Below are 185,048 nucleotides of genomic sequence, written 5' to 3' on the forward strand. Positions count from 1 at the left end.
TGCACGCCGGGCAGCTTCTCCATCTCACGCAGCTCCTGCACGCTGAACTTGGCCTGGGCCACGCCGCGGCGGATGAACAGATGCAGCTCCTTGGCCTGGTTCTTGCCGATGCCCTCGTAGACGTTGTCGGGAATATCGGTTTTGGCCTTGAGGTCGTCGGCGTTGCGCACGAGTTCGCGGGCCACGTCCATAGCCACGTTGCCGCCGCCGATCACGGCGACCTGCTCGGCGGTCAGCGGCCATTCGCGCGCGCCCATGGGGTAGCCGTCGTACCATTCGACGAACTTGGCCGCGCCGTACACGCCGTCGAGGTCGGCGCCCGGCAGGTTCAGCGGCTTGTCCTTAATCGCGCCGGTGGCGAACAGCACGGCGTCGTAGCGGGCGAGCAGTTCGTCCAGCGTCACGTCCTTGCCGAACTCCACGTCGCAGTACAGGTGGATGTCGGGGTTGTCGAGCGTCTTCTCGAGCGCGTCGGCGATGAATTTGATGGACGGATGGTCGGGGGCCACACCGTAGCGGACCAGGCCGAACGGCACGGGCAGCTTCTCGAACAGGTCGATGCGCGCCTTGGTGCCCAGACCCAGTTCCTCGCCAAGCTTGCCCAGCTGGCGCAGGAAGATATCGGAGGAGTAGACGCCGGCGGGACCGGCGCCGATAACGGCAATGCGAAGTTCAGTATTCTCAGTCACGTTGTACAGACTAACGCAAGCCGGCCCCGCTGAACAGAGCCTAACGCCACTTCCCACAAGAAATCGCCACGCCTTGCGACGGTCGTGGCCGATGCCGGTCAGTCGCGGTCGATAAGCACGGTCAGCGCCCACAGGATGCTCACCACATCAATGGCCTCCTGCAGGAACGCGCCCAACACCACCGGAATCAGGTTGAACGCGGCGGCGATCATGCCGACCAGTGCCAGCCCGAGTCCGAGCAGCACGGCCTGCAGCATCACACGACGGGTGCGGCGGGCGATGGCGATGGCCCGCGGCACGGCGGCGATGTCGTCGTTCATAATCACCACTTGGGCGGATTCGGAGGCCGCGGTCGATGTGCCGTCGGTGATGGCCATGCCGATGTCGGCGGCGGCGAGCACGGGAGCGTCGTTGACGCCGTCACCCACCATCATCGTCACCGCATGCCGCCGCGATTTGCCATCGCCTCCGCGATCGGATCCGGGGGCCGCACCGGTCACGTCGTCAGCCGCACCAGCCACGGACACAACTGACGAAGTGGCCGCGCGCACCGCGTTGACCTTGTCTTCGGGGAAGAGTTCGGCCTGCACATCGTCGATTCCCACCTCGCTGGCAATGATGCGGGCCGAAGCGGCTTTGTCGCCGGTGAGCATGGTGAGCGACTCCACGCCCAGCGCCCGCAACTGCTCCAGCGCCCGCTTCGCATTGGCGCGCGGCACGTCGCGCAGCACGATGCGCGCGATCAGCTGCCCGTCAACGGACACGTACGCAGCCATCTCGTCGGAGGCGAGCGCGCCGAACCGCCCGCGTATGGCCGCAGACGACGTCTCGCGAAGCTCGGTTCGCGCCACACGGTCTGTAGTCACGCGGTCCGCCGCCACAGGCTGGAATCCGTCCTGCGATTCGTTGGCGAAAGCCAAGCGCCCCACACGCACCCGATGTCCGTTGACTTCGCCGCTCACGCCCTTGCCGGAGTCCTCCACGATATTGGTGACCACCGGATAGTCGCGGCCGTGCCCGGGCAGCCCTCCGTCCGGGCATCGGCGCTGCCCGTCGGCGAAGCGCTGGTTGAGCCGCGCCATCGCATCCAATCCGGCCTTGGCGATGCCTTTGGCGAGGATGTGCACGGAATAGTTCTCCACCACGCCGGCCATCATTAGCACATGGTCCTGGTTGAGGCGCGTGCTCACGCCCGGCAGCATCTCCACGCGCACCACCTGCGGCTGTTTGACGGTGAGCGTGCCGGTTTTGTCGAAGAACACGTGCCCCACGCGGCCGAGCGTCTCCAGCACGTCCTGCGTTTTGATCAGCACGCCGGCTTTGGCGAGGCGTCCCGTGCCGGCCACGTAGGCCACCGGTGCGGCGATCAGCAGCGGGCATGGGGTGGCGAGCACCAGCACCTGGGCGAATCGCGTGGGCGTGCCGGCCATCGCCCAGGCCACGCCGGCGATAATCAGCGCGAGGATGGTGAACGGCACGGCGAGCCGGTCGGCGGTTTTCACCACGGCCGGGCGCGATTCCTGCGCGGCGGCGACCAGCGACATAATCCGTTGGTATTGCGATTCCTTGGCGACCTGCGTGGCGCGCATGGTGAGTGTGGTGGAGCCGTTGACCGCGCCCGACATGACGCGCGCGCCCGCGAAGATCTCGCGCGGTACGGGCTCGCCGTTGATGTTGCTCAGGTCGAGCGTGGCGGAGCCGGACAGCAGCTCGCCGTCCACGGGCACGGTTTCGCCCGGCAGCACGATGATCACGTCGCCGAGCGCCACATCGTCGACTGGTACGGTGCGGAAATGCGCGTCGCGGGCGCGCGTGGCGGAGGCGCGGCCTGATGCGGCCGCGCCATGTGCGTCGCGCACGGAATTTGGCTCTGTGATTCCCGCTCCACGCCGGCGCATATCCGCGATATGAGCGTCGGCGACCGCGGTTTCGCAGGCCTGCGTGCTGCGGGCGGTGATCGCGCAGGTTTCGTCTCCGGGGGCGACGGGGCGGAATTCGCCGTGCCTCGCGCCGATGTTACGGGCCGGTTTGGCGCCAGTCTTCGCACCCGCACCTACGCCAGGCAGCGCGGCGATATGCGCGGTGACCGGCGCGGCCGCCATCAGCGCGGTCAGGTTGCTTTCGGCTTTGGATTGGGCGTATTCCTCGATGGCCTCGCCGGACGAGATCATCAGCACCACGGCCCAGCTGGCCCAATATTCCTGCACGGCGACGGTGGAGAGGATCGCGATGACGGCGAGCACGTCGACGCCGACGATGCCGTGGCGTAGGTCATCCACCATGCCGATCACCGTGTCCACCACCGTATAGGCGACGAGCGCGATCACCACCCACTGCCCCAGCGAGGGGTTGACAGGCAGGAGCCCAAGGAATGGCACGGACTCGCCCCACGGACGGTAGTCCCACAGCAGGAAAAGAGGAATCGCCGCCAGAATCGTGATGGGCAGCAACGGAACGCTTTTGGCTATCTCAATGGCCTTGCGCATCTGGTCTCCTTACGTCGTTTTGGGGTCGTTCGCGTGCCATGCGTCGACCCCGCATGTGCACGCCTTGTTAAACCCATCGCAAGCCCGCTTCAGACGGACGCTCGCGATACACGGCGTAAGAATGTTCGTTTATGCTGCACCAACGGTACCAGCACCCGTCCCACGGCGCAAGCCCCGGCAATGCTGGCGGTACGAGATCCTTCGACTCCGCCTGACGGCTCCGCTCAGGATGACAAGTAAGTGAGAACACCGTACTCAGGATGACGTCGATGATAGTTATTCGTCATGCTGAGCGGAACGCAGTGAAGTCGAAGCATCTCCACAGGGTGTCACCACTTCAGGATGATGCGGAAACCACCCCGCCAAAAACGCAGAAAGGCGGCCGGCGACGTGGGGTCGCTGGCCGCCTTTCGGGCGGATTGGGGCGGTTCATGCCGTCAGTGCCGGTTGGCTGGTGACAGGCCGCCTTTGGAGCGGGAACCGAGGCTTGGGTTTACCACAGACCGAAGGGGTTGCTCTGGTTGCCGTAGCCGTTGCTGCCGCTACCGTCGCTGCCATCGCTGCTGTCGCCGTCGCTCTGGCCGTTCTGGCCGCTTTCGCCGCTCTGGCTGCTCGATTCGGACCTGTTGGAGCCGGTTACGGCGTCCTCCTCCTGGTCGAGCGTCACGTTCACGTCCATGGTGTTGCCGTTGCGCACGATGGTGAGCGTCACCTCGTCGCCCATGGCGGCGGCGCGAACGTATCCGAGCAGCGAGTACAGGTTGTTCACCGCATTGCCGTTGTAGGCCACGATGGCGTCACCCTCCTGCAGGCCGGCCTGGTCGGCAGGACCACCGGAGACGACCGCCGAACGGGAGGCCGAGCTGGTGATCAGCGCGCAACCGCGGGTCACGCCATCGGCTTCGACCGTGGAGGACGAGACGGTCACGCCCAACGCCACGTGGGTGACCGAACCGGTTTCGAGGATCTCGTTGGTCACACGCTCGACCAGGTTGGACGGAATCGCGAAGCCGATGCCGATCGAGCCGGAGGACGAGCTGGACGAGCTGGCCGTGGCGATCGACGAGTTGATGCCGATCACCTGGCCGGCCGCGTTGAAGGTCGGGCCGCCGGAGTTGCCGGGGTTGATGGCCGCGTCGATCTGCACCGCGTTGGTCACGATCTGGGCGTTGCTTTCGTCGTCCATCACGCTCACCGGGCGGTTCAGGGCGGAGACGATGCCCGTGGTGGCGGTGTCGTCATAGCCCAGCGGGTTGCCGATGGCCATCACGTCCTCGCCCACCGCGAGCTGGTCGGAGTCGGCGAATTCCACGCCCTTCAGACCGCTCGGCGGGTTGTCGAGCTTGATCACCGCAAGATCGGTGGTCACGTCGGTGCCGACCAGCTTGGCGGAGTAGATCGTGCCGTTCGCCAGCGTCACCTGAATCTGCTGCGCGCCGGAGACCACGTGATTGTTGGTCACGATATTGCCCTCGCTGTCGAGGATCGCGCCCGAGCCTTGGGCGCTGCCGCTTTCCGTGGCGACCTGAATGGCGACCACGGAGTCGGAGACCTCGCTGGCCACGGTCTTCCAGTCGGGCGCCTCGCCGGTTTTCGCCGTGGCGGTTCCGGAGCCGGACTTATTCGACGTGACGCTTGTCAGGGAGCTGGAGGCCGGAACCGTCACCCAACCGCCGGTGATGGCCGCGTATCCCAAGCCCAGGCACAGCGCGGCGGAGACCAGTGCGGCAACCACTGCGATCGTCACGCTTTTCACCGTGCCGCTGGCCGCGTGAGGACGGGAGCCGCCCGGCTGGGCCGCGTTCTGCGGCATGCCGCCCTGCGGGGGAACCGCACCACCGGTCGGGGTGCCGGTCTGCTGGGGACGCTGGTTCTGCGGATTGAAGAAGGGGTTGCCGTTACCGGCGTTGACGTACGGGTTGCGGTTGCCCTGCGCGCCAGACTGCTGCTGGGGCTGACCAAACCCGAAAATCGAGGTCGGGGCGCCGGTCTGCTGAGGCTGACCGTTGGTCGACGCTCCCTGCTGGCCCGCCTGGGTGGTTTGCGTGGGGGCGGGGCCATACGCGCCGTATTCGGGCGCGGGGCGATACTGCTGGGTGGGCGTATCGATGGTCGGCGCGGAGGACACGACGGTCTGTTCACCCGCCGCCGCGGCATAATCCGGGGTGTCGGACGCGGCCGGCGTGCCCTGCGCCTGATCCGTGGCGACCGGCGTGCCCATGGGAACGGTGTTCTCCACGGGGTCGATCGACACGGTGTGTTCGTTGGATGCGTTCTGTTCGTTCTGCGAAGCGGCGCTCTCGTTCGGCGTCTGCTGGCCATCCGACGCGCCTGCGCCGGCGTTCCAGCGCTCGTTCTCCTCAGCCATGTGTGCTCCTTCATTCGTCGGCGGCAAAGTTTCCTTACATTCAGCAATCGGAGCCGCCGGCTTTCGATTTGCTACCTAAGAGTTAAGATAGCCGCTCTGGAAGTTTCCTGAATGTTCATTGGGAGAAGAAAGCGAAACATCCTCAAGCAAGATGAGCATGTCGGAAAAAGCCGCTTGACACCGCACGTAAGCCCTCCACAATCCTTGGAATCATGCGGATTCTCGCTTCACACCAACCTTACTGTGAGCTGCCCCACACCAGCCCGTACCATCACACTTCAGCCACAAATCACACGCATATCGCAGCGAAAACCAGACTTTCGTACAAGACGTTCGCTTAAAGTGAAGCCTATGACCGACTTCCTGAACCAGCCCATCGGCGCAGCCCCCGGCCAGCCGGGCGACCGCTCCGCATTCTCATTCGAAACCATCACCCGCCTGCCTGACGCCCCCGAGGGCAAAGGGCGAGGCGGCGCGCGCTACGGGCGCACCGGCATCATCCACACGCCTCATGGAGACATCCGCACCCCCGCCTTCGTGCCGGTGGCGACACAGGCCGCGATGAAAGCGGTGCTGCCGGAGACCATGAGCCAGCTCGGCGCGCAATGCCTGCTCTCCAACGCCTTCCACCTGTTCGAGCGACCCGGCGAGGACTTGCTCGACGCGGCCGGCGGCCTGGGGCGGTTCATGAACTGGAGCGGCCCCACCTTCACCGATTCGGGGGGATTCCAGGTGCTTTCGCTCGGGTCGGGCTTCAAAAAAACGCTGGCGATGGATGTGACCGGCATGAAGTCGGATGATGTGATCGCCGCGGGCAAGGAGCGACTCGCCTTCGTGGACGAGGATGGCGTCACCTTCAAATCCCCGTTGAACGGCGACAAGCACCGCTTCTCCGCGGAGATCTCGATGGGGATCCAGCACAAAATCGGCGCGGACATCATGTTCGCCTTCGACGAGCTGACCACGCTGATGAACACACGCGGATACCAGGAGGAGTCCGTGGAGCGCACCTACCGTTGGGCGCAGCGCTGCGTGGCCGAGCATGAGCGGCTCACCGCCGCGCGCCTGGGCAAGCCGTATCAAGCGCTGTACGGCGTGGTGCAGGGCGCGAACTACGAAGATCTGCGCCGGCGGGCCGCTGGGCAGATCGCCTCGCTTGACTTCGACGGCGTGGGCATCGGCGGCGCGTTGGAAAAACGCATCATCGGCGACATCTGCGCGTGGATCTGCGACGCGATGCCGGAAAACCGGCCGCGTCACGTGCTCGGCATCGCCTCGGTGGACGATATCTTCGCCTGCGTGGAGAACGGCGGCGACACCTTCGACTGCGTGGCGCCGGCACGATGCGGGCGCAACGGCGCGATCTTCACGCGACACGGGCGGTATAACGTCAAGCGCGCCGAGTTCAAAACGGATTTCGGACCGCTGGAGGACGGCTGCGAGTGCTATACGTGCCAGCATTATTCGAAGGCGTATGTGGACCACTTGCTGCGCGCCCGCGAATTCAACGGATTCACATTGGCGACGATCCACAACGAGTATTTCTTCATCAAACTGCTCGACGATATTCGCGCCTCGATCGATGGCGGGTATTTCGAGGAGTTCCGCGACGAATCGCTGGCGCACTTTTATGGAGCGTAGCGGGAGGCCGGCTCGCGTCGCGCGCTTATGATTTTCCTTTGGAAAATCGGCGGACTATGGATGGCTCCGCCGGCACGAAAGCCCACAGGGCTTTCTCTACGGCCGGCTCGCGTCGCGCGCTTATGATTTTCCTTTGGAAAATCGGCGGACTATGGATGGCTCCGCCGGCACGAAAGCCCACAGGGCTTTCTCTACGGCCGGCTCGCGTCGCGCGCTTATGATTTTCCTTTGGAAAATCGGCGCGCGACACGCCAATTTGCACATGTTCTTTAATGATGGTAAATTGTCCCCTTGTCTGCGAGTGTGGCGGAATGGTAGACGCGCTGTCTTCAGGTGGCAGTGAGTGTATGCTCGTGGGGGTTCAAGTCCCCCCACTCGCACCAGATAAAAACCCGAGTTGTTTCGACAGCTCGGGTTTTTTCTTTTCCCGACGGACCGCCCATCCCGACAGACCCGCGCAATCCGCCGCCAACAAGCGCGACGCAGAGTCTTTACATAGCCACGCTATCGTGTCCACAGCACGCCATGCGTGATACGCCATACGCCAAGCGCGGCAAGCCCGCCCTAGCCGATACCCGGCGATTGACTTGACCTCCCCATGCGTGCACGCCATACGCCATGCGTAGCGGCCCGTTCACCCGCGCGGGGAAGGAGACATCATGAACACGACCACCCGCGACGCGCTGTTTTTGCTTGTGCTGTTCGCCGCCAACACGATTCAGGCGGTCACCGGATTCGCCGGTACCGTGCTGGCCATGCCGGCCTCGATGATGCTCATCGGCGCGGATGAGGCGCGGGTGGTGCTCAACGCCATGGCCCTCATCTCCTGCCTGTGGCTGGGTGTGCAACATCGCCGCCATATTCGCTGGCGCGAACTCGCCAGCATGGTTGGATTCATGATGGTGGGCATGGCCGTCGGCCTGCTGCTGTATCACGCTCTGCCGCTCGCCCCGCTGCAGCGGCTGTACGGCCTGTTCATCATTGCCGTCGCGCTCAAGAATCTGCTGATCCCATCCACGCGCGAACCCCGCTCGTGGATGATGACTGTGATTCTGCTGGGTTCGGGGGTGATTCATGGCCTGTTCGTCTCGGGCGGCGCGTTGCTGGTGGTGTACGCGGCTGCGCGTCTGAAAGACAAGGATGAGTTCCGCGCCACCGTCGCCTGCGTCTGGGTGGTGCTCAATACAGTGATGGGCGCGCAGCAGGTCGCCGCCGGCGAATGGACGACGCATGCTCTGGTGATCACCGCCGCGAGTCTGCCGGCGCTGGCGCTGGCCGTGTTTCTTGGCAACCGCCTGCAGCGGCGCATCAGCCAGCGCGCGTTTCTGACGCTGACCTACGTGCTGCTCGCCATCTCCGGAGTCTCGATTCTGTTCTGAACAGCCCCAAGGAAAGGAGCCCGTATGTCCGTCCGATTGAAGGATTTGGTCAACCAAGCCAGAAGCCAAGGCCACGACATCGCACTGGTCGCAGGCGCGGACGGGCTCGACCATGCCGTGCGCTGGGTGCATATGGTGGAGAACGAGGAGATCGCGGGGTTTCTGGAGGGTCAGGAAATCGCCTTCACCACAGGCATCGGCCTCGAATCGCAGGAGGATCTCGTAGGGCTGACCCGCAGCGCGTACGATTCCGGCGCCAGCGGCATCGTGGTGAACGTCGGTCCTTTCATCCACCAAATCAGCCCTGAAGCGGTACGCTTCTGCAACGAGCGCGCCTTCCCGATGTTCCGCGTGCCGTGGAGCGAGCATATGGCGCAGATCATGCACCTGTTCAGCCTGTCCATCACCATGAGCGAAAAGCACAATATGGAGTTGGCCGCCGCTTTGGAGAACGCGATGTTCATGCCGGCGCGCGAGGACCTGTATCTCGAGACCATGGAACGCAGCGGATTCGGCAAGGACTGGAACTATTGCGTCGCCGTGTTCGAAGTGTGCGACGAACGTGGCGAGCAGGTGCCCCGCGCGCGGATGGAGGCCTGCGCCGCCCGCATCGAAACGCTGCTGACCAGCCGCCAATGGCATGCGGTGCCGCTGACCGTCGGCGGCCGCATCGCGTTGGTGTTCGCCCGATGCGATATCGGCACGGTGAGCGACATGGCCCAGGCGGCGATGGACGTGTGCGCTGGGCTTGTGGGGGATGACGCCCGCATATTCGTCGGCGTGGGCAAGGTGACGAGATCCGCCCGTTGCATCGGCAAAAGCTACCGTCAGGCGCTTGCGTTGGAACGGCTGCAGTGGCTGCATGGCGCGGACGGCGAGCCGTTTTTATACGATGACGCCGGCACCGACAAGTTGCTGCTTTCCGTCAACGATCCGGAGATCCTCTCCGACTATTACGACACCACGATAGGCCCGCTGGCCAAACACGACCAGCTCAACGGCGGGGACCTTGTGGAGACGCTGCGCAATTACCTCGCGTTCTCGGGAAGCATCAAGGAAACCGGCGAGCGCATGTTCGTGCACCGCAACACAGTGAGCTACAAATTGGGCAAGATCCAGGATCTGTTGGGCGTGAATCTGTCGGATTTCCGCACGCGCGAGGAGCTGTCAATCGGATTTCGGGTCAAAGAGCTGCTTGATTGCGTGCCCACGGAGGGCATAGGCGGCGCCTCCCACGGAACGGCCGTCTAGCATCCAATGGCGTTTGTGCCACAGCACAAACAACCTTAGGCGCTGAATCGTTGTTGGCGCTTCCGATCCTTCCTAGACTGCAAATCAGATCAAGGAAATCACACATTTTCTTGAACCTGCAGAACCACATTGGGGACATCACAGCATACCGAATTTATGCATAACGCATATTCCGACATATCTGTGGCCACCCCATCACGGAAGGAACGATTATGGAAAAGCTCACAGGTGAGGAAGTCGCCGCCCTGCATCGCGACCACGTCATGCAGTCCTGGCACAAGCAGGGCGAAACCGCCCTGCCGATCAAGCGGGCCGAAGGCATCTATTTCTGGGATTACGACGGCAACCGCTACGCCGACATGAGCTCCCTGCTCGTATGCTCCAACCTCGGCCACGAGCTGCCCGAAATCGTGGACGCGATCAAACAGCAGGCCGACACGATGTGCTTCATGTCGCCCGCCTACGCCTCCGAACCGAAATCACGACTGGCCAAAATGCTGGTTGATCTCGCCGGAGCCGACTTCTACCAGCGCGTGTTCTTCACCAACGGCGGCACGGACGCCAACGAGAACGCCATCAAAATGGCCCGCATGGTCACCGGCAGGCCGAAGATCTTCTCCTGCTACCGCTCCTACCACGGTTCGACCCTCGGCTCGGCGAACGCCTCAGGGGATTGGCGCCGCTTCGCCGCCGAAATGGGCGGCACCGCGCCGGGCTTTGTGCATTTCATGAATCCGAACATGTATGAGGATGGATACACGCGCGGCGTGGACGACGAGGCCGCCACCGCCGCCTATCTGCGCCGGCTCGACGAACAGCTGCAATACGAAGGCCCCGACACCGTGGCCGCGATCCTCATGGAGTCCATCGTCGGCGCGAACGGCGTGATTCTGCCGCCCAAGGGATATATGGAAGGCGTGCGAGCCCTGTGCGACAAGTACGGCATCCTTATGATCTGCGACGAGGTGATGGCGGGCTTCTACCGCACCGGCACGGCGTTCGCATGGCAGAATTTCGATCTGAAACCCGACATCTTCACCTTCGCCAAAGGCGTGACCTGTGGCTATGTGCCGCTGGGCGGAGTCGTCGTCTCCAAGGCGGTCTCCGACTATTTCACCGACCATGTGCTGCAGTGCGGACTGACCTACTCTGGCCACACGCTCGCCTGCGCCGCCGGCGTGGCAGCCGTCAATTATTACCTCGACCACGATATCGCCGCGCACGTCAAGGAGATGGAAGGCATCCTCAAACCCTTCCTCGAAAGCATGGCGGCCAAACACCGCTGCGTGGGCGAGGCCCGCTGCATCGGACTGTTCGCCGCGCTGACCATCGTGCGCGACAAGGAGACGCGCGAGCTGATGGCGCCGTACCACGCGCCCAGCAGCGTCATGCCGCAGATCATGGGCCGTCTGATGAAGCAGGGTTTCGCCACCTTCGGCCGCGAAACCAACGTGAACATCTGCCCACCGCTGACGATCACCGCCGAGCAGCTGAGGCAGGAGCTCCCCAAGCTCGACGAGACGCTCACGTGGGTCGACGAGAACCTGTGCGACTGACGGGAGCCGAACATGCTATGGGATTATGAGCAGCCGGTGGTCATTCGATTCGGCCGCGGGAGGGTCTCCGAAATCGCGGATGTGGCCCAATCCCACGGGTGGGAGAACGGACTGATCGTCACCTCCGAGCATTTCGCGCACGACGGCACGGCGGCGCGCCTCATTGAGTCGTCCGATGGACGGCTGACGGCCACGTTCAGCGATTTCTCCCCCAATCCGGACGTGACGCAGGTGGATGCCTGCGCGGCGCTCATCCGCGAGCGCGGCCACGGATTCGTGGTGGCGATGGGCGGCGGCAGCGCGATGGATTTGGCGAAGGCCGCGGCGAGCATCGCCCTGACCGACGATTCCATCGCCGACTATCACGGCACCGGCAAGGCGCTGCTGTCCGAACATCTTCCTCTGATCGCGGTGCCGACCACCGCCGGCACCGGCAGCGAGGTCACCTGCGTGGCCGTGCTCACCAACCGCGCGCTCGGCAGGAAGGCACCGATCGTCTCGCCCGGCTTCTTTCCAGCGGTTGCGATCGTCGACCCGGAATTAACCGTTTCCATGCCGGCGAAAGTCACCGCCTCCTGCGGCATGGACGTGCTCAGCCAGGCGATCGAGGGGTACTGGAGCAAGGGGCATCAGCCGATTTGCGACGCCTGTGCCACACACGCCGCCAGACTGGTGTTCGAATATCTGCCGCGCGCCGTCGCCGACGGCCATGACATGCAGGCGCGCGAGAAGATGTGCGAGGCGTCGCTGATCGCCGGTTTGGCGTTCACATTGCCGAAGACCACATCCTCGCACGCCTGTTCCTTCCCGCTGACCAACATCCACGGCATTCCCCACGGCGAGGCCTGCGGACTGACGCTCGACTGGTTCGTGCGCGTGAATAAGGACGCGCAGCACGGTCGCGTGCAGGATTTCGCCCGCGCCTTGGACTTCGCCGACGCCGACGCGATGGCCGACGCGATCCACGATCTCAAAACGCGCATCGGCATGCGCACGGGATTGGCCGACCTGCGTTTGAACGACGGCCAGATCGCCGATCTGGTGCGCATCAGCCGCCATCCGAACCTGTACAACAATCCGGTGGATATCACCGACGACATGCTCGAGGACATGTATCGACATCTGGCGGCCATCGCCTGACCGAGGCCGCACGCGTCTCACCCATCCCACAGAGAGGAACCGACCATGGGCACGTTACGACTCAAACTCAAGAACACTCCACATGCGCTGCAGGCGCTGGTCTCGCTGGCGCTGCTCCTGCTCGTCTGGTGGGCGGCCACGGCCGCGGGATTGGTCAATCCGCTGTATCTGCCCGGCCCGGGCGATGTGTGGAGCGCGTTCGTCGAGGCGAATTCCTGCCGGCCGATGTCGGCTGGGTCGGATCGCATCGTATGCGGCGAACAGCAGTACTTCCTGTGGCAGCATCTGCTGGTGAGCCTGCAGCGTATCGGTATCGGCATGGCCTTGGCGATTGTGGTGGGCATGCTGATCGGATTCGTGCTCGCCGAGGTCTCGTGGATCAGCCGCATTGTGCTGCCGTACATCAATTTCGTGCGCGCGCTGCCGCCTCTGGGCTACATCGGCCTGCTCATCGTGTGGTTCGGCATCGGCGACACCACCAAAATCTGGCTGCTGTTTCTGGCCGCGTTCCCGCCGATCGTGCTCGCCACGCTTGACGGCATCAACGGCGTGAGCAGAGACCGGGTCAACTCGGCGCGGGCATTGGGCGCGGGCACATTCCAATCCTTCATGTTCGTGGTCTTCCCCAGCGCGCTGCCCTCGATTATGAACGGCATCCGACTGGCGGTCGGTTTCGCGTGGACCACCGTGGTCGCGGCGGAGCTCAACAACGGCATCCCCGGCATCGGCGCGCTGGCGTACCTCTCCGGCACCGAACTCAACACGCCGCTGACCATCGCCTGCATTTTCATCATCGGCATCGCCGCGCTGCTGCTGGACGGCCTGATTCAACTCATCACCAGACTCGTCACCCCTTGGGTGGGTCGGGACTGACGGAACGACACGACGGACGGAACGGACGACACAACACATAGCGCAGAACAGAGAGGGATATCATGCGACTTCCAGCCCACACCACCACTTCAATCCGACGTATCCGCCGCGCCTCGGCGGCCCTGGCCTCCGGCGCGATACTCACCGCACTGGCCGCATGCGGATCCATGCCCACCGCCTACGAGCTCGCCGGAGTCGACCCCAACGGAGCCGCGGGCGTCGAATGCCCAGTCGACTCGAACAGCGAGTTCACCGGCACGATCCGCATCGCATGGCAGGCGATTCCGAACGCTGACCTCATCGTCAAAGACATGGGGCTGCTGGAAGCGTGCCTGCCCCAGGCCACCATCGAATGGAGCCAGTTCAATTCGGGAGGCGACGTCGTGCAGGCGTTCGGCTCGCGCTCGATCGACATCGGTCTGATGGGTTCAAGCCCGGCCGTGCGTTCGGTGAGCGCTCCGCTGGATCTGCCGGTCGATATCGTGTGGATACATGATGTCATCGGCGACGCCGAATCGTTGGTCGCCAACGACGACTCGATCACGCAGGTCGCCGATCTCGCGGGCGCGAATATCGCGGTGCCGTTCGGCTCGACCTCGCATTTCAGTCTGTTGTCCGCGCTGGCGGACGCGGGCTTGTCGGAAACGGATGTGCATCTGATCAATCTGGACCCCGACAAAATGGCCGCGGCCTGGACGCGCGGCGAGATAGACGCGGCGTGGGTGTGGGATCCCGTGCTCTCCACGCTGCGCGACGACGGCGGGCATATCGTCACATCCTCGGCCCAAACCGCCCAGACCGGCGCCGCGACCTACGATATGGAGGTCGCGTCCGAAGAGTTCATCACCACCAACCCCGACGTGATGGAGATTTGGACGGCTGTGGAGGATTACGCGGCGGGACTGATCGCCGACGATCCCGACGGCGCGGCCGAGATGATCTCGTCGCAACTGGGTAACGATCCCGCTGATGTCGTGACGCAGCTCGAAGGCTACACATACCCGCGCGCCGGCGAGCAAAGCGACCTGTTCCACGGTGAGCTGGCGGACACGCTCAAAGACACCGCGGAATTCCTCAAAACGCAGAACAGCCTCGATGCCGTGAACGACGACTACGCCGACGCCCTGTACACCGACGCGATCGATGCGGTTGCCGCGGGCGACACGGCCGACGGGGAATAAGCAGCCCCACTTCCGCATCCGCACACGTTTATTTACGAAGGAGCTACGATGGCCAAGCACGACATGACCTGGGACGAGCAGGTCGAAAAGCAGTCCATGGACGCCAAAGGCGTGGCGGTCGACATCCGCGGCGTCAACAAACGGTTCACCACCGTGGAGGGCAACGAGGTCACCGCCCTGCGCGACATCAATCTGACGATCAACAAGCAGGATTTCATCTGCGTGGTCGGACGTTCCGGCTGCGGCAAAACGACGCTGCTCAACATGCTGGCGGGTTTCGAGAAGCCCTCCGACGGCGAGGTGGTGGCCGACGGCCGCGTCATCGACGGGCCGAGCCCGCGACGCGGAGTGGTGTTTCAGAAGCCGCCGCTGTATCCATGGCTCACCGTGCGCGGCAATGTCGAATTCGGCATGCGCATGCAAGGCGTCAACTCCCGGGAGCGCACGCAAACCGCCGAACATTATTTGGAGATGGTCGGACTTAAGGATGCGGGCGACCGCCGCCCATACGAGCTGTCGGGCGGCATGCAGCAGCGCGCGCAGATCGCCCGCGTGCTGGCGTGCGACCCGGATTTGATTCTTATGGACGAGCCGTACGGCGCCCTTGACGCGCTGACTCGAGAACGGTTGCAGAACGAGCTGCTGCGCATCTGGTTCGAAAAGCAGAAAACCGTGTTCTTCATCACGCACAGCGTCGACGAGGCGATTTTCCTCGCGACCCGCGTCATCGTGATGAGCGCGCACCCCGGCACGGTGAAAATGGACATCCCGATCACCATCCCACGAGACCCGTCCGACCCCAACAATATGGATAAGGTTCGCGCCGACCCCCGATTCGCCGAATTGCGCGACATGATCACCGCGGCCATCTACGAGCAGGACGACCAGAACGACTGAGAGCCGTCGGCGCTTGGGACTTGCCCCCATGCGCCGACGGCTAGTCATCCTCCAGCCCGGTGAGATAGCCCGAACCGCGCACCGGCGTGCGGCGCGAGGATTCCGTGGATTCGCGGATGATCATCGGGCATTCCACTGCGGTGACGCCATGATGCGGACGCCCGTGGATCGCGTCGATCAGCAGCCGTGCAGCGGTTTTGCCGATCAAGGCGATGTTGTTGTCGAACGTGGTCAACGTGGGGTGCGCATTGGTGCAGAACACATCCCAATTGTCATGTCCGACCACGGCGACGTCCTGCGGCACCCGGCGGCCAGCGGCAGCGAGGCCGCGCACCATGCCACGGGCGATTTCGTCGCTCAGACAGTACACGGCATCAAGCTGCGGGCAATCCCTCATCAGCAGCGTGACGGCCCGCTCGCCCCATTCCTCGCTCCACCGGTCCGCCAGCTGCGCCACCGGCTGCAGCCCGTACAGCAGAAAGGTCTCCAATGCGCCATGCGCGCGATCGCGTGACGCTTGGAACGATTCGGATCCGCCCACGATGGCGATGGCGTGCCGACCTTGGCCGATCAAATATTCGATGGCCTGCCGCCCGGCTCCGATGTTGTCGCACACCACGCTGCAGTCGCGTTCGTCAAAAGAGGGATCGTAGGTGTAGACCACCGGCAATCCCATGGTCACGTTCGGCGCGAGCGGCGGCCGCGGATTGGTGGTGTCGCCCACCACGATCAGCCCATCCACGCCATGCGCCGCCAATTGGTTGATATGGCTGCGTTCCAACGCCGGCTTGCCATGCGCGCTCATAAGCAGCGCGGCATGGTTGGAGGCGCCCAATGTGGATTCCGCTCCGACCAGCAGCGGCAGGGAGAACCGCCCGTTATGGTCGGAGGTGATCAGCCCCACCAGCCCGGAATGCGCGCGGCGTTCTTTGGAACCAGCTGATTTGCGATAGCCCAGATCGTCGGCGGTTTTGCGTACCAGCCGCCGCGTCTGCGCGCTGATTCGACCAGTGTCGGCGAGCGCCTTGGAGACGGTCGCCACGGAGACGTGCGCGGCTTTCGCCACATCCGCAAGAGTGACCTTCGTTTTCGATTCGATGGATGACGTTGCGCCATGTCCGGAGGCGGACATGCTAGTACGCGCGTCTGCCTTCCCATTGGCATGGGCCGCACGCGCTGCGCCCATGGGCATCTCATCGGCTGGCATAGCCCCATCCTACCGCGAGTTGGGAAAATTTTCGCAACCATGCGACCCACGCATACGAACATCGCGACTTTCATACGATGCAATCATCAACAACTTCACGCCGTCCGCATCCACGATATTGAGCCGGATGCGGACGCAACAGAGCAGTGCCGGCAACCGCTCACGCGCAGCAGCATGACAATCCCAAGAAAGGCGGCAACAGCATGGCCAAAGTCACCGTGACCTCACCATTCTGGAAGCAGTATCGCAACAACGTTGCCAACGAGGTGATCCCCTACCAGTGGGCGGTCATCAACGACGAGCAGCGCATCGACATCCCCGAGGACCCCTCCGGCGTTGAGGTCGAGGCTCTGAGCCACGAGTGGAGCCACGCCGTGCGCAACCTCAAGGTCGCGGCGGGCGACGTCAAGGCCGATTTCAACGGCATGGTGTTCCAGGATTCCGACGTGTACAAGTGGCTCGAAGAGGCCGCCTACGCGCTCGCCTACAACAACGATCCCAAGCTCAAAGCCCTGTGCGACCAGGTCGTGGACCTCATCGCCCGCGCCCAGGATGAGGACGGCTATCTGGACACCCCGTTCCAGATCAAGTCCGGCTCCTACGCGCGCCGTCCGCGTTTCAGCCAGATCCAGCAGAGCCATGAGATGTACGTCATGGGCCACTACATCGAGGCCGGCGTCGCCTACTGGGAGGTCACCGGCAACGAGCAGGCCCTCGACATCGCCCGCAAGATGGCCGACTGCCTCGACGCCAATTTCGGCGACGAGGACGGCAAGATCCCAGGCGCCGACGGTCACCCGGAAATCGAGCTGGCGCTCGCCCGCCTGTTCGAGGCCACCGGCGAGGAGCGCTACCTGAAGCTCGCCAAGTTCTTCATCGATGTGCGCGGCCGCGACCCCGAATTCTACGACAAGCAGAACAAGGCCGCCCGCGAATCCGGCGCCACCCCGATCTTCCCGCAGATGATCGCGTGGAGCCACGAGTACACGCAGACCGCCCGCACCATCCGCAAGCAGCAGACCGCCGAAGGCCATGCCGTGCGTGTGGCCTACATGCTCACCGGCGTGGCCCATGTGGCCCGTCTGACCCACGACAAGGAACTGCTCGACACCGCCCAGCGCCTGTGGGAGGATATCGTGCGTCGCCGCATGTACGTGACCGGCGGCATCGGCTCCACCCACGTGGGCGAGGCCTTCACCTACGACTACGACCTGCCGAACGACACCATGTACGGCGAATCCTGCGCCTCCGTGGGCATGAGCTTCTTCGCCCGCGAGATGCTGGACATCGCCATCAAGGGCGAATACGCCGATGTGCTGGAGAAGGAGATCTTCAACGGCGCCATCTCCGGCATCGCGCTCGACGGCAAGCACTTCTACTACGTGAACGCGCTTGAGGCCGATCCCGAAGCCAGCAAGCACAGCCCGGACCGCGCGCATGTGCTTATGCACCGCGCCGAATGGTTCGGATGCGCCTGCTGCCCGGCCAATATCGCCCGCTTCATCGCCTCCGTGGACCGCTACCTGTACACCGTGCGCGAGGACGAGCGTGTGATCGCCGCCCACCAGTTCATCGCCAACAGCGCCCAGTTCTTCGACGGCGTGACCGTCGACCAGCAGTCGAACTTCCCATGGGAGGGCGATGTGCGCTTCACCGTGCAGGTGCCGGAAGGCGCCAAGCCGGTCAAGTTCATGGTGCGCATCCCCGGCTGGTCCGCGAACCGCTACGAGTTGAAGGTCAACGGCACGGACGCGACCTGCGCCGAAGTGCGCGACGGATTCGTCACCATCGAGGCCGCCTCCGGCGAGACGACCGTGGAGCTGACGCTCGACATGTCCGTGAAGTTCGTGCGCGCCAAGTCGGCCGTGCGCCATGATGCCGGCAGCATCGCCGTCATGCGAGGCCCGGTCGTGTTCTGCGCCGAGGAATCCGACAATCCCCGCCCGCTGTGGAACTACCGCATCCGCCATGATGACGCGGCCAAGGTCGAGTCCGCCTACCATGCGGACGAGCTGAACGGCGTCGAGGTGCTCACCGTCCCCGCCTACAAGCGCGCCGAGGACAATGCCGACGCTCCGCTGTACGCGGATGCCGCCGAGATTCTGCCCGACCTGCCGGTCACCATGAAGATGATCCCCTACTACGCCTGGGCCAACCGCGAGATCGGCCAGATGCAGGTGTGGTTCGACTCGGACTTCTGATGCCAAACGGGCCGAATCTCCGCCATCCAGGCCCATTCGACCCATCCGCACTTACCTCATCACTGAACACCACAACTACCCAGAAAAGGAACATCAATGAGCAATGCAGCCGTTTCCGCTGAATCCGGCGCCGTCAAGCTGCCGCTGAAGGAGAAGATCAGCTACTCCTTCACCGACATGGCCGGCAACCTGCTGTACGTCACCATCTCGTCGTACATCATGTACTTCTACACCGATGTGTTCGGCATCCCCGCCTCCGGCGCTCTGGGCGCGGCCACCATCCTGCTGGTCGCCCGCTTCGCCGACGCCATCTCCGCCGTGATATGGGGCTCCATCGTGGACCACACCAACACCAAGTGGGGCCAGAGCCGCCCGTGGTTCCTGTGGCTGTGCGTGCCGTTCGCGATCACCGTGTTCATCGCGTTCACCGCTCCGAACATCGCCGATCCGACCATGAAGTTCTGGTACGCGCTGATCACCTACGTGCTGGCCGCCGGCGCCGTGTACACCGGTATCCAGACCCCGATCACCGCCATCCTGCCGAACCTGACCTCCGACCCGGTGGAACGCAACAACGCCAACTCCTTCCGTATGCTCGGCGGCAACATCGGCTCCTTCATCACCTCCTCCTTCACCATCCCGCTGGTCGGCTTCTTCGGCACCATGCTCGGCGGCGGCGATAAGACCGGCTTCATGGCCGTCACCGCGCTGTACGGCGTGATCGCCATCGTGCTGCTCGTGCTGGCCTTCAAGAACCTGCGCGAACGCAACTACAACCCCGAACTGAACAAGCCGATCCCGTTCAAGGACTCCCTCAAGGCCGCCAAGGGCAACTGGCCGTGGATCATTCTGGTCGTCGCCTTCGTGATCTACTGGATCGCCCAGTCCACCCGTAACGGCGTGGCCGTCTACTACGCCAAGTACAACCTCGGCAACGAAAACCTCACCTCGCTGTTCAACGGCGTGCAGGTGATCGGCATCATCGGCACCCTCGCCATGCCGATCCTGGCCAACAAGCTCAAGAACAAGACCCTGACCATGATCATCGGCCTTGCCATCGGCGCGATCGGCCAGATCCTCATGCCGCTGGCCGGCTCCAATGTGGCCCTTGCCGTAATCTTCTGGACCATCGGCGTGATCGGCGCGGCCATCGCCTGCGGTATGCCGTTCGGCATGCTCGCCGACACCGTCGACTACGGCGAGTGGAAGACCGGCATCCACGCGGCCGGCTTCCTCACCGCCGTCGGCTCCGCGTTCTGCATCCAGGTCGGCTCCGGCTTCGGCGCATTCCTGCCGCTGGAGATCATGAACGCCAACGGCTACGTGGCCAACGCCGAGCAGACCCCGCAGGCTCTGAGCGCCATCAGCTTCTGCTTCATCTGGCTGCCGGTGATCGTGTACGCCGTCGTCGCCGCGATCATGTGCTTCTACCGCAAGTTCGAGAAGATGGAGCCTCAGATCAAGGCCGAACTGGCCCAGCGCCACGCCGAAGTGCTGAACAACGCCTGAGCGCGATCTCTGACCGCTTCTCCTTCCGCACGCTGGACCATCGGTTTTCAGTAAATCGGCAGCGGAAGCGATCACACCGTCGACATGGGGGCTGGAACCGCATATGGTTCCAGCCCCCATTCGCATACCCGCTGCATACCCGACTCACCCCTTTGCGAACATATGCGGCCAGGGCGGCACCCGCGACGAGTCGTCTTCTCGAGTCCCCACGCGTCGTCAGCGCACGAGGAACACCATGGCGATGATCATGGCGAAACCGAGCAAATCGGTGGGCGTGAACACGGCGGCGGTGAGCAGCACGGCGGAAACCGTCGCGGTCACCGGCTCGATGGTGCCGAGCATGGTGGCGCGCATCGAACCAATGCGCATCACACCGGTCAGAAACAGCCAGTACGCGCCGAAGGTGCCGCCCACCACGGTGAACACCATCAGCCCCACGCCCATCGCGTCCATTCCGGCGGGGGCGGTGGCCCACGGGCGCACGATCGGGCACAGCAGGATACCCGAAATCAGAAACATCATGCCGCTGACCGTGAAATTCCCCCATCGGGAGATCAGCGGGGCGGGCAGAATCGACAGCGATGCCGTGGCGAGCGCGTTCAGCAGTCCCCATACCAGGCCGATCAGCGGCAGACTCAGCGTGGTCAGGTCGCCGCCGGTGGCGATAAGCACCGTGCCGACGAAGGCGAGCGCGACGCCCACGGTTTCGCGGCGACCCGGCAGACGGCGGCCGCGCAGGCACACCCAGGCCAGCACGAACAGCAGGTTCAGCGTCTGCAGCACGGTGGCGGTGCCGGCGTTGGTCCAGTCGATCGCGTTGAGGTAGGCAACTTGGGAGAGCAGCACGCAAATGATGGCCGTGCCCACGAATCTCGGATACGACTTGTAGTCACGCAGGGCGCCGGAGAGCAGCCGCGGGGTCGAGAAGCCCGCGCAGGCGAGGAACAGCGCGCCCGCGAACAGTTCGCGCATGCACGCGATCCACAGCGGGTCGGCCTGATAATGGTCCATGAGGATTTTGGAGACGGTGGCGTTGACGCCCCACAATGTGCCGCCGGCCAACGTCAGCACCGCCCCGATTACCAGGTCTCGCGGCGCATGCTCGAAAGTCACGCGCCTGCCCACACCACTTTTCTCGCTCACGCGATTCTTCTCACTCACGTGCCCCAGTATGGCACCGGGGCACGTCACCGGGCGGGGCGGGCGCGCGGGCAGGTGCGAGGCATGGCGTGCGACGGCGGCGCATGGCGCACGGCGGCCGAATCGCACCGAACAAAAAACGGGAGCGGCTCCACCAAACAGCATGGAGTCGCTCCCGCGTAAGCCGAAGCAGCAGATAGGAATGTCGAGGTTAGAGAAAGGTTCCTACGATGATGCTCCGACGTCTGTGGCCAAGCGGCCGGCCTTGGCGACGGCGTCACTTATTTGTTCATTCAGCTGCCGCCGCCCGATGGCCGTCGCTTGGAGTCCGTCACTCGGCGGCCGCGTATTCGGTCGCCCAGCCGTCCACGAACGCGGCTTCCACCGCATCCCAGGTGCCGTGCCCTGCGCGTACTCGAGCAGCGCGGAGCCGAGGTCGTTCTTCCACTGCTCGGACGGGATCATCGTGTAGGTCCACGACATGGATTCCTTACCGGCCTCGAGTCCGGCCTTGTATTCGTCGATGAGCGGGTTTTCGGTGGTCACGTCGGAGAAGGTCTTGAACGGGGTGGAGAAGCCCATCTGGACCGCGAGCGCGTCCTTGCCTTCGTCCGAGGTGATCATCCACTCGAGGAAGTCCTCGGTGGCCTGCTTGTCGAGGTCGGAGGCCTGGGAGTTGATGCACCAGTAGTTCTCGGAGCCGGTGGTCAGACCGGCGTTCTCCTCGCCGTCCGCGCCGATGTAGATCGGCAGCATGCCCACGCTGTCGGCTTCGACACCGGCGTTGCTCAGGTCGGTCCACGCCCAGGTGCCGTTCTGGTAGAACACCGCGTCGCCGAGCGCGAATTCGGAGTTCGCGTCATCGCCGGTCTTGGAGCTCAGCTGGGTGGGCTCAGTGGTGGAGTCGGTGATGTACAGGTCGAAGATGTCCTTGAAGTTCTCAAGGTAGGTGCCCTTGATGGTGGCCGGCTGCTCGGTCACGCCGTCATCCTTGAACTCCCAGTACAGCGGCACGCCGGCGAGCTGGCTCTTGAAGCGCCAGTCGGAGGACGAATCGAAGCCGGAGGATGCGAACGCGCCCTGCACGCCCAGCTCGTCCTTGTGCTCCTGGATGCCGTCGGCGACGGTTTTCAGCGCGTCGAAGGAGTCAATCTCATCGACCGAGGTGATGGAGGAGACGCCCAGGTCGAAGTACTGCTGCAGCAGATCCTTGTTGTAGATGATGCCGTAGGATTCCAGCACGTAGGGCACGCCGACCACCTTGTCGCCGTCCATCAGCGCGGAGTTCTGGTCCTCCATCTGCTCGTAGACGGCGGTGCCGGACATATCCTCCGTGTAGTCCTTCCAGCGGGCGTATCCGACCGGGCCGTTGACCTGGAACAGGGTCGGCGCCTCGTCCTTGGCCATCTCCGACTTGAGCGTCTGCTCATATGTGCCGGAGGCGGCGGTTTCGACGGTGACCTGCACGCCGGTCTGCTCGGTGTAGGTTTCGGCGATGGCCGTCCACTGGTCGGCGGCTTCCGGCTTGAAGTTCAGGTAGTAGACCTTGCCCTTCGACTCGTCGACGGCGGTGTTTGATCCGCAGGCGGCGAGCGTGGGCACGCCCATCGCCAACACAGCTGCGACGGCGATGGCGCGCTTCATTGACTTCTTCATGGTGTTTCCTTTCTTTGCGCCTCCGCCGGGGTGGCGGAGACTGGTGTGTTGCACACGTTGGATTGGATTGGTTGGTTGATGGATTGTTGGATGGATTGATGGTTGGGTTTGGCTGAGTTGGCCGGACAGGTCGGGCGGATGCTCGGTCGTCTGAAGGACCGCCGCGCCTCGCGCCTAGCCCTTGACGGCACCGGCGGTGACGCCGGCGATGATGTGCTTCTGGCAGAACAGGTAGAAGACGACGATGGGGATGATGGCCAGCACCAGGCAGCCCATCATGGCGCCCATATCCACCGAGCCGTAGCCGCCCTTCAAGTACTGGATGGCGATGCTCATGGTCTTGTACTTGCGCAGGTCCAGCGTGAGGTAGGGCAGGAGGAAGTCGTTCCAGATCCACATGGTCTGCAGAATCGCCACCGACACGACGCTCGGCTTCATCATGGGAAGCACGATGGTGAAGAAGGTGCGCGGCACGCTCGCGCCGTCGATCATGGCGGCCTCCTCGATTTCGGCCGGAATGCCCTTGATCACGCCGGTGAACATGAACACGGCCAGACCCGCGCCGAAGCCCAGGTACAGCACCCACATGCCCCACGGGGTGTTCAGGCTCATCATGTCGGCGATTTTGCTCAGCGGGAACATGATCATCTGGAACGGGATGATCATGTTGAGCAGGAACAGGGTGTAGAGCAGTTTGGCCGTACGGTTGTTCACGCGCACGATCCACCACGCGCACATCGAGGTGCACACGAGGATGAGCAGCACCGCACCGACCGTGATCACCACGGTCCAGCCAAAGCTTTCGATGAGGTTGGTGCGTTCGATGCCGCGCGTGTAGTTCTCCAGTCCGACGAAGGCCTTGCCGGTCGGAATCGAGAACGCGTCGCGTGAGATGTACGCCTTCTGCTTGAAGGAGTTGATCACCACCAGCACGATGGGGAACACCCATGCGAGCGAGACGATGGTGAAGAACACCGTCCAGAAGGGCCCGTGCTTGATCTTGCCGCCGCTCATGCGGTCACCTCCTTGCTTGTGGTGAGCTTGTTCTGGATCAGCGCGACCACGGCCACGATGATGAAGAAGATCACGGCCTTGGCCTGGCCCACGCCTTCGTAGCCCACGCGGCCGTAGAAGGTGGTGTAGATGTTCATGGCAAGCATCTCGGACATGCGCGAGGGCGCGCCGTTGGTCAGGGCGAGGTTCTGGTCGAAGAGCTTGAAGCCGTTGGTCACGGTCAGGAAGGAGCACACGGTGATGCTGGGCATCATCAGCGGGATGGTCACCTTGAACAGCGTCTGCCTGGGCGATGCGCCGTCCACGGCGGCCGCCTCCATCACGTCGGTGGGCAGGGACTGCAGGCCGGCGATGTAGATGATCATCATGTAGCCGATCTGCTGCCAGCACAGCAGGATGACCAGACCCCAGAAGCCGTACATGCCCGAGTAGGTGATCGAGCGCGACCAGTGGGCGAGCACGCTGTTGAGCAGCAGCTGCCAGATGTAGCCCAGGATGATGCCGCCGATGAGGTTGGGCATGAAGAACACCGAACGGAAGATGTTCGCGCCCTTCATCGCCTTGGTGAGCATGTAGGCCACGGCGAAGGCGGCCACGTTGATCACGATGGTGGTCACGATGGTGAACGCCACCGTGAACCACAAGGAGTGCAGGAACGTGCCGTCCGTGAACACCTTGGTGTAGTTCTCCAGCCCGACGAAGTGGGCGTCGGTCACGGTGGTGAACTCGCAGAAGCTCAGGTAGACGCCGATGAAGAACGGGGCGAGGAACCCGATGATGAAGGCCGCCAGCGTGGGCAGCGCGAATAGCGCCCACCATTTGCGAATGGTTTTGCCGACCATGGAAACCATAAGGATGCTCCTTTCCGAGAAGCAGGGATATTGCTGCGGTGAACCGCTTCACCAGCGAAACGGACACCGATATCGGTCAGGCGAGACGGCCGCGGCCCACGAGGACACCCGCGTGAGCCGCGGACACTCGCCATGGAGGAGGAAGAGAAAGGGAACGTTTAGATTCGGGAGAGCAGGCCGTGGTCGTTGCCGTTGCGCGCGAACACGGGGATCACATCCAATGGGCAGTCGACGTCGACCCGTTCGCCGCCGCCGAACTCGCGTCCGGAGTGCAGCTCGGTCCAACGCACGGAAGCATCGCCCGGCAGGTATACCGACCGTCCGCGGGCACCCATCTCGACGACCGGCGCCACCAGCAGATCCGGGCCGAACATGTACTCGTCGGACACATCCGCCGCCAGCTCGTCGTCGGGGAACTCGTAGAACAGGCCGCGGATCAGCGGCTGGCCGTCGCTGCTGGCCTCGGCGAACAGCTCGCGCACGTACGGACGCAGCATCTCACGCAGGTTGATGTATTTCACGAACACGCGCTCGACGTCCTCGCCGAAGGTCCACGGCTCATTGTTCACGCCGGAGGGGTCGCGCTGGCTGCCGTCGGCCGCGACGATCGCCTCGTCCATCCGGCCGTCGGGCTGGGCGCCCAAACGGTAGCCATGGTTGCGCATCACCGGCGAGAAGCAGGAGAACTGGCACCAGCGAGCCAGCAGCTCACGGAAGGTCGGGTCGTTGACGTCGCCCAGCGCAAATCCGCCCATATCGGTGGTGAACCAGGGGATGCCGGCCATGCCCATGTGGATGGCGCAGGTGATCTGCGACTTGAAATCGTCGAAGGTGGAATGCACGTCGCCGCTCCACACCAGCGCGCCGTACCGCTGGGCGCCGACCCACGCGCAGCGCGTGAGGTTGACGATATCGCCCTCGCGGCCCTCGGCCAGCTGCCCCTCGTAGAAGGCGCGGTTGTACTCGCGCGGGTAGATGTTGCCGGTGGAGACGTTCGGGCCGGAATAGTAGCGGTAGTTGGCGAAGTCGTAGGTGCCGTATTCGGGTTCGGCCTCGTCGAGCCAGAAGGCGTCCGCGCCGAGGTCCACATAGTTGGCCTTGCACTTGCTCCACACGAATTCTCGCGCCTCGGGGTTGGTGGCGTCGAAGAACTGGTTGGGCTCCTGATACATATTCGCCACGTCGATGCCGCGCTCGGCGCTGACCAGCAGGCCATTCTCGAGCATGTACTCGTAGTTCTCGGACTTGAGCGAGATCTGCGGCCACACGGAGATCATCACCTTGATGCCCATCTCGTGCAGTTCGTCGAACATCGCCTTGGGGTCGGGCCAGAACTCCTCCTCGAAGCGGAAGTCGCCCATATGCGGCCAGTGGAAGAAGTCGATGATGAGCACGTCGATCGGAATCTCGCGGCGCTTGAACTCGCGCGCCACCTCAAGCACCTGGTTCTGGTTCCAGTAGCGCAGCTTGCACTGCCAGAAGCCCAGGCCCCATTCGGGCATGGCGGGCGCGTGGCCGGTCGCGTCGGCGTAGTGGCGTTCGATGTCGGCGGGGGTGTCGCCGGCGGTGACCCAATAGTCAAGCTGACGGGTGGACTGCGCCACCCAGCGGGTGCGGTTCTTGGCGAATTCCGCCGAACCGATGGCGGGATTGTTCCACAGGAAGCCATAGCCCGCGGAGGAGACCACGAAGGGGATGGACGCCTGGGAGTTGCGGTGGGCCAACTCGAACGAGCAGCCCTTGAGATCCATGTAGTTCTGCTGGTATTCGCCCATGCCGTAGAGGCGTTCGCACTCGGGGGCCACGAAGGTGGCTTCGATCATCTGGCTGCCGCCGTCCGCCGGGCAGTAGTGGCGGGCGTGGAGCTTGAGCGCACCGCTTTGCGGCATCTCCGAGAACAGCGCGGTGCCGTCGGCCTTGGCGAAGCTCAGCTCGCACAGGCTTTCGGTGTGTCCCGCGCCGGGATTGCCCTCCCTGAAGGCCTTGGCGGTGACGACGATATTGCCGTTGGATACGGTGGCGACGCCGCACTCGTCGTCGATTTCGACGGCGACGGCGCCTTCCGGCTCGTGGTGCTCGTCAAGCAGACCCCAGTTGATTTCGGCGATCGGCATCTTCTTCGAAGCTCGCACGCGCACGCTGTCCGCGCCCCACGGCTCCACACGCAGCGTCTCGCTCTCGCCTCGCCATTCGAGGGATCGCCCATCGGTTCTGAATGCCATCGCGACTCCTTCTTGTCTCGACTTCTCCGCTTCGGTTTCTCTATATTGACTTCTTCGTCGTTGCGTTGTTCACCGGCGACACCTTCGGCCGCGGCGGTGCCTTCTGCGTCGACCGTCATCGGTCCGACGCTTCCGGCCGCCTCGCCATCGGCCTTCGGCCATGGCGTTTCCGGTTGCTGTTCCGTTCACCTTGATGGTGAACCGGTTCCACTAAGGAATATACGCCACATCATGCCATTCGTCAAATCATGCGACACACCAAATATATAACCGGTTCACCACACCTTCGCACCATGCCTCCATACGAAGCGACAAAGAAAAGAGAACGCCGAATCGCTTAGAACGACGACAACGAAATAGGCGCCGGAGGAGAGATCAGAGCGCGCGCACCGACCCTTGATCGGTCAGCGGTTGGCTGACTAGTCTGGTCACCGACGGACTATTCGGTTTGGCGATGCGCCGGCACAGGGTTTCGATGGTCTCCTCCGCCACCGCAGGCAGATTGATGTCGATCGCGGTGTAGGGAATGCACATGCCGGCGCGCAGCACTTCGGGCACCACCACCGCAACCGAAAGATCACGCGGCACATCGATGCCCAGCTCCATCAGCACCTGCGGGGTGGAGATCACCGTATTGTCATCGTCGATGATCACGCCGCTCACCTGCGGGAAGCGCGCGAGTACCGCCCGTAGTTTTTTCGTGGGGTCCAGATCCCAGTCCTCAACCGGCGGCACATGCAGCGTAATCCCCCTCGAGGCGGCCTCGGCCTCCACCGACGTGCGGAATCGCACCGCATAATTCGATCCCGCATCAAGGGGACGCTCGGGCGTATGCACCAGCGCCACCTCGCGATGCCCCTGCCGGGCGAACAGGTCGACCACCTCGCGCGCGGCACGCTCGAAATCGGTGTCCACCTGATCGAGTCCCATCGAATCGGACGGTATGCCCAGCAACACGGTCGGGACCTTCGATTCGACGGCCGCCTTCACGCGCGGGTCCTCGCGGTCGATGTCCATAATGATCAGACCGTCGATTTTGCGGGCGCTTGCCAGCTCGCGAATCGCCTGCACGCCGTTGGGGTTGCTCATCAGCAGCAGGTCGTACCCCTGTTGGCGGGCGAAATTCGACAGCTCGCACAGATACGCGCCGCGGGTCAGCGACAGCGACATGTTCTCGTCCGCGTTCACCAGCAGACCGAACGTCATCGTTTTAGCCGTGGACAACGCACGGGCCGTGTGATTCACCGTATACCCCAGCTTGCGCATCGCCTTATGCACCCGCTCGGCCGTATCCGCGGGGATGCGCGGATTGCGCGAAATCACATAGGAAACGGTTGTTTTGGATACCCCCGCCTCACGCGCCACATCATTGATTGTTGCCACGGCATTCACTATAGCGCCACCATCCGCCGCCGCGACGCGACCCGAGCCAGACCTGCGGTTCCGCCTAGGCCGACTCGGCAATCGGTTCCGCGAAAAAGTCCAGTATCTGGTCGAGATACGGGCCGACCACGGCGTTGGGCATCGCGAAGATCTCATGCTCGGATTCGTTGAGGCGCACCAGCCGTGCCGATCCACCACCGGCGAGCACCCGTTCGATGAAGCGGTCCTGTGGCTTGTTGAGCACCCACACGTCTTGCCCAGCCTGGAACAGCATCAGCGGCGTTTCGATGGCGGCGCAGGACTCGCGGTCCAACACCGCCCGACTCAGCCGCAGCGACTGGCGCACCCACTCGAACGCGGCGCTGAAGGTCTGATATTCCGCGTTATCGCAACGCATCTGGTGATACCAGCGTTCGCGGGCGTGGCTGGAATACGGGTGCTGTTCCAAATCGAGCGTTCCATCGAAATCCGTCTGGCCGAACACGCGCGTGCGGCCCATGCCGAGCCCGCACATCACCTCGGACAGCGCGCGGGCCAGCCAGTTCGGCATGCCGGTGGCGGGCGCGATCATCGGGCACGACAGCACCGCCTTGTCGAACAGGTCGGGATATCGTTCCAACACGGCCGCGCCGATGCCGCCGCCCATCGAATGGCAGTACAGATTCAGCGGTCGCCCATCGGCGTACGAGCGGCCGATGGTTTGGGCGAAACCGGCCAGATCGGCGACGTAGCGACGCCAGTCGTCGATCCACACCAGACACGGGTTATCCATGTCGCGCGCCGACTTGCCGTGGCCGCGATGGTCCAGGGCGCACACCGAATATCCGGACATCAGGAAGTACCAGATCATCTCGCTGTATTTTTCCGCGAATTCGGTGAATCCGTGGCTGATCACGACGGCGCCGCGGAAGGCCGCGGTGGCGCCGGATTCGCGCAGACTCGCGAATTTCGCCACGTCGTAACACAGATAATGCAGCTTGCCTCCATCGGTTGACGAGGCGTCGGCGGCGTCCGGGCCCGCGAACGGATCCGCGCCTGCGGGCAGCGGCGTCAAGCCGGCTTCGCGTTCGGCCTGCGCGGGGTCGAACCATCCTTCGTCGCAACAGGCGGCGAGCGCCGGCAGCACCGTCTGGCGCATCTCGTCCGAGTAACGGCTTTCATCAATCAGAGCGAATTGCATGGCCCCATTCTAGGCCGCCCGCACCCCAAAATTGACACCGTGACAACTTTCGCGCGGCGCATGTCCCGCGCCTCTCCTTTCACGCAGCACAGGCATCAACCGACCCGGCTCGCAATGGAGCTTTTGCAATTATCCGGACGGTTTTTGCGCTCTGTTCCACACGCCGCGTAGGATATGCAGAGAATAGAAAGGGATGACTATGAGCGTTCTCGACCGTTTTGAGAAAAGCGTGGAAGGTGCGGTCAACGGAGTATTCGCGAAATTTGGCTCCAAAGACCTGCAGCCCGTCGACCTCTCCAGCGCGCTGGAGCGCGAGATCGACGCCGAAGCCATGCCGGTGGGCCGCGACCGCACGGTGGCCCCGAACGAATACCGTTTCAAGCTGAGCACCCCGGATTTCGACCGCATCGAATCGTGGGGCAGCGAGACCCTCGCCAACGAGCTGGCGGACAACCTCACCGAATACGCCAAAAGCCAGCACTACGCCTTCGTGGGCCCGGTGGTGGTGATCTTCGAAGAGGACCTCGACCTGGCCAAAGGCAATTTCAATCTTTCCTCCGAGTCCGTGCAGGGCAACGCCGTGCCGGTGACCACCGAAAGCCAGAACGAGGACAACCCCGTGCTCGAGGTGAACGGCAACCAGTACCTCATCACCAAGGAGCAGACCGTGATCGGCCGCGGCTCCGGCTGCGACATCGTGATCGACGACCCGGGCATCTCCCGCAAGCATCTCGAAATCGACGTGACCGAGAACGGCGTGATCGCCCGCGACCTGGGCTCCACCAACGGCACGTATGTGGAAGGCCATCAGGTGCCCGCCGCCACGCTGCTCGACGGCAACACCATCACGATTGGCCGCACCCGCATCCTGTACTGGGCTTCCGCACAGGAGCAGGCATAGTCAGCCAGCCGTTATGACCGAACTGACTTTCGCCTTACTGAAATACGGGTTTTTGATCCTGCTGTGGATCTTCCTGTGGCTGGCGGTGCGCTCGTTGCACAAGGATATCGAGTCCTTCAGCCCACGCCCGTCGCGCGCCCGCCGTCGCCGCGAACGCCGCGCACGCAAGGCCGCCGTGGAGGTGCCGACCGCGCAACCGGTTGTGCCGCAGCCCGCGCCTCGCGTAAGCACGCCGCCCACGCACGACATGCCCGCATCCAACGCCGAACCGACCCTGCTTGTGGTGATCGACGGCCCGCTGGCCGGCACGTCCGTGCCGCTGACCGGCGAAGTGATCACGTTGGGCCGTTCCGCCACCAACACCGTGGTGCTGGACGATGAGTTCGTCTCCTCGCATCACGCCCGCGTGTACGCGGATCCCGCCTCCGGCCAGTGGGCCATCGAGGATCTGCAGTCCACCAATGGCACGGTCGTCAACCATCAGCGTCTGACCACGCCGACGATCCTGCCTGCGCGCGTGGCGGTGCGCATCGGCGCCACGACCTTTGAACTGAGGTAGCCGCATGCCCACTTCCGCAGCCTCCCAACCCTTGTTCCTGTATTCCACCACGGTGTCCGATGTGGGCACGGTGCGTTCGAATAATCAGGATTCGTCGTTCGCGGGCGAGCATCTTATCGCCGTATGCGACGGCATGGGCGGCCACGCGGGCGGCGACACCGCTTCGACGATCGCGATCCGTTCACTTGCCCATATCGAGCAGGACGACACCGGCGGCGACGTCGAAACCGTCGCCCGCATGATGGAGGCCTCCGTGCTGGCCGCGCATGACGCCATCGTCGGCAAGGCGAAGCGCGAACGCAAGCTCGCCGGCATGGGCACCACGGTCACGGCCGTGGCGCTGGTCGCCGGCTATTGGGTGGTGGCCCATATCGGCGATTCGCGCGCCTATCTGCTGCGCGATGGCAAGCTGCAGCGCCTGACCTGCGACCACAGCTACGTGCAGCATCTCATCGACACGGGCCGCATCACGCCCGGCGAGGCGAAGAACCATCCTCAGCGCAATGTGGTGATGCGTGTGCTGGGCGATTTCGACATCGACCCACGCCCCGACATCGCCATCCGCAAGGCCCACCCGGCCGACCGTTGGCTGCTGTGCTCCGATGGCCTGTGCGGCGTGCTGGAGGATTCCACCATCGAAGAGACGATGGCGACGACCTCCGACCAGGGCGAGTGCGCGCAACAGCTGGTATCCATGTCGCTGAAGGCCGGCAGCACCGACAATGTGACCGCGGTGATCGCGGACGCGACGCTGGCTCTGGACGCCGACGCCTTCGATCTGCCGCATCAGACGCCGCTGGTCGGCGGCGCCGCCAGCCGCAGTCTGGAACCCATCGCCGACATCGTCAACGAACCGGTCGCCTCGGCGCCCGCCCTGCGCGATGACAATTCCCCCGCCCAACGCGCCGCCGCGCTGGCGCAGACCCGCTCCGGAGAGGACGAGGCCGCCGCCGTGGCGACGACCCGCGTGGTCCAGCCCTCCACCGTGCGCGAGGAGACCGGCGAACGCGACAATCCCGACACGGGCGAGATTCCCGTGGTGCAGACGCCCGACGGGCGCATCACGGCCGACCCCAACGATCCGGAGGTGGCCAAGGCCATCCGCCGCGAGCAGGATCTGCAGGAGCGGGCCTCGCACGCGAAGAAGATCCGCAAGCGTCTGATCGCGGTGGGGGTCGCCCTGCTTGCGGTAATCGCCCTGGCCGCGGCCGGCGCGGGCGCCTACTGGTGGAGCCAGACGCGCTATTACGTGGGCAATGCGAGCGGCAAGGTCGCGATCTATCAGGGCGTGCCCACGAATGTGTTCGGTTTTGAGCTTTCGCATGAGGTGGAGCGCACCTCCATCGATACGGAGGATCTGCCGCAGACGTGGATCAGCCAGCTTGAGCAGGGCATTGTGGTGGGAAGCCTGACCGAGGCTCAGAACCATGTGGAGATCATCCGCGACGAGATGACCAAGCTGCAACAGCAGCAGGATGGAGACGCGGGCTCGACCGGAGAGATGGGTGCCGCGCCCGACGCCACCTCCCGACAGGATGGCGACGCGGACGCTGCCACTGACGACGATGCCGACTCGTCCGACGGGTCCAGCTCGTCCGACTCATCCAACTCCAGCCGTTCCAGCTCGAACTCCAGCTCATCCAGCCGGTCAAACTCGACCAACAGCTCGTCCAGTTCGCCCAACGGCTCGAACTCCGGCAGCTCCGCCTCCTCTAAGGGGGACGATGCCTGATGATCGCCCTACGCCTACGTCAGTTCTCCCTGCTGCTGTTCGCCATGCTGATCAGCGCCCTCGCCTTCTTCCAGATGTTCCAGCGCACCACCGGCGGATTCCCCACGCGCTTCGTTGCCATGCTCTCGTTGGCCGCGCTGCTCTTCCTGCTGGTGTGGGGTCTGTGCATCCGCTTCCAGCCGTACGCCAGCCAGTCGATTCTGCCGTGCGTGCTGGTGCTCACATCCATCGGCACGGTGATGATCGCGCGCATCGACCAGCAGAATGAGACCGACGTGGCCTTCCGCCAGCTGATGTGGCTGTGCCTGGCGCTGGTGATGGTCGCGCTGATCGTCGTGTTCCTTCAGGATTACCGCGTACTGCGCCGCTTCTCCTACGTAAGTATGGTGGTGGGTCTGGCGCTGCTGCTGTCGCCGATGCTGCCGGTGCTCGGCGTGGAGACGAACGGCGCGCGCATCTGGCTCAACGTGTTCGGCTTGGGCACGGTGCAGCCGGGCGAATTCGCCAAATTGTTCCTCGCGTTCTTCTTCGCCGCGTACCTGTTCGACCACCGCGACCAGCTGGCCGTCGGCGGCAAAAAGGTGCTGGGTCTGCAGCTGCCGCGCATCAAGGACATGGGCCCGATCATCGTGGTGTGGGTCGCCTCGATGGGCGTGCTGGTGCTGCAGCATGATCTCGGCACCTCGCTGATGTTCTTCGCCATGTTCGTTTCGATGCTGTATGTGGCCACCGGCCGCAAAAGCTGGATTGTGATCGGCTTCATCGCCTTCGCCGCGGGCGCGGTGCTCGCCGCGAGCATCTTCAGCCATGTGGGTTCGCGCGTCGACGCCTGGCTGCATCCGTTCAGCAACGAGCAGTACACCAAGGCGTACGGCGGCTCCTACCAGATCGTCACCGGCATTTTCGGCCTGGCGTCCGGCGGTATGCTCGGCACGGGCTTGGGCGAGGGGCATCCCGCGCTCACTCCCTTCGCCAATTCCGACTACATCTACGCCTCCGTGGGTGAGGAGCTGGGGCTGGCCGGCCTGATGGTCGTGCTCATGCTGTATCTGATCATCATCTCATCGGGACTGATCACCGCCATGAAGATCAAGGACGGATTCGGCAAGCTGCTCGCCTCCGGACTGGTGTTCACCATGGCGTTCCAAGTGTTCACCGTGGTCGGCGGCATCACGCTGGTCATTCCGCTCACCGGTCTGACCCTGCCGTATATGGCGGCCGGCGGCTCCAGTCTGGTGGCGAACTCCATTCTCGCCGCCCTGCTGTTGGTGATTTCGAATCAGGCCAATAAGCCCGAACCTGAGCTGAGCAGCGACACCTTCCAATACGAGGCCCTGGCCGCTCTGCGCGAACGCGAGCTCAAGGAGCGCACGCGCGCCACCGAGGCGATCGCCCGCCCCCGCACGGTGACGGGAGGCACGCAATGAACAAGTATCTGCGTCAACTGTTCACCGCGGTGGTGATCCTCTTCGTCATCCTGGGACTGTCGACTACCGTCATCATGGCGGTCAAAGCCAACGCGCTGAACGCGGATCCGCGCAACAGCCGCAACCTCTACCACGAGTTCGGCGTCTCGCGCGGCGCGATCCTCGCTTCGGACGGCACGGTCATCGCCTCGTCGGAAGCGGTGAACGACGCGTTCAAATACCAGCGCACCTACAGCAACGGCGACGTGTACGCGCCCGTGACCGGCTATTTCTCCATCAGCCAGGGCGCTGACCGCGGCATCGAAGCCTCGCGCGGGCAGCTGCTCAACGGCGAATCCGACAGCCTGTTCTGGCAGCGGCTCAAGGCGGCGCTGACCGGCACCGAAAACCAGGGCGCATCCATCGAAACCTCCATCAACCCAGCCCTGCAGCAGCTCGCCTACGACCAGCTCGGCACCAACGACGGCGCCGTGGTGGCCATCGAGCCGAAAACCGGGCGCATCCTCGCCATGGTGAGCACCCCCAGCTACGATCCGAACACGCTGGCCAGCCACGACACGACGGCCGCCAACAGCGCATACCAGGAGCTGATCGGCGAAGACAGCAACCCCATGCTCAACCGGACCATCTCCGAGCTGTATCCGCCGGGATCCACCTTCAAAACAATCGTGGCGGCGGCCGCGCTGGAGACGGGCGATTATCAGGCGGACACGCAGATTCCCGCGGGCTCGACCTACACGCTGCCCGGCACCTCCACCGAACTGCCGAATTCCAGCGCCGCGGGCGCGGGCTCGAACGGCACGATCTCGCTGGAGGACGCCCTCGCCTATTCGTCGAACACCGCCTTCGCGCAGCTGGGCGTGGCCCTCGGCGCGGATACGGTGAACGAAATGGCCGAAAAACTCGGCTTCAACAGTTCGATTGTGGTGGACGGCACCGAATCGACCGGCACGCCGATGACGGCCACTGCCTCGCAATTCCCGCAAAGCCTGGCCGACGACCGGCTCGCGCTGGCCTCCATCGGGCAGGGAGACACCACCGCCACGCCATTGCAGATGGCGATGGTGGCCTCGGCCATCGCCAACGACGGCACGCTGATGCGCCCCACCCTGGTGGACCGCGTGCGATCCAGCGACCTGACCGTGCTCTCGCAAACCAGCGCGCAGGTGATGAGCGAGGCGTTCAGCGCCAGCACCGCCGACACCCTCACGCAGATGATGGAGTCGGTGGTCACCAAGACGAACCAGAACCTTTCGATCGACGGCGTGGCGGTGGCCGCGAAAACCGGCACCGCGCAGATCGGCACAAGCAACGATTCCATCGACGGTTGGGTGATCGGATTCGCCCCCGCCGACGATCCGCAAATCGCCATCGCCGTGGTTGTGCATAATGTGGATGTGACCGGTTCGCTCGCAGCCGGCCCGATTATGCGCGCACTGATGCAGGAGGCGTTACAGCAATGAAACTCATCGAAGGACAGCTGATCCACCGCCGCTACCGCCTCGACTCGCGTCTCGCGCAGGGCGGCATGGGCGAAGTGTGGAAAGGCTACGACATTCAGCTCGGGCGCGAGGTGGCTATCAAGGCGCTGCGGTCGGACGTGACCAACGCCGAGGCCAAACTGCATCGTCTGCGGGCAGAAGCGCACAATTCCGCCAATCTGGCGCATCCGAACATCGCCGCGCTGTTCGAATACTACGAGCATGACGGCATCGGTTTCCTCATCATGGAATACGTGCCTTCCCGCTCATTGGCGGACCGTTTCCGCGCGTTGGAAGGGCCGATGGAGCCCACCGAACTGCTGCCGATCCTCATCCAGACGGCCCGCGGCCTGTTCATCGCGCACAGCCACGGCGTGATCCACCGCGATATCAAGCCGGCCAACATCATGGTCTCCGACACCGGCGAAGTGAAAATCACCGACTTCGGCGTGAGCTACTCCACCAACCAAGCGCAGATCACGCAGGACGGCATGGTGGTGGGCACCGCGCAATACATCTCTCCCGAACAGGCGCAAGGCTTGCAGGCCTCCCCCCAGTCCGACATCTACTCGCTGGGAGTCGTGGCCTATGAGGGGATCACAGGCCACCGGCCGTTCACCGGGGCCACCCCGGTCGATATCGCCGCGGCGCATGTGAACAACCCCGTGCCGCCGCTGCCTGACTCCACGGATCTGCAGCTGTCGCAATTTGTGATGTCGATGCTGTCCAAGGATCCGCTTGACCGGCCGAAGGACGCGCTTGTCGTCTCGCGCACGCTCGCGCGCATCGAACGTCGCCTGCTCGACCAGCAGACCGAAATGAACGACAACACCACCATGGTCACCACAGGCGCGCGTGTTCCGCGCAGGGTGTCCAGCGCGCCGAAACCGGCGGCGACTCTTCTGAGCACGAACCAGATGATTTGGAGGGAACAGCAATGAGCAGCATGCCGAGCGCACTGGCCAACGGCCGTTACCAGCTGGGACAGCTCATCGGCCGCGGAGGTATGGCGGAGGTTCGCGTCGCCCTTGACACACGCTTGGGACGCACCGTGGCCGTGAAGATCATGCGCGCGGATCTCGCCAACGACGAGATCTTCCTGAGCCGCTTCCGCCGCGAGGCGCACGCGGTGGCGCAGATGAACAACCCGAACATCGTGAACATCTACGACTCCGGCGAGGAGGCGGTGGTCGACGCCAACGGGCACACCGAGCATCTGCCGTACATCGTGATGGAATACGTCAAGGGACAGACCCTGCGCGACGTGATCAAGGTGAACGGGCCGCTGAGCCAGCGCGACGCCGAGCAGGTGATGATGGGCGTGCTCAGCGCGCTCGAATACTCGCACCGCATGGGCATCATCCACCGCGACATCAAGCCGGGCAACATCATGATCTCCGAGCAGGGCATGGTCAAGGTGATGGATTTCGGCATCGCGCGTGCGCTTGACGACTCCGCCGCCACTATGACCCAATCGCAGGGCGTGGTCGGCACCGCGCAGTACCTCTCCCCCGAGCAGGCGCGCGGCGAAACCGTGGACATGCGCTCCGACCTGTATTCCGCCGGCTGCGTGCTCTATGAGATGCTCACCGGGCGCCCGCCCTTCACCGGCGACTCCGCCGTGGCGATCGCCTACCAACACGTCTCCGAAGTGGCCACCCCGCCGAGCGCGGTGGTGCCGGGCCTGCCGAAGATGTGGGATTCGATCTGCGCGAAGGCCATGGCCAAGGACCGCCAGAACCGGTACGCGACGGCCGCCGAATTCAAGAACGACGTGCTCACCTACATGAACGGCGGCGTGCCCGTGGCGGCCGCATTCAATCCGCTGACCGACCTGGCGAATATGAAGGCGCGCAAACAGGCCGAACAGGATGCTGCCACGCAGGCCACGCAAATCGCGGCCACGCAGGCGACCCAGGCTATGGCCGCGATGCACGGGCCGGAAACGGCCGCCACGCAGGCCTTCAACCCGGTCACCGGGCAATTCGAACCCGTGCGCTCCCCGCTCGCGCCGAACGCGGCCGACACCGCGGTCAGGACCCGTGCCGAACAGCGCGCGGCGGCGGCCAAAGCGAAACGCAAGAAGCAGGCCATCATCGGAACGATCGTCGGCGTGCTGGCGCTGCTCGCCATCATCATCGGCGCGGTGCTTTTCATGAACGGCGGCACCGAGGAGCAGGTGGAAACGGTCACCGTGCCCACCTTCAACTCCACCACCACCAAAACCCGCGCGCAATCCGAACTCGAGGCGCTGGGGCTTAAGGCGGACATCAAGGATGTGGAATCCACCGAACCGGAGGGCACATTCGTCGACCAGTCGCCCGCAGGTGGCGAACAGGTGGAGGTGGGCTCGACGGTGACGGTCGAGTTCTCCGCCGGACCGTCGTCGGTCTCCGTGCCCGACGTGACGGATTACAGCCAGGACGACGCGCGCGACGCCTTGGAGGAGGCCGGATTCACCGTGAATTCCTCGGTGCGGCAGGAAGACAGCGACACCATCGAACAGGGCAACGTGACCCGCACCGACCCGGTGGCGGGCACCACGCAGCCGCAGGGCACGTCGATCACGCTGTACGTCTCCACCGGCATGACCACGGTGCCCGACGTGACGGGGCAGACGCAAGAGCAGGCACTGCAGCTGCTGCAGACCGAACGACACTTCAGCGTCGTGGTGCAGAACGAAACCTCCGATACGGTGGCCGCGGGGTCGGTCACGCGCATGGAGCCTGGGGCTGGCAGCGCCATCGAGCAGCGCGGCAACATCACCATTTGGGTCTCCACCGGCAAAGAGCAGGCGACCGTGCCCAGCATCACGCTGAACACCGACACCTACTCGTCGGCCGCGCAGAAGCTGCAAGCCGCGGGATTCACCGTGCAGGTGGCCGAGGGCAGCTCCACCAATCCGCTCGCCGTGGTGACCGCGATGGATCCGGCCTCCGGCAGCCAGGTCGACGCGGGATCGACGATCACGCTCACCACCCGCATGCCCGCCACCACCGACCCGGACGACACCTCTGGCAACAACACCATGAACCAGTAGGTTGAGGTGGGTGAATTCCCACCCACCAACACTGTGGCGGCACCGACCAATACCAAACAAGAGAAGCCCGACGGCAACAGCCGCCGGGCTTCTCTCATTCTCCGTCATCCTGAGCGGAGGCAAATGGCTTTCTGTTTTGCCATTCCGCGGAGATGCTTCGGCTCCATTGCACTCCGCTCAGCATGACAAATAACCGTTATCAACGTCATCCTGAGCGGAGGGCGTAGCCCGCAGTCGAAGGATCCCCAACAACCACGTCCGTCCACCCATTCTGGCGGCCTCTCCAACAGACGAAGTGAAGTTTGGCGTGTCGGATTCGGCCGACTGGGCCGATTTCGCACACCAAACTTGAGAATCAATCGATTTACACGAGCACGGCTCGAAAGCCTCACACACCAAACTCGAAATGCGGCTGAAATGTCGGTTATAGGTCGGTCTCCGACCGACTGTCAGCGGGCGATTTTGGGCTGCAGACCGGCGGAACGGGCCACGGCGTCAGACTGGCCGCAGACCGCCAGCCAATTGGCCAGCAGGCGGTAGCCGTCCTGCGTCATCACGGATTCAGGATGGAACTGCACCGCGTACATCGGCAGATCACGATGCTTGATGCCCTGGATGATGTGGTCGCCCTGCGTCCACGCGGTCACCACCAGCTCGTCGGGCACACTGCTCGGCTCCACTGCCAGCGAATGGTAGCGGGTCGCGGTCATCGGATTGGCCACGCCCTCGAAAATCTCATCGTCGATATGTTCCACCGGGCTCGTTTTACCGTGCATGATGGTGGGCGCGTGCCCCACCGTGCAGCCGTACACCTCGGCCAGCGCCTGCAATCCCAGGCACACGCCGAACATGGGCTTGCGGGTGGCCGCACACAGGCGGATCATGTCTTCGCTGGCGCCGGATTCGGCGGGCGCGCCCGGACCGGGGGAGATCAGCACGCCGTCATAGGCGTCGAGCAGGCCCGGCTGCGCGGGGTCGATGGCGTCGTTGCGCACCACATCCACCGTGGCGCCCAAGGTTTTGAGATAGCCGACGATGGTGTAGACGAAGGAATCGTAGTTGTCCACCACGAGGATGCGGGCCGAATCAGTCATAATCGCTCCTTGAAAACCGTACTGCCCACTATCCTAAGCCCACTCGTCGCCGCCCGCCCGAATGCGCCGCATGCCGGATGGCCGCGCGCAGCCGACTAGTCGACGGCGGTGAAGTTCGACATCTCCTGCAACACGGGAATGTTGGCGGCGGCCCACGGGAATCCCCATTGGAACAGAGCCGCGGCGGCCGCGAAGATCAGCAGCGCCAGCATGATGAGGCGGATCAGCAGCACGCCCGGCTGCACGCGCAGCAGCCAGCCGTAGATACTGGCGTCGGGGCGGCGGCGTTCGCCGGAGCGGATCTGCCGCAGCACCGGCCAGCGCCAGGCGACGGCGGCGGCGATGAACAGCACGGCCCAGGCCACCAGTGCGCCGATAATAAGCGGCTGGAGCGAGTCGATTTGCGACGCCACCGACTCCGTGCGCGTGCTGGTGAACTTCACCGCACCCTGCTCGTCCGTGGCGGCGAGTTCGGCAGGCACGCCGTCGGAGACGTTGGCCCAGTAGTCCAGCTCGCCGTACACGATCCACCGGTGGGTGGGCGTGGTGTATTTCGGCTCGCAGGTCGTCAGCGTAATCATGCGTTTGGTGGGCTCCGCGCTGGGATTCTCCGGGTTCGGCGAGATCACGTACACATCCGTGGGCAGCACGATTTCGTAAGACGTATAGGTGTAGACGTACCAGTAATCCTCGGTGCGGATGATGATTTTGTCGCCCACTTCGAGCTTGTCCACGTCGCCCAGCGGCTGCCCATAGCCGTTGCGATGGCCCGCGATGGCGAAGTTGCCCACCTGCCCGGGCATCTGCGAAGTGGTGTAGTGGCCAAGCCCGTGCATATTGAGCTGTTCGAGACTGGTCCCCTCCACCAGATTGCGCTGCCAGCTGCTGCCGAAGCGCGGAATGTACACCTGGGCGATGAGCTCGCCTTCCTCGGCGCTGGTCGGCTGCAGGGGCGGGTCGCCCTCCTGCGCCTGCGCGATGGTCACGTCCTCTCCGTCCTCGCCCGGGTCGCTCCACGAGACCGATTCCAGCGTCTGGTTCTGTTCGCGTTCGGATTGAACGCCCGTCCACCACATCTGCCAGGCGAGATACAGCGCGCAGACCACCGCCATGGTGATGAGCAGTTCCGCGGCGATGCCGAGAATCTGCCAGCCGATTCCCCTTCTCTGCGCTCCCCGCACGGGGACTTTCCTATGGGAGGAGTGTTTCATTCGTTTATTCCTCGTCTTCGTCTGTTTTCACTGTGGCATACTTTAGCGGCTGCAGCAGGGCCGCGGATTCGGGGAATTGCAGATTGTCCTCATCCTTCACGTCGTAGCCGATGCCGAACGCGCTCACGTATTCCTGCAGAATGCTGATGGCTTTGGATTCCTCCAAGGCCTCGCGCAGCTGTTCGGGATCGCCGATCGCGGAGATGGTGAACGGCGGGGAGTACTTTTTGCCGTGCAGCGAGAGCACGTTGCCCGAACAGAGCACGGCGGAGTTGAACAGCACGCGTTGGTCCATGATCATCATCGCGGTGGCGCCACCCGCCCACAGCGCGTTCACCACGGATTCCACATCCTGCTGGTGGATCACGTAGTCGTTGATGTTGTCGGCCGAACCGGAGTTGTTGACCACGTTCTCCCACAGCGGGGAATCGTTGAGGGTGACGGTCACGCCTTCGCCCTCGACGGCGGGGAGCACCAGGCTGGAGTCCTCGCCGCTTGTCTCGTCGCCATCGGAGGTTTCGTCGCCGTCGTCTGCGTTCGAGCCGATCACTTCGGTGAGTGTGTTGATTTGGGTGCTCAGGTCGGTGATGTCTTCCTGCAGTTGGTTGACTTCATCGACGCCCTGCTCCACCAGGTCGGCCGTATTGGAGGTGACGACCGAGGTGCGGTTGACGCGCACATTCGTCATCAGCAGGTATCCGCTCAACGCCACGACGACGAAAACCGCAACGCCCGCCACCCAGGAGCGCTTCGCGCTGTGCCTGCCGGTATGCTTTGCCATGAATTCCCCGCTTATTGTGAGCATTGTTCGCTAGTTTCGAGTGTAGCCACTATTATGACTTTTAGCCTATTGAATGGAGACTATGCTGATGGCTGACCAAGAGCTGCACGAAACCGACTCGAACGCCCAGAAGGATTGGCAGAGCGAGGCCGTTGAGACGGCTGAGACCGACGCCCAGGCCGACGCCCAAACTGAGGTGACCGCCGACGAGACCGAGACCGCCGAAACCGAGACCGAGACCGCCGACGCGGTCGAGGCTGAGGCCGCCGACGACAAGGCCGATGACAAGGCGGAGGATTCCTCCGAGATCGATCTGGAGGAGCTCGGCATCGATATGGAGCAGGTGCAGGCGGTGCTCAACGCCACCGCCGACAAGGCGACGCTGACCCCGCAGATGCGTCGCATGATGACCCGTCAGGCGGAGAACACCAAGCGCGTGGAGGAGTCCATCAAGGGTACCAAGTCGAATCCGCGCTGGTTCGTGCCGCTGTTCTGCGCGCTGATGATCATCGGTCTGATCTGGGCCGTGGTCTACTACCTGTCGCCGTCCGGCTCCTGGCCGATTCCGAATATCGGCGCTTGGAACCTGGCCATCGCGTTCGCGATCATCATGGTCGGATTCCTGATGACCATGTGGTGGCGCTGACCGCGAACCCAACGAGACTTTTACGGCGAAGGGGCCGGTCCGCACAGGGCCGGTCCCTTCGCCGTTATCCGATGTCCGCGCCGTCTCGTTGGGGTTGAGCTCACAGAGGGTCAAAACCTCCGCGACGCTCCCCATTCACTTCAGTTAGGAATATTTACATAAATCACTAATTAACGGGGTGATGTTTTCAGACATCTGATGTCATGGCAATCGGTCGACCTCCATTTGCTCAGAAAATAAAGCTTCAGCGACACCATCCCTTACAGACAGATGTCCAAAATCCACCCTCATATATTTGTTAAGTTCCTTACTTTTGTGATACACTGAAACGACCGCTCGCAACGATGCCATACCCCCGCACGCCCGTCATTAAGGAGGTTTCCATGAACGCACCCCGCGCTGCTTCCAAGGCCGACCCCTCTGACATCCGCGTCATCAACCGCCTGCTCATGTTCGACCTGCTGTTCCCGCAGAACCGCATGTCCCGTGCCGAACTCGGCCGCCAGACCGGCCTGTCGCGCGTGGCGGCGTCCGAAGCCGCATCCGACATGCTCGACAAAGCCATTCTGCGCGAAAGCGGCACCGACGAACGCGAAGGGCGAGGCAAACGCGGACGCCTGCTCACCATCGATCCAGACGTATGGCGTATCGTCTCCATCGACCTTTCCCAGCCTTACGTCATGCGCGGCGCGCTGGTCAATCTGCAGGGCCGAGTCGTGCACCGCATGGAACTCCCGCTGGAAGCCGCCAACACCGTCAGCCTTGACGACGTCATCGACACCATCCGCGAACTCATCGACCGAGCCGACGACCACGTGCTCGGCATCGGCATCTCCATCCCCGGCGTCGTGACCACCGAAGGCCGCGTCATGCTGTCCGCCAACCTCGGTTGGGAAAACCTCGAACTCCGCGACCTCGTCGAGGGCGAATTCGGCGTGCACACGCGCGTGTGCAACGACGCCAACACCGCGCTGCTCGCCGAACGATTCCTTGGCGACGGCGGCCCCGACACACTCTTCATCCAAATCACCAGCGGCATCGGCGCCGCCGTGCTGGTCGACGACAAACTCGTGTACGGCATCGGCCACGCGGCCGGCGAAATCGGCCACGTCGTCGTCGATCCGGACGGACCCGAATGCCCCTGCGGCAAGCGCGGCTGCCTGGAGACACTGATCTCAGCGCCCGTGCTCCACGCCCAACTCCTCAACCATCCAGACCAGCGTCAGGAAATCCTCACCCTCGCGGGCGAGCGGCTCGGCACCGCGCTCTCCATGCCGACGAGCCTGCTCGACCTATCCGACGTGGCCATCTACGGCCCCGCGGACATCGTCGGCGAAACCTTCCTCACCGCGGCCGAACAAACCGTCAACCGTCTCACCTCATCCCAATTCCACACCCCCACACGCGTCCGCCGATGCGAGCAGGGCGACGATATCGTGCTGTTGGGGCAGGCGGTCGCAGTGATGCAAGCGCGCGTGGGCCGATTGTGACCCGCCGCGTGACCACCGAAACACACGTGCCACACCCTGCGACGACGCGGTGACACGGCTCGTCAGAAAGGATCAATGATGACTTCACCTCTGCTGCTCGGCATCGATATAGGAGGCACCAAAATTATGGTGTGCCTATACGATTCCGACTTGGCGCTGCTCGCCTCCACCAGCGCGCCGACCCCCGCCAGCGAGGGTGGCGACGCGATGATCGCCGCGGCTTGCTCGATGGCCGACGTTCTGCTCGCCGATTTGGGTAGTGAACACGGCGACACCCTCACCGAGGCCGGCAAGGCGTGGGCCGCGGCCTGCGGCGGAAACGCGCCGACCATCGCCGCAATCGGCGTGGGCGCCGCGGGATTGATCGATTCGGAGCATGGCGTCGTGACCGCGGCATCCGACTCCTTCCAAGGCTGGGCGGGATACAACGCCCGCGCCGCGCTGCAGCGTTGGCGCGACGTACCGGTGGCGATGGAGAACGACGTGAACGCCTTCCTCATCGCGCAAATGGCCAACCGCCCGCAAGACGAACAGCGGCGCAGCGTGCTGGGGCTGATGCTCGGCACCGGCGTCGGCGGCGCGCTGTGGCTCAACGGCGGCATCTTCCGCGGAACAGGCTACTCCGCCGGTGAAATCGGCCATATTCCGGGCTTTGCCGACGTGCCCTGCACCTGCGGAGCACGCGGACACCTGGAGGCGCTGGCCGGCGGACGCGGCATCGCACGCCTGTGGCATGAAGCCACCGGCGGTAATGAGGACACCCGCACGGTCGGCGATCTGGCCCGCGCCGGCGACGAACGCGCGCAGGCGTTGTGGGACCAGGCCGGCGACAGCGTGGCCAAGGCCGTGGCCATCTGCCAGTCCCTGCTCGACATCGACGAAGTGGTGATCGGCGGCAGCGTGGCCAAGTCGTGGGATCTGCTGGAACCCGCGATCCGCCGCGGCATCGCCGCCTACCCCGTGCCCATCGCGCGCGAAGTGGCGATCACCCACGCCGACGACGGTGACGACACCGTTGCCCGAGGCGCCGCCGCCTCCGCAAGACTTCTGCTGTAGGACGTTTCGACGCTGCAATTTGGCCCTCCGCGCTGTGGTTCCTTACAGTGCGGAGGGCCAAATTGATTCAACGACGTTGTGTTTACGAGTTTGGCCCCGACGGCGTCACAGACCCATAGACCCCATCACGAGTTGGCACTTGGACCTCCAGTTGGCTCCCCGATGATGAGCGTTTGAGCGAGACAGGCGCAAAACGACGAATGACGGTAGCGCTCAGAACACCCTTATAGGGAGTTATCCACCGAATATGTGGGTGAGTTATCCACTTACACACATGGTGTGGAAAGTGTTATCCACAGTTATGCACTGTTGAAAAAGTTATCCACATAGAGTTATCCACAGTCAGTTTTTGGCGTTATTCCAACGATTTATTATCCACATTGGCACGGTGGATAAGTTGTGTACAACTCACCTGTGGGGATAACTGTGGATAACTTACGTGGTTTATCCACATTGTTTTCCACATGATGTGGAAAACTACACGCGTGTAATTCACCATGTGCACATCTCCCGTACGGGTCACGCCACAAGCCGCAAAAAGAAAACCCGTCGACGGAAAATCCTTTTTGGATTCCTCCGTCGACGGGCAACCTTAAGTACACAGACACCCGAAGCGAACAGCCGCCCCGGCAAGGCACGGCAACATCGCCCGACTCAGGCGGCAGCGGCACCGCCACCTCCCAGCGCGGCAGCAGTATCGCCTATAGGACTACAGATACGGCGTGCAGACCACGACCACAATCAGCAACAGCACCACCATCGCCGTGCCATATATCCACATGCGCTGGGTGAACGAACGGCGGCGCAGCGCGGGCAGACCGCCCACCAGCAGCCAGGTGAGCGCGCCGCCCACCACGAATCCGCCCACATGAGCCTGCCAAGCGATATTGCCGACCACCAGCGGCATCAGGAAGTTGATGCCCATCCAAATCAGCATCGACCGAATATCCACACCGATGCGGCGATACACCACCAACAGCGCAGCGAACAGGCCGAATAGCGCGCCGGACGCACCGTAGGCCGCGGTGAACCAGTCGCCGGTCAGCCGCGCCCACACAAGCAGGCCGACGCTGCCGCCGAAACCGGAGATCAGGTACAGCGCGAGGTAGCGCCAGTGGCCCATCATGCGTTCCAGAATCGGCCCTACGGACCACAGGGCCAGCATGTTGAACAGAATATGCAGCATGCTGGGCGCATGCAGGAACATCGAGGTGAGCCAGGTCCACGGGCGAATCACCATCGTGGCGGGCATCACCATGCCGGCGGAGACCAGCGCGGAGAAGACCTGCGGCATGAGCAGCCGCGTCAGCACCTCCACCAGCCACACCACCACGCAGATGGCGATGATCGCCCACGTGATCACGGGCCCGCCGTTCTTCCATTCGTAGGCGATGGCCTTCTTGTTCAGGCTGGGCGCGGGGGACTGGGGGAACATGCTGAAACGTGTCATGAGCTCCATAGTATCGGCAGCGCTGCCGCTTTCGCCGCGGGCGTTGAGGTAGCGGCGGTGGGCGAATTGGGACAATCGACCCGAATTCGCAAAGCCGACACGACGGGCGGATTCCTTACGACAATCTCACCCAATCAACACAACAGCGGGATTAAGATGGAGAGCAGGGTCGGCCTGAATGGGCAGACTGGCCAACATCCTCAGGGAAAGGAGCCGTCATGGAGAATAAGTCTTCTAACGGTTGGAAGTTCTTCGCGCTGCTGTTCGGCGCGCTGCTCGCCGCTGCCGTGGGTCTGTACATCTACAAGCAGCAGAATCCGGATTACGATCCGTGGGAGGAGCCGTGGGAGAACAGCTCCTCGCCGGTCGATCTGGGCCTGAGCAAGGCCGAAGACGAGGTTGACGAGGCCGACGAAATCGCCGAGCCGGAAGTCGCCTGACCTTCTTAATTCCGTTAGGCAGGGTCCTCTCCGCACGATGTGCGGAGAGGACCCTGTTTGTTTAGGTGTCCGAAACATCTGAATATGGGCCAATGGCGAGTTTGGTGTGTCGGAATTGCCCGACGAGGCCGATTTCGCACACCAAACTTAAGAATCAATCGTTTTACATGGGCAAGGCTCAACAACCCGACACACCAAACTCTCCATGACCTCTTTGGAGAGGGTTTTGCACCGCCTTGGGCGGAGGTGTCTTTCCTTCCATACGGGATAACGAAAAGGGCTCCGTCAGAAGACGGAGCCCTTGGAAATCGTCAGGCGCGTCGACAGTCGCGAGGCAGCAATACTGCCCGCGAACCGTCAGGCGAGCGGACCGGTTTCCCAGATGCGCTCGAGGTAATCCTCAATCGAGCGATCCGAGCTGAAGTAGCCGGAGTTGGCGACGTTGAGGATGGCCTGGCGGTGCCATTCGAGCGGCTGTGCGTACAGGGCTTCGATATCGGCCTGGATCTCGGTGTAGGCGTGGAAGTCCGCCAGGGTCATGAACCAGTCCTTGGTCAGCCAGTCGGCAACCAGCGGCGCGAAGGTGTTGCGGTCGCCGTTGGAGAAGGCACCGCCGGAGATCATGTCGATGGCCTGCTTGAGGCGCGGATCGGCCTCGTAGAAGGCGGCGGGGCTGTAGCCGGAGGCGTAGAGGGCGTCCACCTCGTCGACCGTCATGCCGAAGAGGAAGAAGTTCTCAGCGCCGACGCGTTCGCGGATCTCCACGTTCGCGCCGTCGAGCGTGCCGACGGTGAGCGCGCCGTTGAGGGCGAACTTCATGTTGCCGGTGCCCGAGGCCTCCTTGCCGGCCTGCGAGATCTGCTCATCGAGGTCGGTGGCGGGGATCAGGTGCTGGGCGAGGCGCACGTTGTAGTTCCACGGGAAGTACACGTTCAGCTTGCCCTTGACGTCCGGATCGTTGTTGACCACGCGCGCCACGTTGTTGATGAGCTGGATGGTCATCTTGGCCAGATAGTAGCCCGGGGCGGCCTTCGCGCCGAAGACCACGGTGCGCGGCATCACCTCGTCGGCGGACATGTTGCCGTTCTTGATGTCCGCATAGCGCGCGATCAGGGCGAGGATCTTCAGAGCCTGGCGCTTGTACTCGTGCAGACGCTTGACCATGGTGTTGATCATGGTGTTCGGGTCGATGTCGAAACCGTACTCGCGCTTGGCGTAGTTGGAGAAGTCGACCTTGTTGGCCTGCTTGACGGCGGCGAACTTCTTGACGAACTCTTCGTCGTCGGCCAGCGGAGCCAGTCCCTTGAGCAGCTCAAGGTCGCTCAGCCACTTGTCGGTGCCGAGGCCCTCGGTGATCAGGTCGGACAGGCGCGGGTTGGCGAGCTTGATGAAGCGACGCGGGGTCACGCCGTTGGTCACGTTGGTGAACTTGTCCGGGTAGACGTCGGAGAAGTTCTTCAGCGTGACGTCCTTGAGCAGCTGCGAGTGCAGCTCGGCCACGCCGTTGACGTGCGAGCCGCCGTACGTGGCGAGGTAGGCCATGCGCACGGAGTCGCCGGTGTAGATCTCCATCTCCTTGATGGTGTCGGCGTCCACATGCTTGGAGGTGAGTTCGGCCGTGAACTGCTCGCTGATCTTCTTGATGATCTCGAGATGACGCGGCAGCAGCTCGCCGATCAGGCTGGCGGGCCAGACTTCCAGCGCCTCGGGCAGCAGCGTGTGGCAGGTGTAGTTGAACGTGCGGGTGGTGATGTCCCAGGCGGTATCCCAGTCGTAGCCGTACTCGTCGATCAGCACGCGCATCAGCTCGGGGATGCCGATCACCGGATGGGTGTCGTTGAGCTGGAAGCAGATCTTGCTCGGGAAGGTGGTCAGGTCGGGGTTCTCCTGGCCGGGGTAGAACACGCGGATCGCGTCGTGGATGGACGCGGCCACGAAGAAGTACTGCTGCTCGAGACGCAGCGCCTTGCCCTGCGGGGTGGAATCCTCCGGGTAGAGGATCTTGGAGATGTTCTCGGCGGCGACCTGCGGGCGGACGGCGTCGAGGTACTCGCTGCGGTTGAAGGTGAGCAGATCGAACTCATCGTAGGACTTCGCGCTCCACAGACGCAGCGTGTTCACGCGGCCCGAAGCATAGCCCGGCACCATGTAATCGACCGGCACGGCGCGCACGGACCAGGCCGGCTTCCACACCTTCTTGCCGCCCTCTTCGACGACCTCGCCACCGAAGGAGACCTTCTGCGAGCGGTTGTAGTCGATGTGGCCCCACGGCTCCTCGTTGGTCAGCCAGTAGTCGGGCTTTTCGATCTGCTTGCCGTCCTTATCGAAGGCCTGCTCGAAGATGCCGTACTTGTACTGGATGCCGTAGCCGAACGCGGGCACGCCCAGCGAGGCGAGCGAGTCGATGAAGCAGGCGGCGAGACGGCCGAGGCCGCCGTTGCCCAGACCCGGCTCATGCTCGGCGTCAATCACGTCTTGATAGTTGAATCCCAGCGCTTCGACGGCGGTGTCGAACTGCTCAGTGAGACCCGCGTTGAGCAGGGCGTTGCGCAGCTGCTTGCCCATCAGGAACTCGGCGGACAGGTAGCCGACGGCCTTGGTGTTGCCGTTGACCATATCGGCCTGGGTCTGCATCCACGAATCCATCAGATGACGGCGCACAGCCTGCGAGGCCGCGACGTACACATCGGCCGGGGTGGCCTGCTCGACGGTGACGCCCTGACCATACTTGAGCTGTTCGCGAATCTCATCGGCGAACTGCTCCGCCGACACGGGAGATTTCGGTGCGGTGATTTCGGTCATATTCTGACTTTCCTTCCGGTTCGTCCGGTGTGTTTCCCCGTCAATAGTATGACGAGGGATGGTTTCATGCATCCACGCCGGCGTGAACTTTCGTGTTTTGGCTGTATACATTCGTTTTGCTGTATGCATACGTTGTCAACAGTGGTCTATTGTAGTCGGTAATCGGCGGGTGTAAATCCCGCGTTTTCAGGCGATACGGGCGTGCACTCGTTACCATCCGGTTTTGTGCAGCGATGTTGGCGCTCACAATGGCGATAACACGCGACTTCAGACACCTCTTAATGGGGCCTAAGCGCTCCGACCGCAGTCTCACAACGCAACACGCAGACAGTCCACAACTTGGACACACCTCAGCAACGCTCCACATCATTCCGCACAAACCCGCCCGTCATCCTGAGCGAACCCACCCGTCATCCTGAGCGGAGTCGAAGGATCCCACGGCCTTTGGCATCAAGTGGCGAGATCCTTCGACTGCGCGCTGCGCGCTCCGCTCAGGATGACGGCAGAAAACAGCCCCACACGGGTGACCTCAGAAGGGTGGTCGGGCCTCAAGCGACAATGGGAGCATGGCAGTGATACGCGAACAGGACCTCGGCAAAGGACGCGACGCATGGCGCGCATGGCGCGAGGCGGCCGAATCGGAGATTGGCGAGATATCCAGCGAAGAGAATCAGACCGCACGGCTGGATGTGGCACCGATATTGCCGCGGCCGGTCATGGCGATGGCGGTGCGCTACACCTTGCATCTGCTGGAGCGCAGAGCGCCCGGCCCCGGCGTGGAAGTGCGCGTGGCCCCGTGGGGCGCGATCAAAATCCTGGACGGCCCGGCCTCCGACCCACACAACCTCACCCCGCCGGACGTCATCGAACTGGATCCCGACGTATGGCTGCGCCTGGCCGCTGGCATCACCGGTTGGGATGAGGAAAAGCAGGCCGGCCGCATCAGCGCCGTCGGCGAGCGCGACGACCTCAGCGACCTGCTCCCCCTATAGACGCCTATAGATGCGAGTAGGGCGCGGAAACGGGATGCGCGGGACTACTTCTTGGGCTTGAGAGCGCTGGGAACGGGCATCGGAATCGGGCGCGGCTTCGGCGCGACCTTCGCCACCGCGGGCATCTCACCGCTGTTCGCCTTGGCGGCGGCCTCAGCGGCCTCGGCGGCCCACTTGGCGTATTCGTCCAAATCGTCCCCGACGGAAACCGGCGCCTCAGGAGCGGATTCGACCGGATCGGCAACGGCGACGTCAGCGGGCGCATCGGCCACAACGTCGGCGTACGGATCAGCGACGTCGGCGACGTCGGCATATTGGTCTTCGATATCGGCGAACGGATCGGTGGAACCGGTGCCCGGCTCCTGTTCGCTCAGCTCCTTGGCAAGCTCGTCGTAATCAGTGTCGGTAGTCAGATACTTGAGCTTACGAGCAATTTTCTGTTGCTTGGCTTTCTGACGTCCGCGGCCCATCTGACCCCCTGCGAGTAATGCTTGCTATCAATTCATCACATAGAAGCGTACCACTTGTTATGTTCCGATCGCTTGTCGGCTCACATATTTACTCTTAAAAGCGTATTTTGCACGGTTTTGACACATTTTCGGCGACGAAGGAAGAACTATGACGGACGAGACGGACGAGACCCAGGGCACCCAGCTGACCGCCGCGGGCAACGAGATGAGCGCCAGCTTCCTGGCGGCGAAGAAGCGGTCCGACGCCACGCTGGTCAAGCTGGAGGCCGAACCCGGCAAATTCACCATGCTCACCGGCGACCGCCCGACCGGACGCCTGCACCTCGGCCACTATTTCGGCTCCATCCAGCAGCGCGTGGCCATGCAGAACAAAGGTGTGCACTCCAACATCATCATCGCGGACTATCAGGTGATCACCGACCGCGACACCACCGAACACATCCAAGACAACGTGCTCAACCTTGTGCTCGACTACATGGCCGCCGGGATCGACCCCAAGCAGACCATGATCTACGCGCATTCCGCCGTGCCGGCCGAGAATCAGCTCATGCTGCCGTTCCTCTCGCTGGTCACCGAGGCCGAACTGCACCGCAACCCCACCGTGAAGGCCGAAATGGAGGCCTCCGGACACGCGCTGACCGGCCTGCTGCTCACCTACCCGGTGCATCAGGCGTGCGACATCCTCTTCTGCAAGGCGAACGTCGTGCCGATCGGCAAAGACAACCTGCCGCATATCGAGATCACGCGCACCATCGCCCGCCGCTTCAACGAGCGGTACGCGAAGAAGAACCCCGTGTTCCCCGAGCCGGCGGCGATTCTGTCCGAAGCGCCGGAAATCCCCGGACTGGACGGACGCAAGATGAGCAAGTCGTACGGCAACTCGATCATGCTGGGCGCGACCGCGGAGGAAACCGCCAAGCTCATCAAGAAGAGCCCCACCGACTCCGAGCGCACCATCACCTTCGACCCCACCAACCGCCCGCAGGTCTCCGCCCTGCTCACCACGGCGGGACTGGTCACCGGCCGCGACCCCAAGGAGATCGCCGACGAAATCGGCGCGTCCGGCGCCGGCGCGCTTAAGGCGTACGTGACCGAGTCGGTGAACGAGTTCCTCGCGCCGCATCGCGAGCGCCGCGCCGAACTCGCCAAGGACATGGATTATGTGCGCGACGTGCTCGCGGACGGCAACAAGCGCGCCAACGAGGTGGCCGAAGCCACGCTCGACGAGGTGCGCGAGGCCATGGGCATGAAGTACTGAGCCCGGCCGTCACATCATCGGCATTACCGCGAAGGCCGCTTCGGACATCCCGGAGCGGCCTTCGCATATCATCACGCCGTGCCTATCATGGCAGTATGAGTGCGATGATTCTGCGGGAATGTCGGATTCCCGGCTGCGACGATGTGGTGGACGTGACGGTTAAAGGCGGCGTGGTCACGGCGATCACACCGTATGCCACAGGTGAGTCGTTTACACCGCGCACCGGAACCTCCGGCGGAGCGTACGCGACCGATACCGCCGAACGCACTAGCGCCACCGGCCCAATCGACCCAACCACCAAAACTGCCTCAGCCGGCGGAGACTCCGCGCAAATCGTCGACGCCGACGGACGTTGGATCATCCCCGGCCTATGGGATTGTCACACGCATTTCACCCAGTGGGCGAAAACCCTGGGGCGACTGGGCTTGATCGCGGCCCGTAATGCGGCCGAGGCGATGACGCTGCTGCGCGCGCATCTGGACGAGCGGCGCGCGGCCGGTACGTTGGATCCGTCGCGATTCGTGGTGGGTATGCGTTTCCGCCACTCCCTGTGGGCCGATGACGAACAGCCGACCTTAGCCGCGATCGACGAAACCGCCGGCGAACAGCCCGTGGCATTGTCCAGCGCCGACATGCACTGTGGGTGGGTGAATTCCGCCGCCGCGCGTCTGCTCGGCGTGCATCCCGACCCGACAACCGGACTGGTGGGCGAGCTGGAATGGTTCGACGCCTACTGCAAGTTCGATTCCGCGCCGGGCGCGGCGGAGGAGACCGACCGCTTGCTGCGCGAGGCGCAGGCCGATGCCGCGCGCAAAGGCGTGGTGGGCATCCGCGATTATGAGATGGCGGAGAACATCGACAGCTGGATCGCGCGGTTCGCCGCCGGCATCGATGGTTTGCGCGTGGACGCCGGCGTGTATCCGGAGCGCTTGCAGGCCGCTATCGACGCGGGTTGGCATACCGGCGACGAGCTTCCCGGCAGCCACGGGCTGGGCCATGTGGGCGCGATGAAGATGATCTCCGACGGTTCGCTCAACACGCGATCCGCCTACTGCTCCACGCCGTATTCCGGCATCACGCCACCCACGTATGGCGTGCTGAGCTACACGCCGGAGCAGATCGAGGATTACATGCGTTTGGCCACCGAGCATGGCTTCGCCATCGCATGCCATGCCATCGGCGACGCGGCGAACACCATCGTGTTGGACGCAGCGGAGCGTACGCACGCCTTCGGCTCCATCGAACACGCGCAAATGCTCAAACCCACGGATATTCCACGCTTTGCGGCATTGGGATTGGCGGCCAGCATCCAACCTCAGCATGCGGTGGACGACCGCGACGTCATCGGCCGATTCTGGGCGGCTCCGGCCGGAATCCCTTACGCGTTCCGCTCGCTTCAGGATGCCGGCGCCACGCTGCGCATGGGTTCCGACGCCCCGGTGGCGCCGCTTGACCCTTGGCTGGCGATCTGTGCCGCAGTATTCGGCACGGAAACCTCCGCGCGAGACGCTTTCCAACCCGAGCAATGCTTGGACGCGCGCACAGCGCTGGCGGCCAGCACCGCGGTCGGCCGCGACCGGCTACGCCCGGGCGATCCTGCCGATCTGGTGCTGCTGGACTGCGATCCGTACACGATGGACTCCCCCGAGGCCATGCGGGCCATGCCCTCGCGCATCACCGCCACCATGCTCGCCGGCCGCTGGACCTATCAGTCCCGCTAACGCTGATGCTGACGCTGACGCCTAGCGCCTAGCGTTCGAGCACCGCGGAGCCGTCCATGGTTTCGGAGGAGATCACGTCGCCGGCGACCATCTCGTTGGGCAGACGGTCCATGTAGTGGTCGAATTCGTCGAGCACTTCGGCGTCGGGCGCGCGCGTCAGCAGCGAAGCCACCACGATGGCCAGCAGTGACATGAGGAATGCGGGCAGCAGCTCGTAGATCGCGAACACGCCACCCAACGGTTTCACCAGCGTATGCCAAATGAACACGGTGGCCGCGCCGACCAGCATGCCGGCGATCGCACCGGCTTTGTTGGCACGCCGCCAGTACAGCGAGCACAGCATCAGAGGCCCGAACGAGGCGCCCAGTCCAGCCCACGCGTAGGAGACGACTTGGAAAATCGAGGAGTTCTGGTCCGCCGCGGCGACGATGCCGAACAGCAGCATGACAAGCAGCGTGCACCGCGCCGCGATCATCACCTGCCGGTCGGAAGCCTTCTTGAACAGCACGCCGCGGAAGATGTTCTCCGCGAACGCGGACGCGCCGATGATCATGTACGACGAGGACGAGCTCATCGAGGCGGCGAAAATGCCGGAAACCACCACGCCGCACATGAAGCTCGGCAGCAGGGTCTGCGCGATGACGATGAACACGCTTTCCGCGGCGGCCTGCGTGGCGAATTCCGTGGGCATCATCGCTCGACCGACTAGGCCGATGCAGATGCCACAGGTCAGCGAGAGCACGCACCAGGTGGTGGCGATCACACGCGATTGCTTCACTTCGTCGGCGCTGCGGATGGAGAGGAAGCGCACGAGTACCTGCGGCATGCCGAAGTAGCCCAGTCCCCACGCCAGCATGGAGATGATGGTGATGACGCCGTAGTCAGCCGGCTCGCCGAACAGCGCGCGTCCGGCTTCGATCAGCTGTTCGCCGGTGACCGGGTCGAGTTGCGGGGAGGCCACTTGGGTGCCGGAGAGGAAGCCGGGGATGGATTGCAGGAAGGCGACGGTTTCGCCCACACCGCCGACGGAGACGACCGAGCCGACGAATACGACGGCGAGTGCGAAGAACATCAGCACGCCCTGCACGAAGTCGGTGACGACGACGGAGAGATAGCCGCCGATGATGGTGTAGGCGAACACCACCAGCGCGCCGGCGATCATCATCAGCCGGTAGTCGAGGCCGAAGAGGGTGGCGAAGAGTTTGCCGACGGTCACGAAGCAGCTGCCCACGTAGACGCAGAAGAACACGAGGATGATCAGCGCGGCGATGGTGGAGATGATGTTGCGCCGGTCGTGGAATCGTTTGGAGAAGAAGTCGGGGATGGTGATGGCGTCGCCAGCGACGACCGAATAGCGGCGCAGTCGTTTGGCGACGATTTTCCAGTTGAGGTAGGTGCCGATGGCGAGTCCGATGGCTGTCCACATCGCGTCGGCCGCGCCGGTGAAGTAGGCGACGCCGGGCAGGCCCATAAGCAGCCAGCCAGACATGTCGGAAGCTTCGGCGGAGAGCGCGGTAAGCCACGGGCCGACGCCGCGGCCGCCGGCGAAGTACTGTTTGACGGAGGAGTTGGAGCGTTTCGAGTAGACGAAACCGATGACGAGCATGGCCGCGAAGTAGATGATCATGGCCAGTGCGACCCAGAAATCGCTGGAAATCATGGACGTTCCCCCGCTCTTGCGATGTTCAGGCGTCTTGGGCGCGACGCGATACGCCGCCCCACCGATGCGCCGATAGTGTTGTAAATGATGTTGTGCCGCAAGCGAATGCTCGCGCCACAACAATGTACCGATTCGGAATTACCGTCCACCAACGCGTCTCATAACGTGGGAGCGCCAGCCCGATCGAATGTCTACAGAAACGAAAGTCGCCCCTCCCCACCCGCACATTCACCCCGCCTCCGGCAGGGGAAACGAGTTTGGTGTGTCGGATTTCCCAGACAAGGCCGATTTTGCACACCAAACTCGAGAATCAATCGTTTTACACGAGCAAGGCTCAGCAACCCCACACACCAAACTCGAAAACCCGTCACAGGAACGCCGTCGAATTGGCACGCGTGCGACTCCATTGCACACAGGGAGAGCTTTCAACGTCATCCTGAGCGGAGGCCGTAGGCCGGAGTCGAAGGATCCCCACCTTGCGAACAGCAGAGATCCTTCGACTCCGCTGCGCTCCGCTCAGGATGACGGTAATAAATCACGCTATATGTCGTAGCGCCAGGATTTGTCGGTAATCACGCGCGCCATCGCCAGTCCGATGGGCAGGCAGACAATCACCATGAAGGCGCGGAAGGCCCAGTCGAGGGCGAGCTGGGTGTCGAACTGGCCGAGGTGGAACATGGCCTGATACATGTACATGCCGGGAACCATGATCACGATGGAGGGCACGGTCAGGCAGATGCGCGGGTAGCCGAGGTGCGGGGGGAGCCAGCCGCGGCGCACGGAGCTGCGCCATGTGGAGGCGAGCAGGCCGGCCAGCAGCGCGCCGAGGAAGGCGCCACCTTCGGCCGGCACGCCCATGTCGACGATTTCCAAGCGGAAAGTGTCGGTGATCGCGCCGATGAACGCGGCGACCAGGCACATGCGTTGCGGGGAGTTGAACAGCACGGAGAATCCCCATACGCCGATGAACGCGGCGACGAACCGCAGCAGGCAGTTCACCGTGGGGTCGAGGCCGAGCGGCTCGAATCCTTCCGGGTTGAGGTGCACGATCAACGCGACACCCCAGCCTGCGAGCGTGGCCATCAGAATGATGCACAGCACGTAGCAGATGCGTTGTATGCCGGAGGGGAAGTCGATTTTGGCCATGTCGAGGCCGCCGGTGATCAGCGGAAATCCGGGGATGACGAACAGCATGGCGCCGATGTAGGCGGTGTCGTGTTCGAGGGCTACCGGGTCGACGAACCAGCCTATGGCGCGCAATACGCCGGTGCAGGCGAGCGCCGCCACGGCCACGCACACGAAGGTGACGAAGAATTGGTTGAGATGGTGGGCGAAGAGTCGGCGGCGCAGCCATTGGCCGAGTCCCGCGCCGATGAACGCGCCGACCATGTCGTAGATGCCGCCGCCGAGCAGGAACACGAAGGCCGCGCAGGCGAGCGCGGAGGCCAGTCCGGAGAACCATGGCGCGTAGAGCGGCTTGCGTCGTTCGATCAGGTCGAGTCGTTCGTGCGCCTGACGCACGGTGATGCCGCCGCCGGTCACGGCGTTGGGTGTGCCGTCTGCGCCGGCGGCTGCGTCCGTACCGGCTGCGTCGGCGGCCGGGGACGCGCTGGCCGCGTCGCCGTCGACCTGCCCGCCGTGACGTATGGTGACGTAGTCGAAATGCTCGGCGTATTCGCCTTTGGGCGGCTTGTGGCCGTGTCTGGTGGACTCGTGCGCGGCTTCGGCGGCCTCTTTGGCGAGGCGTTCCACTTGGGCGCGTTTGATGGCGCGGTCTTTTTCCACGGCGCGCATAATCGAGGCTTTGGCATCGGGGGAATCGAGGTGTTCGACGAGTTCTTCGGAGATTTCGGATTTCGCGTGGTACATGGAGCCGGTGCCGAGGTTCACGTTGAACCAATCGGCGAAATGCTCGAGCAGCCAGATGCGTTCGGTGTTGACGCCGGTGGTGGGCAGGTCCACGACTTCGGTGATGCGGTCGCGCCCGTCGGTGCAGGCGGCTTCGATGTCGGTGAGGTTCACGTCGGCGCGCACGTGCACGCCCAGCGGGTAGGCGATGCGGTGCATCATTTCGCGCACGCGGAAGCTGCCGGTGCCGGCGCTCAGGTCGAGCATGCCGACGCGCACGATCACGCTGGCTTTGGCTGCGATGCCTGCTTCGGTGACGGGTTTGTCCCAGTCGCGTTCGATATCCTCCATATCCAGGGGGATGGAGTGCGTGTGGAATTTGCGCACGGCGGAGGCGCCGGTCGCGCCCGGGTCCGCCTGATGCGCATGCTGATGATCATGCCCGTTCGTCACACTTCTAGGTGTACCGCACGCCCTGCCCGAAAGCGCGGGATTCAGGGAGTTTTCAGCGTGGGGACGCATAGTGGGTGGTGCACATTGTGGACTTCGTAACCTAAATGGCGATTGCGCGGCCTTACAATGTTCCGCACATAACAACCACGCTGAATCGAAGGCTGTGGGCTCGCAACGGGCGGCCTCAACAACCGTGGAGGAGCCACGGACGACCGCTAGACCGAGCAACCGGAGGTTTGGTAAAGGAGAGATATGTCACAATCACGAGAACAATTCGCGCTCACGGAGGCATCGCCTGAGATGGTCCGCAATGAGCAGCAACTTCCCGAAACCCTCGGCAACGATATGGAGCTGTGCCTGCGCATCCTACGCGAGGTGCTCGGCGAATACGATCCGCAACTACTCGCCACCTTCGATCAGGTGCGCGACTACGCCGTCGAGGCCAGCGCCGAACATTTCGGCGGCATGACCGACCCCCATCCGGACGAGGACGGCCTGGCCAAGGCGGTCGAAGTCATCGACAATATGAACCTGCATGACGCCCAGCTGTTGGCGCGCGCGTTCGCAACCTACTTCCATCTGGCCAACCTGAGCGAGGAGAACTACCGCGTCTCCGTGCTGCACCAGCGCGAAGCCGAGGTCAACGAGACCCAGGCGGTCGACCCGGTCAATGAGATGACCCTCGCCTACCATCAGCTGATCGGCGAGCTCGGCCCGGCGAAGGCCAAGGAACTGCTGGACAATCTGGAGTTCCATCCGGTGTTCACCGCCCATCCGACCGAAGCGCGTCGCAAGGCCGTGGAAGGCAAGATCCGCCGCGTCGCCCAGCTGCTGGAGGTGCACAAGCTGCTCGGCGGCTCCGATAAGAAGGAGAACTGCCGCCGTCTGTTCAACGAGATCGACGCGCTGTTCCGCACCTCGCCGATCGCGCTGAAGAAGCCGACCCCGGTCGAAGAGGCCGACACCATCCTCGACATCTTCGACAACACGCTGTTCAACACCATTCCGCAGGTCTACCGCCGCTTTGACGATTGGATGCTGGGCGACAAGGCCGGCCTCGTGCCGCCCACCTGTCCCGCGTTCTTCCGCCCGGGTAGCTGGATCGGCTCCGACCGCGACGGCAACCCGAACGTCACCGCCAAGGTGAGCCGCCAGGTGGCCCGCAAGTTCTCCGACCACGCGATCGCCGCGCTGGAGGAGGCCACGCGCACCGTGGGCAAGAACCTCACCATGGAGTCCGAGACCACGCCGCCCAGCCAGGAACTGAAGAACCTGTGGAGCCGCCAGCGCGAGATGAGCGAGCGTCTGACCTCGCGCGCGTCGGTGATCTCCACCAGGGAGACGCATCGCGCGGTGATGCTGGTGATGGCCGACCGCCTTCACTACACCATCGAACGCGACGCGGACCTCATGTACCACTCCTGCGACGAGTTCCTCTCCGACCTGCGCGTCGTGCAGCGTTCGCTGGCCGAGGCCAACGCGAAGCGCTCCGCCTACGGCCCGCTGCAGGACCTCATCTGGCAGGCCGAGACGTTCGGCTTCCACATGGTGGAGATGGAGTTCCGCCAGCATTCCGTGGTGCATGCGCGCGCGCTGGACGACATCCGCGAGCACGGCCTGCACGGCGAGCGCGGCGAACTGCAGCCGATGACGCATGAGGTGCTCGACACCTTCCGCGCGCTGGGCGCGATCCAGAAGCGCAACGGCATGAAGGCCGCGCGCCGCTACATCATCTCGTTCACCAAAAGCGCGCAGAACGTGCGCGACGTGTACGAGCTCAACCGTCTCGCCTTCGCGAACCCGCAGGACGTGCCGACCCTCGACGTGATTCCGCTGTTCGAGCAGCTGGAGGATCTTGAGAATTCGGTGAACGTGCTCGAGGAAATGATCAAGATCCCCGAGGTGCAGAACCGACTGAAGGTCACCGGCGGCAAGATGGAGGTCATGCTCGGCTACTCCGATTCCTCGAAGGACGCCGGCCCCACCTCCGCCACGCTGGCCCTGCATTCCGCGCAGGAGCGCATCGCCCGTTGGGCCGAATCGCACGATATCGACCTGACGCTGTTCCACGGACGCGGCGGTGCCGTGGGCCGCGGCGGCGGTCCGGCCAACCGCGCGGTGCTCGCGCAGCCGGTCGGCTCGGTCAAGTGCCGTTTCAAGCTCACCGAACAGGGCGAGGTCATTTTCGCACGCTACGGCAACCCGGTGCTGGCCGTGCGCCACGTCGAGTCGGTCGCGGCGGCCACGCTGCTGCAGTCCGCGCCGAGCGTGGAGAAGACGAACACCGAGATGACCGAGAAGTACGCGGATATGGCCGCGGCGCTCGACGAGGTTTCGCACGAGCGCTATCTCGACCTGCTGAACACCGAGGATTTCGCGCCGTGGTTCTCCACGGTCACGCCGCTGACCGAGATCGGCCTGCTGCCGATCGGCTCACGTCCGGCGAAGCGCGGCCTGGGTGCCAAGTCGCTGGATGATCTGCGTACGATTCCGTGGATTTTCGCGTGGGCTCAAGCCCGCGTGAACCTGGCCGCCTGGTACGGCCTGGGTTCGGCGTGCGAGCAGTTCGGCGACCTGGAGACGCTGCGTCAGGCGTACAAGGAGTGGCCGCTGTTCTCGACGTTCATCGACAATATCGAGATGTCGATCGCCAAGACGGACGAGCGCATCGCCAAGATGTACCTCGCGCTGGGCGACCGCGACGATCTGCGCGACAAGGTGCTGCGTGAGATGAAGCTCACCCGCCAGTGGGTGCTCAAGATCGTGGGCGACGAATGGCCGCTGCAGCACCGCCACGTGCTGGGCCAGGCGATTCGCATCCGCTCGCCGTACGTCGACGCGCTGTCCGTCACGCAGGTGCTGGCCCTGAAGTCGCTGCGCAAGAAGGTGGACAAGGAAGAGCTGAGCCAAAGCCAGCAAGCTGGCTTCATCTACCTGATCCTCTGCACCGTAAGCGGCGTCGCCGCCGGCCTGCAGAATACGGGGTGACGTTTGCGTAGGTGAATCGCGCCTGCGCGCGATTCACCTGCTGGGAAGCCCAGTGGGCTTCCCAGCCGCAAACGTAGCGGTGGGGATGCGCTCAAAGGGAGCAAAGCTCCCGCGCATCCCCACCGCAGCACAGCATGGCCGCGCCCATCGCGCGGCCATTCCTTTCTCTACCGCGCGCAGCGCGCTACCCATTAAGATCCCATCCGCTCCCAAAACGCCCCGCTCGCCAAATCCGCACAGTCTCCGCCACACACACTGCAGTTCCAGCGCCAAAGACCCGTTCAACGCATATCACTCGATTACGCTTGATACGGCACCTCAACAAGTCACATCAGTACCGCCGATCACGCCAGTAAAACTCATAATCCCGCTCGCCGATCGGTCGAATCACCTCGCAAGGACTCCCATACGCGACCACATTCGCAGGTATATCCTTAGTCACCAAACTGTGCGCACCAATCACACTATTGTCACCGATGGTTACGCCGGGCAGCACGGTCACCCCAGCGCCGATCCACACATTGCGCCCGATGGTGACGGGCTCGGAATACTGGCCGATCCTCTCCCTCAAATCAGGGCGAATCGGATGGCCGGTAGTCACCAGTGTGACGTTGGGCCCGATCATGGTGTAGTCGCCGATGGTGATATCGCCATCATCAACCAACGTGAGGTTGAAGTTCGCATAGCAGTGGCTGCCCCAGTGGGTGCCGCAACCCCAGTTCGCATGGACGGGCGGCTCAAGGTAGGTGTCGTCGCCGACTTCGGAGAACAGCTCCTTCATAATCGCATTGCGACGTTCCGGATCGTCGGGACGCGAGTTGTTGAAATCATACAGCAGCTGCAACTGCTCGCGCTGCGCCTCGGCCATGCCGGGATAATCGCAGAAATACACGCCCGGCGTGCGCATGACGTCGAGAATCTCTTGCGGAACGGTCATCGTCGAACTCCTTTGTGAGGCGGGTAGACAGGCGGCTAGGCGAGGTCGCACGAACGCCTGTAGATCACCCGTCCGTGCGACCTTTTCGAACATCTCATGTTCACTATACCCACCCCCAAAGCCTTGGAATTTCAACGAAACGCCCCAAAAATCAAACACACCCCATGTTCGGAAAAGTCGCACGCCCCACGTTCAGCCACTACCCCGTGCGCCATCTTTAGCGGCCAAGCTTTACAGGCATCCGTTCTCGTCGGCTTCAGTCCCGAACACACACCAGTCCGCATCCTCGTCAAACATCACCTGAACTCTGTCCGACAAGGCCTGCAGGCCGCCAGTGTTATAGAGCCAGCACCAGTCATCCTCACGCCCTGGAAGATTCGCGTCCAACATGTATACAGTTTCAGCCCAAACGGGCTCACTGGAAAAAGCCTTGTCCCAATCAGTCTCGGACACATACCCATAAGTCGTGCCAGTCTCAATGCGGTAGACCCATTCGATCGGCTCAAAACCTTCCCACCGCACAAAAGGCGCCAGGCGCTCATCCATGCGTCGAACCATCTCGTGCACGGAATCAACCGATATACCATCAAAGACGTCACACACAGCCGCGTCCTCCCTCCGCAATAAACCCGGCATAATCTCCGCTACCAAGGAGGTCTTGTTTTACAAAACCACAGCTTCCCGCACCTCTCCACAAGCTGTCTGGGAACAAATACCAGGCATGCTACATAATACGATCAGACGCATGCCGAACCGGCGATAATAGCAGGGTCCGGCTGACAGGAAACGGAGCGACATGGGCGTTTATTTGGACACTTGGCTGGATGAGTATGTGGTGCTGGATCTGGAGACGACCGGGTTTTCCGCGGCACGCGACGCGATCATCGACATCGGCGCGGCCCGCATCGTCGGGGGCGAGGTGGTTGAGGAATTCTCGCAGCTGATCAACCCCGACCGTCCTGTCTCGCGCCGCATCACACAGCTGACCGGCATCACCAACGAGATGCTCGACGGCCAACCGTCCATAGAAACCGTGCTGCCCGAATTCCTCGACCGACTCGGCTCCAACGTGCTGCTCGGCCATAACATCAGCTTCGACCTCGGTTTTCTGAACCACAACGCGCAACTCGTGGTCGGCCATCCGCTACCCAACGACTACATGGACACCATGCGCCTGAGCCGCAAACTGTTCCCGCAGGAGCGCACGCATAAGCTCGAATCGCTGGTCCGCCGCTTCGAAATCGCCGACGTGGAGGAACACCGTGGTCTTTCCGACGCGATTCAGACCGCGCAGTGCTATGAATATATGAAGCGGTTCGCACGCGGCTGCTGACGCGGCGGCGACGTGCGAACTTTTCGAACATGCCAGTGTTCGATTCGCTGAACCATAAACGTTGAAAACTCAAGAAAAGTCGGGAGAAATCGAACATCTTGTATGTTCGGAAAAGTCGCACGGGCATCGCTCTCGAACCCGCCCGTGCGCGAGCGCACCACAGGAGGACGCCATGGAAGACAAGGAATCGACCGCCAGCGCGACCTGGAGCCGCATGCTGCAAGGCAACCGTCGTTTCGCGGAGGGCAATCCGGAGCATCCGTGGCAGGATCGCGAGACGCGCGATGGCCTCATCCACGGGCAGCATCCCGACGCGGCCGTCATCGCCTGCGCCGACTCGCGCGTGCCTCCCGAGATCATCTTCGACCAGGGACTCGGCGACCTGTTCACCGTGCGCACCGCGGGCGAAGTGTTGGATGGCGCGGTGATCGCCTCGCTTGAGTACGCCATCGAACAGCTACATGTGAGCGTGCTGGTGGTGCTCGGACACGAGGGTTGCGGCGCGGTGAAGGCCGCCATCGACGGGGTTGACGCGCTGGCCAACGAATTCGACGATTGCGACTGCTTCCACACCACGGGCGTGGGTGCGGATGCGGGTGACGGCAACGCTTCCACCGACGCGGACGCGGGCTTCGCCGACCCCGAGACCCATGTCGCCCACTTGGCGGCCATGCTCGCCGCTCAAGATTCGCCCATCATCCGCGAGGTGGGCCAGTCGGTGTTCGAAGCGCAGCAGGCCGACTTAGAGACGGCGGAGGATTTCGAACGCGCCCACGTGGCCCGCACCATCGAACTGCTGGTCGAGCGATCCGAGGTGATTCAGCGCGCGCTGGGCGAAGGCCAGCTGATGATCGCCGGCGCGCGATACCTGCTCACCACCGGCAAGGTCGAAGTGTTGAGCTTCTGACCCAATCCGATAACCACATAAACCATCGAGTTGGCACTTGGCCCCTCGAGTTGGTACCCGGCTTCGTCAGTCTGTTGCGCGGATTGGCGGAATGGCGTAGAGCAATGACCATTCCTGTCGAAACCGGATGCCAACTCGAGGGGCCAAGTGCCAACTCGTCATCACCAAATCGCCCAGCGCATCCCACCCACCGCTCCGCTGCGTCCAAATAACTGGAAAAACTCGCAGAAATTGCAAATCCGTCCAATGAACTGGACGAATTTATATTTTTAGCGATTTCATCCAATGAACTGGACGAAATGATATACTGGAATGCACCGCGCTCCGCGGTCGTCATCCATTAGCGAAGGAGCCTCTCATGCGCACGCACCCTTTAATCGAGCGCCCTTACTATTTGGACTGGCTGAAACGTTGGAAAGACAAAGACGTCATCAAAGTCATCACCGGCATGCGCCGTTGCGGCAAGTCCTCGCTGCTCGCAATGTTCCGCGACCAGCTACGCGATGAGGGAATCGATGACAACCGCATCATCACCATCAATTTCGAAAGCCTCGACGAGCCGCATCCCACCGATTATCGTGAACTGTACGACCATATCGCCAGTCGCCTGCAACCCGACGCAATAACGTACGTTTTCCTCGACGAAGTCCAACATGTCGAACGCTTCGAAAAAGCAGTCGATGGACTCTTCGTCCGCGATGACGTCGACCTGTACATCACCGGTTCAAACGCCAACCTGCTGTCCAGCGAATTGGCGACCTTGCTCACCGGGCGCTATGTCGAAATCTCCATGCAGCCGCTTTCGTTCGCGGAATACCGCGACGCGGCGCAGACCTATCGCCCGGACGAGCAGATCACCGACGAGCAACTGTTCGACCTGTATCTCACCTACGGTGGGCTACCATACGCCACACAAATCGACAATGAGAACGACATGGCCGATTATCTCGGCGGCGTGTTCAACACCATTCTCATACAAGACATCGCCCAGCGAAATCCCCGTATGGATACGCGCGCTTTTATGGACGTGGCGTCGTTCCTGTCAGACAACGTGGGCAACACGGTTTCGCTCAAATCCATAGCGGGGTCAATGAAAGCCAGTGGCAGGAACATCTCGCCCACCACCGTAGGCACGTATATCGAGGCGATGACGCGAAACTACCTGCTGTATCGCGCCAATCGTTACGATATCCAGGGCAAGGCCTACCTCTCGACCGAGGAGAAATGCTATCTGGGTGATCTCGGTTTCAGGTTCTGGCTGCTTGGCAAACGGCAGGGGGATCTCGGCCATCGTTTGGAGAATGTGGTCTATCTGGAGCTTCTGCGTCGGTACAGCAATGTCAGCATCGGCAAGCTACGCAATCTGGAAATCGACTTCGTGGCTTCCGATGCCGGGCGAACGCACTACTTCCAAGTGTCGCAAACCGTGCTTGACCCGGCGACGATGGAACGCGAGCTCACCCCGTTGCGGAAGGTGAACGACAATCATCCCAAGACGCTGCTGACCCTTGATCGCATTGGCTTGGGAGATTACGACGGCATTCAGCATCGCAACGTCATCGACTGGCTGCTCGAGACGCGGTGACGCAATGACGTGCCCACATCCTAGTGTGGAGGCATGTCACTTGGATTGAACATCGTACTGATATTCGTTTTCCTCCTGATTGGCGCCGTGTTCGCCGGCACTGAGCTGGCGCTGGTCTCCTTGAGAGGCTCGCAGATCGAGCAGATGGAGCAAGAGGATGCCCGCGGCGCGCGCGTGGCGAAAATCGCCCGCGACCCCAATACCTTCCTGTCCACCGTGCAGATCGGCGTGACGCTTTCCGGCTTCCTCTCCGCCTCGTTCGGCGCCTCGTCAATCGCGCCGTTCATCGTGCCGGTCGTCACCGGCTGGGGCGTGCCGAGCGCGGTCGCGAATCCCCTGGTCACCGTGGTGCTCACGCTGGTGATCTCGTACTGCTCCATCGTCATCTCCGAGATGGTGCCCAAGCGCATCGCCATGCAGAAGGCGGAGGCCATCGCCCGCGCCGTGGTGCCGGCGATCGACGCGTTCGCCACCATCTGCCGTCCCATCATCTGGTTGATCGGCAAGAACACCAACGGCATCGTGCGTCTGCTGGGCTTCGACCCGAACGAAACCGAATCCGAAGTCTCCGACGAGGAGTTGCGCGTGCTCGTCAACTCGAACAGCTCGCTGAGCAAAGACGAACGCACCATCCTCGACGACGTGTTCGACGCCTCCGAAACCATCGTGGCCGAAGTGATGCGCCCGCGCGCCGACGTGGTGTTCATCGACGCCGACCAGCCGATCGAACAGGCCGCCGCGTTCGTGCGCGACCAGCCCTACTCGCGCTACCCGGTCACCGGCAAGGATTTCGACGACGTGGTCGGCTTCGTGCACGTGCGCGACCTGCTCGACGTGCGCGACCCGAACGCCACGCTGGTGCGCGACGTGACCCGCGAAGGCATCTCCCTGCCCGGCACCTCCCGCCTGCTGCCCAGCCTGGAACTGCTGCGCAAACGCGGCATCCACCTGGCCGTCGTCATCGACGAATACGGCGGCACCGACGGCATCGTCACGCTGGAGGATATGACCGAGGAGCTGGTGGGCGACATCCGCGACGAATACGACCTGCCCGACGAGAAGGGCGGCGAGCGGCAGAACCGCAAGGCTTTCGTCGATGGCGTGGCCACCATCGAGGGCGGCACCACGCTGGAGGATTTCGAAGACCTCACCGGCATCGAACTGGAGGACGGCCCGTATGAGACGGTGGCTGGCTACGTGCTCGCGCACACCGGAAAAATGGGCGAGGAGGGCGACGTGCTGCACTCCGACGACGGCTACGACATGGTGGTGACCAAGGTGGACGGCCGCCGCATCGAAACCATCGAGGTGCGCAAGCGCGACGAACACGGCGAGTGAGTTTTCTCTCATTTCGCCTTCGGCGCGCACATCGGCGGGCGGATAGCCGTAGAATCGGTACTACCCATTTCCCACGAGGAAAGAAAGGAAGTCATCATGACACTTGCATTCGTGGTTCCCGGGCTCGATGAGGCCGCTTCGGAAAAGGCCATTGCCATCCTGCAGAACAGGCTCAGCCAGGAGCAGGAGGCAGCGCTCGTCCTGAAGCACGCCCACTGGAACGTGACCGGACCGAACTTCATCGCCGTGCATGAGATGCTCGACCCCGAAGTGGAAGCCGTGCTGGCTCAGGCCGACGAGACCGCCGAACGTATCGCCACGCTGGGCGGCACGCCGGACGGCCGCGCCGACGCCATCACCCGCAACCGCACGTGGAAGGCCTTCGACCTCGACGGCCGCAATTCCACCGAAGACTACCTCAAGGCGCTTATCGACTACTACGACGCCTTCATCGCCGACGACCGCAAGGCCATCGCCGAACTCGACGAGCTGGATCTCGTCTCGTCCAACATCATTCAGGACCACGTGCAGGAGCTTGAGAAGTTCCAGTGGTTCATGCGTTCGCACCTCGCGTAAGCAGGCGATCGCAAACTCAAAGGCCTCCCTTCCTTCTTTCAGGATGGGAGGCCTTTCATCTTGCGGGGCCTGAGGAGTGCAGTTCAATTGAGATCCTTCGACTCCGCTTCGCTCCGCTCAGGATGACGGCAATGATGGTTACCCGTCATGCTGAGCGGAGCCCGAAGGGCGGAGTCGAAGCATCTCTATGGGATGCCGCGAAACTCCTGCACACCGGCTTCAGATAATTCCCTGACGGTTGAGTTCGCGCCGCGTCTGCCGCCAGTTGGGCAGGTATTCGCTCATACACCGCTGGAATTCCGCGCCATGCCCGCGCGCCCACAGATGCGTCATCTCATGCACCAGCACATATTCCAAAAACCTCGGCTCCATCAACCCCAACTGCAGATTGAGGCGGATACGGCCGGTGCTCGGCGTGCACGAACCCCAGCGCGAGGTCATCAACCGCAAGGTGATGCGGGTGGGCGCGCGCCCGATGATCGGAGTCCATCGGGCGAGCATCGCAGGCAGGGCCGTTTCAATGGCGGCCGCCGCATCGCGCCGACGCTGTTCGGTCCATATCGGGGTGGTGTCGGTGGGTTGCTCGTCGTCCGCGAAGGACGAGGGACGTGATGGCGCGCCGGAGCCTCCGCGACCGGCCGTTTCGCCTGATTCTGCAATAGGAGGCACATCCGGCAACGCGCCGATTCGGGCCAGGCCCTCCCTATGCGCGTCGATGACTTTGCGCCGTTGACGATCGACCCATACGCGATGCTGACGGATAAAGTCCACAATCTGCCGCTGCGGCATGCGGTACGGCGCGGACACTGTAAGCCGCCCGTCCGGCGGCCTGACCCGCACATACATGTTTTTGATGGATTTTCTGGTCACTTCGACTTGCAGCCCATCCACATTCAATCTCATACTTCTATTGTCCGCCAGCCCGAGTGTGGGCGCGACACGACGCGACACGTCGTGTTTGACATATCCGCTCTGGCTGGTATCCTAGCTTCTTGTGCGCTTTTGAAGTGTGCGAAACGGGCCCGTAGCTCAGGTGGTTAGAGCGCATCCCTGATAAGGATGAGGTCGGAGGTTCAAGTCCTCCCGGGCCCACAGAAAAACTGCAGCGGCTTTTCGGCCGCTCTTTTTTTCTCTACGTGTTGCGGCTTCGGCCAAATACGGGGCTATAGCGCAGCTGGTAGCGCATCTGCTTTGCAAGCAGAGGGTCGCCGGTTCGAACCCGGCTAGCTCCACTCGCAACACAAAAAATCCCTTGGAATCGCAATGGTTCCAAGGGATTTTCTGTTACAAGCACTACGCCTGCGGCTTTTGGGCAGCGGCGAGCTGATCGCGGATCTGCTCGAGCAGGATTACGGTCTGCTCTTCGGGGCTGAGGGCCTTCTGCTGCTCCTCGGCAGCCTCATCGTCACCGGAGGCCTTCTTGGAGGCGAGCAGCGCCGCGGACATGTCGCGGATCTTGTTGATCGGCACCAGAACGAAGAAGTACACGGCCACCGCGATGATCAGGAAGTTGAGCAGCGCACCCAGCACGGCACCGAACGAAACGGTGGCGTTGTTGAAGGTGAACGCCAGCAGGCCGTCCATATTGGGCTTGCCGAAAATCATGGCGATCAGCGGGTTGATGAAGCTCTCGACGATGGAGTTGACCACAGTGGTCACCGCGCCACCCATAACCACACCGACGGCCATGTCGATCATATTGCCGCGGGCGATGAATTTCTTAAAGCCTTCAATCATGACTTCTCCTTTTCAGATAGCGGCCGCTCTCCAGCGGGTCACCGGCGAGCCCGAGCCGTACAAGCCACACTATCGGCATGACCGAATAAATGCCGCGGCGGGGCCCCGCACCAGGCGAGACCCCGCCAAAGACAACCCGCTACAACCCACTACATGCTGTCGCCGAGGTCGACCCGCGGAGCCATATGCTCCCGGAAGAACGCCAGCATGGAATCCATGCAGGGTGCCGCGCCGTCATCCCATGTCATCAGCGGATAGTCGTGCGGCAGCCGCTGCCCGTTGCGCGAGCGCAGATCGACCAGCTGGTGGTCCACGCCCAACCGCCGCAGCATAATGGCCATGCGCAGGCTATCCTCTTCGAGGAAATCGTCCGTGCTGGTGCACAGCCACATGGGAGGCACCGTGCCAAGCGCCTCCAGCAGTCCGCCGGTCCGCTCGAATGCGGTACCGCCGAGCCTCTCCCGCAGGCGGTCGAACATAGGCGACAGGTTGTCGAACAGTCCTTTGCTGTCCGGCACGGCTGTGTCGAACAGGTGGTCGTAATTGAGCATACCGGAGCAGAATCCCGCGGAACGGAAGGTCGTGGGCAAGCTCCGCCGATCCATCCCCAACAGCCGTGCGAGATCCTCGTCGCCCTGAACGGCCAGCAGGAACAGCCCGAGCAGCGCACCGGCGGAATCGCACGACAGGAACAGTTGGGAACAGTTCAGCTGGTATTCGCCTTCATGCTCCCCCACCCACTTCAGCGCCGCCGACGCGTCGGCCAGCATGTCGAGAAAATCACCGCCGGGCGCAAGCGTGTAGTTCGGGCAAACCACCGCGAATCCGCGGCTGGCGAGCTGCGCCACATACACACTCATAATCTCTTTGAAGCTGTAGAAGAACGCTCCGCCGTGGATGTCGAATATCGTGGGGATGTCCGCGTCGCCGCGCAGGTACGCCTCCTTGGGAAGGTACACGTCCAGCAGGTGCGCCCGCGCGCCGTCGTCGACATAAGGGATGTCGGTGAAGGCCACGACGTCATTTGGCAGCTGCTGGCGCAGGTCGTACCGGCGCACGTCGCCGCCCGCATAGCTCAGCCGATGTTCGCGGATGTAGTCGATGTAGTTCGGATGCCGCTCGTACATCGGCGAGGAGACGTCCGGCAGATCCTCGTCCAGAAACGTCCACGTTCGCGCCAGGCGCTCCTGCGTGTCCGTCAGGCCTCCGCCGGGGGCTTTCTCGTACAGGTCGGCCGGGCCGCGCCCGATAGCGTCGTTCGTCATGCTCTCCATTATTCCGCCTTCATGTCTTCGAGTTCGACGCCGCCGGTTTCGGGGAGGAACTTGATGACGAACACCACGCCCAGCAGCGCCATCAGCGCGTAGAAGCCATAAGTGGCGCCCAGTCCGATGCCGTCGCGCATCGGCGGATACATGGTGGTGATGGCGAAGTTGAACATCCAGTTCGCGGCGGTGGCCACGGCCTCGCCCTTCGCGCGGATGCGGTTGGGGAAGATCTCGCTGATGATGACCCACACCGCCACGTTGGTGGTGGCGCAGCATACCAGGAAGAACGCGTACGTGCAGATGATGGAGATCCACGCCCACGAGACGGGCAGCGTCAGGGTGCCGTCGGGCATGAGCTGGCCTTGCGAGAAGCCGACCGCCACGATGGCAAGGAACACTGTCATGCCGATGGTGCCGTATTTCATCAGCGCGCGACGGCCCACGCGGTCGATGAGCAGCATGCCCACGGCCGTGGCGACGGCCGCCAGCACGGCGCGGATGACCGCGATGCTCAGCGACGCCTGTTCGGAGAAGCCGAGCATGCGCCACAGGCTGGAATCGTACAGCATGATGATGTTCTGTCCGTTGGCTTGGGCCAGCAGCACGAAAATGATGGCGATCCACATGACCTTTTTCAGACCGAAGGTCTTGCCGCGCAGCTCACTGAAGCCGGCGTTGTCCGTACCTTGGAAGGAGGAGTCGATTTTGGTGATGGTGGTGTCCGCGTCCGGGTCGCCGCACACGTCGGTCAGGATTTTCCGGGCTTCGTCGATGCGGCCCTTCATCACCAGATAACGCGGCGTCTCCGGCAGGGTGAGGCACAGGAAGAACATGATGACGCCCGGCACCGCTGTGGTGATCAGCATCCAACGCCACGCGTCCAAACCGAACCAGAAGGGTTGGGCGGCACCGCCCGAGGAGATGGCGTAGGCGTCGTTGACGATCAGCGAGGCGATGATGCCCAGCGCGATCGCCATCTGCTGGAAGCTGGTGAAGAAGCCGCGTTTGGCGGCCGGTGAGATTTCGGCGATGTACGCGGGCCCTATGGCGGAGGTGAATCCCACGCCGAGACCGCCGACGATGCGGAACAGCACGAATACGGGGAAACTCGAGGTCAATCCCACCACCAAGGACGAGACGATGAAAAGCAGGGCGGCGAGTTCCAGCACGCGGATGCGGCCGAGGCGATCCGCGACCGCGCCGGCGAACCATGCGCCGAACACGCAGCCGAGCAGCGCGGTGGAAACCGACAGGCCACTCATCACGCTGGTCAGCGCGAATCCGGAATCCGGGCTCGCGATGGCGTCGACCGCGCCATTGATCACCGAAGTGTCGTAGCCGAAGAGGAATCCTCCGACCGCACCGATGGCGCACACCGCCACCAATTTGCCCGGCACCCGGTTCTGCGGCGAACGCGAGGCCGGTTCGACCAATCCGGACGATTCGTTTGGACGTGCGATGTTCGCACGAGATTCACCCATGGTGTCCTCCTAACATGCGCGGTCCGCACCACCGGCGTCCTTACCGGCTCGGCCGCGACGCTCATCATCGTAAAAGAGCGGCGATGAATCGGACAGCGGAGAACGGGCGACTTTGTGAGAAGAAAAGTCGCTTTTGTGACCGGCTGCCCTTTGCGGGCCGAACCTTCACCGCGCAGCGTCTACCCTTGGTTACAAGGACGGGCGGTGCGACGGCCCGACCGCCGGCGCTTGGCGAACGGACTTGCGGAACGGCATACGGGCGCACGTCGAAGGAGACGGCCATGAAGTACATCGACGACGAGACCCGCCATGAACTAATGCTCGCTTCGCCGCAGTTTCCGGCGCGGGTGCTCGCGCATCAGGGATTCGACAAGGCCCGTTTGCATTGGCACGACGGTTTCGAGATCATTTACGCACGCCGCGGGCGGGCCAGTCTCACCCTCAACCACCGACGGCATCTGGTGGGGCAAGGGGAGGTCAAGCTGATTCCGCCGCGCTGCCTGCATGAGGTGGAGCTGCTCGGCGACCCGACGCGGCCGGACATGACGCCGCAGGCGCTGTCCATCACGCTCGCCCCGGAGGAGCTGATCGCGATCATGCCGTTTGTGAACCGGATGCAGGATGCGCTTGATTACGCGGCGATCGAGCGGGAGAGCGGCGGAGTCATCGCCGACTATTGCGACCGAATCTATCTCGCCATCACCAGCGGAGGGCCGGAGCGCTATCTCACCGCCAACGCGCTGTTCTTTTCGCTGCTGGCGCGCATTTTCGACTCCTCGACTGGGGCAGGCCGGGCTTTGGGCGGAGCTCCGGGCGCGCCCGCCGGCGATGCCGAGGCCGTGCGCGAACTGTCGGACGCACGTGTGATCCATAAAATCTGGAAATACGCGCGAACCCACTATCAGGAGCACCTCACCGTGGTCATGGTGGCGGAGCAGTTCGGCTATTCGCGCGAGCATTTCTCCCGCATGTTCAAACGGTATTCCAACACGACGTTCAAGGACTACCTGACCCAGGTGCGCCTGCATGTGGCGTGCGATCTGCTGGTCAACACTGAGACCAGCGTCTCGAATATCCGCAAGCGCTCCGGGTTCGCGAACGCGCAGAGCTTCCGCAACGCGTTTATGGAGGAGTTCCACTGCGGGCCCGCCGAATATCGGCGTCATGCCTGGCAGGGAGAGGCATAACAGAAGCGCATCGCCTTGCCGCAACGCACGCGGCCGCACCACACGTCACCGCACCGCGCACATCGGCTCCGCACACCGCACGCCATCACGCCTCACATCTCGCCGCAGCGCACCTCATCAACACCTTACCTCAACGTTTTTGACACTTCGTCAACACGGGGATATACTGCTATGCGTTAGGAATTGACAGTCTGTCAACAGAACGCTGTTGACAGCTCCTGCCAGCACCCGCCCGATGATGGGTGGGCACCCAAGAAGATTGAAGAAAGGTCAACGACATGTTGTTCCAGGTCTACGGCGACAACGCCGTGTTCCAATGGATTGGCTGGATTCTCGTATTCTGCTGCCTGATCGGCGCCAACGAACTGGCCCGCCGCACCAAAACCGGCGGCATCATCGCCTTCGTGGTCGTCCCGGCGATCCTCACCGTCTACTTCATCACCATCTACGCGGCCGCCGCGACCGGCGCCGAGTGGGCGCTGACCAACCCGACCTACGTGCATATGACCAGCTGGTTCCACTACGCCAAACTGTACGCGGCCACCGCCGGCTGCATCGGCTTCATGGCCCTCAAATACAAGTGGGCCAGCATCGGCAAGTCCGAATGGTTCAAGTGCTTCCCCTTCGTGATCGTGGCCATCAACATCCTCATCGCCGTCGTCTCCGATTTCGAATCCGCCATCCGCGCATGGGGCACCACCTGGGTCTCCACCGAAGGCGTGACCCTGATGGGCGGCTGGCACAACGTGTTCAACGGCGTGGCCGGCCTGATCAACATCGCCTGCATGACCGGCTGGTTCGGCATCTACGTGAGCAAGAAGAAGCAGGACATGCTCTGGCCCGACATGACCTGGGTGTTCATCATCGCCTATGATCTGTGGAACTTCTGCTACACCTACAACTGCCTGCCCACCCACGCCTGGTACTGCGGCCTGGCGCTGCTGCTTGCCCCCACCGTGGCGAACGCGCTGTGGAACAAGGGCGGCTGGATCCAGAACCGCGCCAACACGCTCGCCCTGTGGTGCATGTTCGCGCAGGTGTTCCCGATGTTCCAGGATTATTCCGTGTTCTCCACCCAGTCCGTGAACAACGCGAACGTGAATCTCACGGTTTCGATCGTCGCGCTGCTCGCCAACATCGCCGCCCTCACCTACATCCTGGTGCGCGCCAAGAAGCAGGGCGTCAACCCCTGGCTCAAGGAGGTCTTCAAGGGCACGCGCGACTACGAGCAGGCCATCGCCCGCGCCGAGTAGTTGCGTTTGATTGCGGCTGATCGCCGCGCCACATGATTCGCGAGTGGGGGCTTCCGTCGGGAAAGACGGAAGCCCCCCACTCGCATCTCAACACGCATGTTTACCGCCACTTTTACCGCCATTGGCGGTAAAGCTGAAACTTCAACATACTGAAGTTTTGACCGCGTTGTATCGATATAACTTCAGTATGCTGAAGTTCTTGAAACCGCAGTGGTAGCCAACGAAAGAGCGGAGGGCACCGGAAGGTCCCTCCGCTCCGTTATGCAATGCGAGAGATAAGAGATATGTTTGCGATTAGATGGCGGCCGCCTCCTTATTCGGCCGACTGGTTCGGAGTGCCTGCCCCGCCCACCGCAGCGTCATCCGCGCCGGATGAGATCACAACCAGATTCGCCTTGCGAGCTTTACGAATCTTATGGTCACGTACCAGACCCCAAATCGGCAATGCGAACAGCAGCAACGCCACAAGATCCACCACGGCCAGAAGCTTGCGCCAGCCGAATTCACTCCGGGTCTGGAACGCCGGACGCTCCATCGACGTGTCGCCGGTCGCCTCGACATAGTCCCTGTTCATAGCGCGCACATGCAACGTCATGTACAGCGTCTCCTTGGCAGCGCGCCGCAAATCCGACACGGTTTGCGACGAGGACGTATTGCTCTGCAACGAACCTCCGAACAAGCCGCTCATCCACAGGCTTCCGCCCGCAGCCAGCGCCTGATCGCCGTTCATGAATTCATGATGGTCCGAATAGTCGGTGATCACCGCACCGTCGAAGCCCCACTCGTCGCGCAGCACACCCGTCAGCAATGCCTCGCTGCCGCCGGTCCACACCGCACCGATACGGCCGTAGGCGCTCATCAGGCCCACCGCGTTATAGTCCTCGACGATAGTGCGGAAAGGATTCAGGTACACCTCGCGCAGCGCCTGCTCAGTCATCCAGGTATACACCGAGTCGCGGTAGATACCGGCTTCGCCGTCGTTGCACACGAAATGCTTGACGTAGGTGTAGACCCCGGCCTCGCCGGCACCCTGAACCACGCGTCCGCACAGCTGTCCGGAGAGCATCGCGTCCTCGGAGTAGTACTCGTAGTTACGTCCGTTCAACGGGCTGCGGTGCATGTTCACCGCGGGCGCATACCAGCCGCTGTAGCCGTTCACCAACGCCTGACGGCCCATGGTGCGCCCCACCTCCTGCGCGAGTTCGGTGTTCCAGGTCTGCGCCATCGTGCTCGAGCTCGGGAAGCCAGTGCCGGCACCCATACCGGTCATGCTGCCGATCTGCGCAGGACCGTCGGCATCCTTACCCTGGGTCTTGCCCACACTCTTCAATGGAGCTGTGTTGCCATAGGCCCGCACGAACATGTTCTTCATCTCCGAGACGGTCAGCTGGTCAAGCACGGCATCCCACTGCTCATCGTCGGCATCCTCACCAAGCTGATAACCCAGCTCAGTGGTCTCGCCGTTCTCTTCGACGAGCAGACCGTTGTTCGCCCCGGTGGTCACATCCTGAGCGTCTCCATCGCCGCCGCGCTGAGAAGCATCGTAAAGATTCGTCTCACGCAGCGAATCGTCCATCACGCGGGTGGCGACATTATCGGCGGGGAAGGTGCCGGCGAAATCGGCACGCGTCATATAGACAATGTTTTGTCCGGAATCATCGCCGTCGACGGAAACACCGTCAATCGCGTCGTTGCCGGTGAACTTGTTGCCCACTGCGTTGCCGGTCGAGGAATCCGTGGCATATCGCACGTTCTCCTCCAAGGTCATCGTCACCGTCGCTCCGGCCACGGAAGACACGGTGTGCGCGTCGCGACGCAAGGTCAGCGCGTAATCGCCTTCGTCGAGTTCGTATCCGGAGAATCCGTTCCGATTGGCGTCGGAGAAATCATAGCTGGCCATATCCTCCGCTTCGAAGGTCAACGTGACCTCCTGACTCTCGCCCGGGGCAAGCTGCTCGGTTTTGGCGAACGCCGCCAGATTCAGCGCGCTTTTCTCGATGCCGCCTTTGGTATACGGCGCCGAATAATACAGTTCGACGATATCCTTGCCCGCCACGTCACCGGTATTCGTCACACGGACCGTCACGCGCAGCTCATCATCGCCGTCAAACGTTCCCGACAGAGGCTGCGTGACCTCCCAATCGAACGTCGTGTAGCTCAAGCCGTAGCCGAAGGGATACTGCACCACAGCGTCATAGCCGGAGCCATACTCATTCGCCACACCGTTCCAGTATCCTTCCGCATCGGCGGTTTCGTACCATTTGTAGCCCACGTAGATACCTTCCGCGTAATCCACGTAGGACACACGGTCGAATGTCGCGGGTTCACCCAGATTGCCGTTGGCAGTGCCGATGGGGTACATGCCGTCCGCATTCTCATATGAGCCCGTTCCCTCAAGACCGGCGTTCGCCCAGCTTGCGGCGGTCGCCATGTCATACGCCCATGTATCGGCGGTGCGTCCGCTCGGCGAGACCTCGCCCCACAGCAGCTCCGGAATGGCGGAGGCGGCGTTCTGTCCGGACAGTCCCGCATGCAGACAGGCGTCCACGCCCTCAATGGTTTCAATCTGACCAACGGCCATCACATTGCCGGTGTTCAGCACCACGATGACGTTCTCGTACTGTTCACCCACATAGGCGAGCAGTTCCTCTTCCTCGACGGACAGTTGCAGGCTGGTGCGCGTCTCATCCACGACGATGTCACCGCCCTGCTCGGTGCGCTTGTACTGCTGGCGCGGCATATCGTTGCTTTCGCCGGCGTAACGTCCAATCACCACGAACGCGGTGTCAGAGAAGGATTTCGCGTCATCAAGCAGCTGCTGGGAGTAGTAGCGCGTGTCGCTGACGCTGGGTTCGTACAGTCGGGAGGATTGTTCCGGACGACTGCCTAAGGTGGCGGTGTATTCGCGTCCGTTCTGGAACTGCTTGTACATGTCGGTGAGTTCGGTGTTGGTGGCGATGCCGTAGTCGTTCAGCGCTTGGATGAGATCCGTGTCGACACCAGTGATGGTGCCGGATCCCGAACCGCCGCCGATCCATGCGGTGGATGCCCAGCCAAACACGTTCACCTGCGTGACCTCAGCGGACAGCGGCAAAGTTCCGTTCTCGTTGCGCAGCAGCGTGGCACCCTCCGACTCCACCTGCTTGGCCAACAGTTCGGCCTTATCGGTGATTTCCTGCCGTTGTTCCGCCGTCACCTGAGGTGAGGCGGCACCAACGAACCCGTCGATGATGGTGCCCATGGAGAACGCCAGCGCGTTCACTCCGGCCACCGCGATAACCAATAGTGTGGCGAAGAACAATTCGATGCTGTGCCGAATCGAATGCGGCTTGCGCACCTTCTTCTTTCTCTCAGTGCCCATAATGCTCCTTTACATGAAACCACTGGATTGACATACCCGCTCGTTGAGAGCCTGCATGCCACCTTGCATAAGGTTTGTGGTTCCATTGTGCGAATCTTCTCGCAGCGAGGAGGGGAATGCGGATAACCTGTAGATTTCGCGTTATGGACGACACTTCCACGCGCCCATACGCCCGACGGAGCGGACCGAAACGGCCTCTTGATCAGCTCGCTCAAGCGAGGGGAAGCAACACATCCACGGCGAAGACGCCATCGTCGGCGACCACCGTCAGCACACCCCCATACTGCTTGGCGATCATACGCATCGACCTCATACCAAACCCGTGATAATGACGGTCGTCTTTGGTGGTGCGCGGCAGACCGTCATCGAAAGTCAGATCGGCATCATAGGGATTCTCGATATGGATACGGACCATGCCCATATGTTCGCGCACAAACAGCTCGATATGTCTACGTTCCGGTTCCGTGATGGCCTGCACTGCTTCCACTGCATTGTCGATGGCGTTGCCGAACAGCGCGTATATATCGGCGGGCTTCATCATATTCAGCCGCGAACCGTCGATCATACGCTCGAATCGGATGCCCTTCTGCTCGCATAGCAGCGATTTATTCGCCAGCACCACATCCAACGCCTCGTTGCCCGTGCGGATCGACGCGTCATAAATACCTACAAGACCGCTGAGCTCGGCGATTTCATCTTGGGAGATTCGCCCACCCAGCATGGAGAGCTGCTTCTTCAGATCGTGGGTTTTGATGTTAATCAGATCGATGGTCGCCTTATCACTGGCCAACTGCGTCTGCTGCTGACTCAGCAAACCGCGCAACACCGCGCCGTCACGTTCAGCGGATTCACGGCCAGCGATCACCGCCAGCAGCGCCAGCACGAACGCGCAGGTCACCAATCTGGTAGACATCATCAGCATGGAGACGGCACGCGGCAACGTCGGAAACGTGCTGAACAAACATGCGAACACATTGACGCATAACAGCAATCCGACGAACAACAACAGCACCCCACGCCCCGTCATCCCCTCGGGCACCACCGCCAATGGCCTCACGAACATCCAATATCCCAACATCTCGCAGGCCATCGCCGCCACCAACAGCGCCGTCGCTCCCTCCCACTGATTGGTGTCGCACCAGCTTCCGGGAAGCAGACCGACGATGATCTGCGAAGCGCAGTGCACAAAATGCTGCATCGCCACGGCCGCCGCCGTATAGAACAGCGCCAAACGCCCATTGATGACGAAGCAGAAACGGATGGCCAGATAACACAGCACGTACAGGGCCATGAACCGCAGGATGGTCGGCACCGCATACGCGTACCGTTGCACCACAGACATATGCTGCATCAAACTGGCGAGCAAGTCAGGCGACTGATAATACAGCTGAACATATATGGGAAAGAATGCCGCCGCATAGGTCAGCGCAGCCGCCGCAATACAGAAAACCACCGATGTCGACACGCGCCAACCGAATCCTGGGCGTCGCTCCAGCCGCCACACGAACAATCCCGCGCACACCAGCAATTCGACGACGAAGCTGGTCAGCAGCGGCATCACCACAGTCAACCCCAGCTGGGACAGTCCCTCCAACAATTCACCGCACATCATCTCACCTCGCACGCTTCGCCAACGCTTCCAGAAAATCCTTGCGATACGCGCGACCGATGGGCAATTCGACACCGTTGGCCAATGTGACGGCATCGCCGGCGACCGTGGCAATATGCCGCTGGTTAACCAGATATGAGTTGGCGCAGCGCACGAAGCCATGATCGCTAAGAGCGGATTGTAGGGATTTCATACTGCCGGCTGTGGCGAGCACACCGGCGGCCGTGTGATAGTTGAGATTCCGGCCGCGGACTTCAATATAGACGATATCCCGCAAGAGCAACCGTTGCGCGACGCCGCGCTGCGTCACGAGAATGGACTCCGCGTCGCGGTTGCGCAGCTGGACCGCGCGTTCGATTTTACGTTCCACGTCGGCTTCGGAAAAGGGCTTGAGAATGTAGCTCAACGCATCCACCTCATAGCCTTGGGCCGCGAACTGGGCCATATTCGTCACGAAGATCAGCACCGCGTCACGGTCGATCTCACGGAAGCGATGCGCACCCTCCATGCCATCCATATTGGGCATCTCAATATCCATGAACACGATGTCCCACTCACCGGGAGTCAACGTTTTCAGGAACTCAACCGGATCCTCGAACGCCACGATATCGAAGGCGACGCCCTCATGCGCGTCGGCATATCGTCGCAGGCAAGCGATCAGCTTATCGGCGGCCTCATCCTCGTCCTCGATCACAGCGACTCTGAACATCCCGGCCTCCGCTCCCTCATACGCCTCATTGCCGTCACACTCCACGATACCGTGTTCGCGTCAGTGCGAGAGATTGGCCAGCGTCAACTCGCATAAAGCTGCGACTTTTGATTCCAGCGCCTGCCGCAATTCATCCATGCCAGGAACGTCCCGATGCGTACGGAACACATCGCTCATCGCATCAGGGATTCTCTCGCCCAGATCCCGCATAAGCAGCAAACATGCATCGGAATCGACATCGGCATGCTGAGCGAATTTGAGCAGCTCTCGCCTGCCCACCCATCCAAAACGGTTTTCGCCACCAATGCTCATGGCGAAACGATAATCCTCGCCATACATCAGTCCCGATGCGATGTCGTACGCGGGAGCCAAAAGCACCTCACCATCATGCAACAGCACTGAATAGTTTTTCGCATGCGCGTCAGGCGCGCCCATCAGATAGTTGAAGAACAGCAGAAGAAGAAATTGCGTGATGTTATACCCAACATCAGCCCCACCGATTCGCCTGAACAACGAGATGACGTCCACAGCCGTGGGGCCGCCTTCGCTTTGATATTTCTTATAGGGCGGGACACCCAAGGCTTGACACAAATCCTCCTGATGGACTCGCAGCACCCGACCATGCGCATCAACCAGCCGATCATACCGCTCAACCACAATGGCTGGCTCACTCTCGAACTCCTCATACTCCACATATGCAGCATCCAACTGCAAAGCACGCGCCGTGCAAAGACATAAGAACTCATTCAACGCCTGCAGTCGCAGGTCAGGGATTCCTGGTTTCAGCAGATGAGTGGTTGCCGCAGCCCCCTCGCAGATAAACCACTGTCCGTCTTGTTTACGTAATGCGAATTTGGATTGCTGTCCGCCAAGGCTCCAATGCTCCCTGCCACTGCCCCAGTCCCTTGAGATTCGTGTGCGCAGCGCCTTGAGTTTGGCCGCAATATCCGCACGGCTCACCGGCACCAAATGCTCCGGCATAGCCATTGCATCACCTTCTGGAGCGGCGAACTGCACCGCTCCAGGACAGTCGAGCCCCATATGTTCCAAAAGCGCGAACGGATTGGCACCACTCACTCCCCACCGCTGGCCCATGTCATTGCGCACCTCTTCACTGTCGGGAAGCAAGCCCCACAGAAAGGAATCGACGATTCTCTGGCGGTAGGCATCGTTGCGCAAGGGCATCGACAGCGATACAGGAGAACCGGAATAACTCGCATCGTATGCGAATGTTCTCCGCCCTGACGCATCTTGAGTCAGACGCCCCGCGTATTCGTTCTCCACATATACGTTCAAATACGATGTGGTCATCGCGCACCACCCAGCACTGATTCGTAGCGGGATTCACGATTTCTTAGGCGATTGAAGTAATCCGCGATGGCGGCGTCTCGATCATCATCGCCTGCAGCGGACCGCCTCTGGCCATCCGTCGACTCGCTTGCGCCACCGATTGTCATAGAGCCGCCCAGAACTTGGATGGCTTTGAGATACATGTCGAAATGGAAAGACGTATTCGCACCGGACTCGACGTCGATAACCCATTTACGGGAGACATGAATGCGCTCGGCAAGTTCGGCCTGCGTCATCGCGGCCGCCAAACGAGCTTGTTTCAGCGCCTCACCGGCATTACGTGCTGTCCCGATATCCATAATGTAAGTTTAACATTACATTTTAGAATGTATATTTAAAGTGACATCGCCGTTGTGAGACGAAGCACCCCATAAACTACGGTTTCACGTCGCCTCAAAGAAGGCGAAATCGAGTTTGGTGTGTCGGATTCGCCAGACAAGGCCAATTTCGCACACCAAACTCAAAAATCAATCGTTCTACCCAAGCCCGGCCCAACACCCCGACACACCAAACTCGAAATCCGCTCCCAAAACGCCCCCATCAGCACGAACGAAGCCGAACAACCCAGTCCGCAACGGCGGAATCACGATCGCGAGGCAACAAGAGAAATCTGCACAGTGAACACCGGCGGTTCGGCGGCAACCAGGATGTCACCGCCGTAACGCCGGGCGATATGGCGGATGCTTTTGAGACCGAGGCCATGCGAAGCGGCATCGGCCTTGGTGGTTACGGGCAGACCGTCCCGCATCTCGACAGTTCCCTCGAAGTGGTTGTCGACGGATATGACGATAAGATCGCCACGCTGCCGCGCGCTGGCGGACACCACACGCTTGTCGGCATCGTCGAACCGCATCACATAATCGATGGCGTTATCAAGTGCGTTGCCGATGATGGTGTACAGATCCACCACATCGACAGCATCCCAATCGCAGCCACCAAGCATGCAGGAAAGTCGAACGTCGTGCTGTGTGCAGAAAAAGTTCCGCTCGGTGACCAACGCATCCAACGCCTCGCTACCCGTATTAGCAATCGAATCATAAAGATTCAACGCCTGTTGCACCTCGCGCACCATCTGCGTGCGTCGCTCATCGCCGGCGAATTCCAATGCTGCCACTTGGTGTTTGAGGTCATGCGTTTTGTGGTTGATGAAATCGATGTTCTCGCTAAGCGTGCGATATTGCTTCGTCTTTTGTTCGGCCAGCAGATTGAGCATGGCGCTTTCCTGTTGCAATTCCGTAATGTGATAGATCGTGTACTGGAACACGAGGATCACAATGGCGATCACACCGGCTGTAGTGGCGCTGAACCGCTGGATGACAGCCAATCCCTCATCGGAACCGATTCGTGCGAGCAGATTCGGCACATGCCGCTCGTTGACGCTCATGGAAATGCCGGATATGGCGCTGAGTATGGTGTAGTTCACCACATACAGCACGCACAGGCGCCAATCCTCCTGCCCAGAGGGAACGATATCGCGATTGAAAACCGGTGCGACGAACCGGCTGGCCAATGCGAAGAACAGCGCGTAGATAACTACGCAAATCGCCATATAGGCCAGCGGATGCTGGTCGCTGAACTGCGGCAACAGCACCACGAACAGCCAGTTATGCACAAATGCGGTGACGAAACGCTCCACACACACGCCAAGCAGCCAACGTGACATCGCATTCGTCCAAGAGATGTCACGGCAGCACACGATGGTCAGCAACGCCCACAGGAAAGTCAGGAATATCCACAGACGCGCGAACAAGAATGGACTGATGCCTGTCCAACCGTCAGCGGAAGTGTAGACCAATCCAATCGGATGAATCATGGATAAGGCGACTCCCGGCATCACACAGGCCGCCAAACGCCACCAGTACCAGCGACGTTTCGGTATATCTCGCACGAAAATCCATCCTGCGATCAGTACGGTGAACACGAAGCGGAACGAACTGAAGAACGTGCATACAGTGTCCAGATTCAAAACGGACAAATCACTCATAGCGACCTGCCGCTCATCACCGTGAGATAGGCCTGCATCAGTCCGGCTTTATAGGTTCTGCCGACCGGAAGCGTCGCTCCCGCGCATGTGACGGTCGAGGCGGTGAGGGTATCGATATGCCGCAGATTCACAAGAAAGCTTTTGTGGATGCGATAGAAACCGTAGGGTGTCAGTGTCTCCGTCTGGCCGGTGATCACGCCCGCGCCTTATGCACGCCTTCGGCCGTATGGAACAGCAGGTAATGCCCCAACACTTCGACGTAATGAATATCGCCCACCGAAACCGAACGCATGCCGTCGACGGTATCGATGGCGATCACCGTATCGGCCCTGCCTTGCGACAAACGCCTCGCTTTGGTGAATTTCAGCGCAAAATCGTAGTACGACAGCGGCTTGAGCACATAGTCCGCGGCCGCCACCTCATAGCCGTTGATCGCATACTGCGCCATGTTGGTGACGAACACGATGGTCACATCCCCGTCCTGCATGCGGATTCGACGCGCGGTGTCCAGTCCGTCGGCCCCCGGCATCTCCACGTCCAACAGCAGCATGTCGTACCGCCCGCGCTGGTAGTCGAGCAGCAGCGCGTCGCCGCTGGAAAAATCGTCGACTTCCAGTCGCAGGGCGTGCTCATCCGCATAACGCGCGCAATAGTCGCGCAGAGTCTCCCGCATCCGTTCCTCATCGTCCGCAATGGCGACGCGCATGCTCTCCGGCACCGTCTCCCACCTCCTTTGGCATGAGTCAATGTCAACACCAACCATCGTAGCGGCTGCCAGCTGTGCGAATCATGCTCCAGATAGGGTGTTCACGCCCAAAAACGGTTGTTCGCGACAAGGCGGACATTACTTGCCGCGCTTGTTTTTACGATGACATCGTCCGCTTCCAATGAAGGAAGCCGCTATGAGAGCAAGGAGTGAATCATGAACGATTCGCAGCATAAAAGCAGGAAGCCACTGCCGTTGCCGGTTTCCATAAGCATGATCGTCATCGCGGTCATTCTGGCGGTAGCGACGGCCATCGGCAATGTGTACGCCAACAAATACTCAGATCTGATTTCGGTATATTTCAACCAGCCGACCTCCAAAGTGGTGTCGGCGGAGGATGAGACCACCGAGCATTTCACGTCCGATTACGCCTCCGACGAGGAGCGCGAGGCTGCGTTGGGTGAAATCGGCACGGATATCACACGCGAGGGCGCGACGCTGCTGAAGAACGAGAACGACGCGCTACCGCTGGCCAATGGCGCGAAGATCTCCGTCCTGGGGCAGAATTCCGTCGATCCGGTGTACGGAGGCGGCGGTGCCGGTTCCATCGATGCTTCCAAGGCAGGTACGTTGTTGCAGTCCTTCGAGGATGCCGGTTTCGATGTGAACCAGACGTTGGCTGATTTCTACGAGAATGGTGCGGGCAAGGACTACCGCAAAACCGCCACCAATTCGTATGGCGAGGGCGAGTTTGCGGTGAACGAGGTGCCGGTCGACGTGTATACGGATGAGGTGCTCGATTCCTTCGCCTCCTACAACGATGCCGCCGTGGTGGTGATCGGCCGTTCCGGCAGCGAAAGCCAGGATCTGCCTTCCGAGCCGTTGACGTCGGGCTACACCTACCTGCAGTTGGACGACGACGAGCGCGCGATGCTTGAGATGGCTGCTGACCATTTTGACACCGTGGTGGTGCTGTTGAACACGTCCAACCCGATGGAACTGGAGGCGCTGGAAAGCGACGATGTCGACGCGGTGCTGTGGATCGGCGCGCTCGGCCAGACCGGTGCCACTGCGGTGGGCGAGGTGCTCAACGGCACCGTGAATCCCTCCGGACATCTGCCCGACACCTACGCGACCGATCTGGCATCCGCGCCGTCTATGGCGAACTCCGGATCGTATACCATCGCCAACAGCTCCGAAGCTTTCTCCACCAACTACATGACCTATGCCGAAAGCATCTACGTGGGCTACCGGTACTACGAGACCCGCTATGAGGATGTGGTGCTCGGCAACGAGGATGCCGCGAACTATGACTACACCACGCAGGTGGCGTATCCATTCGGCTACGGCCTGAGCTATACCGATTTCGAGTGGAGCGACTACAAGATGAGCGAAACCGATGATGGCTTCGATATATCCGTGACGGTCACGAACACCGGTGACGTGGCCGGCAAGGATGTGGTGCAGGTCTATATGCAGTCGCCCTACACCGATTACGACAAGTCCAACGGCATCGAGAAAGCCTCGGCCGAACTGGTCGGCTACGCCAAAACTGGTGAAATCGAGCCCGGTGAAAGCGAAACCGTCACCGTGCATGTCGACAAGGAGTCGATGAAGGTCTACGACGCCGAAGGCGAAGGCACCTACATCGTCGATGCGGGCGACTACTACTTCGCGGCCGGCAGCGACGTGCATGAGGCGCTGAACAACATTCTGGCGGCCAAGGGCTTCGACACCGAAGATGGCATGGATGCCGAAGGCGATGCCTCGTTCGCCGCCTCGACCACCGTGCGCACGCAGGACAACACCACCTACGCCACCTCCGCGGCCACAGGCAATGCGATTACCAACCAGTTTGAAGATGTGGACCTCACCGCCTACGACGACTCCTTCACCTATTTGAGCCGTTCCGATTGGACCGGCACTTGGCCCGAAACCTATGCCGACGGCACTTGGCAGGCGCCGCAGGAGTTCGTGAACGCACTGGCCGTCGACACAACCACCACCGAACCGGAATCCGAGCCTGTCACCGACGCGGAGAATTCTTCGTACGGAGAACTCAACGTGTCCATGCTGATGGACACCGACTATGACGACGATGCTTGGAACGCACTGATCGAGCAGATGAGCGTCGACGAGCTCGACGAGCTGGTGCGCGTCGGTGGCTACGCCACCAAGTCTGTGGATTCCACCCAGCTCCCGGCCACAGTGGACAAGGACGGCCCCGCCGGCATCTCCTCCACGCTGGTCGGCGGCGAAAACGGCATGGGATATCCGCCCGAAGTGGTGATCGCCGCGACTTGGAACGCCGACTTGGCCGAACGATTCGGTGCCGCGATCGGCGAGGACAGCATCGCCCTCAACGTGGCTGTGTGGTATGGCCCGGCCTGCAACATCCACCGTTCCCCCTACGGCGGACGAGCGTTCGAGTACTTCTCCGAGGATTCGTTCCTTTCAGGCGACCTGTGCGCGCAGGTCGTGGCCGGGGCGGCTTCGAAGGGCGTGGTCTCCACGGTGAAGCATTTCGCACTCAACGACCAGGAAATCAACCGTATGGGACTGGCGGTGTTCGCCAACGAGCAGACTGTGCGCCAGCTGTATCTGAAGCCGTTTGAGATGTCCGTCCGCAACGGTGGTGCTTCTGCGATGATGGCTTCGATGAACCGCATCGGCTCACGTTGGACCGGCGGCCACAAGGGTCTGATGACCAACACACTGCGTGACGAGTGGGGCTTCAAGGGCTTCGTGGTCACCGACCAGGCCTCGTATTCAGTGTTCGCCTATGAAGATCTGCGCGAAGGTCTGGAGGCCGGCACGGATCTGTGGCTCAACACCGACAATGAGCTGTGGAAGCTGTCGGATGCGGAGATGACCGATGGCGTGGTGGCCAACATGCAGCACGCTGCGAAGAACATCAGCTACGCGCTGTCTCGCTCGAACGCGATGAACGGCTTGTCTGCCAACTCCACAATCGTCAAGGTGACTCCGTTGTGGCGCTGGGGCGTGTACGCGCTTGACGGCGTGGTGACGATCGGCGTGGTGGCCTTGTGCGCTGCCGCCACGATCAGCATACTGCGTCGCCGCAAGCAGGCGGTGGTCACCGTACAGTCAGACGACTACGCCGACAAACAGTAACTCCTTCTCTCTCATTGCAATCAGGGACGCCCCAGAAGGGGCGTCCCTTTCTCATTCAATCCCGTCTTCAACAGAGCGAAATCGAGTTTGGTGTGTCGGATTCGCCAGGCAATGCCGATTTCGCACACCAAACTCAAAAATCAATCGTTCTACTCAAGCCCGGCCCAACACCCCGCCACACCAAACTCGAAACCGGGTCGAATGGCGCGCGGATGAGTCGAGAATCCAGCGTTATTTCGCCTCGCCTTTCGCATCGCCTTCGGGGAAGATGATTTTGTAGATGGGGAAGTAGATGACCATCTGCACGCCGCCGTTGATCACGGTGATGAGGATGTTGTAGACGGCGGGCGGGAAGAACTGCTTGCACAGCGGCACATACAGCCCCATCAGGAAGCTGCACACGATGGTGATGAGCACGAACGCCACCACATACCAGGCGATCTGATACCACACATTGCCCTTCGATTTGAAAGTGATGTTGCGCTGCATCGGGAAGTTCACGCATTGCGCGACGAACAGCGTGATCGCGAACGCCGCGAAATACCCCATGCCGCCGGTCGCGTCGCCGGTCACCGGATAGTCGAACACATACGTGTCAACCGGTCCGAGCTGCAAGTGAATGAGCTGCGCGGGAATCTCGCACCAGTCGGTGAACCGGTAGAACAGGTCGGGCAGGAATGTGAGCATCACGTATTGCAGCACGGTGACGAACATCGAGAACGCGTAGAACATCACGAACTGCGCGACGAGCTTGTGTTTCGCGCCGAACCGCTCCCACCATGCGGCGAGTGGATTGGTCGGCCGCGTGGCGACGCTCTGCTGGGAATCGGTCGATTCATGCACCGACATGATGGGTCCTTTCGTTATTCGCCTGCGATGGTGAGTTCGGCGGTGTGGGTGCCGTCGGTGATGGTGAGGACGGCGGGTGCTCCGGCCGCCTCTCCGGCACGGTCGGCATGGTCCGCGCGCACCACGGCCAGCGCCTCGCCGTAGTAGGTGCCGGTTTCTCCGGTGACGAAGCTGCCCTTATTGAACGGCGCCGCGCAACCGAAGCCGAGCAGTTCGCCTCCGGCGACGCTGGCGCGCAGGGTGCCGCGTTCGAGCGGCTTGACGATGCCGTGCTCGTCGGTATACCTCACACGCACGAAGGTCAGCTCGCGCCCCGCGTATTCGACATCGGCGCGCAGTTCGGTGGCGGCCGAGGCACTGGTCAGCGCGCGACGGCCGATCTCGCGCCCGGAGGCGTCATAGCTCACCGCTTCGAGCGTGCCGGGCTCGTACGTGCACGAGAAGCGGGCCACGCAATCGTCCCGCAAAGCCTTGCGCCCAACTTCACGCCCGTTGAGCACCAGCGCCACCGAGGCGGCGCGCGCATACACTTCGACGTTCGCGGCACGGCCTTCGCACCCGTTCCAGCTCCACGAATCGGTGGCGTTACTCATCTTCCACGCGCTAGGGGAATGCTTGTCGCCTGTGTGGTTCACGGGGCAGACGGCCAGATACGGCCCAGGCTCGGCCTCCAACGCCACGCGCGTGTACAGCGCCTCGCCCAGCGGCTTGCCGGTCAGATCCACACGCCCCGATCCGGCGGTGAGCCAGCCGAATCCGATGTCGAGCGTCGCGTAATCCTCGTATTCCCACGCGCCGACGCCGGTTTCGCCCATATAGTCCATGCCGGCCCACACGAAATCGCCGACGAGGCGCGGGTTGCGCTTCGCCATCTCACGGAACCGGTAGGCGTCCGAGCAGAAGGTTTCCGAACCGAGGATCAGCCGTTCGGGATACTTCTTCAAATCGTGACGGTAACGCTTGATGCCGTAGTTGTAGCCGGCCACGTCCATGGCGGCGTAGGCGTCGCGCGTCACCCAGTCGCAGAACGGCAGGGTGGCACCGGTTTTCATAAAGTCCGCGCCAAGCAGTCCGGCCATATTGTTGAAGAATTCGGAGCCGACGGCCTTATGTTTTTTGGGCGCGGCACCGGCGGCGAGCTGCTTCTCGGCGGCCTCGGCCTCCTTGGCGGCCTTCTTGTCGGAATACTGGCCGAAACCCACGGAGCTCAGGAAATTGAAGAAGATGTTCACACCGCAGGTCACGGGGCGCGTGGGGTCGAGGTCGTGCAGATGGTCGGTCATCGCCTGGGTGAGCGCGATGCCGCGTTTCTGCGCGGTTTCCGACACCTCATTGCCGGTGGAGTACATGATGACGCTGGGGTGGTTGCGGTCTTTCATCACCATGTCGGTCAGGTCCTGCCGCCACCATTGGTCGAAATGTTCCACATAGTCGTGCTGGGTTTTGTGGATGTACCAGTGGTCGATGTATTCGTCCATCATGAGCACGCCCTGCCGGTCGCACGCGTCGAGCATGGCCTTGGAGCAGGGGTTGTGCGCGGATCGCAGGGCGTTGTAGCCTTGCGCTTTCATCAGCGCCACCTTGCGCTCCTCGGCGTCCGCATAGCAGCGCGCGCCGAGCACGCCGTTGTCGTGGTGCACGCACGCGCCTTGGATGATCACCCGCTCGCCGTTGATGAGGAAACCATTCGCGCCCCACTCGATCGTGCGGATACCGAAGGTGACGTCGAGCTCGTCGGTCGCGCCGGAATCGGCGGTATAGCTCACGTGCGCGGTGTACAGGTTCGGCTGGTCGGGCGACCATAGCCGCGCGTGGGGCACGTCCAGCACCATGCGGCATTCGCGCGGGGCGAAGGTTGATTCACCCGTGAAACCGGCGTCATCACCCTGCGAGACGGGGGTGCAGCGCACACTCACTTCGCCGGGGGCGGTGGCTTCCACGGTGATTTCGATGCGTGCGGCGCCGCTTTGGGGGTCGATGGACAGGGTGCGCACGCTTACGCCGTCCAGGGCGATGTGGTCGCGCGGCGCGGTCCACAACACGACCGGGCGGTAGATGCCCGCGCCGGAATACCAGCGGCTGTTGGGTTGGTCGCTGTTGCGTGCGATGACGCGGATTTCGTTCGCTTCGCCGACGCGCACGCGGTCGGTCAGGTCCACGGTGAAGTTCGTATAGCCGTAGGGGCGGAACATGGCCTGTTCGCCGTTCACCCACACTTCGGCGTTATGGTAGACGCCCTCGAATTCGAGGACCATCGTCTGACCCGCGAGGCTGGGTTCGGGGGTGAATTGTTTGATGTATTCGTAATCGCACCCCTCGAACCAGCCCGAGTTCAGGCCGCTGGGGGCGAGTTCGTGCCGCTTCTCGCCGATCATCGCGTCATGCGGCAGCGTGACCGGGGCGAGCGGCTCGTCGGTGTCGAGATGACGCCAGGCCCAGTCGGCGTTGAAATCAAGATGCTTCATGGTCGTATGTCTTTCGTGATGATGGGAGGGGCGGGATGAGATTCCCTTCGTCATTCCGAGCGAAGTCGAGGAATCTCAACGGATGTAGGGGAGAGAGATCCTTCGACTCCGGCTCCGCCTCCGCTCAGGATGACGAGAGGAAGGCACCTCCTCGCCCAGTACAACTGTCGTTATTCCGAGCGGAGCGGAATTCACCTTCTCTGTCATTCCGAGCGAAGCGAAGCGGAGTCGAGGAATCTCTTTGCTATTGAGTTATGGATTCGCGCCTCAGGCCACGGCAGGTGCCATACCGCCGTCGACGGCGATCGCGGCGGCGCGCACTTCCTTGGCGGTGAATGCCTTGACGATCAGCAGCCCGATCGCCACCAGATACGCCACCACGCCCACCAGCGAGATGTTCAACGCGGTCTGCTCGCTGGCCGGATAGTTGACGGGGATGAAGTAGATATCCGCCGCCAAGCTCACGCGGTCCAGCGTGAAGAACGCGAACGAGACGACCAGCAGCACCTCGGAGGCGATGAGCAGCACATCATCGACCACCGCGCTCAGGCGGGATCCGACCGCGACCGCGGCGATCAGCGCCACCACGGCGAGCACGGTGCATACGATGGGCAGCACGTTCATCTCCTTGCCGGCCAGATAGCCGGTGGTTGAGGTGATGAGGTAGACGACCAGTCCGACCACCGCCGCCACAGCCGCGATGAGTTCGGGAACACGGGATGTGATTGACTTTGCCATATCAGTTCCTTCACTTGGATGAGGTGCCGGCGGGAGCGGCGACGGACTTGGCGCCACGGACGCGCACGACCGTGTAGCCGATAACACCTGCGGCGGTCACGACGCCGGTCACGGCGATCGCGGCGATGTAGGCCGCACGCCACCAGGTCATGACGTTTTCGGTGTGGGTGGTGGAGTTCACGCCGTTCATGGCGTTCGAGTTGGCCAGCGCCCACAGGGCGTACTTCACGTCCTGCTGGATGGCGAGCAGCACGTCGCGGTCACCACTGAGGGTTGCGGCGTCCCAATAGCTCACGCCCATGTTGCCGAAGCCGCAGAACGCGGTGGTTCCGGCCAGGATCGACTCCTTGGGTGCGGCGTGCGGCGAAACCGAGGTGAAGTCGGTGACGTTGTAGCCGGTGAAGCCCCACTCGCCACGCATGATGTTCACCATCACGGCGGCGTTCGCGCTGGAGGCGACGGCGCCGATGCGGTTGTAGGAGGTCATCACGCCGAGCGCGCCCTGCGTGTAGGTGTCGGCCTTGGAGTCATCCGCCTCAAAGGAGGCCGGCTTGCCCTTGGCTTCGAACGCCTGCTGGAGGTTGCGCAGCTCCATCTCGCGGGCCTTCTGCTCGCTCATGAACACGGCCACGCCGGACCTGTTGATCTCCTGGTCGTTGAACGCGGCATGCTTGACGTTCACCAGCGTGCCCTTGGACTGCGCGCCCTGCACCACGGCCGAACCGACGTAGCCGGAGAGCACCGGATCCTCGGAATAGTACTCGTGGCCGCGGGTGTTGTAGGCATGGCGATGCAGGTTCATGCCCGGTCCGATGATGATCGGCAGGTTGAACACGAGGCTGGATTCGCCGATGATCAGCTCGCCGTTGCGGTAGGAGAGTTCCTTGTTCCAGCTGTAGGCGAGGTTGACGGGGGAGGGCGCCACGCGGGAACCCTTGTTGGCGTAGGCCTCGTCGTTGGCGTCCGCGAACGCCTCGCCCTGGTACTGGCCTTCGTTGAGGTAGTGCGAGTCGGAGCCGCCGGGACCGTCGTCGGAGAGCATGTCCTGCAGGCCAACGGAGGGGATGGCGCCGATGGCGTGGAAGGCGTTCTCGGCGAAGCTCATGAACTCCTCGACGGAGACCTTGCCCACCAGCTCTTCCCAACGCTCGTCGTCGAAGTCCGCGCCCTTCATGTCATTGAGGGTCAGCTCGCTGGACGTGTCGCCCACGGTGATGTCGGAGACGTCGTCGCCGGACTTCAGTTCGATGAAATCGTTGTTGAGCAGCGTGGAGACCTGCTCGTTGGCGCTCAGGCCGGAGTAGGTGGTCGGGAAGGTGCCGTTCCAGTCGGAGCGGGTCAGATAGGTGACGGTGCCGTCCTCGAAGGCGTTGTAGTCCATCGCGTAGTCGCCGTCGGTGAGCTGGTTGGTGATGGCCGTGCCGTTATCGGACACCGAGAAGGTGTCGGCGTCGACGTCGCCATCCCAAGTCCACTGGTAGGTTTTGGACTCGTCGCCGGCGGCGGTCATGCCGTCGGATTCGCCGTAGCCCTGGGCGGCGAGCACGTTGTTGAGCGCCTCGTGGGCGTCGTCGCCGATAGCGAAGTAGTAGTCGCCCGGATCGACGATGTAGGTTTCGGCGCCGTAGGCGTCGTAGCTGGCGAGGTTGGCGAGGTCCACTTCCATGGTGATGGTCTGCGATTCGCCCGGCTCAAGGGTTTCGGTCTTCTCGAAGTCCATGAGCTGGATCGCGGCCTTCTCCACGCCGTTCTCCTTGTCGTAGTCGGTGTACGGCACGGAGGCGTAGACCTGCGCGACGGACTTGCCGGCCACGTCACCGGTGTTGGAGACGGTGACGCTCACGGTGGCGGACTTCTTGTCGCCGGCGATCTCCACCGAATCAAGCTTCTGCTCGAAGGTGGTGTAGCTCAGGCCGTGACCGAAGGGATACACCACTTCGTTGCTGTAGTCCCAAGTGCCATCCGTGGTGGAGACGGTGCCGTCCGCGTTCGCGTAGGTGCCGGCCGACGCCTCTTCGCCGCCGTTGCCCATCACGATGTCCGCATAGCGGGTCTCGTAATAGCGGTAGCCGGTGTAGATTCCTTCGGATTCGATGAGGTAGGAGTTGACGGCGGCGTCTTCGGAGAAGTCGGACGCGTTCTCCCAAGCGATGTCGCCGTAATTCGCCATCGCCGGCGCGACGGCCGTGTTCTTGGCCATCATGTCGCCCAGGTGGGCCGAGGGGGAGACGGTGCCGTTGAGAATGTCGGCCACGCCGTAGAAGCCGTAGGCGCCGGGGAAGCCGATCCACATAATCGCGTCGATCTGGTCGTCATCCGCGAGATTGGCGATTTCCATCGGGTTGGTGGAGTTGACGAGCACAATGACCTTGTCGAAGTTGGCCTTGGCCTCCTCGACCAGCGCCATCTCCTCGTCGGAGAGCGACAGGATGTTGCCGGTCACGGTGTTCACGCCTTCCGCGCGGCCCTCCTCGCCGGGATAGTAACCGTCGCCGTTCTCGCCGGCGGGGCGGCCGACGACCACGATGGCGGCGTCGTTGTATTCGCCGTACTGCGAGTTGTAGGCGGGGTTCAGCTGGGCGAGCTCGTCCAAGCTGATTTCGCTGGGGTCGTCGTACTTGGTGATCGACTCGTATTCGGGCAGGATGCCGCCGCCGAACTGCGGGGTGGTCCACTCCTGATCGGCGAAAAACGTCTCGTAGGCCTGCAGCATGGACGGGTTGATCTGGAATCCGCGCTCCTGGAAGGCCTGCGTGATTTCGACGGTGGAGTTGCCGTCGGTGACGGAACCACCGGAGCCGCCGTAGACGGGCGCATAGCTGCGCACACCGAACATGGTGATCTTCGCGTCTGAGGCGATCGGCAGTGCGTTATCGCTGTTCTTCAGCAGCGCCATCGTCTCCTGCGATTCCTCGATGGCGAAGTCACGCCAGCCGTTGTAGGCTTCCTCGGCCGAGGTGAACTCGGACTGGTAGGTCCAGCTGTCGCCCTCATCGGCGGACTGGTCGGTGACAGTGCGCTGGCTGCGGGTGCCGACGAACGCGTCCAGCGACACACGATAGGTCTCCATAATCGATCCCGCCATCATGGCGATCGCGAGGAGCAACGCACCAATGGCGGTCAAACCGCGCCATAGGTTCGTTCGTTTGAACATCTCATCCTCCTTGAATCTCGTTGTGGCGGCGCTTTCCTCTGTGAAAGCACGCCGTAAGAATAGATTCTTACGAGTCTGATCCATGCTCAACGCCCGATGCGCAACCGACGTTTTTCGAGTCACGAACTGCATCGGGAACGCGGCGGAACTTCAATATCAGGGAAGGCGCATGTCCCACTCCTACTCGCAGGTCATCGTTCGATCGGCAGCACCACATTCACCGCGAACACCTGACCATCGGTTTTCACCGACAGCGCGCCGCCGTACTGCTCGGCCACCATGCGCATCGACTGCAAACCGAAGCCATGGTAGCGTTTGTCGCTTTTGATGGTTTGCGGCAGGCCGTCGCGGAAGCGCAGCGTTCCATCGTAGGGATTTTCGATATGCATCACCACCATGCCTTTGTTGGCTCGGACGGTCATGCGAATCCATCGGCGTTCAGGGTCGGCGATGCGGCCCACCGCCTCCATCGCGTTGTCCACGGCGTTGCCGAACAGCGAGTAAATGTCGCCGGGCTTCATGAACTCCAGCCGCGCGCCGTCGATGATGCGGTCGAATTGGATGCCGCGCTGCTCACACAAAAGCGAGCGGTTCGACAACAGCACATCGAGGGTTTCGTTGCCGGTGCGCACCGTGGCGTCGTAAATGCCGGCCAGCGATTTCAGATCATCGATCTCCTCCTGCGGAATGCGGTTCTCCAGCAGATTGAGCTGCTTCTTCAGATCATGGGTTTTCACGTTGATCAGATCGATGGTCGCCTTGTCGCTGTCAAGTTTCGCCTTCTGCTGGTTCATCAGCTGGCGCAGCATCGCGCTGTTGCGCTCGGCGTTCTCATGCTCCACGATCTCACGCAGCAGCATCAGCATAAACACGCAAGTCAGCAGGTCGAACAGCGAGAACACGGTGAACGCGACGCTTCCCGACCCATACTGGTGGTACAGGTTGGTGAAGATGTTCAGGCAGATCGCCATGCCGGTGAACAGCAGCAGCATACGGCCGCTGGCCACGCTCTCCACCGACCTGCCGACCAAAGGCCGTGCGAACAGCCAATATCCCAATACGAACAATGGCACCACCAACGCCGCATACACCGCTGTGTCGATCCAAACGGCGTCTTCCCACACAGCATGCAGTCTGGTGGAGAGCACGCGCGCGCCACGGTACACCGCATGCTGCAGCGCGGCCGCGGCGGCCATATAGAACATCGCCTGCGCGAAACTGATGCGCCAACACAGGCGCGAGGCGGCACAGCACATCGCATAGATAAGGAAGCATCGCGCGATCAGCCACCAGGTGTCGTCCGGAACCAGCAGATCCCACACCACACATACCGCCATCATGACCAGCATGGCGGCGGTCGCGCGCCATACGAACCGAGAGCGGCGTTCAAGCGGCCATACGAACATCACCAACGCCGTGACGAGCTCCAGCAGGAAACCGACTCTGTCGAAGAAGCCAACAGTCAGTCCCCACATAGTCCCAGCATCAAACGACGCAGCCACATCTTGCATCATCGCGCTCCGTCTCACATCCAGCGGTCGTCGCCGAGGTTGTCGGCGAGATCTTGCAGGAACGATTTACGGAAGGCGCGGCCGATGGGCAGCACGCCGCCGCCCGACAGGAGAACTTCGTTGCCTTTGATGGCGTCGATATGGCGCTGGTTGACCAGATACGGCTTGCCGCAGCGCAGGAAGCCGTGGGGCCTGAGCTTCGCCTCCGCCTCCTGCAGCGAGCCGGAGCCGATGACCACACCGTCCTCCGTGTGGAATTCCAAGCTGTGGCCGCGCACTTCGACATACGACACGTCGCGCATTCTGATGCGCTGCGAGCCGCCGCGCTGGGAGATGATGACCGAATCGTCGGATTCGCTGTCGCACAGTTTGACCGCACGGGTGATTTTGCGCTCGAAGTCGGCGTAGGCGAAGGGTTTGATGATGTAGTCGAGCGCGTCCACCTCGTAGCCTTTGGCCGCGAACTGGGCCATATTAGTCACGAAGATCAGCACGGCGCGGTCGTCCAGATCGCGCAGCCGGTGCGCGGCGGCCAAGCCGTCCATGTTGGGCATTTCGATGTCCATGAACACGATGTCCCAGTTGGGCTTGTACCCCTCCAGAAACGAGGTGGGCTCGACGAAACGATGCACATCGAATGTATTGCCGGTACGTTCGGTGAACGCATCCAAGCTGGCGCGCAGCTTGTCGGCGGCGGCATCATCATCTTCGACAATGGCGACGGTCAGCATCGATGAACTCCTTATCTATCTCCGCTGACCACTGTACACGGCTCAACGATGGAGCCCGCGCCACGCTCCGCCCAGCCTCCCATCCAACGTCACCCTGAGCGATCCTTACCGTCATTCCGAGCAATCCTTACCGTCATTCCGAGCGCAGTCGAGGAATCTCCGCCGTCGCATTCGGCCATACCGCATTATGGTCGGGGTCTTGTGGGGAAAAACCTTGCGCGTTTACAATCGGAACCGTCTTATTGATAACCCGAACCCAAGGGAGCAAGCATGCTTACCAACGAGTACGTCAAGCGCGTGTATGACCAGGTCACCAAGCGCGACGGCGATCAGCCCGAATTCCTGCAGGCCGTGTACGAGGTGTTGGACACCTTGCAGCCCGTGATCGAGAAGCATCCGGAGTATGAGGCGAACGGCGTGCTGGAGCGCATCGTGGAGCCTGAGCGCGTGGTGAAGTTCCGCGTGGCCTGGGTTGACGACTCCGGCAAGGTGCAGGTGAACCGCGGCTACCGCGTGCAGTTCAACTCCGCGATCGGCCCGTACAAGGGCGGCCTGCGCTTCCACCCGACCGTGAACGAGGGCGTCATCAAGTTCCTCGGCTTCGAGCAGATTCTCAAGAACTCCCTGACCACGCTGCCGATGGGCGGCGGCAAGGGCGGCTCCGACTTCGACCCGAAGGGTAAGTCCGACGCCGAGGTCATGCGCTTCTGCCAGGCCTTCATGACCGAACTGCAGCGCCACATCGGCCAGTTCACCGACGTGCCGGCCGGCGACATCAACGTGGGCGCCCGCGAGATCGGCTACCTGTTCGGCCAGTACAAGCGCATCCGTGACGAGTACTCCGGCGTGCTCACCGGCAAGGGCCTGGAGTTCGGCGGCTCGCTCGCAAGGACCGAGGCCACCGGTTACGGGCTTTGTTATTACACGCAGGAGGCCCTGCGCGTGCTGAAGAACGATTCCTTCGAAGGCAAGACCGTGGCCATCTCCGGCTCCGGCAACGTGGCCATCTTCGCCACCGAGAAGGCCCAGGCTCTCGGCGCGAAGGTGGTGACCGCCTCCGATTCCAACGGCTACATCTACGATCCGAACGGCATCCAGCTCGACGTGATCAAGGACATCAAGCTCGGCCACCGCGGCCGCATCAAGGAGTACGCGGACCGCGTGCCCGGCTCCGAGTACCACGAGGGCTGCTCCGGCGTGTGGACCGTCAAGTGCGACATCGCCCTGCCCTGCGCCACCCAGAACGAGATCGATGAGGCTTCGGCCCAGGCTCTGGTCGACAACGGCTGCACCGTGGTGTGCGAGGGCGCGAACATGCCCTCCACTCCGGAGGCCATCGCTGTCTACCAGAAGAACGGCGTGCTGTACGGCCCGGCCAAGGCCGCGAACGCCGGCGGCGTGGCCGTCTCCGGTCTGGAGATGAGCCAGAACAGCTACCGTCTGAGCTGGTCCTTCGAGGAGACCGACGCCAAGCTTAAGGGCATTATGGAGTCCATCGTGGCCGAGTCGCTGGCCGCCGCCAAGGAGTACGGCGAGGAGGGTGACCTGATGGCGGGCGCCAACATCGCCGGCTTCGTCAAGGTCGCCAACGCGATGGTCGCCCAGGGCGTGCTCTGATCGACGCATCCTGATGCCTGACGCATAACGCATAAGGCTCTGGCGCATAGCGCCTCACACGATGGTGGGGGCAACGGATCCATTCCGTTGCCCCCACCATCGTTTATTTTTATCGGCTTTCGCTATCCATACGGAGCGGAGTCGAAGCATCTCCAACAACCATCGGCATGAGATCCTTCGGCTCCGGCCTACTGCCTCCGCTCAGGATGACGGGCGGGAGTAGCCACGCTCCACTCAGGATGACGGGTGGACGATTATTCCTCGTCATGCTGAGCGAAGCGCAGCGGAGTCGAAGCATCTCTTAGGACGGCGGAGGAACCCCTTTACGCGAACTGGCTGTTGTAGAGGCGGGCGTAGGCGCCTTCGGCGGCCAGCAGCTCGCGGTGCGTACCCTGTTCGATGATGGTGCCGTGGTCCATCACCAGAATCAGGTCCGCGTCCACAATGGTCGAGAGGCGGTGCGCGATCACGAAGCTCGTGCGTCCGTGCATCAGTGCATCCATCGCCTTGCCGATCTCCTGCTCGGTGTGCGTGTCCACCGAAGACGTCGCCTCATCGAGGATCAGAATCTTCGGATCGCACAGAATCACACGCGCGATGGTGAGCAGCTGGCGCTGTCCCTGGCTGATGTTCTCCGCGTCGTTTGACAGGCGGGTGTCATAGCCCTCGGGCAGCGTGCGCACAAAATAGTCCACGCGCGCCATCTTCGCGGCGGCGATGATCTCCTCGCGCGTCGCCTCGGGCCTGCCGTAGGCGATGTTCTCGGCGATGGTGCCGTCGAACAGCCACGCGTCCTGCAGCACCATACCGAAGTTGGCGCGCAGGTCGGCGCGGTTCATGCGGTGCGTGTCCACGCCGTCGAGGCGGATATGCCCGCCGTCGATCTCATAGAAGCGCATGAGCAGGTTGATCAGCGTGGTTTTGCCGGCGCCGGTCGCGCCCACGATGGCCGTGCGATGGCCGGGTTCCGCGGTGAAGGTCACGTTCTTCATCAGCGGACGGTCCGCGTCGTAGCCGAAACGCACATGCTCGAAGTCCACGCGGCCGTTCACCGGCTCGCTCGCCGCTTCCGGCTCGCTGGGCTCGGGCTCGATCTCGTCCTCGTCGAGGATGTCGAACACGCGCTCCACCGAAGCCAAAGCGGATTGCAGGCTATTGATGGTGAACGACATCTCCGTCAACGGCTCGCTCGCCTGGTTGATGTATTGGAAAAACGCCTGGAACACACCCACCGTGAACTGCCCGGCCGCCAGCATGAACCCGGCCAGCACCGCGATGCCCACCTGCGAGAGGCGCACGATCAGGCGGATCGCCGGGTTGATGGCGTTGGTCATGAAGTCGGCGCGCCACATGGCGTCCGCCACATCCTGCGTCGCTTGGTGAATGCGGGCGGAGCTGGCATCCTCCTGATTGAAGGAGCGGATGATGGCGCGTCCGCTGTAGGCCTCCTCCACATGACCGGTGAGCACGCCCACCGCACGTTGGCGTTCAGCCGCAAGCACCAGCGTCCTGCCCGAAACCAGCCGTGTGACAACCATCGCGCCCACGGCGAATGCCACGAACAGCAGCGCCAGCCACACGTTGATCACCAGCATAATCACCACCGAACCGGTCACCTGGCCGATGGCGACCAGCATGCGCAGCAATCCTGTCTGCATAACCTCGCTCATCTTGTCGAGATCGTTGGTCACGCGGCTGATGATGCGTCCGGGCTGGTTCGCGTCGTAATACTTCAGCGGCAGACGGGTGAGCTTTTCACCCACTGCGTCGCGCAGCTTCAGGTTGATGCGTTCGGCAAAGCTGGCCATGATGAAGGTCTGCGCGGAGTAGAAGCCCCACTGCACCGTGTAAATCACGAACAGCAACGCGATCTGCAGTCCGCCGTCGTACCAGCCGATACGGAAGGTCTCGCCACGAGTGAAGGCCGCCTGGATTTTCTCCCACAACAGGTCGATCAGATACGCGGTGTACATCGGGCCCGCAAGCGTGACGGCCACGTAGCACACAATGGACGCGCAGACCACGAAAATACGCCAATGCTGTTCCTTAGCCACGCCCCACAGGCGGGCGATGGTGGCTTTGACGTCGCGTGGGACTTCCAGCTCGTCGTCCTCGGCATCCGCCGCCGCGGAATCGGCCACATCGGCGACCGAGTCGACCGCGATATCGGAACCAGCCGTTGCGCCGTCGGTCACTGCGATATCAGTCTTCTGGGAGTCTTTCATGTCGGAATCCACACTCTGATTTGTTTCCATATTCTCAAGCATGTTCTCGGGTTGGGTCCGGCTCATCGGTTCGTCTCCTTTCCCGTCTCGGCGGCCTTCATCTGCGAGTGGGCGATCTCCTGATACGTCGGGCAGTCGCGCATGAGTTCCTCATGGGTGCCGCGGCCGCGCACCTTGCCGTCCTCCAGCACGATGATCTGGTCGGCGTGCACGATGGTGCTCACGCGCTGGGCGATGATCAGCATGGCCGAGTCCGTCATCTCGCTCGCCAGCGCCTTGCGCAGCGCCGCATCGGTGGCGAAGTCCAGCGCGGAGAAGGAATCGTCGAAGATATACAGGTCGGACTTCTTGGTCAAAGCGCGGGCGATGGCGAGGCGCTGCCGCTGCCCGCCGGAGAAGTTCGTGCCACCCTGCGCCACGCGGGAGTCGAGTCCGTCGGGCAGTTCGCGCACGAAACTGCCTTGGGCCACGTCGAGCGCATGCCAGAGCTCCTCGTCGGTCGCGTTCGCGTCGCCGTAGCGCAGATTGTCGGCGATGGTTCCGGAGAACAGCCACGCCTTCTGCGGCACATAGGCGATGCGGTCGCGCAGTTCGCGTTGGGTCACCTCTCTGACGTCCCGTCCGCCGATCAGCACGCGGCCGTCGGTCGCGTCGATCAGACGCAGCATCAGACGGGCGATGGTGGACTTGCCGGAGCCGGTCGGGCCGATGATGGCCGTGGTCTGGCCGCGGCGGCAGGAGAAGGTGAGATCCTGCAGAGTGTCTTCCGCGCCGTCGGCGAATCTGAAGGAGAGATGGTCGAAGCACGCCACCTTGGGGTGGGCGGCGTCGAGTTCGGCGATGCTGGCATCGCCGGCCACAGACGGACCGTCCTTGGCGACCTCTTCAACCGAATCATCCGCTTCAATCGAACCGCTCGATTCGACGGACCCGATAGATCCGATGGACTCGGACAGGTCGACCGACACGTCCGGATCGGCGATCATAGGCATATATTCGATAACCTCGCGGGCACGGCCCAGGCACACGATGGAGCGCGGCACCATAAACATCACGAATCCGGCCATCATGATGTAGAACAGAATCCACATCGCATATTCGATCAACGCGGTGATGTCGCCAATCTGCATGGCATGCACTCCCACGCGGTCGCCGCCGAGCCACATCACGGCCACAATCACGATGTTCATCAGAAAGAAGGTGAAGCTGTCAAGGCCCGCAAACAGGGTGTTCACGCGGATGGCGCTGGTGGCGTAATCGGAGAACGCCTTGCCCAAGCGCTTGCGTTCATGGCGGTCGCGGCCGAAGGCGCGGATCACACGCACGCCGGTGATGTTCTCGCGCAGCACGGTGTTCATACGGTCGATGAAGCGCTGCAAATGCTCGAAGATCGGCGCCGCCTTGGTCACAATGGCCACCGTGAGCGCCACAACCGCGGCGACCACGCCCAGCAGCACCCATCCCATCATCGCATCAAGCGAAAACGCCAGCGCGACGCCCATCACGCACATGATGGGCACGGGAACCAACATCTGGAAACTCAGCATCAACGTCTGCTGCACCACGTTGATGTCGTTCAGAGTGCGGGTGATCATCGATCCAGTGCCGAACTGTTTGAAGTCGCCGTCGGCGAAACGCAGCGAGGAATCATAGATCGTGTTGCGCATGTCGCGCCCCACATTCGCACACAGCTTGGCGCACAGATAACTGCCGCCCAGCGCACCCAGACCGGAGGCCACGGTGACCGCCAGCATCAGCGCACCCATGGGCAGAATATGGTCGGTGCCTCCATCCGCACCGACGTTGATCATTTCGGCCAGAATCGTGGGCACGAGCAACGCGCCCGCCACATCGAGCAGCAGCGCGAACAACGTCGCGGCGATCAGGCCTTTGTAGGGTTTCAGGAACCTCATCAGCAGTCTCATACCGGTGTCACTTCTCCTTGTTCCGGTTCATTCGTGTGATGGTTTGGGTTATGCGGTCAGTTATCGACGTCGGGCATCCGACTGTTCATCGACTCGTCCAGCAGTTTGGTGTATCGGCGCATCAGCGCGAACAGCGTCTCCGAGTCTTCGACGCCTAACTGTTCCAGCGCCTCCTGTTCGGCCGCCATCGCCGGATCGATATACCGTGCAACGAACCGCCCGCCCGCTTCGGTGAGCGCGATTCGCTTGTCGCGCTGGCTGCCCTCGGCCAGACCTACCGTGATGAGTTCACGCCCCTCCAATTGGCGCAACGCGGAGGCGACGGTTTGGCGGCTGTACTGCCAGTCCTTCGACATGCTTTTCTGGTGGATGCTCCCGTTGGCCTCGCCCAAGCTGTACATAATCCAGAACGCACAGTCGGACAGTCCGGAGCGTCGAGCCATCTCATGGTAGGAGCGGTCGATCTCCTTCCACATCTGGTTGAAGCGCTCCAGCAGGATTGCCGGGCTGTGTGTCATGTCGTTCTCCTTGTCGATAAATATTGTCCGAAGTCAGACAAAACGACCATCATAGTACGATTTCAGACAAACGCAACCGCGTGACACACCCAACACGTCTTTAACCGACAACCCTCACATTCGTGAATTCAAGTTTGGTGTGTCCCGATCAGCCAAAACCGCCGATTTTCCACACCAAACTCAAGAATCAAACGTTTTACCTAAGGGAGTCTCCAAAGCCGGACACACCAAACTCGATACGACCCAAAATTCAGAGAGGTCATTCACGTATTTCAGGGTTCGCGACGACTTCATTGGAGGAATCAACAGTGATGACGCCAATAGGTTCCTCGGTTTGTATGGAGAGGTCCGGATTCTTGTCGCCGGGAAGGAGATCCCATGGCATGCGGCGGGCGAACAGACCGAAGAGGAACAGCGCGGCAAAACCGTAACTGGCGATTGCGGCAAGACCACCGCCGTTGACGACGCCGGCGACCAGCATCACCGACAGCGCGCCCAGCACCAGCGTGCGTACCGCGTAGAACAACGCTTTCCTGTCGCCGTGGCGAGGCTTGGTCTCCACGGTCATATGCGTGAACTGGCCTCCCCACGTTTGCCCGCCATGCCGTAGCGGAACCATAAGCTCGAACAGCACAAAGGCGAGGCCAGCCGTCACCGGTGCCACGAAATTCAGCCAATCCACTCCCACGGCGAACAGTCCGAACAGTTGGAAGTCGCCGTTGGGCAGAGGCTGCGCCAGCTGATAGAAGCCGAGCACCACGACGATGGTGAGTGTGAAATAGGCCACCGCCACGAAAATCATGTCGATGATCAAGGTCACGGTGCGATGCAGCACACCCGGTTTGCGGTTCACGTCCTCCCGGCCGGGCACGGCCGCCGTCGGCGCCCAAATGCCGAAAAGTTTGGCGATGCCAAAGCCAAACAGCGCCCCCAAGGTATTGGTCATCAGATCGTTGACGTCGAACTGGCGGTAGGTGCAGGGGTAGAGGCCCCAAAAGCCGGTGAGCTGCGAGGTTTCGATAAGCAGGGAGACAGCGAAGCCACCGAGCAGGGCGCCCCACCAGCGCGCGTGCAACCATCGGCCGATAATGAAGCCGAGAGGCACGAAGAACGCCACATTCATCAGCAGTTGCAGCATGCCGTACAGGCCGCCGGTTTGCAGATCATCGATGAAACGCAGGGGATTGAGCTGCGGAGTGAGGTGATGCGCGGCGCAGTAGACCTGCGGCTCATCGGGCATGGGGTAAAGGGTGAACGACACCAGTCCCAGCAAATACAGCACCGACAGGTAGGCGGAGGTCGCGGCGGTGAGTCGCAGACGATGATGCCGGTGGTACAGCCCCGCGAGAATCGGCAGCGTCAACACGGCTGCCGCAAACGGCCACAGCACCATGGCGATGATGAACGAGGTGGAAAACAGACCCAGATATGCGATCACCCTCCCACTGTAGCGTGCCGCCTCTCCCATCACCGTCATTCTGAGCGGAGTGAGCGAAGCGAACGCAGTCGAAGAATCTCAGTAGATCGATGTAAGCAGCCGAGATTCCTCGACTCCGCTCGGAATGACAGAAAAACCACCTGTAATGACAGAAGAACCGCCAGAAATGAAGAAAGAGACCGCCTGAAACAGCAGATGGGTCCATATCCGTTACGGACATGGACCCATCAGACAGATAGGAGTGGCTATGGATCAGTCGTCGCCGAGGGTGACGTGGATGCCGCCGACCAAGGAGCTGACCACGTTGTAGATCAGCGCAACGATGGTCATCAGCAGGGTGATCACCACGACCTCGAGAATCGAGAAGATCGTCACGGCGCTGAGCACGGTGCTCAGGGTGAACACGTTCTCCAGGTCGAGGCCGCCGGCGTCCAGGCCGGTGGACGAGACCATCTGCGTGATCTGGTCGAACACGCCCACCACGTTCAGCATCATCCAAATGATCGCCGTGGCGACGACCTGGATGATGCCGCCCGCGATCGACATCATGAACGTCACTTTGGCCACCGACCATGCGTCGAGGCGGGTCAGCGACAGGTTCATGCGGCGGGCGCGCGGAGTGCCGCGACGCACCGGCCGGGGGCGGCTGGCCGCCGCGGGCGCGGGCGTGCTTTTGGAGGCGGAACGGGCCACACGTGCGACGGGCTCGTGCGTTTCGTTCACGTCGGCCTGTTCCTGCGAATCGCCCTGATCGCCCTGATCTTCCTGATCCTCCATCAGAGGACGCTCGATCTCGGACTCGTTGTCTTCGATGTTCTCGCTCATCGCCAGACTCCTTTTCGCCTTATGCCTCTATTCCTCATGCCGAGGCTACCAGTGTTTCGCGACGATTATTCGGCGCTTTCCGGGTTGTTCACATTCTCAGCAGACTCGTTCTGCCCAGAAGAGGTAGATGCGGTGGATTCCGCAGCGTCCGCCGTGTCCGTGGACTCCGTGGCACCCGTAACATCCGAAGCATCCGTGGCTGCAGAGGCTTGCGTCGACTGCGTACCCGCCGCCGCATCGGCCGAAGCCGCGGCATTGGCCTCGTCATCAACGTCCTTCTCCGCGTTCAGCGCGATGGAGATGATCTCGTCGCCCTTGTCGGGCTTGGCCAACGTCACGCCCTGGGTGTTGCGTCCGGTGCGCTTGACCTCGGCCACATCGGAGCGGATCACCTTGCCGGACTTCATGATGGCCATCACCTGATCGTCTTCCGAGACGACCAGCGCGCCAACCAGTGAGCCGCGGCCCTCGGCCAGCTGCACGGCCTTGACGCCGAAGCCGTTGCGGCCCTGCAGGCGGTACTCGCTGATGGCCGAGCGCTTGGCGAAGCCCTCGTTGGTCACCACAAGCAGATCCTTGTCGGTTTCGCCCCAGACCACATCCATGGCCAGCAGCTCGTCGCCTTCGCGGAACTTCATGCCCTGCACACCGGCGGTTTGGCGTCCCATCGGGCGCAGCTGGTCGTCGTCGGCGCGGAACTTCAGGCTCATGCCGAGCTTGGAGACGAGGATGATGTCGTCCTCGGCGTTGCACAGCTGGGCGCCGATCAGCTCGTCGGCGTTCTCGCCGTTCTCGTCGGCCATCAGACGCACGGCGATCAGGCCGCCCTGACGCGGCGAATCATATTCGGCCAGCGCGGTCTTCTTGATCTTGCCGCTGCGGGTGGCGAGCACCAGATACTTCGTCACCTCGTAATCCGGAATCGACAGCACGGTCTGAATCGTCTCGTCGGGCCCGAACTGCAGCAGATTCGCCACATGCTGGCCCTTGGAGTCGCGCGATCCCTCGGGCAGCTCATACGCCTTGATGCGGTACACGCGGCCCTTGTTGGTAAAGAAGAGCAGCCAGTTGTGCGTGGAGGTGAGGAAGAAGTGGTCCACCACATCGTCCTCGCGCAGGCGCGTGCCCTTGATGCCCTTGCCGCCGCGATGCTGGGCGCGGTATTCGTCGGCCTTGGTGCGCTTGATGAAGCCGGAGTGCGTGACGGTGACCACCACGTTCTCCTCGGCGATCAGGTCTTCGACGTTCATCTCGCCGCTGAACGGCAGGATCTTGGTGCGGCGTTCGTCGGAATACTTGGCCACGATCTCGTCGAGCTCGTCGCCGATGATCTTGCGCTGGCGTTCCGGCTTGGCGAGAATGTCGATGTAGTCGGCGATCTTGCGCATCAGCTCATTGTGCTCGTCTTCGATCTTCTCGCGTTCGAGCGCGGCGAGACGGCGCAGCTGCATGGACAGAATCGCGTCGGCCTGGATCTCGTCCACACCGAGCAGTTCCATCAGGCCGGTACGCGCGGTTTCCACATCCTTGGAGGCGCGGATCAGCGCGATGACCTCTTCGATCATGTCGAGGGCCTTCAGATAGCCCTGCAGAATATGGTCGCGCTCCTCGGCCTCGCGCTTCAGGTACGCGGTGCGGCGGGCGATCACGTCGAGCTGGTGGTTCACCCAGTGGCGGATGAACGCGTCCAGGCTGAGCGTGCGCGGCACGCCGTCGACCAGCGCGAGCATGTTCGCGCCGAAGGTCTGCTGCAGCTGGGAATGCTTGTACAGGTTGTTGAGCACGACCTTCGGCACGGCGTCGCGCTTGAGCACAAGCACGAGACGCTGGCCGGTACGGCCGGAGGTCTCGTCGCGCATGTCGGCGATGCCTTGGATCTTGCCGTCGCGCACGGCCTCACGGATGGAGACGACGAGGCGGTCGGGGTTCACTTGGTAGGGCAGCTCGGTGACGACCAGGCACATGCGGCCCTTGATCTCCTCCGTGTTGACCACAGCGCGCATGGTGATCAGACCGCGGCCGGTGCGGTAGGCCTGTTCGATGCCCTTATGCCCCAGAATGGTGGCACCGGTGGGGAAGTCCGGTCCCTTGATGCGGGCGATCAGCGCCTCGAGCAGCTCCTCGCGGGAGGCGTCGGGGTGGTCGAGCGCCCAATGCACGCCGTCCGCCACCTCGCGCATGTTGTGCGGCGGGATGTTGGTGGCCATGCCGACGGCGATGCCGGACGAGCCGTTGACCAGCAGGTTCGGGAAGCGCGCGGGCAGCACGGTCGGCTCCTGCGTCTTGCCGTCGTAGTTGGGCACGAAGTCGACGGTGTCCTTGTCGATGTCGCGCACCATCTCCATGGAGAGCGGCGCCATACGGCATTCCGTGTATCGCATGGCGGCGGCCGGGTCGTCGCCGGGGGAGCCGAAGTTACCCTGGCCGTCGACCAGCATATTGCGCATCGACCAGCTCTGGGCCATACGCACCAAGGTGTCGTAGATGGCGGAGTCACCGTGCGGATGGTACTTACCCATCACGTCGCCCACAACGCGCGAGCACTTGTTGTAGCCGCGGTCGGGGCGGTAGCCGCCGTCGTACATCGCGTACACCACGCGGCGGTGCACGGGCTTCATGCCGTCGCGCACGTCCGGCAGGGCGCGTTCGACGATGACGGAGAGGGCGTACGCCAGGTAGGATTCGCGCATCTCCTTCTGCAGGTCGGTGGGCTGGATGCGCTCACCGGTCATCAGACCGTAGTCCGTGTTGTCGGCCTCCTGCGGACTCAAGGGTTCCAGCGAACCGTCCGGCACGGGCTGTTCGGCGGCGTTCGACGCGATGCCGTCATTGGTGGTTTCGTCTGCCAAGGTGTTTCCTCCATGGGTGGAGTGGGATTCGATTATTACGTTTTCTGTGGTTATGTTTTGTTACAAGGCTGGCTCCGCTGGCACGGGAGTCCACTGGACTCCCTCTTCGGCCAGCTCGCGCGTGATCGCTTATATCTTTCCGAAGGAAAGATTGCGATCACGCATCAATAAAGCGAGCATCGTGGGCGTTGCGCTGGATGAACAGGCGGCGTGGCTCCACTTCGTCGCCCATCAGCATGGAGAAGGTCTCGTCGGCCGCGGCGGCGTCTTCGATGTGAATCTGCTTCAGAATGCGGCGTTCGGGATCCATGGTCGTCTCCCACAGCTCCTGGTAGCTCATCTCGCCCAGACCCTTGTATCGCTGGATGCCTTCGCCCTTGGGCAGCTGGCGGCCGGCGGCCTTGCCCTCGGCGAGCACGCGGTCGCGCTCCTTATCGGTGTAGACGAAGTCGTGCGCGCCCTTGGTCCACTTGAGGCGGTAGAGCGGCGGCATGGCCACATACACGTAGCCGGCGGTGATCATCGGCCGCATATAGCGGAAGAACAGGGTCAGGTTCAGCGTGGCGATATGGGCGCCGTCCACGTCGGCATCGGCCATGATGATGACCTTGTGGTAGCGCACCTTGGAGATGTCGAAGTCCTCGCCGTAGCCGCCGCCGACCGCGGTGATCAGCGATTCGATGGTGTCGGACTTCATCATGCGGTCCAGGCTCGCACGCTCGGTGTTGAGGATCTTGCCTCTCAGCGGCAGGATGGCCTGGGTGATCGGGTTGCGGCCCTGGATGGCGGAGCCGCCTGCGGAATCGCCCTCCACGATGAACAGCTCGCACTCCTCCGGGTTGCTCGACTGGCAGTCCTTGAGTTTGTCGGGCATGCCGGCGGATTCGAAAATCGACTTGCGGCGCGTGTTCTCGCGGGCCTTCTTGGCGGCCAGTCGCGCGCGCGAGGCCTCGATGGCCTTCTGGATGATGTTCTTCGCTTCGCCGGGGTGGGCGTCGAACCAGTCGCCGAGCTTGTCGGTCATCACGCGCTGCACGAAGGTTTTCGCCTCGGAGTTGCCGAGCTTCGTCTTGGTCTGGCCTTCGAACTGCGGGGTGGTGAGCTTGACGGACACCACGGCGGTCAGGCCTTCGCGTACGTCGTCGCCGGAGAGGTTCTCGTCCTTCTCCTTCAGAATGCCTTTTTCGCGAGCGTAGCGGTTGACCAGCGAGGTGAGCGCCGCGCGGAAACCCTCCTCGTGGGTGCCGCCTTCGGTGGTGGAGATGGTGTTCGCGAAGGTGTGCACGGCCTCGGAGTAGGCGGTGGTCCACTGCATGGCGATTTCCGCGGAGATGCCAAGCTTCAGGTCCTCGGCCTCGAAGCTGATGACCTCCGCCTCGACCGGGTTGGATTTGCGCGACTTGACCAGGTAGTCCACGTAATCCTGGATGCCGTTCATGTACTGGTAGGTCACGGACTGGTGGAGTTCCTCGACGACGTTCTCGCCGTCGCCGGTCACCTCGTCGCCGGCCTGGTCGGCCTGGCGCTCGTCGGTGAGGCTGAGCTTCAGTCCCTTGTTGAGGAAGGCCATCTGCTGGAAGCGCGAACGCAGCGTCTCGAAGTCGTAGACGGTGGTTTCGAAGATCTTCGGATCGGCCCAGAAGGTCACGGTGGTGCCGGTGGATTCGCCCTCGGCCATCGGTTCGCCCTTCTTCAGGCGGGCGGTGGGCTTCTGGTCGATGTAGGTCTGCGTCCAGTGGAAGCCCTGGCGGCGCACCTCGATGTCCACGCGGGTGGAGAGGGCGTTCACCACGGAGATGCCCACGCCGTGCAGGCCGCCGGACACCGCGTATCCGCCGCCGCCGAACTTGCCGCCGGCATGCAGCTTCGTCATCACGGTCTCCACACCGGAGATGCCCTCACCGGGCACTTCGTCCACCGGGATGCCACGGCCGTCGTCAACCACGCGGATGCCGTTGTCGGGCAGAATCGACACTTCGATGTGGCTGGCGTATCCAGCCAGCGCCTCGTCGACGGAGTTGTCGACGATCTCATACACCAGATGGTGCAGACCGCGCGGGCCAGTGGAGCCGATGTACATACCCGGTCGGATACGCACGGCCTCAAGGCCTTCAAGCACGCGCAAATCGGAGGCGTCGTAATGCTCGGGAGTCATGGACTCGTCGAGTTCCCCTTCTTTGAGCTCCATAGTGTTGATGTGTTCGGTGGCAGCGTTCAGTTCGTCTTCTTTGCTTGCCGCTTGTTCCTGCGAATCCGCCACAGGTTATCCTTCCTGCCTTCATATGAAGGGTTATCACCAAGGCATCCCGCCCCAGAACGCACAAAATCGGCCCTCAGAGCGTTTTACCCATACTGCGTGATATTCTACTCGTCCGTGGGGACGTTGCCATTACAGGCCCGTTTTCATCGTAAGCCTTGTATACAAACCCTTTTCGGGTGATTTCGGCGGCGTTCAACCGCGGTATGAAAAGGTGGATTCCGCCGCTGGCTTAGCGCACCCACCGACGCTTGAATTGCGTGCTGGCAGGTCCGGTGACTTTGATTTCGCGCACGTCGAGTCCAGCGAGACGTTCGCGCACGGTGTCGGTGAGTTGAGGGATGAGATAGGTCAGCTGCGTGGCCCATACGCCGGTTTCGGCTCGGATGACGAGCACACCGTCGACGAAGCTGGCGACCTGCGAATGCCGGGCGATGTTCTCCCCGACCACCTGATCCCAATGGTTACGCAGTTTGGCGACCATCAGATTCGTATTCCATGCGGGGTCGCCGCCGATCTGCGCGAGCACGGCGCCCAATCCTTTGGGATCGCGTCCCGCCTTGCCGAAATTCTCCCAGGCCTCCTCGCGTCGGCGTTGGCGGTCGCGCAGCAGTTCGCCTCGTTTGACCAAGCGCTCGAACACCTGCGCGGGGAGTTTGCGTTCGTCAAGATTCAGGCTTTTCGCCACCGGCGGCTTCATTGCATCGCCTGCCCTTCGGAGGGCTGTTCTTCATCCGCATCGTCGCCGACCAGTGCCGCCACATCGATCACATTGGCTTCGGCAAGCTCGGGCATATCGCTGGCCGCGGCGACGGTGATCAGCACCTGCTCCCGCCCGGCGGCGAATTCCATGATCTGGTTGCGTCGATGTTCGTCGAGCTGGGCGAACACATCGTCGAGGATGATGATCGGCGTGACTTCGGTGGTCCGCGCCACGGTTTCGAACAGCGCCATTTTCAGCGCCAACGCCATGGTCCACATCTCGCCGTTGGAGGCGTATTCGCGGGCGGCCATGCCGTTGAGTTCCAACGCCAAATCGTCGCGCTGCGGGCCGATCAGGTTCACACCGCGCGCCACCTCGCCCGGGTAGATGCGTTGGAAATGCTCGCTGATATGCGGCCCCGGCTCGTCGAAGGCCAGCACCTCGTCGAAGGAAGGAGCGTAGCGTAATGCGGCCTCTTCGGTTTCGCCGGCCAGTTCGGCGTAGATGCGCGCGAATGGCCTGGCCAGTTGCTCAACTACCGCTTGGCGGCGTTTGGTCAGTTCCACGCCGGCTTCGATGAACTGTCCGGTCCAGATCTCCAACCCGGCCAGCGCCGCGTCGCGCATACTTATGCCCACACCGTCCGGCCCGGAGGCGTTGCGGTCGCCCAGCTGTTTGAGCAGGGTGGCCCGCTGTCGGCCGATTTTCGTGAAGGTTTGCGTCAACGCCGCGTATCCGGGCGAGAGCAGCACACCGGCTTGGTCGAGAAAACCGCGGCGGGTGGCCGGGTCTCCCGCCACCATGCGCTGATCCTCCGGAGTGAAGGCGACGCATGGCACGCGCCCGACGATGTCGCGCATATACACGCTGGCGCCGCCGTTGACGCGCCCACGGTTCGCGCCGCGTGAGGCGATGGTGATCTCGTAGGTGGTGGTGCGGTGCTCATCCTCGACATTCGCGCGCACCACCGCGCTGGTCTGCCCCCGTTCAATCAACGGAAGGGAGGATGAGGCGCGGTGGCTGCCCCCCGTGGAGAGTACCTCCACCGCTTCGACGATATTCGTTTTTCCCAATCCGTTCCGCCCTTGCAACACGTTCACTCCGGGCTTGAGATCCAGTACGCACTGGTGCCAGGAGCGGAAGCGGTCAAGGGCGAGACGGGAGATATGCATGGGTTTAGTTGTTGAAGCGCATCGGCACCAGCAGGTAGCGGTAGTCCATGGATTCCTCGGAATCGGCCTCCTGCTGGCCGTTGAATTCGACGGGCTTGACCGCGGTGGTCATCTTCATGCGCACGAAGGGTTCGCTGATCGCGTTGAGGCCTTCGATCAGATAGGAGGGGTTGAACGCCACGGTGATGTCGTCACCGTCCATGTCGATGTCCAGCGTTTCGGTGGCCTGGGCCTCGTCCACTGCGCCGGCCGACAGGGTGAGCTCCTGGCCGGAGAAGACCATGCGGATCGGGGCGTTGCGCTCGGCGACCAAGGCCACGCGCTTGATGGCGCCGATCAGCGACTGCTTGTCGATGATCGCGTGGATCGGATATTCGTCGGCGAAGAGACGGTCGACCGCGGGGAATTCGCCGTCGATCAACTGCGAGGTGGAGACGCGGCCGGCGTTCTCGAAACCGAGCAGCGAGGGGTTCTCCGCATCGAAATCGATGACCACGTTCTGGTGTTCGTTCAGCGAACGGGCGATGTCGCGCAGCAGGGAGCCGCGCACCAGCGTGGTGGTGGTCGTGTCCGCGTTCTGCGGAGTCCACGAGAAGCTGGCGCGGGACAGGCGGAAGCGGTCGGTGGAGGTCATAACGACCTTATCGCCCTGGAATTCCACGCGCACGCCGGTGAGCACCGGGCGGTTCTCCTCGCGCGAGACGGCGACGGAGGCCTGGGCGATGGCCTGCGTGAAGGTGGGGGCGTCGACCTGGCCGAGCTTGTCCGGAACGGTCGGCAGATCGGGATATTCCGTATCGGGCATGAGCTGCAGGGTGAACGTCGACTTGCCGGAGCTGATGGTCAGCGTGGCGTCGGAGGTTTCGAGATAGGTTTTCTCGCCGGCCAATGACTTGGTGATGTCCGCGAGCAGTTTGCCCTGCACGAGCACGGAACCGGCTTCGTCGATACCGGCCTCGATGTGGTCACGGGCGGAGATTTCGTAGTTGAAGGCGCTCAGGCGCAGCGCGCCGTCGGCAGCCTCGATACGGATGCCCGCGAGGATCGGGTTCGACGGACGGGAGTCGATGACGCGGGTGGTCCAGGCCACAGCTTCGGCCAGTGCCGCGGAATCGATTTCGACTTTCATGATGCCTCGTTTCGCTTCGATGGTGCTGTGGAACATTCTAGCCATGGGCTGGGCAAGTCAGGAACGTTCGGTGGGCGGGACTGTTGTTGCGATGGTGATGAATTCTTAAGCACGGTAAGTAGTCACAACAATAAGGGCTGTGGATAGTGTGGATAAGTGGCTGCTTGCGGCTGTTCGCAATGGCTTGCGCGAGGTTCGGCATTGTGGATAACTCCTGTATAGAATGTGGATAAGTAGGCGAGTTATCCACCGCGGATTATCCGAGGTGGAGTTATCCACATTCGAGACGAAGTCATGCACGAGTTATCCACACTAATTCATGGGGTATTCCACGAGTTATCCGCCGAGTTTACCCACATTTGTGAATAACCATGTGGATAACTTTTCTCGTGTGAGGGTCGAATCATCGGCGTGTTGCGACGAAAATGAGAAGCGAATCGGCCCTTCGTCGAGCACAATCCATCCAGGAAACGAAAAAAGCCTGTTTTTCGTCTGTGAAACGGATTCTAAGAGATTCGCAGGCGAATGGAATTTCTCGTCGCGTTCAGAGGACCATTTTCAGGCATCCCGAGCAAGCATTCTTTAGTGGAACGATCTGATGTTATCTTGTGGAGATGCTTCGACTTCGCTCTTCGAGCTCCGCTCAGCATGACGAATAACAACCAATGTCATTTTGAACGGAATGTTTTCCGTCATCCTGAGCGGAACGAAGTGGAGTCGAAGAATCTCAAGTAACAATCACCCTGAGTTTCTCGAATCATGCCTTGCATGTCTCGCTCAGGAAAGAAAGCGACTATTCGCCGGAATGCTGCTTCAAACGCATGGTGAGCTCCATAACGTAGTTATAGACCTCGGGTTTCTCCTGCATATCTGTGCTGATGCGGTTGTAGGCGTGCATCACCGTGGTGTGATCCTTGCCGCCGAACACCTGGCCGATGTCAAACAGGCTCATACTGGTCATCTCACGTGAGAGATACATGGCGATCTGCCTGGCCAACGCCACGTTCTTCGTGCGCGCGCGCCCGACCAAATCGTCGAAGGTGAGATGGAAGTACTTGGCGACCTGCCCGATGATGTCGGCTGGTTTGATCTCCACGTCGGTGGTGAAGAAATCCTGCAGCGTCTGCTCGGCCAGAGGCCGGGTGACGGGCTGGTTGCTTAAGGAGGCGACCGCGGAGACGCGGGTGAGCGCGCCTTCCAGCTCGCGGATGTTCTCGGTGAAGCGCTCCGCGATCAGATCAAGCACATCGTTGGGGATTTTCGACCCGTTGATCGATGCGATCATACGCAGAATAGCGATGCGCGTCTCCAAATCCGGCGGCTTGACGTCCACGGTCAGACCGGATTCGAAGCGCGAGATCAGACGGGCCTCGAAACCTTTGAGGTTCTTCGGCGCCACGTCGGAGGCGATCACGATACGCTTGTTCGCCTGATGCAAGGCGTTGAACGTGTGGAAGAACTGGTCGAGCGTGGCTTCCTTATTGCCCAGGAACTGGATATCGTCAATCAGCAGCACGTCGACCTGGCGGTAGCGCCGATTGAACTCGTTGATCTGACCCTGGTTCTTGCTCGGATCCTGCAGCGCTTCGATGAATTCGTTGGTGAATTCCTCGCTGGTGACATATCGCACCTTCAGCGAAGGGTCCTTGACCAGCGCGTAGTTGCCGATGGCGTTCAACAGATGGGTTTTGCCCAAACCGGAACCGCCGTAGATACACAACGGATTGAAATCCTGGCCCGATCCCTCGGCCACGGCCTGCGCCACGGTTCTCGCGAAGCGGTTGGAATCACCGGGCACGAAGGAATCGAAGGTGAAGTTCTTATTGAGATGGGTTTCCGGATCGCGCTCCACCTTATGACCCACCGAATACCGCGGTTGTGGTTGCGGTTCGGGTATGGCGGCAGACTGTTCCGGCATCGACTGCGCCGATCCGAAGGGATCGTGGCCCATGTCGTCGACCGTGGGCGAGGCGCTGATGGGGAACGGCGTGTCGAGACGAGGTTCGGGTTCCGCTTTGGGTGGCGCCACTTTGAACGCGGGGAACATATCCTGTCCGGTGGCCAGCTTCAACGCGCTGAGCAAAGGGTCGTTCAATTCGCCCTGCAGCGCGGACAGCGTGGCGTTGTTCTCCACACACAGCACGATGGTCGGTCCGAACACACCCTCGGCGACCACACCCTCCAACCATCCGCGGTGACGGGGGGTCAGCGACGGCTTGGCCTTCATAATCGCCAGTACATCCGACCATATACGCGCCGCTTCGACAGCGGGGTCATTCGGCTGATCTGCCATAGTGGCCCTTCCTCTCGAAGCAGAACATGAAGTATGCAGTAATACAGTAGGCTATGTTTACTCTTTTTTTGTCGAGTTATCCACCGGCGCGCGTGTTGGAATAGCCCAAATGTGAATAACATTCGTGTAATTTGTGGATAACTTTCCTCGCCGTTGTGGCGGTTTTTCAACGAAACCGCAACCCATACCCTTTTAGGGACCCCTAAAGAAATGTGAACGACCTGTCTGGGATTTTGACTTCAGGGCAGGGGTAAGAGTACCTTGGTAGAGCTTGACTCACGTGAGAGCCGCGCGTAAGCGTGGCTGAATGACCTAGGAGACTAAGAACCATGAAGAGGACCTTCCAGCCGAACAACCGTCGTCGTCACATGAAGCACGGCTTCCGCCTGCGCATGCGCACCCGTTCCGGCCGCGCTGTGATCAACCGTCGTCGCGCCAAGGGCCGCAAGTCCCTCTCCGCCTGATCCGTTCGGTTCGGCACACTCAAGTGGAGCGGCTGAAAAGCCATCGTGACTTTGTCACCGTACTCAAACGGCGTCGTAAAGTAGCCCGGAACGATATCGTCGTGCACTTTCTGGTGCGCGACGATTCCAGTTCGTTGCAGGAGCGGCGTTTGGGTCTTGCGGTGGCCAAGTCGGTTGGCAATGCGGTCGCCCGCAATGCGGTGAAACGTCGTTTCCGCGTACTGGCCCGCCAATACGAGAACGAGCTGCCCGAGCGATGCGATGTGGTGATGCGCGCCAAACCTTCGGCCGCCGCCGCATCCTTCCAATCGTTGGATGAGCAGGTGCGTTCCTCATTCGCCGCCATCGCCAGAAAGACGGTGGACGCGCGATGAGCACGGCGGCGCAGCAGTTGATTCGGGCAGTGCGTTGGTATCAACGCCACTGGTCGGCCAACCGTGCCGTGCCGTGTTGCAAGTATTACCCCAGTTGCTCCAACTACGCGATCGAAGCGTTGCAGCGATATGGCGCATGTCGGGGCGGCCTGTTGGCGGTGCTGCGACTGTTGCGTTGCAGACCGTGGAGCCGCGGCGGTATTGACGATGTTCCCCAACGGTATTCCGTGTTCTATCGGTTCCGTTGGTCGAAAGCCCACGAAGAGCCACGATTGACGCCGTTACCGGTTGATAAGTAGAGGATTCCATCATGAATACAGATCAATTCCTTCTGGATAGCGGCTTTTGGGGCTGGCTGTACAAAATTCTGACCCCGGTCGAATGGCTGATGACCCAGATTATGGATATTTTCCATAATCTGCTGGTGGCCATCGGCATGAATCCCATCGGTTTCTCCTGGGTGCTGTCGATCATCTTCCTGGTGCTGGTGGTGCACGCCTGCATCTTCCCGATCTACTACAAGCAGATGCTGTCGATGCGCGCGATGCAGGCGATCCAGCCGAAGATGCAGCGCATCCAGAACAAGTACAAGGGCAAAACGGATCAGGCCAGCAAAGAGGCCATGAGCCGTGAGACCATGAAGCTCTACCAGGACAACAACGTGAACCCGGCCGGCTCCTGCCTGCCGATGCTGGTGCAGGGCCCTGTGTTCATGTGCATGTTCTACACCCTCTCGGCGATTCCCTATATCGCACAAGGCAAGCGTGACGCGCTGGGCGCCTTCGATGTCGAGACGGCGCAGCAGTTCTCGCAGACCACGGTGTTCGGCGTGAACGTCACCGACACCTTCAACAGCTCCGCCGTGCACGGCAAGATCATCATCGGCATCTTCGTGCTCCTGATGTGCGCCTGCATGTGGTACATGCAGTTCAACAATATGAAGCGCAATATGGCGCCGAGCGTCGGCAACAAGCAGACCGAGACCATGCAGAAGATGATGCTGTGGGTGTTCCCCGTGATGTACATCTTCTCCGGTGTGGTGATGCCCTTCGCCGTGTTGGTCTACTGGTTGACCAACAACATCTGCAACCTTGTGCGTTCCATGTGGCAGGTCTATGCCTTCCCGACTCCCGGTTCGCCGGCCGCCCAGGCCAAGGAAGTGCGCGACCACAAGCGTGAGAACGAGAAGCGTGCCCGCACCGGCCAGCCCTCTCTTGAAGAGGAAGCCTTGATCAAGGCCAAGGAAGAGGCCGAGCGCAAGTTGGTTGAAGGCTATCAGCGCCAGCAGCCGCAGCGCAAGCGCAAGAAGAAATGACTGTGATATGGCCGCCGAGGTAATCGGCGGCCATGACTCTATAACTGAATATCGATCCTGATGATGTTTCACGTGAAACATCATGTGTTCCGCGGGAGTCGGCATCGTCGAATCCGGAACGCGACTAGACTGAAATGCTATGGACTTGACCGCCGCATAAAGGAGTATTGATATGGCTCAAGATGACGAGAGGACGATTGATCAGCTCAATGACGAAGCTGATATCGCCGCGGATTATTTGGAAGGCTTGCTCGACATCGCCGATTACGAGGGCGATATCGAGATGGGCGTGCGCAACGGACGTCCGATGGTGCAGATCGTCGCCGATGACGATACCGACATCAAGCATCTGATTGGAAGCAATGGCGAAGTGGTGGATGCTCTGCAGCAGCTCACCCGTCTTGCCGTGCAGCAGAAAACCGGCGAGCGTTCGCATCTGATTGTGGACGTCGACGGTTTCCTGAAGCGTAAGCGTCAGCGTCTGCGTGATATCGCGCTGGATGCCATCGATGAAGTGAGGGAGACCGGAGAGCCGGTCGACCTGAAGCCGATGAATTCCTTCGAGCGCAAGGTCGTGCATGATGTGGTGCGTGACGAGGGACTGAAGTCCCGTTCCCATGGCGAGGAACCGCGACGCTATGTCACCGTGTATCTCAAGAACTCCGCCGATGCCGCCGAAGCGGTCGACGATATCGTCGATGAGCCGATTGACGACTCGGTCGAGGAGTAAGAAGTTTCACGTGAAACATCGAGGGAGTCATTGACTCCCTCTTTTGCTGAATATCAGAAGGGGGCACCATGGCCGATCAACTTGATGCTTCGCCGATACTTGAGGAAGTGTTGGGCGAAGCATTGCCGGCGATGAGAATGTTTCACGTGAAACTTACCAACGAAGGTGAGCCGCGAGGTCTGATCGGCCCTCGGGATATCGATATTCTGTGGGAACGTCATATCCTCAATTCCGCGGCCATCGTACCGTTTGTGCGTGAGGCGACCGCCGGACGATCCAACGCCACGATTGCCGATATCGGCAGTGGCGGCGGATTCCCCGGCATCGTCGCTGCGGCCTGTCTTCCCGAGTGTCGTTTCACTTTGGTCGAACCGATGGAACGACGTGTGGAATGGCTGAAGGAATGCGTGGACGAATGTGGCTTGCGGAATGTGACCGTGGTGCGCGCCCGTTCGGAAGAAGTGATTGCCGATGTCCGCAAACATCGCGCCCGTCCGTTTGATGTGGTGACCTGTCGCGCCGTCGCGCCGATGACGAAACTCTCGGGTTGGACACTGCCATTGTTGAAACCGCATGGGCGTCTGGTGGCTTTGAAGGGACGCTCGGCTCAGGTGGAACTCACCAAAGCCTCGCAGGAGATCGCACGATTCGGAGGTCTGCGTCCTCGTGTGGTGGAGGCACCTGTGGGGGAGGGACTCGAGCCTACGCACGTGGTGCTCGTGGATAAGCGGTGATTGAGTTATCCACATTTCATCACATTGAAAAACTTATCCACATTTTTGAACGGTGTTGTCCACCGTGTGTAAACCATTGAAAAATCAACGATTATAAGAAGGGGATTTCGAGATTTCCGAGCGTTATGACAAAGTTATCCACAGTTATCCACATTTCTGTGGATAACTGTGGATAGTGGATTGCCATGTCCATACGCATAGGAACACTGGAACAAGTCCCATGGTCAAGGAGGTACGATGACTGGCTCGCATGATACGTCGAAGCCGATGGAATCAGCGTCGGATACGTTGCAACGTATCTTCGATAGCAACTCATCGTCGGTGGGCATGCAGATGGCTGAGGAAACCTCGCGCTATGCCGCGCTGAAGAACACCACATTCCCACTCCCTGCCCGAACCCGTCGTATCGCCGTCGCCAATCAGAAAGGTGGCGTGGGCAAAACCACCTCCACGGTGAACGTCGCCGCATCGCTTGCCGACAATGGCGCGCGCGTGCTGGTGATTGATATGGATCCCCAAGGCAATGCCTCCACGGCGTTGGGGATAGACCATGCCTCGGGAAATCCATCGGTATACGAGGTACTGGAGGGACGTCTGCCCATGGCGGATGTGGTGGCCACCTGCCCGCAATTGCCCACGTTGGATGTGGTGCCCGCCTCCATCGATCTCAGCGGTGCGGAATTGGAAGTGGCTGACCTGCCGAACCGCAACACCCTGCTGAAAGAGGCGCTGGACGAATACCTCGACAGCACCGATACGCACTATGACTATGTGCTTATTGACTGCCCGCCCAGCCTGGGACTGCTGGTAATCAACGCCATGTGCGCGGTCACCGAAATGATGATCCCCATTCAGGCGGAATACTACGCTTTGGAGGGATTAGGGCAGCTGATCAACACCATCGGCTTGGTGCAGCAGCATTTCAATCCCGTCCTCTTGGTATCGACTATGCTGATCACCATGTTCGACAAGCGGACATTGCTCAGCCGCGAAGTGTTCGGTGAAGTGAAGGGACATTATCCCAACATCGTGCTCGATGCGACGATACCGCGAACGGTGAAGATATCCGAGGCGCCAAGCTTTTCGCAAAGTGTGGTGACCTACGATCCCAAAGGTATGGGTGCCATCTCCTATGGTGAAGCGGCACTGGAAATTGCACGTCGTTCCCCGAGTGTGCTGGAAGCGATCGATGCGAGGAGGAATAACGCATGACTTCGAAATCCCGACTTGGCAAAGGCCTTGGCGCGCTGTTCCCGGCACTGCCCGGAGAGAATCCAACGACCGCAGCGGCGGTGCCTGCCGAGCAGTTTGCCGTTGAACCCGCGACCGTTGATCGCACGGTGAAGAATACGGACGAACAGCAGGAATCGTCGGCGAAAAAGGTCTCCAAGGAGACTCCTTCCTCGAAGGTTGCGCGTTCCAAGCGCGCCTCGATGCCCGCGCTCGATGAGATCGCCCATCCCAGCGATCTGTTCTTCGGCACTGCCGACAGCGCGACGGAGTCCGATGCGGCCGCACCTGATGGAAAATCCGCGGCCACGATATCCAAAACCAGCGCGAAAGCAGCCAAGCGCTCCGCGAAAAAGACTGCTGACGACGGCGCACAACCATCCATCGATGATGTTTCACGTGAAACATCGAAGAAGGATACAGTTAAAAACGACGCAGCTGAGGCTGAAGAGCTTGAGCTGAAGCCCGTCGAAGGCGGCTACTTGGCTGAATTGCGCCTCAGTGACATCGGACCTAACGTGCATCAGCCGCGTACGGTGTTCGATGAGGACGATCTGAACGAACTCGCCGCATCCATCACCGAAGTGGGTGTGCTGCAGCCTATAGTGGTGCGTCGTCGCCCGGCCAATCAGATCGCCGATGTGCAGGAAACCAACGAATCCGGCAACCCCTTTGCCGGGCGGATGGACAGTCCCTATGAGTTGATCATGGGCGAGCGTCGATGGAGGGCCTCGCAACTGGCGGGTCTGGAAACCATTCCAGCCATTGTGAAAACCACCGCCGACGATGACATGCTTCGTGACGCTCTGCTGGAGAACCTGCATCGAGTGGCGCTGAATCCTTTGGAAGAGGCCGCGGCCTATCAGCAGATGATCGACGAATTCGGTCTGACGCAGGCGCAACTGTCCAAGTCGGTATCCAAATCGCGTCCGCAAATCGCCAACACCTTGCGTCTGCTGAATCTGCCTGTGGTGGTGCAGAAAAAGGTCGCCGCAGGTGTGCTCAGCGCGGGGCATGCGCGTGCGCTGCTGGGATTGAGTGACATCGAGGAAATGGACAAGCTTGCCACGCGCATTATCGCCGAGGGACTCTCCGTGCGCAGCACGGAGGAGATCGTGGCGATGAAGATTTCGGCGGGGGAGCAGCCTAAGAAGGTGAAAACCAGCAAAACCAATCCTTGGGTCGGTTCCGCTGTCCAGCAGAGCCTGGAGAACCATTTCGAGACCAAGGTGGCCATCAAAGGCACTGCCAAGCACGGTCGCATCGAAATCGTGTTCTCTTCCCCGGAGGATATGGACCGCATCCTCGCGCTCCTCGTCCCTGGAAGCGAAAACGCTTCTTCTTCCGAATCCCAGTGGGTGTAATTCTCTGCTCAATCCTAGCGTTAGGCTGGCGGCATTCTTTGTCGTCAGCCTTTTTCATTGCCTCCTGATGGATTCGGCAAACCAGTTCAAGTGAGGCACACAACGAATGTGACCACATGGTTCGTGTTTCATAACAGAAAGTATCTCTTGACAGTGGAGCCCGCCTTGCATTCCAAGGCGGGCTCCACTGTCAGCTGACCAAGTGGGGGAGACTAGAAGATCTCCACGCGCTCGATATAGAGCTGGTTGTTCGGTAGGCTATCGATAGGCACCCACAGCAGCAGATCCTGCGTGTTCACCACCTTGGTGAATTTCACTTCGGTGGTGCCGCCCTCCGCGAAGGTGAAATCAGCCACCTGTTCGCCCTGGGTGGGGTCGGAGGCGCTGTTGGCGATGATGTATCCGCGACCTCCAGAGGAACGAATGGTGATCGTCATACGGTAGGTGTCCTGCGGCTGATCAAGGCGCATATGGAAGGCATAGCCCTGTTGTCCGGCGGGATAGGTCAGGAATTCCTGACTGACGATGGTGAAGGCCGTATTGTTCTCGTGACGCGGTTGTGGCACGGCACTCACCTCACGGTCGGCGGTGATCGGCGCGGTCGTGGACCCACCGTCGGCGTCGGCATCGCCATCCGTGTTTCCGTTCGACGTCTGGTCGTTCGAATCGTCCGAATCGCCTGAATTGTCCGTTCCGTCCTCGCCTTGCGTGCTGCTGTCGTCGTTGTCGCCGTCGCTCGTGCTGCTGCTATTGCCGAAGGGAACCTTCTCAAGATCCATTTCCGGCCAGTTGGATTCGCTGTTCGACGCATCATCCACGATACCCTCGGTATTCGGCTTGGGCTGCAAGGCATATACTGCCCAGAACGCCGCGGCGACGATAAGCAGCGCTCCTACAATCACCACCACTAATTTGGTGGTGAGACGGCCGAACAGACGCTCGTCGGCAAGCGGTTCATCGTCCGATATGTCCTCCTGCTGGGCCGGCTGCTGAGAAGGGGTGAAACTCGGGGGTGTTGGGGTGGCAATCGTTGCCTGGCTGCGACGCTGCTCTTCCTCCAATTCCAGCTGTGCCGTGGACATCGGCACCAACGGCTTGGGCTGGCCGTCTTCGCCGATCACCGGAATACGGCTGGTGGATTCCATAGCCGAAGGGGGAGTGATCAATGCGGTGTCATCCATCGAGCCGACGGCGATGGGCACGGTCAAATGCGCGCCATCCGTGACCGTGGCCGGCGAAGCGCCCTCGCCGAACGCGGGATACCAGTCGTCGGAAGCGTCGGTATTGCCGAGGTTGAAATCCCAAGATCCGAAATTATGGTTCTGGGCGAACACTCCCGGCTTGGCCAGAACATCGGGCCTGGAATCGACGGAATCCTCCGCACCAAGAGAAGTTGACGGAGTGTCAATCGAAAGATCGGGCATATGCTCCGTGCTGATCATGGAATCCGGCAGTTCGCGAACGGTCTGCGCATCGACAGGCACCAGCGGCACCTGCTGGATGGAGCATCCGCCGTCGCTCAGCGGCAGCACGATATCCTGCTCATCCAACTCATGCAACGCCGTCCAGTCGCCCAGCAGCGCATCCAATTCAGCGAAGGACTCCATCGCCAACTCGCTGGAGTCGGCGTCCTGCAATCCCAAGCCGCGACGCACGATCAGGCGGAACTCACCGGGAACATCCTCCGGAAGATTCCGCGCCATCTCAGCGGTGCACTGGTCGCTGGGCGTGCGCGTGAGCAGCGCCACCAGCAGGGCGGCGAGCTGGCGGATGGCCGAGGCGCTGGTTTTCGCGGCATTCGGCGAATCTGCCTCGTCGGAGGCTACCGCCGCGGAAGAATCAGTGATCATCGGCGCGAGCGAGGCGTCGGCCAGTTGGATGCCCGAGGCGGTGAGGCGCACCGTATCGGTGGTCAAACGCACCACAGGCACATCGGCGTCGATCAGCGGACGCGCCGCCTGCATCGCCTCGCCCATAATGGCGCGGATGGCGGCGTTGCTGAGCGGCTGATGATCCAGCTTCATGTATTCGCTGAGCGAGATGCCTTCGTCCATTTTGGTGACGATCAACGAGGTTTCATCGTTCTGATGCAGCTGCAGCACCTGCGTATACTCGCGTCGCTGCATCACGGCCATGGTCGAGGCGATGGTGTTGACGGCCTGCAGCGAGGCGCCGTCGGTGATGATGAACAGCTGGCAATCCTGAGCCAGCATACGGTCATTGGCCCGCCAAGCCTGCACACCGGGCTCGTCGCGCAACAGCGACACCAAGGTGTATCGGCTGATGATGGTATCTCCCAGCTGGGGTTTCATAATGCTTCTCGACTCCATTACCTGATGATCTGCCGGCTCTTGCGGCATCGCTGGTGTTATTTTAGCCGTGGGACTAGCCGTTTGAGGCGGAAAATCGCCGGAAAATGACTCTTGAGGGGTATTGCTGCCGTCTCCGCCACCCTCGCCTTCGTCACTGACGGAGATAGCGGCGGCAATGGGGGAGTTATCATCGGTTTCGGAAGCGCCGGATGCGGCGTCAGCGGAAGTGGCATCGCCTTCGTCCGCCGGGCGACGGCCCAGCCTGCGCGCCACCATATCGACGATGCCCAGCAGCTCTTCCGAGCGCGTCAGCCACAGCACGCCCACATAGGCCACGGTGATGACGATGGTAAGCAGCACGCACAGGCCCACGGCCTGAATCCAGCTCAAAGTGCCGTCGTCCGCGCCCAGATGGATGCCCAGCAGCGATTGCGCGGGGCCGTCGAGCAGCCTCCCAGCCGTGATCGCGACCGCGGCGGCGAGTATCGCCTTACCATAGGTTCTGGCGATGCGCTTGCCGTCCAAGGTTCCCTCGAAGCGTCTGCGCAGACGGACCACCAACAACGGGAATGCCGACAGATAGCCGATCACCGCCGAAAGGGCATAACACCACACCCATCGGGTGGGGTCGACGAAGGTGATGGTAAGCAGGATGACCGCCAGCTGAATGGCGGAATACAGCACCTGGAACAGAAAGGGCGAACGGCCGTCTTCAAAGGCATAGAAAGTGCGTTGGATGATGATGAACGCGCTGGTGACGGGCAGCATGAACCCCAACGTCATCAATGGCGAGGCGATCAGCAGCGCCTCCTTGACGCTGATGGAAGGCAGCAGCACCATGGTGATCGATGCGGGCATCACCGCGAAGGCCGTGGTGAAGAACAGCATCAGCACGCCTACGTTGCGCAGCGAATAGCTCAGATCGATCCGCGCCGAATCCAGACGCCGTTCGGCGATCGCCGCCGAGATCTTCGGAAACACGGCCGTGCTCACCGAAACGGCGATCAGCGAATAGGGCAGGATATAGATGGTGAAGGCGTTCTGGTAGGTGGCGTTGCCGGCCACGTCGTACAGCGAGATGCCGGTGGCCTCATGCGCGGCAGCCGGCGCGCTCGACATGATGCGCGTGTTCACCATCGTGGTGATCTGGTCGACGATCACGATGGCGAAACTCCAGGCAGCCACAGGTCCCATCGCGCGCAGGCCGATGCCGTGGATGCCCCAACTTGGGCGGTAGCGGATGCCGGCGCGACGCAGGGGCAGGAACAGAATCAGCGCCTGGAAAGCCACACCAAGGGTCCACACGCCCGCGGTCATCGTCACTTTGTCGGCGGTCCAGAAGTCCAGCGGCTGCTCGTTGGCTTTGCCGAACAGCAGGATGAAGGCGGTGAAGCCGGCGCAGCTGATCACATTCGCGCCCACCGAACTCCACGCGTAGGTGGCGAAGTGGTTTTTCGCGGCCAGAATCTGCCCCAGCACCGTGTACAGGCCGTAGAAGAAGATCTGTGGCATGCACCAGAGGGTGAACGCCGTGGTCAGCGCCAGCATATCCTCGCCGCCGCTGACGTACAGTCTGGTCAGCAGTGGGGTCGCGGCCGCCATCAGCAGGGTGATGCCCAGCAGCAGGGTGATGGCCAGCGTGATGAGCTTGTTCAGCCGGTCCTCGGCATCGCGCTCCTTCAGGGTGCGCACGATTTGCGGCACCAGCACGGCGTTGAAGATGCCGCCGGAAATCAGTGTGAACACCGCCTGCGGAATCATGGTGCCGGCCTGGTAGGCGTTGGCGGCGAGACCGGTGGTGCCTATGGCCGCCGCCAGCAGAATCGTGCGGATCTGGCCGGTCACGCGCGAGGCCGCGGTGCCGCTGGCCATAATCAACGAATTACGTCCGACGGAAGAACTCATACGTTCGTATCCTTCTTGCGATGGAATTGGCGCCACAGACCGAGCGCGCCCAGCAGCACGGCGAAACCGATGATCACGAATCCGCTCATATCGCTGATGCGCAGCACGCTGGTGATGGGCGTGTTCTGGGTGGCGCCGAAGGCGTTGCCGTCCCGGTCCTGCAAGGCGATGGTCGCGGTGGCGGAACCGGAGGTGGAGACGCGGATGGTGAAGGTGACCTGCTCCTCGCCCTTCGCGGGCACGGTGACGTCCGCGAGACGCGAGGTGACGATCTGCATGGAATCGGTCAGAGACGAGACGCGCACGCGTACGGCGTACGGCAGCGTGTTGCTGACGGTCACCGGCATCTGCGCGGATTCGCTCACCACGGTCACCGATTCGGATGGCGTGATGGTCACCGCGCCGAGCAGTGAGCTCGACAGCAATCGCAGTCCTTCGGTCATCTGCGTGCGTGCGGCGCTGCCGTCCGTGGAGCCCAACGCATGCAAGGCCATGACGTCGTGCGCGTTCAGCAGCATGTCGATCCATTCGTCGGCACTGGCCGATTCTCCGGCTCGCGTGCCGGTGCTGTTGCCGCCGGCCTCGCTGGACTGTGCCTCCGCGTCATCAAGAATGGCCTTGGACAGGCGTGTGATGTCGCCGCGCGTCGCGCTCAACGTCGCCAGCGTGCCCTCCAGCGCGTCGGTGGCGCTCTGCTCGCCGTTGGAGACTTGGCTCATATCCAACTCGTCGTACGCTTCGGCCGCGGCCATCGTGCCCAAATCAGTCAAGGAAAGCCAGGAGGCCTGCTCCAAGGCGCTCATCAACTGGTTGATCCACTCGGCGTCGGCGTCGGCGTCCAGCGTGACCAGCAGATTGCGCGAGGTGTAGGGCTGCTCCATCTGATAGAACGCGCTCTGCGCCATGAAGCGCGCGAGCAGGCCCGCATCGGTGGTTTCCGCGGCGGCCGCCTCGCTTAAGGCCTGCCCTTTGGCCAATTCGCCCAGTTCGCGCTGTTCGCTGAGCACGGTCACGTCGCCCGCGTCGGTGTGCACCACATAGGTGCCGGTGTGCACGGTGTCGGTTTCGTCTTGGTCGAAGGACGCGGCGGCGATCACCGTGCCGTATCCCTGCTGCGCCGCCTGGTTCAGCGCCTGCGCGCTCCAGTCGCGTTCGCCCTGCCAGGCGTAGGCGGTGGCCGACGCGTTCTCATCGCCCAACGCCTCACGATAGAGGTTCTGCGCCGCGTCCGCGTTCCACTGATCGGTGGAGACGCCCGCCTGCGTATAGGCGTCGGCGTTGCTGTAGGCGGCATAGTCGGTGATGTCGAAGGTGGCCGGCTGGGTGATGCCCGCGACTCTCGGCGGCATCTGCACCGCGTTGAGATACGAGGGATCGGCGACGATCTGCAGCATCGGATGGTTGGCGAAGGCCTGCTCGCGGGCCTTGACGTCCTTGCTGTCGTCATCGCCGAGCGTCACCGTCGCCTGTGCAGCCGCGTCCCGCGCGGCGGATGCCGTGGTCTCGTCGTCGGTGCTGTTGCTTCGGCCACTGCTGGCACCGCCGATATCGCCGGAGACCAGATCGTCGATCGCCTCGTCATCAGCCTGCCATTGGTCGCTGGTCAGCGGCATGGCCACAGTCAGCCCCATGGCAGGCGTTTGCTGCATGGACAGTCCGTCCGATGAACGGGTCAGGAAGGTGTGGAGGAATTCGCCCGGCCCGTCCTGCGGTTGATAGGCGATGCGCAGCGGCTTGGGACCCCATGTGGCGAGTGCGGCGAGTGCGGCCTGCGCGCTGTCCACGTCGAGACTCACGGTGGTGGATTCGCCGGCCGCGAGGGCGGGAACCTGAACCGTACCCAACTCGTTGGGGGTGGGGATGTTCGCCTGTCCGTCGGCCCAATCCTGAATATCCGTGCGCGAAACGAAGGTATACGAGGCGTTGGTGGCGACGCTTAAGGTGCCTGACGGCAGATCCTGGCCCGAGCGGTTGGTGACGGTGGCGACGAGATGGTAGCCGGAAGTCGCGCTGACCACGGCGGTGGATTGGTCGATGGCGATGGCGTTGGCGCTGGCGTCGGAATCGGCATCGGCGTCGGCATCGGCTTGGGTGGCCTCGATTTGGGTGGAATCGGCCTGTGTGGCGTCACTCTCATCGCCAAAAGCAGTCGAAGGAGCACCAAGCGTGCCGAGGGCCAGCGCCAACGCGCATGCGAAGGCGCATGCCGCGGCGCCCAGCCGGTGGAATCGTGATGCTCTGCGGTCGCGTCCATGCATGGGGAAAGCGGGTAGGGTCACTCGTCAGCCTGCCTGTTCATCTTGCGTGCGTACAGCCACGCGATGCGGCGCTCGTTGGGGTAGCTCAGCACGTCGTCCAGATCCTTGAAATCCACCCAGATTGCGTCCTCGGCCTCATGGTCCGGATCGCCTTCGACGGTGAGTTCGCCGCCGACGCGTTTGAGCGCGAAGTGGTGCACGAGTTTGTGCACGCGCTGCGTGGTGCCGGTGAACCAGTAGTCGATGGTGGCGATGGAGTCGATCACCTCGCCGAGGATTCCCGTCTCCTCGTACACTTCGCGCACGGCGGTCTGCTGGGGCGTCTCGCCCTTTTCGATATGGCCCTTCGGCAGGCACCATTCGAGATGGCCGCTGCGTGAATGCCGTGCGATGATCGCCACGCGGCCCTGCTCGTCGAAGACAAGCCCGCCGGCGGAGTATTCGCGTACCACCGGCAGTTCCTGCGCGTCCAGCGAGGCGAAGGTGGTGGGGCCGTCCGAGAATCGGCGGCGCGGCATCATCTTCGGTGTGGGGCCGGATGGCGCGGGCGTGTCGGATGAGGCCGCCGCGTCGCCTTCCACGGGCCGCTTCCCGCCGGAAGGCTTGGCCTCGCGCACGGTGATGGAGGCGGTGAACGCCGCTCCCTCAACGGATTGCGAGGTGTATAGTAGGCGATTTTGGGTAGAGTCGTCCGCGGCATCGGCGGCATGTGCGAGCATGCGGGCGAGGTCGGCGGGCGTAATCATGCTACCCACCTTACTCAACTGTGTGTGCAGGTGGGGTAACGGTATGCTGGTAGGGCAGAAAAAAGACAGCCAGGAAGGGTGCCAATTGGATTTCGAAGTATGGCCCGAAGCCATCGAACTTGGTCGACTGTTCGCCGAACAGGGATATGAGCTGGCGTTGGTCGGCGGGCCCGTGCGTGATGTGCTGCTGCGCCGCCCCAGCCATGATCTGGACTTCTGCACTTCGGCCAAACCTGAGGAATTCGAGCCGATTCTGCGCCGTTGGGGCCATGACGGCTTTTGGGATATGGGACGTAAATTCGGCACGTTGGGCGCTATGCGCCGGCGCGCCGACGGCACCGAAGTGCAGGTGGAGGTCACCACCTACCGATCCGACACCTACGATCCCGACTCGCGCAAACCCGAGGTTAATTACGGCGACACGCTCGAAGGCGATCTGTCGCGTCGCGACTTCACCGTCAACGCGATGGCGTTGCGCGTGCCTGAGTTGGAATTCATCGACCCCTTTGGGGGCGCCGGCGATCTGGCCAAGGGCGTGTTGCGCACGCCGGTTGACCCCGAACAGTCCTTCGCCGACGATCCGCTGCGCATGATGCGCGCCGTGCGTTTCGTCGCCCAGCTGGGTTTCACCATCGCTCCGGACACCGCCGAGGCGATCTGCCGCATGAACGAGCGTATCGAAATCGTCTCCGCCGAACGTGTGCGCGACGAACTGGTCAAACTCCTGCTCTCCGAACGCCCGCGCGCCGGCCTTGAGGCGCTGGTGGAATCCGGTCTGGCCGATCGCGTGTTCCCGGAGATTCCGGCTCTGCAGCTGGAGATCGACGAGAAGCATCGCCATAAGGATGTCTTCGACCATACGATGGTCGTGCTGGAGCGCGCCATCGCGCTCGAAACCGACGCGGACGGCCCCGTGCCCGGGCCTGATCTGACGCTGCGTCTGGCCGCGATCATGCACGATATCGGCAAGCCGCGTACCCGGCGTTTCGAGCCCGGCGGCAAGGTGAGCTTCCACCATCACGACGCGGTGGGCGCCAAAATGACCCGCAAGCGGCTTAAGGCCCTGCGATTTGACCACCATATGGTCGAGGATGTGAGCGAGCTGGTGAATCTGCATCTGCGCTTCCACGGCTATGTGGACGAGCCGTGGAGCGATTCGGCCGTGCGCCGCTACGTCAAGGACGCGGGTCATCTCTACGAGCGGCTGAACCGCCTGACGCGCGCCGACGCGACCACGCAGAACCGTCGCAAGGCGGCGGTGTTCTCGCACGCGATGGACGAGATGGAGGAGCGCGTGCGCGTGCTCAAGGAGCAGGAGGATTTCGACGCGATCCGCCCCGATGTGGACGGCAACGAAATCATGGAACTGCTCGGCTTGGAACCCGGCCCCATGGTCGGTCGCGCCTACAAGCATATGCTCGAATACCGTTTGGATAACGGCCCGGTCGACCATGACGTCGCCGTCGCCGAACTCAAATCCTGGTACGCCTCGGTGAGCGCGTAACCATACCCCGTCGGAATGTGCCGTGAAACACAGCGAATCAGGCTGTTTCACGGCACATTCCGACGGGGGTGAGGTGGTGGACGATTCCTTTTTCGTCATCCTGAGCGAAGGCGAAGCCGGAGTCGAAGGATCTCCCCAACCTTCGGCGTTGCGGATTACGGGATCCTTCGACTCCGGCCTAACGGCCTTCGCTCAGGATGACGGTTCCGCTCAGATGGCGGTGTGCTCGGTGTCTTCGGGCAGATCCGTCATGGAATCGGCGGCCACGCAGCCTTCGATGCTGGTGATCTCGGCACCGGCCTGCGGCACTTCGTCCGTATCCTGCAGATCGCTGAAGGTGGCGCCGATCACCACGTCGACGAGCTTGTCTTCGCGGGCGGTCATCACCATAGTCGCGTCGGTGAAGTTCGCGGCCAGCGTGTACGCCTCGTTGATGGCGCTTTTGCCGAAATAGATGGTGGTGCGCGTCACCGAGGTGCTCGAATAGTTGTCCACCACCTGGATGGTGAAGTTGCGGTTGGCCAGCGCGTTGCCGACGGCGCTGCCCAGTCCCAGATGGCCGGTGCCGTTGCGCACGCGCACGGTCACCTGTCCGTTGGCCACGTAGGTGGCCGGGGCGCCGTCCTCGCCGTCCACCGCGCAGGGTGCGGTGTTGCCGTAATTCGGCTGGACCACGGGCGATTCCTTCAATCCAAGTCCGAACACATGGAAGAAGAACATCAGCGCGATCACCAGAATCACGGCCAATGCCGCGCCACTGACGGTGAATACGAGTCGTTGGCGCTGCCGCACATACTCCTTGCGCGCCTGACGTTCATCATGCTGCGTCGTCATATTCGCTTCCTTTGCATCCCGCTGTTGCTTGTAACCTTAGCGTCACTGGGTGACGCTGACCGCCGGGGCGGCCGGGGCGGTGGCGACGATGATGCGGTCGACCAGCCCTTCGCGTTTCCACACGTCGGTGATGGCCCGCACAGCCCGATTATCAGGGGCGAAGGCGACCACCGAAGGGCCAGATCCCGAGAGGAAGGCATGCGAGGCGCCCGCGTCGGCGGCAGCATCGATGGCCTTGCCGCTGCGCGGATGCAGGCTGATGGCCGCGCGCTGCAGGTGGTTGCGCGCCTCCGGATCCGTGCCCAGATGGTCGAACGCGGCGTACACCTCCGGCGTGCTCAATTGCGCCTGATACGCGCCGACCAGCACATGACCGCGGAAGCCTTGGGCTTCCAATTCGCGCGCCTGCTCACCATCGGGAGCGAGGATTTCCAGTTGCTCGCCGAATCCTGTGCCACGCGCATATCCCCCAAAGAGGCAGAAAGGCATATCCGCACCCAGCGTGGCGGCGATTTCACTCAAGCGTTCCAGCGGCCAATCCAATTCCCACAAACGGTTCACGGCGAGCAGCGTGGCGGCCGCGTCGGCCGAACCACCGCCCAATCCCGCGCCCACGGGAATGCGTTTGGTGATGGTCAGCCCCACATCGGGGTCGCGCCCCGCGGCTTCGGCGATGGCGAACAGCGCCAGCACGGCGTGGTTGCGGCGCATATCGCTGCCCGATGAGGCCAGATCGCCCAAGTGCGCGCCCTCGATGGACAGCGAGAAGCCGGTGCCGGGCGCTTTGGCGGTGGCGGTGACGGTATCGCACACGCTGATGGCGCAATAGATGGTGTCGAGCTCGTGGCGGCCGCCCCATTCGGCCCGAGGCGCGCCGACATGCAGGGTGAGATTGGTTTTCGCCGGGCAGTCCACACGGACCGTGCGGCCGATGATATCCTCGTCGATCATTGCGCCGCCTCCTGTGCCGCGGCCGCCAGTGCGGCGAATTCGGTGACGGTGAGCGTTTCGCCACGGCGGGTCGGATCGATGCCGGCCGCCTCGAAGGCCTCGCCCGGCACCTCGTGTTTCAGCGCGGCATGCAGGGTTTTGCGCCGCTGGCCGAAAGCCGCGTCGATCAGGCGGAACACACGCCCACGCATCTCATCGTCGCCGTCCAGTCCCAGCGCGGCCGCGTCGGCCGGCGTGTGCCGCGTAAAGCGCACCAGGGCGGAATCCACATTCGGCGCGGGCCAGAACACGTTGCGGCCGATGATGCCGGCGCGTTCCGCATGCCCGTACCAGGCGAGTTTGACGCTGGGGGTGCCGTAGATTTTATTGCCGGGCGCGGCGGCCAGACGGTCGGCCACCTCCTTCTGCACCATCACCAGGAAGGAGTCGAGGTTGGCGAAACGCTCCAGCAGGGTGAGCACAATCGGCGTGGCCACGTTGTACGGCAGATTCGCCACCAGCGTGAACGGTCGGTCGCCGGCGAAGTCGGGAAGGTTCTCGGGCGTGACGGTGAGCGCGTCGCGGTTGACCACGGTGAGCCGCCCGGCCGCCTCGGGCATGAATTCGGCGATGGTGCTGGGCAGGCGTTCGGCCACCGGCGGGTCGATCTCCACGGCGGTCATCGTCGCGCCGGTCTCCAGAATCGCCAGCGTCAGCGAACCCAGTCCGGGGCCGACCTCCATCACATGGTCATCGGCCGTGACGCCGGCCTCGCGCACGATGCGGCGCACCGTGCCGGGGTCGATCACGAAGTTCTGTCCGAACTTCTTGGTGGGGCTGATGCCCGCGTCGGCGGCGATGCGTCGGATGTCGGCCGCGCCGAGCAGATGGCCAGCAACCTGCGGCTCTGCGGCCGCGGCGTCATCGAGGTGAGAATCGTTCATGGTCATGCCTTGCGTTTCGGGGGAGGAGCGACGTGCTGTTTCGTTGTGTGGGGCGCGGTCTAATACCAGCCGACCGCTTCGGAATGGGCCCACGCCTGCGAGGGGCTTCCATACCGTTGGGCGATGTACGCCAGACCCCAGTCGATCTGTACGGCGGCGTCGTCGCGCCAGTTCGCGCCGAACGTGGCCATTTTATCGCCGGGAAGCGATTGGGGGATGCCGTAAGCGCCGGAATAGGGGTTTTCCGCGTACCACAGCCAACTGGATTCGCGCATCCACAGGTTGTACAGGCAGGTCCATTCGTAACCGGTCCAGCCGCGCTGAGCCGCCGCGCCCGCCGCATAGGTCTGCGCCTGCGCCGGGGTCGGATGCCACAGTCGGCCTTGCGAGGAGGAATCGCCGCCCGATGAGGATCCGTCTGACGACGAACCTCCTGAATTGCCGCCTGATGTGCCGCCCGACGTGCTGCCGTCCGATGAGGATCCGCCAGACGAACCGCCCGAATTACCGCCGGACGAGGATCCGCCCGATGAGCCGGAGTCTGTGCCGGAGGAGTCTCCATCTGACGACCCGGAGTCACCGCCGGTAGATCCGGAGCCTGCATCACTGCCGCCGCTGGTATCGCCGCCGCTGGTATCGCTTCCGCTTCCGCCAGTGTCGCCACTGCCGGTGTCGGACCCGTCCGGCGTGGTGTTCGAGCCGGAATCCGCCTGCCCGTTGCTGGTATCGGTGGAATCGTAGGTGGTCTGCGGGCCGACGGCGATGATCTGGTCGACGGCCATACGCGTGACGGTTTCCGACTTCAGGGTTTCCGATTCGGCCACGCCGTCCACATAAGTCACGTCGTAGACCTGCTGTTTCTCGCCGTTTTGGCCCTGCTGGCGGATTTCGCTCTGCCCGGAGGCGAGATTGGAGTCGATGATGGTCTGCGTGTCGAAGGGGATCTCCACCGTGCGCGTCTCCTCGCCATGGGTGACGCGCTGCACGCGCAGAATCGTCTCGCCGTCGTTCTTTTCGACGCTGACGCGGTCCTCCTTGTTCAGCGTGATGCCTTTGGAGTCCAGAATCGAGGCGGCGGGCAGTTTGCCGTTGGGCGCCTCGGAGCTCGTGCCGTCCGCGATGACGGTGACGGGGCCGGATTCGTTGATCACCAGACCGCCGGTGAGCTGGTTGTAGACGTTGTCGATATTCACCGTCACTTTGGCGGCGTTGGCGTTGTTCTCCTCGAAGAAGCCGAGCAATTGGTCAGCGCTGGTGGCCACGGTCCAGAATGGCACCTCGACGCCGTCGATGGTGATGGTGGTCTGGTAGGCGCTGCGCACGGTGACGACCGCGTGATTGGCGAGCGTTTCGCCGGATGAGGTCTCCACCAGATCATGGGTTTTCACATCGACGCCCTGCTCCTCGAGCAGGCGTGCGGTGGTGGTCGCGTAGGTGATGACCGTGGTCGTCTCGCCGTTGACGTTCAACGCCACCGCCTTGCGTGCGGTGATGCCGAACACGGTTCCCGACGACAACACCACGGCGGCCACGCACGCCATCACGCGCGCCCGTCGCAGTCGCACAAACCGTTGCGGGGTCCATCGCCGTGCCATAGTCCTCATTTCCGTTCGCGATTGGTACGGCTTACATCGTAATGGCCGGGGCTGTCCGCCGCCTGATAATCGCCCAGCGTCCCCAATGTGCCCACAACCGGGGGCTCGCGCAGGCAAAGAAAAAGGGGGCGGGAGAGAAGGGGATATTCCGCCCCCTGTGTGGGCAAGGACTGGTTGGGGGGATGCCTTGCCCTATCCAGGAAGCCATACAATTTGGGGGGAAGGCTCCTGGACCACTTACCCAAGGTGAGAATCTCACGCAGAATTTCCACGTATCTCTCATGATACGCCGTTTTCCCGCGCGACGAGCCTCTTGTCGGGATCGAACCGACGACCTGCCGCTTACAAGGCGGCCGCTCTGGCCATCTGAGCTAAAGAGGCGGCTGTCCCGACGATATGACTCGCCCGAACAAATGACTAGCATACCAGCAGATGGCGCGCGGTCAATTCCGTTGCGCCGTGGTGTTGGCGTATCGACGTGCGCCTGCGGCTACCGGTACCCATTTTCGGTAGAAACCGTGGGTTGCGTTCGAAAATGGTGCCGTGGGTGAAAATCACTCGGTGGTGACGGAGATGGGCTCGCCGTCCGCTCCGATGGACGGCAGTTCGCCGGCCACGCCGACCTGGTCGGCGTCAAGTCCGATCGACTTGAGGAAGCCGTCGACGACGGTCATATCGGCCAGCGACAGGTCTCGCAGCGACCAGTAGGTGCCGTTGATCGTCAGCGTGGGCGAGGAGAACGAACCGGAGGAGGAGAACAGCTCCTCGCGGCGGATCGTGTAGGAATCGGCGGCCTTCAGCCACTCCTGGTATTCGTATTCGCCATCGAAGGCCGCGTCGGCCACCTCGCTGCTCACGCCGGCGGCGATGGCCTGCTCTTTGAGCTGCTCGTCGCTGACGGAGGTGTAGTCGTCCAACTCGCCGGGCTGGAAGTCCTCGGCGTAGATGTTGGCCAGGTATCCCAGCAGATGCTCGGGATCGTCGTCATGCTCGGCGATGTACACGGCCCCGTTGAACGCGCGGGTGGAGTACACGTCGGTGCTCTTGGAATCCTGGAAGGTCATGAAATGCAGGTCGAGGTTGATCTGCCCGGCGTTCATCATTTCGATTAGAGTCGGATCGAGCTGGCGGTTCACGCTGGCGCAGCCGGGGCACAGCGGCTCCATGTAGATCGACAGGGTCGGCACGCCGTCGACCTTGGTGCCGTAGCCGTTCTGGGAGATGAGGAATCCGCCCTGGTCGTCGGCTTTCGCGGGCTTGTCGCTCACCTGCTGCAGCGCGTCATACGCCTCCTCGACCGTCACGCTGGAGGTCTGCGCTTCGGTGTCGCTGGAGTGGGTGGCGCGCCAGACCGCGAATCCGGCGACGCCCACCAGCACGATGATGATGGCGACCACGATCAATCCGATGATGGTCTGCTGCTTGCGTTCCTTCGCCGCCTGCTCGGCGCGGGCCTGTTCGGCGGCCTCCTCGGCCGCACGACGTTCGGCGCGGGTGGCGCGCTTCGTCTGACGCTTCTGATCTGCCATGACATTCCTCCCGTACGTCTGTTCGCCCCCATGATAACGGCAGAGGCCGTATTACGCCTCGGCCGAACGCGCCCGCTGCGTGAATATGGTATGGAAATCGTGTGAATCCCAGAGGTTGGGCAGGGCTGGCGCTTTACAGCAGGGCTGAGGGCGGATTGATCGCGGTGCCCGTCATGGCCTCGGCCGGCAGCCTTCCGCCACGCAAGGCGCCGGCACCGAGCCGCACCATTTTGGAGCGTGGGCCGAACACGGTCAGCAGCCATCCCACCGCCGTGGCGCAGGCCAATGTCAGGCCGGTGTATGACAGCGGGGTGTCGGTAAGGATCGGCAGCGGAATCACCCAGTCGCCTACAAACAGGTCGACCATGGCATAAGGCAGATTCAGCGCCCACGCGCCCACGGCGGTCAGCGCCACCGCAACTAACGCCATCGCCAGCACGTGCGGTATGGCGGCCAGCAATCCTTTGAGCAGATGCCAAGGTATGGCGGCCACGCGCAGCATCGTATCGGTACCTTTGCGCGTGCCCCCGCGTTTGGATTCGCGCTCCAACTGGGCGGCGGTGTTGTAGCCGGCGGTGAGCAGCAGCCATAGCAGCGCCGCGGCCGCGATCAGGGCCACCTGGGGTAGTGGCGCGGCCAGGGCGGCCAGCGGCAAGGTGAGTATGAACAGCGGCAGAACGCCCCGCTTGAGCAGCAACGCGCGCTTCACGTCGGCGGGATTGAATGTCGGGGCGAGGGCGATCGCCTCGGTGGGCACCGACTGCGCGGCCTGGTCGATCACACGCTGCAAGGCCGGGCGGACCGTTGGGTCCACCGCCGTGGCCGCAGGGTCGGCCGGATTCCAGGATTGCTGCCCCGGCGTCGGCATTGAGGCAGCGGCGAGCGGAACCGCCGTCGGCAGCACGGAGGTCGCGCTGGACTGCTCGAGTGGGGTCGTCGGCCGCGGCATCGCCTCCGTTCCTTCGAATTGCTCCGTCGGCAGGTCCTCGAGGAACTGCGGAACCGTGGCCGTCGGCAGTGTGGAGTTGGACAGTGCGGCTGTGGTCGCATCGCCCGCGGCTGCCGCTGCCGTCGGGGCCGTCACACCCATCGCCTCGGTGCGGATGATGTCGGCGTCATCCAAGCCGCGCCACAGCACGCGCGGATTGGCGGTGTTCTGCTCAGGCTTGGCAGACTCGGCTGATACGGCTGATACGGCCGACGCAACGGGCGCGCCAGACATGGCTAGCGCCGTCGCCGGAGCGGAGGCCTCAAAAGGGCGCACCACCTCCGTGGCACCGTCCGCGCGGTCGTCTCCACTCAGCGGACGCAGCGCGTCCACGGCGATGGCGTGCAGCAACTGGTCCGGGGAGCATCGCCGCGCGCGGTCCGGTGCGAGGGCCGAACGGAACGCGGCCATCGTATTCGCCGGCAGACCGGTGAGATTCGGATTGCCGGAGGCGGCGCGCTCCAGCACCGCCATCATCGGCTTGGTGCCGAACACGGGAGCGCCGGTGGCGGCGAACGCCAATACCGAGGCCACCGACCACCAATCGGTCTGCTCGTCGGATTCAGCGCCGTCGATGATTTCCGGGGCGATGAATCCCGGTGTGCCCATCACCAGTCCGGTACGGGTCACATGGCTTTCGCCGGCCCCCATGGCGATGCCGAAATCCACCAGCACCGGCCCTGAGGCGCTCACCATCACATTCGTGGGTTTGATGTCGCGATGCACCAGTCCGGCGGCATGCACGGCCTTGACCGCCTCGATCAGCTTGCGCGCCAAGCGTTCCAAATCATCGCCGGTGTAGCGGCCGTTGACGGCCACGTCGTCTTTAAGATTGCGTCCGTCGATGAGTTCGGTGACGATGAACGCCAGCGAATCATCCAATTCCATATCGACGATGCCGCACACGCCGGGGTGTGACACCTTGCGCAGCGCCATGGCCTCGCGCCGCAGCCGTTCACGCGCGGTGACATGCTCTTTGAGATTCGGGTCCTGCGCGGCCGTCGCTTGGCTCTCGTCGTCGGACAGCGAGTCGCGCAGGATCTTCATCGCATACGATGCCCCGCCGCCGTCGACGACGCGCCACACCGATCCCATGGCGCCCGCCCCCAAACGGGACACCAACGTGTAGCCGCCGACCAGATCGCCCGGTTGCAGATTCAACGCGCTCACATCACTCATGCCCTCCATTGTCGCACCGACTCCCCGACGGCGGCGCGAACCCGGATCGACCGGCGCGTGGAATCAACTGGTTTTGTTGAGCGGCAGCGGAATCAGCACCCGCAGTTCGAACCAATGGTCCTGCGGGTCGATGGTCAGCTCGCCGCCGTAGGAGCGCGCGATATGGCGGATGGATTTGACTCCGAATCCGTGGGAGGATTTGTCGCGTTTCGTGGTGGCAAGATTGCCGGTGGCGTCGTGCTTCAGCATCGCGTCGTAATAGTTCTCCACACGCACCACCACGAATTGGCCCTGTTTGAACAGCGCGAGCTTGATGATGCGCCGCTCGGGGTCCACCACCCGGCTGGTCGCCTCGATGGCGTTGTCGAGCGCGTTGCCGAACAGCGTGGCGATATCCATGGAATCCATGCCGGCGAGCAGCTTGCCGTCGGCCACCGCGGTGAAGGTGATGCCGCGGTCGGCGCAGGTGCGCGTTTTCGTGGTCAGGATCACGTCGAGCACCGGATTGCCGGAATGCTGCTGGGCGCTGTATTCGTTCACCGCGGCTTCCAATCGCTCGAATTGCGCGGAGGCCTGCTGCGGGTCGAGTTCGGCGCGCAGGGCGACGATCTGGTGCTTGAGGTCGTGCGCCAGCCGCCCCATCGCCTCGATATTCTCCTTGGATTGCAGATATTCCGCATGCTGGCTTTGCAGACTCGCGTTGATGGAGGCGAGGTCCAGCGAGGCGCGCGTCTGCCGGATCTGCTCCTGCTGCGCGTACAGAATGGCGAATCCGCACAGATCCACCAATGTGCGAATGTAGAACACCTCCTGGCCCACAGTGCCGGAGAAGGGGGTGTTGGTGGAGACGAAGCTGAGGTTGCTCATCGCGAAGGTGATGATGGTGATGATGATGGTGATGAGCGCCTCACGCATGGTGGGAGTGATCGGTTCGCCACCGCTGAAGTTGTGACGCTCCGCCAGCCAAGCGGCGGTGAAGCACAGGCCGTAGATCAGCGCCAGAATCCCCAGGGATACCAAGGTGTAGCGCGGAGCGTTGATTGGGCGTAGGAACGAGTCGATCTGCCAGTGCAGCGAGGCGATCATCTCCGCCAGCACGAAGGCGCGCGCGGTCAAAAACAGCGTGGTGCGTTTGCCCGTGCCCGTCGCGCCCAACACGATCAGCCACATGGAACCGAAGGCGAGCAGCATGCCGAGAATCCAGAAGGTGATTGGCAGCGTGCCGGCGAAATACTGCAATATGACCAGCAGGGCCAGTCCGGCCACACTCGCGCCCACGGTGCGTGGAATCGGCACCGTACGCGGCACGACCAGCACATACACCATGCAGGCCAGCCATTCGCTGATGGCCGTGTATGTGCGCGGGATGTCCGGCAGGGCGTTCATGATCTCGACGATCATCGGCCGGTTCCCACATGGTCGGTTAACGCGGCGAGGAAGTCCTTTTTACGCGGGCGGCTGATGCGCAGCGCCTCGCCGTTCGACATCACGCAATCGGAATCCTGCACGGCGGTCACATGGTCGAGATTCACCAGATAGCAGGAGTTCGAGCGGAAGAAACTGTGCCCCTCCAGCTGCTCCTCGAGTTTTTTGAGGCTTGAGGTGATGGAGAGTTTGCCGTTGAGCGTGTGGATCACGATGGTGTGGCGGATCGACTCGAAGTAGACGATATCGGCCAGCACCAGCCGCAGTGACGAACTGCCGGTATCCACCAGCATGGATTCGTCGGTGTTGCGCCTGACCTGCGCGATGGAACGCGCCAGCTCCTGCTGGAATCCAAACCAAGGCACGGGCTTCAGCAGGAAGCTCAGCGCGCCCACCTCGTAGCCGTTGATGGCGTACTGAGCGGCTGAGGTGATGAACACGATCACCACGGAATCGTCCCGTTTGCGGATTTCTCGGGCGGCGTCGATGCCGTCCATCTGCTTCATCTGGATGTCCATGAGCAGAATGTCGTACATGGGCACGTAATTCTCGACGATTTTCGAGCCGTCATCGAATACGGTGACGGTGAACTGCTCCCCGGATTCCTCCTGATAGCGGTTGAGATAATCCAGCAGGCGTTGGCAATGGGTGGGGTCATCTTCGACCACACCGACTCGTATCGCGCGCATAGCATTCCTTTCTACCTCCACTAAGCCTAGGCCATGGCCTGCCGACACGCGGTATAGAGGTGCGATATGGGCGTATATCACAACCCAGCTGAGATGTACGAGTTATGGCACGAACGGTCATTTTGATGACAGATTATGCATCGTAACCGACAGGTTGGGCGTGTCCTTTGCGAGCCGGAGGGGGAATTTGTTTGAATCGTTAGCAAGGCATGAGGATGTGTCGTCATTGCGGACTTCCACAAGAACAGCGAGGATGCATGTTCCTTTTGCCCCAGCAATGCAATGAGAAATGGAGGAGACATACCATGCTTTCTATCAACATGGCTGATGTCATGAACGTCATCGGATCGCTGACGCCGTACCTGATCGCCATTGGCGTGTTCCTGGTGCTCGGCATCATCGTGACGTTCGCTGTGAACAAGAAGACCGTGCAGAACGTTGGCGTTCGCAAGCTGGTCCATTCCGAGTCCTGGCTCGTGGTGCTGGTGGCCGTGGTGGCCTCGGTGTCCATGATGCTCACCGGCCCGCTGGCCACGCTGCTGAACAACGCCACCGTCACCAAGTATATGCTTTCGGACGATACCGTCGCCGCGGCCAACGAACTCGCCAAGGACGTCGAGGCCGAGGCCATCACGATGCTGAAGAACGAGAACGGCACCCTGCCGCTGGCCGACAAGAACGTCAACGTGTTCGGTTGGGGCTCCACCCAGCCGGTCTACGGCGGCACCGGCTCCGGCTCCATGTCGGACCAGTACGAGACCACCTCGATCCTGCAGGGTCTGGACGAGGCCGGCTTCACGGTGAACGAGGACCTGGTCAACCTGTACACCGAGTACCGCGCCGACCGCCCGGTCGTGGGCATGTTCGCCCAGGATTGGACGCTGCCTGAGGTTCCGGCCGCCCAGTACTCCGATTCGCTGATCGAGGAGGCCAAGTCCTTCTCCGACGAGGCCGTCGTCGTCATCACCCGCGTGGGCGGCGAAGGCGCCGACCTGCCGACCGACATGACCGCCGAAGGCATCACCTACACCAACAACTCCGAGGATTACGCCGACTTCGAGGCTGGCGAGCACTTCCTGCAGCTGAGCCAGACCGAGCAGGACATGATCGATCTGGTCACCTCGAACTTCGAGAACGTGACCCTGGTCTACAACGGCGCGAACACCTTCCAGCTGGGCTTCCTGGATGACTATCCGCAGATCACCTCCGTGCTGTGGGTGCCGCCGGCAGGCCAGACCGGTTTCTCCGCCCTGGGCGAGGTGCTCGCCGGTACCATCAACCCCTCCGGCAAGACCTCCGACACCTTCGTGAAGGATCTCACCCAGCAGGTCACCTACAACAACTCCGGCAACTTCGCCTACGACAACGTTGACGACCTGGCCGTCTCCTACAACGGCTTCACCGGTGCCGTCACCGTGACCCCGAACTTCGTGAACTACACCGAAGGCATCTACGTGGGCTACAAGTTCTACGAGACCGCCGACGACGAGGGTGCGATCAACTACGACGAGATGATCGCCTTCCCGTTCGGTTACGGTCTGTCCTACACCACGTTCACCCAGGAGATGGGCGACGTGACCTACTCGGACGGCACCGTCTCCTTCGATGTGACCGTGACCAACACGGGCGATGTGGCCGGTAAGGAAGTCGTCGAGGCGTACTACAACCCGCCGTACACCAATGGCGGCATCGAGAAGTCCAGCGTGAATCTGGTGGACTTCGAGAAGACCGATCTGCTCGAGCCGGGCGAGTCCCAGACCGTGACGATCGAGTTCGATGACGACGACATGGCCTCCTACGACTACGAGGACGCCGAGGCGTACGTGCTCGAGGCGGGCGACTATGTGGTGTCCATCAATTCGGATTCCCACACGGTGATCGACGAGCAGACCATCAACGTGGCCGAGACCATCACCTACGACACCGAGGACAACACGCACGACGGCGACGCCGTGGTGGCGACCAACCAGTTCGACGACGTGAACGGCGATCTGACCTACCTGTCTCGTGCCGACGGTTTCGCGAATTACGCCGAGGCGACCGCCGCCCCGACCAACTACAGCATGACCGACGAGCAGAAGGCTTCCTTCACCAACAACGACATCTACGATCCGGCCGACTATAACGACGACTCGGATGAGATGCCGACCACCGGTGCCGACAACGGCGTGCGTCTGGCCGACCTGTATGGCAAGGATTATGACGATCCGCTGTGGGACGAGCTGCTCGACCAGCTGACCTTCGACGATATGGACAACATCATCGCCAACGGCGGCTACGGCACCCCGGCCATCTCCTCCATCGGCAAGATCCAGATGACCGACGCCGACGGTCCGGCCTCGCTGAACAACAACTTCACCGGCGTGGGCTCCATCGGCTTCCCGGCCTCCACCGCGTTCGCCTGCACCTGGAACCGCGATCTGGCCCGCCAGTTCGGCGACATGATTGGCCAGATGGCGCACGACATGCATGTGGCCGGCTGGTATGCCCCCGCGATGAACATCCACCGCAACGCCTTCTCGGGCCGTACCTTCGAGTACTTCTCCGAGGACGCCCTGCTCTCCGGCGTGATGGCCTCCGAGCAGACCGCCGGCGCTCAGGAACAGGGCGTGTACGTGTTCATGAAGCACTACGCGCTCAACGACCAGGAGACCAACCGCAACAACATGCTGTGCACCTGGGCCAACGAGCAGGCGATCCGTGAGATCTACCTCAAGCCCTTCGAGATGAGCGTGAAGGACGGCGGCGCCACTGCCGTCATGAGCTCCTTCAACTACATCGGCACCACCTACGCTGGCGCTTCCTCCGCCCTGCAGCAGACCGTGCTGCGTGACGAGTGGGGCTTCCGTGGCTTCGTGCTCACCGATTACTTCGGTGGATACGGCTACCAGAACGCCGACCAGCTGATCCGCAACGGCAACGACTCGATGCTGGCCACCACCTCCATCACCAACCATGTGACCGACACCTCGGCCACCTCGGTCCAGGCGATGCGCACCGCGGCCCACAACATCCTGTACACCACCGCCAACAGCTGGCAGTACGCGGATGGCGAGCCCGAGGTCGCGACCCCGATCTGGCGCACGGCCATGTACGTCGCCTGGGGCGTCACCGCGGTCCTGTTCCTCGGCCTGAGCGCCCTCGCGATTAAGAAGTTCCTCGATCGCAAGAAGGCTGCCACCGCCGAGATCCAGGCCTAAGCCTGAATTCCCGGCCCTAGCGGTCGGGAATCCAACCCAGTAGCCATACGGGCGGCATCCGGAACCATCCGGGTGCCGCCCGTTTTCGTTGCTATTCCATGCCTTCCGTCATTCCGAGCGCGCCCTCCGTCATTCCGGGCGTAGTCGAGGGATCTCCAGCCTTCCGTCATCATCTTCGCTCCGCCTAGGTCGGCCCTGACGGGCCGGCTGTATTCCATGACATGGCTTGCGCCATGTCATGCGGAGCCTGTCATTCCGAGCGCCCCTTCGTCATTCCGAGCGAAGCCCGTAGGGCGCAGTCGAGGAATCTCCGGACGGTCATTCCGGGCGAAGCCCGCAGGGTGCGTGGGAGACGTTCGGCATCCCCAACCGGTACGGCACCGGCATCGACCGGAACGAATTCCATACCCGATACCCGACGTCACCGAATACTAAGAACCACCGGACACGCAATTTGGCCTATAACCAGCGGTCACGCCATCCATCCGGGCGGTTCCATCACATCTTGGGCGGTTCCCACATCCCTCGGGCGGTTGACGTTTATGCGCATTCCTTGCCGTTTATTCGCAGCAAGAGTCAAAAACGTTGAAATTCCGCCATTCTTGATTTCAGTAAATGATCTGTCATCGAGGAATCCCCAATCCGGTAACCGCCCGAGCGGTATTGGAACCGCCCTAGAGATGATGGAACCGCCCGAAGGGTATTGGAACCGCCCGAGAACCAAATCAGCCGCCCGAGAGATATGGAACTTAGACCCCGATACCCGACGTCACTGAATAACAGGAACCACCAGACACACAATTTGGCCTATAACCCTGGGTTTACACATTTTAGGATGATAAAACGTGTAAGCCCACACGTTTTAGGATGGAACTTACCTTGTGTGCGGCGACTTGATGGCCAACATACCAATGAACTTAATACTTAACATGATAAGTATTAAGTTGATATTAAGTTGATAGAAAGTCCTATCCGGGGTGGGGCCACTGCAGGCTTGCGTACCGTTTCCTCTCGTGGGCGTAATCACATTTTTGGATCCTTTTTCGTGGAGATGATCACACTTTAGGATCCTTTTCGTGATTTCTTGCTGAGAGGATGGGTTGATGGAGGCCGGTCAAGGGACTTGGTCTGCCGGCGTTGGAACGGCGACGTCATGTGGCGGCAGTGGGCTGCCGACGACGGCGATGGATTGTTCACTGGGTGACATGAATCAAACGTCCGGCGACACGCGTCGGGTGTCGAACGACTCGAATGAGGCGATTTGTCGAGTGTATGCACTACTGTTAAGTCACTTAACAAAAACACAAAACGGGCTTCGGGGCGCTGACGATCCGAAGCTCTCGCTGAAGTCCTCGGAAATCAGTGGTTCATCATCCACCGCGCAATCACAAGAGAAAGCGATACGAGTAAGAGAACACGTCCCGGGGCAACGCGGTCCCGGGCGCGGCATGCAAGGAGAGCATCACCATGTCACGCAAGGCAACACCTGAACTGAAGATACGGTTCAAAAAGAACGGCAAACCCTACAAGGGCTGGTTCATCATCTGGCCCATCCTGACCTATCTGTTCGCGCTGCTGCTGGCGATCATCCTGATCGCGGCCCTGGCCCTGACCAGCAGTTACGCGAACCTCGTCACATCATTCGCCGGCCAGGTGAACTCCGAAATCACCAACCCGGACGAATCGGCCACCTACTTCGCCTCCGACTACTCGTCGGACGCGGAACGCCGGGAAGCCAACCGCGAAATCGGCACCGATATCATGCGCGAGGGCGTCACCTTGCTGCAGAACGACGACAACACCCTGCCGCTGTCCACGGGCGCAAGGCTTTCCGTCTTCGGCCAGGGCTCCGTGGATCTCATCCACGGCGGTGGTGGAGCTGGCTCCATCGACGTGAGCAACGCCGACACCCTGATCGACTCGCTCAAGGAGGACGGCTTCGCCGTCAACCCCACCCTCACCGACTTTTATGAGAACGGCGCGGGCAAGGATTACCGCCGTTCGCTGCCCGGCGAGACCGGCGTCGGCTCCTTCGCGGTCAACGAAGTGCCCGTGAGCGTCTACACCGACGAGGTGAAGAACAGCTTCGCCGACTACGGCGATGCCGCCGTGGTGGTGATCGGCCGCTCCGGCTCCGAAAGCTCCGATCTGCCGATCGGCACGCTGGAATCCGGCGTGGAATACCTGCAGCTCGACCCCGATGAGCTCGACATGATTAACATGGCCTGCGAGAACTTCGACAAGGTCGTCGTGCTGCTCAACACGCAGAACCCCGTCGAGCTCGGTCCGCTCGCCGAGACTGGCGTGGGCGCGGTCGCCTGGGTGGGCGCGTTCGGCGAGACCGGCGCGAACGCCATCGGCGAACTGCTCAACGGCGCCGTCAATCCCTCCGGCCATCTCGTGGACACCTTCGCCTACGATCTCGACTCCGCCCCCAGCGTGGTGAACACCGGCGACTACACCATCGCCAACTCCGACGTGACCTCCGGCAACAAGTACATGGTGTACGCCGAGGGCATTTACGTGGGCTACCGCTATTACGAGACCCGCTATGAGGATATGGTGCTGAACCAGGGCAATGTGGGTGATTTCGACTACGGCGAGCTCGTGCAGTACCCCTTCGGCTACGGCCTGAGCTACACCGAGTTCGCGTGGAGCGACTTCGCGATGCGCGACGCCGGCGACTCCTACGAGTTCACCACCACCGTGACCAACACGGGCGATGTGGCCGGCAAGGACGTCGTGCAGCTGTACATGCAGTCGCCCTACACCGACTATGACAAGGCCAACGGCATCGAGAAGTCCGCGGTCGAACTCGTCGGATACACGAAAACCGACACGATCGAGCCCGGCGAAAGCCAGACCGTCACCGTCACCGTCGACAAGGAATCGATGAAGACCTACGACGCCGATGGCGCCGGCACCTACATCGTCGACGCGGGCGACTACTACTTCGCCGCCGGCACCGACGCGCACTCCGCGCTCAACAACGTGCTCGCCGCCAAGGGCAAGACCACGGCCGACGGCATGGACGCGGACGGCAACGCCGCTATGACCTCCAAGGTCACCGTCGCCGAACTCGACGCCACCACCTACGCCACCTCCGCAGCCACCGGCGGCACCATCGAGAACCAGTTCGACGACGTGGACATCCGCGCCTACGACGACTCCTTCACCTACCTGAGCCGCTCCGACTGGACCGGCACCTGGCCCGAGGTGTACGCCGACGGCGAGTGGACCGCTCCCCAGGAGTTCGTCGACGCGCTCGAAATCGACACCACGCCCGGCTCCGACGCGACCGAGGTGACCACCGAAGGCACCGAAGGCCCGAGCAAGGCGGTCGAGATGATCGGCGAGGACTACGACGACGAAGGTTGGGCGCAGCTGGTCGAACGCATGAGCGTGGACGATCTCGACTCGCTCGTGCGCAACGGCGGCTACACCACCAACGCCATCGAATCCATCGCCCTGCCCGGCACAATCGATAAGGACGGCCCCGCCGGCATCTCCTCCACTCTGGTGGGCGGCGCGTCCGGCACCGGCTTCCCGCCCGAAGTGGTGATCGCCGCCACGTGGAACGACGAGCTGGCCGAACGCTTCGGCAACGCCATCGGCGAGGATTCGCTCGCGCTCGGCGTCGCCGGTTGGTACGGCCCCGCCGCCAACATCCACCGCTCGCCCTACGGCGGCCGCGCCTTCGAATACTTCTCCGAAGATCCGATGCTCTCCGGCCAGCTCACCGCGAAGATCATCGCCTCCTCCCAAGCCAAGGGCGTGATCCCCTTCCTCAAGCACTTCGTGGTCAACGACCAGGAGACCAACCGTGCGGGCGGCGCGATGTTCGCCAACGAGCAGTCCGTGCGTGAAATCTACCTCGCGCCCTTCGAAACCGCCATCCGTGACGCGAACTGCATGGGCCTCATGACCTCGATGAACCGCATCGGCGCGCGCTGGTCCGGCGGCCACAAGGGGCTGATGACCAACGTGATCCGCGGCGAGTGGGGCTTCGAAGGCATGGCCATCACCGACCAGACCTCGTTCCCGAACTTCGGTTACTCCGATCTGCGCGAAGGCCTGGCCGCCGGCACCGACCTGTGGCTCAACTCCAGTTCCACCCTGTGGAAGCTGTCCGACGAGGAGATGACGCCCGCCGTGCAGGCCGACTTCCAGCGCGCCGCCAAGAACGTGGTCTACGCCATCGCCAACTCCAACGCCATGAACACCATGGGCACGGACAGCGGCGTTCGGCACATCACCCCGATCTGGCAGAAGTGGCTGTGGGGCATCGAGGCGATTGGTGCGCTGCTGTTCTTCGGTCTGGTGTTCCTCGCCACGCGCGGCATCATCCGCCGCCACCGCTGGCGCAAGTGGCGCAGGGCAGGCTCCCCGCAGCCCGGAACCGTTGGCATGACCGGTGGCGCGACTGTCGCTATGACCGGTGATGCGGCAATCGTCGCCGCCGAGCCCGCGCCACAGCCCGTCGCGGACATGCCGTCCGCACTGGAGAACCAGCCGCCCACGGCCTGACGGGTGGTCTGATAGATGGTCTGATAAGGCCTGATACAGCCTGGTTAAGCCCGACGGACAGCCTACCGGCGGTCTGTCAGATGGTCCGACGACCGCCTGGCAGACCGCCGAACCAATCTTACTTCCGTTGCCGCGGGCCGGCGTACCGCGCCGGCCCGCGGCAACGGAAGTCAATAAGCGTCGCAACTACAAGGAGGTACGCATGACACTGCAGCGACTGCTGGAACCACTGGAAATCAACCACATGCGGCTGAAGAACCGCATGATGTTCCCGCCGATGACCACCGGCTACGAGGCCCGCGACGGATCGATCACCGAACAGAGCATCAACTTCTACAAGCGTGTGGCCGAAGGCGGCGCCGCCTACATCGTGCTCGGCGACGTGACGCCCGTGCACACCATCTCACCCACGCCCAAACTCGTCACCGACGAACAGATCCCCAGCTTCCGCGCGCTCGCCGACGCCCTGCACGAATTCGACTGCAAGCTCGGCCTGCAGGTGTTCCACCCCGAATACGACACGGTCGCCGTCGCCGAGCTCTTCGCCAAAGGCGACATGATGGGCGCCCGCGCCAAACTCCACCACGACATGGCGCACTACATCAACGAAGTGCCCGCCGAACGCCTCGCCGAGATTCTCGAATCCATCAAGGCACTCGCCCGCCGCGCCGCGCTCGCCGGCGCCGATGCGATCGAAGTGCACGGCGACCGTCTGGTCGGCTCCCTGTGCTCGCCGCTGATCAACCAGCGCGACGACGAATACGGCGGATCCTTCGAGCATCGCACGCGCTTCGCCCGCGAGGTGGTGCGCGCGATCCGCGAGGGCTCGCCCGATATCTGCATCGACTACAAGCTGCCGATCATCACCGAGAATCCGCAGATCGGTCGCGGCGGCTTGTTCATCGACGAGGCCGTGGAATTGGCGAAACTGCTCGTCGAGGACGGCGTCGACACCTTCCACGTTGGCCAGGCCAACCACACTGGCAACCTCAACGACACCATCCCCGCGATGGGCACGCGCCCCAACTGCTTCATGGAAGAGTATTCGCGTCGCATCAAGGCCGTGGTGCCGGTGCCGGTCTCCACGGTCGGCGCGATTCCCACCGCCGCCGAGGCCGAACGGCTGATCGAGACCGGTGCCTGCGACTATGTGGGGCTCGGCCGCCCGATGCTGTGCGATCCGGATTACGCGAACAAGGTGGCCGCCGGCGAGGAGGATCTCATCCGCCCGTGCATCATGTGCAACCGCGGCTGCACGGACGCCATTGCCAGCCGCCGTTTCATCTCCTGCGTGCTCAACGCCGAAAACGGCCACGAGTACGAGCGCGTCATCAAGCCGGCCGAGACGCCGCACCGCGTCGCGGTCGTCGGCGCGGGCCCCGCCGGTATGGAGGCCGCCCGCGTGGCCGCCCTGCGCGGACACACGGTCACATTGTTCGAGAAGGCCGGCGAGCTGGGCGGTCAGCTCGGCATCGCCAGCGTGCCGCCGCGCAAGGAGAACATGCGCCGTGCGACCGCATGGTACGGCCGCGCGCTTGAAGCCGCTGGCGTGGACATGCGACTGAACGCGGACGTCACGGCCGAATCGCTGGTGGCGGGCGGCTACGACGAGGTGATCGTCGCGGTCGGCGGCCGCAACGCCGCCCCGCCCATCCCCGGCTTGGATCAGCCGCATGTGATGGACGCATGGTCGGTGCTGGAAGGCAAGGTCAAGCCCCATGGCCGCACCGTCGTGATCGGCGGCGGTCTGGTGGGCGCGGAAACCGCTGAACTGATCGCCGGCGACGATTATGGCTGCGAGGTCACCATCGTGGAGATGATGGGCCAGATCGCCGCCGAGGAATCGCAGACCATCAAGCCGGTGATGATGGCCGACTTCGCCGAGCATGGCGTGACGCTGAAAACCAACACCAAGGTGGACCGCATCACCGCCGAATCGGTCGAAGCCACCGAAACCCTGAACCCGCCGGCCCCCGCCGGACGTCCTGGTGCGCCCGGTGGCGCGCCTGCTGGTGCCCCCGGCGGTCGCCCCGCAGGCCCGGGCGCTGGCGCAGGTGGCGCTCGTCCCGGTGCCGCTGCCCCCGGCGCGGGCGTGCGTCCCGGCGGACCCGCCGCTCCGGGCGGTGCTCCGGGAGCCGCTCCCGCCGATGCGCCCGAACCGGAAACTCAGGCCGTCTCCATCCCCTGCGATTGCGTGGTGCTGGCGCTCGGCACCGCTCCGGTCGCCTTCGACACGGCCCCGCTTGAGGCCGCCGGCATCACGGTGACTCTGGCCGGCGACTGCAACGGCCGCGCCGCCGACATCAACCGCGCCGTCGAAGAGGGCTATCTGGCCGCCGTCGCTGCCTAGTCCAGCGCCGCGGCTCACACCCCACAGGGCTCGAACCACTCGGTTCGAGCCCTTTCCGTATCGTTCGGGCATTTGCCTTTCGGGACAAGTGCCCCCAGCGGACATCCCGTTACCGCTGGTTCTCTGTAGACAGGCGGATGAACGCCGCGTGCTCTCATCGTTGAAGGCACTGGAATCAGCGTCATGGCATGTTTTACTTTCGGAAAGAATATAAAACAATATAAAAGAATATAAAAACTATAAAAGAGTATAAAAGAATCTAAAACGATAAAAAGGCTGATTGCTGGTGGGTGGCAAAACCCTTGGAATCATTGGCATTGCAGATGCCATTTCCTCATTTGGACGGTTTTCATTTCCTCATTTGGCCAAATCGCTCTCTCGTCATTCGGGTGGAGTCCTCCCTCTTCGTCATCCTGAGCGGAGCGTAGCGGAGTCGAAGGATCTCAAGGAGAGATTCCTCGACTGCGCCCTACGGGCTCCGCTCGGAATGACGGCTGGATGATTCCGCTCGGGACGCAAAGAAGGGCGTGCGACTGGAGCCGTCGCACGCCCTTCGTGTTTGTTGAAGCGGCTATCGCCTTGTTTAGTTGGTGCCGATGCTCATTGTTTCGGGCAGGGTGCTGCCGCCGTCGATGACCACCTGCTCGCCGGTGATGTAACTCGCCTCGTCGGAGCCGAGGAACGCGAACAGTTCGCCCACCTCGGTCGGCTTGGCCAGACGCTTCATCGGCACGCCGACGGCGATGTCGTTGATCGCCGACTCCGGATCGTCCGGATTCGACTCGACCGCCATCTTCTCGACCATCGGGGTGCGCGCGTAGCCCAGCTGCGAACAGTTGACGCGGATGTTACGGTCCGCATATTCCACCGCCAGACACTTGGTCAGGCCCACCAGCGCGGCCTTGCTCATCGCGTAGGCGGCCTCGCCCGCGTCGGCCACGATGTCGCCGGTCACGGAGGACGCGATCACGATCGCGCCCTTGCCGGCCTTGAGCATGGCGGGAATCACCGCCTTGCAGGTGTTCCATGCGCCCTTGATGTTCACGTCGATATGGAAGTCGCGCATCTCGTCCGGCATCTCCTCGAACGGCGCGAGGCGGCATACGCCGGCGTTGGCGCAAGCCACGTCGATGGTGCCGAATTCGGCGATGGTGCGCGCGGCGGCCTCGTCCACCTGCGCGCAGTCGGCCACGTTGGCGATCGCGGTGATGATCTGCGCGTCCGGATACATGCCGCGGATGCGGTCGGCCGTGGCCTCCACGGCCGGGTCGAGATCGACCATGCAGATTTTCGCGCCGTACTTGGCGTACACTTCGGCGATGCCCTCGCCGAGTCCCGCCGCCGCGCCGGTGATGAGGGCGACCTTGCCGTCAAGCTTTGCCATGATGTTCTCCTTTTGTTGAGGGATTGTTGGGATTGTTGAGAGGGTTGATTGGATTGGATTGGTTCAGGTTGCGTGCCGACTAGAAAGTCCGCTCGCCGTCCGGCGTTTCGATCGTTACGGTGGACCGCTTCCAGCGCACCAGCACCATCCATGCCCAGATGAGCACGCCGATGCCGAGATATACGCCGAATGAAATCCACGATCCAATGCCCTGGCCGAGCGTGCAGAAGAACGCGATTGCGATCATGATCACCATGGCGAGGATGCGCAGAGCGTCGCCGCCGCGCACCACGTTCTTGTTGTTCTCATACCACTGCGGATGCTTGTGTCGGATGCGCACGGCCGAAACCATGGTCAGCGCGTAGGCGCAGGCGCATCCGAACGACATCAGGTTGAAGAAGTCGTTCATGAAACTGCCCGCGTTCTGCAGCAGGATGAACGTCAGGCTCACGCCGAGCAGGAAGATGTTCGGCAGAATCGGCTGCTGGTGCTTGTTCACCTTGGTGAACACCTCGGGTAGGAAGTTCTTCTTGCCCATCGAATACAGCATGCGTACGGTCGACATCCAGAAGCCCAGAATCGAGGCGGCCATGCCCATCAGAATCGAGACGAGGCCGTAGACCATTGGCCAGAAGCGCCAGCCGAGCATGTTCTCCATGGCGTTGATGGTCATGAATCCGTTGGCCGAGTCCCCTGCGAGCAGCTCTTCCGCGGGCGCGAGTCCGGCCACGCAGAAGAAGAAAATCGTGTAGATCACGCCGCATGTGATCACCGATCCACAGATGGCCTTCTTGGTGTTCGCGATGGGGAAGTCGCCCTCCTCAACCATCTGCGGCACGGTCTCGAACCCGAAATACGGGGTGATGAGCAGCGCCATGCCGATGACCCAGCCGGGGATGGCCCATGTGGAATCGATGGACGAGAACGAGAACACGCCCGCGAGATTCGAGATGCTCCAATGCCCGCAGGTGAGGATCAGTACCGCGGTGATCAGTGTGGTGGCGATGTTCGAGAACAGGCAGGTGGCCTGCGCCTTGACGAGGAACTGGATGTCCTGCAGGCTCATGATGAACACCAGCACGAGAATCACCACACCGATCAGCACGGTGGTGCCGAAGCTCAGGTTCAGGCCGAATAGTTTGCTGATGTAGGTGGCGATGGCCATCACCACGGCCGGCGGCACGGAGATCCACGCCGCCATGATCAGCCATGAGGCCAGAAATCCGACGTGCTTGTTGAAGCCCACCGTGTTGTAGATGAGCTCGCCGCCGGCCGTTTTGAACAGCGGCGAAATCTCGCTATACACCAGCGCGACGGGCAGGATCGCCAGCGTCATCAATGCGAAGGCGAGGAATGTGCCCGCTCCGCAATAGCTGAAGAACACCGAATCCCAATAGCTTACGAATGTGAAAATCGAGCCTGTGGCGACCGTGTAGACGAATACGAGTTTCAGACTTTTCTGCAGGCCGTTGCCGCCGCCCGGGGGAGCGGAAGCGGTTTCGACCGACGTTGGTTGTGCTGATTGTTGCTGATCTGCCATAGATCACCCCTTAAACCTCTGGGTACATGACGGGGTGGGAGACTCCGATGTCTCTCTCCTGCCGTCAATACGCACGATACTAGAGCCGTGGCCCTCAAAGCGCGAACGACATGGCGTTTCCATCGCGCGTGGTGAGCGTCTAGCCCAGCAGCGCCCACTTCCATGCCGGAATGATGCGGATATGGCCGGCTTCGGTGGTTTCGATGCCTTCCTCCCGCAGGGTGATGATGCTGCCTTCCGTCAATCCGGTGCGCCGCATCACCGCGCTCAGCGAGCCGATTTCCCGGGCGCGGGTTTTCTCCGCCTCCATGCTGGCGGTGGCTTGGTACAGCGCGTAAGGCTCGGCGGCCAGCGCGTCGCCGACAAGGAAGTCCACTTTCTCCTGCCGTGCGGTAGGCATGGTGTATGAGGTGACCGCCTCCGTGCGGTTGCCCGAGGTGCGGCGGCGCAGCTCGCCGAACACCGCCGTCTCCAGCCGCTTGCCGACATCCTGCTGGTTGGCCCGCGACACCGCGTACGCCATGCCCGGGTCCACCGCGTAGAGTTTCGGCACGGAGGTGCTGTCGGTCTTGAGCGCGGTCTGATACTCCTGCAGTTCGTAGACCAGATACGCCTGCTTAAACAGGGCGAGCAGAGTGTTGATCTTATCCCAGTAGACTTTCCAGCCCTGGGTTTTGAGCGCTTCGACCAGACTGTTCACCGACAGTTCGCACGCGGTGTTGCGCAGCGCGTACAGCGCGGTTTGCGTGGCGAGGGCGATGTTCTCGCGTCCGAATCGTTCGGCGACGTCCCGCGCCACCACGTCACGCAGGTAGCCCTGCAGCAGTTCGATGCGGTCGGGCTCGAGCGCGTGCTGCACCGCTGGGAATCCGCCGGTGATGAGGTACCGCTCGTAGGCGCTTTCGAAGGCGGTGGTCTCCTGCGGGGAGAACGTCGCGTCCGTATCGCTCGAATCCGGAGTGGCCAATCCGTGGAACAGGCAGTATTCGCGGAAGGAAAGCGCATCATCTCGTGGGGGTGCGATCGCCCGCGGAAGGTGGTGGCGATTTCGTCGCTGGAAAGTTTGGATGATGAGCCGGTGATGGTCAGCGTCACCTTCTCATGTTCGGCGAGACGCTGGCATAACCCTTGCCAGTTCTCGCATTCCTGCACTTCGTCGAGAAACAGATAGGCGCCCTCATCCCGCGCGCCGGGCACCTGCCGCCAATACTCGTTGACGATGTCGTCGAGGATGCCGTCCGGCATGGGGCGCAGGCGGTCGTCGGAGAAGTTGAAGTAGAGGATGCGGTCTCGCGGCACACCCGCGTCAAGAAGATCATGAATCTTCTGGAACAGGTAGAAGGTTTTGCCGCAGCGGCGGATGCCGGTGATGATGTGCACGATGTTGAAGGGGGCCGGCTGCGCCAGCTCGCGTATCGCCTCATGGCGGCGTATGGGCGTGGGCATGTCGAACCGCATCGCCTCGCGCACCAGCGTGGCGTACGTCTCCTGCGGATTCTCCGGCACCATAACGCACCTCCCTACCTCCCTCCATCATACACTTCTCAAAAATTTTGAGAAGTTCCGCCACAAACTTCTCAAAAATTTTGAGAAGTTCGTCAGTGAGGTGATGGTCAGGATACGGGAGGCACACGGATTCCGTACCTATAGGGCAAGGGAACGCGCATCTGCGGAGGGCAATGCGCCTCCAACCGATTGTGCGGTAAAAACGACAGGTTGTGAAAACCCGCTTCATGTTGCCGCCGGGTCTGATTGAATCAATATGAGCGATGAATCGCAGGTGATTGTGCGCTGCAGCACACGCTTCGATTCGACAAGACCTCGAGTGCAAGGGAGAACCATGGAGATCGAAAACCTCTCGGTGCTGGAAAAGGCGTCGTTGCTGTCCGGCGCTTCCGAATGGGACTCGCGCGGCATCGAACGCGCCGACATCCCCAGCTTTGTGATGAGCGACGGCCCTCATGGCGTGCGTCGTCAGCTCGGCGAAGGCGACCATCTGGGCCTGGGCGCGTCCAAGCCCGCCACCTGCTTCCCGACCGCCGCCACCGTGGCCAATTCGTGGGATCCCGCGCTTGCCGAAGACATGGGCAAAGCGCTGGGCCGCGAGGCGCATGACCTTGATGTGAACGTGCTGCTCGGCCCGGGCATGAACATCAAGCGCAACCCGTGGTGCGGCCGCAACTTCGAATACTATTCCGAAGACCCGCAGGTCGCCGGCCGCATGGCCTCCGGCCTGATCAAGGGCATCCAGTCCAACGGCATCGCCGCCTGCCCCAAGCATTTCGCGGTCAACAGCCAGGAGCTGCGCCGTCAGGCCTCGAACTCCGTGGTCGACGAGCGCACCATGCGCGAGATTTACCTCACCGCCTTCGAAATCGCCGTGCGCGACGCCAAGCCGTGGACCATCATGACCGCCTACAACGAGATCAACGGCGTGTACGCGCATGAGAACGCGCATCTGCTGATCGACATCCTGCGTAACGAGTGGGGATTCGACGGCATGGTCGTCTCCGATTGGGGCGGCTCCAACTCCGCCGTCGCCGCGGTTAAGGCCGGCGGCACGCTGGAGATGCCCAGCCCCGGCTTCACCTCCGTGCGTGAGCTTGTCGGCGCAGTGGCCGCCGGCACGCTCGCCGAAGCCGACCTCAACGCCCGCGCCGCCGAGGTCGCCAAAATCGCGCAGCTCACCAAGACCACCGGCGTCGGCCGCAACGACCTGCTCAAGGACAGCGTCATCGCCGACCATCATCAGGTGGCCCGTCGCGTGGCGGAGAACGCCTCCGCGCTGCTCAAGAACGAAGGCGGCGTGCTGCCGCTCAAGCCCGGCGCTCGCGTCGCCGTCGTCGGCGACATGGCCAAGACCCCGCGCTTCCAGGGCTCCGGCTCCTCCAAGGTGAACGCCACCCGCGAGGAGAATATCCTCGACGAGCTCACCGCCATCGACGGCGTGTCCGTGGCCGGCTACGCGCAGGGCTACGAACGTCAGGGCGGCGAGAACCGCGCGCTGATCGAAGACGCGGTCGCGCTGGCGGCCCGCGACGATACCGATGTCGTGGTCGCCGTGATCGGCCTCGACGAGCGTAGCGAATCCGAAGGCCTCGACCGTTCCACCATGGCCATCCCGCATGTTCAGCTCGACATGGTCAAGGCGCTCAAGGGTGCCGGCAAGCCGATCGTCGTCGTGCTGGTCGCAGGTTCCCCGGTCGAAACCGACTGGGTCGCCGACGTGGACGCCGTGCTCTACATCGGTCTGTCCGGCCAGGCCGGTGCCTCCGCCACCGCCCGCGCCCTGACCGGCGCGGTCAACCCCTCCGGCCATCTGGCCGAAAGCTGGCCGATTCGCTACGAGGATTGCCCCTCCGCCGGTTGGTATCCCGCCATCGGTCGCGACGCCATCTATCGCGAGGGGCCGTTCGTCGGCTACCGCTACTACGAGACGGTCGGCGCGCCCGTGCGCTTCCCGTTCGGATACGGTCTGAGCTACTCGAACTTCGTGTACGCTGACCTCGCCGCCGACGATCAGGGCGTGAGCTTCACCGTCACCAATGATTCCGACGTGCCGGGTGCCACCGTCGCCCAGCTGTACGTGCGCGGACCCCAGGGCGGCGCGCTCCGCCCGGACCGCGAGCTCAAGGGCTTCGTCAAGGTGCAGCTCGACGCGCACGAGACCCAGACCGTTCGCATCGAGTTCGACCGCTACACCTTCCGTCACTTCGAGACGGCAAGCAACTCCTGGCAGGTCGAGTCGGGCGAGTGGACGCTGATGATCGGCACCAACGCGCACGATATCGCGCTCACCACCACGCACGCCGTCGTGGGCACTGTGGAGCCGAAGCCGGCCAACCCCGCGCTGGGCGCCTACCTGAACGGCAAGGTCAAGGAAGTGACCGACGCCGAGATGGTGGTGCTGTTCGGCCACGACGTGATCGCCCCCGGCAAGCCGACCGTGTTCGGCGTGAACGACCCGATCTCCTCGTGGTCCGATTCCAAGGGCTTCGTGGCTCGCACCATCGCCAATACCCTGCAGAATCAGGAGCGCAAGACCCGAGAGAAGACCGGTCAGCCGGACCTCAACTCTCTGTTCGTGCTGAACATGCCGCCGCGCGCCATGAGCAAGATGACCCAGGGCATGATCGACGCGGCCATGGTCGACGGCATCGTCAAGATCGCCAACGGCCACACCTTCCGCGGACTCGGCACGGTGATCTCCGGATTCTTCCGCAACCAGTCCGCCAACAAGAAGACCGCGAAAGAACTGGAGTCGTGACCGATGGGGCGCATGCCCCGGCCCAACCTCCACTTATAAACCAACATACGCGCCGGCCGATTGGCTGAGCCGCCGGGCGGCCGGCGCGTGACCTGAGAGACAACGAGATCAACTGAAGAACGCTAAGGAGCGCATCATGACCGAAACCAACGCCGACAACAAGCAGCTCGGCCCGATCCGCCAGTGGATCAAGGATCACCCGACCATTTGGGAGTTCATCCTGTTCAACATCCTGTCGAACATCTCCACGATCTCCCGCTTCGTGGTCACCTGGATCGGCACTGCGATTTTCGTCACGGCCATGGGTCTGACCACGCCGTTCCACTTCCTCATCTTCAACTACCCCGAATCCGGCAACGGTCTGGGTGGCTTCCTGACCTTCCTCTTCGCCGAGGTAATCGCGCAGGTCGTGAACTTCTTCGTGCAGATGAAGTGGGTGTTCAAGTCTGACTCCAGCTTCAAGGACGCCGCTTGGAAGTACGCGATCCTCGCCGTCGTCATCGTGGTCGTCAACCTGGTGCTGCCGGGCTACGTCACCTCGCTGTGCCAGGGCTGGGGCATGAACGCCGGTATCGCCGGCACCATCGCCTCCGTGGTGAACACGGTGCTCGCGGTCGTCGTGAGCTACCCGCTGCTCAAGTTCTGGATCATGCCCAAGAACAAGGACGACAAGGCGGCCGACGCCAAGTAATCCCCTCTGACTTCTCTATCTCCTTCCTCGACAGCAAGCCGCCGCGCAGCCACAAGCCGCGCGGCGGCTTCGCATATGTGCGCCCATGTCTGGGTGCGCCAAGGTATAGGCCAATTGCGTGTGTATTCTGATTCTAGTGAGGCGGATTCTAGCGGTGGTTGCAGCGCCAGAGGATACTGACGTGGGTGAATCGGCATACGCTGACGGTTCGTCCACGCTTATGGCGGCATCGTGTAAATCTGACCACTCGCGTACGGCGGCATCGTGTAAATTCATCTATTCTCCTACGGCGGCATCGTGTGGATTCGGCTATTTTGCGCGGCGGTATCGTGCGCCACCTGTGGGCGGTCCGCCCGCACGGTGAGGCCGGGCGGTGAGACTACACGGCGAGACTGGCCGGCCTTACCGTGCAGCCACATGGCGGGACGGTAAGGCATCCACATTGGCTGTGGAGATAGTGTGCAACGTTGTAAAAAACTTGCCGTATTTCTTGGACACGCTCTTGCCAACGTCGCGTCCGCGTGTATAGTAGAACGTGGCTCAAGGAAGAGAGCTCTTCCGAGGGTCGCAACAAGTAAACGCCGAAGTTTGCGGCATGCCGTTGATGATGTAGTTGGCGGTAGGCAATGCGCTGAAGCACCGAAACAGTAAAAACCCTTTTACTACGGATCGTTGAGCACGTACCTGCTCATGAAAGGAAAATATTATGGCAGAAGTCGTATTCGACCACGTCACTCGCGTCTACCCGGGCAACGATAAGCCCTCTGTGGATGATCTGAATCTTGAAATCAAGGACGGCGAGTTCCTCGTCTTGGTTGGTCCCTCCGGTTGTGGTAAGTCCACCACGCTGCGCATGCTGGCTGGCCTCGAAGAGGTCAACAAGGGCCGCATCCTCATCGGTGGCAAGGATGTCACCACCATGCAGCCGAAGGACCGCGACATCGCCATGGTGTTCCAGAACTACGCGCTGTACCCGCACATGACCGTCGCCGACAACATGGGCTTCGCCCTGAAAATCGCCGGCACCCCGAAGGAAGAGATCCGCAAGCGCGTCGAGAAGGCCGCCGAGATCCTCGACCTCACCGAATACCTTGATCGCAAGCCGAAGGCTCTGTCCGGCGGCCAGCGTCAGCGCGTGGCCATGGGCCGTGCCATCGTGCGTGAGCCGAAGGTGTTCCTCATGGATGAGCCGCTGTCGAACCTCGACGCGAAGCTCCGTGTGCAGACCCGTACTCAGATCGCCGCACTGCAGCGTCAGCTGGGTGTCACCACCCTGTACGTTACCCACGACCAGACCGAGGCTCTGACGATGGGCGACCGCATCGCCGTCATCAAGCTTGGCCTTCTGCAGCAGGTCGGCGCTCCGACCGAGCTGTACGATCGCCCGGCCAACGTCTTCGTCGCCGGCTTCATCGGATCCCCGTCGATGAACCTCAACACCCACCCGGTGGTCGACGGCAAGGCGCAGATCGGCGAGGATACTGTCCAGCTGCCCACCGAGGCCGTCAGCAAGCTGACCGCCGAGGACAATGGCCAGATCGTCGTCGGCTTCCGTCCGGAAGACGCCGACCTTGCCGCCGCTGATGATTCGAACGCGTTCTCGCTGAAGGTCGTCAACGTCGAGGATCTGGGTTCCGACGGCTACATCTACGGCAACATCGTCACCGATGGTTCCTCCGCCCAGGAAGCCCAGCTCATGTCCGACCAGAACAAGCTCACCACGGTTCGCGTGAACCCGCGTGCGCTGCCGAAGGTTGGCGCGACGGTCAAGATCAAGATCGATCCGGCCAAGATGCACCTCTTCGCTCCGTCGACCGAGCTGCGTCTGAACTAATCTTGGCGGGATGAGAATCCTGTCAACCATTAAACGAGACGTTTCTCTTCCTCTCTAACCGTCTCGTTGGAAAAGCCCCGCGTTGCTGCGGGGCTTTTCTTTACCTCCGGGTGTATTCTGACCGCGCGGTCGGGTAGATTGGTACACATGATGCAATCAGGAATGGATTTGTCGCAGTTGGATCCGCGCGCCGCCAAAGCAACCTCGGTTCAGGCGCAGGATGAAAGCGCCACTAACGTCGAGCCTCAAGCGTTGAAGATCACCGCCGCAAGCTCCAATCCGAAGATGTTCACCCTGCCGTGGCATATGCCGCTGGCCACCTGGCCGCAGGAGCTGCTGGCCAACCTGCCGCGAGGCATCTCCCGCCACGTCGTGCGTTTCGTGCACGTGGGCGACGAGGTGTACGCCATGAAGGAGATCACCCGTCAGGTCGCCGAGCGCGAGTATGAGATGCTGCGCCGCTTGGAGAAGCTGGAACTGCCGTGCGTCACGCCGATCGCGGTGGTCACCGGCCGCCACGACCGTAATGGCGAGCCTCTGGAGGCGATTCTCGTCACCAAGCATCTGAAATTCTCACTGCCGTACCGCGCCCTGTTCGCGCGCAATCTGCGCCCCGACACCGCCGAACGTCTGATCGACGCGCTGGCCGTGCTGATGGTGCGGCTGCATCTCGCCGGCTTCTACTGGGGTGATGTGAGCCTGTCGAACGTGCTGTTCCTGCGCGACGCCGACGCGTTCTCCGCGTTCCTGGTGGACGCCGAAACCGGTGACCTGCAGATGACGCTGACCGAAGGCCAGCGCGAATACGATATCGACTTGGCCCGCACCAACATCATCGGCGAACTTATGGATCTGAGTTCCGGCAAGCTGCTGCCGGGCGATGTGGACGAGATCGAGGTGGGCAACCGCCTGGTCGACCGCTACCATTCGCTGTGGAGCGCGCTCACCGACACCGACAAGTTCAACCCGGACGAGATGTGGAAGATCGAAAAGCGCGTCAACAAGCTCAACGAGCTCGGATTCGACGTGGACGAGCTGGAGATGAAAACCGCGGAGGACGGCAAGCGTATTCTGGTGCGTCCGCGTGTGGTCGACGCCGGCTACGCCTCCCGTAAGCTGCTGCGCCTGACCGGTTTGGATGTGCAGGAGAATCAGGCCCGCCGTCTGCTCAACGATCTGGACGCCTACCGCGCCTCCACATGGCGTGAGGGCGAGGAGATTGAAATCGTCGCCACCGACTGGATGCGCGAGGTGTTCGAACCCACCACACGTATGATTCCGCGCGAATACCGCTCTCAAATCGAGCCCGCGCAGTTCTTCCACGAGGTGCTTACGCATCGTTGGTATTTGGCCGAGCAGGTGGGCCATGACGTGCCGATGGCCGAAGCGGTGCAAAGCTATATCGAATCCGCCCTGCCGACGTACAAGCTCGACCAGAAGGCCGTCGACGCCTTGAACGAAGAGGCCGATTCCGGCGTGGTGGACGACGAATACACCTATAACGATCCGGACGACGACGGCTACAACCCCGACGACGACCCGGACGCAGCCGTCTGGAGCCACTGATTCGATGAAAAGGGCCCGTCAGGAGACGGGCCCGAATTTATGCCAGATATAGCGCTGTCAGCTGTTGGCGGCGGCTTCGCGGCGGGCGCGGTCCACCGCGTACAGCGAAATACCCGCGGCCACCGAGGCGTTCAGCGATTCCACGGAACTGGAGATCGGAATGCCCGCGATGGCATCGCACGCCTCGCGCACCAAACGGCTCAATCCCTTGCCCTCCGAACCGAGCACGATCACCAGCGGATCGGCCTCGAATCCGGTTTCGCCCACAAGCTTGTCGCCACCACCGTCAAGGCCGACGGTGTAGTAGCCGCGCTCGCGCAGGCTTTCGATCGCCTTGGTCAGATTCACCACACGGGCCACCGGCAGATGCGCGGCCGCGCCGGCCGACACCTTCCATGCGGCGGCGGTCACCGACGCGGAACGACGCTCGGGCAGAATCACACCATTCGCACCGAACGCGGCGGCGGAACGAATCACCGCGCCAAGGTTCTGCGGATCGGTCACGCCGTCAAGCGCGATGAACAGCGGACGCGCCTTGATGCGTGCGGCCGCGGAATTCGCCGCCTCCATGGCGCGCGCCTTCTTCTCGGCGCGGTCGGCGAGCTCGGCCAGCGAGGAATACTGGTAGGGCTGCACCTTGAGGATCACGCCCTGGTGGTTGCCGGAACGCGCGATGCGGTCCATCTCCAAGCGGTCGGCCTCCAGCATGTGCAGGCCGTTCGCGCTGGCGATTTTCACAATCTCGCGCGTGCGGTCGTCATGCTCGAGCCGCGAGAGGATGTACAGCGTGTTCGACGGCACGCCCACGCGCAGCGCCTCCAGCACGGAATTGCGGCCGAACACCAGATCGGTCGCGTCCGCCGCGAACTTGTCGGCGCGGCGACGGGCCGCGAGACGCGGGTCGGCCGCTTTGCGCCTATCGGCCTCCTTCTTGGCGAAATACGCCTTGTGATACACGCGGTCCTCAGCCTTGGGCGTCGGGCCGTGGCCCCTCAGGGCATTGCGATGCTTGCCACCCGACCCCTTGGTCGGTCCTTTTTTCATAGCCATACCCGCCATTGTCCCAGCACCCGAGGTCATTTGCGTGCCGACGGACAGGGCCGCATCCGTCGTATACCAACGGATGCGGCCCTGTGGAAGCAACGGTGATCTGTTGGACATCTGTGCGCGAACTGCCCGATTTGCGGGTGCCAGGCACCATCGTTACGCCCTGCGGGAAGGGGTCTGTGGAATAATGGCACACATATGCATCGGGCGCGACTTGCCCCGGTGCCCGCAACCGCGCAGTCTTGCCGCGAGGAATGGCCGCAGTGCCGACGGAAACGACTTCCGCCGGTCCACCGCCATGCCACCGCGAGGACTGACTACTCCGCGGCGCTCCTAAGGAGACCACTATGGTTGATCACCAAGTCGATCAATCCACCTCTCACAGCGGCGTCCCATCCGTATCCGACGTCGCGCAACCCAACCAGCATGAGGCTCTGCCGCTTGACGTCGATCCCAGCCTGACCGACGCGGCCGCCGTGGCCGAGGCGCTTGGCGTCGACCCGAACACCGGACTGAGCACGGCCGAAGCGAAACGGCGTCTCGAACAATTCGGCCCCAACGAGCTCGCGGGCGCGCCTCCCGTGCCCAAGTGGAAGAAATTCCTCCAGCAATTCCAAGACCCGCTGGTCTACCTGCTGCTCGCCGCCACCGTGATCTCCGTGATCGCATGGTTCATCGAACGCGCCAACGCGGTGCCCGGAGCGGAAGGCGGCGAAGCGCTGCCCTTCGACGCCATCGTCATCGTGCTGATCCTCATCGTCAACGCGGTGCTCGGCTACATCCAGGAAGCCCGCGCCGAACAGGCCGTCGAAGTGCTCGCCCAAATGACCGCGCCCCAGACTTCGGTGCTGCGCGACGGCAAAGTCGTGCGCATCAACACCTCCGAAGTGGTGCCGGGCGACGTGATCGTGCTCGGCGAAGGCGACTCCGTCTCCGCCGACGGCCGACTCTTCGCCGCCGCATCCTTGCGCATCGCGGAGGCGAGCCTGACCGGCGAAAGCGTGCCCGTGGGCAAGAAGCCCGACACCCTCGCCGAGGCCAAGGCGCTCGGTGACCGCGCCAACATGATCTTCAACGGCACCTCCGTGACCCAAGGCACCGGCCGTGCCATCGTCACCGGCACCGGCATGAACACGCAGGTCGGCAAAATCGCCGACATGCTCTCCGCCACCGAAGACGAGAAAACCCCGCTGCAGAAGGAGATGGACTACGTCTCCAAGATTCTGGGTATCGCCGTATGCGTGATCGCGGTGATCGTGCTCGCCGCGCTCGCGATCATGGAAGGCTTCCACGACATTCACGACGTGATCGACTCGCTGCTGCTCGCCGTGTCGCTGGCCGTGGCCGCCGTGCCCGAAGGCCTCGCCGCCATCCTGACCGTGGTGCTCGCGCTCGGCGTGCAGCGCATGGCCATGCACAACGCCATCGTCAAGAAGCTGCATTCGGTCGAAACCCTCGGCTCCGCCTCCGTGATCTGCTCCGACAAAACCGGCACCCTCACCCGCAACGAGATGACCATCGAACGCGTGGTCACCCCCAGCGGCGAAGTGGAGATCACCGGCACCGGCTACACGCCGGAAGGCAAAATGGTCGGCGCGGACGGCTCGTCGCTGGCCGACCAGCCCGCGCTGAGGGCCGAAGCGCTCGCCACGCTGGGCGTCGGCGCGCTCGCGAACGATGGCGACCTGCGCCAGGAGAACGGCAAGTGGGAGATCGTCGGCGACCCGACCGAGGTTTCGCTGATCGTCGCCGCCCGCAAAACCCACGCCGACAAGGCCTATGAGCAGTTCCAGCGCGTGGCCGAAGTGCCGTTCACTTCGGAGCGCAAGCGCATGTCGATCATCGCCAAAGACAATGCGGAGGGCGGAAACCTCACCGTATTCGCCAAGGGCGCTCCCGACGTGCTGCTTGGCTACTGCTCGCGTATCGCCGTGGGCGACGCGGTTCGCCCGCTCACCGATGGCGACCGTCAAGATATCCTCGCCACCGTCGAGCGTCTTTCCAGCGAGGCCTACCGCACGCTGGGACAGGCGTACCGCCCGCTGGGCACCGCGAATCTGAGCGAGGTCCCCGGCATCAAATCCAACGCGGCCGGGCAGATCGCCGATATCGCGGAACAGTCCGAAACCATCGAAACCGACCTGATCTGGACGGGTATGGTGGGCATCATCGACCCGCCGCGCACCGAAGTGCGCGATTCGGTGGCCGAGGCGCATCGAGCCGGCATCCGCGCGGTGATGATCACCGGCGACCACCCGCTCACCGCCGCCCGCATCGCCTCCGATCTGGGCATCATCGAAAGGGACGGCAAGGCGCTCACCGGCGACCAGCTCGACCAGCTGGCCGACGAGGCCGCGCTCGACAAAGCCACCTCCGAAGTGTCCGTCTACGCGCGCGTGGCGCCCGAGCACAAGCTGAAGATCGTCGAGTCGCTGCAGCGTCAGGGCAACATCGTGGCCATGACCGGCGACGGCGTCAACGACGCTCCGGCCGTGAAAACCGCCGACATCGGCGTGGCCATGGGCATCACCGGCACCGAGGTCACCAAGCAAAGCGCCAAGATGATCCTCGCGGACGACAACTTCTCCACCATCGTGGCCGCAGTGCGCGAAGGCCGCGTGATCTTCGACAACATCCGCAAGTTCCTGCGCTACCTGCTGAGCTCCAACGTGGGCGAGGTGTTCACCGTGTTCTTCGGCGTGGTGTTCGCCGGCTTCCTCGGCATCACCCAGCCCGAGACGCAGGGCGTCACCGTGCCGCTGCTCGCCACGCAGCTGCTGTGGATCAACCTGCTCACCGACGCGGCCCCCGCGCTCGCGATGGGCGTCGATCCGCAGACCGAAGACGTGATGAACCGCAAGCCGCGCAAGCTCACCGACCGTGTGATCGATGCCTCCATGTGGGGCGACATCATCTACATCGGTCTGATCATGGCGGTCGTCACGCTGATCGGCATGGACATGCACCTCTCCGGTGGCCTGTTCACCGACCGTTCCGTAAGCGCGCTCGGCCATGACGCGCAGATGGTGGAGGCCCGCACCATGGGCTTCACGATTCTCGTGTTCGCCCAGCTGTTCAACGCGATCGCCTCGCGTTCGCACCTGCAGTCCGCATTCGTCGGCCTGTTCTCGAACAAGTGGCTGTGGGGCGCGATCGGCCTGTCCATCGTGCTGCAGCTTGTGGTGATCTACGTGCCGTTCCTCAACTCGGCCTTCGGCACCACGCCGTTGAGCGCGATGGCCTGGCTCGAATGCATCGGCCTCGCCGCGATCGTGCTCATCGCCTCCGAACTGCGCAAGGTTGTGCTGCGCGCGATCGCGAAGCGTTAACCCTCCCGTCACTCTGATAGGCGGACGTGCTCGTCATCCTGACGGGCGCAGCGCTCTCCTCTCGTCATCCTGAGCGGAGCACGGAGTGCGGAGTCGAAGGATCTCTTATCGTTATTCGCCAAGGAATCCTTCGACTCCGCTCCGCTTCGCTCAGGATGACGGGTGAGAGGCTCCGCTTCGCTCAGGATGACGAGCAGAGAACCCTCCGCTCAGAACGAAGAAGCCCCATCCCATTGACAGAACGGGATGGGGCTTCTTCGTGGAACGCCGCGTCAGTCGTTGATCTGCGCGCGGTAGAAGTTCTCGTAGGAGCGGCTGGGCGTCGGGCCGCGCTGGCCCTGATAATGCGAGCCGGTTTCCCGCGAGCCGTAGGGATGCTCGGCGGGTGAGCTGAGCTGGAAGAAGCACATCTGGCCGATTTTCATGCCGGGCCACAGCTTGACCGGCAACGTCGACACATTGCTCAGCTCCAACGTGATATGCCCCTCGAAACCGGGGTCGATGAATCCCGCGGTCGAATGGGTGAGGATGCCGAGGCGGCCCAGCGAGCTTTTGCCCTCAAGACGCGCGGCGATGGTCGGATCGAGCTTCACGTATTCCCACGTGGCGCCCAACGCGAACTCGCCCGGATGCAGGATCCACGGCTCGTCCGGCGCCACTTCGAACTGTTCGGTGAGCGCGCCCTGGTTCTCCGCCGGATCGACGTAGGTGTAGGCGTGATTGTTGAACAGTCGGAAGAAGCGGTCAAGACGCACGTCGATGGACGCGGGCTGCACCATTTCAGGGGTCCACGGGTCGAGCGAGATATGGCCTTCGGCCTGCGCGGCCAGAATATCGCGGTCGGACAGCAGCATAACAACTCCTCGTATGTGTTTTAACTACAAGCCAGTCTAATGCCAAATTCCCCTTAATGAGGAAGCCGCCGTTTTCCGCGGTGGCGGAGGTCGAGATTCCTGTCGTCTCAGCCCCGTCTCCCGTTTGCGATTACGGGCCCCTCCGGCCAGTGCCGCCACGCTGGCTCCATCTTCCGTGCGGCCCCATGGAACCGCGATCGCACGCGCTACGCAGCCGTTTTCCGCGTTTGGTCAGTGACTTTCAGGTTATTCCCAGACAAAATTATCACTAGGCACAGGATGGCATGGTTATCTATAACTGTCAGCACAAGTTGACCAGGAACCGCAGCAGTTCCCGACAATTGAACCCCTTTCTTCTTCTCTCTCCTTTCTCTCCCCGGCGGCTCCCCCGCCGGGGTTCTTTTTTGCCGAGCCCGTGCGCTTTCCCGCGTAGGCAACGCTCATACACGGTGGCCGGGGACTACACTGGTGGAAACGGCATAGACCAAGGGGGCTCGATGGGAGACGATTTCGGGTTTTTCGACGATGACGACGAAAACCGCGCCGTCGGTACTCAGAAACTGCGCGGCACACGGAGTGCCCACAGCAGTGGCTACAGCGTAAGAACAATACGGGCGAGTGCTTCGCGTTCGAAGCTTCTCGGACGTTTCGCGGCGTGCACCGGCGTTCTCGCCATCGCCGTCGGTGCCGCCTCCGCCGCGCACGAACTCGCGCCGAATATCATCGACCCCGGCGGCGTGGTGCCCGGCCGATACATCGCCTTATCAGCGGCGGTGCTGGTCGCGCTCACCGTAGTACTGGTCATCGCGGCGCGAAAGGCGCTGCCTCGTCGGGCAAGCCACCATGGCGTTGCGGCGGCCGGCATCATCACGCTGGTGCTGTCGGTGCTGCTGCTGATTCTGGGCATATCGGTCGGCGTGCTGTTCCCGCAGGGACTGATCCAGCCGCGGTTGCGCGATGAGGCGCCGATCACGAGCAACGGCCAGATGGAAGCCGGCATCGAACAAGCCGCCGGAACTTGCGAATCCGGTTGGAACGGTCTGGATGCGGGCGGCTATCCCGGCATCACCACCATCGAAATGTGCGCCGATACGCGGGTGGCGTTCGTGTCCTTCGACACGGAGACCTCCGCCGCGATGTCGAAGGCTTTGCTGAAAACAAGGGTCGCTGATTTGCTGGCGCAATACGCCGACGACGAGCGCACGCAAGGCGACTGGCGCCTGCTCAGCGGCGCCCAGTGGGTGGCGTTTGGCGACGCGGCGCAGATGGAAGCGCTGCAGCAATTGTGGGGCGGCTCGCTGGAACCGGCGGTGGTGTCCGCCGCCGCTACAGAATGATGAGTAGCGAATAGAGGAGCGTGATATGGCACAGGAAAGCAACGGCTCGCAGGTGACGGTACCCGCCGATGACAATCAAATGGACGAATCGCCCCGCGGCATGGTGATACTGGCGGCGGTTGGTGTGGCGGTCGGTATCCTCTCCGGTCTGTTCGGCATCGGCGGCGGCACGGTGATCGTGCCGGCCCTGGTGTGGCTGGGGCTGACGCAGCGCCATGCGGCCGCCACCTCCATGCTGGCCATCGTGCCCACCTCCATCTCCGGCGTGATCTCCTATGCGGTGAACGGCAATGTGGATTGGATCACGGCCCTACTGGTGTTCCTGGGCATGTTCGTCGGCGGGCAAATCGGTTCGTGGCTGCTCTCGCGCCTGCCGGAACTGGTGCTGCGCTGGGCGTTCGTGGTGTTTTTGGTGTTCGTGATCGCCAACCAGATGATGTTCGTGCCCTCGCGTGACTCGCAGATCGTGCTGACACCGATCACCGGCGTGGGACTGGTGGCGTTCGGCGTGGTCGCCGGCATTCTCGCGGGATTGTTGGGCATCGGCGGCGGCGCGATCTGCGTGCCGGCGCTCTCGATTCTCTTCGGCGCCTCCGATTTGATCGCCCGCGGCACGTCGCTGCTGGCGATGTTCCCCAACGCCATCACCACCACGGTGGCGAACGTCAAGCGTCGTATGGTGCATGTCAAGGCCGCGCTGATCATCGGTGTGATCGCCGCCTGCATCACCCCGTTCGGCACGTGGCTGGCCGGCGCGGTGAGCCCCCGCGTGGGAGCGATCCTCTTCACCCTATATCTCGCAGCGCTGCTTATCCGCAGCCTCTGGGTAGCCATCAAAGCCACCCGCCATTAAACGGATTGCGAGTTTGGTGTGTCGGCTCTTCGAGCCTCGCTCATGTAAAACGATTGATTCGCAAGTTCGGTGTGGAAAAACGGCCCTGTCAGCCAAACCCGACACACCAAACTCGAAACCCCTCCGTACGGAGGGGTTTTCCATAGGTGAAGTGAGTGGCTGAGCCGTTAAGCAGGCAGCCCGGTGGGCTGTCTGTAGGCGAGGCCGAAGAGCGGCAGCGATGAGGTGGGTTGGGTCCGGCGTAGCCGGTCCTTTCTTGCTGGTGTGCCGCGAAGGATGCAGGTTTAGATGCCGGAATCGGCATCGACCTGCATCACATAGATATTCCGTCGCAGCGCTCGCGCTTGGGCGCGTGTGATGTCGCCGTTTTCGAGCATATCCTGCACGATGCCGAGCTCGATGCCGTAGCTTTCGCGTTTGACGTCCTCCGCCTGCCGGATGGCGGCCGCGCTGCCCTCCATATTCGGGCGCGAGCGAAGCATACCGTCCGCGCGCCGGTATTCGACGATCAGCGCCGAGCAGTGCTCGGTGTCGTACGTGTCGTGGCTCATCTCCTCTTCGAGCCGGTCGATCACATGCTCGATGGCGTCCACCTGCAACTGCCTGGTGCGCGCGAAAATATCATCCTCGCTCACCAGCGGCGTCGTATGGCGAATCTTGCTCATCGTGCGCTTGGCCAGCGTGCCGGTGCGGCGTTGGAACATGCGCAGACGGCCGCGCACCTGCGACACCGTGTGCCCGCTGTTGGCATCGGCGTCGGTGGAGGCGTGCCGCAGTGCGTTCATGATCTGGTCGAGCATACGCTCGCAGGCTTCCACCTCGAGCTCCTGTTCGGCCTTGTCCATCGAAGCGTCGGCCTTGATCTCGGCGAGATGGTCGCGCACGAATTCCTTCTCCCAGTGCAACGCCTCGATCTGCAGCCGCTCAAAGCCTTGCGGGTCGCCTTCGCCGATGCGCTGCTTGAGACGGGAGATGCGTTTGGTGTACGAGTCGATGACCATCAATGTCGGGCGTCGGTTCTCCGGGGTGATGCGTCCGGTGAGTTCCTCCACGGTGGCGCGCAGCACGTCGATGGTGATGGGGATGAGCTCCGCGGCCTTGTCTCCGCTATGGTTGGGCGCGAGCAGCGGCAACAGGAAGTTCGCCAGCAGCAGGGTGAAGACGATCACACCCGAAGCGATGAAGATGAGTTCGTCGCGCATGGGGAACGAGGTTCCGCCGGAGATGGCGTAGGGGATGGTGAACATCAGCGAGAGGGTGATGGTGCCCTTGGGCCCGCCGAAGGTCATAATCGCCGCGCTTCGCCAGCGTTCGAATGTCATCTTGCGGCGCAGGCCGGTGTTCACGTCACGGGCGATGCGCAGCATGCCGGAGATCCAGCAGAATCGCATCACGATAACCACGCCGGTGACCATAAGAATGATGCCGATAAGCAGTCCGTTGCTGATGTACGGATCGTCCCAACTGGCCTGCATCGCGTCGGGCAGCAGCATGCCGAGCAGGATGAACACCGCGCCGTTGAGACTGAACGACAGCACGCCCCACACGCTGGATGAGACGATGTTCGTGCGCGCCACATTCGGTCCGATGCCGGTGCGGTCGAAGCGGATGGTCAGGCCCGCGGCGACGACCGCGAGAATGCCGGAGACGTGGCATTGCTCCGCGCCCAAGTAGAGCAGGAACGGCAGGAACAGTTCCATCAGCACGCGGGTGGTGGTGGTTTCCAAACCCATCGAGCGCACGGTTTCAAAGACTTTGTTGGCGATGACGGCGACAATAAGTCCGAAGACGGTGCCTCCGATGAAGGAGAAGATGAACTCCACGGTCGCCTCGCCGACGGCGAAATCGCCGGTCACCGCGGCCGCGATGGCGAACTGGAAGCCGACGATGCCCGAGGCGTCGTTGAATAGCGATTCGCCTTTGAGCACGCTGCGTTGACGTTGGGTGAGCGAGGCCTCCTTGCCGAGCGAGCTGACCGCCACCGCGTCGGTGGGGCCGAGCGCCGCGCCGAGCGCCAGCGCCGCCGCCAACGGGACGGCGGGCCATGCGGTGTGCAGCGCGAAACCGACCGCCACCATGGTGGCGATGGCCAGGCCGATGGCGAGACTCAGGCTGAGTTTCAACGTTTTAAGCAACGCCGACTTATCGATCTCATGCGCCTCGAGGTAGAGCAGCGGGGCGATGAACAGCACCATGAACAGTTCGGGGTTGAGCTGGATGTCCGGAATGAACGGCAGCTGCGCGAAGAGCACACCCAAAGCGATCTGCACCAGAGGCGTCGATACCTTGGGGATGAACCGGCTCAGAAACGACGACAGTACCACCGCGGCGACGATGCACAGAATCAGCTCAAGAACTTCCATGGGTTCCTTCTCGGGGGTGTTGGATGGCGATTGTTCGATTATAGAAAACTCACGTTACGCTCGCCGCTGAGATAGCGGCATGTGGGACGGGAGGGTCGCACGTGGGCGGGTTTGCGGCGCGGCCGTGCGCCGCTGGTCCACTACACTGGACCCCATGACCCCACAGGACGCCATGAGACAGGCTTTGGACCTCGCCCGGCAGGCCGCGCTCGCCGGCGATGTGCCCGTCGGCGCGGTGGTGCTTGATGCGGATGGCCGGATCATCGGCCGCGGCTACAACACCCGCGAGGCGCAAGGCGATCCGCTCGCCCACGCCGAAATCCTCGCCATGCGAGAAGCCGCCCAGTCCCGTTCCCTTCGTCAGCCCGAGGCCGAGCCGCCCTTCCCTCGTCATCCCGAGCGAAGCGAAGCGAAGTCGAGGGATCTCACCGCATGGAATCTCGCCGACTGCACGCTGGTCGTCACGCTGGAACCCTGCCCCATGTGCGCGGGCGCGTGCCTGCAAACCCATATCGGCCGCATCGTATTCGGCGCGTGGGATGCCAAGCTGGGAGCCTGCGGTTCCATATGGGATATCCCACGCGACCCGCACGTCGGCCACACCCCGCAGGTCGTGGGCGGTGTGAGCGAGCGTGATTGCGCCGCGCTGCTCACCGACTTCTTCGCCGCGCGCCGGTAATCGCAGATTCCGGATTACTTTCCAGCTTGGGCGGACACTCCGCGGCAAGGCAACTAATCCTGATTCACGTACCATCGGAATCAGCCAGCCAACCATGTCACAGGGGGTATGCAATGTCGCACATCACACGAATCCAAGGCGCTTCATCCAACGGCACCGCACTTACCGCAGCCTACGTCGAACAGACGGACGCCAACATCGCGTTCGCGCTGGTGTCGCCCGACGGCGAACTGCCGCGCCTCGTCCACTGGGGGCGGCCCCTCGCCGATCCCGAAACCGTGATCGCGCTGTATGACGCACTCAAACCGCAGCGCGTCTCCGGTGCGCTCGACGACGTCGCCTGGCCCTCCATCCTGCCCACGCAGGCGGAATCCTGGATCGGGGAGCCGCGTCTGGTGCTGCGTCGCGACGGAGTGGAGATGTTCTGCAAGTTCACCGTCGCCGACATCGCCGTGGCCGACGATATGGGCACGTTGGACGCGCCTTGGGAATTCAACGCCGACGGCAGCCACGTCGCCCCGGCGCAGCCCGTTCCCGGCGTCCGCGTCATCGCCCGCGACGACGAGCAGGGCGTGGAAATCGCATGGCGCATGGAACTGCTGCCCGGCGGTCTAATCCGCCAGCAGGCCGCCGTGCGCAACATCGCCGAAGAAGCCGCGCCGCTGGAAGTCGGCCATGTGGAACTCGGCTTCCCGCTGCCCGCGCAGATGAGCGAAATCCTTACCACCACCGGCCGCCACCTGCGCGAACGCTCCCCGCAGCGCCAGCCGCTCACCATCGGCCGCTTCGCCAAGTCCTCGCTCGTGGGCCGCCCCGACTTCGACGCCAGCCTGCTGCTCAGCGTCGGCGTGCCCGGCTTCGGTTTCGAACATGGCGAGGTCTACTCCGTGCATGTGGGCTGGAGCGGCAACTCCGTGCTGTCCGCGGAACGCCTGCCCTACACGCAAGGCGTGATCGGCGGCGGCGAACTGCTGTTCGGCGGCGAAATCGTCCTGGGCGGAGCGGACGACGTCTACACCACCCCCTGGGTCTACGGATCCTACGGCGACGGCCTCAACGAAGTCTCCGCCCGCTTTCACGACCATCTGCGCTCCCGCCACCCGCGCCTCATCGAAAAGCCGCGTCCGGTTATCCTCAACACGTGGGAGGCCGTCTACTTCGACCATAACTTCGACACCCTCGCCGCGCTCGCCGACAAGGCGGTTGAATCCGGCGTGGAACGCTTCGTGGTGGACGACGGTTGGTTCGGCTCCCGCCGCGACGACACCTCCGGCCTCGGCGACTGGCAGATCTCGCCTGAAGTCTGGCCGGACGGCGACAAGTCGCTGAAGGCGCTCGCCGACTACGTGCATGGCAAGGGCATGGAGTTCGGCCTGTGGTTCGAGCCCGAGATGATCAACCCCGATTCCGACGTGGCCCGCGCCCATCCCGACTGGGTGCTCGCGCCGACCGCGAACCGCCTGCCCATGCAGGGGCGCACCCAGCAGGTGCTCGATCTGACCAATCCGGAGGCGTTCGACTACATTCTCGGATGCATGGACCAGTTGGTGGGCGAACTGGGCATCGACTACATCAAGTGGGACCACAACAAGCTCGTCACCGAAGCCGCCTCCCGCAGTACGGGCCGCCCGGCCGTGCATCAGCAGACCGAAGCGGTGTATGAGATCTTCCGCGAACTGATCCAGCGCCACCCCGGGCTGGAAATCGAAAGCTGCTCCTCCGGCGGCGGCCGCGTGGACCTCGGCATCCTGGAATACGCCAGCCGCATCTGGGTGTCCGATTGTGTGGATCCGGTCGAGCGTGCCGACATCCAGCGCTACACCTCGCTGCTGGTGCCGCCGATGATGATGGGCGAGCATGTGGGCGCCAGTCCCGCGCATTCCACCAAGCGTTCCACCAGTCAGGAGATGCGCATGGCGACGGCGTTCTTCGGTCATATGGGCATCGAATGGAACCTGAACAAGGAGCCGCAGGAGGCCCTCGACCTGCTGGGTGCGTGGGTGAGCGAGTTCAAGAAGCACCGCGGCTGGTTCGCGCAGGGTGACTGCGTGCATGCCGATTCCGCCGACCAGTCCGTCCGTCTCGACGGCATGGTCAAGCCGGACCGTTCGGCCGCCGTGTATCGCTTCACGCAGCTGACCACAAGCCAGACCTATCCGTCCGCGCCCGTGCATCTGCCGGGGCTTGATCCGCGGGAGACGTACCGTGTGCTGCCGCTGGGGACGCGTAGGCAGTCGAATCCCGAAATCCACTGTGGGCAGAGCGAGCTCGGCTGGTGGAATGATAACGGCGTGGTGCTGCCCGGAGAGATTCTGCGCACCTATGGCATCCGTCCGCCGGCGATCCAGCCGGAGGAGGCCGTCCTGTTCTACGTCGTTAAGGCCTGAGACGCAAGGATTTCAGCCGATGTGGTTGACGATGACGCGACTGGCGGCGGCTTTGGCCCACAGCTGCCAGTCGTGGTCGGCGACGACGAATTTCACCGGTGCCGCCTGATTGTGCCGGTGCCGGCTGATGCCGTCGCGAATCGAATCGATGCCGATTTTGGCGAGGAACGCCGACTCTCCGGCGACCATCACCATGCCGGGCATCGCCACATTCGCTATGGTGGCGATCAGCGTGCCCAACCGGAAGCAGGTGCGGTTGAGCAGCTGCGCGGCCTGCGGCACGCCACGGCGCGCATCGTCGGCGAAATCCTCGAATGAGGCGGCCCGTCCGATAATCGCCGAGTACTGTTCCGCGATGGAATCGTCGGTGAAGCATTGCGCGCATCCCACATGGCCGGAGATGCAGCGCGGCCCTTCGGGGTCGACGAGGATATGCCCGATCAGTCCGTAGCTTTTGTCCGGGTAGGTGACCGGCTCGCCGCGCACGGCCAGCGAATACCCCACGCCGACGCCGATGGTGAGCACGGCGAACATCTCATAGCCCACGCCGGGGCCGAACCAGCAGGCGTCCACCAGCAGCGAGTCGATGTCGTTGAACACTCCGCACGGCAGTCCGGTGGCCTGATGAACCATCTTGCCGAGGTCGATGTCCTCGGTCCAATGCAGGAACGGCGCGAACGTCACCACCGAATCCTCCTGCACATGGCCGCCGACCGCGACGCCGACCGCCAGAGGCGAGGGGAGTCCTGACGCGACGACATCGGCGGCGCATCCGGCGACCAGCTTGGCGATTGTCGCGGTCACACAATCCGGCGACTGATTCTCGAATGTTTCCTCATAACGCCCCGACACCACCTCGCCATGCGCATTGACCGCCGCGGCCACAGCGTAATGCCCGTGCACCTTCAATCCCACAAACGTGCGGGCGTTCGCGCATAAGGCCAACGAGGTCTGCGGGCGTCCGCGTCGATCCGCGCTTTCCTTCGGGGTGAACCCCTCCGGCAGTCGGCCTTTGGGCCCGTCGGCGCTGGCAGGCAGTTCCTCAATCACGCCGGCGTAGATGAGGTCGCTGGTGATGCGCGACAGTGCGCCTTGCGACAGCCCCAGCATCTGGGCGAGCGTCGTGCGGGCGATGGGGCCGTATTTCGCAATGGCGGCCGCCACCTTATGCGTGTGTTCGGAACCGGAAAACCATTGCGGAATCGCATTTTCGTCGGCCATATCGCCCTTTCGATGACATTTTGTTTCCTGCTGTACAAAAATACAGCGGTTTTAGTTGCCAGCGCAACGGGGCGCGCAAGCGCTGGGAATGAAAACCGCGAATCGTTATGGTGGGGTGAGCTTCCCTCCTGAGGCATTGAAGCCGCAGCAATCGGAAGCGGAGGATAGGAACAAAGGAGTCAACGAATGAAAGAGGATTCCCCACTCGCACAAGCCGCCGGTTGCATGCCGTGCTGCGCAGCGCCGCGGCCGTGGCCTGCACCGTCGCCGTGGGCGTCGGCCTGGCCGGGTGCGGTTCGAGCACCGCGGGCACGGTGACGCTGGATTTCTTCCAGTTCAAGTCCGAGGCCGCCGACCAGTTCAAAACGATGATCGAGGAGTTCGAAGCGGAGAACCCGACCATCAAGGTCACCATCAACAACTCCGCCAACGCGCAGACCGACCTGCGCACCCGCTTCGTCAAGAACCGCATCCCGGATGTGATCACCTTCAACGGCGACATCAGCTTCGGCTACTTCGCCGCCTCCGGTGTGTTCTACGACTTCACCGACGAGGAGATCGTCGATGAGCTCAACCCCGGCATGGTCGAGATCGCCAAGAACCTCGTGCAGACCACCGACCAGTCCAAGAAGCGCCTGTACGGCCTGCCGTTCGCCGGCAATGCCTCCGGATACATCTACAACAAGGCGTTGTGGCGCGAGGTGGGGCTGGATCCCGAAAATCCGCCGACCACTTGGAGCGAGTTCACCGTCATGTTGGAGACCTTCCAAGAAGCCGGCATCAACCCGCTGCAGGGCACGGTCGCCGACGCATGGACCACGCAGGCGCCGCTCGCCTCGCTGGCTGGCACGCTGGTTCCCGAAAGCGAATACACGGGCCTGAAAACCGGCGAGACCACCTTCCAGGAGATCTGGACGGAGGCCGTGGAGAAGGAAGCCGAACTGTTCACCTACTCCACCGCGGACACAGGCGTCACCTACCAGCAGGGCACGCAGAACTTCGCCAACGGCGAGGCCGCGATCATCCCGCTCGGCACCTACGCCATCCCGCAGATCCTGCTCATCAACCCCGATATCGAGCTGGGCTTCGCGCAGATGCCCGCCTCCGACGATCCGGACGAGCAGATCCTCACCGCAGGCGACGACGTGATGCTCACCATCGGAGCCGACACCAAATATCCCGAAGAGGCGATGAAGCTCGTCGAATTCCTCATGCAGGAGGAACAGCTCAACGCCTACGCCGACGCGCAGTCCGCCATCACCCCGCTTAAGGAGACCCACTTCGGCAACGAGGCGCTGGAAACCGTGCGTTCCTTCTTCGAGGAGAACCGTCTGGCCGACTTCTGCGACCATTACATCCCCTCGTCCATCAACATCGGCGGCTACCTGCAGACCATGGTGACCAGCGGCGACACCGACCGCTTCCTGAACCAGATGCAGAGCGAATGGGACAAGGTCCAGGCCAGGACCTTCGAGTGAGCGACGAAGAAAGAAGAGACATGATGAGCAACGTCAAATCCGCCAAGAAGAAGGTCTCCGCCTTCTCCACCCGCAAGGTCGACCGCGCCTATTATTGGATGGCCGTGCCCGCGGCGATCATCTTCGCGATCTTCCTGTACGTGCCGTTCCTGCAGGGCGTGTTCTACTCGTTCACGAACTCCCAGGGCTACGGCGACTACAAGTTCATCGGACTGAAGAACTACTTCGCCCTGTTCCAGGACAATCGCGTGGGCCACGCCTACCTGTTCACCTTCGCGATCGCCATCGTGATCACCGTTCTGGTGAACATCATCGCCATGTTCCTCGCGGTCGCGCTCAACGGCAAGATCGCGTTCAAGAACGGCTTCCGCGCGATCTTCTTCATCCCCTACACCCTGTCGGTGCTGGTGATCGGCTACGTGTTCAAATACATCTTCATGAACCCGCTGCCCGAACTCGGCAAGGCGCTCGGCATCGAGTGGCTGTCCAGCTCGCTGCTCACCAACGAGCAGCTCGCGTGGATTCCGATCGTGTTCCTCGCCGTATGGCAGTCCGTCGCTTATTCGGTGCTGCTCTACCTCGCCGGCCTGCAGACCATCGACGAGGAGATCTACGAGGCGGCCGCGATCGACGGCGTGAACTCCTGGCAGAAGTTCTGGAAGATCACCTTCCCGCTGATCGGCCCCTTCTTCACCATCAATCTGGTGATCAGCCTCAAGAACGCGCTTAACACCTTCGACCAGGTGGTGGCGTTGACCGAAGGCGGTCCGAACTCCTCCACCGAAACGGTGACCTATCTCATTTGGAAGGGCGGCCTGACCGGCGGCGAATACGCCTACCAGACCGCGAACGCCGTGCTGTTCTTCGTCGTGCTGGCCGTGATCGCCATCGTCCAGCTGAAGATCTCCAACAGCCAGGAAAAGATCTGAGAGTAGAGGGTAAGCATTATGACCAGCGCAACCAACACCTCCGTCGCCTCCGCCACGGAGTCGGCAAGCCTCAAATTCCGTAAGGACCGCAACATCAACTGGTGGCTCACCGCCGTCGTGGCCGTCCTGTCCCTGACCATTCTGATCCCGCTGTACTTCACCATCGTCACGGCGTTGAAAACCCCGGCCGAGGCCGGCACTTTCGCCCTGCCGACCAGCTGGGAATGGCATAACTTCCTCGACGCCTCCAACAAGGTGAACTACCCCAAGGCGGCGCTCAACTCCGCGATCATCACCGTCGCCGCGGTGGTGCTCACGCTCATCACCAACACCTTCGTGGCCTACGCCGTGGCGCGCAATCAGGACAAGCGGTTCTTCCGCTTCCTGTATTACTTCTTCATCCTCGCCATGTTCGTGCCGTTCTCGGTGGTGATGCTGCCGATCGCCAAGCAGATGGGCACCCTGCATCTCGACAACCAGCTCGGCTTGATCGTGCTGTACACGATTCTCGGCCTCGGCACGAACCTGTTCATCGCCACCGGCTTCATCAAGTCGATTCCCGTCTCTCTGGAAGAGGCGGCCCGCATGGACGGCGCCAGCACCTGGCGCATCTTCTGGCAGATCATCTTCCCGCTGATGGGACCGATCAACGCCACCATCGCGATCACCACCTGCCTGTGGGCGTGGAACGACTTCCTGCTGCCGTTGATCGTGCTCACCGACCAAAGCAACCAGACGATCCCGCTGGCCCAGTACGTGTTCAGCTCGCAGTTCGCCACCAACTACCCGATGGCGTTCTCCAGCTACCTCATGGCCATGGCCCCCGTCCTAGTCGTCTACATCTTCGCCCAAAAGTGGGTCGTTGGTGGAGTAATGCGCGGCGCCGTTAAGTAATTACTTTCCGACGCGCCAATCCAGAAGCCCGATGGGAAACAAACCCATCGGGCTTCTAGCATAAAGACATCAAGCCAAAGAAGGTGTCCTCATCCATCCGATGCCGCCTCTCATTGGCCCAACGAAAACGTAGAACACAGAAAGGAACTCGACGATGACTTCTTTGAATCGACCCGCCCTTGCCGACTCCGTGCGCACCAACGGCGCGACTGCGAATCCGTGGTGGTCGAACGCCGTGGTGTACCAGATCTACCCCCGATCCTTCCAAGACACCAATGGTGACGGTTTCGGCGATCTGAAGGGCATCACCTCCCGTCTCGACTATCTGGCGGACCTGGGTGTGGATGTGCTGTGGCTCTCCCCGGTGTTCAAATCCCCGCAAGACGACAACGGCTATGACATCTCCGACTACCAGGACATCGACCCGCTGTTCGGCACGCTCGAAGACATGGACGAGCTGCTCGCCGAAGCGCACAAGCGTGGCCTGAAGATCGTGATGGATCTGGTGGTGAACCACACCTCCGACGAGCACGCGTGGTTCGAGGCCTCCAAAGACAAAACCGACCCGCATGCCGACTGGTATTGGTGGCGCCCGGCCAAGCCCGGCCACGAGCCCGGCACTCCCGGCGCGGAACCGAACCAGTGGGGCTCCTACTTCGGCGGCTCGGCGTGGGAGTACTGCCCCGAGCGCGGCGAATACTATCTGCACCAGTTCTCGAAGAAGCAGCCCGACCTCAACTGGGAGAATCCGGCCGTGCGCAAGGCCGTGTACGACATGATGAACTGGTGGATGGATCGCGGCATCGACGGTTTCCGCATGGACGTGATCACCCTGATCTCCAAGCATGTGGACGCGAACGGCGAGCTGCCCGGCATCGCCGGCGCCCTGACCGAGGATCTGCCGGTGGGTGAGGAGGGTTACTCCAGCCCGAATCCCTTCTGCGCGGACGGCCCTCGCCAGGACGAGTTCCTCGCCGAGATGCGTCGCGAGGTGTTCGAGGGACGCGAGGGCTTCCTGACCGTGGGCGAGGCGCCCGGCATCACCCCCGAACGCAACGAGCACATCACCAATCCCGCGAACAAAGAGCTGGATATGCTCTTCCTCTTCGACCATGTCGGCGAGGGCGAGGGCCGCTCCAAGTGGGAGCTGGTGCCCTTCCAGCCGTCCTGGCTGCGCGACAAGCTTGCGGCCCAGCAGGACGCGGTGAGGAACGCCGGTTGGGCCAGCCTGTTCTTCTGCAACCATGATCAGCCGCGTGTGGTGTCCCGTTGGGGCGACGACTCCACCGAAGAGGCCCGCGTGCGTTCGGCCAAGGCGTTCGGCCTGCTGCTGCACATGCACCGCGGCACCCCGTATGTGTATCAGGGCGAGGAGCTGGGCATGACCAACGCGCATTTCACCTCGCTCGACCAATACCGCGACTTGGAGTCCATCAACGCCTTCCGCCAGCGTGTTCAGGAGGCGAAGATTCAGAGCCCGGAGTCGATGATGGAGTCGCTGGCCGCCATCAGCCGCGACAACGCGCGCACCCCGATGCAGTGGGACGCCTCCGTCTACGCCGGCTTTACCGCGCCCGACGCGGACGTCGAGCCGTGGATCAGCGTGAACCCGAACCATGCCGCGATCAACGCCGCCGCCGAATTCGACGATCCGGACTCCGTGTACGGCTTCTACAAGCAGCTCATCGCCCTGCGCCACGACAATCCCATCGTCTCCGCCGGCGATTGGAATCCGGTCGACGGTGCGGACGAGCATGTGTACGCCTTCGTACGCGAGCTTGACGGACGTCGTCTGCTGGTGATGGTGAATCTCTCCGGCCGTCCGGTCGATCTGCCCGCCGAATCCGCCGCCCTGCTGGCTGCCGGAGTCGACGAGTCCCAGATCGTGATCGCCACGCGCGGCGCCTCTCACGCCGTCGTCTCCATCGCCAACAACGAGCTGGCCGGTTGGGAGGGCGTGGTCATCGCCCTGTAAGCCACATGGATTGTCTGCTTGTGGCAGACCTCTCGCCCCGCACACGTGCTGTGCGGGGCTTTTCATATCGGTCGGCCATCCCATCCGTCGGGCGTTCGTCCGCCGTTTGGCCGACCGCCGCTTACAATGCACACTATGGAACAAAAGGACGTCCTTAAAGCATTGCAGCGTGACCATGCGGCCGAATTGAAGCTCGCCGCCGAGCGATTGAAAGGCACGGCCCGTCGCACGGAACCGATTCCGTCGCCCGCCCTGTCCGAGATGACCGGCCACGAGATCATTTTGAAGCCGGAGAACCTGCAGGTCACCGGGTCGTTCAAGATTCGCGGAGCCTACAACAAAATCGCCTCCTTAAGCGAAGAGGAGCTGGCGCGCGGCATCGTCACCGCCTCCGCAGGCAACCATGCCCAGGGCGTCGCCTACGCGGCCCGCGAACGTGGTGCCAAGGCCACGATCTGCATGCCGACCATCACCCCGCCGCTTAAGGTCGACGCCACCAAGGCCTACGGCGCGGAAGTCGTGCTGCACGGCGACGTGTTCGACGAATCCGCGGCCTATGCCGCCAAGCTCTCCGAAGAGCAGGGCATGGTCTATGTGCCGCCCTTCGACGACTATGAGGTGCTGTGCGGACAGGGCACCATCGGCCTGGAGATTCTCGAAGACGTGCCGAACGTCACCGACGTGATCGTGCCGCTCGGCGGCGGCGGCCTCGGCGCCGGCGTCGCGCTCGCCATCAAAACCTTCAAACCTGAGGTGCGTGTGATCGGTGCGATCCCCGAGGGAAGCCCCGCCTTCAAGAACTCCTTCGCCGCGGGCCGCGTGGTGCCCGCCGATCAGGTGGTCACCTCCGCCGAAGGCGTCGCCGTCAAGCATCCGGGCGACCTGACCTTCGCGCTGCTCAACGAGTTCCTCGACGACCTCGTCACCGTCACCGAGCGCGACATCAACGAGATGATTCTGCTCATGCTCGAAAAGCACAAGCTGGTGGTGGAGGCGGCCGGCGCGGTGTCGCTCGCCGCGCTGGAGCATCTCAACCTGCGTTCGCGCAAGTTCGCTTCTGCCCACGGCCCCCATGTGGTGGTGCCGATCATGTCGGGCGGCAACATCGACACCGTGACCATGGGTGCCGTGATCCAGAAGGGTATGATCGCCCGCGGCCGCATCATGAACTTCGAAGTCGAACTGCCCGACACCCCCGGCCAGCTCGTCAAGGTGGCCACGCTGCTCGCCCGCGAACGCGCCAACGTCATCGCCCTGGACCACGACCAGTTCAAGGCGTCCGGCCACTACACGAACGCGGTGGCGCTCGGCGTCACGGTGGAGACCAACGGCCCCGACCACATCGACCGCATCCTCGCGGCCCTCAAAGAGGCCGGCTTCACCCCCAACCGCATCTACTGACCCTCCTCCCGCCTCCGTTCAGTCCACTGAGCGGAGGCGAGTCCGTATTCAGGCGCAAATTCAGTCGGAGGCGAGGGTCTCCTCAACCAGCTGCGGCAAGGCGACGGCGATATCCTCATGGATAAGCCGCGTGGCCAGTCGGTCGTACTGCGTGCGTCCCATATTCATGATGGTGATCGGCACGCCCGCCTCGGCGGCCACCGGCACGATGCTCGCCGCCGGATACACCTCCAGCGTGGAGCCGATTACCCACAGTTCATCCGCCCGCGCGGCCAGACGGTACGATTTCTCCATCGCACCCTCCGGAAGCATCTCGCCGAAATACACCACGTCGGTTTTGATCAGACCATTGCAGGGCATATCGCCGGAATACGGCAGCCGCCTGCGGCAGTGCGGGTCGGGCTCCTCGTCCAAGCGGTCCATGATGTCTGCCGTGTCATATTTCTGATGGCATTTCATGCAATGCGAGGTGCCGATGGTGCCATGCAGATTCACGATCACCTCATCGCTGTTACCCGCCTTCTCATGCAGTCCGTCGAAATTCTGCGTGGCGAGCAGGCTGAGCATGCCCGCCTGTTCGAGTTTTGCCAGCGCGGCATGCGCGGTCCCCGGCTGGGCGTTCCAGACTGGCGACTCCTTCTGCCATCGCCATGAGTAGGCACGCGCCTGCGGGTCGCGTAGGAACAGGTCGATGTCGTAGACGCTGGTTTGTTCCGGATGTTTGGTCCATACGCCGTCCGGTCCGCGGAAGTCGGGGATACCTGCGGAGGTGGAGATTCCCGCGCCGGTCAGTACTGCGATTGTTTTCGTCATGTCTATAGGTATACGCGCCCGCTGTTGCTCATACAACCGGATGTTTGGATTGCATATGGTGCGGGTGATGTCTGTCGGTCGCGTGGATGTTCGCTTCGTCTGAAGAGGATGCCATGCGTGCATAGGCATATGACGCGTGTGAAGTGATGCGGGTCAGTTGTGTCTGGTTGATTGCGACGCCATTCGCGTCGCATTTCACAAGAGAGCGCGGCGAAAGATGGTTCATTGGCGGACGAAAGGCGCGACACGCCGTATCGGAATTGATTTCATTACTTTCCGAGCGTCTTATCCGCGATATTCTGGTCTCAATACGGGCAAAAAGCCCTTTTGTGACACGCCGAAAGAACCGTGTGATTGCAACGGTTCTTCGCTTTTCTGCGCCTTGCGATTTGCGTAAAAGGGCAAAGGCGTGTAAGTTTATCTCTTGCTGCTCAGCACGGCGCTCAACTCCTCGGGGTTGGTCGAAGCGCTGATGTGGTGGTGGTTTGAGAACTCAAGAGCGTGTTTGTACTACTTCTTTATAGTCAATGATTGCCAGTTCATTGCCCGCCCGGTTTTGCCGGGTCCGCGGGAGCGGTTAATGGGTGGTGAGGTTTTTGTGAGAGTAATCCTTCCTTATAGGATTTTCTCGTCATTTTCTTTTTATGAAAATAGTTTGAGGGTCATTAATGGTTCTCTTCGCTTAGTTTTTTTGTGGAGGGTTCGATTCTGGCTCAGGATGAACGCTGGCGGCGTGCTTAACACATGCAAGTCGAACGGGATCCCTGGCAGCTTGCTGCCGGGGTGAGAGTGGCGAACGGGTGAGTAATGCGTGACCGACCTGCCCCATGCACCGGAATAGCTCCTGGAAACGGGTGGTAATGCCGGATGTTCCACATGATCGCATGTGATTGTGGGAAAG

Annotated in this window: 127 protein-coding genes, 4 tRNA genes, 1 rRNA gene and 3 pseudogenes (1 of these 135 running past the window's edge); 64 read left to right on the top strand and 71 right to left on the bottom strand. The window is 62.4% G+C overall.

The features are described from left to right. From AC1AV0_RS04185 to AC1AV0_RS04195, 3 genes are all read right to left on the bottom strand, one after another. Nucleotides 1-689, bottom strand: the 5' end (the start) of a protein-coding gene (locus AC1AV0_RS04185) for an FAD-dependent oxidoreductase (RefSeq protein ID WP_476571392.1). 757 nt of this gene lie to the left of the window's left edge; the window shows 689 of its 1,446 coding nt (coding positions 1-689); its start codon is at nucleotides 687-689; the stop codon falls past the left edge of the window. Nucleotides 690-787: 98 nt separating this feature from the next. Beyond that, a complete protein-coding gene (locus AC1AV0_RS04190) occupies nucleotides 788-3,175 on the bottom strand; it encodes a heavy metal translocating P-type ATPase (protein ID WP_476571394.1) in 2,388 nt (795 codons plus the stop codon). Nucleotides 3,176-3,668: 493 nt separating this feature from the next. Beyond that, complete coding sequence (locus AC1AV0_RS04195; protein WP_476571396.1) at nucleotides 3,669-5,543, bottom strand: S1C family serine protease; 1,875 nt, start codon at nucleotides 5,541-5,543, stop codon at nucleotides 3,669-3,671. A gap of 351 nt (nucleotides 5,544-5,894) precedes the next feature. Here AC1AV0_RS04195 and tgt point away from each other — a divergent pair, with 351 nt between their 5' ends. From tgt to AC1AV0_RS04240, 9 genes are all read left to right on the top strand, one after another. Continuing rightward, nucleotides 5,895-7,184 (top strand): tRNA guanosine(34) transglycosylase Tgt, encoded by a 1,290-nt coding sequence (tgt, locus tag AC1AV0_RS04200; protein ID WP_476571398.1) that lies wholly within the window; start codon nucleotides 5,895-5,897, stop codon nucleotides 7,182-7,184. Between the two features lie 297 nt (nucleotides 7,185-7,481). Then, a tRNA-Leu gene (locus tag AC1AV0_RS04205) sits at nucleotides 7,482-7,567 on the top strand. A gap of 276 nt (nucleotides 7,568-7,843) precedes the next feature. Then, nucleotides 7,844-8,563 carry a sulfite exporter TauE/SafE family protein gene (locus AC1AV0_RS04210; RefSeq protein WP_476571400.1) on the top strand — a complete coding sequence of 240 codons (720 nt, stop codon included), beginning with the start codon at nucleotides 7,844-7,846 and terminating at the stop codon, nucleotides 8,561-8,563. A 24-nt stretch (nucleotides 8,564-8,587) separates the two neighbouring features. Further along, nucleotides 8,588-9,814: a PucR family transcriptional regulator gene (locus AC1AV0_RS04215; protein ID WP_476571402.1), complete on the top strand. Its 1,227-nt coding sequence runs from the start codon at nucleotides 8,588-8,590 to the stop codon at nucleotides 9,812-9,814. A gap of 212 nt (nucleotides 9,815-10,026) precedes the next feature. Further along, nucleotides 10,027-11,370, top strand: a complete 1,344-nt coding sequence (locus AC1AV0_RS04220; RefSeq protein WP_476571404.1) for an aminotransferase class III-fold pyridoxal phosphate-dependent enzyme — start codon at nucleotides 10,027-10,029, stop codon at nucleotides 11,368-11,370. A gap of 12 nt (nucleotides 11,371-11,382) precedes the next feature. Next, nucleotides 11,383-12,510 carry an iron-containing alcohol dehydrogenase family protein gene (locus AC1AV0_RS04225; protein WP_476571406.1) on the top strand — a complete coding sequence of 376 codons (1,128 nt, stop codon included), beginning with the start codon at nucleotides 11,383-11,385 and terminating at the stop codon, nucleotides 12,508-12,510. 45 nt (nucleotides 12,511-12,555) lie between these two features. Beyond that, on the top strand, nucleotides 12,556-13,383 hold the full coding sequence (locus AC1AV0_RS04230; protein WP_476571408.1) for an ABC transporter permease: 828 nt from the start codon (nucleotides 12,556-12,558) through the stop codon (nucleotides 13,381-13,383). Between the two features lie 62 nt (nucleotides 13,384-13,445). Next, nucleotides 13,446-14,564 (top strand): taurine ABC transporter substrate-binding protein, encoded by a 1,119-nt coding sequence (locus tag AC1AV0_RS04235; RefSeq protein ID WP_476571409.1) that lies wholly within the window; start codon nucleotides 13,446-13,448, stop codon nucleotides 14,562-14,564. 48 nt (nucleotides 14,565-14,612) lie between these two features. Beyond that, entirely contained in the window at nucleotides 14,613-15,461 is an 849-nt protein-coding gene (locus AC1AV0_RS04240; protein ID WP_476571410.1) for an ABC transporter ATP-binding protein, read from the top strand. A 40-nt stretch (nucleotides 15,462-15,501) separates the two neighbouring features. On the opposite strand, the gene AC1AV0_RS04245 is transcribed toward AC1AV0_RS04240, so the two are convergent. Continuing rightward, nucleotides 15,502-16,647, bottom strand: a complete 1,146-nt coding sequence (locus tag AC1AV0_RS04245) for a LacI family DNA-binding transcriptional regulator (protein WP_476571412.1) — start codon at nucleotides 16,645-16,647, stop codon at nucleotides 15,502-15,504. Nucleotides 16,648-16,871: 224 nt separating this feature from the next. On the opposite strand from AC1AV0_RS04245, the gene AC1AV0_RS04250 reads away from it, so the two are divergent. Together AC1AV0_RS04250 and AC1AV0_RS04255 are read left to right on the top strand one after the other, a co-directional pair. Next, the gene (locus AC1AV0_RS04250) at nucleotides 16,872-18,869 is read left to right on the top strand and encodes a glycoside hydrolase family 127 protein (protein ID WP_476571414.1); all 1,998 of its coding nucleotides are present in this window, start codon (nucleotides 16,872-16,874) and stop codon (nucleotides 18,867-18,869) included. Nucleotides 18,870-18,965: 96 nt separating this feature from the next. Next, entirely contained in the window at nucleotides 18,966-20,378 is a 1,413-nt protein-coding gene (locus tag AC1AV0_RS04255) for a glycoside-pentoside-hexuronide (GPH):cation symporter (RefSeq protein ID WP_476571415.1), read from the top strand. A gap of 216 nt (nucleotides 20,379-20,594) precedes the next feature. Here AC1AV0_RS04255 and AC1AV0_RS04260 read toward each other — a convergent pair whose 3' ends face one another. The 7 genes and pseudogenes from AC1AV0_RS04260 to AC1AV0_RS04290 form a co-directional block, all read right to left on the bottom strand. Beyond that, on the bottom strand, nucleotides 20,595-21,503 hold the full coding sequence (locus AC1AV0_RS04260; RefSeq protein WP_476571642.1) for a DMT family transporter: 909 nt from the start codon (nucleotides 21,501-21,503) through the stop codon (nucleotides 20,595-20,597). A 346-nt stretch (nucleotides 21,504-21,849) separates the two neighbouring features. Beyond that, nucleotides 21,850-23,174: pseudogene (locus AC1AV0_RS04265) on the bottom strand (ABC transporter substrate-binding protein). A gap of 174 nt (nucleotides 23,175-23,348) precedes the next feature. After that, nucleotides 23,349-24,188, bottom strand: coding sequence for a carbohydrate ABC transporter permease (locus AC1AV0_RS04270; RefSeq protein WP_476571416.1), 840 nt, complete (start codon nucleotides 24,186-24,188; stop codon nucleotides 23,349-23,351). Beyond that, complete coding sequence (locus AC1AV0_RS04275; protein WP_476571418.1) at nucleotides 24,185-25,039, bottom strand: carbohydrate ABC transporter permease; 855 nt, start codon at nucleotides 25,037-25,039, stop codon at nucleotides 24,185-24,187. The genes AC1AV0_RS04270 and AC1AV0_RS04275 overlap by 4 nt, the downstream gene beginning before the upstream one ends. Before the next feature lie 158 nt (nucleotides 25,040-25,197). Continuing rightward, on the bottom strand, nucleotides 25,198-27,261 hold the full coding sequence (locus tag AC1AV0_RS04280) for a glycoside hydrolase family 31 protein (protein ID WP_476571420.1): 2,064 nt from the start codon (nucleotides 27,259-27,261) through the stop codon (nucleotides 25,198-25,200). Between the two features lie 375 nt (nucleotides 27,262-27,636). Beyond that, nucleotides 27,637-28,644 (bottom strand): LacI family DNA-binding transcriptional regulator, encoded by a 1,008-nt coding sequence (locus AC1AV0_RS04285; protein WP_476571422.1) that lies wholly within the window; start codon nucleotides 28,642-28,644, stop codon nucleotides 27,637-27,639. Between the two features lie 64 nt (nucleotides 28,645-28,708). After that, the gene (locus tag AC1AV0_RS04290; RefSeq protein WP_476571424.1) at nucleotides 28,709-29,824 is read right to left on the bottom strand and encodes an alpha/beta fold hydrolase; all 1,116 of its coding nucleotides are present in this window, start codon (nucleotides 29,822-29,824) and stop codon (nucleotides 28,709-28,711) included. 199 nt (nucleotides 29,825-30,023) lie between these two features. On the opposite strand from AC1AV0_RS04290, the gene AC1AV0_RS04295 reads away from it, so the two are divergent. Genes AC1AV0_RS04295 through pknB form a run of 7 tightly spaced genes read left to right on the top strand, consistent with a single transcriptional unit; the run spans nucleotide 30,024 to nucleotide 38,964 of the window. After that, complete coding sequence (locus AC1AV0_RS04295) at nucleotides 30,024-30,725, top strand: FhaA domain-containing protein (protein ID WP_476571425.1); 702 nt, start codon at nucleotides 30,024-30,026, stop codon at nucleotides 30,723-30,725. A gap of 13 nt (nucleotides 30,726-30,738) precedes the next feature. Beyond that, nucleotides 30,739-31,284, top strand: a complete 546-nt coding sequence (locus AC1AV0_RS04300; protein ID WP_476571426.1) for an FHA domain-containing protein FhaB/FipA — start codon at nucleotides 30,739-30,741, stop codon at nucleotides 31,282-31,284. Nucleotides 31,285-31,288: 4 nt separating this feature from the next. Beyond that, a complete protein-coding gene (locus AC1AV0_RS04305; RefSeq protein WP_476571427.1) occupies nucleotides 31,289-33,016 on the top strand; it encodes a PP2C family protein-serine/threonine phosphatase in 1,728 nt (575 codons plus the stop codon). Then, nucleotides 33,016-34,443 carry an FtsW/RodA/SpoVE family cell cycle protein gene (locus AC1AV0_RS04310; RefSeq protein WP_476571428.1) on the top strand — a complete coding sequence of 476 codons (1,428 nt, stop codon included), beginning with the start codon at nucleotides 33,016-33,018 and terminating at the stop codon, nucleotides 34,441-34,443. The genes AC1AV0_RS04305 and AC1AV0_RS04310 overlap by 1 nt, the downstream gene beginning before the upstream one ends. Continuing rightward, a complete protein-coding gene (locus AC1AV0_RS04315; protein ID WP_476571430.1) occupies nucleotides 34,440-35,906 on the top strand; it encodes a peptidoglycan D,D-transpeptidase FtsI family protein in 1,467 nt (488 codons plus the stop codon). Before AC1AV0_RS04310 ends, AC1AV0_RS04315 begins: the two co-directional genes overlap by 4 nt. Then, nucleotides 35,903-36,865, top strand: a complete 963-nt coding sequence (locus AC1AV0_RS04320) for a serine/threonine-protein kinase (protein WP_476571431.1) — start codon at nucleotides 35,903-35,905, stop codon at nucleotides 36,863-36,865. The genes AC1AV0_RS04315 and AC1AV0_RS04320 overlap by 4 nt, the downstream gene beginning before the upstream one ends. Continuing rightward, the gene (gene pknB / locus AC1AV0_RS04325; RefSeq protein ID WP_476571432.1) at nucleotides 36,862-38,964 is read left to right on the top strand and encodes a Stk1 family PASTA domain-containing Ser/Thr kinase; all 2,103 of its coding nucleotides are present in this window, start codon (nucleotides 36,862-36,864) and stop codon (nucleotides 38,962-38,964) included. Before AC1AV0_RS04320 ends, pknB begins: the two co-directional genes overlap by 4 nt. 449 nt (nucleotides 38,965-39,413) lie before the next feature. On the opposite strand, the gene AC1AV0_RS04330 is transcribed toward pknB, so the two are convergent. The 3 genes from AC1AV0_RS04330 to AC1AV0_RS04340 form a co-directional block, all read right to left on the bottom strand. Further along, nucleotides 39,414-40,058 carry an anthranilate synthase component II gene (locus AC1AV0_RS04330; RefSeq protein WP_476571434.1) on the bottom strand — a complete coding sequence of 215 codons (645 nt, stop codon included), beginning with the start codon at nucleotides 40,056-40,058 and terminating at the stop codon, nucleotides 39,414-39,416. A 95-nt stretch (nucleotides 40,059-40,153) separates the two neighbouring features. Further along, complete coding sequence (locus AC1AV0_RS04335) at nucleotides 40,154-41,269, bottom strand: class E sortase (RefSeq protein WP_476571436.1); 1,116 nt, start codon at nucleotides 41,267-41,269, stop codon at nucleotides 40,154-40,156. A gap of 4 nt (nucleotides 41,270-41,273) precedes the next feature. Further along, nucleotides 41,274-42,050, bottom strand: coding sequence for a DUF881 domain-containing protein (locus tag AC1AV0_RS04340; protein ID WP_476571438.1), 777 nt, complete (start codon nucleotides 42,048-42,050; stop codon nucleotides 41,274-41,276). Between the two features lie 82 nt (nucleotides 42,051-42,132). Between AC1AV0_RS04340 and crgA the strand changes: the two genes are divergently transcribed. From crgA to AC1AV0_RS04355, 3 genes are all read left to right on the top strand, one after another. Further along, nucleotides 42,133-42,696: a cell division protein CrgA gene (crgA, locus tag AC1AV0_RS04345; protein WP_476571439.1), complete on the top strand. Its 564-nt coding sequence runs from the start codon at nucleotides 42,133-42,135 to the stop codon at nucleotides 42,694-42,696. Nucleotides 42,697-43,079: 383 nt separating this feature from the next. After that, entirely contained in the window at nucleotides 43,080-44,186 is a 1,107-nt protein-coding gene (locus tag AC1AV0_RS04350) for an ROK family protein (RefSeq protein ID WP_476571441.1), read from the top strand. A 75-nt stretch (nucleotides 44,187-44,261) separates the two neighbouring features. After that, a complete protein-coding gene (locus AC1AV0_RS04355) occupies nucleotides 44,262-45,242 on the top strand; it encodes an ROK family protein (RefSeq protein ID WP_476571443.1) in 981 nt (326 codons plus the stop codon). A 709-nt stretch (nucleotides 45,243-45,951) separates the two neighbouring features. Here the strand turns inward: AC1AV0_RS04355 and AC1AV0_RS04360 are convergent. Next, a complete protein-coding gene (locus AC1AV0_RS04360; protein ID WP_476571445.1) occupies nucleotides 45,952-46,692 on the bottom strand; it encodes a rhomboid family intramembrane serine protease in 741 nt (246 codons plus the stop codon). A 218-nt stretch (nucleotides 46,693-46,910) separates the two neighbouring features. On the opposite strand from AC1AV0_RS04360, the gene AC1AV0_RS04365 reads away from it, so the two are divergent. Next, nucleotides 46,911-47,132 carry a hypothetical protein gene (locus AC1AV0_RS04365; protein ID WP_476571447.1) on the top strand — a complete coding sequence of 74 codons (222 nt, stop codon included), beginning with the start codon at nucleotides 46,911-46,913 and terminating at the stop codon, nucleotides 47,130-47,132. A gap of 357 nt (nucleotides 47,133-47,489) precedes the next feature. On the opposite strand, the gene AC1AV0_RS04370 is transcribed toward AC1AV0_RS04365, so the two are convergent. After that, nucleotides 47,490-49,934 (bottom strand): glycogen/starch/alpha-glucan phosphorylase, encoded by a 2,445-nt coding sequence (locus AC1AV0_RS04370; protein WP_476571449.1) that lies wholly within the window; start codon nucleotides 49,932-49,934, stop codon nucleotides 47,490-47,492. Nucleotides 49,935-50,500: 566 nt separating this feature from the next. Here AC1AV0_RS04370 and AC1AV0_RS04375 point away from each other — a divergent pair. Further along, nucleotides 50,501-50,926 carry a sterol carrier family protein gene (locus AC1AV0_RS04375; RefSeq protein WP_476571451.1) on the top strand — a complete coding sequence of 142 codons (426 nt, stop codon included), beginning with the start codon at nucleotides 50,501-50,503 and terminating at the stop codon, nucleotides 50,924-50,926. A gap of 44 nt (nucleotides 50,927-50,970) precedes the next feature. Here AC1AV0_RS04375 and AC1AV0_RS04380 read toward each other — a convergent pair whose 3' ends face one another. After that, on the bottom strand, nucleotides 50,971-51,396 hold the full coding sequence (locus AC1AV0_RS04380; RefSeq protein ID WP_476571453.1) for a DUF3073 domain-containing protein: 426 nt from the start codon (nucleotides 51,394-51,396) through the stop codon (nucleotides 50,971-50,973). Between the two features lie 148 nt (nucleotides 51,397-51,544). Here AC1AV0_RS04380 and trpS point away from each other — a divergent pair, with 148 nt between their 5' ends. Both trpS and AC1AV0_RS04390 read left to right on the top strand, forming a co-directional pair. After that, a complete protein-coding gene (gene trpS, locus AC1AV0_RS04385) occupies nucleotides 51,545-52,654 on the top strand; it encodes a tryptophan--tRNA ligase (RefSeq protein WP_476571455.1) in 1,110 nt (369 codons plus the stop codon). Nucleotides 52,655-52,749: 95 nt separating this feature from the next. After that, a complete protein-coding gene (locus AC1AV0_RS04390; RefSeq protein ID WP_476571457.1) occupies nucleotides 52,750-54,375 on the top strand; it encodes an amidohydrolase in 1,626 nt (541 codons plus the stop codon). A gap of 28 nt (nucleotides 54,376-54,403) precedes the next feature. On the opposite strand, the gene AC1AV0_RS04395 is transcribed toward AC1AV0_RS04390, so the two are convergent. Continuing rightward, the gene (locus AC1AV0_RS04395) at nucleotides 54,404-56,035 is read right to left on the bottom strand and encodes a sodium/proline symporter (RefSeq protein ID WP_476571459.1); all 1,632 of its coding nucleotides are present in this window, start codon (nucleotides 56,033-56,035) and stop codon (nucleotides 54,404-54,406) included. Nucleotides 56,036-56,575: 540 nt separating this feature from the next. Further along, nucleotides 56,576-58,270: a threonine/serine exporter family protein gene (locus AC1AV0_RS04400; RefSeq protein ID WP_476571644.1), complete on the bottom strand. Its 1,695-nt coding sequence runs from the start codon at nucleotides 58,268-58,270 to the stop codon at nucleotides 56,576-56,578. Between the two features lie 378 nt (nucleotides 58,271-58,648). Between AC1AV0_RS04400 and AC1AV0_RS04405 the strand changes: the two are divergent. Further along, a pseudogene (locus AC1AV0_RS04405) lies at nucleotides 58,649-61,324 on the top strand (phosphoenolpyruvate carboxylase); the annotation flags it as partial. A gap of 331 nt (nucleotides 61,325-61,655) precedes the next feature. Here AC1AV0_RS04405 and AC1AV0_RS04410 read toward each other — a convergent pair. After that, entirely contained in the window at nucleotides 61,656-62,261 is a 606-nt protein-coding gene (locus AC1AV0_RS04410) for a sugar O-acetyltransferase (protein WP_476571461.1), read from the bottom strand. A 231-nt stretch (nucleotides 62,262-62,492) separates the two neighbouring features. Then, entirely contained in the window at nucleotides 62,493-62,807 is a 315-nt protein-coding gene (locus tag AC1AV0_RS04415; protein ID WP_476571463.1) for a hypothetical protein, read from the bottom strand. A 250-nt stretch (nucleotides 62,808-63,057) separates the two neighbouring features. Here AC1AV0_RS04415 and AC1AV0_RS04420 point away from each other — a divergent pair, with 250 nt between their 5' ends. From AC1AV0_RS04420 to AC1AV0_RS04440, 5 genes are all read left to right on the top strand, one after another. Then, entirely contained in the window at nucleotides 63,058-63,594 is a 537-nt protein-coding gene (locus AC1AV0_RS04420; protein ID WP_476571465.1) for a 3'-5' exonuclease, read from the top strand. A gap of 172 nt (nucleotides 63,595-63,766) precedes the next feature. Then, nucleotides 63,767-64,501 (top strand): carbonic anhydrase, encoded by a 735-nt coding sequence (locus AC1AV0_RS04425; RefSeq protein ID WP_476571469.1) that lies wholly within the window; start codon nucleotides 63,767-63,769, stop codon nucleotides 64,499-64,501. Between the two features lie 358 nt (nucleotides 64,502-64,859). Further along, nucleotides 64,860-66,086, top strand: a complete 1,227-nt coding sequence (locus AC1AV0_RS04430; RefSeq protein ID WP_476571472.1) for an ATP-binding protein — start codon at nucleotides 64,860-64,862, stop codon at nucleotides 66,084-66,086. Between the two features lie 33 nt (nucleotides 66,087-66,119). Further along, nucleotides 66,120-67,424, top strand: coding sequence for a hemolysin family protein (locus AC1AV0_RS04435; protein WP_476571474.1), 1,305 nt, complete (start codon nucleotides 66,120-66,122; stop codon nucleotides 67,422-67,424). A 96-nt stretch (nucleotides 67,425-67,520) separates the two neighbouring features. Continuing rightward, nucleotides 67,521-68,000, top strand: coding sequence for a Dps family protein (locus tag AC1AV0_RS04440; protein WP_476571476.1), 480 nt, complete (start codon nucleotides 67,521-67,523; stop codon nucleotides 67,998-68,000). Between the two features lie 219 nt (nucleotides 68,001-68,219). Here AC1AV0_RS04440 and AC1AV0_RS04445 read toward each other — a convergent pair whose 3' ends face one another. Next, a complete protein-coding gene (locus tag AC1AV0_RS04445) occupies nucleotides 68,220-68,903 on the bottom strand; it encodes a M48 family metallopeptidase (RefSeq protein WP_476571478.1) in 684 nt (227 codons plus the stop codon). A 115-nt stretch (nucleotides 68,904-69,018) separates the two neighbouring features. On the opposite strand from AC1AV0_RS04445, the gene AC1AV0_RS04450 reads away from it, so the two are divergent. Together AC1AV0_RS04450 and AC1AV0_RS04455 are read left to right on the top strand one after the other, a co-directional pair. Then, nucleotides 69,019-69,092: transfer RNA gene (locus AC1AV0_RS04450), tRNA-Ile, on the top strand. 67 nt (nucleotides 69,093-69,159) lie between these two features. Then, nucleotides 69,160-69,232, top strand: a tRNA-Ala gene (locus AC1AV0_RS04455). 61 nt (nucleotides 69,233-69,293) lie between these two features. Here AC1AV0_RS04455 and mscL read toward each other — a convergent pair. The 3 genes from mscL to AC1AV0_RS04470 form a co-directional block, all read right to left on the bottom strand. After that, nucleotides 69,294-69,737, bottom strand: coding sequence for a large conductance mechanosensitive channel protein MscL (mscL, locus tag AC1AV0_RS04460; protein ID WP_476571480.1), 444 nt, complete (start codon nucleotides 69,735-69,737; stop codon nucleotides 69,294-69,296). A gap of 149 nt (nucleotides 69,738-69,886) precedes the next feature. Next, complete coding sequence (locus tag AC1AV0_RS04465; RefSeq protein WP_476571482.1) at nucleotides 69,887-71,002, bottom strand: alpha/beta hydrolase; 1,116 nt, start codon at nucleotides 71,000-71,002, stop codon at nucleotides 69,887-69,889. An 8-nt stretch (nucleotides 71,003-71,010) separates the two neighbouring features. Continuing rightward, the gene (locus AC1AV0_RS04470; protein WP_476571484.1) at nucleotides 71,011-72,486 is read right to left on the bottom strand and encodes a sugar porter family MFS transporter; all 1,476 of its coding nucleotides are present in this window, start codon (nucleotides 72,484-72,486) and stop codon (nucleotides 71,011-71,013) included. Between the two features lie 281 nt (nucleotides 72,487-72,767). Between AC1AV0_RS04470 and AC1AV0_RS04475 the strand changes: the two genes are divergently transcribed. Beyond that, entirely contained in the window at nucleotides 72,768-73,673 is a 906-nt protein-coding gene (locus AC1AV0_RS04475) for a helix-turn-helix transcriptional regulator (RefSeq protein ID WP_476571486.1), read from the top strand. A 278-nt stretch (nucleotides 73,674-73,951) separates the two neighbouring features. After that, nucleotides 73,952-74,926 (top strand): DUF5692 family protein, encoded by a 975-nt coding sequence (locus AC1AV0_RS04480; protein ID WP_476571489.1) that lies wholly within the window; start codon nucleotides 73,952-73,954, stop codon nucleotides 74,924-74,926. Nucleotides 74,927-75,239: 313 nt separating this feature from the next. Here AC1AV0_RS04480 and AC1AV0_RS04485 read toward each other — a convergent pair whose 3' ends face one another. The 8 genes from AC1AV0_RS04485 to AC1AV0_RS04520 all read right to left on the bottom strand — a co-directional run bounded on the left by AC1AV0_RS04485 (nucleotide 75,240) and on the right by AC1AV0_RS04520 (nucleotide 84,657). After that, nucleotides 75,240-78,287 carry a glycoside hydrolase family 3 N-terminal domain-containing protein gene (locus AC1AV0_RS04485; protein ID WP_476571491.1) on the bottom strand — a complete coding sequence of 1,016 codons (3,048 nt, stop codon included), beginning with the start codon at nucleotides 78,285-78,287 and terminating at the stop codon, nucleotides 75,240-75,242. A gap of 211 nt (nucleotides 78,288-78,498) precedes the next feature. Further along, nucleotides 78,499-79,899, bottom strand: a complete 1,401-nt coding sequence (locus AC1AV0_RS04490; RefSeq protein ID WP_476571493.1) for an ATP-binding protein — start codon at nucleotides 79,897-79,899, stop codon at nucleotides 78,499-78,501. Between the two features lies 1 nt (nucleotide 79,900). Continuing rightward, complete coding sequence (locus tag AC1AV0_RS04495) at nucleotides 79,901-80,605, bottom strand: LytR/AlgR family response regulator transcription factor (RefSeq protein WP_476571495.1); 705 nt, start codon at nucleotides 80,603-80,605, stop codon at nucleotides 79,901-79,903. 60 nt (nucleotides 80,606-80,665) lie between these two features. Beyond that, nucleotides 80,666-81,916: a type II toxin-antitoxin system HipA family toxin gene (locus AC1AV0_RS04500; RefSeq protein ID WP_476571497.1), complete on the bottom strand. Its 1,251-nt coding sequence runs from the start codon at nucleotides 81,914-81,916 to the stop codon at nucleotides 80,666-80,668. Further along, nucleotides 81,913-82,254, bottom strand: a complete 342-nt coding sequence (locus AC1AV0_RS04505) for a helix-turn-helix transcriptional regulator (RefSeq protein ID WP_476571499.1) — start codon at nucleotides 82,252-82,254, stop codon at nucleotides 81,913-81,915. The genes AC1AV0_RS04500 and AC1AV0_RS04505 overlap by 4 nt, the downstream gene beginning before the upstream one ends. Nucleotides 82,255-82,538: 284 nt before the next feature. After that, entirely contained in the window at nucleotides 82,539-83,591 is a 1,053-nt protein-coding gene (locus tag AC1AV0_RS04510) for an ATP-binding protein (RefSeq protein ID WP_476571500.1), read from the bottom strand. A 344-nt stretch (nucleotides 83,592-83,935) separates the two neighbouring features. Then, nucleotides 83,936-84,136: a LytTR family transcriptional regulator DNA-binding domain-containing protein gene (locus AC1AV0_RS04515; RefSeq protein WP_476571502.1), complete on the bottom strand. Its 201-nt coding sequence runs from the start codon at nucleotides 84,134-84,136 to the stop codon at nucleotides 83,936-83,938. Beyond that, complete coding sequence (locus tag AC1AV0_RS04520; RefSeq protein ID WP_476571504.1) at nucleotides 84,133-84,657, bottom strand: LytR/AlgR family response regulator transcription factor; 525 nt, start codon at nucleotides 84,655-84,657, stop codon at nucleotides 84,133-84,135. The genes AC1AV0_RS04515 and AC1AV0_RS04520 overlap by 4 nt, the downstream gene beginning before the upstream one ends. Nucleotides 84,658-84,861: 204 nt before the next feature. Between AC1AV0_RS04520 and AC1AV0_RS04525 the strand changes: the two genes are divergently transcribed. Beyond that, nucleotides 84,862-87,780 carry a glycoside hydrolase family 3 C-terminal domain-containing protein gene (locus AC1AV0_RS04525; protein WP_476571506.1) on the top strand — a complete coding sequence of 973 codons (2,919 nt, stop codon included), beginning with the start codon at nucleotides 84,862-84,864 and terminating at the stop codon, nucleotides 87,778-87,780. Between the two features lie 231 nt (nucleotides 87,781-88,011). On the opposite strand, the gene AC1AV0_RS04530 is transcribed toward AC1AV0_RS04525, so the two are convergent. The 6 genes from AC1AV0_RS04530 to AC1AV0_RS04555 form a co-directional block, all read right to left on the bottom strand. Continuing rightward, nucleotides 88,012-88,629, bottom strand: a complete 618-nt coding sequence (locus AC1AV0_RS04530) for a hypothetical protein (protein ID WP_094637511.1) — start codon at nucleotides 88,627-88,629, stop codon at nucleotides 88,012-88,014. A 14-nt stretch (nucleotides 88,630-88,643) separates the two neighbouring features. Then, on the bottom strand, nucleotides 88,644-91,094 hold the full coding sequence (locus AC1AV0_RS04535; protein WP_476571509.1) for a glycoside hydrolase family 2 TIM barrel-domain containing protein: 2,451 nt from the start codon (nucleotides 91,092-91,094) through the stop codon (nucleotides 88,644-88,646). 267 nt (nucleotides 91,095-91,361) lie between these two features. Beyond that, nucleotides 91,362-91,832 carry a hypothetical protein gene (locus AC1AV0_RS04540; RefSeq protein WP_476571511.1) on the bottom strand — a complete coding sequence of 157 codons (471 nt, stop codon included), beginning with the start codon at nucleotides 91,830-91,832 and terminating at the stop codon, nucleotides 91,362-91,364. Nucleotides 91,833-91,842: 10 nt separating this feature from the next. Next, nucleotides 91,843-94,986 (bottom strand): glycoside hydrolase family 3 C-terminal domain-containing protein, encoded by a 3,144-nt coding sequence (locus tag AC1AV0_RS04545; protein ID WP_476571513.1) that lies wholly within the window; start codon nucleotides 94,984-94,986, stop codon nucleotides 91,843-91,845. 191 nt (nucleotides 94,987-95,177) lie between these two features. Continuing rightward, nucleotides 95,178-96,500, bottom strand: coding sequence for a sensor histidine kinase (locus tag AC1AV0_RS04550; RefSeq protein WP_476571515.1), 1,323 nt, complete (start codon nucleotides 96,498-96,500; stop codon nucleotides 95,178-95,180). A gap of 11 nt (nucleotides 96,501-96,511) precedes the next feature. Beyond that, nucleotides 96,512-97,228 carry a LytR/AlgR family response regulator transcription factor gene (locus AC1AV0_RS04555; protein WP_476571518.1) on the bottom strand — a complete coding sequence of 239 codons (717 nt, stop codon included), beginning with the start codon at nucleotides 97,226-97,228 and terminating at the stop codon, nucleotides 96,512-96,514. Nucleotides 97,229-97,498: 270 nt separating this feature from the next. Here AC1AV0_RS04555 and gdhA point away from each other — a divergent pair, with 270 nt between their 5' ends. Next, the gene (gdhA, locus tag AC1AV0_RS04560; RefSeq protein ID WP_476571520.1) at nucleotides 97,499-98,845 is read left to right on the top strand and encodes an NADP-specific glutamate dehydrogenase; all 1,347 of its coding nucleotides are present in this window, start codon (nucleotides 97,499-97,501) and stop codon (nucleotides 98,843-98,845) included. Between the two features lie 323 nt (nucleotides 98,846-99,168). Here gdhA and AC1AV0_RS04565 read toward each other — a convergent pair whose 3' ends face one another. The 11 genes from AC1AV0_RS04565 to dnaA form a co-directional block, all read right to left on the bottom strand. Next, a complete protein-coding gene (locus tag AC1AV0_RS04565) occupies nucleotides 99,169-101,136 on the bottom strand; it encodes an ABC transporter ATP-binding protein (protein ID WP_476571522.1) in 1,968 nt (655 codons plus the stop codon). Continuing rightward, a complete protein-coding gene (locus AC1AV0_RS04570) occupies nucleotides 101,133-102,995 on the bottom strand; it encodes an ABC transporter ATP-binding protein (RefSeq protein WP_476571524.1) in 1,863 nt (620 codons plus the stop codon). Before AC1AV0_RS04570 ends, AC1AV0_RS04565 begins: the two co-directional genes overlap by 4 nt. A gap of 56 nt (nucleotides 102,996-103,051) precedes the next feature. Then, nucleotides 103,052-103,513, bottom strand: coding sequence for a MarR family winged helix-turn-helix transcriptional regulator (locus tag AC1AV0_RS04575; protein WP_476571526.1), 462 nt, complete (start codon nucleotides 103,511-103,513; stop codon nucleotides 103,052-103,054). 259 nt (nucleotides 103,514-103,772) lie between these two features. Further along, nucleotides 103,773-104,981: a VanZ family protein gene (locus AC1AV0_RS04580; RefSeq protein ID WP_476571529.1), complete on the bottom strand. Its 1,209-nt coding sequence runs from the start codon at nucleotides 104,979-104,981 to the stop codon at nucleotides 103,773-103,775. Between the two features lie 222 nt (nucleotides 104,982-105,203). After that, a complete protein-coding gene (locus AC1AV0_RS04585) occupies nucleotides 105,204-105,776 on the bottom strand; it encodes a DUF3566 domain-containing protein (protein WP_476571531.1) in 573 nt (190 codons plus the stop codon). 65 nt (nucleotides 105,777-105,841) lie between these two features. Next, nucleotides 105,842-108,625, bottom strand: coding sequence for a DNA gyrase subunit A (gene gyrA, locus AC1AV0_RS04590; protein WP_476571533.1), 2,784 nt, complete (start codon nucleotides 108,623-108,625; stop codon nucleotides 105,842-105,844). A gap of 157 nt (nucleotides 108,626-108,782) precedes the next feature. Next, nucleotides 108,783-110,813, bottom strand: coding sequence for a DNA topoisomerase (ATP-hydrolyzing) subunit B (gene gyrB, locus AC1AV0_RS04595; protein ID WP_476571646.1), 2,031 nt, complete (start codon nucleotides 110,811-110,813; stop codon nucleotides 108,783-108,785). 301 nt (nucleotides 110,814-111,114) lie between these two features. Continuing rightward, on the bottom strand, nucleotides 111,115-111,582 hold the full coding sequence (locus tag AC1AV0_RS04600; RefSeq protein WP_476571535.1) for a DciA family protein: 468 nt from the start codon (nucleotides 111,580-111,582) through the stop codon (nucleotides 111,115-111,117). Further along, complete coding sequence (recF, locus tag AC1AV0_RS04605) at nucleotides 111,579-112,757, bottom strand: DNA replication/repair protein RecF (RefSeq protein ID WP_476571537.1); 1,179 nt, start codon at nucleotides 112,755-112,757, stop codon at nucleotides 111,579-111,581. Before recF ends, AC1AV0_RS04600 begins: the two co-directional genes overlap by 4 nt. Before the next feature lie 4 nt (nucleotides 112,758-112,761). Continuing rightward, nucleotides 112,762-113,886 carry a DNA polymerase III subunit beta gene (gene dnaN / locus AC1AV0_RS04610; protein ID WP_476571539.1) on the bottom strand — a complete coding sequence of 375 codons (1,125 nt, stop codon included), beginning with the start codon at nucleotides 113,884-113,886 and terminating at the stop codon, nucleotides 112,762-112,764. Nucleotides 113,887-114,679: 793 nt separating this feature from the next. Then, complete coding sequence (gene dnaA, locus AC1AV0_RS04615; protein ID WP_476571541.1) at nucleotides 114,680-116,179, bottom strand: chromosomal replication initiator protein DnaA; 1,500 nt, start codon at nucleotides 116,177-116,179, stop codon at nucleotides 114,680-114,682. Between the two features lie 329 nt (nucleotides 116,180-116,508). On the opposite strand from dnaA, the gene rpmH reads away from it, so the two are divergent. From rpmH to AC1AV0_RS04655, 8 genes are all read left to right on the top strand, one after another. Next, nucleotides 116,509-116,643 carry a 50S ribosomal protein L34 gene (gene rpmH / locus AC1AV0_RS04620; protein ID WP_007054596.1) on the top strand — a complete coding sequence of 45 codons (135 nt, stop codon included), beginning with the start codon at nucleotides 116,509-116,511 and terminating at the stop codon, nucleotides 116,641-116,643. A gap of 23 nt (nucleotides 116,644-116,666) precedes the next feature. Continuing rightward, entirely contained in the window at nucleotides 116,667-117,017 is a 351-nt protein-coding gene (gene rnpA, locus AC1AV0_RS04625; protein ID WP_476571543.1) for a ribonuclease P protein component, read from the top strand. Continuing rightward, nucleotides 117,014-117,316 (top strand): membrane protein insertion efficiency factor YidD, encoded by a 303-nt coding sequence (gene yidD / locus AC1AV0_RS04630; protein WP_476571545.1) that lies wholly within the window; start codon nucleotides 117,014-117,016, stop codon nucleotides 117,314-117,316. The genes rnpA and yidD overlap by 4 nt, the downstream gene beginning before the upstream one ends. 11 nt (nucleotides 117,317-117,327) lie before the next feature. Further along, complete coding sequence (yidC, locus tag AC1AV0_RS04635; RefSeq protein WP_476571547.1) at nucleotides 117,328-118,332, top strand: membrane protein insertase YidC; 1,005 nt, start codon at nucleotides 117,328-117,330, stop codon at nucleotides 118,330-118,332. 172 nt (nucleotides 118,333-118,504) lie between these two features. Continuing rightward, complete coding sequence (locus AC1AV0_RS04640; protein ID WP_476571549.1) at nucleotides 118,505-119,062, top strand: Jag family protein; 558 nt, start codon at nucleotides 118,505-118,507, stop codon at nucleotides 119,060-119,062. Nucleotides 119,063-119,130: 68 nt separating this feature from the next. After that, entirely contained in the window at nucleotides 119,131-119,796 is a 666-nt protein-coding gene (gene rsmG, locus AC1AV0_RS04645; protein WP_476571551.1) for a 16S rRNA (guanine(527)-N(7))-methyltransferase RsmG, read from the top strand. A gap of 267 nt (nucleotides 119,797-120,063) precedes the next feature. Next, nucleotides 120,064-121,008 (top strand): ParA family protein, encoded by a 945-nt coding sequence (locus AC1AV0_RS04650; RefSeq protein WP_476571648.1) that lies wholly within the window; start codon nucleotides 120,064-120,066, stop codon nucleotides 121,006-121,008. Next, a complete protein-coding gene (locus AC1AV0_RS04655) occupies nucleotides 121,005-122,390 on the top strand; it encodes a ParB/RepB/Spo0J family partition protein (RefSeq protein WP_476571553.1) in 1,386 nt (461 codons plus the stop codon). Before AC1AV0_RS04650 ends, AC1AV0_RS04655 begins: the two co-directional genes overlap by 4 nt. A 212-nt stretch (nucleotides 122,391-122,602) precedes the next feature. On the opposite strand, the gene AC1AV0_RS04660 is transcribed toward AC1AV0_RS04655, so the two are convergent. The 3 genes from AC1AV0_RS04660 to AC1AV0_RS04670 are packed head-to-tail and all read right to left on the bottom strand — an operon-like array spanning nucleotide 122,603 to nucleotide 129,611. Then, nucleotides 122,603-126,607, bottom strand: coding sequence for a lipid II flippase MurJ (locus AC1AV0_RS04660; protein WP_476571555.1), 4,005 nt, complete (start codon nucleotides 126,605-126,607; stop codon nucleotides 122,603-122,605). Next, a complete protein-coding gene (locus tag AC1AV0_RS04665) occupies nucleotides 126,604-128,865 on the bottom strand; it encodes a DUF6049 family protein (protein ID WP_476571650.1) in 2,262 nt (753 codons plus the stop codon). Before AC1AV0_RS04665 ends, AC1AV0_RS04660 begins: the two co-directional genes overlap by 4 nt. A gap of 17 nt (nucleotides 128,866-128,882) precedes the next feature. Further along, nucleotides 128,883-129,611, bottom strand: coding sequence for an NUDIX hydrolase (locus tag AC1AV0_RS04670; protein WP_476571557.1), 729 nt, complete (start codon nucleotides 129,609-129,611; stop codon nucleotides 128,883-128,885). Nucleotides 129,612-129,696: 85 nt separating this feature from the next. Here AC1AV0_RS04670 and AC1AV0_RS04675 point away from each other — a divergent pair, with 85 nt between their 5' ends. After that, on the top strand, nucleotides 129,697-131,115 hold the full coding sequence (locus tag AC1AV0_RS04675; RefSeq protein ID WP_476571559.1) for a CCA tRNA nucleotidyltransferase: 1,419 nt from the start codon (nucleotides 129,697-129,699) through the stop codon (nucleotides 131,113-131,115). Nucleotides 131,116-131,325: 210 nt separating this feature from the next. Here the strand turns inward: AC1AV0_RS04675 and AC1AV0_RS04680 are convergent, their stop codons facing one another. The 9 genes from AC1AV0_RS04680 to AC1AV0_RS04720 form a co-directional block, all read right to left on the bottom strand. Next, nucleotides 131,326-131,949, bottom strand: coding sequence for a LytR C-terminal domain-containing protein (locus AC1AV0_RS04680; protein ID WP_476571561.1), 624 nt, complete (start codon nucleotides 131,947-131,949; stop codon nucleotides 131,326-131,328). Nucleotides 131,950-131,991: 42 nt separating this feature from the next. After that, the gene (locus tag AC1AV0_RS04685; protein ID WP_476571563.1) at nucleotides 131,992-132,900 is read right to left on the bottom strand and encodes a 4-(cytidine 5'-diphospho)-2-C-methyl-D-erythritol kinase; all 909 of its coding nucleotides are present in this window, start codon (nucleotides 132,898-132,900) and stop codon (nucleotides 131,992-131,994) included. Next, nucleotides 132,897-133,823 carry a 16S rRNA (adenine(1518)-N(6)/adenine(1519)-N(6))-dimethyltransferase RsmA gene (gene rsmA / locus AC1AV0_RS04690; protein WP_476571565.1) on the bottom strand — a complete coding sequence of 309 codons (927 nt, stop codon included), beginning with the start codon at nucleotides 133,821-133,823 and terminating at the stop codon, nucleotides 132,897-132,899. The genes AC1AV0_RS04685 and rsmA overlap by 4 nt, the downstream gene beginning before the upstream one ends. 59 nt (nucleotides 133,824-133,882) lie before the next feature. After that, entirely contained in the window at nucleotides 133,883-135,418 is a 1,536-nt protein-coding gene (locus AC1AV0_RS04695; protein WP_476571567.1) for an aggregation-promoting factor C-terminal-like domain-containing protein, read from the bottom strand. A 307-nt stretch (nucleotides 135,419-135,725) separates the two neighbouring features. Next, nucleotides 135,726-135,799: transfer RNA gene (locus tag AC1AV0_RS04700), tRNA-Thr, on the bottom strand. 173 nt (nucleotides 135,800-135,972) lie between these two features. Next, nucleotides 135,973-136,947 (bottom strand): DsbA family protein, encoded by a 975-nt coding sequence (locus AC1AV0_RS04705; RefSeq protein ID WP_476571569.1) that lies wholly within the window; start codon nucleotides 136,945-136,947, stop codon nucleotides 135,973-135,975. Nucleotides 136,948-137,080: 133 nt separating this feature from the next. Further along, nucleotides 137,081-139,123, bottom strand: coding sequence for a serine/threonine-protein kinase (locus AC1AV0_RS04710; protein ID WP_476571571.1), 2,043 nt, complete (start codon nucleotides 139,121-139,123; stop codon nucleotides 137,081-137,083). Between the two features lie 54 nt (nucleotides 139,124-139,177). Next, a complete protein-coding gene (locus AC1AV0_RS04715) occupies nucleotides 139,178-140,515 on the bottom strand; it encodes a GHKL domain-containing protein (RefSeq protein ID WP_476571573.1) in 1,338 nt (445 codons plus the stop codon). Next, nucleotides 140,512-141,228: a LytR/AlgR family response regulator transcription factor gene (locus tag AC1AV0_RS04720; protein ID WP_476571575.1), complete on the bottom strand. Its 717-nt coding sequence runs from the start codon at nucleotides 141,226-141,228 to the stop codon at nucleotides 140,512-140,514. Before AC1AV0_RS04720 ends, AC1AV0_RS04715 begins: the two co-directional genes overlap by 4 nt. A 305-nt stretch (nucleotides 141,229-141,533) precedes the next feature. Here AC1AV0_RS04720 and AC1AV0_RS04725 point away from each other — a divergent pair, with 305 nt between their 5' ends. From AC1AV0_RS04725 to bilR, 3 genes are all read left to right on the top strand, one after another. Beyond that, entirely contained in the window at nucleotides 141,534-144,428 is a 2,895-nt protein-coding gene (locus AC1AV0_RS04725) for a glycoside hydrolase family 3 N-terminal domain-containing protein (protein ID WP_476571577.1), read from the top strand. Between the two features lie 1,467 nt (nucleotides 144,429-145,895). Further along, complete coding sequence (locus AC1AV0_RS04730; RefSeq protein WP_476571579.1) at nucleotides 145,896-148,955, top strand: glycoside hydrolase family 3 protein; 3,060 nt, start codon at nucleotides 145,896-145,898, stop codon at nucleotides 148,953-148,955. Nucleotides 148,956-149,157: 202 nt separating this feature from the next. Beyond that, a complete protein-coding gene (gene bilR / locus AC1AV0_RS04735) occupies nucleotides 149,158-151,305 on the top strand; it encodes a bilirubin reductase, long form (RefSeq protein ID WP_476571581.1) in 2,148 nt (715 codons plus the stop codon). Nucleotides 151,306-151,888: 583 nt separating this feature from the next. On the opposite strand, the gene ucpA is transcribed toward bilR, so the two are convergent. The 4 genes and pseudogenes from ucpA to AC1AV0_RS04755 all read right to left on the bottom strand — a co-directional run. Then, nucleotides 151,889-152,689: an SDR family oxidoreductase UcpA gene (ucpA, locus tag AC1AV0_RS04740; RefSeq protein WP_476571583.1), complete on the bottom strand. Its 801-nt coding sequence runs from the start codon at nucleotides 152,687-152,689 to the stop codon at nucleotides 151,889-151,891. A gap of 79 nt (nucleotides 152,690-152,768) precedes the next feature. Then, nucleotides 152,769-154,229 carry an APC family permease gene (locus AC1AV0_RS04745; RefSeq protein ID WP_476571585.1) on the bottom strand — a complete coding sequence of 487 codons (1,461 nt, stop codon included), beginning with the start codon at nucleotides 154,227-154,229 and terminating at the stop codon, nucleotides 152,769-152,771. A gap of 139 nt (nucleotides 154,230-154,368) precedes the next feature. Further along, nucleotides 154,369-155,196, bottom strand: coding sequence for an ATP-binding protein (locus AC1AV0_RS04750; RefSeq protein WP_476571588.1), 828 nt, complete (start codon nucleotides 155,194-155,196; stop codon nucleotides 154,369-154,371). A 95-nt stretch (nucleotides 155,197-155,291) separates the two neighbouring features. Then, nucleotides 155,292-155,738: pseudogene (locus AC1AV0_RS04755) on the bottom strand (ATP-binding protein); the annotation flags it as partial. A gap of 331 nt (nucleotides 155,739-156,069) precedes the next feature. Here AC1AV0_RS04755 and AC1AV0_RS04760 point away from each other — a divergent pair. From AC1AV0_RS04760 to AC1AV0_RS04775, 4 genes are all read left to right on the top strand, one after another. Further along, nucleotides 156,070-158,496, top strand: coding sequence for a glycoside hydrolase family 3 C-terminal domain-containing protein (locus AC1AV0_RS04760; RefSeq protein WP_476571590.1), 2,427 nt, complete (start codon nucleotides 156,070-156,072; stop codon nucleotides 158,494-158,496). A 136-nt stretch (nucleotides 158,497-158,632) separates the two neighbouring features. Next, nucleotides 158,633-159,187 (top strand): GtrA family protein, encoded by a 555-nt coding sequence (locus AC1AV0_RS04765; RefSeq protein WP_476571592.1) that lies wholly within the window; start codon nucleotides 158,633-158,635, stop codon nucleotides 159,185-159,187. A 706-nt stretch (nucleotides 159,188-159,893) separates the two neighbouring features. Next, complete coding sequence (locus tag AC1AV0_RS04770) at nucleotides 159,894-161,021, top strand: ABC transporter ATP-binding protein (protein ID WP_476571594.1); 1,128 nt, start codon at nucleotides 159,894-159,896, stop codon at nucleotides 161,019-161,021. 150 nt (nucleotides 161,022-161,171) lie between these two features. Then, nucleotides 161,172-162,587: a DUF4032 domain-containing protein gene (locus tag AC1AV0_RS04775; RefSeq protein WP_476571652.1), complete on the top strand. Its 1,416-nt coding sequence runs from the start codon at nucleotides 161,172-161,174 to the stop codon at nucleotides 162,585-162,587. Nucleotides 162,588-162,644: 57 nt separating this feature from the next. Here the strand turns inward: AC1AV0_RS04775 and rlmB are convergent, their stop codons facing one another. Next, nucleotides 162,645-163,637, bottom strand: coding sequence for a 23S rRNA (guanosine(2251)-2'-O)-methyltransferase RlmB (rlmB, locus tag AC1AV0_RS04780; protein ID WP_476571596.1), 993 nt, complete (start codon nucleotides 163,635-163,637; stop codon nucleotides 162,645-162,647). A gap of 344 nt (nucleotides 163,638-163,981) precedes the next feature. On the opposite strand from rlmB, the gene AC1AV0_RS04785 reads away from it, so the two are divergent. After that, entirely contained in the window at nucleotides 163,982-166,963 is a 2,982-nt protein-coding gene (locus AC1AV0_RS04785) for a cation-translocating P-type ATPase (protein WP_476571598.1), read from the top strand. A gap of 272 nt (nucleotides 166,964-167,235) precedes the next feature. Here AC1AV0_RS04785 and dcd read toward each other — a convergent pair whose 3' ends face one another. Continuing rightward, a complete protein-coding gene (gene dcd / locus AC1AV0_RS04790) occupies nucleotides 167,236-167,817 on the bottom strand; it encodes a dCTP deaminase (RefSeq protein ID WP_094637658.1) in 582 nt (193 codons plus the stop codon). A 497-nt stretch (nucleotides 167,818-168,314) separates the two neighbouring features. Here dcd and AC1AV0_RS04795 point away from each other — a divergent pair, with 497 nt between their 5' ends. Further along, nucleotides 168,315-169,154: a hypothetical protein gene (locus AC1AV0_RS04795; RefSeq protein WP_094637783.1), complete on the top strand. Its 840-nt coding sequence runs from the start codon at nucleotides 168,315-168,317 to the stop codon at nucleotides 169,152-169,154. A gap of 25 nt (nucleotides 169,155-169,179) precedes the next feature. Next, the gene (locus AC1AV0_RS04800; protein ID WP_226805742.1) at nucleotides 169,180-170,007 is read left to right on the top strand and encodes a sulfite exporter TauE/SafE family protein; all 828 of its coding nucleotides are present in this window, start codon (nucleotides 169,180-169,182) and stop codon (nucleotides 170,005-170,007) included. A gap of 284 nt (nucleotides 170,008-170,291) precedes the next feature. On the opposite strand, the gene AC1AV0_RS04805 is transcribed toward AC1AV0_RS04800, so the two are convergent. Next, nucleotides 170,292-172,370: a cation:proton antiporter gene (locus AC1AV0_RS04805; protein WP_094637782.1), complete on the bottom strand. Its 2,079-nt coding sequence runs from the start codon at nucleotides 172,368-172,370 to the stop codon at nucleotides 170,292-170,294. A 154-nt stretch (nucleotides 172,371-172,524) separates the two neighbouring features. On the opposite strand from AC1AV0_RS04805, the gene AC1AV0_RS04810 reads away from it, so the two are divergent. Both AC1AV0_RS04810 and AC1AV0_RS04815 read left to right on the top strand, forming a co-directional pair. Continuing rightward, complete coding sequence (locus tag AC1AV0_RS04810) at nucleotides 172,525-173,049, top strand: nucleoside deaminase (RefSeq protein ID WP_094637781.1); 525 nt, start codon at nucleotides 172,525-172,527, stop codon at nucleotides 173,047-173,049. 113 nt (nucleotides 173,050-173,162) lie between these two features. Continuing rightward, nucleotides 173,163-175,436: an alpha-galactosidase gene (locus AC1AV0_RS04815; protein WP_094637780.1), complete on the top strand. Its 2,274-nt coding sequence runs from the start codon at nucleotides 173,163-173,165 to the stop codon at nucleotides 175,434-175,436. A 12-nt stretch (nucleotides 175,437-175,448) separates the two neighbouring features. On the opposite strand, the gene AC1AV0_RS04820 is transcribed toward AC1AV0_RS04815, so the two are convergent. Next, nucleotides 175,449-176,657 carry an ROK family transcriptional regulator gene (locus tag AC1AV0_RS04820; RefSeq protein ID WP_094637779.1) on the bottom strand — a complete coding sequence of 403 codons (1,209 nt, stop codon included), beginning with the start codon at nucleotides 176,655-176,657 and terminating at the stop codon, nucleotides 175,449-175,451. Between the two features lie 221 nt (nucleotides 176,658-176,878). Between AC1AV0_RS04820 and AC1AV0_RS04825 the strand changes: the two genes are divergently transcribed. The 5 genes from AC1AV0_RS04825 to ilvA all read left to right on the top strand — a co-directional run bounded on the left by AC1AV0_RS04825 (nucleotide 176,879) and on the right by ilvA (nucleotide 183,334). Beyond that, entirely contained in the window at nucleotides 176,879-178,135 is a 1,257-nt protein-coding gene (locus AC1AV0_RS04825; RefSeq protein ID WP_476571602.1) for an ABC transporter substrate-binding protein, read from the top strand. Nucleotides 178,136-178,155: 20 nt separating this feature from the next. Then, the gene (locus AC1AV0_RS04830; RefSeq protein ID WP_404801811.1) at nucleotides 178,156-179,064 is read left to right on the top strand and encodes a carbohydrate ABC transporter permease; all 909 of its coding nucleotides are present in this window, start codon (nucleotides 178,156-178,158) and stop codon (nucleotides 179,062-179,064) included. A gap of 18 nt (nucleotides 179,065-179,082) precedes the next feature. After that, nucleotides 179,083-179,958: a carbohydrate ABC transporter permease gene (locus AC1AV0_RS04835; protein ID WP_094637777.1), complete on the top strand. Its 876-nt coding sequence runs from the start codon at nucleotides 179,083-179,085 to the stop codon at nucleotides 179,956-179,958. A gap of 154 nt (nucleotides 179,959-180,112) precedes the next feature. Continuing rightward, entirely contained in the window at nucleotides 180,113-181,933 is a 1,821-nt protein-coding gene (locus tag AC1AV0_RS04840; RefSeq protein WP_094637776.1) for an alpha-glucosidase, read from the top strand. Between the two features lie 135 nt (nucleotides 181,934-182,068). After that, nucleotides 182,069-183,334 (top strand): threonine ammonia-lyase, encoded by a 1,266-nt coding sequence (gene ilvA / locus AC1AV0_RS04845; protein WP_094637775.1) that lies wholly within the window; start codon nucleotides 182,069-182,071, stop codon nucleotides 183,332-183,334. Nucleotides 183,335-183,394: 60 nt separating this feature from the next. On the opposite strand, the gene AC1AV0_RS04850 is transcribed toward ilvA, so the two are convergent. Continuing rightward, on the bottom strand, nucleotides 183,395-184,147 hold the full coding sequence (locus AC1AV0_RS04850) for an SIR2 family NAD-dependent protein deacylase (protein WP_094637774.1): 753 nt from the start codon (nucleotides 184,145-184,147) through the stop codon (nucleotides 183,395-183,397). A 690-nt stretch (nucleotides 184,148-184,837) separates the two neighbouring features. On the opposite strand from AC1AV0_RS04850, the gene AC1AV0_RS04855 reads away from it, so the two are divergent. Beyond that, nucleotides 184,838-185,048: ribosomal RNA gene (locus tag AC1AV0_RS04855) — 16S ribosomal RNA — on the top strand; the annotation flags it as partial.

The sequence above is a fragment of the Bifidobacterium sp. LH_558 genome (genome assembly GCF_056356295.1).

Excerpts from the sequence above, each read along its gene's own strand:
- AC1AV0_RS04190 (WP_476571394.1), bottom strand. The coding sequence starts at position 3,175 with ATGCGCAAGGCCATTGAGATAGCCAAAAGCGTTCCGTTGCTGCCCATC.
- AC1AV0_RS04195 (WP_476571396.1), bottom strand. The coding sequence starts at position 5,543 with ATGGCTGAGGAGAACGAGCGCTGGAACGCCGGCGCAGGCGCGTCGGAT.
- tgt (WP_476571398.1), top strand. The coding sequence starts at position 5,895 with ATGACCGACTTCCTGAACCAGCCCATCGGCGCAGCCCCCGGCCAGCCG.
- AC1AV0_RS04210 (WP_476571400.1), top strand. The coding sequence starts at position 7,844 with ATGAACACGACCACCCGCGACGCGCTGTTTTTGCTTGTGCTGTTCGCC.
- AC1AV0_RS04215 (WP_476571402.1), top strand. The coding sequence starts at position 8,588 with ATGTCCGTCCGATTGAAGGATTTGGTCAACCAAGCCAGAAGCCAAGGC.
- AC1AV0_RS04220 (WP_476571404.1), top strand. The coding sequence starts at position 10,027 with ATGGAAAAGCTCACAGGTGAGGAAGTCGCCGCCCTGCATCGCGACCAC.
- AC1AV0_RS04225 (WP_476571406.1), top strand. The coding sequence starts at position 11,383 with ATGCTATGGGATTATGAGCAGCCGGTGGTCATTCGATTCGGCCGCGGG.
- AC1AV0_RS04230 (WP_476571408.1), top strand. The coding sequence starts at position 12,556 with ATGGGCACGTTACGACTCAAACTCAAGAACACTCCACATGCGCTGCAG.
- AC1AV0_RS04235 (WP_476571409.1), top strand. The coding sequence starts at position 13,446 with ATGCGACTTCCAGCCCACACCACCACTTCAATCCGACGTATCCGCCGC.
- AC1AV0_RS04240 (WP_476571410.1), top strand. The coding sequence starts at position 14,613 with ATGGCCAAGCACGACATGACCTGGGACGAGCAGGTCGAAAAGCAGTCC.
- AC1AV0_RS04245 (WP_476571412.1), bottom strand. The coding sequence starts at position 16,647 with ATGGGCGCAGCGCGTGCGGCCCATGCCAATGGGAAGGCAGACGCGCGT.
- AC1AV0_RS04250 (WP_476571414.1), top strand. The coding sequence starts at position 16,872 with ATGGCCAAAGTCACCGTGACCTCACCATTCTGGAAGCAGTATCGCAAC.
- AC1AV0_RS04255 (WP_476571415.1), top strand. The coding sequence starts at position 18,966 with ATGAGCAATGCAGCCGTTTCCGCTGAATCCGGCGCCGTCAAGCTGCCG.
- AC1AV0_RS04270 (WP_476571416.1), bottom strand. The coding sequence starts at position 24,188 with ATGAGCGGCGGCAAGATCAAGCACGGGCCCTTCTGGACGGTGTTCTTC.
- AC1AV0_RS04275 (WP_476571418.1), bottom strand. The coding sequence starts at position 25,039 with ATGGTTTCCATGGTCGGCAAAACCATTCGCAAATGGTGGGCGCTATTC.
- AC1AV0_RS04280 (WP_476571420.1), bottom strand. The coding sequence starts at position 27,261 with ATGGCATTCAGAACCGATGGGCGATCCCTCGAATGGCGAGGCGAGAGC.
- AC1AV0_RS04290 (WP_476571424.1), bottom strand. The coding sequence starts at position 29,824 with ATGCAATTCGCTCTGATTGATGAAAGCCGTTACTCGGACGAGATGCGC.
- AC1AV0_RS04295 (WP_476571425.1), top strand. The coding sequence starts at position 30,024 with ATGAGCGTTCTCGACCGTTTTGAGAAAAGCGTGGAAGGTGCGGTCAAC.
- AC1AV0_RS04300 (WP_476571426.1), top strand. The coding sequence starts at position 30,739 with ATGACCGAACTGACTTTCGCCTTACTGAAATACGGGTTTTTGATCCTG.
- AC1AV0_RS04305 (WP_476571427.1), top strand. The coding sequence starts at position 31,289 with ATGCCCACTTCCGCAGCCTCCCAACCCTTGTTCCTGTATTCCACCACG.
- AC1AV0_RS04310 (WP_476571428.1), top strand. The coding sequence starts at position 33,016 with ATGATCGCCCTACGCCTACGTCAGTTCTCCCTGCTGCTGTTCGCCATG.
- AC1AV0_RS04315 (WP_476571430.1), top strand. The coding sequence starts at position 34,440 with ATGAACAAGTATCTGCGTCAACTGTTCACCGCGGTGGTGATCCTCTTC.
- AC1AV0_RS04320 (WP_476571431.1), top strand. The coding sequence starts at position 35,903 with ATGAAACTCATCGAAGGACAGCTGATCCACCGCCGCTACCGCCTCGAC.
- pknB (WP_476571432.1), top strand. The coding sequence starts at position 36,862 with ATGAGCAGCATGCCGAGCGCACTGGCCAACGGCCGTTACCAGCTGGGA.
- AC1AV0_RS04330 (WP_476571434.1), bottom strand. The coding sequence starts at position 40,058 with ATGACTGATTCGGCCCGCATCCTCGTGGTGGACAACTACGATTCCTTC.
- AC1AV0_RS04335 (WP_476571436.1), bottom strand. The coding sequence starts at position 41,269 with ATGAAACACTCCTCCCATAGGAAAGTCCCCGTGCGGGGAGCGCAGAGA.
- AC1AV0_RS04340 (WP_476571438.1), bottom strand. The coding sequence starts at position 42,050 with ATGGCAAAGCATACCGGCAGGCACAGCGCGAAGCGCTCCTGGGTGGCG.
- crgA (WP_476571439.1), top strand. The coding sequence starts at position 42,133 with ATGCTGATGGCTGACCAAGAGCTGCACGAAACCGACTCGAACGCCCAG.
- AC1AV0_RS04350 (WP_476571441.1), top strand. The coding sequence starts at position 43,080 with ATGAACGCACCCCGCGCTGCTTCCAAGGCCGACCCCTCTGACATCCGC.
- AC1AV0_RS04355 (WP_476571443.1), top strand. The coding sequence starts at position 44,262 with ATGATGACTTCACCTCTGCTGCTCGGCATCGATATAGGAGGCACCAAA.
- AC1AV0_RS04360 (WP_476571445.1), bottom strand. The coding sequence starts at position 46,692 with ATGACACGTTTCAGCATGTTCCCCCAGTCCCCCGCGCCCAGCCTGAAC.
- AC1AV0_RS04365 (WP_476571447.1), top strand. The coding sequence starts at position 46,911 with ATGGAGAATAAGTCTTCTAACGGTTGGAAGTTCTTCGCGCTGCTGTTC.
- AC1AV0_RS04370 (WP_476571449.1), bottom strand. The coding sequence starts at position 49,934 with ATGACCGAAATCACCGCACCGAAATCTCCCGTGTCGGCGGAGCAGTTC.
- AC1AV0_RS04375 (WP_476571451.1), top strand. The coding sequence starts at position 50,501 with ATGGCAGTGATACGCGAACAGGACCTCGGCAAAGGACGCGACGCATGG.
- AC1AV0_RS04380 (WP_476571453.1), bottom strand. The coding sequence starts at position 51,396 with ATGGGCCGCGGACGTCAGAAAGCCAAGCAACAGAAAATTGCTCGTAAG.
- trpS (WP_476571455.1), top strand. The coding sequence starts at position 51,545 with ATGACGGACGAGACGGACGAGACCCAGGGCACCCAGCTGACCGCCGCG.
- AC1AV0_RS04390 (WP_476571457.1), top strand. The coding sequence starts at position 52,750 with ATGAGTGCGATGATTCTGCGGGAATGTCGGATTCCCGGCTGCGACGAT.
- AC1AV0_RS04395 (WP_476571459.1), bottom strand. The coding sequence starts at position 56,035 with ATGATTTCCAGCGATTTCTGGGTCGCACTGGCCATGATCATCTACTTC.
- AC1AV0_RS04410 (WP_476571461.1), bottom strand. The coding sequence starts at position 62,261 with ATGACCGTTCCGCAAGAGATTCTCGACGTCATGCGCACGCCGGGCGTG.
- AC1AV0_RS04415 (WP_476571463.1), bottom strand. The coding sequence starts at position 62,807 with ATGGATGAGCGCCTGGCGCCTTTTGTGCGGTGGGAAGGTTTTGAGCCG.
- AC1AV0_RS04420 (WP_476571465.1), top strand. The coding sequence starts at position 63,058 with ATGGGCGTTTATTTGGACACTTGGCTGGATGAGTATGTGGTGCTGGAT.
- AC1AV0_RS04425 (WP_476571469.1), top strand. The coding sequence starts at position 63,767 with ATGGAAGACAAGGAATCGACCGCCAGCGCGACCTGGAGCCGCATGCTG.
- AC1AV0_RS04430 (WP_476571472.1), top strand. The coding sequence starts at position 64,860 with ATGCGCACGCACCCTTTAATCGAGCGCCCTTACTATTTGGACTGGCTG.
- AC1AV0_RS04435 (WP_476571474.1), top strand. The coding sequence starts at position 66,120 with ATGTCACTTGGATTGAACATCGTACTGATATTCGTTTTCCTCCTGATT.
- AC1AV0_RS04440 (WP_476571476.1), top strand. The coding sequence starts at position 67,521 with ATGACACTTGCATTCGTGGTTCCCGGGCTCGATGAGGCCGCTTCGGAA.
- AC1AV0_RS04445 (WP_476571478.1), bottom strand. The coding sequence starts at position 68,903 with ATGAGATTGAATGTGGATGGGCTGCAAGTCGAAGTGACCAGAAAATCC.
- mscL (WP_476571480.1), bottom strand. The coding sequence starts at position 69,737 with ATGATTGAAGGCTTTAAGAAATTCATCGCCCGCGGCAATATGATCGAC.
- AC1AV0_RS04465 (WP_476571482.1), bottom strand. The coding sequence starts at position 71,002 with ATGACGAACGACGCTATCGGGCGCGGCCCGGCCGACCTGTACGAGAAA.
- AC1AV0_RS04470 (WP_476571484.1), bottom strand. The coding sequence starts at position 72,486 with ATGGGTGAATCTCGTGCGAACATCGCACGTCCAAACGAATCGTCCGGA.
- AC1AV0_RS04475 (WP_476571486.1), top strand. The coding sequence starts at position 72,768 with ATGAAGTACATCGACGACGAGACCCGCCATGAACTAATGCTCGCTTCG.
- AC1AV0_RS04480 (WP_476571489.1), top strand. The coding sequence starts at position 73,952 with ATGTTGTTCCAGGTCTACGGCGACAACGCCGTGTTCCAATGGATTGGC.
- AC1AV0_RS04485 (WP_476571491.1), bottom strand. The coding sequence starts at position 78,287 with ATGGGCACTGAGAGAAAGAAGAAGGTGCGCAAGCCGCATTCGATTCGG.
- AC1AV0_RS04490 (WP_476571493.1), bottom strand. The coding sequence starts at position 79,899 with ATGATGTGCGGTGAATTGTTGGAGGGACTGTCCCAGCTGGGGTTGACT.
- AC1AV0_RS04495 (WP_476571495.1), bottom strand. The coding sequence starts at position 80,605 with ATGTTCAGAGTCGCTGTGATCGAGGACGAGGATGAGGCCGCCGATAAG.
- AC1AV0_RS04500 (WP_476571497.1), bottom strand. The coding sequence starts at position 81,916 with ATGACCACATCGTATTTGAACGTATATGTGGAGAACGAATACGCGGGG.
- AC1AV0_RS04505 (WP_476571499.1), bottom strand. The coding sequence starts at position 82,254 with ATGGATATCGGGACAGCACGTAATGCCGGTGAGGCGCTGAAACAAGCT.
- AC1AV0_RS04525 (WP_476571506.1), top strand. The coding sequence starts at position 84,862 with ATGAACGATTCGCAGCATAAAAGCAGGAAGCCACTGCCGTTGCCGGTT.
- AC1AV0_RS04530 (WP_094637511.1), bottom strand. The coding sequence starts at position 88,629 with ATGTCGGTGCATGAATCGACCGATTCCCAGCAGAGCGTCGCCACGCGG.
- AC1AV0_RS04535 (WP_476571509.1), bottom strand. The coding sequence starts at position 91,094 with ATGAAGCATCTTGATTTCAACGCCGACTGGGCCTGGCGTCATCTCGAC.
- AC1AV0_RS04540 (WP_476571511.1), bottom strand. The coding sequence starts at position 91,832 with ATGGCAAAGTCAATCACATCCCGTGTTCCCGAACTCATCGCGGCTGTG.
- AC1AV0_RS04545 (WP_476571513.1), bottom strand. The coding sequence starts at position 94,986 with ATGTTCAAACGAACGAACCTATGGCGCGGTTTGACCGCCATTGGTGCG.
- AC1AV0_RS04550 (WP_476571515.1), bottom strand. The coding sequence starts at position 96,500 with ATGATGCAAGATGTGGCTGCGTCGTTTGATGCTGGGACTATGTGGGGA.
- AC1AV0_RS04555 (WP_476571518.1), bottom strand. The coding sequence starts at position 97,228 with ATGCTGACCGTCGCCATTGTCGAAGATGATGATGCCGCCGCCGACAAG.
- gdhA (WP_476571520.1), top strand. The coding sequence starts at position 97,499 with ATGCTTACCAACGAGTACGTCAAGCGCGTGTATGACCAGGTCACCAAG.
- AC1AV0_RS04565 (WP_476571522.1), bottom strand. The coding sequence starts at position 101,136 with ATGAGCCGGACCCAACCCGAGAACATGCTTGAGAATATGGAAACAAAT.
- AC1AV0_RS04570 (WP_476571524.1), bottom strand. The coding sequence starts at position 102,995 with ATGAGACTGCTGATGAGGTTCCTGAAACCCTACAAAGGCCTGATCGCC.
- AC1AV0_RS04575 (WP_476571526.1), bottom strand. The coding sequence starts at position 103,513 with ATGACACACAGCCCGGCAATCCTGCTGGAGCGCTTCAACCAGATGTGG.
- AC1AV0_RS04580 (WP_476571529.1), bottom strand. The coding sequence starts at position 104,981 with ATGGGAGAGGCGGCACGCTACAGTGGGAGGGTGATCGCATATCTGGGT.
- AC1AV0_RS04585 (WP_476571531.1), bottom strand. The coding sequence starts at position 105,776 with ATGAGCGAGAACATCGAAGACAACGAGTCCGAGATCGAGCGTCCTCTG.
- gyrB (WP_476571646.1), bottom strand. The coding sequence starts at position 110,813 with ATGGAGCTCAAAGAAGGGGAACTCGACGAGTCCATGACTCCCGAGCAT.
- AC1AV0_RS04600 (WP_476571535.1), bottom strand. The coding sequence starts at position 111,582 with ATGAAGCCGCCGGTGGCGAAAAGCCTGAATCTTGACGAACGCAAACTC.
- recF (WP_476571537.1), bottom strand. The coding sequence starts at position 112,757 with ATGCATATCTCCCGTCTCGCCCTTGACCGCTTCCGCTCCTGGCACCAG.
- dnaN (WP_476571539.1), bottom strand. The coding sequence starts at position 113,886 with ATGAAAGTCGAAATCGATTCCGCGGCACTGGCCGAAGCTGTGGCCTGG.
- dnaA (WP_476571541.1), bottom strand. The coding sequence starts at position 116,179 with ATGGCAGATCAGCCGAATGACCCCGCTGTCGAAGCGGCGCGTATATGG.
- rpmH (WP_007054596.1), top strand. The coding sequence starts at position 116,509 with ATGAAGAGGACCTTCCAGCCGAACAACCGTCGTCGTCACATGAAGCAC.
- yidD (WP_476571545.1), top strand. The coding sequence starts at position 117,014 with ATGAGCACGGCGGCGCAGCAGTTGATTCGGGCAGTGCGTTGGTATCAA.
- yidC (WP_476571547.1), top strand. The coding sequence starts at position 117,328 with ATGAATACAGATCAATTCCTTCTGGATAGCGGCTTTTGGGGCTGGCTG.
- AC1AV0_RS04640 (WP_476571549.1), top strand. The coding sequence starts at position 118,505 with ATGGCTCAAGATGACGAGAGGACGATTGATCAGCTCAATGACGAAGCT.
- rsmG (WP_476571551.1), top strand. The coding sequence starts at position 119,131 with ATGGCCGATCAACTTGATGCTTCGCCGATACTTGAGGAAGTGTTGGGC.
- AC1AV0_RS04650 (WP_476571648.1), top strand. The coding sequence starts at position 120,064 with ATGGAATCAGCGTCGGATACGTTGCAACGTATCTTCGATAGCAACTCA.
- AC1AV0_RS04655 (WP_476571553.1), top strand. The coding sequence starts at position 121,005 with ATGACTTCGAAATCCCGACTTGGCAAAGGCCTTGGCGCGCTGTTCCCG.
- AC1AV0_RS04660 (WP_476571555.1), bottom strand. The coding sequence starts at position 126,607 with ATGAGTTCTTCCGTCGGACGTAATTCGTTGATTATGGCCAGCGGCACC.
- AC1AV0_RS04665 (WP_476571650.1), bottom strand. The coding sequence starts at position 128,865 with ATGCATGGACGCGACCGCAGAGCATCACGATTCCACCGGCTGGGCGCC.
- AC1AV0_RS04670 (WP_476571557.1), bottom strand. The coding sequence starts at position 129,611 with ATGATTACGCCCGCCGACCTCGCCCGCATGCTCGCACATGCCGCCGAT.
- AC1AV0_RS04680 (WP_476571561.1), bottom strand. The coding sequence starts at position 131,949 with ATGACGACGCAGCATGATGAACGTCAGGCGCGCAAGGAGTATGTGCGG.
- AC1AV0_RS04685 (WP_476571563.1), bottom strand. The coding sequence starts at position 132,900 with ATGATCGACGAGGATATCATCGGCCGCACGGTCCGTGTGGACTGCCCG.
- rsmA (WP_476571565.1), bottom strand. The coding sequence starts at position 133,823 with ATGAACGATTCTCACCTCGATGACGCCGCGGCCGCAGAGCCGCAGGTT.
- AC1AV0_RS04695 (WP_476571567.1), bottom strand. The coding sequence starts at position 135,418 with ATGGCACGGCGATGGACCCCGCAACGGTTTGTGCGACTGCGACGGGCG.
- AC1AV0_RS04705 (WP_476571569.1), bottom strand. The coding sequence starts at position 136,947 with ATGGCAGATCAGAAGCGTCAGACGAAGCGCGCCACCCGCGCCGAACGT.
- AC1AV0_RS04710 (WP_476571571.1), bottom strand. The coding sequence starts at position 139,123 with ATGGAGGGCATGAGTGATGTGAGCGCGTTGAATCTGCAACCGGGCGAT.
- AC1AV0_RS04715 (WP_476571573.1), bottom strand. The coding sequence starts at position 140,515 with ATGATCGTCGAGATCATGAACGCCCTGCCGGACATCCCGCGCACATAC.
- AC1AV0_RS04720 (WP_476571575.1), bottom strand. The coding sequence starts at position 141,228 with ATGCGCGCGATACGAGTCGGTGTGGTCGAAGATGACCCCACCCATTGC.
- AC1AV0_RS04725 (WP_476571577.1), top strand. The coding sequence starts at position 141,534 with ATGCTTTCTATCAACATGGCTGATGTCATGAACGTCATCGGATCGCTG.
- AC1AV0_RS04730 (WP_476571579.1), top strand. The coding sequence starts at position 145,896 with ATGTCACGCAAGGCAACACCTGAACTGAAGATACGGTTCAAAAAGAAC.
- bilR (WP_476571581.1), top strand. The coding sequence starts at position 149,158 with ATGACACTGCAGCGACTGCTGGAACCACTGGAAATCAACCACATGCGG.
- ucpA (WP_476571583.1), bottom strand. The coding sequence starts at position 152,689 with ATGGCAAAGCTTGACGGCAAGGTCGCCCTCATCACCGGCGCGGCGGCG.
- AC1AV0_RS04745 (WP_476571585.1), bottom strand. The coding sequence starts at position 154,229 with ATGGCAGATCAGCAACAATCAGCACAACCAACGTCGGTCGAAACCGCT.
- AC1AV0_RS04760 (WP_476571590.1), top strand. The coding sequence starts at position 156,070 with ATGGAGATCGAAAACCTCTCGGTGCTGGAAAAGGCGTCGTTGCTGTCC.
- AC1AV0_RS04765 (WP_476571592.1), top strand. The coding sequence starts at position 158,633 with ATGACCGAAACCAACGCCGACAACAAGCAGCTCGGCCCGATCCGCCAG.
- AC1AV0_RS04770 (WP_476571594.1), top strand. The coding sequence starts at position 159,894 with ATGGCAGAAGTCGTATTCGACCACGTCACTCGCGTCTACCCGGGCAAC.
- AC1AV0_RS04775 (WP_476571652.1), top strand. The coding sequence starts at position 161,172 with ATGCAATCAGGAATGGATTTGTCGCAGTTGGATCCGCGCGCCGCCAAA.
- rlmB (WP_476571596.1), bottom strand. The coding sequence starts at position 163,637 with ATGGCTATGAAAAAAGGACCGACCAAGGGGTCGGGTGGCAAGCATCGC.
- AC1AV0_RS04785 (WP_476571598.1), top strand. The coding sequence starts at position 163,982 with ATGGTTGATCACCAAGTCGATCAATCCACCTCTCACAGCGGCGTCCCA.
- dcd (WP_094637658.1), bottom strand. The coding sequence starts at position 167,817 with ATGCTGCTGTCCGACCGCGATATTCTGGCCGCGCAGGCCGAAGGCCAT.
- AC1AV0_RS04795 (WP_094637783.1), top strand. The coding sequence starts at position 168,315 with ATGGGAGACGATTTCGGGTTTTTCGACGATGACGACGAAAACCGCGCC.
- AC1AV0_RS04800 (WP_226805742.1), top strand. The coding sequence starts at position 169,180 with ATGGCACAGGAAAGCAACGGCTCGCAGGTGACGGTACCCGCCGATGAC.
- AC1AV0_RS04805 (WP_094637782.1), bottom strand. The coding sequence starts at position 172,370 with ATGGAAGTTCTTGAGCTGATTCTGTGCATCGTCGCCGCGGTGGTACTG.
- AC1AV0_RS04810 (WP_094637781.1), top strand. The coding sequence starts at position 172,525 with ATGACCCCACAGGACGCCATGAGACAGGCTTTGGACCTCGCCCGGCAG.
- AC1AV0_RS04815 (WP_094637780.1), top strand. The coding sequence starts at position 173,163 with ATGTCGCACATCACACGAATCCAAGGCGCTTCATCCAACGGCACCGCA.
- AC1AV0_RS04820 (WP_094637779.1), bottom strand. The coding sequence starts at position 176,657 with ATGGCCGACGAAAATGCGATTCCGCAATGGTTTTCCGGTTCCGAACAC.
- AC1AV0_RS04830 (WP_404801811.1), top strand. The coding sequence starts at position 178,156 with ATGATGAGCAACGTCAAATCCGCCAAGAAGAAGGTCTCCGCCTTCTCC.
- AC1AV0_RS04835 (WP_094637777.1), top strand. The coding sequence starts at position 179,083 with ATGACCAGCGCAACCAACACCTCCGTCGCCTCCGCCACGGAGTCGGCA.
- AC1AV0_RS04840 (WP_094637776.1), top strand. The coding sequence starts at position 180,113 with ATGACTTCTTTGAATCGACCCGCCCTTGCCGACTCCGTGCGCACCAAC.
- ilvA (WP_094637775.1), top strand. The coding sequence starts at position 182,069 with ATGGAACAAAAGGACGTCCTTAAAGCATTGCAGCGTGACCATGCGGCC.
- AC1AV0_RS04850 (WP_094637774.1), bottom strand. The coding sequence starts at position 184,147 with ATGACGAAAACAATCGCAGTACTGACCGGCGCGGGAATCTCCACCTCC.